The 230,686-nt window shown below is 41.0% G+C and carries 232 protein-coding genes and 6 tRNA genes (2 of these 238 cut by a window edge); 128 read left to right on the forward strand and 110 right to left on the reverse strand.

Annotation, left to right across the window (positions count from 1 at the left end):
- On the reverse strand, positions 1 to 911 hold the beginning of the coding sequence (acs, locus tag METTI_RS10235) for an acetate--CoA ligase (RefSeq protein ID WP_023845748.1). 1,033 nt of this gene lie to the left of the window's left edge; 911 of the gene's 1,944 nt are visible here — the first part of the coding sequence; its start codon is at positions 909 to 911; its stop codon lies beyond the left edge, outside the window.
- Between the two features lie 155 nt (positions 912 to 1,066).
- On the reverse strand, positions 1,067 to 1,630 hold the full coding sequence (locus tag METTI_RS10240; RefSeq protein ID WP_023845749.1) for a flavodoxin family protein: 564 nt from the start codon (positions 1,628 to 1,630) through the stop codon (positions 1,067 to 1,069).
- 200 nt (positions 1,631 to 1,830) lie between these two features.
- Here METTI_RS10240 and METTI_RS10245 point away from each other — a divergent pair, with 200 nt between their 5' ends.
- Both METTI_RS10245 and METTI_RS10250 read left to right on the forward strand, forming a co-directional pair.
- Positions 1,831 to 3,066, forward strand: coding sequence for a phosphoglycerate kinase (locus METTI_RS10245; protein ID WP_245596177.1), 1,236 nt, complete (start codon positions 1,831 to 1,833; stop codon positions 3,064 to 3,066).
- 54 nt (positions 3,067 to 3,120) lie between these two features.
- Positions 3,121 to 3,756: a TIGR00296 family protein gene (locus METTI_RS10250; RefSeq protein WP_023845751.1), complete on the forward strand. Its 636-nt coding sequence runs from the start codon at positions 3,121 to 3,123 to the stop codon at positions 3,754 to 3,756.
- 72 nt (positions 3,757 to 3,828) lie between these two features.
- Here METTI_RS10250 and METTI_RS10255 read toward each other — a convergent pair whose 3' ends face one another.
- From METTI_RS10255 to METTI_RS15210, 5 genes are all read right to left on the reverse strand, one after another.
- Positions 3,829 to 4,257: a nucleoside 2-deoxyribosyltransferase gene (locus METTI_RS10255; protein ID WP_023845752.1), complete on the reverse strand. Its 429-nt coding sequence runs from the start codon at positions 4,255 to 4,257 to the stop codon at positions 3,829 to 3,831.
- Between the two features lie 94 nt (positions 4,258 to 4,351).
- Positions 4,352 to 4,981, reverse strand: a complete 630-nt coding sequence (locus METTI_RS15205) for a GbsR/MarR family transcriptional regulator (RefSeq protein WP_023845753.1) — start codon at positions 4,979 to 4,981, stop codon at positions 4,352 to 4,354.
- 220 nt (positions 4,982 to 5,201) lie between these two features.
- The gene (locus METTI_RS10265; RefSeq protein ID WP_023845754.1) at positions 5,202 to 5,483 is read right to left on the reverse strand and encodes a carboxymuconolactone decarboxylase family protein; all 282 of its coding nucleotides are present in this window, start codon (positions 5,481 to 5,483) and stop codon (positions 5,202 to 5,204) included.
- Positions 5,483 to 5,821 (reverse strand): winged helix-turn-helix domain-containing protein, encoded by a 339-nt coding sequence (locus METTI_RS10270; protein WP_023845755.1) that lies wholly within the window; start codon positions 5,819 to 5,821, stop codon positions 5,483 to 5,485. The genes METTI_RS10265 and METTI_RS10270 overlap by 1 nt, the downstream gene beginning before the upstream one ends.
- A 223-nt stretch (positions 5,822 to 6,044) precedes the next feature.
- Positions 6,045 to 8,819, reverse strand: coding sequence for a PAS domain S-box protein (locus tag METTI_RS15210; protein ID WP_023845756.1), 2,775 nt, complete (start codon positions 8,817 to 8,819; stop codon positions 6,045 to 6,047).
- A gap of 359 nt (positions 8,820 to 9,178) precedes the next feature.
- On the opposite strand from METTI_RS15210, the gene METTI_RS10280 reads away from it, so the two are divergent.
- The 11 genes from METTI_RS10280 to METTI_RS10325 all read left to right on the forward strand — a co-directional run bounded on the left by METTI_RS10280 (position 9,179) and on the right by METTI_RS10325 (position 20,889).
- A complete protein-coding gene (locus METTI_RS10280; protein WP_023845757.1) occupies positions 9,179 to 10,363 on the forward strand; it encodes a PQQ-dependent sugar dehydrogenase in 1,185 nt (394 codons plus the stop codon).
- Positions 10,364 to 10,424: 61 nt separating this feature from the next.
- Positions 10,425 to 11,033 (forward strand): hypothetical protein, encoded by a 609-nt coding sequence (locus tag METTI_RS10285; protein WP_023845758.1) that lies wholly within the window; start codon positions 10,425 to 10,427, stop codon positions 11,031 to 11,033.
- Positions 11,034 to 11,255: 222 nt separating this feature from the next.
- Positions 11,256 to 14,639 carry a PAS domain S-box protein gene (locus METTI_RS15575; RefSeq protein ID WP_023845759.1) on the forward strand — a complete coding sequence of 1,128 codons (3,384 nt, stop codon included), beginning with the start codon at positions 11,256 to 11,258 and terminating at the stop codon, positions 14,637 to 14,639.
- A 142-nt stretch (positions 14,640 to 14,781) separates the two neighbouring features.
- The gene (locus METTI_RS10295) at positions 14,782 to 15,834 is read left to right on the forward strand and encodes a GTP-binding protein (protein ID WP_048136096.1); all 1,053 of its coding nucleotides are present in this window, start codon (positions 14,782 to 14,784) and stop codon (positions 15,832 to 15,834) included.
- A gap of 105 nt (positions 15,835 to 15,939) precedes the next feature.
- Positions 15,940 to 16,488, forward strand: a complete 549-nt coding sequence (locus tag METTI_RS10300) for a ferredoxin domain-containing protein (RefSeq protein ID WP_023845761.1) — start codon at positions 15,940 to 15,942, stop codon at positions 16,486 to 16,488.
- A gap of 169 nt (positions 16,489 to 16,657) precedes the next feature.
- The gene (locus tag METTI_RS15825) at positions 16,658 to 16,807 is read left to right on the forward strand and encodes a hypothetical protein (RefSeq protein WP_023845762.1); all 150 of its coding nucleotides are present in this window, start codon (positions 16,658 to 16,660) and stop codon (positions 16,805 to 16,807) included.
- A 134-nt stretch (positions 16,808 to 16,941) separates the two neighbouring features.
- A complete protein-coding gene (locus tag METTI_RS10305; RefSeq protein ID WP_023845763.1) occupies positions 16,942 to 17,388 on the forward strand; it encodes an arsenate reductase ArsC in 447 nt (148 codons plus the stop codon).
- Positions 17,389 to 17,457: 69 nt separating this feature from the next.
- A complete protein-coding gene (locus tag METTI_RS10310; protein WP_023845764.1) occupies positions 17,458 to 17,931 on the forward strand; it encodes an arsenate reductase ArsC in 474 nt (157 codons plus the stop codon).
- A gap of 216 nt (positions 17,932 to 18,147) precedes the next feature.
- Positions 18,148 to 18,606 (forward strand): hypothetical protein, encoded by a 459-nt coding sequence (locus METTI_RS10315; RefSeq protein WP_023845765.1) that lies wholly within the window; start codon positions 18,148 to 18,150, stop codon positions 18,604 to 18,606.
- A 23-nt stretch (positions 18,607 to 18,629) separates the two neighbouring features.
- On the forward strand, positions 18,630 to 19,175 hold the full coding sequence (locus METTI_RS10320; protein WP_023845766.1) for a reprolysin family propeptide-containing metallopeptidase: 546 nt from the start codon (positions 18,630 to 18,632) through the stop codon (positions 19,173 to 19,175).
- A gap of 373 nt (positions 19,176 to 19,548) precedes the next feature.
- Entirely contained in the window at positions 19,549 to 20,889 is a 1,341-nt protein-coding gene (locus METTI_RS10325; RefSeq protein ID WP_023845767.1) for an Lcl C-terminal domain-containing protein, read from the forward strand.
- Positions 20,890 to 21,118: 229 nt separating this feature from the next.
- Here the strand turns inward: METTI_RS10325 and METTI_RS10330 are convergent, their stop codons facing one another.
- Both METTI_RS10330 and METTI_RS10335 read right to left on the reverse strand, forming a co-directional pair.
- Positions 21,119 to 21,775 (reverse strand): hypothetical protein, encoded by a 657-nt coding sequence (locus tag METTI_RS10330; protein ID WP_023845768.1) that lies wholly within the window; start codon positions 21,773 to 21,775, stop codon positions 21,119 to 21,121.
- A 191-nt stretch (positions 21,776 to 21,966) separates the two neighbouring features.
- Positions 21,967 to 22,233, reverse strand: a complete 267-nt coding sequence (locus METTI_RS10335) for a hypothetical protein (protein WP_023845769.1) — start codon at positions 22,231 to 22,233, stop codon at positions 21,967 to 21,969.
- Positions 22,234 to 22,444: 211 nt separating this feature from the next.
- Here METTI_RS10335 and METTI_RS10340 point away from each other — a divergent pair, with 211 nt between their 5' ends.
- Positions 22,445 to 23,131 carry a nucleotidyltransferase domain-containing protein gene (locus tag METTI_RS10340; protein WP_023845770.1) on the forward strand — a complete coding sequence of 229 codons (687 nt, stop codon included), beginning with the start codon at positions 22,445 to 22,447 and terminating at the stop codon, positions 23,129 to 23,131.
- Between the two features lie 73 nt (positions 23,132 to 23,204).
- The gene (locus METTI_RS10345; protein WP_023845771.1) at positions 23,205 to 23,684 is read left to right on the forward strand and encodes a hypothetical protein; all 480 of its coding nucleotides are present in this window, start codon (positions 23,205 to 23,207) and stop codon (positions 23,682 to 23,684) included.
- Positions 23,685 to 23,934: 250 nt separating this feature from the next.
- Here METTI_RS10345 and METTI_RS10350 read toward each other — a convergent pair whose 3' ends face one another.
- The gene (locus tag METTI_RS10350) at positions 23,935 to 24,576 is read right to left on the reverse strand and encodes a cohesin domain-containing protein (protein WP_084324002.1); all 642 of its coding nucleotides are present in this window, start codon (positions 24,574 to 24,576) and stop codon (positions 23,935 to 23,937) included.
- Positions 24,577 to 24,798: 222 nt separating this feature from the next.
- Between METTI_RS10350 and METTI_RS10355 the strand changes: the two genes are divergently transcribed.
- From METTI_RS10355 to METTI_RS10390, 8 genes are all read left to right on the forward strand, one after another.
- On the forward strand, positions 24,799 to 25,266 hold the full coding sequence (locus METTI_RS10355; protein WP_023845772.1) for a CBS domain-containing protein: 468 nt from the start codon (positions 24,799 to 24,801) through the stop codon (positions 25,264 to 25,266).
- Between the two features lie 74 nt (positions 25,267 to 25,340).
- A complete protein-coding gene (argJ, locus tag METTI_RS10360) occupies positions 25,341 to 26,525 on the forward strand; it encodes a bifunctional ornithine acetyltransferase/N-acetylglutamate synthase (protein WP_023845773.1) in 1,185 nt (394 codons plus the stop codon).
- 312 nt (positions 26,526 to 26,837) lie between these two features.
- Entirely contained in the window at positions 26,838 to 27,893 is a 1,056-nt protein-coding gene (locus METTI_RS10365; protein WP_156916273.1) for a WD40 repeat domain-containing protein, read from the forward strand.
- 76 nt (positions 27,894 to 27,969) lie between these two features.
- On the forward strand, positions 27,970 to 29,097 hold the full coding sequence (locus METTI_RS10370) for a WD40 repeat domain-containing protein (RefSeq protein ID WP_023845775.1): 1,128 nt from the start codon (positions 27,970 to 27,972) through the stop codon (positions 29,095 to 29,097).
- A 69-nt stretch (positions 29,098 to 29,166) separates the two neighbouring features.
- Complete coding sequence (gene argC, locus METTI_RS10375) at positions 29,167 to 30,108, forward strand: N-acetyl-gamma-glutamyl-phosphate reductase (protein ID WP_023845776.1); 942 nt, start codon at positions 29,167 to 29,169, stop codon at positions 30,106 to 30,108.
- A 131-nt stretch (positions 30,109 to 30,239) separates the two neighbouring features.
- Positions 30,240 to 31,727: an ADP-specific phosphofructokinase gene (pfkC, locus tag METTI_RS10380; RefSeq protein ID WP_023845777.1), complete on the forward strand. Its 1,488-nt coding sequence runs from the start codon at positions 30,240 to 30,242 to the stop codon at positions 31,725 to 31,727.
- 3 nt (positions 31,728 to 31,730) lie between these two features.
- A complete protein-coding gene (locus METTI_RS10385; RefSeq protein ID WP_023845778.1) occupies positions 31,731 to 33,113 on the forward strand; it encodes an ADP-dependent glucokinase/phosphofructokinase in 1,383 nt (460 codons plus the stop codon).
- Between the two features lies 1 nt (position 33,114).
- Positions 33,115 to 33,951 (forward strand): DNA-3-methyladenine glycosylase family protein, encoded by an 837-nt coding sequence (locus METTI_RS10390; protein WP_023845779.1) that lies wholly within the window; start codon positions 33,115 to 33,117, stop codon positions 33,949 to 33,951.
- A 58-nt stretch (positions 33,952 to 34,009) separates the two neighbouring features.
- Here METTI_RS10390 and cca read toward each other — a convergent pair whose 3' ends face one another.
- From cca to METTI_RS10415, 5 genes are all read right to left on the reverse strand, one after another.
- Positions 34,010 to 35,356, reverse strand: coding sequence for a CCA tRNA nucleotidyltransferase (gene cca, locus METTI_RS10395; protein ID WP_023845780.1), 1,347 nt, complete (start codon positions 35,354 to 35,356; stop codon positions 34,010 to 34,012).
- Between the two features lie 106 nt (positions 35,357 to 35,462).
- Entirely contained in the window at positions 35,463 to 36,587 is a 1,125-nt protein-coding gene (gene proB / locus METTI_RS10400) for a glutamate 5-kinase (RefSeq protein ID WP_023845781.1), read from the reverse strand.
- Positions 36,588 to 36,618: 31 nt separating this feature from the next.
- Positions 36,619 to 37,974, reverse strand: a complete 1,356-nt coding sequence (locus METTI_RS10405; RefSeq protein ID WP_023845782.1) for a glutamate-5-semialdehyde dehydrogenase — start codon at positions 37,972 to 37,974, stop codon at positions 36,619 to 36,621.
- 158 nt (positions 37,975 to 38,132) lie between these two features.
- Complete coding sequence (locus METTI_RS10410; protein WP_023845783.1) at positions 38,133 to 38,858, reverse strand: Bax inhibitor-1/YccA family protein; 726 nt, start codon at positions 38,856 to 38,858, stop codon at positions 38,133 to 38,135.
- Between the two features lie 185 nt (positions 38,859 to 39,043).
- The gene (locus METTI_RS10415; RefSeq protein WP_023845784.1) at positions 39,044 to 40,105 is read right to left on the reverse strand and encodes a hypothetical protein; all 1,062 of its coding nucleotides are present in this window, start codon (positions 40,103 to 40,105) and stop codon (positions 39,044 to 39,046) included.
- Positions 40,106 to 40,310: 205 nt separating this feature from the next.
- Here METTI_RS10415 and iorA point away from each other — a divergent pair, with 205 nt between their 5' ends.
- The 36 genes from iorA (at position 40,311) to METTI_RS10595 (ending at position 62,536) form a co-directional block, all read left to right on the forward strand.
- Positions 40,311 to 42,140 carry an indolepyruvate ferredoxin oxidoreductase subunit alpha gene (gene iorA / locus METTI_RS10420; protein ID WP_023845785.1) on the forward strand — a complete coding sequence of 610 codons (1,830 nt, stop codon included), beginning with the start codon at positions 40,311 to 40,313 and terminating at the stop codon, positions 42,138 to 42,140.
- Entirely contained in the window at positions 42,137 to 42,733 is a 597-nt protein-coding gene (locus tag METTI_RS10425) for an indolepyruvate oxidoreductase subunit beta (RefSeq protein WP_023845786.1), read from the forward strand. Before iorA ends, METTI_RS10425 begins: the two co-directional genes overlap by 4 nt.
- A 307-nt stretch (positions 42,734 to 43,040) precedes the next feature.
- Positions 43,041 to 43,655 (forward strand): hypothetical protein, encoded by a 615-nt coding sequence (locus METTI_RS10430; RefSeq protein ID WP_023845787.1) that lies wholly within the window; start codon positions 43,041 to 43,043, stop codon positions 43,653 to 43,655.
- 72 nt (positions 43,656 to 43,727) lie between these two features.
- On the forward strand, positions 43,728 to 44,135 hold the full coding sequence (locus METTI_RS10435; RefSeq protein ID WP_023845788.1) for a hypothetical protein: 408 nt from the start codon (positions 43,728 to 43,730) through the stop codon (positions 44,133 to 44,135).
- A gap of 16 nt (positions 44,136 to 44,151) precedes the next feature.
- Positions 44,152 to 45,222 carry a PASTA domain-containing protein gene (locus METTI_RS15215; protein WP_023845789.1) on the forward strand — a complete coding sequence of 357 codons (1,071 nt, stop codon included), beginning with the start codon at positions 44,152 to 44,154 and terminating at the stop codon, positions 45,220 to 45,222.
- A 5-nt stretch (positions 45,223 to 45,227) separates the two neighbouring features.
- Positions 45,228 to 45,473, forward strand: coding sequence for a hypothetical protein (locus tag METTI_RS10445; RefSeq protein ID WP_023845790.1), 246 nt, complete (start codon positions 45,228 to 45,230; stop codon positions 45,471 to 45,473).
- Between the two features lie 653 nt (positions 45,474 to 46,126).
- The gene (rpl3p, locus tag METTI_RS10450) at positions 46,127 to 47,140 is read left to right on the forward strand and encodes a 50S ribosomal protein L3 (protein WP_023845791.1); all 1,014 of its coding nucleotides are present in this window, start codon (positions 46,127 to 46,129) and stop codon (positions 47,138 to 47,140) included.
- A gap of 5 nt (positions 47,141 to 47,145) precedes the next feature.
- The gene (gene rpl4p, locus METTI_RS10455; protein WP_023845792.1) at positions 47,146 to 47,907 is read left to right on the forward strand and encodes a 50S ribosomal protein L4; all 762 of its coding nucleotides are present in this window, start codon (positions 47,146 to 47,148) and stop codon (positions 47,905 to 47,907) included.
- Positions 47,904 to 48,152: a 50S ribosomal protein L23 gene (locus tag METTI_RS10460; RefSeq protein ID WP_023845793.1), complete on the forward strand. Its 249-nt coding sequence runs from the start codon at positions 47,904 to 47,906 to the stop codon at positions 48,150 to 48,152. The genes rpl4p and METTI_RS10460 overlap by 4 nt, the downstream gene beginning before the upstream one ends.
- A gap of 11 nt (positions 48,153 to 48,163) precedes the next feature.
- Positions 48,164 to 48,877 (forward strand): 50S ribosomal protein L2, encoded by a 714-nt coding sequence (locus METTI_RS10465; RefSeq protein ID WP_023845794.1) that lies wholly within the window; start codon positions 48,164 to 48,166, stop codon positions 48,875 to 48,877.
- 14 nt (positions 48,878 to 48,891) lie between these two features.
- Positions 48,892 to 49,305, forward strand: a complete 414-nt coding sequence (locus tag METTI_RS10470) for a 30S ribosomal protein S19 (protein ID WP_023845795.1) — start codon at positions 48,892 to 48,894, stop codon at positions 49,303 to 49,305.
- 11 nt (positions 49,306 to 49,316) lie between these two features.
- Positions 49,317 to 49,772, forward strand: a complete 456-nt coding sequence (locus METTI_RS10475; protein ID WP_023845796.1) for a 50S ribosomal protein L22 — start codon at positions 49,317 to 49,319, stop codon at positions 49,770 to 49,772.
- A complete protein-coding gene (locus METTI_RS10480) occupies positions 49,772 to 50,698 on the forward strand; it encodes a 30S ribosomal protein S3 (protein ID WP_023845797.1) in 927 nt (308 codons plus the stop codon). The genes METTI_RS10475 and METTI_RS10480 overlap by 1 nt, the downstream gene beginning before the upstream one ends.
- Before the next feature lie 3 nt (positions 50,699 to 50,701).
- The gene (gene rpmC / locus METTI_RS10485; protein ID WP_023845798.1) at positions 50,702 to 50,905 is read left to right on the forward strand and encodes a 50S ribosomal protein L29; all 204 of its coding nucleotides are present in this window, start codon (positions 50,702 to 50,704) and stop codon (positions 50,903 to 50,905) included.
- A gap of 1 nt (position 50,906) precedes the next feature.
- On the forward strand, positions 50,907 to 51,218 hold the full coding sequence (rnp1, locus tag METTI_RS10490; RefSeq protein WP_023845799.1) for a ribonuclease P protein component 1: 312 nt from the start codon (positions 50,907 to 50,909) through the stop codon (positions 51,216 to 51,218).
- Positions 51,219 to 51,223: 5 nt separating this feature from the next.
- Positions 51,224 to 51,553 (forward strand): 30S ribosomal protein S17, encoded by a 330-nt coding sequence (locus tag METTI_RS10495; protein WP_023845800.1) that lies wholly within the window; start codon positions 51,224 to 51,226, stop codon positions 51,551 to 51,553.
- The gene (locus METTI_RS10500; RefSeq protein ID WP_023845801.1) at positions 51,550 to 51,948 is read left to right on the forward strand and encodes a 50S ribosomal protein L14; all 399 of its coding nucleotides are present in this window, start codon (positions 51,550 to 51,552) and stop codon (positions 51,946 to 51,948) included. The genes METTI_RS10495 and METTI_RS10500 overlap by 4 nt, the downstream gene beginning before the upstream one ends.
- 10 nt (positions 51,949 to 51,958) lie before the next feature.
- Entirely contained in the window at positions 51,959 to 52,312 is a 354-nt protein-coding gene (rplX, locus tag METTI_RS10505) for a 50S ribosomal protein L24 (protein WP_023845802.1), read from the forward strand.
- Between the two features lie 4 nt (positions 52,313 to 52,316).
- Positions 52,317 to 53,027 carry a 30S ribosomal protein S4e gene (locus METTI_RS10510; protein ID WP_023845803.1) on the forward strand — a complete coding sequence of 237 codons (711 nt, stop codon included), beginning with the start codon at positions 52,317 to 52,319 and terminating at the stop codon, positions 53,025 to 53,027.
- A gap of 4 nt (positions 53,028 to 53,031) precedes the next feature.
- Complete coding sequence (locus METTI_RS10515; RefSeq protein ID WP_023845804.1) at positions 53,032 to 53,529, forward strand: 50S ribosomal protein L5; 498 nt, start codon at positions 53,032 to 53,034, stop codon at positions 53,527 to 53,529.
- On the forward strand, positions 53,530 to 53,682 hold the full coding sequence (locus tag METTI_RS10520; RefSeq protein ID WP_023845805.1) for a 30S ribosomal protein S14: 153 nt from the start codon (positions 53,530 to 53,532) through the stop codon (positions 53,680 to 53,682).
- 10 nt (positions 53,683 to 53,692) lie between these two features.
- Positions 53,693 to 54,085 (forward strand): 30S ribosomal protein S8, encoded by a 393-nt coding sequence (locus METTI_RS10525; RefSeq protein ID WP_023845806.1) that lies wholly within the window; start codon positions 53,693 to 53,695, stop codon positions 54,083 to 54,085.
- Positions 54,086 to 54,100: 15 nt separating this feature from the next.
- Positions 54,101 to 54,634: a 50S ribosomal protein L6 gene (locus tag METTI_RS10530; protein ID WP_023845807.1), complete on the forward strand. Its 534-nt coding sequence runs from the start codon at positions 54,101 to 54,103 to the stop codon at positions 54,632 to 54,634.
- 9 nt (positions 54,635 to 54,643) lie between these two features.
- Positions 54,644 to 55,033, forward strand: a complete 390-nt coding sequence (locus tag METTI_RS10535) for a 50S ribosomal protein L32e (protein WP_023845808.1) — start codon at positions 54,644 to 54,646, stop codon at positions 55,031 to 55,033.
- A gap of 1 nt (position 55,034) precedes the next feature.
- Positions 55,035 to 55,493, forward strand: coding sequence for a 50S ribosomal protein L19e (locus tag METTI_RS10540; RefSeq protein ID WP_023845809.1), 459 nt, complete (start codon positions 55,035 to 55,037; stop codon positions 55,491 to 55,493).
- Between the two features lie 2 nt (positions 55,494 to 55,495).
- Positions 55,496 to 56,017 carry a 50S ribosomal protein L18 gene (locus METTI_RS10545; RefSeq protein ID WP_023845810.1) on the forward strand — a complete coding sequence of 174 codons (522 nt, stop codon included), beginning with the start codon at positions 55,496 to 55,498 and terminating at the stop codon, positions 56,015 to 56,017.
- Between the two features lie 8 nt (positions 56,018 to 56,025).
- The gene (locus tag METTI_RS10550) at positions 56,026 to 56,661 is read left to right on the forward strand and encodes a 30S ribosomal protein S5 (RefSeq protein ID WP_023845811.1); all 636 of its coding nucleotides are present in this window, start codon (positions 56,026 to 56,028) and stop codon (positions 56,659 to 56,661) included.
- A 1-nt stretch (position 56,662) separates the two neighbouring features.
- On the forward strand, positions 56,663 to 57,124 hold the full coding sequence (locus tag METTI_RS10555) for a 50S ribosomal protein L30 (protein ID WP_023845812.1): 462 nt from the start codon (positions 56,663 to 56,665) through the stop codon (positions 57,122 to 57,124).
- Between the two features lie 4 nt (positions 57,125 to 57,128).
- Complete coding sequence (locus METTI_RS10560) at positions 57,129 to 57,572, forward strand: uL15m family ribosomal protein (protein WP_023845813.1); 444 nt, start codon at positions 57,129 to 57,131, stop codon at positions 57,570 to 57,572.
- 131 nt (positions 57,573 to 57,703) lie between these two features.
- Positions 57,704 to 59,182, forward strand: a complete 1,479-nt coding sequence (secY, locus tag METTI_RS10565; RefSeq protein WP_023845814.1) for a preprotein translocase subunit SecY — start codon at positions 57,704 to 57,706, stop codon at positions 59,180 to 59,182.
- A gap of 15 nt (positions 59,183 to 59,197) precedes the next feature.
- The gene (locus METTI_RS10570) at positions 59,198 to 59,845 is read left to right on the forward strand and encodes an adenylate kinase (protein WP_023845815.1); all 648 of its coding nucleotides are present in this window, start codon (positions 59,198 to 59,200) and stop codon (positions 59,843 to 59,845) included.
- 24 nt (positions 59,846 to 59,869) lie between these two features.
- Entirely contained in the window at positions 59,870 to 60,490 is a 621-nt protein-coding gene (locus METTI_RS10575; RefSeq protein ID WP_023845816.1) for a DUF106 domain-containing protein, read from the forward strand.
- Position 60,491: 1 nt separating this feature from the next.
- Entirely contained in the window at positions 60,492 to 61,019 is a 528-nt protein-coding gene (gene cmk, locus METTI_RS10580) for a (d)CMP kinase (RefSeq protein ID WP_048135382.1), read from the forward strand.
- Positions 61,020 to 61,039: 20 nt separating this feature from the next.
- The gene (locus METTI_RS10585) at positions 61,040 to 62,047 is read left to right on the forward strand and encodes an RNA-guided pseudouridylation complex pseudouridine synthase subunit Cbf5 (RefSeq protein WP_023845818.1); all 1,008 of its coding nucleotides are present in this window, start codon (positions 61,040 to 61,042) and stop codon (positions 62,045 to 62,047) included.
- A 12-nt stretch (positions 62,048 to 62,059) separates the two neighbouring features.
- Positions 62,060 to 62,146, forward strand: a tRNA-Ser gene (locus tag METTI_RS10590).
- Between the two features lie 102 nt (positions 62,147 to 62,248).
- Positions 62,249 to 62,536, forward strand: coding sequence for a hypothetical protein (locus METTI_RS10595; RefSeq protein WP_023845819.1), 288 nt, complete (start codon positions 62,249 to 62,251; stop codon positions 62,534 to 62,536).
- A 68-nt stretch (positions 62,537 to 62,604) separates the two neighbouring features.
- Here METTI_RS10595 and METTI_RS10600 read toward each other — a convergent pair whose 3' ends face one another.
- Complete coding sequence (locus METTI_RS10600) at positions 62,605 to 63,132, reverse strand: PEF-CTERM sorting domain-containing protein (protein WP_023845820.1); 528 nt, start codon at positions 63,130 to 63,132, stop codon at positions 62,605 to 62,607.
- Positions 63,133 to 63,553: 421 nt separating this feature from the next.
- Between METTI_RS10600 and METTI_RS10605 the strand changes: the two genes are divergently transcribed.
- The 5 genes from METTI_RS10605 (at position 63,554) to METTI_RS10625 (ending at position 65,936) form a co-directional block, all read left to right on the forward strand.
- On the forward strand, positions 63,554 to 64,000 hold the full coding sequence (locus METTI_RS10605; RefSeq protein ID WP_023845821.1) for a 30S ribosomal protein S13: 447 nt from the start codon (positions 63,554 to 63,556) through the stop codon (positions 63,998 to 64,000).
- Positions 64,001 to 64,013: 13 nt separating this feature from the next.
- Positions 64,014 to 64,574, forward strand: a complete 561-nt coding sequence (locus METTI_RS10610; RefSeq protein ID WP_023845822.1) for a 30S ribosomal protein S4 — start codon at positions 64,014 to 64,016, stop codon at positions 64,572 to 64,574.
- Positions 64,575 to 64,578: 4 nt separating this feature from the next.
- Complete coding sequence (locus METTI_RS10615; protein ID WP_023845823.1) at positions 64,579 to 64,962, forward strand: 30S ribosomal protein S11; 384 nt, start codon at positions 64,579 to 64,581, stop codon at positions 64,960 to 64,962.
- Between the two features lie 25 nt (positions 64,963 to 64,987).
- Entirely contained in the window at positions 64,988 to 65,785 is a 798-nt protein-coding gene (locus METTI_RS10620; protein WP_023845824.1) for a DNA-directed RNA polymerase subunit D, read from the forward strand.
- 63 nt (positions 65,786 to 65,848) lie between these two features.
- Positions 65,849 to 65,936, forward strand: a tRNA-Leu gene (locus METTI_RS10625).
- A gap of 143 nt (positions 65,937 to 66,079) precedes the next feature.
- Here the strand turns inward: METTI_RS10625 and uppS are convergent.
- From uppS to METTI_RS10640, 3 genes are all read right to left on the reverse strand, one after another.
- Complete coding sequence (gene uppS / locus METTI_RS10630) at positions 66,080 to 66,946, reverse strand: polyprenyl diphosphate synthase (RefSeq protein WP_048136107.1); 867 nt, start codon at positions 66,944 to 66,946, stop codon at positions 66,080 to 66,082.
- 88 nt (positions 66,947 to 67,034) lie between these two features.
- A complete protein-coding gene (locus METTI_RS10635) occupies positions 67,035 to 67,358 on the reverse strand; it encodes a DUF2551 domain-containing protein (RefSeq protein ID WP_023845826.1) in 324 nt (107 codons plus the stop codon).
- A gap of 107 nt (positions 67,359 to 67,465) precedes the next feature.
- On the reverse strand, positions 67,466 to 68,518 hold the full coding sequence (locus METTI_RS10640) for a radical SAM protein (RefSeq protein ID WP_023845827.1): 1,053 nt from the start codon (positions 68,516 to 68,518) through the stop codon (positions 67,466 to 67,468).
- Positions 68,519 to 68,603: 85 nt separating this feature from the next.
- Here METTI_RS10640 and METTI_RS15580 point away from each other — a divergent pair, with 85 nt between their 5' ends.
- A complete protein-coding gene (locus METTI_RS15580) occupies positions 68,604 to 68,789 on the forward strand; it encodes a 4Fe-4S dicluster domain-containing protein (RefSeq protein ID WP_023845828.1) in 186 nt (61 codons plus the stop codon).
- 34 nt (positions 68,790 to 68,823) lie between these two features.
- Here METTI_RS15580 and METTI_RS10645 read toward each other — a convergent pair whose 3' ends face one another.
- The 3 genes from METTI_RS10645 to METTI_RS10655 all read right to left on the reverse strand — a co-directional run bounded on the left by METTI_RS10645 (position 68,824) and on the right by METTI_RS10655 (position 74,081).
- Positions 68,824 to 69,396 carry a flavin reductase family protein gene (locus METTI_RS10645; protein WP_023845829.1) on the reverse strand — a complete coding sequence of 191 codons (573 nt, stop codon included), beginning with the start codon at positions 69,394 to 69,396 and terminating at the stop codon, positions 68,824 to 68,826.
- Positions 69,397 to 69,475: 79 nt separating this feature from the next.
- Positions 69,476 to 71,443: a hypothetical protein gene (locus tag METTI_RS10650; RefSeq protein WP_023845830.1), complete on the reverse strand. Its 1,968-nt coding sequence runs from the start codon at positions 71,441 to 71,443 to the stop codon at positions 69,476 to 69,478.
- A complete protein-coding gene (locus METTI_RS10655; protein WP_023845831.1) occupies positions 71,403 to 74,081 on the reverse strand; it encodes a type II/IV secretion system ATPase subunit in 2,679 nt (892 codons plus the stop codon). Before METTI_RS10655 ends, METTI_RS10650 begins: the two co-directional genes overlap by 41 nt.
- A gap of 242 nt (positions 74,082 to 74,323) precedes the next feature.
- On the opposite strand from METTI_RS10655, the gene xseA reads away from it, so the two are divergent.
- The 3 genes from xseA to METTI_RS10670 are packed head-to-tail and all read left to right on the forward strand — an operon-like array spanning position 74,324 to position 76,722.
- Positions 74,324 to 75,562 (forward strand): exodeoxyribonuclease VII large subunit, encoded by a 1,239-nt coding sequence (gene xseA, locus METTI_RS10660; RefSeq protein ID WP_023845832.1) that lies wholly within the window; start codon positions 74,324 to 74,326, stop codon positions 75,560 to 75,562.
- A 47-nt stretch (positions 75,563 to 75,609) separates the two neighbouring features.
- Entirely contained in the window at positions 75,610 to 75,915 is a 306-nt protein-coding gene (locus METTI_RS10665) for an exodeoxyribonuclease VII small subunit (RefSeq protein ID WP_023845834.1), read from the forward strand.
- A gap of 27 nt (positions 75,916 to 75,942) precedes the next feature.
- On the forward strand, positions 75,943 to 76,722 hold the full coding sequence (locus METTI_RS10670) for a methyltransferase domain-containing protein (RefSeq protein ID WP_023845835.1): 780 nt from the start codon (positions 75,943 to 75,945) through the stop codon (positions 76,720 to 76,722).
- A 59-nt stretch (positions 76,723 to 76,781) separates the two neighbouring features.
- Here the strand turns inward: METTI_RS10670 and ccsA are convergent, their stop codons facing one another.
- Together ccsA and METTI_RS10680 are read right to left on the reverse strand one after the other, a co-directional pair.
- The gene (ccsA, locus tag METTI_RS10675; RefSeq protein WP_023845836.1) at positions 76,782 to 77,843 is read right to left on the reverse strand and encodes a cytochrome c biogenesis protein CcsA; all 1,062 of its coding nucleotides are present in this window, start codon (positions 77,841 to 77,843) and stop codon (positions 76,782 to 76,784) included.
- Between the two features lie 4 nt (positions 77,844 to 77,847).
- The gene (locus METTI_RS10680) at positions 77,848 to 78,906 is read right to left on the reverse strand and encodes a cytochrome c-type biogenesis CcmF C-terminal domain-containing protein (protein WP_023845837.1); all 1,059 of its coding nucleotides are present in this window, start codon (positions 78,904 to 78,906) and stop codon (positions 77,848 to 77,850) included.
- Positions 78,907 to 79,034: 128 nt separating this feature from the next.
- Between METTI_RS10680 and METTI_RS10685 the strand changes: the two genes are divergently transcribed.
- From METTI_RS10685 to METTI_RS10730, 10 genes are all read left to right on the forward strand, one after another.
- On the forward strand, positions 79,035 to 79,592 hold the full coding sequence (locus METTI_RS10685) for a CDP-2,3-bis-(O-geranylgeranyl)-sn-glycerol synthase (RefSeq protein WP_023845838.1): 558 nt from the start codon (positions 79,035 to 79,037) through the stop codon (positions 79,590 to 79,592).
- Between the two features lie 76 nt (positions 79,593 to 79,668).
- A complete protein-coding gene (pyrE, locus tag METTI_RS10690; protein ID WP_023845839.1) occupies positions 79,669 to 80,202 on the forward strand; it encodes an orotate phosphoribosyltransferase in 534 nt (177 codons plus the stop codon).
- 191 nt (positions 80,203 to 80,393) lie between these two features.
- Positions 80,394 to 81,698 carry a phosphoribosylamine--glycine ligase gene (gene purD / locus METTI_RS10695; RefSeq protein WP_023845840.1) on the forward strand — a complete coding sequence of 435 codons (1,305 nt, stop codon included), beginning with the start codon at positions 80,394 to 80,396 and terminating at the stop codon, positions 81,696 to 81,698.
- A 30-nt stretch (positions 81,699 to 81,728) separates the two neighbouring features.
- A complete protein-coding gene (gene argF / locus METTI_RS10700) occupies positions 81,729 to 82,634 on the forward strand; it encodes an ornithine carbamoyltransferase (RefSeq protein WP_023845841.1) in 906 nt (301 codons plus the stop codon).
- 151 nt (positions 82,635 to 82,785) lie between these two features.
- Positions 82,786 to 83,442, forward strand: coding sequence for a PEF-CTERM sorting domain-containing protein (locus METTI_RS16115; protein WP_023845842.1), 657 nt, complete (start codon positions 82,786 to 82,788; stop codon positions 83,440 to 83,442).
- Positions 83,443 to 83,638: 196 nt separating this feature from the next.
- Positions 83,639 to 83,726 (forward strand) — tRNA-Leu (locus METTI_RS10710).
- Between the two features lie 250 nt (positions 83,727 to 83,976).
- Positions 83,977 to 84,345 carry a transposase gene (locus METTI_RS10715; RefSeq protein WP_048135209.1) on the forward strand — a complete coding sequence of 123 codons (369 nt, stop codon included), beginning with the start codon at positions 83,977 to 83,979 and terminating at the stop codon, positions 84,343 to 84,345.
- A 2-nt stretch (positions 84,346 to 84,347) separates the two neighbouring features.
- On the forward strand, positions 84,348 to 84,791 hold the full coding sequence (locus METTI_RS15585; protein ID WP_245596172.1) for a transposase: 444 nt from the start codon (positions 84,348 to 84,350) through the stop codon (positions 84,789 to 84,791).
- A gap of 1,675 nt (positions 84,792 to 86,466) precedes the next feature.
- Positions 86,467 to 87,501, forward strand: a complete 1,035-nt coding sequence (locus tag METTI_RS10725; protein WP_023845843.1) for a virulence RhuM family protein — start codon at positions 86,467 to 86,469, stop codon at positions 87,499 to 87,501.
- Positions 87,502 to 87,597: 96 nt separating this feature from the next.
- Positions 87,598 to 88,176, forward strand: coding sequence for a flavodoxin family protein (locus METTI_RS10730; protein WP_023845844.1), 579 nt, complete (start codon positions 87,598 to 87,600; stop codon positions 88,174 to 88,176).
- A 75-nt stretch (positions 88,177 to 88,251) separates the two neighbouring features.
- Here the strand turns inward: METTI_RS10730 and METTI_RS10735 are convergent, their stop codons facing one another.
- Positions 88,252 to 89,067 carry a UDP-2,3-diacylglucosamine diphosphatase gene (locus METTI_RS10735; protein WP_023845845.1) on the reverse strand — a complete coding sequence of 272 codons (816 nt, stop codon included), beginning with the start codon at positions 89,065 to 89,067 and terminating at the stop codon, positions 88,252 to 88,254.
- 375 nt (positions 89,068 to 89,442) lie between these two features.
- Between METTI_RS10735 and thrC the strand changes: the two genes are divergently transcribed.
- The 3 genes from thrC to METTI_RS10750 all read left to right on the forward strand — a co-directional run bounded on the left by thrC (position 89,443) and on the right by METTI_RS10750 (position 92,692).
- Complete coding sequence (gene thrC, locus METTI_RS10740) at positions 89,443 to 90,786, forward strand: threonine synthase (protein ID WP_023845846.1); 1,344 nt, start codon at positions 89,443 to 89,445, stop codon at positions 90,784 to 90,786.
- A 95-nt stretch (positions 90,787 to 90,881) separates the two neighbouring features.
- On the forward strand, positions 90,882 to 91,121 hold the full coding sequence (locus tag METTI_RS10745) for a DUF2769 domain-containing protein (RefSeq protein ID WP_048135386.1): 240 nt from the start codon (positions 90,882 to 90,884) through the stop codon (positions 91,119 to 91,121).
- A gap of 596 nt (positions 91,122 to 91,717) precedes the next feature.
- Positions 91,718 to 92,692, forward strand: a complete 975-nt coding sequence (locus tag METTI_RS10750; protein WP_084324004.1) for a DMT family transporter — start codon at positions 91,718 to 91,720, stop codon at positions 92,690 to 92,692.
- A 15-nt stretch (positions 92,693 to 92,707) separates the two neighbouring features.
- Here the strand turns inward: METTI_RS10750 and METTI_RS10755 are convergent, their stop codons facing one another.
- Positions 92,708 to 93,103 (reverse strand): PEF-CTERM sorting domain-containing protein, encoded by a 396-nt coding sequence (locus METTI_RS10755; RefSeq protein WP_023845849.1) that lies wholly within the window; start codon positions 93,101 to 93,103, stop codon positions 92,708 to 92,710.
- A 201-nt stretch (positions 93,104 to 93,304) separates the two neighbouring features.
- On the opposite strand from METTI_RS10755, the gene METTI_RS10760 reads away from it, so the two are divergent.
- Positions 93,305 to 93,745: a phosphate-starvation-inducible PsiE family protein gene (locus METTI_RS10760; RefSeq protein WP_023845850.1), complete on the forward strand. Its 441-nt coding sequence runs from the start codon at positions 93,305 to 93,307 to the stop codon at positions 93,743 to 93,745.
- A gap of 49 nt (positions 93,746 to 93,794) precedes the next feature.
- Here the strand turns inward: METTI_RS10760 and METTI_RS15220 are convergent, their stop codons facing one another.
- The gene (locus METTI_RS15220; RefSeq protein WP_023845851.1) at positions 93,795 to 95,855 is read right to left on the reverse strand and encodes a methyl-accepting chemotaxis protein; all 2,061 of its coding nucleotides are present in this window, start codon (positions 95,853 to 95,855) and stop codon (positions 93,795 to 93,797) included.
- Positions 95,856 to 96,074: 219 nt separating this feature from the next.
- Between METTI_RS15220 and METTI_RS10770 the strand changes: the two genes are divergently transcribed.
- Complete coding sequence (locus tag METTI_RS10770) at positions 96,075 to 96,782, forward strand: type 1 glutamine amidotransferase (protein WP_023845852.1); 708 nt, start codon at positions 96,075 to 96,077, stop codon at positions 96,780 to 96,782.
- A 26-nt stretch (positions 96,783 to 96,808) separates the two neighbouring features.
- Positions 96,809 to 97,261 carry a hypothetical protein gene (locus METTI_RS10775; protein ID WP_023845853.1) on the forward strand — a complete coding sequence of 151 codons (453 nt, stop codon included), beginning with the start codon at positions 96,809 to 96,811 and terminating at the stop codon, positions 97,259 to 97,261.
- Positions 97,262 to 97,291: 30 nt separating this feature from the next.
- On the opposite strand, the gene METTI_RS10780 is transcribed toward METTI_RS10775, so the two are convergent.
- From METTI_RS10780 to METTI_RS16015, 4 genes are all read right to left on the reverse strand, one after another.
- Positions 97,292 to 98,221 carry a PHP domain-containing protein gene (locus METTI_RS10780; protein WP_084324005.1) on the reverse strand — a complete coding sequence of 310 codons (930 nt, stop codon included), beginning with the start codon at positions 98,219 to 98,221 and terminating at the stop codon, positions 97,292 to 97,294.
- A 128-nt stretch (positions 98,222 to 98,349) separates the two neighbouring features.
- Entirely contained in the window at positions 98,350 to 98,685 is a 336-nt protein-coding gene (locus tag METTI_RS10785) for a P-II family nitrogen regulator (RefSeq protein WP_023845855.1), read from the reverse strand.
- 10 nt (positions 98,686 to 98,695) lie between these two features.
- Positions 98,696 to 99,892, reverse strand: coding sequence for an ammonium transporter (locus METTI_RS10790; RefSeq protein ID WP_023845856.1), 1,197 nt, complete (start codon positions 99,890 to 99,892; stop codon positions 98,696 to 98,698).
- A gap of 386 nt (positions 99,893 to 100,278) precedes the next feature.
- Positions 100,279 to 100,746, reverse strand: coding sequence for a hypothetical protein (locus METTI_RS16015; protein ID WP_211232192.1), 468 nt, complete (start codon positions 100,744 to 100,746; stop codon positions 100,279 to 100,281).
- A 349-nt stretch (positions 100,747 to 101,095) separates the two neighbouring features.
- Between METTI_RS16015 and purB the strand changes: the two genes are divergently transcribed.
- The gene (purB, locus tag METTI_RS10800; protein ID WP_023845858.1) at positions 101,096 to 102,430 is read left to right on the forward strand and encodes an adenylosuccinate lyase; all 1,335 of its coding nucleotides are present in this window, start codon (positions 101,096 to 101,098) and stop codon (positions 102,428 to 102,430) included.
- A 16-nt stretch (positions 102,431 to 102,446) separates the two neighbouring features.
- Here purB and METTI_RS15225 read toward each other — a convergent pair whose 3' ends face one another.
- From METTI_RS15225 to METTI_RS10815, 3 genes are all read right to left on the reverse strand, one after another.
- Complete coding sequence (locus tag METTI_RS15225; RefSeq protein WP_023845859.1) at positions 102,447 to 105,149, reverse strand: histidine kinase N-terminal 7TM domain-containing protein; 2,703 nt, start codon at positions 105,147 to 105,149, stop codon at positions 102,447 to 102,449.
- Positions 105,150 to 105,401: 252 nt separating this feature from the next.
- Positions 105,402 to 108,230 carry an excinuclease ABC subunit UvrA gene (gene uvrA, locus METTI_RS10810; protein WP_023845860.1) on the reverse strand — a complete coding sequence of 943 codons (2,829 nt, stop codon included), beginning with the start codon at positions 108,228 to 108,230 and terminating at the stop codon, positions 105,402 to 105,404.
- Positions 108,231 to 108,501: 271 nt separating this feature from the next.
- Positions 108,502 to 109,383, reverse strand: a complete 882-nt coding sequence (locus METTI_RS10815; protein WP_023845861.1) for a PKD domain-containing protein — start codon at positions 109,381 to 109,383, stop codon at positions 108,502 to 108,504.
- Between the two features lie 282 nt (positions 109,384 to 109,665).
- Between METTI_RS10815 and METTI_RS10820 the strand changes: the two genes are divergently transcribed.
- Entirely contained in the window at positions 109,666 to 110,160 is a 495-nt protein-coding gene (locus METTI_RS10820; RefSeq protein ID WP_023845862.1) for a flavodoxin family protein, read from the forward strand.
- Between the two features lie 79 nt (positions 110,161 to 110,239).
- Positions 110,240 to 110,434 carry a hypothetical protein gene (locus METTI_RS10825; RefSeq protein WP_023845863.1) on the forward strand — a complete coding sequence of 65 codons (195 nt, stop codon included), beginning with the start codon at positions 110,240 to 110,242 and terminating at the stop codon, positions 110,432 to 110,434.
- Between the two features lie 83 nt (positions 110,435 to 110,517).
- Here the strand turns inward: METTI_RS10825 and METTI_RS10830 are convergent, their stop codons facing one another.
- Positions 110,518 to 111,153, reverse strand: coding sequence for a hypothetical protein (locus METTI_RS10830; RefSeq protein ID WP_156916274.1), 636 nt, complete (start codon positions 111,151 to 111,153; stop codon positions 110,518 to 110,520).
- A 126-nt stretch (positions 111,154 to 111,279) separates the two neighbouring features.
- On the opposite strand from METTI_RS10830, the gene METTI_RS10835 reads away from it, so the two are divergent.
- The 3 genes from METTI_RS10835 (at position 111,280) to METTI_RS10845 (ending at position 112,731) form a co-directional block, all read left to right on the forward strand.
- Entirely contained in the window at positions 111,280 to 111,639 is a 360-nt protein-coding gene (locus METTI_RS10835; protein WP_156916275.1) for a hypothetical protein, read from the forward strand.
- Positions 111,640 to 111,985: 346 nt separating this feature from the next.
- On the forward strand, positions 111,986 to 112,438 hold the full coding sequence (locus METTI_RS10840) for a phosphate-starvation-inducible PsiE family protein (protein ID WP_023845866.1): 453 nt from the start codon (positions 111,986 to 111,988) through the stop codon (positions 112,436 to 112,438).
- 32 nt (positions 112,439 to 112,470) lie between these two features.
- A complete protein-coding gene (locus METTI_RS10845) occupies positions 112,471 to 112,731 on the forward strand; it encodes a hypothetical protein (RefSeq protein WP_156916276.1) in 261 nt (86 codons plus the stop codon).
- A gap of 858 nt (positions 112,732 to 113,589) precedes the next feature.
- On the opposite strand, the gene METTI_RS10850 is transcribed toward METTI_RS10845, so the two are convergent.
- Positions 113,590 to 116,637 (reverse strand): FAD-binding and (Fe-S)-binding domain-containing protein, encoded by a 3,048-nt coding sequence (locus tag METTI_RS10850; protein WP_023845869.1) that lies wholly within the window; start codon positions 116,635 to 116,637, stop codon positions 113,590 to 113,592.
- Positions 116,638 to 116,820: 183 nt separating this feature from the next.
- On the opposite strand from METTI_RS10850, the gene pyk reads away from it, so the two are divergent.
- Together pyk and METTI_RS15230 are read left to right on the forward strand one after the other, a co-directional pair.
- Positions 116,821 to 118,260, forward strand: a complete 1,440-nt coding sequence (pyk, locus tag METTI_RS10855; protein WP_023845870.1) for a pyruvate kinase — start codon at positions 116,821 to 116,823, stop codon at positions 118,258 to 118,260.
- Between the two features lie 96 nt (positions 118,261 to 118,356).
- A complete protein-coding gene (locus tag METTI_RS15230; protein ID WP_023845871.1) occupies positions 118,357 to 120,075 on the forward strand; it encodes a sensor histidine kinase in 1,719 nt (572 codons plus the stop codon).
- 34 nt (positions 120,076 to 120,109) lie between these two features.
- On the opposite strand, the gene METTI_RS10870 is transcribed toward METTI_RS15230, so the two are convergent.
- The 4 genes from METTI_RS10870 to METTI_RS10885 form a co-directional block, all read right to left on the reverse strand.
- A complete protein-coding gene (locus METTI_RS10870; RefSeq protein ID WP_023845872.1) occupies positions 120,110 to 121,093 on the reverse strand; it encodes a GltB/FmdC/FwdC-like GXGXG domain-containing protein in 984 nt (327 codons plus the stop codon).
- Positions 121,094 to 121,097: 4 nt separating this feature from the next.
- Positions 121,098 to 121,466 (reverse strand): ATP-binding protein, encoded by a 369-nt coding sequence (locus METTI_RS10875; protein ID WP_023845873.1) that lies wholly within the window; start codon positions 121,464 to 121,466, stop codon positions 121,098 to 121,100.
- A 30-nt stretch (positions 121,467 to 121,496) separates the two neighbouring features.
- Positions 121,497 to 121,859, reverse strand: coding sequence for a CGGC domain-containing protein (locus METTI_RS10880; protein WP_023845874.1), 363 nt, complete (start codon positions 121,857 to 121,859; stop codon positions 121,497 to 121,499).
- Positions 121,860 to 121,944: 85 nt separating this feature from the next.
- The gene (locus tag METTI_RS10885; RefSeq protein ID WP_023845875.1) at positions 121,945 to 122,604 is read right to left on the reverse strand and encodes a nitrite/sulfite reductase domain-containing protein; all 660 of its coding nucleotides are present in this window, start codon (positions 122,602 to 122,604) and stop codon (positions 121,945 to 121,947) included.
- A 91-nt stretch (positions 122,605 to 122,695) separates the two neighbouring features.
- Between METTI_RS10885 and METTI_RS10890 the strand changes: the two genes are divergently transcribed.
- From METTI_RS10890 to METTI_RS10905, 4 genes are all read left to right on the forward strand, one after another.
- Positions 122,696 to 123,052: a winged helix-turn-helix transcriptional regulator gene (locus METTI_RS10890; RefSeq protein WP_023845876.1), complete on the forward strand. Its 357-nt coding sequence runs from the start codon at positions 122,696 to 122,698 to the stop codon at positions 123,050 to 123,052.
- 15 nt (positions 123,053 to 123,067) lie between these two features.
- Positions 123,068 to 123,253 (forward strand): PspC domain-containing protein, encoded by a 186-nt coding sequence (locus tag METTI_RS10895; RefSeq protein ID WP_023845877.1) that lies wholly within the window; start codon positions 123,068 to 123,070, stop codon positions 123,251 to 123,253.
- A 147-nt stretch (positions 123,254 to 123,400) separates the two neighbouring features.
- The gene (locus METTI_RS10900) at positions 123,401 to 124,018 is read left to right on the forward strand and encodes a YbhB/YbcL family Raf kinase inhibitor-like protein (protein WP_023845878.1); all 618 of its coding nucleotides are present in this window, start codon (positions 123,401 to 123,403) and stop codon (positions 124,016 to 124,018) included.
- Between the two features lie 32 nt (positions 124,019 to 124,050).
- The gene (locus METTI_RS10905) at positions 124,051 to 125,376 is read left to right on the forward strand and encodes a glycerate kinase type-2 family protein (RefSeq protein WP_023845879.1); all 1,326 of its coding nucleotides are present in this window, start codon (positions 124,051 to 124,053) and stop codon (positions 125,374 to 125,376) included.
- Positions 125,377 to 125,652: 276 nt separating this feature from the next.
- Here METTI_RS10905 and METTI_RS10910 read toward each other — a convergent pair whose 3' ends face one another.
- Complete coding sequence (locus METTI_RS10910; RefSeq protein WP_023845880.1) at positions 125,653 to 126,495, reverse strand: TatD family hydrolase; 843 nt, start codon at positions 126,493 to 126,495, stop codon at positions 125,653 to 125,655.
- 84 nt (positions 126,496 to 126,579) lie between these two features.
- On the opposite strand from METTI_RS10910, the gene METTI_RS15835 reads away from it, so the two are divergent.
- Both METTI_RS15835 and METTI_RS10915 read left to right on the forward strand, forming a co-directional pair.
- Positions 126,580 to 126,822 (forward strand): hypothetical protein, encoded by a 243-nt coding sequence (locus METTI_RS15835; protein ID WP_023845881.1) that lies wholly within the window; start codon positions 126,580 to 126,582, stop codon positions 126,820 to 126,822.
- 208 nt (positions 126,823 to 127,030) lie between these two features.
- On the forward strand, positions 127,031 to 129,256 hold the full coding sequence (locus METTI_RS10915; RefSeq protein WP_023845882.1) for an NADP-dependent isocitrate dehydrogenase: 2,226 nt from the start codon (positions 127,031 to 127,033) through the stop codon (positions 129,254 to 129,256).
- 266 nt (positions 129,257 to 129,522) lie between these two features.
- On the opposite strand, the gene METTI_RS10920 is transcribed toward METTI_RS10915, so the two are convergent.
- Positions 129,523 to 133,005 carry a PKD domain-containing protein gene (locus METTI_RS10920; RefSeq protein ID WP_023845883.1) on the reverse strand — a complete coding sequence of 1,161 codons (3,483 nt, stop codon included), beginning with the start codon at positions 133,003 to 133,005 and terminating at the stop codon, positions 129,523 to 129,525.
- Positions 133,006 to 133,358: 353 nt separating this feature from the next.
- Complete coding sequence (locus tag METTI_RS10925; RefSeq protein WP_023845884.1) at positions 133,359 to 134,705, reverse strand: homocitrate synthase/isopropylmalate synthase family protein; 1,347 nt, start codon at positions 134,703 to 134,705, stop codon at positions 133,359 to 133,361.
- Between the two features lie 252 nt (positions 134,706 to 134,957).
- Between METTI_RS10925 and METTI_RS10930 the strand changes: the two genes are divergently transcribed.
- Positions 134,958 to 135,461, forward strand: a complete 504-nt coding sequence (locus METTI_RS10930; protein WP_023845885.1) for a regulator of amino acid metabolism, contains ACT domain — start codon at positions 134,958 to 134,960, stop codon at positions 135,459 to 135,461.
- A 4-nt stretch (positions 135,462 to 135,465) separates the two neighbouring features.
- Here METTI_RS10930 and METTI_RS10935 read toward each other — a convergent pair whose 3' ends face one another.
- From METTI_RS10935 to METTI_RS10950, 4 genes are all read right to left on the reverse strand, one after another.
- Complete coding sequence (locus METTI_RS10935) at positions 135,466 to 136,668, reverse strand: geranylgeranyl reductase family protein (protein WP_023845886.1); 1,203 nt, start codon at positions 136,666 to 136,668, stop codon at positions 135,466 to 135,468.
- Between the two features lie 2 nt (positions 136,669 to 136,670).
- On the reverse strand, positions 136,671 to 137,360 hold the full coding sequence (locus tag METTI_RS10940) for an HAD family hydrolase (RefSeq protein WP_245596112.1): 690 nt from the start codon (positions 137,358 to 137,360) through the stop codon (positions 136,671 to 136,673).
- Between the two features lie 62 nt (positions 137,361 to 137,422).
- Entirely contained in the window at positions 137,423 to 138,373 is a 951-nt protein-coding gene (locus METTI_RS10945; protein WP_023845888.1) for an alpha/beta hydrolase, read from the reverse strand.
- Positions 138,374 to 138,432: 59 nt separating this feature from the next.
- Positions 138,433 to 138,504, reverse strand: a tRNA-Arg gene (locus tag METTI_RS10950).
- 425 nt (positions 138,505 to 138,929) lie between these two features.
- Between METTI_RS10950 and METTI_RS10955 the strand changes: the two genes are divergently transcribed.
- The gene (locus METTI_RS10955) at positions 138,930 to 139,124 is read left to right on the forward strand and encodes a MoaD/ThiS family protein (protein WP_023845889.1); all 195 of its coding nucleotides are present in this window, start codon (positions 138,930 to 138,932) and stop codon (positions 139,122 to 139,124) included.
- Positions 139,125 to 139,166: 42 nt separating this feature from the next.
- Here the strand turns inward: METTI_RS10955 and METTI_RS10960 are convergent, their stop codons facing one another.
- Positions 139,167 to 139,481, reverse strand: a complete 315-nt coding sequence (locus METTI_RS10960) for a transcriptional regulator (protein WP_023845890.1) — start codon at positions 139,479 to 139,481, stop codon at positions 139,167 to 139,169.
- Positions 139,482 to 139,734: 253 nt separating this feature from the next.
- Between METTI_RS10960 and METTI_RS10965 the strand changes: the two genes are divergently transcribed.
- Positions 139,735 to 140,457 carry a HesA/MoeB/ThiF family protein gene (locus METTI_RS10965; protein WP_023845891.1) on the forward strand — a complete coding sequence of 241 codons (723 nt, stop codon included), beginning with the start codon at positions 139,735 to 139,737 and terminating at the stop codon, positions 140,455 to 140,457.
- 171 nt (positions 140,458 to 140,628) lie between these two features.
- Positions 140,629 to 142,077, forward strand: coding sequence for an MASE3 domain-containing protein (locus METTI_RS15235; RefSeq protein ID WP_023845892.1), 1,449 nt, complete (start codon positions 140,629 to 140,631; stop codon positions 142,075 to 142,077).
- Positions 142,078 to 142,128: 51 nt separating this feature from the next.
- Here METTI_RS15235 and METTI_RS10975 read toward each other — a convergent pair whose 3' ends face one another.
- The 27 genes from METTI_RS10975 to METTI_RS15240 form a co-directional block, all read right to left on the reverse strand.
- Entirely contained in the window at positions 142,129 to 142,494 is a 366-nt protein-coding gene (locus tag METTI_RS10975; protein WP_023845893.1) for a DUF1641 domain-containing protein, read from the reverse strand.
- Between the two features lie 12 nt (positions 142,495 to 142,506).
- On the reverse strand, positions 142,507 to 143,697 hold the full coding sequence (locus METTI_RS10980; RefSeq protein ID WP_023845894.1) for an NAD(P)/FAD-dependent oxidoreductase: 1,191 nt from the start codon (positions 143,695 to 143,697) through the stop codon (positions 142,507 to 142,509).
- 245 nt (positions 143,698 to 143,942) lie between these two features.
- Positions 143,943 to 144,254, reverse strand: a complete 312-nt coding sequence (rpsJ, locus tag METTI_RS10985) for a 30S ribosomal protein S10 (protein ID WP_015052947.1) — start codon at positions 144,252 to 144,254, stop codon at positions 143,943 to 143,945.
- A 36-nt stretch (positions 144,255 to 144,290) separates the two neighbouring features.
- Positions 144,291 to 145,559 (reverse strand): translation elongation factor EF-1 subunit alpha, encoded by a 1,269-nt coding sequence (gene tuf / locus METTI_RS10990; RefSeq protein ID WP_023845895.1) that lies wholly within the window; start codon positions 145,557 to 145,559, stop codon positions 144,291 to 144,293.
- A 113-nt stretch (positions 145,560 to 145,672) separates the two neighbouring features.
- Complete coding sequence (locus tag METTI_RS10995) at positions 145,673 to 147,871, reverse strand: elongation factor EF-2 (RefSeq protein ID WP_023845896.1); 2,199 nt, start codon at positions 147,869 to 147,871, stop codon at positions 145,673 to 145,675.
- Positions 147,872 to 147,901: 30 nt separating this feature from the next.
- A complete protein-coding gene (locus METTI_RS11000; RefSeq protein WP_084324009.1) occupies positions 147,902 to 148,471 on the reverse strand; it encodes a 30S ribosomal protein S7 in 570 nt (189 codons plus the stop codon).
- Positions 148,468 to 148,896 carry a 30S ribosomal protein S12 gene (locus METTI_RS11005; protein ID WP_023845898.1) on the reverse strand — a complete coding sequence of 143 codons (429 nt, stop codon included), beginning with the start codon at positions 148,894 to 148,896 and terminating at the stop codon, positions 148,468 to 148,470. Before METTI_RS11005 ends, METTI_RS11000 begins: the two co-directional genes overlap by 4 nt.
- Positions 148,897 to 148,946: 50 nt before the next feature.
- Positions 148,947 to 149,372 (reverse strand): NusA-like transcription termination signal-binding factor, encoded by a 426-nt coding sequence (locus METTI_RS11010; protein WP_023845899.1) that lies wholly within the window; start codon positions 149,370 to 149,372, stop codon positions 148,947 to 148,949.
- Between the two features lie 14 nt (positions 149,373 to 149,386).
- Complete coding sequence (locus tag METTI_RS11015) at positions 149,387 to 149,674, reverse strand: 50S ribosomal protein L30e (protein ID WP_023845900.1); 288 nt, start codon at positions 149,672 to 149,674, stop codon at positions 149,387 to 149,389.
- 104 nt (positions 149,675 to 149,778) lie between these two features.
- Positions 149,779 to 150,921 carry a DNA-directed RNA polymerase subunit A'' gene (gene rpoA2 / locus METTI_RS11020; RefSeq protein ID WP_023845901.1) on the reverse strand — a complete coding sequence of 381 codons (1,143 nt, stop codon included), beginning with the start codon at positions 150,919 to 150,921 and terminating at the stop codon, positions 149,779 to 149,781.
- Entirely contained in the window at positions 150,922 to 153,567 is a 2,646-nt protein-coding gene (locus METTI_RS11025) for a DNA-directed RNA polymerase subunit A' (RefSeq protein WP_023845902.1), read from the reverse strand. It abuts the gene before it with no gap.
- A 13-nt stretch (positions 153,568 to 153,580) separates the two neighbouring features.
- Positions 153,581 to 155,395 (reverse strand): DNA-directed RNA polymerase subunit B, encoded by a 1,815-nt coding sequence (gene rpoB, locus METTI_RS11030; RefSeq protein WP_023845903.1) that lies wholly within the window; start codon positions 155,393 to 155,395, stop codon positions 153,581 to 153,583.
- Positions 155,388 to 157,016, reverse strand: coding sequence for a DNA-directed RNA polymerase subunit B'' (locus tag METTI_RS11035; RefSeq protein WP_084324010.1), 1,629 nt, complete (start codon positions 157,014 to 157,016; stop codon positions 155,388 to 155,390). Before METTI_RS11035 ends, rpoB begins: the two co-directional genes overlap by 8 nt.
- A gap of 93 nt (positions 157,017 to 157,109) precedes the next feature.
- Positions 157,110 to 157,346 carry a DNA-directed RNA polymerase subunit H gene (locus METTI_RS11040; protein ID WP_023845905.1) on the reverse strand — a complete coding sequence of 79 codons (237 nt, stop codon included), beginning with the start codon at positions 157,344 to 157,346 and terminating at the stop codon, positions 157,110 to 157,112.
- Positions 157,347 to 157,398: 52 nt separating this feature from the next.
- Positions 157,399 to 157,475: transfer RNA gene (locus METTI_RS11045), tRNA-Lys, on the reverse strand.
- A 394-nt stretch (positions 157,476 to 157,869) separates the two neighbouring features.
- The gene (locus METTI_RS11050) at positions 157,870 to 159,105 is read right to left on the reverse strand and encodes an adenosylhomocysteinase (RefSeq protein ID WP_023845906.1); all 1,236 of its coding nucleotides are present in this window, start codon (positions 159,103 to 159,105) and stop codon (positions 157,870 to 157,872) included.
- Positions 159,106 to 159,186: 81 nt separating this feature from the next.
- Positions 159,187 to 160,485 (reverse strand): amidohydrolase family protein, encoded by a 1,299-nt coding sequence (locus tag METTI_RS11055; RefSeq protein ID WP_023845907.1) that lies wholly within the window; start codon positions 160,483 to 160,485, stop codon positions 159,187 to 159,189.
- Positions 160,485 to 161,126, reverse strand: a complete 642-nt coding sequence (locus tag METTI_RS11060) for an HD domain-containing protein (protein WP_023845908.1) — start codon at positions 161,124 to 161,126, stop codon at positions 160,485 to 160,487. Before METTI_RS11060 ends, METTI_RS11055 begins: the two co-directional genes overlap by 1 nt.
- Complete coding sequence (locus tag METTI_RS11065; RefSeq protein WP_023845909.1) at positions 161,117 to 161,887, reverse strand: 4-phosphopantoate--beta-alanine ligase; 771 nt, start codon at positions 161,885 to 161,887, stop codon at positions 161,117 to 161,119. The genes METTI_RS11060 and METTI_RS11065 overlap by 10 nt, the downstream gene beginning before the upstream one ends.
- A 43-nt stretch (positions 161,888 to 161,930) precedes the next feature.
- The gene (locus METTI_RS11070; protein WP_023845910.1) at positions 161,931 to 162,875 is read right to left on the reverse strand and encodes a prohibitin family protein; all 945 of its coding nucleotides are present in this window, start codon (positions 162,873 to 162,875) and stop codon (positions 161,931 to 161,933) included.
- 85 nt (positions 162,876 to 162,960) lie between these two features.
- On the reverse strand, positions 162,961 to 163,854 hold the full coding sequence (locus METTI_RS11075) for a pantoate kinase (RefSeq protein ID WP_023845911.1): 894 nt from the start codon (positions 163,852 to 163,854) through the stop codon (positions 162,961 to 162,963).
- Positions 163,855 to 165,108: a bifunctional phosphopantothenoylcysteine decarboxylase/phosphopantothenate--cysteine ligase CoaBC gene (gene coaBC / locus METTI_RS11080; RefSeq protein WP_023845912.1), complete on the reverse strand. Its 1,254-nt coding sequence runs from the start codon at positions 165,106 to 165,108 to the stop codon at positions 163,855 to 163,857. It abuts the gene before it with no gap.
- Positions 165,109 to 165,301: 193 nt separating this feature from the next.
- Positions 165,302 to 166,507, reverse strand: a complete 1,206-nt coding sequence (locus METTI_RS11085) for an ABC transporter substrate-binding protein (RefSeq protein WP_245596114.1) — start codon at positions 166,505 to 166,507, stop codon at positions 165,302 to 165,304.
- Between the two features lie 222 nt (positions 166,508 to 166,729).
- Positions 166,730 to 166,837: a HepT-like ribonuclease domain-containing protein gene (locus tag METTI_RS16260; protein WP_342665139.1), complete on the reverse strand. Its 108-nt coding sequence runs from the start codon at positions 166,835 to 166,837 to the stop codon at positions 166,730 to 166,732.
- Positions 166,834 to 166,956: a ribonuclease HepT family protein gene (locus METTI_RS16200; protein WP_281170042.1), complete on the reverse strand. Its 123-nt coding sequence runs from the start codon at positions 166,954 to 166,956 to the stop codon at positions 166,834 to 166,836. Before METTI_RS16200 ends, METTI_RS16260 begins: the two co-directional genes overlap by 4 nt.
- 100 nt (positions 166,957 to 167,056) lie before the next feature.
- Positions 167,057 to 167,206, reverse strand: coding sequence for a nucleotidyltransferase family protein (locus METTI_RS16020; protein ID WP_211232193.1), 150 nt, complete (start codon positions 167,204 to 167,206; stop codon positions 167,057 to 167,059).
- A 298-nt stretch (positions 167,207 to 167,504) separates the two neighbouring features.
- The gene (locus tag METTI_RS15240) at positions 167,505 to 168,143 is read right to left on the reverse strand and encodes a hypothetical protein (protein ID WP_023845914.1); all 639 of its coding nucleotides are present in this window, start codon (positions 168,141 to 168,143) and stop codon (positions 167,505 to 167,507) included.
- Positions 168,144 to 168,266: 123 nt separating this feature from the next.
- Here METTI_RS15240 and METTI_RS11105 point away from each other — a divergent pair, with 123 nt between their 5' ends.
- The 8 genes from METTI_RS11105 to METTI_RS11145 all read left to right on the forward strand — a co-directional run bounded on the left by METTI_RS11105 (position 168,267) and on the right by METTI_RS11145 (position 176,046).
- Entirely contained in the window at positions 168,267 to 169,070 is an 804-nt protein-coding gene (locus METTI_RS11105; RefSeq protein WP_023845915.1) for a tetratricopeptide repeat protein, read from the forward strand.
- 56 nt (positions 169,071 to 169,126) lie between these two features.
- Complete coding sequence (locus METTI_RS11110; protein ID WP_023845916.1) at positions 169,127 to 170,164, forward strand: DUF3592 domain-containing protein; 1,038 nt, start codon at positions 169,127 to 169,129, stop codon at positions 170,162 to 170,164.
- A 48-nt stretch (positions 170,165 to 170,212) separates the two neighbouring features.
- On the forward strand, positions 170,213 to 171,271 hold the full coding sequence (locus METTI_RS11115) for an endo alpha-1,4 polygalactosaminidase (protein ID WP_023845917.1): 1,059 nt from the start codon (positions 170,213 to 170,215) through the stop codon (positions 171,269 to 171,271).
- Between the two features lie 65 nt (positions 171,272 to 171,336).
- The gene (locus METTI_RS11120) at positions 171,337 to 172,179 is read left to right on the forward strand and encodes a formylglycine-generating enzyme family protein (protein WP_023845918.1); all 843 of its coding nucleotides are present in this window, start codon (positions 171,337 to 171,339) and stop codon (positions 172,177 to 172,179) included.
- Positions 172,180 to 172,367: 188 nt separating this feature from the next.
- Positions 172,368 to 173,393, forward strand: a complete 1,026-nt coding sequence (locus tag METTI_RS11130; RefSeq protein WP_023845919.1) for a Vms1/Ankzf1 family peptidyl-tRNA hydrolase — start codon at positions 172,368 to 172,370, stop codon at positions 173,391 to 173,393.
- Between the two features lie 39 nt (positions 173,394 to 173,432).
- Positions 173,433 to 174,041, forward strand: a complete 609-nt coding sequence (locus tag METTI_RS11135) for a DUF7109 family protein (protein WP_023845920.1) — start codon at positions 173,433 to 173,435, stop codon at positions 174,039 to 174,041.
- A gap of 26 nt (positions 174,042 to 174,067) precedes the next feature.
- Complete coding sequence (locus tag METTI_RS11140; protein ID WP_023845921.1) at positions 174,068 to 174,832, forward strand: 23S rRNA (uridine(2552)-2'-O)-methyltransferase; 765 nt, start codon at positions 174,068 to 174,070, stop codon at positions 174,830 to 174,832.
- 191 nt (positions 174,833 to 175,023) lie between these two features.
- Entirely contained in the window at positions 175,024 to 176,046 is a 1,023-nt protein-coding gene (locus tag METTI_RS11145; RefSeq protein ID WP_156916277.1) for a tetratricopeptide repeat protein, read from the forward strand.
- A gap of 45 nt (positions 176,047 to 176,091) precedes the next feature.
- Here METTI_RS11145 and METTI_RS11150 read toward each other — a convergent pair whose 3' ends face one another.
- Positions 176,092 to 176,382: a DUF211 domain-containing protein gene (locus METTI_RS11150; RefSeq protein ID WP_023845923.1), complete on the reverse strand. Its 291-nt coding sequence runs from the start codon at positions 176,380 to 176,382 to the stop codon at positions 176,092 to 176,094.
- Between the two features lie 216 nt (positions 176,383 to 176,598).
- Between METTI_RS11150 and METTI_RS11155 the strand changes: the two genes are divergently transcribed.
- The 3 genes from METTI_RS11155 to METTI_RS11165 all read left to right on the forward strand — a co-directional run bounded on the left by METTI_RS11155 (position 176,599) and on the right by METTI_RS11165 (position 178,998).
- Positions 176,599 to 177,234, forward strand: a complete 636-nt coding sequence (locus METTI_RS11155; protein ID WP_023845924.1) for a histidinol phosphate phosphatase domain-containing protein — start codon at positions 176,599 to 176,601, stop codon at positions 177,232 to 177,234.
- Positions 177,235 to 177,254: 20 nt separating this feature from the next.
- A complete protein-coding gene (locus tag METTI_RS11160) occupies positions 177,255 to 177,911 on the forward strand; it encodes a cyclase family protein (RefSeq protein ID WP_023845925.1) in 657 nt (218 codons plus the stop codon).
- A 217-nt stretch (positions 177,912 to 178,128) separates the two neighbouring features.
- Entirely contained in the window at positions 178,129 to 178,998 is an 870-nt protein-coding gene (locus tag METTI_RS11165; protein WP_023845926.1) for an archaellin/type IV pilin N-terminal domain-containing protein, read from the forward strand.
- A gap of 106 nt (positions 178,999 to 179,104) precedes the next feature.
- Here the strand turns inward: METTI_RS11165 and METTI_RS11170 are convergent, their stop codons facing one another.
- Positions 179,105 to 181,153, reverse strand: a complete 2,049-nt coding sequence (locus METTI_RS11170) for a hydantoinase/oxoprolinase family protein (RefSeq protein WP_023845927.1) — start codon at positions 181,151 to 181,153, stop codon at positions 179,105 to 179,107.
- Positions 181,154 to 181,387: 234 nt separating this feature from the next.
- Between METTI_RS11170 and METTI_RS16205 the strand changes: the two genes are divergently transcribed.
- On the forward strand, positions 181,388 to 183,364 hold the full coding sequence (locus METTI_RS16205) for a PKD domain-containing protein (RefSeq protein WP_023845928.1): 1,977 nt from the start codon (positions 181,388 to 181,390) through the stop codon (positions 183,362 to 183,364).
- A 46-nt stretch (positions 183,365 to 183,410) separates the two neighbouring features.
- On the opposite strand, the gene METTI_RS11180 is transcribed toward METTI_RS16205, so the two are convergent.
- The 6 genes from METTI_RS11180 to mcrB form a co-directional block, all read right to left on the reverse strand.
- Positions 183,411 to 184,550 (reverse strand): TIGR04083 family peptide-modifying radical SAM enzyme, encoded by a 1,140-nt coding sequence (locus METTI_RS11180; protein WP_023845929.1) that lies wholly within the window; start codon positions 184,548 to 184,550, stop codon positions 183,411 to 183,413.
- Between the two features lie 235 nt (positions 184,551 to 184,785).
- Positions 184,786 to 186,504 carry a coenzyme-B sulfoethylthiotransferase subunit alpha gene (mcrA, locus tag METTI_RS11185; RefSeq protein WP_023845930.1) on the reverse strand — a complete coding sequence of 573 codons (1,719 nt, stop codon included), beginning with the start codon at positions 186,502 to 186,504 and terminating at the stop codon, positions 184,786 to 184,788.
- Positions 186,505 to 186,514: 10 nt separating this feature from the next.
- The gene (mcrG, locus tag METTI_RS11190) at positions 186,515 to 187,264 is read right to left on the reverse strand and encodes a coenzyme-B sulfoethylthiotransferase subunit gamma (RefSeq protein WP_023845931.1); all 750 of its coding nucleotides are present in this window, start codon (positions 187,262 to 187,264) and stop codon (positions 186,515 to 186,517) included.
- Between the two features lie 12 nt (positions 187,265 to 187,276).
- A complete protein-coding gene (mcrC, locus tag METTI_RS11195) occupies positions 187,277 to 187,879 on the reverse strand; it encodes a methyl-coenzyme M reductase I operon protein C (RefSeq protein WP_023845932.1) in 603 nt (200 codons plus the stop codon).
- An 8-nt stretch (positions 187,880 to 187,887) separates the two neighbouring features.
- Positions 187,888 to 188,382, reverse strand: a complete 495-nt coding sequence (gene mcrD / locus METTI_RS11200; RefSeq protein WP_023845933.1) for a methyl-coenzyme M reductase operon protein D — start codon at positions 188,380 to 188,382, stop codon at positions 187,888 to 187,890.
- A 50-nt stretch (positions 188,383 to 188,432) separates the two neighbouring features.
- Positions 188,433 to 189,737: a coenzyme-B sulfoethylthiotransferase subunit beta gene (mcrB, locus tag METTI_RS11205; RefSeq protein ID WP_023845934.1), complete on the reverse strand. Its 1,305-nt coding sequence runs from the start codon at positions 189,735 to 189,737 to the stop codon at positions 188,433 to 188,435.
- A 413-nt stretch (positions 189,738 to 190,150) separates the two neighbouring features.
- Between mcrB and mmp10 the strand changes: the two genes are divergently transcribed.
- Positions 190,151 to 191,374, forward strand: a complete 1,224-nt coding sequence (gene mmp10 / locus METTI_RS11210) for a methyl coenzyme M reductase-arginine methyltransferase Mmp10 (RefSeq protein WP_023845935.1) — start codon at positions 190,151 to 190,153, stop codon at positions 191,372 to 191,374.
- A 71-nt stretch (positions 191,375 to 191,445) separates the two neighbouring features.
- On the opposite strand, the gene METTI_RS11215 is transcribed toward mmp10, so the two are convergent.
- Complete coding sequence (locus tag METTI_RS11215; protein ID WP_023845936.1) at positions 191,446 to 194,871, reverse strand: DNA polymerase II large subunit; 3,426 nt, start codon at positions 194,869 to 194,871, stop codon at positions 191,446 to 191,448.
- 236 nt (positions 194,872 to 195,107) lie between these two features.
- Here METTI_RS11215 and METTI_RS11220 point away from each other — a divergent pair, with 236 nt between their 5' ends.
- Positions 195,108 to 195,566, forward strand: a complete 459-nt coding sequence (locus tag METTI_RS11220) for a hypothetical protein (RefSeq protein WP_023845937.1) — start codon at positions 195,108 to 195,110, stop codon at positions 195,564 to 195,566.
- A 74-nt stretch (positions 195,567 to 195,640) separates the two neighbouring features.
- Here METTI_RS11220 and METTI_RS11225 read toward each other — a convergent pair whose 3' ends face one another.
- Positions 195,641 to 195,853, reverse strand: coding sequence for a winged helix-turn-helix domain-containing protein (locus METTI_RS11225; RefSeq protein WP_245596116.1), 213 nt, complete (start codon positions 195,851 to 195,853; stop codon positions 195,641 to 195,643).
- 269 nt (positions 195,854 to 196,122) lie between these two features.
- Between METTI_RS11225 and METTI_RS11230 the strand changes: the two genes are divergently transcribed.
- Positions 196,123 to 196,208 (forward strand) — tRNA-Leu (locus tag METTI_RS11230).
- 150 nt (positions 196,209 to 196,358) lie between these two features.
- On the opposite strand, the gene METTI_RS11235 is transcribed toward METTI_RS11230, so the two are convergent.
- On the reverse strand, positions 196,359 to 197,108 hold the full coding sequence (locus tag METTI_RS11235; RefSeq protein ID WP_023845939.1) for a PEF-CTERM sorting domain-containing protein: 750 nt from the start codon (positions 197,106 to 197,108) through the stop codon (positions 196,359 to 196,361).
- Between the two features lie 254 nt (positions 197,109 to 197,362).
- Here METTI_RS11235 and METTI_RS11240 point away from each other — a divergent pair, with 254 nt between their 5' ends.
- A complete protein-coding gene (locus METTI_RS11240) occupies positions 197,363 to 198,202 on the forward strand; it encodes a fumarate hydratase (protein WP_023845940.1) in 840 nt (279 codons plus the stop codon).
- On the forward strand, positions 198,202 to 198,777 hold the full coding sequence (locus tag METTI_RS11245) for a FumA C-terminus/TtdB family hydratase beta subunit (RefSeq protein ID WP_023845941.1): 576 nt from the start codon (positions 198,202 to 198,204) through the stop codon (positions 198,775 to 198,777). The genes METTI_RS11240 and METTI_RS11245 overlap by 1 nt, the downstream gene beginning before the upstream one ends.
- A gap of 40 nt (positions 198,778 to 198,817) precedes the next feature.
- Here the strand turns inward: METTI_RS11245 and METTI_RS11250 are convergent, their stop codons facing one another.
- The 4 genes from METTI_RS11250 to minD all read right to left on the reverse strand — a co-directional run bounded on the left by METTI_RS11250 (position 198,818) and on the right by minD (position 203,786).
- Entirely contained in the window at positions 198,818 to 199,807 is a 990-nt protein-coding gene (locus tag METTI_RS11250; RefSeq protein ID WP_048135408.1) for a type II secretion system F family protein, read from the reverse strand.
- Position 199,808: 1 nt separating this feature from the next.
- Positions 199,809 to 200,732, reverse strand: a complete 924-nt coding sequence (locus METTI_RS11255; protein WP_048135410.1) for a type II secretion system F family protein — start codon at positions 200,730 to 200,732, stop codon at positions 199,809 to 199,811.
- Positions 200,725 to 202,908, reverse strand: coding sequence for a type II/IV secretion system ATPase subunit (locus METTI_RS11260; protein ID WP_023845942.1), 2,184 nt, complete (start codon positions 202,906 to 202,908; stop codon positions 200,725 to 200,727). Before METTI_RS11260 ends, METTI_RS11255 begins: the two co-directional genes overlap by 8 nt.
- A gap of 83 nt (positions 202,909 to 202,991) precedes the next feature.
- Positions 202,992 to 203,786, reverse strand: coding sequence for a cell division ATPase MinD (gene minD / locus METTI_RS11265; RefSeq protein ID WP_023845943.1), 795 nt, complete (start codon positions 203,784 to 203,786; stop codon positions 202,992 to 202,994).
- Positions 203,787 to 203,966: 180 nt separating this feature from the next.
- Here minD and METTI_RS11270 point away from each other — a divergent pair, with 180 nt between their 5' ends.
- Together METTI_RS11270 and METTI_RS11275 are read left to right on the forward strand one after the other, a co-directional pair.
- Entirely contained in the window at positions 203,967 to 204,488 is a 522-nt protein-coding gene (locus tag METTI_RS11270) for a DUF367 family protein (RefSeq protein WP_023845944.1), read from the forward strand.
- 38 nt (positions 204,489 to 204,526) lie between these two features.
- The gene (locus METTI_RS11275; protein WP_023845945.1) at positions 204,527 to 204,985 is read left to right on the forward strand and encodes a TIGR00725 family protein; all 459 of its coding nucleotides are present in this window, start codon (positions 204,527 to 204,529) and stop codon (positions 204,983 to 204,985) included.
- A 23-nt stretch (positions 204,986 to 205,008) separates the two neighbouring features.
- On the opposite strand, the gene xth is transcribed toward METTI_RS11275, so the two are convergent.
- On the reverse strand, positions 205,009 to 205,782 hold the full coding sequence (gene xth, locus METTI_RS11280) for an exodeoxyribonuclease III (RefSeq protein WP_023845946.1): 774 nt from the start codon (positions 205,780 to 205,782) through the stop codon (positions 205,009 to 205,011).
- A 254-nt stretch (positions 205,783 to 206,036) separates the two neighbouring features.
- Here xth and METTI_RS11285 point away from each other — a divergent pair, with 254 nt between their 5' ends.
- The 5 genes from METTI_RS11285 to METTI_RS11305 all read left to right on the forward strand — a co-directional run bounded on the left by METTI_RS11285 (position 206,037) and on the right by METTI_RS11305 (position 211,475).
- Complete coding sequence (locus METTI_RS11285) at positions 206,037 to 206,432, forward strand: Fur family transcriptional regulator (RefSeq protein ID WP_023845947.1); 396 nt, start codon at positions 206,037 to 206,039, stop codon at positions 206,430 to 206,432.
- Between the two features lies 1 nt (position 206,433).
- Positions 206,434 to 207,108 carry a peroxiredoxin gene (locus tag METTI_RS11290; protein ID WP_023845948.1) on the forward strand — a complete coding sequence of 225 codons (675 nt, stop codon included), beginning with the start codon at positions 206,434 to 206,436 and terminating at the stop codon, positions 207,106 to 207,108.
- A 37-nt stretch (positions 207,109 to 207,145) separates the two neighbouring features.
- Positions 207,146 to 207,643 (forward strand): ferritin-like domain-containing protein, encoded by a 498-nt coding sequence (locus METTI_RS11295; RefSeq protein WP_023845949.1) that lies wholly within the window; start codon positions 207,146 to 207,148, stop codon positions 207,641 to 207,643.
- 322 nt (positions 207,644 to 207,965) lie between these two features.
- Positions 207,966 to 210,209, forward strand: coding sequence for a DNA topoisomerase I (locus METTI_RS11300; RefSeq protein ID WP_023845950.1), 2,244 nt, complete (start codon positions 207,966 to 207,968; stop codon positions 210,207 to 210,209).
- Positions 210,210 to 210,236: 27 nt separating this feature from the next.
- Entirely contained in the window at positions 210,237 to 211,475 is a 1,239-nt protein-coding gene (locus METTI_RS11305) for an MBL fold metallo-hydrolase (protein WP_023845951.1), read from the forward strand.
- A gap of 26 nt (positions 211,476 to 211,501) precedes the next feature.
- Here the strand turns inward: METTI_RS11305 and METTI_RS11310 are convergent, their stop codons facing one another.
- The 10 genes from METTI_RS11310 to METTI_RS11355 all read right to left on the reverse strand — a co-directional run bounded on the left by METTI_RS11310 (position 211,502) and on the right by METTI_RS11355 (position 222,041).
- Positions 211,502 to 212,149, reverse strand: a complete 648-nt coding sequence (locus METTI_RS11310; RefSeq protein ID WP_023845952.1) for a tetratricopeptide repeat protein — start codon at positions 212,147 to 212,149, stop codon at positions 211,502 to 211,504.
- Between the two features lie 234 nt (positions 212,150 to 212,383).
- Positions 212,384 to 212,917: a hypothetical protein gene (locus tag METTI_RS11315; RefSeq protein ID WP_023845953.1), complete on the reverse strand. Its 534-nt coding sequence runs from the start codon at positions 212,915 to 212,917 to the stop codon at positions 212,384 to 212,386.
- Positions 212,918 to 212,974: 57 nt separating this feature from the next.
- Positions 212,975 to 213,577, reverse strand: coding sequence for a molybdenum cofactor guanylyltransferase (gene mobA / locus METTI_RS11320; RefSeq protein WP_023845954.1), 603 nt, complete (start codon positions 213,575 to 213,577; stop codon positions 212,975 to 212,977).
- Positions 213,574 to 215,553, reverse strand: coding sequence for a DUF460 domain-containing protein (locus METTI_RS11325; RefSeq protein WP_023845955.1), 1,980 nt, complete (start codon positions 215,551 to 215,553; stop codon positions 213,574 to 213,576). The genes mobA and METTI_RS11325 overlap by 4 nt, the downstream gene beginning before the upstream one ends.
- Positions 215,554 to 215,611: 58 nt before the next feature.
- Positions 215,612 to 216,499, reverse strand: a complete 888-nt coding sequence (locus tag METTI_RS11330; RefSeq protein WP_023845956.1) for a serine/threonine-protein kinase RIO2 — start codon at positions 216,497 to 216,499, stop codon at positions 215,612 to 215,614.
- A 352-nt stretch (positions 216,500 to 216,851) separates the two neighbouring features.
- The gene (gene larC, locus METTI_RS11335; RefSeq protein WP_023845957.1) at positions 216,852 to 218,039 is read right to left on the reverse strand and encodes a nickel pincer cofactor biosynthesis protein LarC; all 1,188 of its coding nucleotides are present in this window, start codon (positions 218,037 to 218,039) and stop codon (positions 216,852 to 216,854) included.
- Between the two features lie 65 nt (positions 218,040 to 218,104).
- A complete protein-coding gene (gene larB, locus METTI_RS11340) occupies positions 218,105 to 218,890 on the reverse strand; it encodes a nickel pincer cofactor biosynthesis protein LarB (RefSeq protein ID WP_023845958.1) in 786 nt (261 codons plus the stop codon).
- Between the two features lie 146 nt (positions 218,891 to 219,036).
- Positions 219,037 to 220,236, reverse strand: a complete 1,200-nt coding sequence (locus tag METTI_RS11345) for an aldo/keto reductase (RefSeq protein WP_023845959.1) — start codon at positions 220,234 to 220,236, stop codon at positions 219,037 to 219,039.
- A gap of 325 nt (positions 220,237 to 220,561) precedes the next feature.
- Complete coding sequence (locus tag METTI_RS11350) at positions 220,562 to 221,014, reverse strand: cyclophilin-like fold protein (RefSeq protein WP_245596178.1); 453 nt, start codon at positions 221,012 to 221,014, stop codon at positions 220,562 to 220,564.
- A gap of 76 nt (positions 221,015 to 221,090) precedes the next feature.
- Positions 221,091 to 222,041, reverse strand: coding sequence for a DUF3737 family protein (locus METTI_RS11355; protein WP_023845961.1), 951 nt, complete (start codon positions 222,039 to 222,041; stop codon positions 221,091 to 221,093).
- A gap of 218 nt (positions 222,042 to 222,259) precedes the next feature.
- Here METTI_RS11355 and METTI_RS11360 point away from each other — a divergent pair, with 218 nt between their 5' ends.
- A complete protein-coding gene (locus METTI_RS11360) occupies positions 222,260 to 222,598 on the forward strand; it encodes a PadR family transcriptional regulator (protein ID WP_048135412.1) in 339 nt (112 codons plus the stop codon).
- A 96-nt stretch (positions 222,599 to 222,694) separates the two neighbouring features.
- Positions 222,695 to 224,512: an MFS transporter gene (locus tag METTI_RS11365; protein WP_023845963.1), complete on the forward strand. Its 1,818-nt coding sequence runs from the start codon at positions 222,695 to 222,697 to the stop codon at positions 224,510 to 224,512.
- A 367-nt stretch (positions 224,513 to 224,879) separates the two neighbouring features.
- On the opposite strand, the gene METTI_RS11370 is transcribed toward METTI_RS11365, so the two are convergent.
- The 9 genes from METTI_RS11370 to METTI_RS11410 all read right to left on the reverse strand — a co-directional run.
- Entirely contained in the window at positions 224,880 to 225,314 is a 435-nt protein-coding gene (locus tag METTI_RS11370) for a cupin domain-containing protein (protein ID WP_023845964.1), read from the reverse strand.
- 50 nt (positions 225,315 to 225,364) lie between these two features.
- Complete coding sequence (locus tag METTI_RS11375) at positions 225,365 to 225,742, reverse strand: cyclophilin-like fold protein (protein ID WP_023845965.1); 378 nt, start codon at positions 225,740 to 225,742, stop codon at positions 225,365 to 225,367.
- A gap of 81 nt (positions 225,743 to 225,823) precedes the next feature.
- A complete protein-coding gene (locus METTI_RS11380) occupies positions 225,824 to 226,747 on the reverse strand; it encodes an alpha/beta hydrolase (protein WP_048135413.1) in 924 nt (307 codons plus the stop codon).
- 62 nt (positions 226,748 to 226,809) lie between these two features.
- Positions 226,810 to 227,346, reverse strand: coding sequence for a cupin domain-containing protein (locus tag METTI_RS11385; RefSeq protein WP_023845966.1), 537 nt, complete (start codon positions 227,344 to 227,346; stop codon positions 226,810 to 226,812).
- Positions 227,347 to 227,481: 135 nt separating this feature from the next.
- On the reverse strand, positions 227,482 to 228,057 hold the full coding sequence (locus tag METTI_RS11390; protein ID WP_023845967.1) for a sugar O-acetyltransferase: 576 nt from the start codon (positions 228,055 to 228,057) through the stop codon (positions 227,482 to 227,484).
- Between the two features lie 29 nt (positions 228,058 to 228,086).
- Positions 228,087 to 228,839, reverse strand: a complete 753-nt coding sequence (locus METTI_RS11395) for a carboxymuconolactone decarboxylase family protein (protein ID WP_023845968.1) — start codon at positions 228,837 to 228,839, stop codon at positions 228,087 to 228,089.
- 101 nt (positions 228,840 to 228,940) lie between these two features.
- Positions 228,941 to 230,002, reverse strand: coding sequence for an NAD(P)-dependent alcohol dehydrogenase (locus METTI_RS11400; protein ID WP_023845969.1), 1,062 nt, complete (start codon positions 230,000 to 230,002; stop codon positions 228,941 to 228,943).
- Between the two features lie 3 nt (positions 230,003 to 230,005).
- Positions 230,006 to 230,149 carry a hypothetical protein gene (locus METTI_RS15845; RefSeq protein ID WP_156916278.1) on the reverse strand — a complete coding sequence of 48 codons (144 nt, stop codon included), beginning with the start codon at positions 230,147 to 230,149 and terminating at the stop codon, positions 230,006 to 230,008.
- 516 nt (positions 230,150 to 230,665) lie between these two features.
- Positions 230,666 to 230,686 carry the end of an MBL fold metallo-hydrolase gene (locus METTI_RS11410; RefSeq protein ID WP_023845971.1) on the reverse strand. 1,122 nt of this gene lie beyond the right edge of the window, so only the last 21 of its 1,143 coding nucleotides appear in the window; the start codon falls outside the window, past its right edge; it ends in the stop codon at positions 230,666 to 230,668.

Raw genomic sequence — 230,686 nt, forward strand, 5'->3', positions numbered from 1 at the left:
TCCGCAGTACACCAGTAGATATCGTCTTCTTTCAGATCAAAGATGAATTTGCTGGTTGTCTGGGTTGCAACCATATATCCGCCTGTGGTGTGGACGATTCCCTTTGGTTTTCCGGTTGTACCGCTGGTATACATCAAAAAGAGCATATCTTCTGAATCCATTACCTCGGGTTCACATGAAGTGCCTGCTCCTTCCATTATTTCATGCCACCAGATGTCTCTTCCATCTTTCATCCGGACATCGTTTTGCTGGTGTTTGACAACGACAACTTTGTCCACAATTTCACTGGAACGGATTCCATCATCGACCTTGTTTTTCTGTTCGACGACTTTTCCACGTCGTGAGTAACCGTCACAGGTAACAAGTATCCGACTATTTGCGTTTTCGATTCTCGTTGCAAGTGATTCCCCTGAGAATGCTGCAAAAACAACACTATGTGGAGCTCCTATACGTGCACATGCAAGCATGGAAATAATAACCTGAGGTATCATTGGGAGGTATATCGTGACAATATCTCCTTTTTTAACTCCAAGGTCTTTGAGAACATTTGCAAATTTACAGACTTCTTCAAGCAGTTCACTGTAGGTATATTTGCGAATTTCTCCACTCTCGGATTCCCAGATAAGTGCATTCTTATTGGCATGCTCTTTGAGATTCACATCAAGACAATTGTAACATGCATTAAGTTTTCCACCAACGAACCACTTTGAATGTGGAGGTTTCCATTCCAGGACTTTTTCCCATTTGTTATACCATTCAATGTTCTCTGCATTCATTTCCCAGAACTTTTCCGGGTCTTGTTCAGCTATTTTGTAAATATCAGGATCATTGGCATTTGCATTTGCAGCAAAATCCTTCGGTGCCTTAAACAGAGCTTCGCTTTCTTGAGATTTGTCTGATTTTTCTCCCATGGTAACACCCACATGGACAATATGTCCCTACATTTGTCCCTGTTATTAAATTGTCTTAATTTGTTTATATGGTTTGTCATGGGCTTTTGTAAAAAAAGTCAAAAAAGTTGAACAAAGAATAAGCGAGAAAAGAATAAAGATGTGAAGAAAATATTTCATTTCTTCATCATTTCAAGAACATCACAGACTTTGTTGATGGTGTCAACTGCTGTTTTCATGCCTTCTTCATCTTCTGCAGCAGGTTTCTGGAGAATTCCACCGAAGTGTCCACCATCACCTACAACTATCATTCCATGGATGTGCATCCACTCATGAATAGTCTGGATTGTTTTTTCCTGGCCGCCGTTTCTTGAACCACCGATTGCCATTGCAGCACCGAGTTTATTGCTGAGCTTGAATCCCTGTCTTCTGTGGACAACGCTTCTGTCACAGAGTGCTTTAAGCTGTGCTGTCATTGTTCCGAAGTAGACAGGAGATGAAACCACAATTGCGTCTGCTTCTACAAGCTTGTCATAGACTGGCTGCATGTCATCGTCTATTACGCATCTTTCTCCCTTTGCGCAAACTCCGCATGCAGTACATGGAGCAACTTTTGATTCAGAAAGGAAAACTGCATCAGTTTCAAAACCTCTTTCCGATGCGATTTTCAACATATCTTTGATTAATGTATCATTATTCTGGCCAACTTTAGGGCTTCCTGATATTCCGAGTATCTTCATATGATCACCACTTTGCAATAGAAGGCAATCAATATTAGTTTTTGGCTGCCTTTCTTTTTTCCTTAATGGAAAAGATATAATAAGATTAGTTCATTATGACAAAAAATTAGACAATATATGTCATTTATATACTTACGTGAACTTATTTACTCTATATATATTGATCATTGGTCATTCAGGTTATAAGAAGCGGTGATGGAATTTTGACTAGCAGGGACTATCTTACTATTGATGATTTTGATGTGGACGGCAAGACCATACTTGTGAGAGTGGATCTGAATACTCCTATGGATACGGAAGGTAACATTCTCGATGATATGAGAATCAGAAGCCATATTCCTACTATAAAGGATCTTGCAGATGCAAAGGTCGTACTCATGGCTCACCAGAGCCGCGCAGGTAAAAAAGATTTTACTACCATGAAACCACACGCCCAGCGCATGTCACATTTCCTCAGAAAAGAGGTAAAATATGTGGATGATATCTTCGGGACACATGCACGTTCTTCTATCTCATCCATGGAAAATGGTGATGTGATGTTACTTGAGAATGTCAGGTTCTACTCAGAAGAAAGTATAAGCAGACCTGCAGGTGAACACTCAGATACGCATATGGTAAGAAAACTCTCTCCTTTGATTGATATATTCCTCAACGATGCATTTGCTGTATCTCACAGAAGCCATCTTTCCATTATGGGCTTTACTGAAGTACTTCCAACAGGTGCAGGTCGCGTTATGGAGAAAGAGATAACATCACTTGACAGGGGCGTAAAAAGTGGTGAAAGTCCATGTATCTTTGTACTTGGCGGTGCAAAGGTTGACGATTCCCTGACAGTTGCTGAGAATGTCCTGAGTAATGGCGGTGCTGACAGAGTGCTTGTCACCGGTGTTGTTGCAAATGTTATGCTTGCGGCATCAGGTGTGGACATTGGTTCTACCAATCTTGATTTTATAAAATCGCAGGGTTACACCGACCAGATAACAAGAGGAAAAGAGGTTCTTGCGAAATTTGAAGGTAAGATAGGAATTCCTGTTGATGTTGCATTTAATGATGGTGGAAAAAGGGTTGAAGCTCACGTGAGTGAATTGCCTGACGGAAACCTTCCGATAAACGATATTGGTCTTGAGACCATTGTTTCTTTTGCTGATGAAATTAAAGCTGCAAAGACTGTAGTGCTTAATGGTCCTGCCGGTCTTTCAGAAGTTGAGCCATTTGCACTTGGCACCCATGAGATTATCAAGGCTGCTGTGCAGTCTGAATATTCTATCGCAGGAGGCGGTCATATTTCCGCAGAAGTGAGAAACCTCGGCTATGATGAGAAATTCTCTCACCTCAGTACAGGTGGCGGTGCATGTATTGATTACCTTGCAGGAGCAAAGCTTCCTGGAATTGAAGCTCTTAAGACTGCAGCCACTCGATACAGACTTAATAGATAAGAACTAAATTTATTTGCTGATGATTAATAGTCAGCAAAAAAAGGAGTGTTACTTATGAGTGAAGGGGTAAAATTACTTTCAGGTACCGAAGGTCAGGCTGCTGTGCAACTTGCCAGGGATGCCATTGAATTGTATTTGAGAACAGGTGAGATGATGGATGGTTCTGAGATCCAGCTCCCTGATATATTTAACGAAATACGGGGAGTTTTTGTAACTCTTACCAAAGGTCACGACCTGCGTGGTTGTATTGGTCACCCTTATGCCGATTCCTCATTAAGGCATGCAATTACAGATTCCGCTCTTTCAGCGGCACTTCGTGATCCAAGGTTTCCTCCGGTGAAAAAAGAAGAATTAGATGACATCACAGTGGAAGTGACAATACTCACAAAACCAGAACTTGTTGATGTTCCAGCAAAAGACCTGCCATCATCTATTAAGATTGGAAGGCATGGACTTATTGTAAAAAGTGGTTACAGGCAGGGTTTGTTATTACCTCAGGTTGCTCCTGATAATGATTTTGATGAGATTGAGTTTTTGAACCACACATGCATAAAAGCTGGTTTGCCTCATGATGCATGGGTTACAGGTGCTGAAGTTTATGCCTTTGAAGGCCAGATATTTACAGAATCCGAACCACGTGGCGAAGTCATAGAAAAAGATTTTAAAGAAGGGTCATGCTCAGGTAAATAATCAAGTACCTGGCATGATTATTAAATTTTTTTGTAATTTAGTTTTTTAAAATCTTATTTTTGTTTTTTTGCTTTAAAGATAGCTTTCAAGCACTTTGAGAATGGAATCGACATCCCTTTCAAGTGCTTCCACTGCCATTTCCATCATGAGGTTTACGATACCTTCATCTCCAAATGTCCTGAAGTCTGTTTTAAGTCCAAGCACCGGAATTCCTTTTGCATAGGCATAACCCATTTCCCATGCTGTTCCGGAATCCACATCACTGCCACCGTCAAGCACTGCCAGGACAATGTCTGAGTTATCAATTCCACTCACATCGTTGTCAAAGATATTTTTCTGCCTGTCCTCCATACGGCTTGACTCAGTATCGTTGCCATCCTCCTGTGGCAGGAAAACAGAGAATCCCATCTCAACCAGCCTGTCCCTGAGCAGTACGTTAAAATCCCTCTCTGCCTGTGAAAAAAGTGGCCCTGCTAAGTATATCTGTTTTTTTCCATCCATTAATTATTCCGTCCATTTAATTTAGAGAAATGTATAATTGACCAACTGCTTAATAATAGTGTTGTAAGCAGGGTGAAAATAATAATCCGGTAATTTACTCTTCTTCGATATTGATGTTTTCCATTTCATCAAGGAAGTTTCTGACAATTGATTCCAGTTTCAGTATCTGCCTGTAATAACGAGTAATTATTTCCAGTTCACTTGCATTTTTATCTGAACCAACATGTTCGTATTTTTCGATAATACCCGGTAGCATCTTTTTTGACGGGAGAATCACGTTATCGTATTTTATTCTCAGTGCCTGTGCACCGATAGCTGCAAGATTTTTGTTAATGAAAAAGAAAGCTTTTTTTGAACCTGGTTTTTTGAATCTTTTTACAATATGAAACTGTGATAGGTTCTTCATAGCGGTGCTGACGGCAGACAAACTATATCCAGTTTCAATGGAAATCTCTTCGAGTGACATTTCTTCAGGCTCTATGAAAAGCACTCCGATAATCCTGGAGGATATTTCATCAAAACCTTCGGACTTTAAGTTCTGTGTTATGAGTTCTGTAAATTCCTGCTTAGGGCTTTCCTGATCTGAAGGTATCCAGGATATATCTCTGGTTTCTCTTTTCGTATTAGGATAAAGCAAAGAACATCTTTCTCTCGTATTGCTCCCTCTTTCATCACCAGGTCGAAGAGGTGTTATCTTTGCTGTTTTTTTTTCATTGTCATCCATGGAACTGCCTCAATATCAAAATCGCCGGATTATTAAAAATTGAAAAATATGATATTTTAGTCATGGATTCCATGCCTATAATGTTTTCTATGAAAAACTACAGGGAATTGTCTAACCAGTTCTCCTGCAAATATCAGTATTGGAATAATTAAAACTATATTGAGCTATAGGATTTATTTCTTGTTTCCTTTCTACTAGCCCCTAAAAGTTAAGCTACTTTTCATTCATCAATCGTTTTCCAGGCATAGTTAAGCCCTGAGCTCATTCTTATCAGTGAAGCTACCATAATTGCTTCATTTATTTCATCGTCAGAAATTCCGGCATCTTTTGCCCGTTTTGAATTAGCTGAAAAGCATACATCGCAACCAACAGCAACAGCGCTTGCAATTAAAATGAGCTTCTTTGTTCTGCTATCTATTGCTCCATCTTCCATAATAGCTTTTTTCATGGCAGAAAAGCCTATTTTCCTATCTATTTCATCAATTTTTTCCTGATTATTCATTATTTCGTCTCCTCTACATTATCAAGAAAAGCTTCTCCTCTGGGAGATATCTGATACATGAGTGGCTCACTGTTCTCAACCCTGTCTACGTAAAGTGCATTTTCCAGCATTTCAACATGAAACTTCGCCATAGAGCTATTGAGGTTCAGACTATCACCAATATCCCCGATGCTGAGTGAACTATTATTCAGCATTTTGAGGATCTTACGGCGCATCGGGTTTTGCATTGTCTGAAGTCCTATCTTATGATCTTCAGTAGGATTTGCTTTCAGTCTTCCTTCCTTTTCCAGTTTGTTGAGCCATTCCTGTTTTTTTGTTGAGCTGTCCTTTCCACTCATTTGACCACCAATTGATATTCTAATTACTAATATACTGAACTTTCAGTAATTACAGAAAGTAATAAAACTTTAATTTATTTAATATTATGGGTTTGATCGTGTCCTTCGATATGAGTACAAAAAGGTTTAATTCCCGGGTTCAAATTGATAACAGACTTAAATCATTAATAATAGCTATACAGAGTATCAGTTCAGTCACTAATTTTGCATATATTTTGTAGGTTTAAGCGTCTAAATACGGGTCTACTGGAATTTCAAAAGTAAAATTGCTGCCATTTCCAGGTTCACTTGCCACCCACATGTTTCCATCGTGGAGCTCTACTAACTTTTTGCAAAGTGCAAGCCCAATTCCAGTTCCATTATATTTACGGGCAATGGAACCATCTAACTGGAGGAACGGTTTGAAAATCTCGTTCATATCATCTTTATCTATCCCAATTCCCGTGTCAATTACCGATATTCTCAACATACCTCCGTATGCTGAAGTTTCTACAGTAATAGATCCACCCGGATTTGTGAATTTTACAGCATTTTCAAGGAGGTTATGTATTATCTGGGTAAGTTTATGTTCATCTGCGTAGAATGTACCAACAGATTCCTTTCTTTTGAATGAAAGACCAATACTCTTGTCTGCTGCTTTTTTTGAGATCAGCATCATTATTTCACTAATAAATGAGTCCAGTGTTATTTTTTTAATATTCAGATTTTCCGGATCATTTATTTCATATCTGGAAAAATCAATTATTTTATTGATTATGTCAAGTAGATTTTTTCCACTGCTGTTGATGTATTCAACATACTTTTTTTGCTCTTTGCTAAGTCCTTCATAATCCTCTTGCAAAAGTACATCTGAAAAACCGATGACCGATGTCAGTGGTGTTCTTAGCTCATGTGACACATTATTCATGAACTCGCTTTTTATACGGTTAGTATCCTCAGATATTATCCTGGAATAGATCAAAGCCTCTTCTACAATTTTTCTGTCAGTAATGTCCCAGTTAGCCCCAATTAATTTTAATGGTGTTCCGTGCAGATCACGCTCAACCATCCCATGTGCTTCAATGAACCGGGTTTCATTGTTGGGAGTGATAATACGGAATTCGGTTTTGAATTCCTTTATCCCGGAAACCGCATCATCAATTTCTTTCAGTGCATTTTCAATGTCATCCGGGTGAACTTTTTCCTTCCAGAATTCAAACTCTCCTGTAAATTCTATAGGTTCGGTTCCATATATTTCATGCATTTTTTTATCCCATATAAGGATATTAGTTTTGAAATCCCATTCCCATATTCCCATATTGGCACTTTTGGTTGCCAGGAACAATCTGTGGGTTGCAGAAACAAGCATTTCCTCTGCTTTTCTTCTTTCCATTTCGGCAGCAGCACGAGAAGCAAAACTACTCAGTATGGAGTATAAGTGTTCAGAGCGTTCCATTGGCTTGTCATCAATTATTGCAAGTATTCCAATAGTTTCTCCAGAATCATTTTTAAGGGAAATTCCCCAATAACTCTCGGCTTTCAAATCTCTAAGTACCTTACTATCTGGATAAAGTTGCTGTACTTTAGAAGGCCAGAGCCATTCCCCGTTCAATATTACATTTTCGCATAATGTTCCTTCTATTTTAAAATCAAACTCTTCTTTATATTTTCCATGACTCCAGACTGCCACTGTACATCCTTTTTCACTGTCTCCTTCTTCTGTACAGTATTCTGCCAGAAAAGCGGTGCTTATGTCCTGAGAAATAGCAAGCTGACGTACAAGAACGCGGAGTATGTCATCCCCATACTCAAATCCTGTTTCAGCAATGGTTGTTAAAGTATCCCTGAAATTCTTGCTTTCAGTAATATCACGGATTATTGCAAGCACCTGGTTATTGTAAATCGGACTAAGCCTTGCTTCAAAATATGATTTTTTCCCGTCAATTTTTAGATAATACTCAACAGTATGCAGTTTTCCGGAATCTATACATTTGTTGCATATCTCTATGTATCTTCTTGCTTCTTCGGCAGGGAACACTTCTTTTATGTTAGAGCCAATCAGATTTTCAATGGGAATTGAGGTTTTTGCGTTCTCTCCTAAATGGGCTTCCGTGCAATATCCTTCTCTATCGACAACAAATAGCATATCCGGCAGCGTAGCAATTATCGCTTTATCCCTTTCACCCTGCAGTTTATGTATTTCCTCTGCTTTTTTTCTATCAGTCACATCTGTTATTATTGTTGCAAACTGATTATGGCGGGGTCTGTACGCTACCACTTCGTAGTATCTGCCAAGTTCCCGGGAATAATTTTCATAGAATAGTGGTTCACCTGTAAGTGCCACCTGTCCGTATTGCTCTATCCAGTAATGTTCAGTTTCAGGAAGCACTTCAAGCACTGTTCTGCCGATTATCTCTTCCTTTTTAAGGCCGGTAATTCTTTCAAAACTGTCATTTGCGTCAAGAAAACGATAGTCTGTAACTTTTCCATCATCGTTGGTAATAATTTCATGAACTGCAAGTCCCTGTTGCATCCCGGAGACAAGTGTCCTGAATTTTTCCTCACTCTCCTTTAACGTTGTTTCAGTCTTTTTTCGTTCAGAGATATCAAGAGCTGTGAATGTAACTCCAAGTTTCAGATCGTTAATATCAATTGGAGTAGAGGACAGTAATACATCAATAATGGTTCCATCTTTTTTCAGCCATTTTGTTTCAACCGTTCCCGTGCCATTTTCAGATATCTGGCGATACTTCTCAGTACCAACGTATTCATAATCAGCATCAGTTGGATATAGTATTCTGGCACTGGAACCTATAAGTTCTTCATTAGTATAACCGGTCATTTCACATATTCGTGAATTTACTTCGGTAAGAATCCTATCTGATACAACTCCGATTCCAATAGGGGCAGCTTTGAATATGCTTTTAAGCCTTTTTTCACTTTCAGATAGACTGCAGTTTTCATCTTTTATATTCTCCTGAAACCCAGCAGTTTCATTCGTTTTATCCGTTTCATCCATATTTACCACTCTATGAAATTAACGTGATTCCAAACCTAATTTTACTATTAATTCACAGTTTTTTGATTTAATTATTGAAAGAAGAACGATCTCATAAAGCAATTATATGTGTGTTCCATATGAACAGTTCTTGTGGGCAATATATTCTTTACTGTGTATAATGAAAATTATGTACCAATACCTCTTGATTTAATATTTGAAATTAATACGTATATAACTCTGTTGGCATATTTAGTTAGTATATATTGCACATATATGGTTCAATTTGTATTGGATTAATTTGTATTATAATATCAGAACCCATGTGACTGGATAAACCTTTTATTTCCTGCATTCCAAATTTAAACAGGGGTTTACCAGTGGAAATCAAGTCTGAGAAGAAAATATGGTGGATATCTTTTGTATTTCTGGCAATTATCATTATACTTGTATTATCTGCCAATTATATGGGCGTTCGTCCGACAGTTACAGGTTCCGGAGTGGCAGGAATCACTTTACCTGAAGGGTTTGTTATCGATGTCTATGCGGATGATCTGGGCAGCACTCTGCTTTCTTTCGGTGGTCCATCGCCCGGCCCCCGTATGATGATGATAAAAGATGGTCTGCTTTTTGTATCAATTCCAAACAAGGGCATAATAGCTATTCTGCCGGACAGGAATGACGATAATGTTGCTGATGAACTCCGGATTTTCATTCAGGATCTTGATTATCCTCATGGCATTGATTACTACGATGGATGGTATTACATAGCAGAGGAAAGCAGGGTCATTCGCGTAAGGGATGATGATGGTGACCTTGTAGCTGATGCTGGCACCATTGAAGTATTGATTAATAATCTTCCGACAGGTGGTCATTATACCAGAACCGTGAAGGTCCATGAAGGTGAACTTTACCTGAGCATGGGCTCTTCATGTAATGTCTGTGATGAATCCAATGAAATGAGAGCAGCTATCTCTAAGAGTAATCTTGACGGAAGCAACCTTACTGTATATGCAAGCGGACTTCGCAATTCTGTAGGTCTGGCATTCCACCCGCTTACGGGAGAGTTGTATGCAACCGAGAACGGAAGAGACTGGCTAGGAGATAACACTCCTCCTGATGAGATCAACATGATAGTTGAAGGCGGAAATTATGGCTGGCCGGACTGTTATGGTAAGAATATATTTGACACTGATTTTAACAATAGTGAATACACCGGAAATCCCTGCAATGACAGTGGCAGGATTCCCAGTTTAGTTGACCTTCAGGCTCATTCAGCGCCGCTTGGCCTTACATTCTACGATGGTGACATGTTCCCTGAAAAGTATCAGGGTGACCTTTTCGTATGTTATCACGGTTCATGGAACCGTCAGGAACCTACCGGATATAAAATAGTCAATATTGATATGGATACTCTGGAGGTCAATGATTTTGCAAGCGGCTGGCTTAAAGCTGCAACAATAAGCGGCAGACCAGTTGATGTGATTGTTGCAGATGACGGTTCGCTTTTTGTCAGCGATGATAATGCGGGGAAGATATACAGGATATCTTTTATTCAAAAGTAATTTATACCTATCTGTTAGTATTAATATTGAATTCTAGTATTATTCTGTAAAAAGTGGTCAGATGGAAAAAACATTTTTAGAAAAACTGGAAAATCCAATTTTAGAACTCACAACTAAAATTCCTAAAGAAAAAATATTGTATGCTATATGTGAATTTTACAGGAAAATGGGTCACAGGGAAATACTACTTATTAAGGAATCAGACGATGATATCAATTATGAAGATTATAATCCATTGAATTTGATTGGAAACACGATTGAAATTACACGTATTTCGGTTATAGTCTCTAAACTCTGTAAAAAAGAAAATGAGTTAAAGTTTGATTCTATCCAAATTAAAATTGAAGATGATGTGTTAAATAATAAAATACAATGGAATGTTGATTCCAGAATTAAAGCTATACATGTAATAACTGTTATATTTTTGGCAATTGGTCTTGTTGCTACTGTAATTTATGGTTATCATAACATATATCCTGAGAATCGTTTTTTGAGCCGTTATGCAACTGGTTTGCTTGCTGGGGTTACTTTAGGGCCGGTAATATATTTTCTGTTCTATTTATTATATCTTAAAGTTGAAAAAATTAAATCCCACTCAGGCACAATCAAATACGCAAAGGATTTTGAAGAATTTATCCGATATAAGGAAGAGGAATGGTCTAAACTCTAAAAGGTGAAATTTTTTTCTTTCTTCTTCGAAAAGTAACTTTGTTTTGGATACACTATGCAGGCTAAAAAAAGCAACTACTTTAATATAAGAGTTTGATACAGTAATAGTGAGTAAATGGCTTTTCCATAACGAAATTTCATTTTACATTCATATTATTCATATCAGTGGGGCTATATTATTACCATACAGAGTATCCAGTCAGACATTAATTTTGCAGAGGATTTGACACAGGGTAATTCATACTCCCTGCTCTATGATACAACAGATCAACTTGTGGATGTCGTTGCTTCCTTTTTTGATGCGGGACTAAAGAATAATGAGTGCTGCCTCTGGGGAGTAGCAGGACAGCTTGACGTTGATTATGTGAAAGACCTGTTAAGGGATGCAGGACTTGATGTTGACAAGTATGTTGAGAACGGGCAGTTGATATTTTCGGAATGTAATGAATGCTATATTGCCGGAAAAGGCTCTGTTTCTGATATGGATCTTCTGAAATGGCAGGAGATGTACAACATTGCAATGGCTGAAGGCTACAACGGCCTGCGTATTGTTGATAAATTTACGATTGTAGATGGTGAATCCTGGAACAGCTTTGTGGAATATGAAAAACAGGCCATGGAACTTATCAGGACAAAGAAGATAACAGGTCTTTTTGCATTTCTCCTTGAAGCACGTTCAAGAATGGAAATGATAGAGCTTATCAGCATGCATGACGGAACAATCATTGAGAAAAATGGCAGGTGGACACTGCTTCAAAGTTCCTCATCATGTAAGACGGTTAGCAGAAGTCAGTATTTCAGGGATGAGATTCTTGAAAATGTCTGGACCGGTTTCTGGGCAGTTGATGAAAATGACAAAATAGTCTTTTTCAATAAGGGCATGGAATCCATATCCGGCCTTTCAAAAAGTGACGTATGCGGAAAAAAACTGACAAGTTTTGTTCCACAAAGTATTGAGGGTGAAGACCCTGGATTTGCAGATGTTTTTCAGGCAGTGAAAGAAGACCTGCAATCAAGAAGTTATAACGTTTTTCCATTTGTAAAACCGGACGGTCAGTTCATTTATCATAGTGGTTTCCTGCTTCCCCTTACGGATGACGAGGGAAATTACAGCGGTATGATAGGTACTATCGGCAAACTTGTAGAGCAGACCATCGACCATGAAACACTACGTGATAAGTTCAAATCCATAGAAAAACTGGAAGACATCTACAGAAAAAGTCCTGTTGTAGCATTCCTCTGGAGTGCAGAGGACGACTGGCCAATTGCTTTTGTTTCAGAGAACATTTCGCAGTTCGGTTATACTCCTTTTGATCTGACTTCCGGTAAAATGAATTACGGTGATATAATCCATCCCGATGATCTGGATTATGTACGCAGCGATGTGTCAGAGCTTGAAATCCAGGGTAAGATGTTTTTCTCAAAAGAATATCGCCTCATGACAAAATCCGGCAAGATACGCTGGGTCACTGAAAGGTCTCACCTTATCAGGGATAAAAAAGGGAATCCTGCCTACTATCAGGGTATTATCATTGATATCACGGAAAGGAAAAAGGCAGAAGAAACTGCTCTGGATGCTGAGAAAAAATATCGTCTTATTTTTGAGAACTCTCCTCTTGGAATTTTCCACTTCGATGAAAAAGGGATTATCACTCACTGTAATGAAAAATTCCTGGACATAATGGAACTGGAAAGTAAAGAGGATATTATTGGTTTTGATCTTGGTGCATCAATTGTAGATAAAAACATGAAGCAGGCAGTGGATGATGCTCTTTCCCGAAAACAGGGTTTTTTTGAAGGAGAATATCACACAGTTTCCACAGATATTACAATCTATATCAAAGCATATTACAGTCCAAACGTTGCAGAAGATGGCAGTTTCCTTGGTGGCATTGGAGTATTTGAAGACATCTCCGAGAAAAAGAGAGCGGAAGATGCTGTACTGGAAGCTGAAAAGAAATACCGGCTTATCTTTGAGAACTCTCCGGTAGGAATTTTCCATTTCAATGCAGAAGGTATAGTAACTCACTGTAACGAAAAGTTCCTCCAGATAATAGGAGTTGAAAACAAGGACAAAGTGATTGGTTTTAACATGGTCACCCAGACACGGGATGAGGACATGATAAAAGCAGTTTCAGATGTCCTTTCAAGAAATACCGGTCATTTTGAAGGTAAATATCATACTGTTATTAGCGGCAAAGATCTTTATCTCAAAGCTGACTTTAGCCCAAATCTTGCAGACGATGGAACTCTGCTTGGTGGCATTGGAATCTATGGTGATGTTTCGATTCGTAAAAAAGCAGAAGAGGCTTTGCGCCTGGATGAATCACGTCTGGAAGCATTACTCAAGATAAGTCACGTTACAGATCTCTCTCTAAGTGGCGTTTCAGACTTTGTACAGGAAGAAGCCGTAAGGCTGACCCAGAGTAAGATTGGTTATCTTGCTTTCTTAAATGATGCCGGTACAAGGCTTACCATCTATTCATGGTCACAGAGCATTATGGAAAGATGCAAGGTTAAGGGAAAGAAGCTTGAGTACGCAATTGAGGAAACAGGTCTCTGGGGAGAACCTATCAGGCAGAAGAAAGCTGTAATTGTTAATGATTTCGATGCTCCGAATCCGTTGAAACATGGTTATCCTGAAGGTCACATCAGACTCAGACGCTACATGAGTATTCCAATCTTTGACGGGAAGAAAATTGTTGGTGTTGCAGGTGTTGGCAACAAGGATGAGGATTACGATAAAACCGATGTAAGGCAACTTACATTGTTCATGGAAGGCATGTGGAAACTTATCCAGCGCCAGAAATCCGAAGATACTTTGCGTGAGTATGCTGATGAACTTTCTAAGGTCAATGAGGAGCTATCAAAGACCAACGAAGAACTTTCACAGGCTAACGAGGAATTGAAATCACTTGACAGGATGAAGGATGATTTCCTCTCAAATGTCAGCCACGAGTTTAAGACTCCTCTTACTTCAATTCAGGGATATAGCCAGCTCATTTCAGACGGAACACTGGGTGAAGTGAATGAGCAGCAGCAAAAGGCTGTTGAAACAGTTCTCAGAAACTCTGAAAGGCTTCGCAGACTTGTAGACTCTCTGTTGTATCTCAGTCGTGCACAATCCGGTAAGCTTAATTATTCATTTGAAAAGCTTGATATAAAGGATATACTTGAACATGCGGTTCAGGATCTTGCACTTCAGGCTGCAAGCAAGAACATAGAATTAATAACTGATATTCCATCTGATATTCCGCAGCTTGATCTTGATCGTGACAAGATGATGGATGTTTTTGTCAATCTTATAGACAATGCTGTTAAGTTTACTCCTGATGGTGGAAAGGTTACAGTTTCGGCACATGTTTCCGAAGGCTCGATGTATCTTGATGTAGAGGACACGGGTATCGGAATTCCTGAAGACAAGATTCCAATGCTTTTCCAGCGTTTCTATCAGGTCGATTCTTCTGTGAAAAGAAGGTACGGTGGAACAGGTCTTGGTCTGTATATCTGTAAAAAGATAGTTGAGGATCATAAAGGCGATATTTACGTTAACAGTGAAGAGGGTAAAGGGACAACTGTTCATGTCCGTCTTCCTATGGACCAATAAAATATCTCAACTCCTGAATCATAAGTGATTTTTCAAAAAGCTTTTAGTTTAGTAGCCTGATTAATGGATATATTTGCTTTTGGACCCACACTAGTTGCAGACAAGAATAATGGATATAAGGTATTTAATCCACGGTGAAATAATGAAAGTCATAATTATAGGCGGTTTTCTGGGAAGCGGTAAAACAACTACTTTAAGGAATCTTGGTAAACATCTCATTGACAAAGGTCACAAGATAGCTATAATTGTCAATGAGGTCGGTGAAGTTGGAGTGGACGGAGAAACTATTTCAAGCAGTGGTCTTGTGACAAAGGAACTTACAAGTGGTTGCATATGCTGTTCACTCAAGGTCAGTATGGAGTTTACTCTGGATTCCCTTATAGAGGATTATAATCCTGATGTTGTTATCATTGAACCTACCGGAATTGCATTCCCTCTCCAGATAAAAGAACATATTGAGCTTATGGATCTTGGTGAAATTTCTTTTGCTCCTGTTGTAACTATTATTGATGCCAGCAGATTTGGGGCGGAGTGGAATCAGATTCCAAAGTTTATTGAGAATCAGATAAAGGAATCAGAAATTGTCTGTATCAATAAGATAGATCTTGTTGACAGGGAAACAATTGCATCCTCAACACAGGCGGCACTGGAGATAAATCCTGATGCAATTGTTGTGGAATTCTCTGCAAAGAATGCCGATGAGAAGTTTGAGAGATTCATGGACCTTTTGACCGGTGAAAGCGAGTTACACCAGGAACGTGAGGATATGAATTCCATGGAAGTCTCAGGTGTTGGATCCTATGCAGGTGAGTATTCCATTACTTCCAATGGCAAAGATGTGGATCAAATAACAAACATGCTGGTCCATACGCTTGTGAATATCAAGGACAAAGTTAAGGAGATTAATCCTGATTTTGTGGGTCACATTAAGATTAGTTTCAAAGCATCTTCAGGTCTTGTCAAGGGCAGCCTCACATCATCAGATGGTGAACCCGTGGTTGAGATTCTCGATGAGAAAGGCGATGGAGAAGAACATCTCAAGTTCCTAAGTGCTGTTACTAAAGTAGAGAAAGAGGATCTTGTTGAGATTGTAGACAAATGCATCCAGATGAATCTGGAAATGGAAAATGTGGAGTTTGAAAAGACCCATTCCCATGTCCATAATGAACCTAATTTCGTAAGTCTTGATCTATAATTTTTTAATTTTGAATTTTTGTTTTTGTATTTTTGGACGGGAATCGTTCCTGTCCTTTTCTGTTTTATGTGAATCTCTAAATACTATTGAAGCATTTTTTCTTTTATGAAGCAGAATCCCGAACTCGAAGTACTTGAAACGCTTGCAAATACTATCCTTGTGGCTGCAAGAACAGCACCAAAAGGTAAGGGTATCGATGATATTGTAACTTATTTGTTCAATGATGATGACAGAATGGAACTTGCTGACAAGATGGACGAGCTCAGTGAGACCAAAGGTCTGAAATTCCTTATTCGTGATGCTCAGAATGTAAGGGATGCTGATTGTCTGTTGATAATAGGTCTGAAGTCTTCAGGTGTAAGTTCACTTAACTGTGGTGCATGTGGATATGAGACCTGTGCTGACATGGTTATGCACAAGAAGGTGAAGGTGGAATTTACCGGTCCGCATTGTATGATTAAATATATGGATCTGGGAATTGCAGTGGGTTCTGCTGCTTCCAAGGCAAAAGACCTGTGCATTGACAACAGGATTCTCTACTCTGCCGGAGCAACTGCATGTTATTCAGGCATGGTGGACGCAGATGTTGCAATGGGAATTCCATTAAGTGTTAAAGGCAAGAACATATTTTTTGACAGAAAAACATCAAGATAGTCGGAAGATAGGCAATCTAAAAAGTAGTTGTATATAATTTGTTATTTTTGTTATTTTCCTTTCTTTTCTTTCATTTTTTTTGTTTTGTTTTTGACTATATATTTCAGCTCAATATAATTATATATTAATGGAGTCTATATTGAAATGGACAACGATATGAGGCTTAATTATGGATAATTTAGAATTGATACTTGCTGCTGCATTTGTTCTGGATTTGTTTATTGGATATCGGATTTATGTGTTTTTAAAAAAATATTTCTTAAAAATCATCCGATGGACCGGTAATAGACTTCAGGCTGCAAAAAATCAGTTACTTTGAATTTTAATCTCTTTGCAATACGCTTTTTCTTCTTTAATGCCTATGTATTATGGAATGTATGTGCCTTTTAAATATTATTCTCTATAATCTATATAGATTAACTTTATATTACTGATTGCTGACAAATCTATCATATGGTGTCAGATGATAACAAAATTAAAGTTCTTTTTATATGCATCCGCAACAGTGGCAGAAGTCAAATCGCTGAAGCTTATCTGAAAAAGATAGGTGGTGAAAGGTTTGAAGTTGAAAGTGCAGGCTATAAACCAGAACCAGTAAATCCTCTGGTTCTGGAAGTAATGAAAGAGGAAGGTTTAGACCTGAGTACAAAAACACCTCAATCTGCATGGGACTGCTTCAAGGAAGGAAGACTGTATCAGTATGTTATAACCGTTTGTGACAGGGCACATGAGGAAGAATGTCCGCTTTTCCCAAAGCCATTTACCCAGCTTCATTGGCCTTACCCTGATCCTGAAACCTTCACCGGAACAGAAGAAGAGAAACTGGAGCAGACACGCAAACTCAGGGATGCTATTAAGGGAAGGATCGGGAAATTTGTCGAAGATATTGACAAATTATAGTTCCTCATCTATTTTTATTTTTATATTGGTGAGTTTTCAATGAGTGTCTGAGGGTAGCTGGGGTTTATTATGGAAAATCAGGAAAACCAGGATAAAAGCAAGATTCTTTTTGTGTGCTATCACAATTCTGCAAGATCACAGATGGCTGAAGGGTTAATGAGGTCTCTTTATGGTGATAGTTATGAAGTTTACAGTGCAGGTGTGGAGGCTACCGTGGTGGATTCTCGTGCAATTAAGGTGATGCGGGAAATTGATATTGATATTTCAGGTCAGCGCTCAAAGAAAATGAGTGAGTATCACGATATTGTGTTTGATGTCCTTGTAACGGTCTGTGATAAAGCCAAACAGGCGTGTCCTGTTTGCAACACACCGGAGCTTGCAGCTGTAAATGTCAGAAGTGATGAACCTCGTGCTAAGAAGTTGATGCATAGAAGTTTTAAGGATCCTTCTGGAGCATCAGGTTCAGATGCCGAACAACTTGAGTTTTTCAGGCAGCTTAGGGATGAAATTAGAGAATGGATAATTCAGGCATTTGAGCCATGAATGTTTGTTGCTGTTATTTTCCTTTCCTTTTGTATTGTTTTTTATCTATTGTGAGTGTGCAAGCTAACACATTTTCATAATATTTTTTGCATATAGAAAAAACTATAACTAGAATTGTTACATATGTGTATAATAGTAATATCTAAATGCACATTATCTTGTTTGATTTAATCCTGATAATGGGCTAAACTTACAAAAGAGGAATGAAGTGAGAGGATGAAAAAAAGACTAGTAATTTTAGTTCTGCTGATGGCAATGCTGATGCCGATTGCCAGTGCGGATATTGTTAATGATCTTGAAAATGATGTTGATGAATACAATGCGAACGTAGCTGCTGTCCCATCTTATCTAGTAACTCTCCTTGGTGATGAAACTATAAAGCTTGTAATAGTCGATGATGATGGGGATGAGGTCTACATAAAAGCCGTTACAGAAGATGCAGTCATCACATCATTTGAAGAAGTGGATGATGACGAGGATTTTGGTGCAACCATGGTTGTCGGTGCAAATGAGTTCACCGTGAGGTCAGTTCTCAGATCATCAGACCCATTGTCTGAGTTCACCGCAGCAAAGGACAACGGCGAGATAGTTGTAGAACCTGTGGGTGTTACAAGTACCGTAAAATATACCGTTGCCAGTGTGGTAATGGACGTAACATCACTGTTTGGATTTTGATTGAATAAATACTGGTATTCTCCATGAGATTATCAATATTGTTCTCTATATTTTTTTTATTGGTTATTTCAATAATTGCAGTTGGCTGTATAGATCAAACAAGTGATGTCAGGCCAGCTACAAATATGCAGGCTGAAACACAGAATGAAAGTAGATATTATGTGTCAATGGAATATGTAGATAATGAAGCAGAAAACGTGAGTGTTTCAAATAACATACAGAATTATCATTGTGCTATATTCTCTGTAAAGCCTGATGTGTTTAATTATGAAGTTAATGAACGTAAAACGATAATGTTGAATCTAATGGGTGAAGAAGTGGGATTGATTTTAAATGAAACACATGTTTCTAACAACCATAACATTAGAACATATCGCGGAAAAGTAGTTGGGGATGAAAACAGCAAGGTTGCAATAACGGTTAGTAATAACCTTTTGTTAGGAACAATTGATGTGGACAGTAATCCATATTACATTGAAAGTACAAAATATGAGTTAGATGGGAAAACTATCCATATAATGTACAGAGCTGAAGATCTTCATATTGAAAATGAATATAGAATAGATTAACTCAGGACAATCATTATATTTTCATCTTATACTTATAAAAGCATGGACTATGTGGAACTCTGCACTCATTTGAGGTGCAAGTCCTAAAATATCAGGTCCGTTCTCAGATCATCTGATCCACTGTCTGAGTTCATCGCAGTAAAGGATAACGGCGAGATAGTTGTGGGGCCGGTGGGTGTTACAAACACCGTGGAATACACCCCGTGTAAGTGTGATAATGGCTGTAATATCGCTGTTTGATTTTGATTTTTAGTATTTATCTTTTAGAGCAAATCCAATTAATGGATTTCTCTGATCTTAATTTCCCTCTTCTTAGATCATACTTTTCTAAAAGGTATTGCCAATTTAGATGCATGGTTTCAGGAGAAATGTTATGACTGGAAAAGGAAAACTTTGTTTTCTAATTTGTATGATATTTATTGTGACAGTTGTTTCCGGATGTGCTGAACATAGAGGTGGAATGACTGAATCTGATTCCGGAGGAACATCTCAGACAATTGATGATAGTTCAGAAATTACAGATGAGGAAAATGATGATGTTTCAGTAACTAAAGTTACAGAACCCGGACAGTATGTTGTGACAGATACGATGCAGTATCTATATTATGACAATGAGAAGGTTATTCACCCACTTTCCGAGGGCGATTCGTTCTATGGTCAGGATGCACGGTATGATGGAACAGAGCCTGGTTTTGTAGATAATGGTGATGGAACTATAACTGATGAGAGCACCGGTCTGATGTGGCAGAAGGAAATGACCAGATCGGATTTCGATGATGCCGAAGATAAAGCCGATGCATCAATGACAGGTGGATATGACGACTGGAGGATTCCTACGATAAAGGAAATGTATTCTCTTATGGATTTCAGGGGAACCGATCCGAATGTTGAATCAACTTCAACTTCAGGACTTACTCCTTTCATTGATACTGACTACTTTGATTTTGAATATCCAACTGAAGGAAGGATAATCGATGCCCAGTATATTTCCAGCACAGAATACGTATACAAGGTTATGAATGGCCAGTCAGCTTTCTTCGGACTCAACCTTGCAGACGGAAGAATAAAAGGCTACCCTCAGTCAGGCGGAAATCTGCAAGTGGAGGAAGGAAGGTACTATCTGAGACTTGTGAGAGGAAATAGTGCATACGGAACCAATCTTTTTGTTGATAACGGCGATGGAACCATCACAGATGAAGCTACAGGACTTATGTGGACACAGTCCGACAGTGGCAGTGATGAGTTTGCTGATATGCTTTCGGATTATACCAATGACGATGGTTCATTAAACTGGGAAGAAGCCCTGGACTTTGCAGAGAACCTTGAATATGCAGGTTATGATGACTGGCGTCTTCCAAACGCAAAGGAGTTGCAGAGTATTGTAGATTACACCCGTTCCCCGGACACTACAGATTCACCAGCAATTGATTCTATATTTGAATGCACTCAAATTGTAAATGAAATAGGTGACGAGGATTACGGTTTCTACTGGACCGGAACAACACATGCAAGTACTAACATGGCAGGCTCCAATGCTGTGTATATTTCGTTCGGACGTGCATTGGGTTACATGAACGGAGTATGGATGGATGTCCATGGCGCCGGTGCACAGAGAAGTGACCCAAAATCAGGTGACCCGGATGATTATGGAAATGATGCTCCACAGGGCGATGCTATCAGGGTGTACAATTATGTTCGTCCTGTGAGAGGTTGATTGGAGAATGGTTTGGTTACCATTCTTTATTTTCTATTTATGGAGTATTTTCTAGAATCAGAACTTCCGATTAGTCAGTACAATAGAAAATCAATCTTCACGCCGTCAAATGATTCAACAAAATCTGAGATTGCATATAAATAAAAAAGGTATTTTTGAAATGCTGTTGGAAGTCTTTCCTTTATTAGGGTATTACGGAATGAATCTCATATTGCTCTATAAAGATAGTTCACGATTTTAAAAGGAATATGAAAAAAGCAGCACATACTATCCAAACAACAATCATATATGCAAGTTTTAGATATTGCTTTTGTGAGTGGTTTGATTCCATTTTTGAATCAATATGCCCATAATTCGTACCATTTGATAGTACTCTAGCTAACTCATCAGGACGTTGTGTACCAATCTTAATCTTTTTGCCATTATTAAATTCAACTTCAACTATATCGTTACCTTTAGCAATGAATTCATTTGAAGGAATATTTCCAGGCACATGCCCCGGGACTTTCCCACCCCCTCCTACATAAGTTCCCCCTATCCTGTTATCGCGTAATAGACTAAGTTTACGTACTTCATAGTGCTTAATTTCCTTTAATGGAAATGTTTGTAAACCATACTTGAAAGGTTCAGTGTAAATATATAATTGATTTTTGCGAACTTCTGTAACCTGCTTTACTGACAGCATATAATATGGAAAAATAACTCCAGCCAGAATAAGGAGAATCAGTAGTTTAATGTATGCAAACATTCCGGAATATAGTCCTTGTGCTATTCCTTGTATAGCACGTGACCATACAAATATTGCAATAAGTAAAGCAATAACCTGACCCCACCACTGACCTGATTTTTGTTCTTCCCTAAAGATTACGAAATGCCCATCATTCATAGTATATACCTCAATAGAAGTTGCAGATACTAATATTATCAGTTCTATACGCTTAACTTCCTTTTTTTTCGAGGTATAGAAAAATTTTAATAATATATATATAATTTGTTTATTTTAATTGTCTGCAATTATGGGTGCTATTATGATCGCTGCTATTTGTTTATGAGGATGGCTTGTTTAACCACTTTGTTTTATGTTTTTTTAGCTTTGAATATGCTTTCGAGTGTTTTTGTAAAACTCGGTGACTTGTGTTTTTGATATTCAAAATAAAAGTAGATTATGAATGAAGCTCCTCCAAGGAGTGCATATATCATTCCATTAACCATCCATATATTTACGGCGTACTCTATATCATGAGCAAGCATTAATCTCATTATTGATAGCACTGTATAAATTCCATATAGTATGAAAAACATGCTGAGGATTCGGAATAACTGATGTAAATTCTTGTTGTACATTCTTCCAAATTCCTCCTGTTAATATTTATATATCAATTTTTTGATAATCGAAAACATTCCACTCACTCATAGTATTTTTAAGAAAAACAAATCTTCACTATATATCTTTATATTCAATCTTATGTTATTTTATTTGCTCACGTGAGGAAATTATTTATCTGTATGGAACTCGATGGTATAATCTTCAAAATACCACATATAGGGGCAATGTATGAGTTTTGATATTGACACATGGATGAAAGAATACTTAGAAAAGGTGAAATCCCGGTTTGGTTCCCGACTGGTGTTTGTCGGGCTTCAGGGAAGCCGTGGGCGCGGTGAAGCAAGTGAAAGCAGTGATATTGATGCGGTTATCATACTTGACCGTGTGGATGTTCAGGATTTGAAGGCATACAGTGCTGTTCTTGATACACTCCCTAACAGGGAATTGGCATGCGGTTTTATCTCTGGTAGGCAGGAACTGGTAAATTGGGAGAAATCCGATCTGTTCCAGTTATATCATGATACTATACCTATTTACGGAAACATTGACTTTCTGTTGAAGACGATTAAAAAAGAAGATATTCATCGTGCTGTCCGAATTGGAGCCTGTAACATATATCATATGTGTGGTCACAATATGGTGCATGCAAAAAATAAAGAGATGTTGAAATTTCTGTATAAAGTAGCCGCTTTCATCATACAGGCGATTCATTATGACCAAACAGGAACTTATGTAAAACTTAAAAAAGAGCTTATTCCTGTTCTGGGATCACAGGAACGAGAAATATTGCAAACCGGTATTATGGTCAAAACTCAACCCTCTGTGGTTCAGACCGAGTTTGAGTCCCTCTCTGAGTTGCTCTTCAATTGGGCAGCAGAAGTGATTATTGAATACCAGGTTGATTTAATTGAGTAGATTGTATCAACATTTAATGTGAAACGATACATAAGAAAAATATTAAAATATCATCCGTGGATTCTTTATATTGATGAATTTGAAGCCTTCTACAAGCAAAAAAACAAAATATATTCTCTGGCTTAAGAAGGCCATTAAAAACCCATCTAATTACATATACTTTATATTAGGCATCCCCTTTCTGTATGCATTATTCTGGGTTTTGCAACCAGGTGGGGATTTATCACCACCTTTTATTTTAGTCCCTACTTTAACAGTAATTATTTATGCCTACTTCACCCGGAATAAATTAGCATCTGCAATATTAGGATTGGCACTGTTTTCGTTGACAATGTTTTATTTGGATTTCCTATACGCTGTCCTAAATTATTCAAACAATATTTTCATGTTTTTAACATGGAATCGAATTATATCCTCGATTCTGGACATGTTACCATTTTCAATTATTCATTTGATAATAGGGGCTTCAGTTGCATCCCGAAAAAAGGAATATTTGCTAATTGCAGCAATTATGGTTTTATTGCTTGTGTTTATTGTCCGTGGAATCGATTAAATAAGTACGAATTTTTTTCTGCCATAAATTATGGACTATTTCCTTTATTTGGCATAATCTGAAAACGCATATTTTTCCTTAATGACCACCAAAACACAATCATTATGCCCAACAACTACTTTTCACCATATATTCAAAAAATCAGGCAGAATTATAAATTAACAGTTGTTTGTGTAAATTTGTTAGCATAAAAATAGGATGAGATGCAGCATATTGTTATTTCGCTGCTACTCTATAAATTGGGTTCTGACTACCAGAAGTGTCTCCAATCATCCTGCCAGAGGTCATTCCATTCATCCCACCAGGACTTGTCCTGTTTATCAGATGGTACTTTGATTGTCAGAGTCGTATCTTTGATTAATACCTCAACTTGATGGCCTGATGAATCACTTATTATCACATTTTTCAGACTAATAGTTGATGTACTGGTAGCCTGCTCTTTTGCAGTCATTGTGATTCTTGCAAAAGACCCGGATTCTAAGATGCTCACAGGGCCCAATACCACACCATAAATATCAGAAAGTATTCCTGCGGTGTTGTCTATGTTTCCATAATTGCTAAATGTTGGATCTCCATTTGAATCTAAGAAGTCGCCCTTAGATACTTTATTCACCTGTATCTTTGAGCTGTCAAACTCAATATCGAACTGTAATCCGGCAATTCCTGTATCCGGCACTATGAGCACATCTACTGTGAAATTCTCACCTGGTGTAACAATCTGAGTTGACGGTTCAAGTGTTACGTATGTTGCACTCGAATTGAAACAACCAAAAACGAGAATTGATAAAAATATTCCAATTATTGTAATGTATTTGATGTTGAATACCCCACGTTTCAGTACATCAATATCTAAACCATATATAATTATGTGTGCAATTGAATAATAATATATTTATTGTGATTAACATCCTTCTTTTGGTATTTTGACGCATCACATTTTTTCCTTAACACTACATACTGAACCCATCTTCATTTTCCAATAATCGCCAAAGCGCAACCATTATACCCCTGCAACCACTTTTTCACCCTATATTCAAAAAAGCATGGACTATGTGGACCTCTGCACTACTTGATGTGCAAATCCTGAAATATCATAGTAAAGTAAGGTATAATCATGGACGTAAAAGATGTAATGAACACTGAAGTTGTTACCTGCTCACCGGACACCTCAATAAGGGAAGTAGCACAACTCCTTAAGAAGGAAAAGATCAGTGGTCTTCCGGTAGTGGACGACGGCAAAGTAGTTGGCATTGTTTCAGAAGGAGACATTCTCGCACTGCTTGAGGTTCCGGAACATGGAGGTCTCTGGCTTCCAAGTCCTTTTGAGGTTATCGAAGTTCCAATCAGAGAGTTGCTCAACTGGGAAGAGACAAAAGACATGCTTGAGGATTTTGGTTCAAAACCTATCAGGGAAATAATGACCAAGAGTGTTTATGCAGTAGGTCCTGACACATACATCGAAGATGCTTCCACAATCCTTAGCAAGCACAAGATAAACCGCCTTCCAGTAGTGGACGGGGACGGCACGCTTGTGGGTATTGTAACACGTGGTGACATCATCGCTGGTCTTGGTCAATTGTGAGTTCAGCCAAATTCTAACTATAACCATCACAAAATCAAATCAAAATCATATTCAAGCAGAATAGAAGGCATATCATGAAATTCATTGAAGGCGGTATCTGTGCTGTAAAAGGCGTGCGTGCCGGTGGAATCAAACCCGGTAAGATGGGACTGGCAATCATTCAGGCAGAAGGAAACGCTGCCGGAGTTTACACCAGGAACAAGGTCATTGCAGCTCCTCTGGTAGTAACAAGGGAACATATCTCAAAGACCGGCAGACTCTCAGGTGTAGTCGTGAACAGCGGCAACGCCAATGCTTTCACAGGTGTTCAGGGTCTTGCTGATGCAAGAATCATGGCCTCCTCTCTCGCATCAAAACTCGATGTCAGCGAGGAGCTTATCGGTGTGGCTTCCACAGGTGTTGTAGGTCGAAAACTTGACACCGGCTGGATAACGGCTCACATTGATGAAGTCCTTGAATCACTGGGTGAAGATGCCGATGCAAGTATGAGTGCAGCACGCTCCATCATGACAACCGACACAGTACCCAAGGAGATTGCAATTGAGATAGACTGTGGCATCCGCATAGCAGGAATTGCCAAGGGTGCTGGTATGATCGAGCCAAACATGGGTACAATGCTCGCATTCGTTTACACTGATGCAGAAGTTCACCCTGATGTCTTACAGTCATGCCTGACAGTAGCCGTTGACAAGAGTTTCAACATGATAGTAGTAGACGGCGACACAAGCACAAACGATATGGTTCTTGTAACAGCCACAGGCCAATCCGGCATCATTCCTGAAGTTTCTGACATTCAGGCAGGTCTTGATTATGTTCTCACAGAGCTTGCAAAGATGATAGCAGTTGACGGTGAAGGTGCTACCAAACTCATTGAATCCAAGGTGACAGGTGCAGCAACAGAAGAGGATGCTCGTCTTGTAACCAAGGCAATTGTACGCTCCCCACTTGTAAAATCTGCAATATTCGGTCAGGATCCTAACTGGGGACGTATCGTAGTTGCAGCCGGTTATTCCGGTGCTAACATGGACCCTGAAAAAATATCCCTTTCATTCTCAGCAGGAACTGAGGTTGTTGAGCTTGTAAAAGACGGCGAGGTTGTCAGGAATGACGAGGAAACCCTCTCACAGCTAAAAGCCATCATGGCAGAGGATGAGATTTACATCATCACCGATCTTGGCATGGGTGACAAGAGTGCAACTGCATGGGGTTGTGATCTGACTTATGATTATGTCAGGATCAATGCTGAGTACACGACTTAATTTTCATTAGTAGTTTGAGGGAGTAATCCCTCTAATGTTCTTTTTTTATTGATTATTTCTTTCAAATCCACAATTTATTATGTGGATGGATATCGGAAAAATTAAATAATGTATATGGGTATGTAGAGTTGAAAAAATTTTAATATTTAATAATTCTCACTGTTCTGTTTAGCATAAACTTACACAATTGGATTAAGTAATATGGAATCACAAATGAAGACAGCCCGACTTATTTTCATGTTGATTATCTTAGCAATGCTTTTCCCTAATGTCAAAAGTGATTTCATGGATTTCGCGTCCACTGCACAATCATTGGACGACTTCACTCCTGAAAAAGCAACATACGATTATGATATGATAAGCAATATTGATTGTTCTCCTAATAACAAATATGTCGCATTTGGTTGTGTAATTGATAATTCTATAGTTCTATGGGATAAAAAAAAGGAAACGGAATCTTTTGGGTATAATGGAGTTCAAAACAGCGAAACGATTTATATTTTAGGAAGGGAGCCATACATTTATCCCGGATTGAAGTTTTCACCAGACAGTAAATATTTGTTGGTATATTCGAGTTATTATATTCCGGAGCTTATTAAGTCCCATCTCACACTGTATGATGTAGAAAACAAAACCATTGTTCGGGAACATGACGTAGTCAATAATGATATAGAAGATGTTGCTTTTTCCCCCGATGGGAAATACTATGCATCCTCTTATAAAACAGAAGAAGATTCTGGGCACTGTATTGTCAACTTGTGGGATACAAGAACAGGTGATATTGCAAATTCGATTATTAGTGACAATTATGGAGTAAAATCTCTCACTTATACTCCAGATGGTGAATTTATAGTCATAAGTTTTGAAGGTAATAAAGGCAGTGCAGATAGTATCGTGTTCTTTGATGCAGATACAGGAGCAATTCATAAGACCTTAGATGGGATTTCTGCTTTTGACTTGCAATTTTCTAACGATGGAAGCATTTTAGCAGGAGAAAATGGGAATGAAAAAGGACTTTTGGTATGGGATACCAGTACCTATCATGTAATAGGTAGGTTTTCTGATATAGGACTTCCCTATGATGTTTCTTTATCACCCGATGGTAAATTCTTAATGGCGATCGATCCATCTGCATTAATTGTATGGGACATATCCTCAAAAAAACAGATTCTGAGGACTAAAAGCTACAAGCTGGATTACGTAGATGAGTTTTATGCAGCGACTTTTTCTGCTGATGGAAAACAGATAATAATTGGACTTGAGGCTACTGAAGATTCCATGTATTCAGTAGGAACCAAGTCAGATGAAAGCATGGTATTTGTTTATAATTTCACGGAGATTGTTGAAAGTTATTACCTGCAAAATTAGATATTAGCAATATAACAACTGCACTGGCAGTAGGATCATCTTTATAATATTATTAATAGCTATAAGAATAGTAACAATGAAACAACAGGTGAATATTCTTAGAGTAATCAGCACAATAATAATTCTGATTGTTCTTTTTCCAGATGCAAAAGATGCATTCCTTGATATTACTTCCAGCGCCGAGTCATTAAGTGATTTTACTCCAGAAGAACTAGGAGGTAACTATGCATGGATAAATGAAATGGACAATTCACCTGATGGCAGATATGTCGCCGTTTTAGCTTTTTCTAATAGACCGATAGTTTTGCGAGATAAAAATGGAAATGATAATCTAATAGAAGACGAAACATATAGTCTGTCAGAACTAGTATTCTCATCCGACAGTAATTATCTGTTGATATGTTCTAATAAATACAATTCATCCATAAAAGACTACGAAAAATCCCACCTGATTTTATACAGTGTTACTAATAAATCCATAATCAGAACCCATGAAATGGAAAATAATTCTATGTGGGAAATAGCTTTCTCTCCAGATGGGAGATATTATGCATCCCCTTATAGAAAAGGCGATGATTCTGGAAAATGTACTGTTAATATATGGAACGTAAATTCAGGAGAGGTAATACACTCTATCACGAGTGAAAACTATAGAGTACAGGCTCTTACTTTTACGCAGGATAGCAAATATTTAGTTGTAAGCTATGATGGTTCTGGTTATTCTTCAGATAGTACAATCTTCTATGATGTTGGTACAGGAAACGTCTACAGGACTTTAAATGGAGTTTATGCTTTTGACTTGCAGTTTTCAGATGATGGTAAAATACTGGTAGGAGAGAATGGGCATGGTGGAGGACTCCTGGTATGGGAAACAGATACTTATAAGCAGATAGCCAAATTTACTGATATATCCTCACCAAATGATATATCCCTATCACCTGATGGCAAATATTTGATGGCTAATGATTACTATGGATTGATGATATGGGATTTGTCTACAAAAAAGCAAATTTTGAGGACAAAAGTCAATAATTTAGATTATGTTGATCAATTTTACACAGCAAAATTCTCTGCTGACGGAAAGCAGATTCTAATAGGACTTGAGGTTTCTGAAGATTCAATATATTCGATGAATTCTAGGGCACATAGTGGTAGAATTTTTGCCTATAATTTCACGGAGATCGTTGAAAGTTATTATGCATAAAGAATGATGGCATTTCATAGCCGAAATATAGAATAACCATATAATCTATCAGGGTATTTGAGGAAGATTATGTACAAGATATATGTGGACGGTCAACACGGAACGACCGGCTTACTGGTAAACGAGCGTCTGGCAAAGCATCCGGAAGTAGAGATACTTGATATTCCATACGAGGAACGTCATAACAGGGAACTGAGGACAAAGCTGCTCAACGAGGCAGACCTGGTGTTCCTGTGCCTGCCGGATGAAGCTGTTGCAGACACTGTCAGTCTGGTCACAAATCCTGACACAAGGATCATTGATGCATCCACAGCTAACCGTACAAACGATTCATGGGCTTACGGACTGCCGGAACTCTCTGTCAAACACCGGGAAAATGTAGCCGGAGCAAGCAGGGTTTCCAATCCAGGTTGCCATGCAAGTGCATCTGTAGTTGCACTTTATCCTCTTATTGAAGAAGGAATCATCTCAAAGGATACAGCAGTTCCGTTGTTCTCAATCACGGGATATACCGGTGGCGGAAAGCAGATGATACAGACATACGAGACCACAGAAGAGCGAGCTTACAAAGCACCAAGGCAGTATGCACTTGGTCTGACTCACAAGCATGTTCCTGAGGTCAGGGTACGCTGCGGTCTGAATGTAAATCCGATTCTCATGCCTGTTGTTTCCAATTTCCCAAGGGGTCTTGCAGTTACATTACCTCTTTCAGTTAAAGATCTGGAAAAAGCTGTAACAAAGCAGGATTTGTATGAACTCTACCAGAAGTATTTTGGTGATTCAACATTCATCCGCGTTCATGAAGTTGATGAAGCTGATGACCTTGTGGATAATGCTTTCGATGTTCAGGGTAGTAATGATACCAATTATTCAGATATCTACATCTACGGCAACGATGAGCAGATTCAAGTAATCTCACGTCTGGACAACCTTGGAAAAGGTGCATCCGGTGCTGCTATCCAGAACATGAATATCATGCTTGGCATGGATGAAACGACTGGTCTGCTTTGAGACCGGTCAATTATAGATTAGTAATTTTATTCTTAAATCCATTTCTGAATTTGTTTATTTTTGCCATAAAAAATCTCCATCCATCGTTTATATATACTCTCTAAACATAATTTATACCAATTGGTGTAACTATGGAGATCGTGGAATGGGAGAAACGTTACGTTGAGGCTGTTTCTAATGTAAAGAAAGAGCTTGCAAACGTACAGGGCGTGTTCGTGGCTTATAACAGCAATGTTGATGCCATGAAACATGTACGCAAGGATGACATCAAGAAGCTTACAAATATCATCGGCTATGAAAAAGTCAGGGAAAAGATACTGGCGTACCCTCGTGAAATAAATGAACCTTCTGATTTTCTGGCAAGGCTCATCATAGCAATGCGTGATGGTAAAGCCGCCGAGGTTCCGACTTATACATCAGACCTTCATGAGTGGTTAATGGATAATATGGTCTTTGATTCCGCACGCATGGGTGGTCAGGCAGGAATTATCTCTAACTTACTTGCAAACCTTGGCGTGAAGAACGTAATCACATATGTTCCCTGGTTGTCAAAAGATCAGGCTGATTATTTTGTAGATTCTCCCAACCTAAAGCATCCTGTAATAGAAAATGGAAAACTGTATCTAAAACATCCGAAGGAAGCATACGATCCAAATCAGAAACCCAAAATCAACTGGATACTTGAATTCTCAAGAGGAATAAGTTTCAAATGTTCAGGTGAAGAATTCGTGGTTCCAAGGGACAACCGGCTCATTGTTTCATCAAGGCCAAAATGGCTCAGAATTGACATGAGTCCTGAAATGTACGAACAGCTTTCTGATATCAGGGAAGATATAGATGGGGCTATACTTTCAGGCTACCAGATGATCAAGGAAGAATATGATGACGGCACCACATACAAAGACTATGTGGAGCGTGCTGTAAGTGTCATTGAACGTCTGAAAGGCTGTAATCCTCAGATGCGCTTGCATGTGGAATTCACATCAATTCAGAATAAGATAATCCGCAAAACATTGCTCACAGATATTGTGAAAAAACACGTAACTTCTCTTGGTCTTGACACTGTGGAAGTTGCAAATGCTCTTAATGTTCTTGGTTATGAGGAACTGGCATATTCCGTAATCAACAAAGGAGAAAACAGCATAGTTTCACTTTACGAAGGCGCTGTGATGTTACTGAAGGAACTGGAGCTTCAGAGAGTACATATTCATTCTCTTGGGTTCTACATTTGTGTAGTCTCAAAAGACCATCCACTGGATGCAGATGCACATCGTCAGGCACTACTTTTCGCATCAGCCGTGGCAGCAACACAGGCTGCAACCGGTAATATATCAGATATTGATGACATTGATCTTGGACTTGGAGTTCCGGTATACGATCAGGGCTACAGGGATTTGATAGAACTTGAAAAGCATCTGGTCAGGAACAATATATGTTCAGCCGAAGATTTCGAGGACGGGTGCATAAGTGCACCGGATCATGATCTTATTATAGTTCCATCCAAAGTTGTGAAAGATCCCGTTGCAACCGTAGGAATTGGTGATGCAATATCGGCAGGTGCTTTTGTTGCTTTACTGGCAAAAATGCCAAAAATAAATGTATGCAGAATAACGGAGTAACCGATGAATATTCTCTGTGCCTACAATGCTAATATTGATTCAATTTATCATATTGATGGCAGTGAATTATCCCAAATGGTAGGGGAACTTGAAGTTGAAAATCCTGTATTTGCAGACGAGTTCAATAAGAAAATCATCTCACCACCAGGTTCAATTTCTTCAAAACCTGATTTTTTGGCAGGTCTTATTACCTGCATGCGTGATGGTTCCGGCGCAGAGTGGATGATAAAAGATTCATCAGTATTCGAATGGATAAAGAAGACATTCATTGATGGTTCTTTTATGAGAATGGGTGGCAACATGGGAATAATGTCCAACGTTCTTTCTGAACTTGGAGCGTCCAGAGTTGTCCCAAATGTAGCAAGCCTATCAAAGTTACAGCTTTCTTTTTTCTCAGGTAAAGCTGTTTATCATCCTTTTGAAGGCAAACTCTATAAGAGCTCAGAACTGGAAACTATACTTCCGGAACATGATACTAACAATAAACCAGAGCTTATACACTTTGTTTTTGATTTCAGAAAAGGAGATAAAGTGTCCCTTTCAGGAAAGGATTTTACAGTTCCAAGAGAGAACCGTTTCATAGCAACCTATGATCCGTTAAATTTTGAGCTCCATATGGACGCAGAATTCAGAAAATACTCAGAAGCTCATATTGCAGATATGGACGGAGCCATAATTTCAGGTTATCATATGCTTCAGGAGAATTCTGAAACAGGCTCAGATTACAAATCTAAACTCGATGCATCCCTGATGCAACTTAAAAGCTGGAAAAATATCCGTAAAGATCTGCACATCCATGTTGAATTCGGTCATTTCTCATCAGATGACATTGCATTGTACGCATTCTCCAGTCTTTCCAAAATTGTTGACCGGATAGGAATGAACGAGGATGAACTTGCTATGCTTGCAGGATTAAATGGAATTGATCCAAATCCAATCCTTGAAATGGATTCGGTTGCAATTGCAGATGCTGCCATTTCATTATGCAATAATTCCGGACTTTGCAGGATGATCGTGCACACAAGGGAATTCGTTGTTTCGGTTTCATGCATGAAAAATGATGACCCTGAAATTATAATCGAGGCAATGAAGTTTGGAGCAGGTTGTGCTGCAGCTTTTGCATGTTCCGGTAAACTTACTGACAGGAACAAGCTTCTTGAAATTGCATCTAAAATTCCTGAAAGTGAATCTGGCAAAAAGGAAAGTGAAAGATTGGCACAGCATATTGAGGATAAACTGAACTGCAGTACAGTATGCGGAATACATGATTCATATCAGGTAACTGTTGTTCCGACTCGTATTTGCGATGAACCTGTTTCAACCGTGGGGCTTGGGGACACCATATCAGCCGCCATTTTTTTAAGGGAGCTTGAACTCAATTCTTGACATGTATACTCTTTTCTCTGAGAATTTCAATCTTGACTACACTCTTGATTGCGGACAGGTCTTCCGCTGGGACCTGATTGATGGCTGGTGGACCGGGGTTTTGAATGGCCATGTTGCAAGGTTGCAGCAGGACAAAATCAGCGGCGAAGTTCTTGTAGATTGCCCCCTGCCGAAAAGTTTTTTTGAGAATTACTTCCGCTTTGATGATGACCTTGATTCTATTCTTCAGGAAGTTAACAAAGATGAATTCATGGATGAAGCCATAAGCAAGTACATGGGTCTGCGTCTTATCAGGCAGGATCCCTGGGAGTGCCTGATATCATACATGCTTGCAACGGCGTGGAGTATTCCTAACATCAAGCGTGCAATTTCAATGATGTGTCAGAACTACGGTAAAGAGATAGAAGGTGGTTACTACAGTTTTCCCGAACCACACGCACTTGTTCATGCATGTGACGATGATCTGCGGGCTTGTAAACTTGGTTTCAGGGGCGGACGTGTAATCAAGGCTGCAAGACATGTTGAGGATGGGAACCTGATTCTTGATGACATTTTCAAGGTAGATTACGAGGAAGCCAAACAGAGACTAATGTTCCTTGAGGGAATCGGGGAAAAAGTTGCAGACTGTATCCTTCTTTTTGCATTTGATAAAATGGAAGCATTTCCGGTAGATACTCATGTTGAAAAGGTTGTGAAAACAGTTTACGGTCACCATGAATATTTCAATGGGAACGCAACTAAAAGCAAGATTGGTAATTGGGGAAGGATGTATTTTGGACGTTATTGTGGTTATGCGCAGCAGTATTTCTTTTATCAGAAAAGACTTGAAGGACTTTGATTTTTAAACCAGTTTCTCTTCTCTCTAATTTACTAAAATGAAGGTTCAGGGCTACAGGCTATTTACCCTGTTCCCATTTTTTCATAAAAATCCTGAACCCGGGTTGTTTTATATCATAAATAGAATTATCTTCCAGAACTTCGAAGCTTTCCAGCACTGCTTTTCCGAGATGTTTGCCAAGTGAACACGTTTGCATTTTTTCCTGGAGCAGTTCTTTTGCAGTTGTGTATTTACGTTTTATATCTGCAACATAAAAACCGTCTTCAATATACATGGAAAACAGTTCATCAGAGTTACTGTACTTTGCCTTAAAACCTCTCGCATGTTCATTAACCCATACAGGAGGTCCTCTGTGTTTTTTCACAAAAGGGAGTTCTGATGATATGAGCTCAATAACGACTATAGACTGTTCATCTGCCCAATATCCGGAATTGAGAACCTGAAAATCATGGTCTTCCAGAAGTGCACAGACGGATTTTTCCATCTTATCAAGTTGTGGGTACAGTATGTCGTCCACAAGTTCCGGAGTCTCAAAAATCACTGCGATAAATGAACTTCCTCTGGACTGCATCATTTCTTTAATCTCATCATCTGACATGGGCTCTTTTGCTTCCGGGAAAAAGAATTCTTCAGAAGGATTCTCAGAATAAGCTCTGCATGCATCGATAAACTGAGCAAAACGATTAATGGAAAGTGCTGCTGCAACATTTCTTTTAGGATCAGTGGGATCCACGACAATCAGGGGGTCTTCATGTTTTAATGTTCCATGTTCCAGCATGTCTATTACAAGTCCTGGTTTCCAGGTGCATGCATTGCGTATGAGATTTCGGAATGAGCCATAATGGACTATCAGAAGTTCTGTGAGGTAGCCTGAGAATCCCTGTGTGCGAAGTTCAGAGCCGTAGGTGCCGGTGCCTTTCATGAACTGTTTCATTATGAGTACATCATCTTCTCTTCCGGGTATGCTCATTTTGATGAACTCGTTGTGGAATGGTGTCCTGTCAACTGCAGATTTTATCTCTGATGCGGATTTAACGGCAAAGCAAGGTACTAGATCAACATCGAAGCCTTTGTAATTCATGTTCAGGTATGGATGTTCTGCATAGCGTTCTTCAACATTTGTGCCGTTCCTTGCAACTTCTCTTGCAATCAGGAGGCCATTTTCTTCAAGTTCCTCACGGCTAACGCTTTCTGGAAATGAGATAAAAATATCAAGGTCGTGTGTACCTGATATCCACGTGTTCCTTGCTGCAGAACCTACCAGCTTTGGAACAATACCATCTATTCCTTTTATTCTTGCAATGGTACTGACTCTTGCAAGTAATTCAGAAGCAACCTCCTGCAACTTTTCTTTTTCATCAGGACTGGGTTTTATCCTTTCAAGTACCTGTTCTTCGAGTGTCATTTTTGATCTTGGGATTTGAAACTTTATAATGGGGACTAGTTATAAAAAAGTAATCAAGATACCATTAAAAAGTTAACCGGAACTTTAGCAGGTGATAAAACACATTTTAGCAAATACCTATGTTCTCTTTCTTGATTACGTGATTATAGTTCTTGTAACCCAGAATATCGGCTATCAGGTCAGTGTGTTGCCCTTTGACAAGTTCCAGTTCATCAGAAGTATAGTCCGTGATACCTTTTGCAAAGACTTCACCTTCACAGACAATTTCTACAATTTCTCCCCTGTCAAACTCGCCTCCAACTCCTGTTACTCCCGAAGGAAGCAGGCTCATACTGTTGATTATTGCTTCTTTTGCCCCGACATCAACTTCGATGGAACCACATGATTTTGAAAGGAGTATCCAGCGAATCCTGTTCTTGTGTACGTCCTGGTTGGCAAGGAACAATGTTCCGATGTCTTCCCCGCAGAGCACTTTTGTAACAACGTTTTCGGTTGCACTGTTAGTAATTATCATGTAACAGCCTGACATATAGCATATCTTGGCAGCTTCAATTTTGGTTCTCATGCCGCCAACACCTTTCATGCTTGTGGGGCTACCTCCGAAGCTTTCTATTTCCGGAGTGATCTCTTCCACAAGGCTCAGGAGTTTTGCATCATCGTTGCGCTTTGGGTTCTTGTCATAAAGACCGTCAATATCTGAAAGTATAATGAGAAGGTCGGCTTCCATTTTACTGGCAACCATTGCAGAAAGTTTATCGTTGTCGCCGAATGTTGCTTCTATTTCATTAACTGATGTACTGTCATTCTCATTGATGATTGGTATGACACCATAACTAAGCAGAGTGGAAATGCTGTTCCGGAGGTTGAGATAGGTGAGCCTGTTTGAGAATGAATCGTATGTAAGGAGTATCTGAGCTACCTTCAGGTTGTGTTTTGCAAAGGATTCACACCACTGCTGCATTAGCACACTCTGGCCGACAGCAGCACATGCCTGCCTTACCGGTATCTCTTTTGGGCGGCTGTCAAAATCCAGAATGTCAATACCAATTCCAATGGCTCCTGAACTTACAAGGATGACCTTTTTTCCCATTTCATGAAGTTCGGCAACCTGGGCGGCCATGTTCTCCATGAACTGGCGGTTAAGCTTTCCGTCTTCGGTATTGATGGATGAGGTTCCTATCTTTACAACTATCCTGTTCACATCTTTGAAGAGCTCTTTCCTGTCGTACAAAAGTGATGCCTCTTAGTGTTGTTAACCTTTGTTATTTTCTGGAAACTGCATCACCGACTTTCTTGTTGAGCTTGCGGTGTGTGAATTTCTTTGCATCAGGACCAGCGTAGTCTGCAACTTTGTCTCCGTTGCCTACTAATATATATTTGTAGATAAGGAGTCCTTCCATTCCGACAGGGCCACGGGCATGAATCTTGTTTGTGCTGATTCCGACTTCTGCCCCTTTTCCATAGCGGAAGCCGTCTGCAAATCGGGTTGATGCGTTAAGCATTACGCTGGATGAATCAATAAGCTCTGTGAACTTCTTCTTCTTGAGGTCATTCTCTGTAATGATGGCGTCAGTGTGATGTGAACCGTAGTTGTTGATGTGCTCGATGGCTTCATCCATTGATTCTACTATCTTGATGGAGAGTGTGAGGTCATTATACTCAGTTCTCCAGTCATCTTCAATGGCTCTTGCTATGCTTTTAAGGAAGTCAATTTGTCCGAGTATCTCAAAGGATGTTTCGTCACAGCGCATCTGGACACCTGCATCATCATACATTCTTGCCATCTTTGGCAGGAATTTTTCTGCAATTTCCGCATTTATAAGCAGTGTTTCCATTGCGTTGCAGACAGCAGGATACTGTACTTTTGAATCAAAACATACTTCGTATGCCTTTGAAAGGTCTGCTTCATCGTCAACATAAACATGGCAGATACCGTCTGCATGTCCGAGAACCGGAATCTTTGTGTTGTCCTGCATGTATTTGACAAATGCATTGGAGCCTCTTGGGATTAGCAGGTCGATGTATGCGTCCATGCTCAGGATATCGTTGACTTCTTCCCTTGTTTCCATGAGCTGGAATGCACCGCTTGTCATTCCCTTTGTTGATTCTGCAGCTTCATTTAATAAGTCAAAGATCACGCGGTTGGAATTTAGTGCCTCGCTTCCACCTTTGAATATGGTTGCATTGCCGCTTTTAAGACATAAGGACATGACCTGTGGCACTACATCTGGGCGTGCTTCAAATATCACTCCAATAAGTCCGATTGGACAGCTTACCTGATAGAGTTCGAGTCCCTGATCAAGCTCAAGAGCATCAATAGTTTTACCTACCGGGTCTTCGAGTTTGATTACGTCACGGATTCCATCTATCATTCCGCTTATCTTGCTGTCGCTGACCTTGAGCCTGTCTACAAGAGCCTGGGAAAGTTCCCCTTTCCTTTTCAGCTTCTCTGCCGCTTCAATGTCTTTCTGGTTTGCTTCGAGTATCTTATCGCGATTATCGTCAAGTGCCTGTGCCATTGCTTCAAGAGCTTCATTCTTTGTGTCTGTGCTGACGCTTGCAAGAATGATAGACGCCTTCTTTGCTTCAATGACCTTTTCTTCAATTTCAAGAACCATGAATAAACCACCCTGGGTTTGTTAAAAGAGTGATGTCAGATTATATTGATTTTTATTCTACTATAGTAGATGAGCAGACATATTTACAAGTATACTTGTAGACATTGCACATAGTTCTTTGGTTTTATATTTGTCGATTATGATGTCAGAGTAGGTGTCTATCTTCGTGAATTCAACTTTGCAAGCAAGCGAAGAATTTCAAGATAAAGCCATACAAGTGTTACCATAAGTCCGAATGCACTGTACCATTCCATGTATTTTGGAGCGTGGGCTTCAACTCCGCTTTCTATAAAGTCAAAATCAAGTACAAGGTTAAGTGCAGCGACAATAATAACAACCAGACTGATTCCAATACTCAGGGGACTTGCATTATCTATCTGAAGTACGGGTATTGAACTTCCAAAAAAACCCATTGCAAAATTAATTACATAAACAACTGCAATCCCTGCAGTAGCAGCAAATACACCTAACTTGAAGTTTTCAGTTGGTTTTATGATATGTGATTTGTAGGCAAACAAAAGTGCAAAGAATACTCCTATTGTAAGAAAAACTGCCTGTGAAACAATTCCCGGGTACATAGTTTCGAAAAAGAATGATATGCCTCCAAGGGCAAGCCCTTCAAATGCAGCGTATATGGGAGCAGTAATAGTTGATGCGGTCTTTTTGAAAACGGTAATGATGGCTGTAATTAATCCTCCGATTACACCTATCATAATTAAGCCCTGACTCTCAGCTCCCAGCCCCCACGTGTACGTTGCAGTAAGAAGTAAAATGCCAAGCAAAATGAGTGACTTGTTAGCAGTTCCTTCCAGGGTCATAACGTTTTCAGAAGATGTCAGATTGCTAAATGTATTTTTATTCAAAGCTGGATTTGCTGTACGCATTATGTAATCACTCTTTGTTTTATATAGGTGGATAGTTAAGTTATCGTAGTATGAATTAGCTTCACTATGATATATATTTTTATAGAATGTACTTAAAACCTGTTATTTTTAGTAAAGGATTCTTTACTTAGAATCCTCTCTTCAATTCTAAGTAAAGCAAACTAAATTAAACAAAAACCACAGTTTCAAACAATCCTCTCCACCACAGCCATCACAATCTCAATAGCAATCAGCACAATAATTATCCATTCAAGATAATTGGAATGCTCGATTCTTACCTCATCAGAGAGCATTGAATAATTGTCTTTTATCATGTCGATTTTACGATTTACACTCTCGCTCCATTGCTCGCTTCTTAGTGTTTTCAGGACGGTCGCATATACTCTTGCATAGTAAACGTCCTCAGTGACTTTGATAAGGTTGTTGACTTTCTCGGTGACTTCGGAAAGGGCTACGTTATCCTGCATTAGCTGTGTCATAATAGTCCTGTAAAGTTGTCTTCTTCTGAAGAATGATAATTTATCTGCAAGGGCAATGTCATCGTACATCTTTTCCATGCTTCTGCTCAGTTCCCTGTCATAGTAACGCAGCTCAAAGACCTGCACATTTGCAAACTCAATGAGGTCAAAAAGGTCTGTAGGAGTATCAGGGTCGCAGATCAGGGCAGAGTCCCAGGAAAAAATGGCACGGTCATTTTTACTGTAACTGTGAGTACCTTTGAGAATTTCCTCTCTCATCTGGGGTGAGAAATCTATTTTCTCGCCTGCAAGGAGTGGCATCGGGTCAATAGAATCATCCATCCAGTCCATATGGTAAATGGTATAGTCTTCAAAGAAATCAGGGGTAAATGAAAAGCCTTTGATGTGTGGTTTGAGTATATCTGCAAGCGTATTGAGGTGTGAAAGGAACAATTCTTCAAGTCCTTCCTGCTCAGAGAACAAAAGTGCAGTTTTCTCAAGGAATTTGAAATCTGCATCTCCTTTCTCGTAAGCGAGACACAGACTGATGGCACCAACACGGAAAATACGTGCAAAAACTGAGAACTTAAAGTTCTCTCCATCTTTTTCTACATTGCATTGTCCAAGCCTGATAAGCAATGGTGAAACATCTATTATGATTGATGTAGGCCTGACACGCACAAAACTTGCTCTTGCCGTTGTAAAACTGCTGGCAAGTTCCTTTTCAAGCCAGTCAAGGTCAATATCCAGTCCTATGTCATAGATCCTGTAAAAACGAATCGTTATCATGGATTATTATCTCCTGCGGAGAACTATGATCCATATTGGACAGTGTAAGCTTATAAAGCTTTACAAGGTGCTGTTAATTGCTATAATTTTTCTGTTTTCCTTTCAGTTATTGGTAAATCATCATGCAGTGACATGTGTTAGCATGCAACATTCTTCCAGATATCTTTATCAATAATCATTTTGTATGACTTGGCAGGAGATTAACATGAGCACACGCGAGTACATGCTGGGAAACGTTGCAATAGCACGCGGTATCGTAGAAGGAGGCGGACAGGTCATATCCGGATATCCCGGAACACCTTCCTCTGAGATCATCGGTACACTGGCAGCAATGTTGGAAAGAGACTTTTATGTAGAGTGGTCGGTCAATGAGAAAGTTGCCCTTGAAGTGGCAGCAGGTGCTGCAATGGCTGGCGTGCGTTCAGTGGTCACAATGAAACACGTCGGGTTAAATGTAGCAGCAGACCCCTTGCTCACACTTGCCTACACAGGTGTCAAAGGCAGTATGGTAATAATCGTTGCAGACGACCCATCATGTCACTCATCACAGAACGAGCAGGACACTCGCAGGTACTCACAATTCTCACTCATACCATGCTTTGACCCTTCCACACCACAGGAAGCCAAGGACATGATACCTTACGCATTTGAATTCTCTAATAAGGTCCAGATGCCTGTTATCTTCAGGCCTACAACCCGTATCTCCCACGGAAAATCCGATATTCAGCTCGGACCTGTGGAAGAAACCAGGCCTGCAGCAGAGTTTGTAAAAGAACTTGAAAGATGGGTCATGGTGCCAAAGAATGCAAGGATACAGCACCCTCGCCTTCTTGAATCCCAAAAAATAATGCAGGATGAACTGGAAAACTCTCCGTGGAATTGTCTTGAACTCGAAGACGGTGCAAAGGTCGGAGTAATAGCATCGGGTATTGCTTCTGTTTATGCAAAGGAAGCCATCATTAAACAGGGAATCAATGCATCATTCCTGAAGATAGGAACATATCCGATTCCAGATAAGAAGATTCGCACTCTTATGGAAAATACAGAGAAGCTAATCATTTTCGAGGAAATGGAACCTGTTGTTGAGGAACAGGTCAGGATAATCGCACAGCAGACTGGCTCAACTGTGGATATAGTTGGTAAAACGCCAGGTCCGGTTCCAAGAATTTATGAATTGAATACTGATATCTGTGCTGATGTTCTTGCAGAAGTCCTTGAACTTGAAAGACCGGATGTCCCTGCAGAAGTCGCAGAAGATTTCGATTACGACAGGTGCAGGATTGACCTGCCAATGCGTCCTCCTGTAATGTGTCCGGGATGTTCACACAGGGCAAGTTTCCATGTCATGAAAAAAGTCTACGGCAAGGATGCTATCTTCCCAAGTGACATCGGTTGCTACACACTGGGAATCCAGAGTGGCACAGTTGATACAACACTCTGTATGGGTGGAAGCATAACCGTAGCAAGCGGAATGTATCAGGCAGGAGAGAAAAAACCAATCTGTTGCTCAATCGGCGATTCAACATTCTTCCACACTGGAATGAATGGTCTTCTCAATGCTATCTATAATAAAGCAGACATCACAGTAACTATAGTAGACAACCGCATTACAGCAATGACCGGTCATCAGCCAAACCCTGGAATGGGAAAGCTTGCAACAGGTGAGCCAACCATTGAAGTTTCCCTTGAGGAATTATGTAAGAGTATGGGTGCTGGATTTGTTGAAAGTGTTGACCCTTATGACCTTGAAAAGACAGAAGAGGTTTTCAAAAGGGCAAAGGAATACAAGGGAACATCAGTCGTTATCACAAGACAGTATTGTGTCATTGATGCAAAGCGTTCCGGTATTCGCAGGAAGCCATTAACTATCGATGCTGAGAAGTGCGTTGGTTGCAAACTCTGTGTAAACCTCGGTTGCCCAGCTATCGAGTTCGATACAACTACAAAGAAAGCATCCATAAATACAATGTGTACGGGGTGCGGAGTATGTGCAGCCCTTTGTAAGTTCGATGCCATCACGGAGGTGAAGAAATGAGTGCTGAAGGAATATCTAAATTCGATCTTGTCATTGCTGGTGTTGGTGGTCAGGGTACCATTCTTGCATCAGATATAATCGGAAAGGCTGCTGTAAAGGAAAACATGTCTGTGCGTGCAGCAGAGACGCATGGAATGGCACAGCGTGGCGGTTCTGTAGTAAATCACATCAGACTTGGCTGCGAACTTGGTTCAATGATTCCAATGAAAGGTGCTGATGTTCTGCTCGCACTTGAACCTAGTGAAGCACTCAGGTATCTTGAATTCCTATCCGATGAAGGTACTATAATAGTAAATACTGATCCGATTCTTCCGGTGACTGTGACCTCAGGACAGTGTACATATCCTGATGTCGATGCAATAATTTCAAAAATGGAAGAAACCCATAAGGTAAAAGCTTTCAATGCAACTGAGCTTGCAAAAGAAGCAGGTCATCCACAGTCCATGAACGTTGTCATGGTTGGTGCAGTTTCAAGCTACCTGCCGGTTTCCGTTGATACTCTGGTTGATTGTGCTAAGGAACTAGTTCCCCGGAAGACAATTGATATCAACGTAAAGGCTTTTGAGATGGGCAGGTCTGTAACACAGGGATGATTTTATCATCCTTTTCTAATCTATATTTTTCTAATTTTGAATTTATATTAGTATTATTGTGCACATAGCTGCAAAAATTTAGTTTTTCCCGTTTCTTTTTAGATCGAATTATTCTTTAATTATTCTATGCAGAGCATCCGGTTGTTTAATTTTAACTTCCTATTTATTTTAATTACTATATGATTTCTTTCGACATGTGTATACTTACTCAGGTATCTTTTTTATATTAATTCTGTTATTTTTAGCAAAGTCTTTAAATTATATTGTCTTATATTATATTGCACCATAAATTTTGGAGGGTAAAACTATGGTATCAGTTGGTCAAAAACTATTAGATGTTCCTTTCGGGGACATGATTAAAGAAATGGCATTTGCCATTGCCGAGGGTCAGACAGCACTTGATATGAATTCTGTCAATGTTGCACAGGCTCTTGCAGAGACAGAGCTAGAGGCTGGAAGTGTAATTCTCTACATAGAAGAAACAGTGGATGAGGATGGTAACGTAACTGCAAGTAATGTGGTTACCAATGACCAACCAATGTCCTTGTTGACTTATGGTATGGAGCCACGTTTCTATGAGTTTACTGAATCTATCATTGAAGTAAAAATGACTATATCAATGAAGAGGGAATACTCAACTGAAAGAAAGTATGGCAGAGAATTCAAATTTACCAATGAATCCAAGATCAAGGGAAGTTACAAGTCTGGCGGGCTTGCAGGTCTTCTCTTTGGAAAATCAAAGGCAAGTTATGAAAACACTACAAATGTTGCATACACATCTACCTATGATGCAACATATAAGTCAAAGTACACTTTCAATGAATCAGGTACAAGTCTCCTGAGGACCACTTTAAAGCCAGTGCCTGCTCCGGAAAGAGCTGTTCCGACCGTAAGGGTCAAAGAGAGCGGTTCTACAGAGTAAGGTGAATATTTGATATCAATGCAGAGCTTCTGCATTGGTAATCTTTTTTCAAAATAATCAGGAGGTATTCTATTGCCATCCATTAGTAGTGAAAATATCGAAGAGGTTCTTGTAAGTCCACTCTCAACAATCCTTGCTGAAATGGGCAAGTCAATTGCACAAACGCAGAAAGCAATGGATCGTAACTCAATTGATACTCAGATTGAACTGTCCAGTGATGAAGTACTCAAAGATTACAATCTGGAAGCTACATGGTATCATTTGCCTGAAGTGGATATTGAACTTAAGATGGCTCTTTCCATGTCATATGAAGAAGAAAAAGATTCAAAAGGTCGTGTCCGCGGATACAAACGAGTTCTGAAAGCAGCACCTTTGAATGCATCTTATAAATCACTTAATTCCTATGATGTAGAAGGCTCAAGTGTCCTGAAGGCAAAGATCGTATCGGTACCACCATCTTACCGGGTAACTGAAGAATAAGTATGGGAGGGGTGGAATGACTGATGTTAGTGAACTCAGGAAAAATATTGAAAGTTTGAACAAAGCAACGACTGCTGCGTCAAAAAGAAAAAGTTATCTTTTAGCTGAAAGAAGCGTTGCTTCCATTGAGGCCGAATTTAATAATATAAACAAGGAGCTTGTATCAAAATCAGATACACTTGAAAAACTCCGAAAAGAAAATCTGGCTTTAAAACAGGAATATAATGTACTTGATAGTCGCGTGAAGGATATCATCAATGAAAAGCTGGAGATGGAGAAGAAGCTGGAGCAATTATCACGTACAAGGCCAGAGCTTTCCTCAACAAATCTGGTAAGAGCTTTCAGTGATTCTCTTAATAGTATGGATTCCTCTCTAAAAGGAAGTTCCTCAAGGGTCAATTATAGTATTAGTTCAATGAACATTAAGCTTAAGACAAACATTGCCATGAATGGAAACGATCTTTGTTTCCAGTTACCTAAAGCTGATGATCTGATTCCTGCAAGTAATCTGAGTGAGGTGGAATTCACAATTAGCTCATCATCAAAGGCTCCTGAATTTACCAGTTATGAGGATGTACCTGATGTTGTTGGTGTAGATCTTGAAACTGCAATTGCTGTTATCAAAGAAGCAGGTTTTGTTCAGGGCGAGCTCATTGAAAAGGACAGTGAATTAGAACAGGGCACTGTACTTTCGCAGATACCATCAGGCAATTCAGTTGCAAAGTCAGGTGATGCAGTAGATCTTGTAATTTCAAAGATCACGTCTGTTGAGGTTCCTGATCTGGCGGGTAATACTCTTGCATCTGCTAAGAAATCACTTGTAACTATCGGCCTATCTTTGGGAAAGGTAACTGAAGAGGTGAATTCCTTAAAAGCAGGTACGATTATAAGTCAGTCCATTGAAGCAGGTAGTTATGCAGATATTGGTTCTGCTATAGATCTTGTTGTTGCAAGTTCTAAAACTGAATTTGCTGCAGTTTCAGGAAAAACAACTGTAGGTTCATCAGTTTTAACACCGGCTTCCAAACCAGTATCTAAAGTGTCTACTAGAATAAGTCCCACAAGGAAATCGGTTTTAAGGAAGTAATTGGAATGCCTGTTGAAACACATCTTGTAAGGGTTGCAGATAATGCAACTCCTTCCCAGATAGAGGGCATTCTAAAAGCTCTTGTAAGTATTGGGGGCCGGGTTGATGTTATTGCAAATAAAAGTATAATTGCCACCTTTGATGGCGATTACTCTGAAGTTATCAAACGCAAACCGGGCGTTCTTCTTGTTGGCGGTGTGAATTTCAGGGGCCGTACTGTGAGAAAAGTTGTTAAACGAAGTTCGCAATAAATTCAACATTGTGAACTTGCGTTTTCTTATCTTCTTATATATTATACTGTAGTAAGCTTTTTCTTATTGTCCATTTTACTTGAGAGAGTTCATACATATGGTGTAACTTTATAGGTTCATGTTTGATATGTATTCTTTAATTCGTTCTTGTTTGCTTAGATTCATATATAAGCAGCAACATCATATTGTCGAAAAACTTGTTTTTTGTACAACTTATACTTCTTCGTATTTTCAGTCTCTTTTCTTGCAAAGGCTTTATATATTATATATTCCTTTAATGGCGCAGCGTAGATTACATAGGAATATGTAATTCTGCATGTTTAAGATTACAGTGCGAAAAGTCGGATTTAACATGAAGTATAATTGGGCCTCTTCAAGAATGCCCGTTTACACATAAGGTGTTAAAATACTGGGATGTTTAAATCTTTTCGAGATGACCCTCAGTAGTTCCTTTGGGCTACGAAGGTCCGGTGATGACTGGAATATTGTATAGGTTAGGCGTTGAATGCGTATCATATGAGTACGTGGAGTCCGCTTTATCTAGTCTTCTTCCTGATTATTTCCGGTTCCTGCCTGACTTTCTCGCGTAAAATGGCCTATGCAAAATTGCATAGACCTGCCAAGAAGAAAATGTGTAAATTAGGAGAATAATAATGGCAAAAGGACATAGACCAAAACGAGGTTCACTCGCTTTCAGTCCACGCGTAAGAGCAAAAAGCCACGTACCAAGGTTTAACTCATGGCCAGATGCAGCTGGAGAACCAAAGCTCCAGGACTTTGCAGGCTATAAAGTAGGTATGACTCATGTGGTAATGGTAGATGACACAAAGAACAGTCTCACTGAAGGTATGGAGATTTCAGTTCCGGTAACTGTTGTAGAAACTCCGGCTGTTCGTGTCGCTGCAATTCGTGCTTACGGTAATTCCACTCATGGTGAAAAGGCACTTTCTGAAGCATGGACTGCTGATCTTGATGAGAGTCTTGGAAAGTCAATCGTACTTCCAAAAGAGTCTAACACTGAAGAGGCTCTTGCTAAGCTCGAAAGTCTGGTTGAAGAAGGTAAGGTTACAGACATTAAGGTCATCACATATACTTTACCAAAGAAGCTGACTGGTGTTCCTAAGAAGAATGCAGATCTCATGGAAACAGCAGTAAGTGGTTCTGATGTAAAGGCAAAGCTCGAGTACGCAAAGTCTGTACTCGGTGCAGAAATCAAAATCACTGATGTATTCAATGAAGGCGCATTCGTCGACGTAGCAGCTATCACAACCGGTAAGGGTACTCAGGGTCCTGTAAAGAGATGGGGTATCAACCTGCAGAAGAACAAGCACTCACGTCAGGGAAGTCTCAGGCAGATAGGTACGCTTGGTCCATGGCACCCAGCTGTCGTCAGGTGGACAATTCCACAGATGGGTCAGATGGGTTACCACCAGAGAACCGAATACAACAAGCGTATTCTTAAGCTAGGTGAAGATGGAGAAGAGATTACTCCTGCTGGCGGTTTCCTGAACTACGGTCTTGTGCGTGGCGAATACATCCTCATTAAGGGAAGCATTCCCGGTCCTTCAAAGAGGCTTGTAAGGCTTAGAGATCCAATGAGATCAAAGGTGTCTGCTATGGGTGAACCAGAGATTGTTCACGTAAGTACACAGTCCAAGCAGGGGTGAACTGAATGGTTACAGCAAATATTATAGATTTATCAGGAAACACAAAGGGTGAAGTTGAACTTCCTGCTGTGTTCGATGAAGTATACAGACCAGACCTTATTAAAAGAGCAGTTCTCGCAGCTCAGGGTAACAGGTACCAGCCATATGGTCCAAGGATGTACTCCGGTATGGATACCTCTGCACACTCCTGGGGTTCAGGAAGAGGTGTAGCACAGATTCCAAGACTTGCTAACGGAAGCCGTGCAGCAAGAGTTCCACAGGCAGTAGGCGGTAGAAGGGCACACCCACCAAAGCCAGAAGCTGACAGGACTGAGAAGGTCAACAAGAAAGAAAGACGTATGGCAATCCGCTCAGCAATTGCTGCAACGTGCAATGACGATCTTGTAAAGGCACGTGGTCACAGGTTCGACGCTCAGCTTCCTCTTGTCGCTGCAGATGAACTTGAAACCGTTGAAAAGACCAAGGATGTAGTAAGCTTCCTTCAGAATGCAGGTCTTTACGATGATGTACTTCGTGCAAAAGATGGAAGGACTATCCGTGCAGGAAAAGGTAAGCTCAGAGGAAGGAGATTCAAGAATAAAAAGAGTGTTCTTATTGTTGCAACATGCGACAGTCCAATCATGAAATCTGCAAGGAACCTTGCAGGTGTGGATGTAATTTCAGTTGATTCATTGAATGCTGAAGTTCTGGCTCCTGGTACTCATGCAGGTAGGCTGACCGTCTGGACTGAATCTGCAATATCCTCACTTGGAGGGATGTTCGAATGAGCGTTATCAAATATCCGTTTATTACTGAAAAAGCAATGATGTTGCTGGATGATAACAAACTCCAGTTTATTGTTGATACTCGCGCAAACAAAAAGCAGATCAAGGCCGATGTAATGAAGATGTACGGGTTCCCTGTATTATCTGTCTGCACAATGAGCACAATGAAAGGTCTTAAGAAAGCTATCGTTACTTTCGAAGGAACTGATGCAGCTCATGAAATTGCAACCAGGATCGGCCTGATGTGAGGTGGACATAAATGACAAAGAGAATCATATCACAGAACAGGGGTCGCGGAACTCCTACATACAGGGCTCCATCACACAAGTACAAAGCTGCACTTAAACACCCACGTGTCGATGAAGAAGGCACATTGTACGGTACAGTTATTGAGATTACACACGATCCGGCTCGTTCAGCACCAATTGTCAAAGTTTCTTTTGAGAATGGTGAAGAGCGCCTGATCCTTGCTCCTGAAGGTATAGCAGTTGGTGAGAAGATCGCTTGCGGAATTTCAGCTGAAATCAAACCTGGTAACATCCTGCCTCTTGCAGAGATCCCAGAAGGTATTCCAGTCTGCAACATTGAGTCCAAGCCAAATGATGGTGGACAGTTCGCACGTGCATCAGGTGTCTATGCAACAGTTGTCTCTCACGACCGTGGAAAGACAGTTGTCCAGATGCCATCAGGTGAAATGAAGTGGTTAAATCCAAAATGCCGCGCAACAATCGGTATTGTTGCTGGTGGTGGAAGGGTAGACAGGCCATTCCTCAAGGCAGGTAAGAAATACCACAAGATGAAGACAAGAGCTGCAAAGTATCCACGTGTATCAGGTATTGCTATGAACGCCATTGACCACCCATTCGGTGGAGGTAACCGCAAGCACCCTGGTAAGCCAACAACAGTTGGTAGGAATGCACCTCCTGGTCGTAAGGTAGGTCAGATCGCAGCACGCAGGACCGGAAAGCGTTAACCGGAGGTTAGTACATGGCAAAGAAAACATCATCAAGATTACCAAAACGAAAAGGTGAATATACCTACCGTGGCAAGACGGTAGCAGAACTCCAGGCTCTGGATGCCGATGAGTTTATAGGCATGCTTCCTGCACGTGAACGCCGTACTCTTAAGAGGGGCTACACAGAAGGCAGGAAGGACGTTGTCCAGCAGCTCAAAGACGGTAAAGATAATTTGAGGACCCACTACAGGGATATTATTATCTTCCCTGAGATGGTCGGCAAAAATGTAGAAGTATACAACGGCAAGTCATTTGTGGCATTTGAGATTCAGCCTGAAATGATCGGACACAGGTTCGGAGAATTCGCACCAACTCGCTCAAGAGTATCTCACGGTAGCGCTGGTGTAGGAGCAACCCGTTCAAGCAAGTTCGTGCCACTTAAGTAAGGTGAGATAACATGGCAAGAATTGGATATTCAATTGAAATGGACTCTGCTGTAAGTTCAAAAGCAATGGGTTCTGAGCTTCACATCTCCCCGAAAAAGTCACGTGAACTCTGTAAAGCGATCAAAGGCATGCGTACCAGTGTTGCCCAGAAGTACCTGGAAGATGTAGTGATTATGAAGCAGGCAGTACCTTTCAAGAGGCACTGTGATGGATCTGGTCACAGAAAAGGTCCAATGGCAAATGGTAGGTATCCTGTAAAGGTTGCTGAGGCTTTCCTTAAGATTCTGGAAAATGCCAGAAGCAACGCTGAATACAAGGGACTTGACCCGGAGCACATGTACATTGCACATGCTGCTGCAAAACGCGGACGTGTTATTCATGGTATGAGGCCAAGAGCACGCGGACGCGGCAGTCCAAGTAACACAGAGACTGTGAATGTTGAGATTATTTTGAATGAGGTGCGCTAATGGCAATAGAGAAGAAATTCGTTCAGGAAGGATATGTAAAAGCTTCAATGAACGAATATTTCACAAAACAGCTCAGCAAAGCAGGTTATGGTGGAATGGAAATCAACCGTACTCCTATGGGTACCCAGATCACTGTATATGCTGAGAAGCCAGGCATGGTCATTGGTAAAGCTGGTAAGGTCATCCGCAAGCTTACGCGTGATATCGACAGAATGTATGATATGGACAACCCCCAGATAGATGCTCAGGAAGTTAAAAAGCCAGAGCTCAATGCCCAGATGATGGCAACTCGCCTTGCTTCTTCAATTGAAAGAGGCTGGTATTTCAGAAAAGCCGGTCATAATACCCTCCGGGCAATTATGAACTCCGGTGCACTGGGCTGTGAGATAGTTATTTCAGGTAAATTGACAGGTGCAAGGTCAAGGGTTGAAAAGCTCGTTGACGGTTACATCAAGCACGCTGGAAAACCTGTTGATGATATAGTAGACGAGGGATTCGCAACAGCTGTAAAGAAGCTTGGAACCCTTGGTTGTAAAGTAAGAATCATTCCTCCTGGAGCAGTTCTCCCTGACGCTTTTGACATCAGAACTGATGTTGTAGAGGATGTTACAGAGGCAGTTGCACCGGAAGCTGCAAAGGCTGACGTGACAGAACTCGTAGAAAAAGAATCAGAAGGCGAAGTTGCAGATGAAGAGGAAACAGTAGAAGTTGCCGAAGAGGTTGCAGAAGCAGGAGTCGCTGAAGAGGCCTCAGCTGAGGAAGTTGAGGAAGAATCCTGTGCAGAAGAGGCAGCAGAATCTGATGATTCCATTCCGGTAGAGGATCTCGGAGATGAACAGCGTAGACTGGTTGACGGTGTATGGCAGCACAAGCATGAAGGCTATGATTACTGGCATCCTGTTGCACGTGTTCATAAGGAGGGATAAGCAATGGCAATTCTTCGTATGAACGAGATCAGGGATATGTCCCCGGAAGAAAGAATGGACGAGCTTGACAAGATGAGAGATGAGCTTATTCGCGAGCGTGCCCTTTCATCTGCTGGCGGTGCTCCTGACAATCCAGGAAGGATTGGGGAACTCAGGAAAACCGTTGCAAGGATAAAGACCGTCCAGAGGGAAATGAAGGAGATCTGACTTGGAGATCACTCCTTCAAATCTGGTCTTCCATGAACTAATCGGACTACAGGTGGAAATTGCAGAGTCTGTCAACCCTGCGCTAAAAGCCATCAGTGGAAAAGTTGTCGACGAAACCAGGAATATGCTGATAATTCAAACAAAGGAGAGAACAGAAAAAATGGTTCAAAAAAACGGTACAACCTTTGTGTTTCAGATACCTGCCCACCTGTCCGGTAAACATGCTGAGAGGTATGTCAAAGTGAATGGAAACCTTCTGCTCTCACAACCTGAGAACAGAACAAAGAACATAAGAAAAATACACATGAGGTAATAATCATGGTTAGAGATATTGGATTGGATGTCCCCACTCCTGAAGAAGAGTGCGACGATGTCAATTGTCCATTCCATGGAACACTCCCTGTTCGTGGACAGGTTCTTGTAGGAACTGTTGTTAGCGATAAAATGGACAAGACAGTGGTTATCCAACGTAAACATGAAGTGCTGATCAAAAAGTATCAGAGATACGAGAAGAGGCAATCCAAGATCCACGCACACAATCCTCCATGCATTGATGCAAAGGTTGGAGATGTTGTGACAGTGGTAGAATGTAGGCCTCTTAGTAAGACAAAATCATATGTAGTCATCAAGGCGGAGGCACAGGAATGAGGGGAATTAGATCAACCGTTCCACGTGCACTTAACGCTGGTGCTAAGATCGACTGTGTAGACAATACTGGTGCACGTGTAGTCGAAATTATCTCCGTAAAGGGCTACAGAGGTGTTAAGAACAGACACCCAAGGGCAGGTATAGGCGACATGTGCGTAGTTTCCGTGAAAAAAGGAACTCCGGAAATGCGTAAACAGATTCTCCTTGCAGTGGTAGTACGCCAGAAGCAGGAGCTTCGTCGTCCAGACGGCCTTAGGGTTTCCTTTGAAGACAATGCAGTTGTCATTGTAGACAAGGATGGAATTCCAAAAGGAACCGATTTTAAGGGACCTGTTGCCAGAGAGGCTGCAGAGAGGTATCCAAAGATCGGTACAACAGCATCTATGGTAATGTGAGGTGTGAATAATGGTATCAAATCAGCCAAGAAAACAGAGGAAAGCAAGATATACAGCTCCTCTGCACATCAAGCAGAAGTATATGGGTGCTCTCCTGTCAAAGGATCTCCGTGAAAAGTATGGATCCCGCAGTGCCAACGTTATCGTTGGTGACACAGTAAAACTTATGCGCGGCGACCATGCAGGGACAACCGGAAAGGTTGAAGCAATTTCCCTTAAACACGGTACCATCGTTGTTGAAGGTGTAACAGTTTCAAAAGCAGATGGAACTGAGGTTGCAAGACCGGTGTACCCTTCAAATGTGATGATCACAAACCTTGAATTGAAGGATAAACACAGAGAAGAAGTTATCAGTAACAGGTGATTTTGTGGGCAAACATCAGAAAAGAATATCTGTCCCAAACAGCTGGCAGATATCAAAGAAATCCAACAAATGGATCACAGCAACAAGACCCGGTCCACATAACAAGCAGCAGAGTATTCCTCTTGGTGTAGTCCTTAGGGATATGCTGGGTATTGTAGACACCCGTGCAGAGGCAAAGCGCGTTCTTTCAGAAGGCAATGTGCTCGTTGATGGTGTTGTAAGAAAGGATCTCAGGTTCCCTGTAGGTCTTTTAGATGTAATTACAATTCCTCTTGAGAATGTTGCATATCGTGTGCTGCTGGACCGCAAGGGAAGACTTGAAGTTCATAAGCTGGCAGATATGAATGCAAACAAGCTTTGCAGGATTAACGGCAAGACTATAGTTAAAGGTGGGGCAGTACAGCTTAACCTCAATGACGGTACAAACCTCATTGGTTCTAACGATTATAAACCAAAGGATTCACTTATTCTTACAATGCCTGGCAAGGAAATTGTCAAGCACATAAAGTACGAAGTGGGTAACCTTGCTATGATTGTTGGTGGTAGACACACCGGCGAGATCGGAACCATCAAAGAAATCAACACAGTAAGAAGTTCCAGACACAACACTGTCTCTATTTCAGGTGAATATGATTTTGAGACCATCGAAGACTTCGTTGTTGTTATTGGTGAGAATGAACCTGAGATCAAACTAGGTGGTGAGGTAGTTGAGTAATCCAATGAGAACACCTGTAGTTGAAAAGGTAGTTGTTCACATGGGTGTCGGAGAAAGTGGTCAGCACCTTGTAGATGCTGAAGGCATTCTCGGTGAGATTACCGGACAGACAGTTATCAGGACTTATTCAAAGAGAACTCTTCCAGCATTTGGTATCAAGAAAAATGAACCAATTGGATGTAAGGTCACACTCAGGTCTGACAGTGCAGAAGAGTTCCTTAAAACAGCACTTAATATTGTAGAGAGCAAACTTAGATCATCCCAGTTCGACAAATACGGAAACGTTGCTTTTGGTATTGAAGAACACACTGACTTCCCTGGAATGAAGTATGACCCGCAAATAGGTATCTTTGGAATGGATATCAATGTTGTTGTAAACCGTCCAGGTTACAGGATCAGCAAGAGAAGGATAGTCAAGAGGAAGATCCCATCATCTCACAGAATTACAAAAGAGGATACAATTGCTTTCTTCAAAGACAAATACTCCGTGGAGGTAATTTAAATGGTACAAACCACAAAGAGCTTTGGAAGAGGAGCAAGTGAATGCAAGAGATGTGGAAGAAAACAGGGTCTTATAAGGAAATATGGCATTTACCTTTGCAGACACTGCTTCCGTGAAGTTGCCCACGATATGGGATTTGAAAAGTATACGTGAGGTGAAAGAAATGGTATTATTAGATCCACTCGCTGATGCTTTGTCTACAATTAAGAACGCAGAAGCAATTGGTAAGGATTCCTGTATCATTAAACCCGCATCCAAACTCATAGGCACTGTACTCAAAGTAATGCAGGACCGTGGCTATGTAGGCGAATTCGAATTTATCGAAGACGGTAAGGCGGGTGTTTACAAGGTAGAACTCATTGGTAGGATCAACAAGTGTGGTGCTATCAAACCACGTTATTCAGTAGGTGCTGCAGACTTTGAGAGATGGGAAAAACAGTTCCTTCCTGCAAAGAACTTCGGAACATTGATACTGACTACATCAAATGGTGTAATATCACAGTACGAGGCACGTGAGAATAACGTCGGTGGACAGTTAATTGCATATGTGTACTGATGGAAGTGATGTCACATGGCAAAAGAAATAAAGAAAACAATCGAGATCCCTGAAGGCGTGACCGTCACAATGCAGGGTAAGCTCCTGTCAGTCACTGGTCCAAAAGGCAAGATTGAGAGGGACTTCTGGTACCCTGGTATTAAGATCGAGGTTGCAGGTTCAGAGATCATTGTAGATTCAACAGTCTTGAAAAAGACTCAGAAAGCAATGGTCGGTACCTTTGCATCCCATATCACAAATATGATGAAAGGTGTCACCGAGGGATTCGAATATCGCATGAAGGTCGTTTACTCTCACTTCCCTATGCAGCTTAAGGTTGAAGGGGACAAGTTGATGATTGGCAATTTCCTTGGAGAGAAAAAAGCAAGATCTGCAAAGATTCTTGGAGATACCAAGGTAAAGGCATCAGGTGACGAGGTCATTGTCACAGGTTACAACAAGGAAGATGTCGGGCAGACAGCTGCTAACATCGAGCAGACCACAAGGATAAAGAGATTCGACCCTCGCGTATTCCAGGACGGAATATACACTGTGGAGAAGATAGTGTAGGTGATTTGAATGGATGATAAAGTTAAACGCCTTTTTAAGGTAAGGAAAATCCAGAAACACAAGAAACCTCAGTTCAAGAGAACCGAGAGTCACAAGTACAAGCGTCTGGATGACAACTGGAGGCGTCCAAGAGGTCTTCAGGGCAAACAGCGCAAGGGCATTAAGGCAAAGGGCGCTGTCGCACAGGTAGGCTACGGAAGTCCCGTCGCTGTTAAGGGTTTACACCCATCTGGATATGCAGAAGTTCTTGTCTGTACGATTTCACAGCTTGACGATATCAACGCAGAAGCAGAAGCTGTCAGGATATCTGCAAAAGTTGGTGGAAGAAAGAAGGCACTCATAGAGGCAAAGGCTGCAGAGCTTTCCATAAAGGTCCTCAACCCAACAAGAGGTGAGTAAGATGACCGATCTGTCAAATCAGAAGAGGATTGCTGCGGCAGTTATGGACTGTGGTGTCAACAGAGTATGGCTTGATCCTGAAGCAGCTGAGGATATTGCAGTAGCTATAACAAGGGCTGACATCCGTGAGCTCATTGAAGCAGGCAGTATTAAAGCAGTTCAGGTTAAAGGTGTAAGCCGTGGACGTGCAAGAGTAAGAGATGCAAAGCGCAAGTACGGTCACCGTAAAGGACACGGTAAGAGGAAAGGTAAAAAGGGCGCACGTAATCCTCGCAAGGAGCAGTGGATGAAGAAGATCCGTGCTCTTAGAAAGGAACTGAAACAGATGCGTGAAGATGGCTCATTGGATAGGTCAACCTATTGTAAGGTTTACCGTAAGGCTAAGGGTGGAGAATACCGCAGTGTGGCTCACCTTAAAGCACACCTTGAGTCAGAGAAGCTCATTAAGCACGAGGAATAATCATGGCAACAGGACCCAAATATAAAGTCGCATTCAGGCGACGAAGAGAAGGGCGTACTGATTACCACCAGAGACTCAGGTTACTTCTTTCAAAGGAAGACCGTGTGGTAGTACGCAAGAGTTCAAGGCACATGCAGGTCCAGCTTGTAGCTCCAAAACCTGAAGGAGATGTAACTCTTTCAACTGCAATTTCAACAGAACTTAAAAAGTATGGATATGATGCTCCAACAGGAAACACAACAGCAGCATATCTGACAGGACTGTTATTCGGTTACAAGGCACTGAGTGAAGGATATGATTACGGCGTTCTTGATATAGGACTCCAGGCATCATCTTCTGGATCACGTGTGTATGCAACCTTGAAAGGCATCGTAGATGCAGGATTCGAGATTCCTCATGACTCATCTGTACTTCCTTCAGATGAGAGAGTAAGAGGAGAACACGTAGCAGAGTACATGGAAGGCTCAAATCTGCCTGAACTGTTTGATGCAGTTAAGGAAAAGATCTCTGCAGAGTTCAATTAGGTGATTACATGGCATATGAATATGAAGAAGAATGGGTTCCACAAACAAGACTTGGAAAACTCGTTCAAGAAGGGCAGATCACTTCCATGGACGAGGTAATCGATTCAGGTCTTCCTGTAAGGGAATCCCAGATTATCGATATCCTTTTACCGGATCTTGAGGACGAGGTTCTGGATATCAACATGGTTCAGAGGATGACTGACTCCGGACGTCGTGTAAAGTTCAGAGCAACTGTTATTGTTGGTAATGGAAACGGCTTTGTCGGTCTTGGACAGGCAAAGGATGTTCAGGTCGGACCTGCTATCAGGAAGGCTATCAGCAATGCAAAGATCAACATTATCAAGGTAAAGCGTGGGTGCGGTTCATGGGAATGCGCATGCGGTCTTGAGCACACAGTTCCTTCACAGGTTCGTGGAAAAGCCGGCAGTGTTCTGGTAGAGCTTAAACCAGCACCACGTGGACTTGGTCTTGCTGCAGGAGACACTGCAAGAAAAGTACTTGAAAAGGCAGGCATTAAAGATGTCTGGACAAGGACCGAAGGTACCACCAGGACAACCCTGAACTTTGCAAAAGCTACATTTAATGCACTGGAAAATACAGGTGTTGTAAGAATGCCTGCAAACCATGGCAAGAAGGAGGCTTAAAATGTACGCTTTGATCAGGATACGTGGTGACGTTAATGTCAGAGGCAACATTAAGGATACTCTTAAAATGCTTCGTCTGCACAAGGTAAACCACTGTGTTCTCCTTGCTGATAATCCTCACAACGCAGGAATGATCCAGAAGGTAAAGGACTACGTGGCATTTGGTGAAATCAGCGCGGATTCACTCGCAGAAGTACTTGCAAATCGTGGAAGACTTGAGGGTGACGAAAGACTTACCGATGAGTATGTGGCAGAAAATACTGACTACGACTCAATCAAGTCATTTGCACAGTCAGTTTGCGATGGCAATGCAACTCTTAAAGATGTTCCAAAACTGAAACCTGTATTCAGGCTACATCCACCAAGGAAAGGTCACGCAGGTATCAAGAGAACAGTTCAGCAGGGTGGAGTACTTGGTAACCATGGTGAAGACATCAACAAACTGTTGAGGAAGATGAGGTAATTCCATGACATCAAAGAAAACCAACACAAAGAAGTTCAGAGGTTCACGCACATGTGGTGGCGGAACAACCAAGAACAGACGTGGTGCAGGTAACCGTGGTGGTAGAGGTAGAAGTGGTGAGAATAAACATCATTTCTCCCGTGCAGTACTGCTCGGATACTGCCGTGGACACCAGAGAGGTTTTACACGTCCGTTGAAGGTATTGAACGATGCTTCAATTGTAAACGTCGGTGAACTTGATGAGCTTGCAGATCAGCTTGTTGAAGATGGTTTTGCAGAACTTCAGGATGGCACATACGTCATCGACCTTGCAGTTCTTGATATCGACAAAGTTCTCGGTTCAGGCAAGGTATCAAAGAAGCTTGCCATTACTGCAGCTGAATTCTCAGCCAGTGCTAAAGAAAAGATAGAAGGTGCAGGTGGATCTTGCACTGAGATAGAAGAGTAATGCCATTTGGCATTACCTATTTTATTTTTATATTATCGCAATTTAAAGGGTGTATATTTATTAATGTGTAAATCCATTAAGGTGTACTTTACCTAAAATTGCATGGATTTTTCCATTCAAGGGTGGAATTAATGAGTCTAAAGGATAGTTTGGAACCAATTTTTAATAAATTGCCTGCGGTTGCAAGTCCAGAGGGGCATGTCCATTTCAAAAATAAATTAATGTGGACACTTGGCATTCTTGTGCTCTATTTTGCACTTGCAAATGTACCGCTGTTTGGATTGTCAGCGGATTCGATTGATCTTTTCGAATCCTATAGAGCGTTTTTTGCCGGAGCTTCGGGTTCTCTGATGCTTCTGGGTATAGGTCCTATTGTCACCGCATCCATCGTCCTTCAGCTTTTGGTTGGCGCAGATGTCATTAAACTTGACATGTCCAATCCATCTGACCAGGCATTCTTTCAGGGTGCACAGAAGTTTATGGTCTTTGTAATGATAGTATTAGAGGCTCTGCCACAGATAGCAGGTGGTTACATACAGCCCGATGCCGCTCTTGCAGCTACATTAGGTGTCAATACCGGAGTTATCACATTTATCATCTTTATACAGATATGCATTGGTGGTGTACTGGTACTCTTCATGGATGAAGTAGTTTCAAAATGGGGAATCGGTTCAGGTGTAGGTCTTTTCATTGTAGCTGGGGTATCTCAACAGATTGTTACCGGTCTGTTTAACTGGACCTCAGATACAAGTGGTCTTCCAACAGGTTTCTTCCCTAAATGGATATACATATTGCAGAATGTGGAAGCAGATTTCCTCTTCTCTGGCGATGGAATTATGTTCATGCTGGTGAGCGGTGGAATACTTGCTCTTGTAAGTACGGTAGTGATCTTCCTTCTTGTAGTATATGTTGAAAGTACACGTATCGAAATTCCTCTGGCACACAGTGCAGTAAGAGGTGCAAGAGGTAAATTCCCTGTAAAACTTATTTATGCTTCAGTTCTTCCAATGATTCTTGTAAGGGCATTACAGGCAAATATCCAAATGGTAGGTTTGCTTCTCAGCAGTAAAGGTATTACATTCCTTGGTGAGTTCAGTGGTTCAACTCCTATCAATGGTCTTATGTACTATCTTGCTCCAATTCACAGCCCGTATGATTGGATACCTTCTTTGGTGAGGGAATCTTTTACCAGCTATGGTGCTCCTGTGCCTGCAGCATGGCAGATCATTTTACATGTATTTGTAGATGCAACGTTCCTTATAGCAGGAGGTATTGTATTTGCATTGTTCTGGATTGAAACTACTGGAATGGGTGCAAAACCAACAGCTAAGAAGATCTTTAATTCCGGAATGCAGATTCCAGGTTTCAGAAGAAATATCGGAAGTATTGAAAAGGTTATGATCAGATACATACCAAAAGTAACCGTTATTGGCGGTGCCTTTATTGGTTTCCTGACACTGGTTGCAAGTTTACTTGGTACACTTGGAGGTGCGGGTGGTACTGGTCTCCTGTTGACGGTAAGTATCGTGTATCGTCTCTATGAAGATATAGCATCCGAACAGATGATGGAAATGCATCCGATGGTAAGATCCTTCTTCGGACAGGAATAAAATCAGGTGTAAATTATGAATATTGCGTTATTTGGCCCACCGGGTGCCGGCAAAGGCACCCAGGCAAAAGAATTATCAAAAAAGTATAGTATTCCTCACATTTCAACGGGTGACATTTTAAGAGCAAATGTCCGTGATGGAACTGAACTCGGATTAAAAGCAAAACAGTATATGGACAAAGGCGAGCTTGTACCTGATGAGGTTCTTATAGGTCTTATCAGAAACAGGCTAACTGGGTCTGACTGTGAGACGGGTTACCTTCTTGATGGTTATCCAAGAACTATCCCACAGGCTGATGCACTGACTGATATACTCAAAGAGATCAGCAAACCTCTTGATGCAGTAATTAACATTGAAGTAAGCGATGATGAGCTTGTAAAAAGGCTTAGTGGACGTCGCAGTTGTGCATGTGGTGAGAGCTATCATGTTATGTTCAATCCTCCGGAAAAGGATGGTATTTGCAATGCATGCGGTGCTGATCTTTATCAGAGGGATGATGATAAAGAAGAGGTCATACGCCAGAGACTTGCTGTTTACAATGAAAAGACAAAACCTCTCATAAACTATTATGATGATGCAGGTATTCTTGTCAATATAGATGGTACCGGTGTAGTAGATGCTGTATTTGCAGATATCTGCAAGGTAATGAACCAATTCAAATAAACACAACTAAAAAGAGGCTATCCCTTGGTTACAGAACAATTTAAGAAAAAGCTCGATCAGTTTCTCCTGGCTTTTGGACTATCCCTTATGCTGGGTATAATGATACTTGGTCAGGATTTCAGGGACTCTCTTGGAACAGCAATGAGTGTTATTATGGATCCTGTGGTGGTTATCCTGGGAGCTGATAACCTTCATATTGTTCTGTTCATAATGGCATCCATAACTGCTCTTTATGCCTCCCTCATTCAAAAATATACAATAGACTGGGATCTTATGCGAAACACCCAGGAAAAGATGAGGGTATTTCAGAAAGAGTTCAGGGAAGCTCAGCTTTCCAATAATACTGCTCTTATGAAGAAGATGGAAGAAGAGCGTAAGTCAATGATGGAAGATCAAATGGAGATGTCAAAACAGCAGTTTAAACCCATGGCATATATAAGTATTATTTCTCTTCCTTTGTTCATGTGGGCTTACCACTATATCAAAGGTCATGGTGCTGCTTCACTTGTATTTCCATTTTGGGGAGAACAAATTCTCACAGATCCTGTATTTGGTCCTTTCCAGCATTGGATCTTCTGGTATTTCATCGCATCTCTGGCAGTAAGCCAGTTGATTAGAAAGGCTCTGGATGTCGGTGGCGTCTGAAGTGTTACTGACTATAAGCGGTCTTCCGGGAAGTGGGACTACCACTGTATCCCGTTTACTTTCTGAGAAGTATGGACTTGAAATGATTTCAGCTGGCGAAGTCTTTCGCTCCCTTGCAAAAGAGTATGGGATGACATTAGCTGAATTCGGTGAACTTGCTGAATCTGATGACAGCATCGATCTGAAAATAGATGCACGCCAGAAGGAGATTGCCAACACCCGTGACAACGTTATTCTTGAAGGACGTCTTGCTGGTCATATGGCTGAAAAAGCACTCAAGATCTGGATCAAAGCTTCGGTAGATGTCCGTGTGGAAAGGATTGTTGGCAGGGAAGGTAGTTCTTTTGACGATAAATTAGCTGAAACTATTGAACGTGAAGCATCAGAAGCTATCAGGTACAAATCAATCTATGATATAAACATTGATGACCTTTCTGCTTATGATCTTGTGATAGATTCCCAAAAATGGAATCAGTTTCAGATCACAAACATTGTTTCCATTGCTATTGACAATTATTCAGACATTTGATCAGCTATCTGGCGATTTTTATGAGTAAATATATTCTTCCTTCTGAACAAAAACGAGAGTTATTACACAAAGCGGAAGCTACGACCAGTTCTCTATATGGTTGTTCGCCATATGATCGTCCAATAGAAAAATACATAGAAATGGGCGTTGTAAATCTTGACAAGCCTGTAGGTCCTACAAGTCACGAGGTAACTGCATGGGTCAAGGATATCTTGGAGTTAAACAAGGCTGGTCATTCTGGTTCTCTGGATCCTATTGTGACAGGTGTACTTCCTATTATGCTTGGCAAAGCAACTAAAACAGTTGCAGCATTGCGTCTGTCAGGGAAGGAATACATATGTTTGATGACATTGCATGAGAATGTTCCTGAAAAAAAGGTGCGTAAGGTATGTGCTCAGTTTACTGGTCCAATTTTCCAGATGCCTCCTATAATATCTGCAGTAAAACGTGCTGTGCGTGTAAGGAAGATATACTATCTGGAAGTTCTGGATGTAAAAGAGAAATCTGTGCTTATGCGTGTTGGTTGTGAGGCAGGAACCTATATGCGCAAACTTTGTCATGATATTGGCGTTGCACTTGGCTGTGGAGCTCACATGCAGGAGCTACGCAGGACAAAGACTGGTCCTTTCAGAGAAGACACTCTTGTAACGCTTCAGGAATTAAAGGATGCTTACGTTTTTTGGCAGGAAGATTGTGATGAGTCTTTACTGCGTAAAGTTGTCAGGCCTATGGAAGAGGGGTTATCACATCTTCCTCGTGTTGTTATTCGCGATAGTGCAATCGAGGCAATATGCTGTGGTGCGGCAATTGCGGTACCTGGTATCCTAAGTCTTGATAGTAATATTGAAAAAGATGATGCTATTTGTCTCTTTAGTTTAAAAGGAGAGGCTGTGGCTTTGTGCAAATCTCTTATGAATTCTGAAGAAATGCTTCAGAATGAGCACGGAATCGTGGCTACAACCGAAAGAGTAATAATGGATGCTGGCACTTATGCGCAAGGCTGGCACAGCAAGCCGGCAAAAACATAATGAAACTCGTGTGCCGAGATAGTCTAGCGGTAGGGCGCAAGCCTGGAAAGCTTGTGGGGCATCCGCCCCTCGGGAGTTCGAATCCCCCTCTCGGCGCCACATTCTTTTCTAAATTTATGTAATGAGAACTCTTCATTTTTACATTAAGTGTTGAATACAATAGTATTGGATTATATATTGTAGGCAAAATAGGTAATGACTATGTCTGATGTTAATATATTCCACATAAAAGAAAATCTGGATGTAAATGATGATGGCACTACTATTGTTACATGTCCTGAATGTGAGAATGAAATAAGCGTAGCATTCTGTAACATAGTTGATGACAGCATGGCGCTTGCTGAGTGCATAGATTGTCCGGTGTGCAACAAAATTCTGGATCAGGTACATCCATCTGAAAGCTTAAACAAAAAAATTGCTGATCATGTGGCAAAGGAATTGCTGAAAGGTCTCGAACTCGATTTAAGTAGTGTATTATCCAAAAGATAAATTAGCACAGCAACAAGATGGCCTTTTGTAGCTAATTAGATAAAAAATAATTATGAGTAAGCCAGTGCTTACTCTTGCTTGCGGCGCTGGATAAAGAAAGCCAGTCCAATTATTGCTGCTACAGGAAGTGCAATTGTTGGGAATTCAGGAATAGCTTCTATAGTTCTTGAAGCTGTTTGGAATTCTACTACTCCTCCACCAGCACCAATCTCTATATAATAGCGTGCTCCAACAGGTGCATCTGCATCCATTGTAACTATTATTACTCCATCATCCATGTATTCGCTTCCACCTGGGATGAATCCATCTGGGTTATATGCAGTATTGAAATCAATTGTTATGTCACCGGGAACCGCTTCAGCTGGCGACCCTGCTCTGACGCTTATCTCTTCTACTGTATATTCGAAAAATTCATTATATTCTGAACTGAGTATGGATGATGCATAATAACTAAGTACTACGGAATCTCCTGGTTCCATGTATATAGGATTTGATGCAACTGCATTTCCATCAGCATCATACAATATTGCCTGATAAGCTGTTGCAGTCCCTGCCATGGCTAACAGTACTACTAAACACATAATTAATTTCTTCATTATTTACCCCCCCGTACATTGTACGGATTTTCCCGTTTTTCGGGAAAGTTTCCCATATTATAATTACTTATTTTATGTATTTATATGTAATCATGCTCTGTATTTTGATCCAGTACTGATGCCATGCATTTCAGATCTAATATTCGAAGACTGTTATATTTTTATGCATTCTCTAATAAGCTTTAAATGGGGAATTAATTGAATTTTTTATTTACAGGAAAGTATTTATGTTATTAACTAGTAGTGCATCCTCACCTGTTTCGCTATTCTTAATGGCATGAATACTGTTAAATAAGAACAATGGTATAAACAGGCAAGTTATTCTATTAATCTTTAGAATTGCCTGCTCCGTAATGTCGGAGTGTGTCGAAACTGTGTTTCGAGGCTACAGGACGCATGCGTCCCTAAGGAGGAACAACTAATGGCAGATGAAGAAATAAGACACTTAGTCCGTATTATGAATACTGACCTTCAGGGTAGTCAGCCTGTAATGTACGCGCTGACAGGTATTCGTGGTATTGGACTCAGAACATCACGAATTATAGTTGACAGTACGGGTATTGACCCAAAAGAAACAATCGGTTACCTTTCCGATGAGGATGTTGCAAAGCTCGATGATGCTATTGCTAATTTCGAGAAGAACATTCCAACCTGGATGCTTAACAGATGTGAAGACCCATTAACCGGAGATGACAAACATCTTCTTGGTCAGGACATCATTATGACCCTCAGGGAAGACCTGAACAACCTCAAGAAGGTCAGAGCTTACCGTGGTCTCAGGCACGAGAGAGGTCTTAAGGTCAGAGGTCAGAGAACAAAGTCCACAGGAAGGCGTGGCTCAACCATTGGCGTAAGCAAGAAGAAATAAATAAGGTGATTTTATGGGATATCCAGGTAAAAAAAGAAAGAGTTACGATACTCCAAAACACCCATGGCAAGCTGCCAGGATGGCCACTGAAGTAGAACTCCTCAAGAAGTACGGTCTCCGTAATAAGAAGGAACTCTGGAAAGCAGTCAGTATTCTCAGAAGATACAGAGCAGATGCCCGTAGAATTCTTGCAGAATCCGCTGAAACTGAACTTTCCGGTCACCTTAAGACTGAATCAGATCAGATCCTTGCAAGACTCATAAGGTTCTCAGTTCTCCCATCTGATGCAAATATTGATGACATTCTTGCACTTCAGACCGAATCAATTCTTGAGCGCAGGTTGCAGACTCAGGTTTACAGACTTGGACTTGCAAGAACTCCAAAACAGGCAAGACAGTTTATCACACACGGTCACATTGCTATCAATGGGCAGAAAGCAACTGTTCCAGGAATACTTATCTCCAAAGAAGAAGAGATGCAGATTGATTACTATGGTAACTCGCCTCTGACAAACGAGTCACACGCAGAAAGACCTGCACAGATTGCTACATCAGTAGCAGGAAAGGAGGAGTAATACTATGGCAACAAACGGAATCTGGGGTGTAGCACACATAAAATGCTCATTCAACAACACAATTATTACTGTAACTGATATCACAGGTGCAGAGACCATCGCCAAATCATCTGGTGGAATGGTTGTAAAGGCAGCACGTGATGAAAGTTCACCTTATACAGCTATGCAGATGGCAAGTCAGCTTGCAGATACTCTTAAGGACAAGGGAATTGAGGGAGTTCACATCAAGGTGCGTGCACCAGGTGGAAACAAACAGAGAAGCCCAGGTCCTGGAGCTCAGGCTGCAATCAGGGCATTTGCCAGGGCAGGTATCAAGATCGGAAGGATACAGGATGTAACACCTGTACCACATGATGGTACACGTCCAAAAGGCGGTAGAAGAGCATAAATAATATATTAACGGATATGAACTCATGACAATGGAAGTAGACATACTTGAACTGTCAGAGAGGTCTGCAAAGTTTATATTATCCAATGCAAGTGCAGCATTTGCTAATGGTGTCAGAAGAGCAGCGCTCTCTGACGTACCTACTCTTGCTATAGATGATGTGAACATTTATAATAACACATCAGTCCTCTTTGACGAGCAGTTAGCGTTAAGGCTTGGCCTTATACCTTTGACGACAGACATTGAGGAGTTCGTACCAGTAGATGAGTGCACCTGTGGCGGCGCCGAATGTCCTGCATGTAAGGTTTCTCTTACACTCAGTGCTGAGGGTCCGAGGATGGTATATTCAGGAGATCTCATTTCTTCTGATGAAAGAGTGCAGGCAGCTGACCAGAATGTTCCTATCATTGATTTGAAGGAAGGCCAGAAGGTTGTGCTTGAGGCTATTGCTCACATGAACTATGGCCACAAACATGCAAAATGGCAGGCTGGTGTGGCATGCGGCTACAAGAATATGCCTATAGTCACGTTTGAAAACTGTGATGAATGTGGTGCATGTGTGAAAGAGTGTCCTAAAAACATCATTCACATTGGTTCGAACGGTGCAGAAATATCCGGTGACGATATCCTTAAATGTATTCTCTGCAAACTCTGTGCATCTGTCTGTGAGATTAATGCAATAACTGTGTCTGAAGATGAAAATTCTTTTATTTTCACGATGGAATCTGATGGTTCATACACGGTTCAACAGTTAATTATAAATGCAGGAACAACTATTAAGGAGAAAGCCAGCCGGTTAGGAGAGATTTTAGAGTCCCTCTGACACGGTTTTAGGAGATTTACTCTCCTAATAATTTATATTAAATCGTAGGAAATCCGACTTGATGCGGGGGTTGCCCAGCCAGGCCAAAGGCGCTAGGTTGAGGGCCTAGTCTCGTAGGAGTTCGTGTGTTCGAATCACACCTCCCGCACCAAATATCTTTTCTAAAATATCATTTTGTATAATTATATAATTCTCTAGACTATGTTATGTGTTAACTGATATTCAAAATTGCTTCATACAGGATTTTAATTAAGAAATAATCAGGGATTGATGTTTTCAATCTTTACGTCTAATTTAATCTTTTGAATGGTGCCTTACTTCCTCAATTTCAGCCTTTCCAAGAGCTTTGAGGAAATGTGCTGCACGTATGGTTGTATGCTGTTTTTTTTCTCTCATACGGGCCTGGTATACGCGGATAGAACGTAGAAAATCAATCTTGCGGAACTCCGGCCAGAATGGTGCACAGAAGTAAGCAGCACATTCATTTCCATTGGCTTGCCAGGGAAGGAAATTGGAAACTCTTTCATCTCCTCCGGTACGTATTATAAGATCCACATCCGGCAGAGCAGAATTTCCCGAAGGGTATAGATGACTGGATATCGTATCTTCGTTTATGTCATCAGGTTCTATACTACCAGATTCAACCTTGCTGGCTATTTCTTTAACAGCCTGGACGATTTCCTGTCTGCCACCATATGCGATAGCAACGTTGAGTACAAAATTATCATATTCTGACGTTAAAAGTTCTACATTCTTAATTGAATCTTTAAGTGGCTCTGGTAATTTCTCAATATCACCGATAGCGTGAACACGCATTTTTCTTTCATGCGTTCTTTCATCAACTACTATTTCATCAAATTTCAATCTTATAAGGTCAAAAAGCTTATCCTTTTCATCATTATTCCTGTTGAAATTCTCTGTAGAAAAAGCATAGATTGTAAGATATTCTATGCCAAGGTTGCAAGCCCATTCCATAACATTTTCAGTTACGTCTGCTCCTCTGGCGTGTCCATAGGAAGTTATCTGTCCAAGTTTTCGTGCATATCTTCGGTTTCCATCCATTATAATAGCTACATGCCGGGGAACTCTCTCGCTCTTCACTTCCTGTGTGAGCAGACGTTCATATCCTTTGTAAACTATTCCGGGTATGCTTTTTAGTATACTTGACACTCCCGCATGTTAGGTAAAAACAATTCTCTTATGGACTTGACTTCTATTTAAGACTAATTAAACAAAAAAGAAGATGGAATTAATAATTGTCAAGCACGTTCCTGACAATATCTCTGTAATCTTCCTTAAGCAGGTAAATATTGTGATCACCGGTAACATCAATGCTCAGGATTCCAAGCCTTGTGTTCATGAGTCCTACCATTGCTGAGACGCCTCTGTAACTCACATCAAAATCCGTATCATGAAGATGCTCGTACACGTCCCCTGTAGTAAATTTATCACCATTTAGGAACAGTTTCAGTACTACTTTACGTATACCTGTATCATCGCGACTAAGATATTTTATAAGCCTTTCTCTTACCCGCTCTTCAATCGTTTCCAGTACAAACACCTCTTTCTTCAATATGTTATTTTATCTTATAAAACTATTTATTTGCAATAGCTTTAAAACCTGCATTGTATATGAAAATTGTACCATCTATATCATTCTCACATATATATTTTGGCCTTTCACAAAGGTATTTTCTCAACAATTAGTCCTTCTTCAAAAGGATATCTTTCTATTATGTACAATTTTCTACCAGTCAGCCTAATATATTCTGCAATGTCCTCAAGAATCCACCAGGCAAGATCTATTCCCTTGGATTTTATTTCCATCATATCCGCAGGAACTTTAATCTGTTTCAGCTTTTCAGAAACAGCTTCCAGGTCACTTTCCGTGCATTCTATATGTCCGTAATAAACAGTTCCATCCTCACCAATTTCATCAAAAAGCCTTGCTGTATTCTCCGCAATCCGTATGAGTCTTTTACGAAGCTGTACTGCGTCCTTATAGCTTGATGAGCAGAAATGCATCTTTTCACAATCTTTTGCCACTTCCCGGGCAAACATCTCAGAACCAGCTACTGCATTTGATATGTCATCTATAAGAGAATATCCCCGTTTAATCATGGCATGTGAATTAGTTTCTGAAAATTCGAGTTCATTTAGGTTCAGGAAACACTTCATACTGTTTGCAAACTGTCCTACATGTTCTACACCATCAATAGATGGAATCTCAATGCCTACTTCCATTTCTAATTCTCTGGCATTTTTGATGGAACTTGCATAACCTGTTTTTTCAAGTTCCTTCCATGATTTAACCGGTGGATGAAACCTAATCTCGTTCAGGCCTGAATCTGCCAGTTCTTTTAATGTATCATAGTCAGGTGCCATGGATGTGTACATATGAACATGGTGCTGCTGTCCAAAACTACTTTTCAGGAGTCTTATATAGTGAACAACCTTTTCTTTTCTAAGAAGTGGCTCTCCTCCTGTAATTCCTGTTCCCAGTGCATCCATCTGTAAAGCTTCATCTACAACATCCGTGTCTGAAAGAACCTTTCTTTCGTTAGCAAAGGTCAGATCTGTGCGTCTTTCTTCAGATACCGGGCAGTAAAAACAATCCTTTGGGCATATACCTGTAATGAAAAGAACCATTTTTGCTCCTTGCTGGCAGAGCTTACAACCTTCTGAAAGAAATGAATAGAAAGAACCAGCTTCTCCCTGTATGACCTTGCTCATCAGAGCATTCTATAACCTGCAGGTATTTAAGGCTATTTTACTTCAGGGTTAATACTATCTAATATTTACACGTTAGTATTTCCAGATGGAAGAACGAGATGGTTTTATTGTCTCAATAGGTTGCCGCAAATGCGGTAAATGTGAGAATGTTTGTCTTAATGGGGCTCTTTACAGGATCAACGGTTTTGTCAATGTTGATCATCAAAAATGCGACCTTTGTATGAAATGCGTGAAAATATGCCCTAATAAGGCACTGGTCTACATGGAATAAATTCCATGTTCCAGAACCTTTGTAAGAGTTGAATCTATTTTTTATCTGCTTCCATACCAATAGAAAATGCCTTGCCCAGGAAATCACCAAGTCCGTAGTAACTTCTCTCCGGTGAATAGATAATTGGTCTGATTTTTCTGATATCCGGATTACCTTTTTCATCGAGTACAGATTCATCTGCTTTAACATCCATTATCTCACCAACAAACTGAGTATGAAGTCCAAGTTCGAAGCTTTGAACCAGTTTGCATTCAAGTATAACAGGAAATTCTTCTACAAATGGTGCATACACCACTTCACTTTTAATTGGTGTAAGTCCCATTTTTTCAAACTTGTCCTCATCCCTTCCACTTGCAATTCCAAAATAATCTGTCTCTTTGACATAGTCCTCGGATGGAATGCTAATGGTGAAAGCTTCCTTTTCCATTATATTGGCGTAACTGTATGTTGCTTTTCGCAGTGATACGCTTATACATGGAGGATCCGAGCAGCATATTCCTGCCCAGGCTGCAGTCATAGCGTTTGCATTTCCAAACATGTCATAGGTTCCTACCAGCCATGCAGGGGTAGGGTATGCCAATGTCTTTGCTCCGATTGATTGTTTCATAAGAACACCTCTATAAAAATAGTGTTGAAGAAGCTTTAATCTTACGGCAGCTGAGCTGCGGTATTCCTGCTTCTTTGCACTAGATCATTCCTCTGAAAACAATTCTTGAAAAAATGGTCGATACTGTAAAAACTATTATTGTCACAGGAAGTATCTGCCCAATTTCATACCTTAATTGTGCCCTGTCCCCGCCATACTCTATGGTTCCGGAGAATCGTATCAATATCACAGTTATTAATATGATATATATGCCAATTGCAAACATGAAAAGATCAGATGGTATGGACTGGTTAAGATTTTCCAGTGAAATCTGTGCAGGTCCGGGAAGTGAATTCTCGGGAAGCCTCTGGATGCTTTCTGATATGTTCTGAAGGATCTTTGCTATGACTTCAGAGAGTGCGATGGTGACACCTGCAATAAGCGGTGCAAATACTGCTGCTGTGGAGCGCATTGTGGAGGTCATATCATACAATGATTGTTTGATATTGAGTTCCACATCCTGAAGCTCTTTAAGGTGGTCTGCAAGTTTTACAATTGCAACACCTGCTATCTCATGGCTTTTATGAGTACTTTCCACAAGCAGTTTCATTGTGGTCTTTATCCTTTCAGAATAAATGTTTTTGAAAGCTCCGAAATCCTCATCGAATATTGCAGAGTAGACATCTGTTCTCATATTCATAAGATTCAGCGATATTCTTTCAAACGCCGGTGTAATATCTGATCCGTCCATGGTACTTGCAGTGTGTATGAATGCATCTTCTGCGGATCTGCCTTCTGATATCCTCCTCCCAAGAATAAAAAGAGCATCTGAAAATTCGTTTTCCATCTTGCATATTTCATCCCTTATTTTTTTATATGGGGCATAACTGATGTTCAGGTAAATTGCTACTGCAAAGACAATTCCCCATATGATAAAGAGCGTAGGTGGGACTATTCCTTCGAGTGTATCAGTGGAAACAATATTCCAGGGATTTCCTTTAAGAATTAGCATGTATCCAAGTGAAGAGATAACAGAACCTATTACCAGAGATGTGATTAATGCTTCCTGCTTTCTCTTTCTGATGCCCGCAAGACCTGGATGTACGTCAGGAATATTCTGTGGAATGAATGCAGCCGGACGTTGCATAAGTATGTATTCTGCATAGGCAAACGTGAAAAGCGGGAGTATAATGTCGTAAACGATCACAAGTGTTCCGAGTCCAAACCTGATGCCCACCACCGTAATGGCTGGCATGAGTGCCACAAGTGCAAGAGGTATAAGGATGAATACTGAATAAAGCACATAAGTAGGTGTTTTAAGTTTGGATGCGAAGCTGTCCATGAGATTTTTCGTACTTTCAAGCACCAGGTCAAGTGATCTGTTCAGTGTTATTATCCTCTGAGCTTCGTCAGGTTCGCTGGTTGAGCTTTTAATGAGGTGTAGTGCCCTTTTGAAAAATTCACTATCCTTGCCCCAGAGATTTGAAAATTCAAGTATTGCATCATCAATTCCACGATATTCCCTCACATGCAGGTTCCATATCATTTTCTTCAGGTCTTTTGCAAGCGGTCTACCGGAATTTTCTGCGGCAAATCGAATGGCTACTTCCATATTGGGCACAAGTTTCATAGACATTACAAGATAGCTCACTATCTCCGGCATATCTCCCAGTGAGCTGACTTTCATCCATTTTGCATGTAGTTTGATATATTCGCTTGTATAAAGAAGAATAGCCAGAGGGAACAGAAGGCTCAACACTATTACAGCCTGAAGGGTTGAGCTTTCAAAGCTTGTCATCCTGAACAGAAAATAATCAAATATCAATATGCTTACAAGTGTGCAGGCAGCCGCAATATAGGAAAAGAGTACGGTTTCATAGGGTTCAAGTCCCATTCCTGTGTAGATCATTGCATTACGATATTCTTCACTGGTTGCATTGTCGGCTTTTTGCCGGAATGTTTCCAGGTCTTTTAGCAGCCAGTTAAAGTTTGCAGATGTGAACTTACATCCATGATAGTACCAGTTTTCACTGTACAGTCTGACCACCTTCTGTGAAGTAATCTTCATTTGTGATCAGGTCACACGATCCATCAAGAATAAGCTCATCAAAAGAAAGTGCAGTTAATTTATCCTGAGTCTTGCTATCTTCCCATTTCATACTGCCTGTGTCATCTGTATCACTGCCCCCTGGTTTTTCTTTTGTCTCATCTTTTTTTCCTGAAAAAGAAGAAAACCATTCAAACCATCTGTCATAGACTCTCTGATAGTTGATACCATCAGGTTCAGCAACTTCCCTGTCCATTAGCATCCAGAACATGTTGTTAGCTATCGCAACATTCCTTGCTTCAAGTAGATGGGGTTGCTCCAATCCTGATTCTGCAATCTTTCCTTTAATCATGGCTCTCATGCGAATATTGAGGGCAGCTTCATCCATGGATATGCCCCATTTATCTGCTATTTTTCCAATGAGTACAGACTGTCCTCTGTCCATGAGATCCGATGGCAAAAGCTTGTCCGTTGAAGCATCATAACTGAGTATGTCAGAGAAAACTTTTCCTGAATTATCATCCCATTTATCGTTGACCTCTGCAATTTGCATAAGCCTCCTTTTCATTGTCATACTGCCTGACATTCTTGTATTCGCACAGACTATTACTGCATCAGTAGCTTTGAATGAGGCAGGCGGCACTTCCAGAGTATTAACTATCCTCTCATAAACTGCATCTGTGGATGAGCCATGAATTGTGCCAATAACTGAGTTTCCGGCTGCACCAACCTGCATGGCTTCGTACAGCACCGCAACTTCAGGTCCTCTTACTTCTCCCATAACAAGTGATGAACTGCCAAGTCTAAGGGAAGCGCGCAATGCAACGGAAGGCTCGATTTCAACTCCGTATTTCATGATGGCAGACTGGGAATTAAGTCCCTGTACCTTCCATCCCATTTCCTGAAGCTCTTCAATGGGTATCTCTGGTGTATCCTCTATCGTTATCATGCGGTACTTCTGCGGCATTTCCAGAAGCAATGCGCACATAAGTGATGTCTTTCCGGCTCCTACGCCGCCAGCCACCAGCACAGATGCCTGTCCGTCCATAATAAAACTCAGAAGACCTGCTGCAAGTGGTGAAATTGAACCCTTGTTTATTAGTTTTGGCAACGTCCACGGGTCTTTTGCATGCTTCCTGAAAGCATAGGCTATACCTTTTGCACTGAGGGGATCACCAATAACCGATACTCTAACACCGTATTCCCTCAGGAACATCTCAAGAACCGGGGTAGCTTCACCAAAGGGTCTTCCACTTATCGACCGCAGTCTCGAAACCATGGATTCCATATCATCCTGTGACAGGTAAATGTTGGAAATACATTCTTCTCCGTCAAGAACTACATGAACGGGATTCTGGTCTGCCGGTGCGTTTACATAGACGTCTGTAACACGCTCGTCTGATAGCAAATCCTCAAGGATGCCAAGTCCAGTTGTGTACTTTGTAAGAAGATCACAGCAGAGTTTAATCTTTGCAGGGTCGGATATTATTTCCTCGGCATCTTTCTCATCGAGTAGGAACTGCTTACTAAGCCTGTGGAAATACTCCCTTGAACTACCAGAGTCTGCAAATTGGAGATCTGCAGGCCGGTGAGAAATCATCTTTTTCCTGATTCTTTCTATCAGTTTCAGTTCCTTCTCTTCAAGTGAATACTCAACCGGATTTATTATGTACATTTTTTCCGGACGGTCTGTCAGCTGGTATATATTAACCGGCAGGTTTCTTTCATCCTGGTAACAAATGTCGTAACATTCAAGAAATAATGTATTGTCCGGTGGTTCGGTGTATATTCTGGATGTTGAAAAGGGAGGTCTGACATAGGAACGCAGATGGCTTTCATAATCGATAGCATAACCTTCGTCACCAGTTCTGTCTGTTATCGTGTGGAGATTTATGGATTTTTCAGATACTGTTCCTGCATTACAGGTAATCCTTTCGGATATTGCTTTCATTTCCAGCAAAGTGCTGAGAAATCTCTGTCTGCAGAGTGAACATTCATTCCGAATATCAAAGCAACTGTCTTTTGATTCGCTGTATTCTGCTAGCTTTTCAATTGTATAACATGTTTTTAATGGATCAGTTCCTGCAGTTGAGATTATTGAATCCATAATCATTGTGTGTTCTTTTTTGCAGAGACTGGAATTGTCACAGCTTTCAGTTGTGAACCTGGAATTTCTATATGGTATCAGCTTATCCTGCAAGCCTGCCATGAGATAAATTGCATCCAGGGCTCCGCTTTCATAATCTCTTTCGTATAGATTTGCAAGTGTAAGTCTTTCAACAGCAGGCTCTTTTCTAAGTATCTGAAAAATATTCATTCTGCAATGTTCGTTTTGCAGGCTGGATTCATGTTCACATTCACTACAATCAATTGTGATGTTTCTGCTGCTTCTGGAAACTTTCAACCTGTAAGGGCAGAGTTCATCTTTTTCCGATTTTTTTCCTGTCAGCAAATTAAATCTGGAAGTTAATTTGCTAATCATGTCGTTGGTCTTTCTTTTTTCAAGGTCTTTTGCCGGAACTATGCCTGCAAGTATCATCTCTTCTTCAGGTAAGATCATTTGCATTTGCGGATAATCTGTGCTATCTTCTATCATGTCAGAACTATTATTTAAGTCACTATTCGCTATGCAGGTAGTTTTTCTTTTTTTTAGTACCACGTTTTTCACCACCCATGAAGTTTTTTCAAATGAAAAACGAATATATTAAAAGTTTTCTAAATTAAATTTTAAGTATTTACTTATTTATGAACTTATTTTTTAGATGACTTTTAGAAGGGTTTGATATCACCGGGTATTGGAATAAGATTTTCAGCAACAAGCGTTAATACAATACTTTCACATTACTTCCCACTGGGTTTTATACTCCCGAATCATATTATCTTTAAAGACCGGAGGTCTGCATGGGTATATACACCGTATCACAGCTAAATGAGCACATAAAAAAGGTTCTTACAAGCGATCCACAACTATCTCAAGTGTGGGTTCGCGGTGAAATATCGAACCTTACTAAACATAGCTCCGGTCATCATTATTTCACTCTGAAGGATGGAAACGCACAGATAAGCTGCGTAAGTTTCAGGATGACCAACAGGACACTTAAATTCGAACCTGAGTCTTCGATGAAAGTCCTTGTATTCGGAACTGTTGACGTTTACACTGTCCGTGGCCAGTATCAGCTCAGGGTTCTTGATATGCGTCCTGATGGAATCGGTGAGCTTTACAAGGCATACGAACAGCTCAGGAACAGGTTACAGGAAGAAGGTTTGTTCGATGTGGTGCACAAGAAGAAGATTCCTCAGTATCCTTCAAAGATTGGTGTAATTACGTCACCCACCGGGGCAGCAATCCATGATATACTTCACGTACTAAGGCGCAGGTTCCCTGTGGATATCCTGCTAAGTCCGGCGATAGTGCAGGGTGAAAATTCCGCAGAGAGCATTGTAAAAGCTCTTGAATATCTAAACCGGACTGATGTAGATATGATTATCCTGGGGAGGGGTGGTGGTTCTCTGGAAGACCTGTGGTCTTTTAATGAAGAGGTAGTTGCAAGGGCTATATTTGAATCCGGGATTCCTGTAATATCGGCTGTGGGTCATGAAACGGATTATACAATATCAGATTTTGTGGCAGATGTACGGGCCCCAACGCCATCAGCAGCAGCCGAAATTGCAGTTCCTGAAAAGACTGACCTGAATAAACACGTAGAATCTATGATATTACGTATGCAGCAGGCTGCAATACATCTTATTGCTGATAAGCGGCATCATGTTGGCTATCTTTATTCGCGTATAGAGCCGGAAAGATTTGTGGAGATCCTGAGACGGGATATGCAGAGGGTTGATGAACTAAGTTCCCGCATAGAGATGGCTTTTGGAAGAGCAATGGAATCCAGGCATGCTTCACTTAGCGGACTTGCAGGCAGGCTGAATGCAGTAAGTCCTCTGAACACTCTTGAACGTGGTTACAGTATTGCTTTGAAAAGTGAGAATCATGCTGTGATCAGAAGTGTTGGTGATGTGAAGACTGATGATTCGGTCGATGTAAGACTAATGGATGGTACTCTTGAGTGCAAAGTAATGGGTACTAGGTCAGAGAAGGGAAATAATTGCAATGGCGCTAACAGAAATGGTAATGGCTGAAATTATAAGAAACCTGAAAGAACAGGAAGGATTAGGAGCTGAAGTTTATGGCAAGAACTAGAAAAAGTTCTGAAGAAAACACAGATGTTGGGAAACGCCAGATGAGTGATCTTATGAGTAATTCGGCAGATTCAGAAAAACTGGGCTTTGAGGAGTCTCTTGAAGAACTAGAATCTCTGGTTGAGAAACTCGAACGAGGGCAAATGACTCTGGATGAGAGTCTGGGGCTATTTGAGCGTGGCATGAAACTTGCCAGGATATGCAACCAGAAGCTTTCAAAGGCTGAAAGGAAGATTGAGATTCTGATAGAAGAAAATGGTAATCTGAAGACTGAAACTTTTATTGAAGAATAAATCCATTCCGGATAACGGAGGCTTTCTGTGAAAAAAGGATTTGATGGTGAGAAGTACGAGAAGTTCTCGGCACCACAGCAAGAGTGGGGCAGCAAAGTAATGAATGAGCTTGGCCTGAAAGGCGGAGAGCATATCCTTGATCTTGGTTGTGGCAATGGTCTTCTCAGCTCTAAACTTGCAGAAAAGGTTCCAAATGGAAAAGTAATTGGCATTGACAGTTCTTCTTCCATGCTTGAACAGGCAGAGAAACACAAAACTGGCAACCTGGAGTTTTTACTGTGCGATATTACTGATTTGGGATTTGAAAATGAGTTCGATGTTGTGTTCTCAAATGCTGCTCTTCACTGGGTGAAAGATCATTCTCTGGCTCTGGGACACATATACCAGTCAATGAAAAATAGTGCTATCATGAGAGCACAGTTTGCCGGTGAAGGTAATTGTCTGAACCTTGCTTCAATTCTTCAGGATGCAATGTCTTCTCCAGAATTCAAAGATGATTTCAGTTTATTCAAGTGGCCCTGGTATATGCCCGGTGTAGAAGAATACGAACATTTGCTTGCAGAATCAGGTTTTGAGGATATTCGTGTCTGGATGGAGAACGCTGATCGCAATTTTCCGGATGAAGAATCCTATGTTGGATGGATAGACCATCCAGGACTTGTTCCATTTATCTCCCATCTACCGGAGGATAGGGCTGCGCTTTTCAGGGACCATGTTGTCAGAGAAGCAAAGAAGATTGCTGTGCAGGAAGATGGGACGTATTTTGAGTATTTCCGCCGTCTAAATGTATATGCGGTAAAAAAGTAAAATGGCAAATGCTTTAAAGCAATTGTCTGAAATTCTGTTTTGTGTTCTATTTTCCGATTTCAGTTTTCTTCCAGGTATCTCTTACCAAGAAGTATAACGCTGCTTCCGGTGAGAATCACAAGGAAAATTGCTATGATGAGTCCCTCTGTTGTGAAATCCTGCCATGAGTGCACAGAGGCCCATATACCACTTCTTGTGACAAAGGTTGCAAATATAACAAGTATGAAAGATGCAATAGCAAGCAATGGTGCCAGGAATCCGTATTCTCCATATCTTGAACGTGATTGTGCGTGAAGATATGCTGTGGCAGTTATCCATGGTATTAGTGAAGATGTTTCTACAGGGTCCCATGTCCAGTACCATGCTCCCCATCCGAGAACTTCGTATGCCCAGAAACCTCCAAGACCTATTCCAAGTGTAAGGAAAAGCCATGCAATTCTCATCCAGTCTCTTGAGATTAAGGTCCAGCGGCTGTCTTTTGTGATTAAGTTAGCAACAGCAGCTACAAAAGGAATGGTAAATGCTGCATAGCCCAGGAAAAGCATTGGAGGATGGATAGCCATCCATGGGTTTCTCAGGAGAGGATTCATTCCCTGGCCGTATTGTACATCGTAGAGTGTGACAAAAGGATTCCAGTTAGTTGGTTCTATGGAACCTGAGGGCAGAATCCTGAAAGCTGAAAATGGATTGTCTATTACAAGCAGTATCAGGAATACAGATACAATTGCCATTGTTACCATTGTGGTAATGTCCATTAGTTTTGATTCTGCAAACTCCTTTGTGTGGCCGGTGTAACGCACAAACATAAGCATTGCAAGAATTGCCCATGCCCAGAGCAGAAGGGAGCCCTGCTGGCCTGCCCAGAATGCTGAAATGCGGTAGAACCATGAAAGATCGGTACTTGAATGATTATACACGTATTCGTAGGATGCATTCACACCAAGCAGGTGTATAATTAGCATAATTGATGAGAGCGTGATAGCAAGCGTGCAGAGCATTTCAAGCTTCTTTGTCAGTAATCCTGATTTGTGGTCAGAGCTTGTATAATATTTTATTGAAGTAAATGTAGCTCCAAGTCCGCAGATGAAGGATATCCATATAAGTATCATTCCAAAATTCAAATCATCACCTCTTGTCCTTCATTCTTTTTGTTTTACGCTTCTTTATTTCCTGCTGAAGCATGCGGTCGTATTTGTCTTCATTATCTGCGGTATCAGGACGAATTTTTTCTGATGCGGTGCTGGTGGAATGACTCATTTTTTCTTTTTTTCCACGATCAGTAAACAGAAGGACAGCAATGCCTATTACCATGAGGTAGATGCCTCCCCAGAGACAGTTAATGAATGGGACAGTTCTCATGTAAAGATCAATTTCACCGGCAGATTCATCAATAGCTCTTGGAGCGATGAAAAGTTCCTCGGTGAGTCCGCGATTTATGTAAGTGGTTGTGTATGTCTGTCCCCATTTGAAATCGGTGATATAGTTCACTTTACCACTCTTAAAATAACTGCCATCCTTGTAAATATCAAAAATAACCTCAGTAGTGTAAGATGATGCAGGATAGCTCCTGAAAGCTTCTCCGCTGTAGTATGAGTTCATGCTGTTCATCTTAAGTTGGTAGTGTTGTCCACCAAAGCTTATGATTTCATTGGAATCTGAACTTAGGATTGCAGAACCTTCCATTTTCATATTGGAACTAAGGACTATTCCAAGCAGGATCATCAGTATCCCAATGTGAATTACATGTGCGCTGATTTTCCTGATCATTTCTTTAGTTGCAGCATTCTTTCTGCTCATTATCATATTATATATGCGATAAAAGGTTGCCAGCAGGGCTACTATCAGTATTGGCAGGGAAATATCGATAGGAGTATTTCCAAATGGTGATATCACTGCAAAAATAATTGAAAGCAATGCTGAACCCGCTACTACCGGAATCACGTATTTTTTATCTGCATAACCTGTGAGCATGCAAGTGCTCAGAAGCAGTACCAGTGCAGCAACAGGAATTGCAGACCGGTTGTTAAAATATGCAGACTCAAGGCTCAGGTCCACGCCGTTTACGAGCTTCGCGATAAGTGGGGTTAGCATCCCCATTGTGATGATAGTTGCCAGTAAGAGAAAAGTGACAACAGTCGCAAGCATGGTATTACTGTTTGTCAGGTTTGGTATTTTGTTTTTCATCTTGCGGGAAATTTTATGTGTACAACGTATTTATAGTTAGAGCTATTTTATCCGTTGTACTTTGATATATTAAACAAAGGTATTGCAAACGGAAATTGCAAAAAAGAGTTTTCAAAGAGGTTTGTTATTTGATAGAGATAATCATCACTGCTGTGTGGCTGATGCTTCCTGCTTACCTTCCAAATTCTATGGCTGCTGTTTTTGGTGGTGGCCGTCCTATAGATGGTGGCAGAACGATGTCTGATGGACGTCGCATGCTTGGAGATGGGAAAACCTGGCGCGGTCTTATTGCAGGTACAATATGCGGAATGTTACTGGGCCTGTTACAGATGTATTATCTTAGCAGAAGCAGCAGCATATTTGGTGTTGAACTGCCATCCTTCGGGGAAGGTATGGGTGCGCTGCTTGTGATATTCACCCTTTCATTCGGCTCGCTTCTGGGTGATATGTCCATGAGTTACTTCAAACGCAGGATGGGGTACAAGAGAGGTGCCGCCCTTCCAGGTGTTGACCAACTTGATTTTGTCATGGGTGCATGGCTACTGACATTGATTGCTTCACCTGCATGGTTTTTGGGTAATTTCACTTCCGGCATTGTCCTTACTTTGCTCATCATAACTCCTCTGTTACATTTTGTGACAAACGTTGTTGGTTATTTCATCGGGGTAAAAAATGAGCCCTGGTGATTAACAGAGTTTAACAATTATCAAACAAATAATCTATTTAGTAATTATTAGGAATTATTCAATTATCGGTGATTTTATGTCTCACGGGAATGGCAAACGTACATTAATTGATGCATTAAAGGCATGTGGTGCAGTCAAATTTGGTGACTTCACACTTGCTTCCGGAAAGAAGAGCAGCTATTATATTGATATTAAAAAGGCAAGCACTGATCCTAAAACCCTGAAAATTATAGCAAAGGAAGCAGGAAAGGTCATTAAGGATATGAATCTCGATGCTGTTGGCGGTGTTGTGCTTGGTGGCGTTCCACTTGCAACAGCGGTTTCAATGGAGACTGAGCTTCCTCTGATTCTTATTCGTAAGTCTGAGAAAGAATATGGTACTGGTGGACGCTTTGTTGGTGATTTCCAGGAAGGTTCAAAGATATTGCTTCTTGAAGATGTAACTACCAGTGGCGGTTCTGTAATGGACGCTATTGTGGCAATTCGTGAAGCAGGGGCTGTTGTTGACAGTGTAATCACTGTTGTTGACCGTGAGTCCGGGGCAGAGAAAAGCCTGAGTGATATAGGTGTGAAACTTGTCCCTCTTGTCAGGGCAAGTGATCTCATCTGATACTTCTATTTTTCTCATTTGAACATCCGAATAAAAGACAAGTTATTTATTTCAGGAATTAGAACTCTCTGGTATTCTAATTCCTACTTATAATCAAACAAAAATATCCTGAATCAATTGAATATCGATGTATTACATCTAACAATCTGATAAGATTTTTCTGATAAATTTTGATAAATGAGGTTTCATAAATGAATATACTAGTAGTTGGTGGCGGCGGAAGAGAGCATGCTATCGTGGCAGCGATTGAGCGTAGCAGGCAAGACCCGTCCATCTATGCAGTGATGTCAAAGAAGAACCCAGGCATTGCTGCTCTTTGTGAAGATTATCTTCTTGAGAAGGAGACTAACGTTGAGAAGGTGGTCGAGTATGCTGTTTCTAAGAACATCGAACTTGTTGTAGTTGGTCCGGAAGCACCTCTTTCAGTGGGTCTTGCAGATGCCCTTGAAGCAGAAGGCATCAGCGTTGCAAGTCCTAAACAGAAGGTTGCACAGCTTGAGTTCGATAAGGCATGGGCACGCAACTTCATGAGGAACAACAATATTGCAGGGTGTCCTGTTTTTGATGTTTTCACTGATAAGGATGCAATGGATGCTTTCATCGATGAGCTTGGAAATGTTGCTATCAAGCCTGCCGGTCTTACAGGTGGTAAGGGTGTCAAGGTAATGGGCGACCAGTTACCGAACCTAAAGGCTGCAAAAGAGTATGCTGCAAGTCTTCTTGATATGGGAAGTGTTGTTGTTGAGGAGAACCTCGTTGGTGAGGAGTTCACACTTCAGGCTTTTGTTGATGGAAAAAACCTTGCTTTCATGCCAACAGTCCAGGATCATAAGAGAGCATTTGAGAATGACCTCGGACCAAACACCGGCGGAATGGGTTCATACAACGCAGCAGGTGAAATTCTTCCGTTCCTGACCGCTGAAGATGTTGAGAATTCAAAACAGATAATGAAGGATACCATCAAGGCACTTTATAAGGAAACCGGACAGGAGTACAAGGGAACACTCTACGGTCAGTTCATGATTACAAATGACGGTCCAAAGGTTATTGAGTTCAATGCACGTTTCGGTGACCCTGAGGCAATGAACGTACTGCCTCTGCTTGAGTCTGATTATGTTGATGTGCTGGCTGCAATGGCAAGCGGCACACTTGATAAGGTTAATGTGAAGTTCAGCAGCAAGGCAACAGTATGTAAGTATGCTGTTCCTGCAGGTTATCCTGATGACCCTACAAAGGACAGGGAAGTAACTGTGGGTGACATTGGTGATGCAATTCTTTTCTATTCAAGTGTTTATGAGAAGGATGGAAGGGTTTACACCACAGGTTCAAGGGCTGTTGCTGTTGTAGGTGTTGCTGATTCAATTGAAAAGGCAGAAGAGATAGCCCAGAATGCTCTGGAGAATCTTACCGGTGATCTTCATTACAGGAATGATATTGGTAAGCAGTTCCTTATCCAGAGGCGTATTGACCACATGAATGAAATACGCGGGCAATAGTTTTATTAGTTATATAGTGAGGGTTTAAGTATGAAGCACCTGATTTCAATGGCAGACCTGACTCATGATGAGATCAATGAGTTACTCGATATGGCGGAGGACCTTAAGGAAAAACGCCTGAGAGGTAAGGTCACAGACCTGCTAAAGAATAAGAGTCTCGGCATGATTTTCGAAAAGTCATCTACACGTACCCGTGTGTCTTTTGAGGTTGCGATGTGTGACCTTGGAGGGCATGCTCTCTATCTTAACGCTAGGGATATGCAGCTTGGCAGAGGCGAGACTGTAGGCGATACTTCCGAGGTTCTTTCAAGATATCTTTATGCTATTATTGCAAGGGTCTATAGCCATGAGACGGTGAAACAACTGGCGGAAAATTCCTCAATTCCAGTTATTAATGCACTTTCGGATAAGGAACACCCATGCCAGATTCTTGCTGACCTCCTCACTATCCGCGAATACAAGAGTAAGATAGCCGGCCTGAAATATGCGTGGGTTGGTGACGGAAATAATGTTTGTAATTCTGCTATTATTGGCGGTGCCCTTATGGATATGGAAGTTGCGGTTGCATGTCCTCCCGGATATGAGCCGGATGAGGACATTGTTGAGCTTGCAAGGGAACTTGGCGGAAATATTACTATCACCAATGACCCGTCTGAAGCTGTAAAAGATGCAGATATCCTTTATGCTGATGTGTGGGTTTCTATGGGCGATGAGGAGGAGCGCGAGAAGCGCCTGAAAGACCTTGCACCATACCAGATAAATACTGAACTGGTGGAGCAGGCTAAACCTGATGTCATTGTTATGCACTGTCTCCCTGCACACCGCGGTGAAGAGATTAGCGCAGAGGTCATGGACGGTCCTCATTCAGTTGTCTTTGACCAGGCAGAGAACCGCCTGCACGCTCAGAAAGCTCTCCTTATGAAAATGATGGCATGATATTTTCAGTCCATTCATTTTTAATCATATTTTTTGAATTATATTTATCTCTGCTTTCATTATTTTTCATAATCATATACAAGGGGCACTCTTATATAGTATTGTCACACACGTAACGTGTATTATAAAGAAACAAGTGTGGGGTTACAATATGAAGAAAATATTAACACTATTAGCTGTGCTTATATCTCTTGTAGGAATGGCATCAGCGGCAACGACTGTGGAACTAGACGAAACAGATTTTGGATGTACTGAAGCACAATTTGATGTTACAGTAACTGAATATACGACATATGTTGAATGGATGGTAGAGATTGATCCTTCAATTGCACCAATAAGTTCAGCAACAGGTGTTCAACTTGCAATTTCCGATCAGACAGCTCCTGTATTTATTCTTGGTGTAATGCCTGGTGAAGGCGGAATCGATGATTCACAACCTGCTTATAAAGAATATTCAGGAGGATGGGGTCCTGCAACAAATGCCCTTCCTGCAGGAATGTCTGTTACAGGTAATAATGCAGATCTGACAAAGGCAACTACTTTCACTATAATGATTGACAAGACAGTCTTTGAATGTGAATCATTCAGATGGGCAATGAATGTCGTAATTGATGATGACAATGATCCAGGACCGGATAATGCACAGTGCAAGTATCCTATAGGATGGGGATGGAGCTCACCAGCATGTGATTACGTTCCTATGGAAATAAGCTGTGACCAGGGAGAAATACCTGAATTCCCAACTGTTGCACTGCCTATTGCCGCAATTATCGGTCTGGCATTTGTGTTCCAGCGCCGTAAGGACTAATCAGAAAAGTCAGTAAACAAATATGGGCCGGTATAACCGGTCTGATCTATTTTTTTCTTCTGTTTCTCATTGCTTACTAGCGATATGTCTATATGTGATCAGCCAGTAGCAGATTCCATCTTTTGCTTTCAGGGTCTGAATCCCCGAAATCGATAAAGAATATATAGAATAAATCCATTTAATCACCATTCACATTGCGGGAGTTGCCCAGCCTGGCCAAAGGCGCTAGGTTCAGAGCCTAGTCTCGTAGGAGTTCATGCGTTCGAATCGCATCTCCCGCACCATATTACTATTTTTTGTCTTCACAATGATATTCTTTTTTTGAATCCATAAACTTTTTGTTCCAAACGATTCTATTATTCCCAACAGTTTCTGGTATTCCGTTTAGTATATCAATTTGTTTTATTCGCTTTAATCTTCTTTTTACAATGGTGCAGACTAATTCAGGGATTAATCCTGAATTTATTAATTTTCTTATGAACCCATATCAAAACTATAAATACTATCTCTCTGAATGTTATTATGGGGATATGAATGGAATTCAGAGAAATCTCTGATGATCAATGGAAATTTATTAAGCCACATTTACCACCACAACCAATAACCGGAAGAAAGAGGGCTGATGACCGTAAGGTCATCAATGGTATTCTCTTTGTTCTGATAACTGGTTGCAGATGGGGAGATATGCCAGCTATTTATGGTTCCCAGGCAACTGCCTGGAGAAGGCTGAAAAGATGGTCAGAGGAAGGTATATGGAACAGGATAATGGAATCCCTTCGGGATTCCGCTTACCAGAATGGTAAGTTCTCTATGGATGTTGTATGTGTTGATAGCAGTTTCATTGAAACTAAAAAAGGGGAGAAGACTCCACATACAACGGTCATAAAAAAAGGAAAGGCATAAAGATTCATGTTTGTGTAAGTTGTGACGGTTTTCCATTGACGATCCAAATTGCTTCTGGAAAGGAACATGATAGTCAACAATTTATCAAGATCATGGAAAGTATCAAGGTTAAGACTGATAGAAAACCAAGAACAAGACCATTAGAAGTACTTGCAGATTCAGCTTATGATAATGTTGCTATACGGAAGTATCTAAGATCCAGAGCTATAAAAAGTAACATTCCAGTCAACAGCAGGAATGAAAAACACAGAAAAAGAGGAAGACCTACAAGATTCGAGTATGAGTCATATCATAAAAGAGGAACTATAGAACGATTCTTTGCATGGTTGAAGATGGGATTCAGGAAAATAGCAAGTAGGTATGAAAGACTGAATATTGTTTTCAAAGGGTTATTAGATATTGCATGCTTCTTGTTATGCTGGAAAAAGATAGGGGAAAGGTTTTGAAATAGGCTCATTCTAAAATCATGTTCAAATACAGTTATTTTTACATGTCCAACTGGCAAGTAACGTTCAATAGCAGTTATTTTTGTCTCTTTTTTTGCATTTTTTATTATTTTTCTTAGTATCAATTTATGATTATTTTTTATAAGGATGTCCATTTGTATATTTTGGTTCGATTTTACAACAACTGATCCATTTATTACGCTGAAATTTCCATTTCTATGAATTGTAGTTTCTCTTACTTCGATTGCTAAAGGATTGAGTTTTCTTCCTAATTTTTCTTTTTCAATATTGTACTGTATCTTGAAACTTAGTATGAGCGTTGATAATTTTGAGAATAGATTTGCTATCTTCACTATATATTTGGGACTGAATACAAAGTGATTTTCAAGGCTATTTTTGTAATCATCTATTTTGTTTGCCTCTTGTTTCCTTAATTTTTCCAACTCAATGCCATTAAAAATAGACCAACCTTTCAATGATTTTTTAGATTCATAGTTAAAGAAATACCTCTCATATCCTGGAGCATTCTTTTCGATTAAGATTGCTGAACGGAATGCGAAATATAGAATCTTTGCAGAATTAAATATGTCATTTTGTGTAAATATTATCAATTGTGATTTATTGTCATAAGTCTCGGATTCAAAACATTTTTTGATACTCCATCCAGGTACATACAATTCTGCTCTAAGTTCATCTGTAACTAGCGACAAAGGTGTTTTAACATTATGTTTTTCCATAAAGTCTCTATTCATGGTATAGAATAATCTATATCCTAAGGCTAAACCATTGCAGATATCAAGCATGTCGTCAAAATTGGAGATTACTTCTTTTGAAAAAAGTTCTAGACGGTTATTCTTATCTTCGTAAACAGTTGTACTTGGTGGTTTGTATACTACTCCTCCATGAGCAATAGCGTTTCTAATTGTATGATTGTAGGGTCTTGCTAAATAGTTATATTTGCCTGACTTTTCTAATTCTTCTACCCTCTTGTATACGTCAAAACCCTCCAGTTTTACAGACCGTTTAATTCTATAATATGAACTGAGTGGGTATATTAACTCAGAATAAACAGATTCTATTAATCTCATATATGATGGATGAATCTTCATGTCAAGAAATATCATGAGTTCGTATTCATCATTAGTAATTTTGAAATCATGAAATTCTAGTTTGTTTATGTCATTAAGTGTCTCAAACGCTATGGAAGCTATTTTCTCAAAATTTTGAAGTATTAAAATAAGGATGGAGTTATCATCGTTTTTTAACTCTTCAAGAAATAGATATATGTCATTGTATGACTTGTGATGTAAGAATTTTTCAGGTATATTTTCAATGTACTTCCAAAGAGCTAAAAACTCGTTATGTGGAGAATTTTCTAATATTGGGATTTCACATTTAATCCTATTAATTCTATAGTCATGTAATTCTTCAGTAAGGGGATTCTTTCCAATTACTCTTTGAACATTTACATTTTTCGACATTTCTTTCATATTCTCTTTTAAATAATAAAGTATTACCTAATTTCATCAAAAATCATTTATTGATATTTGCTATTTTTATTCTAAGGTTATACCACCAACAATCTAAAAAATAGGAACTCATCATGAAAGTACTCACCATAAACAGAAGCCTACGCAAAGGAAGTAACACAGCAGCAATGCGGAGATAAAAACCCATGAATGAGAACAACCTTTCCGATAACCAGTCAGATTTCATCCTTTACACTTCAAATGATGGTGAAGTGAAGGTCGATGTTGCACTGGAAGATGAAACTATCTGGCTGACTCAGAAATCGATTGGTGAGCTGTTCGGAAAATCAAAATCAACGATTAGCGAGCATATTAAAAAAATATATGCGGAAGGAGAATTACAGATTGGCTCAACTGTTCGGAATTTCCGAACAGTTCAGATGGAAGGATCGAGACAGGTGGAAAGAGATCTGGAATACTACAACCTCGATGTCATCATATCTGTTGGCTACCGTGTCAACAGTTTTCAGGCAACCCAGTTCCGCATCTGGGCTACCCGGACCCTGAAAGAGTACATCATCAAAGGATTCGTACTGGATGATGAACGGCTCAAGCAGGGGAAGCAGGTATTCGGAAAGGACTATTTCGAGGAACTCCTTGAGCGTATCAGGGAGATCCGTGCAAGTGAGAGGCGGTTCTACCAGAAAATCACCGACATATACGCTCTATCTGCAGATTATAACAAAAATGCACCACAAACAAAGGAATTCTTTGCCACGGTACAGAATAAGCTCCACTGGGCTATCACCGGAAAAACAGCGGCAGAGATTATTTATGACTCCGCTGACGCAACAAAATTGCACATGGGCCTGACAAACTGGAAACAGGCACCTGATGGGAAGATACTGAAATCTGATGTCACAGTTGCCAAGAACTATCTGGGGGATGCTCATATCAGGGAACTCAACCGTTTGGTCTCTGCATATCTCGACCTCGCAGAAAACCGTGCACAGCGCCAGATACTCATGAAAATGCAGGACTGGAGCGAATTCCTCCATAACTTCCTTGAACTGTCCAGCTATCCGATATTGAAGGATAAAGGCAGGGTCAGCGCACTGGAAGCAAAACTGAAAGCCGAACAGGAATACAAAGAGTATCGGGTAAAACAGGATACTAATTATATCTCCGACTTTGACAGAGAGGTCCGTCGCATCATGGAGAATAAGGACAACTACAACTAAGACTCTAGAACTCTAAATCACTTATAGCAACTAATAGCAACTTATTATATTCATCGCAGACCAATTAAGTTACAATCACAAAAAGAGGAGACCACCATGAAAGTAGTTGCAATAAACGGAAGTCCACGCAAAGAAGGAAACACAGCAGCAATGCTGAAAAGACTCACATCCAAACTCGAAGCTGAAGGGATAGAAACCGAAACCATTAATATTGGTGGTAAGAAGGTTCATGGATGTACAGCATGTATGAAATGCTTTGAGAAAAAGAACGATCTTTGTATTTTTGATGATGATGGCATCAACGAATGCATCACAAAGATGAAGGACGCTGACGGAATTGTGATCGGTTCACCAACTTACTTTGCTGATGTGACAACCGAGACCAAGGCACTCATTGACCGTGCAGGATACGTATCTCTTGCAAACGGTGGGTTCTTTGCAAGGAAAGCCGGTGCAGCAGTTGTGGCAGTTCGCAGGGCAGGCGCAGTAGCTGCTTATGATTCTATCAACCATCTGTTTGGAATCACCAGTATGGTAACTGTGGGTTCATCTTACTGGAATCTTGGTATCGGACTTCATCCGGGAGATGTCAATGAGGACGAAGAGGGTATGCAGACCATGGACAACCTTGCAATTAACATGGCATGGTTGCTGAAAAAGATCAATTCTGAGTAACTGCAAAAGATATTGGAAAACAGGGACTGAAGTTCCAGTTTTAAAAAGTAAAGTAAAAATCAATGGAATCTAAGCCTATGGCTTAAATTCCTTCAACTTAACTTTATCGTTATTTATTTCTATGTATTCAAGTGCTTTTTTATCCCCAAATCCCCAGCTTCCGGTATTTGCAACCTTGTTCCTGTCATCGACATATGCCAGATGTGTGTGACCGTATACAAGATACTGCTCAGTTCTCACATTTAACAGGAAATGTCTTGTATTTGCAGCCGCAAGCTCCATGATTGGCTCAACCACATTGTGCCGGTTGTATTTTCCTATCCTCCTCTCGGGTGGCTCCATCATAGACCTGAGCGCAGATTTTGGTTCACTTGGGAACCTCTTCAGCGTATCCCAGAATGAGCGCTTGGACTGGATCTCTTCCCAGACCATCTCAGCGGCATTTCCTGCATCGTCACCTGCAAGACACATGTGTTCGCTGAAAGCCTCGTAAGTTTTCATGGACTTGTAGTACGGGTTGCACAGCACTTCAAGCTGGTATCCGTGAAAGAAGAAAAACTCCTGTTCCCTGCTTTTAATAATCTCATGCTTCTTCGCTTCAAATGGGAAATTCTCTTTCAGTACCTCACTCATACGAAGCAGGTAGAAATCATGGTTACCCACTACGTAATGGACCTGGGTTTCATCCAGTATGTCATTTAACATTGTCAGGGATTCGGAACATTCAATCACAGCTTTTGTAAAATCCCTTCTCCATATATCTATAATATCTCCAAGGAGAACAAGGTGCTCTACATCTCTGTCTCTGAGTTCCTTTATAAATTTAACAAACTCTTTCTCCTTTGCCCCTTTCATTCCCAGGTGTACGTCCGAAACGGCTACTATTGACATTAACTACCTACCTCTGCTAAATCTCACAATAATATTCACTATATTTTGCCGCAAGATCTTCTTTCTTCTCTTGATTTTCATAAGCCCTTGCTAAAAAATGCATCATTATATTATATTGCTGATATACTATTTTTACATAATGACTCAAGAAATAAAAACATTATTTCAGAACAATGTTATGAAACAATATTTAGAAACTGAACTTAGGAGCAATATTTCTGTTAATATTCTCATGAACTAAATTCTTGAAAAATCCACAGTTCATAAACGGCAGACTAATGGCAAGGTATTCATAGTTATTTATCCTTTAAAGGTCAATATCTATCTATAACCCCGATACTACTATAATCACATCAACTCAAATTCCTGATTAAAATGAAACTCTACAGCACAAATCTTAACGCACCGGAAGTAAGCTTTCAGGAAGCTCTTATAACCGGACTTGCACCGGACCGCGGGCTTTACATGCCAAGGAGCCTGCCAACTTTCTCAAAGGAAGAAATCGATTCTTTCAAGGACGTTCCATATCCTGAAATTGCCTACAGGGTACTGAGCAAGGTACTCGAAGGCGAAGTCGATAATGAGTCACTCAAAGCCATCACCTATGATGCTTACAACTATGATGTTCCGCTTGAGCCTGTTGATGAGCAGACCTATATCATGAGACTTGACAGGGGACCAACTGCATCCTTCAAGGACTTTGCAGCTCGCATGATGGCAAGACTCATGCAGTACTATCTCAGCAAAGAGAACAGAAGCCTGACCATTCTCACCGCAACATCAGGTGACACAGGCAGCGCAGTTGCCGATGCATTCTATGGTCTTGACAACATCAAGGTCATTGTACTCTTCCCAACAGACGAAGTATCTGACCGTCAGCGCAAGCAGATGACCACACTTGGCAAGAACATCACTGCCATTTCAGTTGACGGAAAATTCGATGACTGTCAGGCAATGGTAAAACAGGCATTTGCAGACGAGGATCTCAAACACCTGAATCTCTCATCAGCAAACTCAATAAACATCGGGCGTCTTGTTCCTCAGTCTATCTACTACATTTACGCTTACGCAAAACTCAGGAACTATCCAGAGGATATTGTCTACTCTATCCCATCCGGTAACTTCGGTAACATGATGGGTTGTGTTCTGGCAAGGACCATGGGAATCCCGATTAAGAAGATAATCACCTCGGTCAATGAGAACGATGAGGTTCCAACTTTCCTGAGCACAGGCAAGTACCACAAGATTGTACCTTCAAAGAACTGCCTTTCCAATGCAATGAACGTTGGTCATCCAAGCAACCTTGCAAGACTCATCACCATCTACGACGGTGTAATGGATGAACAGGGTAACATCAGCAAAGAGCCTGACATGGATAAACTCAGAAATGATATCTACTCCAGCTCTGTAACCGATGAGGAAACAAAGGCAACAATTAAGGAGATTTTCGAGAAGTACAACATCCTTATCGAGCCACATGGTGCAGTAGGAATAAAAGGACTTCTTGACTTTAGGGCTCAGTCAGGTGATAATACACTTGCAGTATCCCTTGAAACTGCAGACCCTGCAAAGTTCCCTGAACATGTCAAAGAGCAGACAGGTGTTGAACCTGCACTTCCAGAGAGCCTGAAAAAGGTAGAATCAAAAGATGAGTTCATGGATTATCTCGGAACAGAGTATCCTGCTTTCAAGAAATATCTTCAGGAAAAGCTTGAATAAGCTTTTCTTACTTTAATTTTTCTTATTTTGATAGTCATAATATTAGTCAGCTTTATTAGTTTGTGTTTCTTTATCTTTCATTAGAAGGTGTTATTTTGACAGATAATGATGCTTGTACTCCGCAAAAGCCCGGCAAATATTTTGGTATTTGCACATCCTATCACCATTCAAAAGGCTGTAATTGTCCTAATTGTCCTTCTTATCCTGTGAAAGGAAAGTTCATGTTCTGCTCTAAAGGTGCATGTCCTGAAGTAGAGAAGAAAGGATGTTTATGTCAGGAATGTATTATTCACAGTAAATTTGGTCTTGATGGCGAGTATTTTTGTTCTGAGTGACTCTTTTCTTTATGTTAGGCATGACTATAAATCACCTCATCATTATCATGCTCATTAGATATGTTTGTATACATATATTTATATACTAGTAAACAAAACTATGAACTGTGGCAAGAACTGCTAACCAGTGCTTGTCATAAGAAATGTACCATATAGTTGTACGATATGGACTTCATCCCAACAAACTCCGTGAAAAACGGAATTGGATTGCACGGAAATGTGGGCACGATACATTCCCCTCAGTATCTAAAAACGAAATAATGCCTGCATTTCATCCTCTCTATAAGGATGAAGTGGAGTATGAGCGGTCATAAGGGGACAGGTGGGGGCACCTGAGTGGGTAATTGGAGTATGAGCGAATGGGGCGCCATTTCGGTTTGACCGAAGTGGCGTGGTTATTGTCTATTTTTGCAGTCGATTTTACATTCTGTTCTTATATTGTTTGTTTAATTGTAAGTTAACAGGCTTTTAATTGGAGCTGAATGGCTTCATGTTTGTTTTATCTATCATTATTAGTTTTAAATTGTTTTAAATCTATAATCATCTATCATTTCAGATTGTTTTATATATTATTGTGTGCTTTCAGCAAAGCCTCTATGAAAAGCATTAAAAATGGTAATTACTCCTATCTGGAGCTTATAATATCATGTACTATATTTGGAGCTAGTGGAATCTTTATAAAACATATCTACTCCATGCAAACAACATCTATTATATTCTATAGGCTTATTTTTGGATTTATACTATTATTAGCATATTGTATATTCTCTAAGAAGTATAATCTTCTATATATCGGCAAAAAAAGACGTTATATACTTTTGATTGCGGTATTCAATGTTTTAACCCTATATACTTATTTTAGTTCCATTAAATACGCAGGAATATCCATTGCAGTGCTTTTACTGTACACTGCTCCGGTATACGTTACACTCCTGTCTCCATTATTCCTGAAAGAAAAAATCACAAAGAGAGGATTTTTCTCATTGATCATTTCCGTATATGGGATATTACTTGTTGTTCTTCCAGGAAGCAATGCATCTGTAAATGCACAGCTTTTCACCGGAATAGTCCTGGGAATACTATCAGGCATATCTTATAGTGGAACTATACTAACAGTAAGTTATCTGAAAGATGAATATTCCGGTTTCACACAGCTTTTCTGGTCAACATTTATTAGCTTATTAACCCTTTTGCCATTTGGAAGCAAGGTTCCGGTGGAGGTTCTGATGCCCAACCTGCCTGTGTTGTTCCTTTTTGGTTTAATTACAACAGCATTCGCTTCAGTTCTTTATCTGAACAGTGCTGCAAAGATCAGGGCTCAGACCGTCAGTGTACTTGCATTACTCGAGCCTGTAAGTGGAATTATATTTGGATTCGTATTCCTGCATGAGCCTGTATTCATGAACACGATACAGGGATGTTTCTTCATACTACTTGGTGCAACGATACTCGTACTGGAACCTGGTAAGTTTAACATGCAAAACAAAACCTATGGTAAAATCTCTGTTTTAGGCAGAATTTACCCTGCTTTTAGTTATTTAACGGCATCTTCGCGTTTAAGAAAATGGTAATGAGTAATTGTGAAATTACTTCCGGTTGAAGAACATAGCAATTCCCATTATAGCAATAAATGGAATTGCAAGGCCTGGAAATTCAGGGATTTCCTCACTGTCCTCGCCTTCATTATTCTTCTTTTCAGGATTTTCTGAGGATTCACCACCACTACTAGATGTTGAAACATTGCTTCCGGTCACTGTGCTGTGGCCGTCATGTTTCCACCATCCTTCTTCGTCACTTACGATACTATCCGGGGTGGACATCAATGGACTTTGATCCGCAGGCTGGCTCATATTAGTGAAGTTATCCGTGAAATTGTCGTTCCCTTCCATTCCGATGTAACTATTTTCCTGGGGAGAAAAAAGGCCGAACAAAAAAAGCAGCATCATTAAGCCAATAAAAATATGATACCCGGTAATCTTCATTAGAAATCCTCACAAGAATAAAATTAATAGTTGCTTATGCACTTTCCTTATATGGGTATCCCAAATATATCTTTTCCCGTATACTAATTACTAAATTAAGTTCCTTATGATAGAAACTACTTTATGGTGGAATAGACTACTTATCTATAATATTCATTATCAGTAGCGCATTATAATTGCAATAATCCCGGAGGTTATGTTTTGCTCATTAGGTATATTAATAAATTCCAGAAGTCCATAATAAAAATAATAATGGTCATGATGGTTTTTGTCATTCTGAGTTCCATGCTGGAGATTACCTGGATACTCGTTACTGACTTTTTAACTCCGCCCTATCTATTGATAGGTGTGGATCAGATTCTGGATATATTTGCCCTCTTTTTCCTGGTAATTATAGGTATAGAGTTGCTTGAAACGGTAAAGATGATTATCATTGAATCATCCATGAATGTTGATGTTATAATTCTGGTAGGTATCACTGCAATAGTCCGTAAAATATTGATAATAGATCTTAAAAACACCGACCCACTATTTTTAGTTGGAATGGGAATTCTCATAGTTGCCCTTGCAGGGACATATTATCTTGTCGTAAATTCAGAAAAGGATTTCAAATGCCAGCTTAATGTTGATGATGAACATTAACTACAGAAACAAAGTTGATTTACTCTCTGGAATAAATTCAGAAAAGGGATTATAAAATCCCTTCTAATTCATTTTTAAATTTAAATAGTTCAAGCTTCATTCTCAGGGCATCTGAAAGTTCGGTTAGCTCTCTTGCTGCATCGGTGAACTCTGTCATGGAAGCAGTCTGTTCCTGGACAGCAGCTGAAACTTCCTGTGTTCCTGCTGCGGATGCTTCAGATATACTGGAGATATCTTCAATGGATGCCGTAACTTCCTCAATAGATGCGGATTGCTCTTCCGCAGAGGCGGCAATATTCTGTGCCATTCCTGCTATCTGTGCACTGCTCTCAACTATCTGTTTAACAGCTTCTACTGTATTATGAAGTGATTCTGCTCCACTGGCAATGGTATCTGTTCCGTTCTCAACTGAAATAACAGCTTCTTCTGTTCCTTTCTGAATTTCCTGAATAAGTTCTGATATTTGCTGTGCTGCATGTCCTGAATTCTCAGCAAGTTTGCGTACTTCATCAGCCACAACTGCGAACCCTCTTCCATGCTCTCCTGCCCTTGCAGCCTCAATGGCAGCGTTTAGTGCAAGGAGGTTTGTCTGGTCTGCAATATTTGTGATAAGCTCAACTATCTCGCCTATTTTCCTTGATTTTTCATCCAGTTTCCTTATTGCATTTGCAGAGTCTCCGGCTGAACTTTGAATGTCGTTCATCTGCAGAAGCAGCTCTTCGGATTTCTTTCCAAGTTCCTGTATAAGTTCACTTGCAGATGTTGCGTTCTCTGCTGCAACCTGTGCGTTTGATGCTATTTCCTGGACATTATATGTCATGTCAGTCATAGCATGTGATGTTTCGTCAGTTTTCATAGACTGGCTCTGTGCTCCTGTGGCAATCTCTGAAATAGTAAGAGATATCTGGTTGGCAACGGATTCCATTTCTACCGAAGAGCTAAGCATGTTGTTAGAATTGCTAGTGACCTTGTTAACACTCAGGTCTATTTCCTGCACAAGGTCTCTCAGTCCATATGCCATCTGGTTAATTGCCGCTGACAGACGTCCAATTTCATCTCCTGAATTGCCTTCGATGTTCACCGTCAGGTCACCCTCTGAAATGCGACCTGCTGCATCCATCATTTTATCCAGTGGTTCTGTTATTGTTTTTGCAAATTTCCATGCTGCAAGTGAACCTACGACTATTATTATAAGGATGGCTGCAAGCATTGTGTTTCTTATAGCTTTTGTTCCTTCAGTGAATTCATCAAGGTAACTGCCTGATGCAATTATCCATCCTCTGGGTTCATAATATGTATAAGCCATTACTTTCTCGCGTCCATTCCACTGGTAGGTGATGTAACCATCCTTGCTTTCAATCATTTCTTTTGCAAAATCATATTGATAGAGGCTTTCACCTTCATTGTCAGGATGCATTATCAGGGTACCTTCAGTATCCATTATGTAAATGTAACCTGTTTTTCCAACGGTTATTGCGCTCATCTGTTCTTTCATCTTCTCAAGGAATGGCTCTTCGAGTACACCTACATAGAGAATTCCAATGGTTTTTCCGGAGTTGTCTTTGATAGGTTCATAAGCGGTCAGGTACCAGGCGTTAACGACCCATGCCCTTCCGTAAAATGTTTCCCCATCTGTCACAACAGCATCATAAACAGGTTGCGAGACTGTTGTTCCAACAGCCCGGCTTCCATCAGCCTTTATAACATTGGTTGAGATTCTCACTGCCTCCCCACTTTGGATCTGGAATATGGTTGCAGTTCCCCCTACCATGTTTTTAATCTCATCAACGATCTCGAAATTGTCGTTCACGATATAATCTCCACTGAGAGTCATTTTGCCATCTATTATTGCAGGGTCACCTTTTGAGTAAAAGACAGACCTGGCAATTGACAGATCATTATTGACTTTATCCTGTGCAAAGGTCAGAGTGGACTCTACATAATTCTTCTCTATCTGTACCTGCTCTTCAAGATTTACCTGGGTTTCATCGGCAATACTTATTTTAGCTTGCTCGTAGGCATAAGTGCCAACAAGGAGCAATGGTATGATAGTTGCTATCAGTGTAAATGCTATCAATTTATTTCCAATGGGAATGTCCTGATATCTCATTTTTTTTCTTCCGTTATTATTCAGTGTTTTATAGGGGGTTAACCCCGGTTTTGTATATACACTAAAACGAGATTATTAATATATAAATAAATCCATATTTATTAGTTATTTTGAGCATCAGTAGTAGCATTTGCACAGGTTTTATTATGTGTATAAAATTTCATATCATGATTTTGCAAAAAGGTTTAAACCTGTACGTTCCATTCGGGATAGAGTCACATGAAGATACATTGTCTTGTTCATCTGGATTTTGAAACCTTAGGAAACATCAGGGACTGGATATTTGAAAAAGAGCATTCGTTTTCTGTTATCATGCCTTCTGAAAATCAGATTTATCCTGAGCCTGGTGATATTGATCTACTTATCATCATGGGTGGTCTCATGAGTGTATACCAGGAAGATGAATATCCCTGGTTAAAAAAGGAAAAAGAGTTTGTAAAATCTGTTATGGATTGCGGAAAGGCTGTCTATGGAGTATGCTTTGGTGCCCAGATGCTTTCCGAGATTCTCGGTGGGAAAGTAAGCCGAAATCAAGACCGTGAGATAGGCTGGCACAAAGTAAGAAGCTTAGATGAACCGGACACGGACTTCCAGTTTATTAATGTACAGAAAGAGATGACTGTTTTCCAGTGGCATGGCGATACATTTACACTTCCTCCCGGATGCAGACGACTTTTTGAAAGCGAGGCATGTCCGGAGCAGGGCTTTATTTATGGTAACAATGTTCTGGCTTTACAATTCCATCCGGAAGTTGATGCAGGTTGCGTTGAAAGTCTGCTTGAAAATTGCAGTTCTGATCTGGCAGAAAAAAGCCGTTATGTCTCATCTGAAAATGAAATAAGGGGTCGTGATGACCTGATAAAAGCTTCAGCAGATCTGATGTTTTTAATACTTGACTGGTTTGAAGAAAATATAGAAAAAACTTAACAATATAACTTACAGCAGGTTGCATTATGAAAGAAGATATCGAGTATATGAGAAAATTGTGTAAAACACGTCCTATTAGCTACTCTGACCTTGATTATCTCAAAAAAGGTTCAACGGCATTTCTGCATGAAAATGGCTATTCTACTTCTCAGATAGCACAAGCTCTTGATCTGGACGAAAGGGATGTCGAAAACAATCTAAAAGGAACCGGTTTTGCATTGGATTACAAAAAGATAGCTCAATTTGAAGATAAAATGCCTTCCAATATAGGCGATACTATTGTAATCTGTGTTCCATCGTTTGGTTCCGAAAACCAGGTTCATTGCATTAAAGCAACTGTTCTTCAGTGTGTTCCAAGAGGCAATAGTTGTGGACTTTCAGTATCTCTTCTTGAGAATGTAGATTTTGAGATACCACTTTATGGTAAAGCCCGCAAAGGCACCGAGATAGTTGTTCCGGTAGACTGGGTTTCAGAATAATACAATATCCAAAATCAAATGATATCAGGTTTAAGCAATGGCTTTTTCCATAATATTGCCATTGTAGCTGTTTACAAGAATTCCTGAAATATCACTGAATAACTCTGCAGTATAACTATTATATTCTCCAAGCTGGCAGCGTCCTGTTCTGTTTTCCCCGTGGAAATCGGATCCACCTGTCATTATCAGTCCCTGTGCAGAACACAATTCATACATTGTGTTCACTTGTTCTTTGCTGCTGTTTGCATAGAATACTTCAAATCCATCCAGACCGCATCTGATAAGTGATTCAGACATGTATGGAAGTAGTGACATCCTGTTGTTTTGTTCCAGTGTCCTGAGTATGTGGGCACACACGGCTTTTCCACCAGCCCTGTGAATTGTTTTGATTGCTTTTTTAGCAGGAAATTTCTCCATGCTTATGTCCAGTGGCGAATCATCTGACAGCCACTTGTTGTGGAAATCATAATTGTTCATCACTTTATTCTGTACAGAAAGTGTGATGTCATGTTTTGTGATTATTCCTTTTACATTATCAAGGACAGAATAATCAATTTCCATATCATGTGATTCCAGTGCAGCGCAAACTTTCATGCAATAGTCTTTTGCATTTTGCTTTGCATGATCCGTCATTCTGAGAAGTCCGCTGTCTTCAGGATCAAAATTATACCCAAGTATGTGTACTTCAATTCCTGAATACTCTGTTTCTGTAGTAAATTCTATACCCGGTATCAGGGTTATGTTTTGCTTGTCGCATTCCCATCTGGCTTCACAGAGTCCATCAACAGTATCGTGGTCTGTAATACTCAGGATTTTTATTCCCTTGTTCTTTGCCAGTTTAATCAACTCTTCCGGTTTTAGATCACCATCGGAGTAGCATGTGTGGGTATGCAGATCTGCTAGATTAGCTATAATTACACCTTCGTACGTCTCGATGCATTTGCATTGAAATGAGCTAATATATAATTAATCTACATAAAATATATTGTTCAGGGAATCTATATATTGACAGGTAAATGCAGAGAAAAAGTAGATCAAACAAACAAAGACAAAGAAATTAAAAAAGGGATATGAGGGTGTGCCTCATATCATTCTGATACTATTTCGTCGTCGTTTCTTATGGCAGCAACGATCTCAACAGGATAGACAAAGATTTTACCGTCACCAAATTTCCCGGTTCTGGCACTCTTTCTGACTATCTCAATGATAGGTCTTACGTCCTCATCACCGACAACCATTTCTATCTCAGTCTTTGGGATCATGTCCACTTTGATCTGCTTACCTCTGTACTGGAGACAGATACCTTTTTGCGCTCCACGACCTTTGACCTCTGTAACGGTCATTGCAAAGTAACCTTTCTCTTCCAGTGCTGCCTTTACGTCTTCGAGCTTTTCCGGACGAATTACTGCTTTTACTGTCTTCATTCATACCACCTCAGGCTGTTGTGGATTCTCCATGCTGGGAGATATCAAGTCCAACATATTCTTCTTCTTCGGTTACACGCAATCCCATTGTCTTGTCAATTATTACAGCAAGTATGTAGGTCATAACGAATGCGTAGATCATTGCAACGGATGCGTCAAGAAGCTGTATAAGGAACTGGTGTGTGTTTCCGTAGATAAGTCCGTCGACTCCACCCACTGCTGCACTTGCAAAGATTCCTGTTGCAATTGCACCCCAGAATCCTCCCATACCATGGACTGCCCATGCATCAAGGCTCTCATCAAGTCCCTTGCGTACACGGAACAGAAGTGCTCCGTAACAGAGAAGTCCGGCAAAACCACCAATGATGATAGCAGCCATTGGTCCTACAAAACCGGATGCCGGTGTGATGGCTACAAGACCTGCTACGGCTCCACTGATAAGACCCAGTGAACTTGGCTTTCCCTTTATCCATGAAGCGAGCATCCATGTAATTGCTCCTGATGCTGCGGATACGTTGGTGACTACAAGTGCATTTACTGCAAGTCCGTCTGCTGCAAGTGCGCTTCCTGCGTTAAATGCGAACCAGCCGAACCAGAGCATTGCTCCTCCAAGAAGGGTTGTTGTAATGTTTTCTGCTTCCATGCTGTACTTGCCAAAGCCCATACGGTTACCTATAACAAGTGCAAGTGCCAGGGCACCAAATCCTGAACTTATGTGTACGACTGTACCGCCTGCAAAATCAAGAGCACCGAGCTCTCCTGCCCAGCCGCCTCCCCATGCCCAGTGGGCAAGAGGATCATAGACTATTGTTGTCCAGAGGACACCAAGTACCATGAATGAACTTAATTTTACACGTCCTGCTACACCTGATGTAAGAATTGCCAGTGTAACACCTGCAAAAACAAGCTGGAATACCATGAACAGCATGTCAGGAATGCCGTCGCCGCCAAGACCTACGCCTGCAAGACAGAGGTGATCCAGACCCCCGATGAATCCTGAAATATCAGAACCGAAGGAAAGTGTGTACCCTACTGTTACCCACTGGATACTCACAAGAGCAAATGAAATGAAAGACATTGCTATCATGGATATTATGTTTTTACTACGTACCATTCCGCCGTAAAAAAGCCCGACCCCCGGGGTCATGAGCATTACCATAGCGGTACAGATGATAATAAAGGCAGTATCTCCTGTGTCGATTGCCACTTAAATCACCTGTTTTTCGAGAATGTATTCTATAATTTCTTCCATAGTTCCACCTATGTTTAAATAATGTTAATCGGATATCTGCAATACTATTCCCCTTTCCGATGTGCATATACTTAAATATGTCGATTAGGTGTCCATCATTTTCTGCATTTTGGTAAAAGCATTTGGTATAACTCGATATTCAGGCAGAACTGTATCTTTGAAGATTCGGAGCACTTCTATTGTTAGCACAAAAACCGGGATAGTATAAAAGAAAAATAGCGTTTTTCCAGTATGGCGTTGGAAGTTTCAAAGATGTTACTCATAGAATGCCGTCGTTTTAATTGATTGTCGTAATAACGGCATCATTTTAGGCATAATTCTTCTGTTTGTGAACTTCATTATTAGGGTTTTAGGCTATTTTTGATTGAGTTCATTTTAGATAAAGTAAACAATAAAATAAGGAAATAAAAAAAGAAAAGTGCCAAACTTAAGGTTGTTGAATATTCAGGGAATAAATGGACTAGTGCATAATATATTGCTGACATTACAATTGTTGAATATAGAATTTTGCGCTTCAATGGAATATACTCATCAGCGGTAAATGGGTTATCGTCTATTTTTTTTGTCAGTCCTTTTTCTATTGTTGCCCTCATTTCCTGATTTGCTTCAATGACAAAAGTGCCAATATATCCACAGCGTTTGCAGTGATAAATTGGACCGAGTTTCATTCCAGTTTCATAATAAAGTCCGGTGTATCCACAATTAGGGCAACACAAATACATATCATCTTCATGATTGTTAACTTCTGGTATCGGCATGAATATAAAATCTAAATAACTAATTAATACAAATAGAACAGTATGTTCCAATTACTTAAAATTTTTCGTTAATCCTGTGAATGTTTTAAAATAGTAAGAACTGATGATTTTCCTTTATTTGGCGAAACTGGAAAAATAATATTGCATTTATTTTCTAGTAAGCAAAAGTAATGTCTGGTCCAAAAAAATTAAACACTTTGTGATGGGCGCACATAAAAAATGGTTTTAAGGACGAGAATAATTGATCATTCAACTATTCATGACAGGTCAAAAATTGCCCATACAAAGCCTATTTATTGGTAGATTAACTATAGCAGAGTCATACCGTTAATTTAAATGATATCTATAATATGTCTGTATATAGATATGTTTAGACATCAATTTCATGGAGATTTAATAAATGGCAATTCATCCTATAGAATACCGTTACGGCACAGATGAAATGAAATTCGTCTGGAGCGAGGCTAACCGCCTGGAAAAAATAATGAAAGCTGAGGCTGCTCTTGCCAGGGCTGAAGCAGACATCGGACTTATTCCTAAGGAAGCTGCAGATATTATAGAAAGCAGCATAGGTTCTGTGGAACTTGAAAGGGTAAAAGAGATCGAGGACGAAATCCACCACGATATGATGGCTGTTGTACTTGCCATCTCTGAGAAGTGTGAAGAGAACGCTGATAAGTGGGTTCACTTCGGTGCAACTTCCAATGATATGCTTGATACTGCAACAGGCCTTCAGTTAAAGGAAGCAGTCGCTATTCTGGATGATAAGATTCGCAAGCTTCTGGATGTACTTCTTACACAGGCTGAAAACAACAAGAATCTTGTATGTGCAGGAAGAACACACGGACAGATAGGTGTCCCAACAACATACGGACTCAGGTTTGCAATATGGGCATCCGAGGTTGCAAGACATATCGAACGTCTGGAACAGCTCAAACCACGTCTTATCGTTGGCCAGATGACCGGTGCCGTAGGTACCCAGGCAGCATTCGGTAAGGATGGAATTGAAATCCAGAAAAAAGTCATGGAGTATCTTGAGATTGGTTCAGTTGACGTTTCAAACCAGATCATCCAGAGAGACCGCCACGCAGAATTTGTCATGTGGATGGCAAACACCGTAACAACCCTTGATAAAATTGCAGTTGAGATCCGCTCTCTCCAGAGGAGCGAGATTGCAGAAGTTGAGGAGAGTTTCAGGAAAAAGCAGGTCGGTTCTTCAACAATGCCACACAAGCGCAATCCAATCAAGTCAGAGCAGATTTGCGGTCTTGCAAGAATTGTGCGTGCAATGATTGAGCCTGAACTCCAGAACAACACACTATGGGATGAAAGGGATCTTACAAACTCATCATGTGAAAGAGTTGTTTTCCCTGAAGCATGTGTTCTGACAGACCACATCATCAAACTTGCAATCGGTGTAATCGAGAACCTCAGGTTCTATCCTGAGAACATCCGCCGCAACCTTGACCTTCTCAGAGGTCTGAATATGGGCGAAGCAGTAATGATCGAGCTTGCAATGCGCGGTGTAGGTCGCCAGGAAGCTCACGAGATTGTACGTTCCAGTGCAATGGAATCCCATGAAAGCGGAAAGCACTTTAAGGATGTACTTCTGGCAAACACAGAAGTTGCAAATTATCTGAGTGAAGAAGATATCATTAATCTTGTAGACCCGGACAAGTACATCGGCACTGCCGTTGAACAGGTTGAAATGGTAGTCGCAAAACTGAAGAGATAATTTTCTCTTCTAAGTTTCATATCATTGTATCGCATTCAGGTACATTGATATGTTTTTTAATTTCTGATCTAATCACTTCTATCTCGTTTTCAATAATTTCAAGCATTTCTGGAATACTTTCTACTCCATTCTCAACAGAGTCTTCCAGTTCCTTTGCCATGTTGGCAAGAATATTGAAACCAATATTAAGTGAAACACCTTTCATTCTGTGAGCAGTTTCCTTCACACCACAAAAATCCTGTTCTGTGTATTTATCGTTGATTTCTTCAAAATTTGAAGAGACTGACCTCAGTGCCATTGTACTGAGTCTTTTATATGTCTCATCATCACCTGCAATGGTATTCATAAGTCTTGCTTTGTCAAAGTGGACAGGTTCATTCCTATTTTCAGATTCAGTGAATTCTGCATTTTTGACATCTTCCGCATCATCGCTTTTTTCGTTATATAGCCATCTGTTAAGGATATCATATATAACATCTGATACCACAGGTTTTGTAATATAATCATCCATGCCTGAATGGATGCACATTTCTTTTTCACCTTTAAACGCACTGGCTGTCAAAGCTACAATAGGGACATGTCCACCAATCTCGTTTTCAACTTCCCTGATTTTCATAGAAGCATCGTGTCCGTTCATTTCAGGCATCTGCACATCCATGAAGATCATGTCAACTTCTTTTTGTCCTTTTTTCTTTCCATTCAGGAAAATTTTTACAGCTTCTATGCCGTTTTCAGCTTTGAGTATCTCAGCTTCCGGCAGGAAATCAGAGATAATGATGCATGCAAGTTCCATGTTTGTTTCATTGTCTTCAGCAACAAGTATGGAACATTTCCTGATTTCATTGCATTTTCTGGCAATGTTGTGGCAAGGTGATTTATTTTCAGACTCTTTAATTGATTTTTCAACAGGCAGAGTTACCCTGAAAGAAAATGTACTTCCTTTTCCGAAATTACTTTCAAGCTCCAGTTTTGAATCCATCATTTGCAGAAGGCTGTTGGATATTGTAAGCCCAAGCCCGGTTCCTCCATATTTACGTGTGATAGAACCATCTGCCTGTGAGAATGATTCGAATATCAGTTTTTTCTTATCGTTTTCAATTCCAATGCCAGTGTCAATAACGGAAAATATAAACTCCATTTCATTATCAGTATCTGGTACAGGATTTGTTTCAACTCTAAGTTCAATTTCACCTTCTTCTGTAAATTTGATGGCATTACTAAGGAGGTTAACAAGTACCTGACGCAGCCTCAGATGATCAACAGTAACATGGAATGGGAGTTCATCCGGTATAGTAAGTTTGAGATCAAGTCCTTTTTCCTGTGCACGATATTGTACAATATCCGTTATAGTATCAAGCAATTCTGCAATTTCAGTCCTTTCAGGATCAAGTTCAAGCTTACCGGCTTCAATTTTTGAAAAGTCAAGTACATCATTGATAATATCAAGCAATGAATTTGCAGATGTATAAACAGTCTGCATATAACGTTCTTGTTTATTACTGAGTTCAGTCTGCATAAGAATATCTGAAAAACCTATTATACCATTAAGGGGAGTTCTGATTTCATGGCTCATATTGGCAAGGAACTCGCTTTTTGCACGGTTTGCCATTTCTGCCTGTGCAGTCATAAATTGTGCTCTTGCGGTTGCTTCTTCAAGTTCATGATTTGTCTGAAGCAAAATTTCCTCTGCATTTTTGCTTTCTGTGATGTCCCTTAATATTATCATTTGGCCCACAATATAATTATCATCACTGTACATAGGCAGGAAATCTATTTTTAGCCAGATAGTATTTCCATTATTTTCTTTCATTGGGACTTCAATACTATTTTTTTCAGCAGAGTTATGCTTGGCAATGTCAAGTTCTGGCCAGCATTCCATAAGAACAGTAATATTCTTCCCAATATCTTCAGATGATATTCCCAGAAACTGTTTAGCAGATCCATTGCAATCTACAATCCTCTGCATCTGGTCAAGAACGATTACACCATCAGGTATTTTTTCAAAAAGTGCACTGCGGGCCATTGGTGCGATATCCAGTAGCTTATACCGGGTTAGTCCCATGTATATTACCAGTCCGCAAAACGCAAGAGAATAAGGAATTGCATCAAGACCTTCAGGAAACATTCCAGCTACATAAAGAAGAAGCACCATAAACGGTATTAAGATACCAGCCATAACAATGGATATTTGTTTTCTTAGGGCAGGGATTACCTCAAGCCACATTTTCAGCATGAGTAATATGCTAAACATTATACATAGTACATTGTAGAATTCCTGTACTGCATACCATATGCCTGGCTCAAAGCTAAGTGCCGGGAAAAGAGTATTAGTACTCATCATCAGGTTCTGGTTGTAAAGTGAATGTCTCTCTGTGGTGAATACCAGTATCATTGTTATCAACGGCACCGTAAAAATGGATACAATAATGGGTGCTGTTAACCATTGTTTCTTTCCTGTGTATTTTATTGAAAATGTAAGTAAAAAAGCAGGGATAAAAGGAATACCAATGTATTCCAGTTTATAGAAAATCAATGCTGTGTCAAAGTTTGTAGATGAAATTTCAAGTGAATAAAACAGTGAATAGATTATTGTTGCAATCAACATTAATGAGAAACAGGTTGTTCCATTTGCTTCTTTATGTTTTCTTGCATGAAATAGTAGTGCACTGAGAATTGTTATCAGTACTATCAGTGGTAGTGCAAAGTAGTTAAGATACATATTTATTTATCTATGATTTGTATTAAGCAGACTCATTTTGATAGTGAGTCTTTCTTATGTTTTTTTAGAATTATTGAAGGTATCAACTACATATAGTAATTCAAAATATATAAACTAATATTATATTTGTTTGGCGTTATGTTGTATACTAATATGTCTATTGATGGTGATATTTTTAGCAATCGTCAATATGCGCATTGTTGCACATCTCTAAAAAATAAATAAATAAATAAATAAATAAATGGGAATATTTCATTCTAACATTTTCTTCAGGAATTGTCCGGTATAGGAAATATTATTCTCCGATACTTCTTCAGGTGTTCCCTGTGCGATGATTTCTCCACCGCGGTCTCCGCCCTCTGGACCAAGGTCAATTATCCAGTCTGCAGTTTTGATGACATCCAGATTATGCTCGATGACAATTACTGTGTTACCTGCATCAACAAGTCTCTGCAGCACTTCAAGGAGCTTTTTCACGTCATCAAAATGAAGTCCTGTTGTAGGTTCATCGAGTATGTAAACAGTCTTGCCTGTTGAACGCTTGCTCAGTTCCGTTGCTAGTTTTACTCTCTGGGCTTCTCCACCAGATAATGTAGTAGATGACTGTCCAAGTTTAATGTATCCAAGGCCGACATCGTTTAATGTTTCAAGTTTCCTGCTGATTTTTGGTACATTCTCGAAGAACTCCAGAGCTTCCTCCACAGTCATATCAAGGACTTCGGCAATGTTTTTTTCCTTGTAAGTAACTTCCAGGGTTTCCCTGTTGTAGCGTTTTCCATGGCATACTTCACATGGAACATACACATCAGGCAGAAAATGCATTTCTATTGTAATTATACCGTCACCGGAACATGCTTCACAGCGTCCGCCACGGACATTGAAACTGAAACGTCCCGGTTTGTAACCCCTGGTACGTGCCAGCTTTGTCTGGGCAAAGAGTTCCCTGATTGGAGTAAAAAGATTTGTATAAGTTGCAGGATTGGATCTGGGTGTCCGTCCTATTGGTGACTGGTCGATTGTAATAACCTTGTCTACATTTTCCAGACCTTCAATTGAACTGTATTTTCCAGGGATGTCCCTGGCTTTATTAAGTTGCTTTGCAAGCACCTTGTTAAGTGTTTCATTGATAAGCGTACTTTTACCGGAACCTGATACACCGGTAACACAGACCAATATTCCAAGTGGGAATTCAACATCCACATTTTTGAGGTTGTTCTGGCTTGCACCTCGAAGTATCATTGTGCCCGTAGGTTCCCTTCTTGTTTCAGGTATTTCAATCCTGATTTTTCCACTGAGATATTTTCCGGTAGTGGAATCCTTGTTTTTCATTATCTGTTTAGGAGTCCCTTCGGCAACAATTTCTCCTCCGTGGATTCCTGCTCCGGGCCCCATATCGACAACATAGTCAGAGTTGCATATGGTTTCCTCATCATGTTCAACTACAAGGACTGTATTTCCGATATCCCTTAGATGCTTCAGGGTCGTTATAAGCCTTAGATTGTCTCTCTGGTGAAGGCCAATACTCGGCTCGTCCAGAATGTAGAGCACACCCATAAGACTTGATCCAATTTGTGTTGCAAGCCTGATACGCTGTGCTTCACCACCGGAAAGTGTGGCTGCTGAACGGCTAAGTGTAAGGTAATCAAGCCCTACGTCAACAAGGAATCCAAGTCTTGCTTTTATTTCCTTGAGTATAAGACGGGCAATAGTGTATTCTCTTTCATTGAGCTTTGGTTCAAGTTCCTTGAAGAATTCCAGAGCTTCTTCCACAGACATTTCTGTGGTATCAATAATATTCCTGCCGTCAATGGTTACTGCAAGTGTGACAGGTTTTAGTCTTTTCCCGTGGCATGTAAGACATGGCTTGGTACTGATGTACCGGCTCATTCTTTCCTTACTGTTCTCGGATTCAGTTCCTTCATAGATTTTTGAAAGGTTAGCAATAACTCCCTTGAAGCGTCCTTTGTGTTTCCACATTCCACCGTTTCTTCCAACATGAACAAACGGAATAAGCTCCTCGCTTCCGTAGAATATAATGTGTTGAATTCCAGAGTCAAGTTCCTCAAATGGTACATCCATTGAGAATCCAAGATGATCTGCAAGAGATTGAAGTGATTGCATGTAGTACCCATCTTTTTTCTTGCTGTACCAGGGTTCTACAGCTCCTTCATTCAGGGTGAGCTTTTTATCAGGGACTATTAAGTCAGGGTCAAATTCCATTGAAGTTCCAAGACCGTGACACTCAGGACATGCACCCTGCGGGCTGTTAAATGAGAATGCCGCTGGTTCCATTTCCTCAAAGCCTATACCACATGAAGTACATGCCAGTTTTTCACTGAATGTAAGTTCTTCCCCGTCAAGTACCTGAACTGTGATAGTCCCACCACTTTTCTCAAGTGCTGTTTCCACGGAATCTGAAAGTCTTTCCTCAATTCCTTCTTTAATCACAAGCCTGTCGACAACGATTTCGATATTGTGTTTGAAATAACGCCCGAGTTCAATGTCTTCGGCATCTTCGAGCAGGTGAATCTCACCATCAACACGTACTCTTGTGAAACCTTCGCTGCGAAGGTCCAGAAGTAGTTTCTTGTATTCTCCTTTCCTTTCCCTGACAAGTGGGGCAAGTACGTGTATTTTTGTTCCCTCACGCATGTTCATTATGCTGTCAACTATCTGGTCAACACTCTGGGTTTCAATTATACGTCCGCAATCAGGGCAGTGCCTGATACCTATGCGGGCAAAGAGCAGTCTCAGGTAGTCATAGATTTCAGTGACGGTTCCTACGGTAGATCGGGGATTTTTGCTTGTAGTTTTCTGCTCGATAGAAATTGCAGGTGAGAGTCCTTCGATGTACTCCACATCCGGTTTTTCCATAAGCCCGAGGAATTGCCTTGCATATGCTGAAAGTGACTCAACATACCTGCGCTGTCCTTCGGCATAAATGGTATCAAAAGCAAGTGATGATTTTCCAGAACCACTGAGCCCTGTGATAACTATAAGTTTATCACGTGGCAGGGTTAGGTCAATATTCTTAAGATTGTGCTCTTTGGCACCCTTTATCCTGATGCTGCTCAATGACATTGTCTACTCTGATGCCTTACTAATAAGTATAGTTTGTGGTATGGCGAACAAATTTCAGAAAAATGCCTGCTTTTTTCTTTTATCTCTGGAAGCAGCACTCTTTTTCTGAATACTCCTGATTGTTGTTATCAGTTTTACTCTTTTCTCAAACTCTGTCATATATTGCTAATTGTAGAATTTTGTATTTAACGAAGATGTAAGCAGGGTGAAAGTATTATTACATAATCAGTTACTCAGTATTCTGATTCAGCCGGAAGAATATACTTTCATTTCACTTTTTTACTTTAATACTGAGAATCAAACACAAAATCATTATGGCAATTGCAGGAGGAATTAAAGAGGAGAAATCCATATTCAGCATGCTTCTAGTTGATGTGGGAGCTATAGTTGATACGGCTTCTGCAACATTTTCCGTTATGCTGCCTTCCTGTGTCAGCGTAGAAAAAAACGTTTTTTCTTCCAGACTATCTGCAACTACTAAAGTCAGGGTACTGGAATTGACAGTACTTTCATTATCTTCCACTGTCAATGTTATTGTATAAGTCCCGGTTTTCCGGTAAATGTGGGAACAAACTCCATTATTGTTGCTTGCAGTGTCACCATCTCCAAAATCCCACATATAATGAACAATTAACCCATCCTCGTCACTTGAGTTTGTTCCGTAAATAGTTGTGCTAGTATTTACAAGAACTTTTTCAGGAGCTGTAATCACAGCTATTGGAGCGTTATTAAACCCGCCATTAATCACGCTGTAATTTTTAATATTCTTGTAATTATTAATGCTTCCATAGTTGTTGATAATTCCGGGGATACGCTGGTAATCGTAATTAACAATGTTTCCATAATTGTTGATTGTTCCATAGTTTATTATTTTTCCATAGTTTGTGAGAGTTCCATAGATTTCTGTTTGTGAACCTGAAGCAAATTCTATTTTAGCTCCTGCTTCTACGGTGAGACTTGCACCGGCTTCAATCATGAGGCTCTCTCCGGAATTCACCATAAGAGTTTCACCTGATTTTATTGTGATGTGGGTGTTTTCAGCTACAACTCCCGGGTTTGTTATTGTTTCCGGATTTGCATCTGCATCTGCAAATCCGGTTAATACTACGAGAAAGAATATTAAGATAGGGACGATTAATCTGTTTTTCATCATTTGCATCATATTTGCTTTTTGATTCTGAATTAAGTCGGTTGAATCAAATTCTATTTTTGAAACTCCACTCTCCTTTTTCTTAAAAATTAAGATGTATAAATAATGTATTTTTTAATTTAGATGTATTATCTTTGAGTGTAATGGTTAATAGATTACCTGAATGCAGACTCTTTTTGTGAGTCATAATTTTGTATCACATTAAAAAAGCTACAGTTTTCTAACGCTTATCTATATAAATCTATAGCAAATACTCTTAATATCCACAAAAAAGAGGATTTCATTATGAAGACACTCGTTACATACCTGACCCAGACCGGAAACACACAGAAGATTGCAGAAGCCATTTATGGTGAACTTGAAGGCGAAAAAGACATCAAACCAATCAATGACGTTGCAGACCTTGAAGGCTACGACCTTGCATTTATCGGATTCCCTGTTATGCAGTTTGACATTCCTCCTAAGGTGAAGTCATTCATAAGCGAGAAAACCGCCGGCAAGAACATTGCAATATTTATGACCCATGCAGTTCCTGAAGGCTTTGAGGCAATTCACTCATGGACAGGCTCATGCAAGGAAGCGGCAGCAGGCGCAAACGTTCTTGGTTCATTTGACTGCCAGGGAGAACTCGCACAGCCTGTTATCGACATGCTCCTTCAGGCAGATGACCCACAGATGCAGGAATTTGGAAAGATGGGTCCATCAACAAAAGGCCAACCAGATGAATCCCGTATCCAGAAGGCAAAAGACTTCGCAAAGGAAATTCAGGCAAAATTATAAAAATCTGTCTGACTTATCTTTATCTGGAAAAACGACAAACCAATCTAAACAAATTAGAGACCAACGGAAGGGATAATTAGTGACAGACCAGAAGAAAGCTCCAGTATTCTGTGAGAACTACTGTCTTGTATGCAGAGGTGCACGTGCCGGAAATGGCTTTTTCAAAGCTATCCAGAATCTTGAACTTAAGATTTTTGGCGCGAAAGGTTGTCCATGGGGCAAGGCAAGAACAGAATACTATGGCGTAACGCCTGACAAACCAATTCCAAAGTAATTCTCAAAAAATGAATAGGGGATGGGTCTTTATGATTCATCTCTTTCTCTGTTTTCTTTATTTTTAAGCTTATTAGATTTGCTTCAAAGCCTTTCTTCGACTATTTTGGCAATTCTCATAGCTTCATCCCGGTCTTTGCCTGTTTCATCTCTTACATTTATAGTTACCAATTCATTATTAGATGTCATGAATAATATGTTAGTACGTGAAACATCAGATTCATCTAAGGAGGACTTTGTTTGATAATATCCATTAGTGCCAAAGTTGCAAGTATCATCTTCATATTCTGCCCACGGCAAGTTCGCATCCTGTGGGTCTAACTTTCTGAGAATTTCCATCCATTCTTTTCCGTTTTCAAACATTGCCTCCAGTCCTTCATCAGAATCATATCTTTCAATTTCAACGGTTACTGCATGTTGCCCGGATTCATCCATCCAATATGATTTCTCTCCAACATTGCGGGTACCTGATGGTAGAGTGTCTTTATATGTACTCCCGGAAGAGGAGTTGTGAGTGTAAATGTCGCTTTCAGGAACTGCATAGAAATAATAGTTATCTAAATTAAGTCCCGGTACATCACTGGAGTCAATTATAACATCGGGAGTAATACCTGACTCCGAATCCGTTTCAGATACACTTTCATCTTCTCCACCAACACAGCCTGAAATGAGTAAACAGGCTAGTAAAACAAAAAGTATCAATGGCTTTTTTGTTTCCATAAAATTCATAACATAGTATAGCTTATTTATCATTATTAAAAATATTGTTAAAAAGTATTCTATTTTTCTATATTAATGATGTGTGTAATGATGAAACGACGAAAAATAACAATACGTGAGAGAATAATGGGTGGTGTAGGAGCCTTTTTTCTTTCTATAATTCTTATAACTTTCAGAGACGCTTTACCAGAACTACCCCAGTTTTATTTCTGGATGATACTTGGCCCTGTTATTTTTTTAGTGTTCCTTTTTGCTTATTTCTTATCAGGAATCATAGTTAAAGAAGATGAGGAAGTAAAAGAAATAGAATATAGAACTGATTTAAAAAGTACAGTAATTGCTATTTTCATCTGGTTTGCTGTTATGGTAACAACATACTTCTTAGATGTCGAATTTAATCGTTTAATGAATGAACTTGGTGGTATGGCAACTATTTTGGTAGTAATGCTGTACATGAGAAAAAAGTCTGGCATTTCTGTTATATAAACCACAATCTTACAAGCGAAGATAAAATTTCCTCAAGTATTTTGAATATTCTTTATCTTTATTTAATCAATTCCCATTTGACTGCAAGGATATCCAGAAACGTGACAAGATATTCGGTAAAAAGTTTGTATGCGGGATTAAGTAAGAATAGAACATTATGTAGGTAACAACTGATAAAATGATTAAAACGTAAGTTTTTAATTAAAAGGCCGAGTCGCCTTCTTTTAAATCGATAACATTGGAGAGGGAAATCTATAACTGGTTATAACTCCTTATAGTAAATGCTTTTAAATCTACCTATTTATCTGATTTTATATATATTATTGTCTTTACAAGGGAGCACTTAATGAAAACACATTTTAATATGCATAGAATAAGTCAGAAAATAATATTCAAAAAGGTAACTGATTTTGTTACTAGCATCATCCTTTATATATTGTTGCTAGCCTTGCTTGTTGGGGTCGCAAATATCCTATTTGACATAAAATCAATGTTTTATGGGTCTTCAAATGGTGGTTTTTCCCAGGTGGTATCTGGTGTTCTTACTATCTTTGTCCTTATAGACCTTTTCAAAACATTTGTTGATTATCGTGAACATGAAGAAATCAGAATTACATACGTGACTGATGCTACGATCTTAATAGTTATGCGTGAAATCGCAGTAGGTGTATATGTTCAAAGATTTGATTACCAATTTATCTTAGGAATGTCTGTATTAATACTAACATTGGGCATTATAAGAGCAATGGCTGTTAAATATCCGCCTATTAAAACCAATCAGTTACAAACCATACAATAAGGAAAAATATTTTTGAATGCAATTATAAGGAGATGGGGATAGTGTATACGGTTTATATGAAAACATTAGGAAATTCACGCATCAACGTAGATCATATAATTAAGATATGGTGCGATCTGAATCAGATTAATGTAATAACTTCTGATTCATCTATAGAGACAATCTTTAGTGGAACTACCGATTATGCGGATGAAAAATTAGACGTAGTACTTTCTCAAATAGACGAAGCAAAAAGAAAATCAGAAAATATTGGTGATCTTGTCATACTAGATCTATCTAAAAACCTTAAATGAGCTGATAGATGATTTTGTTCCTCTTCAACATCTTGTGGGTAATTATGACAACAATGTCTTATTGCCCTATAGAAAATTGGTGATTCTCCACATGATAAGTACAAGGCGATATTTTATGAATCCCTGTCATGTGACACTATCCATACTTATATTCGGGATATGATCCGTAAATTTGGAACAGATTTCCAATGTAATCCCTTTCAAATTTACCCACTCGATGTTGTGGAGGTTCATGATTTTTTATTCTAATTGGATAGCCAAATAAAGGAAAAGTATTAACAGCATCTTGAAAAAGGTCTTTTTCTTTTTAAGTAATCTCTTTTTAGTGCAAGTTTGTCAGGCTAAAAGAATTTTGTTCATATCATACTGATTAATAGGATATTTTCAACATAGTAAAAGCTGATTGTTTGATGCCACACTTTAATTCAATTAAAAAAGACTACTAGTTACAAAATTTTGTACTATGTCTATTTATTTACTGAGCTTTTCACAGGAACATTTTTCACAAATATTTACAATAATAGTGATTAGCAAATAAACCCATACGATATACATTATGATCGTAACTAGGATTAATGGGACATTGTTAGCTTTAAACATTAAATATTCTACATATTTTTCTGGTCCAAAAGTTCTTGAAACAAAGATCGTAATGAATAAGTTAAGAATTTTTGGTAGGCTTAATCCAAGGAATAAAATAACAAAACTGTACAATTTTTCTTTTGTTGGATTTAACAAATGATGTAAATTCACACTATATATATTCGACATTTTAAACTACTGTTAATCCTATGAGCATTGTAGCATAAAATAAGAATTTGACACTGCCCTTAAGCAATGTCAAACAAATCTAATTCTTCAGTTCGCCTTAATATACTCGATCATTTTCGGCGTTAGCAGTGGTGCAATCTGCGGAAGCATGTTAGGCATGAGATTCTCCATTGCAGCGGGCATGAGGTCAGGCATTTGTTCCTTCATGTAATCCGGCATTGGGACTCTCTTTTCAACAGCTTTGAGCATCTTTGGCATGACTTTTGGCATCAGTGAAGGCATGAGCATAGGCATCATTTTCGGCATCATCGGTTTCATGAGTGCATTCATGCCGGGTACATACTTCACCGTCTTCATCATTGCCTGCATGTAGGATGGCATGGCTCCGATCATATCAGGGAGCAGTTCAACCATCATGTCGGTCATGTTCTCAGGTTCCATCAGGTCGATCATTTTCTCAAAGACTGCCCATGCAGCAAGAGCATCATTGGTTGTGTCAGGTATGTCATATCCAAGACTGCGTGCTGCAAGTGCACCTAAGTCCTGAATCTCCACGTTGACATCATTCTCCCTTGCAGCTACCCTGAACTGGACAACACAGCACGGACAGAGAGCAGCCATAATATCAGCGTCCTGGTCAACAGCTTCCTGCAAACGGACATTTCCAATCTTTGATGCGATCTGCGGCTCATCAATAAGAGTCACAACAGAACCACAGCAGAGAGCTTTCTCACGGTTGTGCTCCATTTCCTTAAATTCAACACCTGGGATTGCCTTAAGCAGTTCACGTGGAGCATCATATACTCCTGCACCTGCTCTGCCGATGTGACATGAGTCATGCCATGCAACAGTCTTGTTCAGTGGCACCTTGAACTTCGGTTTGAGCACATCCAGCTTATCCATAAGCACTTCAGAATAATGCCTTGCCTCAATATCAAAATCCATTCCAAGCTTCTCAGCCCACTGTGGATAGATCGTCCTCCACATAAGCAGACATGCAGGACATGAAGTTACAACGGTCTTTGCACCTGCTTTCTGCATATTGGCAATATTCATTTTCAGGATTCTCTCAAACACATCCCACTTTCCGGCAACAAGCATGGGTATACCACAGCATGCTTCCTTATCACCAAGGGTTGTGAACTCAATTCCTGCCTCATCAAGCAGCCTTGCAGTTCCCACAGCAACATCCTTCTCAACAAAGGAGGCAGTACATCCTGCAAAGTAAGCAATTTCTGCCTTATCCTTTATTTTAGGCCTGAGATCATCAGGTATCCACTTATCCCTGTCAACCCTGTAATTCGCCCAGATGTTCCTCTGGTTGTCCAGACTCTGAGCCATGATTTCAAACGGAGGGATTGTCATCATACCTCTCTTCTGGACTAAATTCTCTCTCAGTGTCATCCACGAGCGTTCAATTGGCAGGTCAAGCTGACAATAATAGTCACACATTTCACAGGTTGTACATGCAAGGAATGTGTCAACCTGTTCCTGGTCAAGGGGCATTTTTCCTGCAAGGTATTCCTTAATGAAGAACCACTTTCCACGAGGCGACTGTGATTCCCAGCCACGACCGTAGTACTGGTCACATTCGTTAACACAATAACCGCACTGCGCGCAGGTGAATGCATGTGATATGATATCCCCGGGCAGTCCTTTTTCATCCTTGAATTCCTGGTGCCCTACTCCACACATGTTTCCGACCATACGTGCCATTGGCTCGAATGTTTTTGCCATGGAAAGTCCTGTATTAATCATGGATTTGCCTGTCATTGTTTCAGGGTTCATGATGTCATCAGGGTCAACATCTTTCTTGAATTCCTTTATGAGTTTGAACCGGTCCCTGTAAACCTTCTCAGCCTGACTTGCAAAATAAAGGCCGGAAGCGTAAATCCTTCCGCCATTCTCCTCTGCTATTTTTACAATACTCAGGGCAAGCGGGAAGGCAAGATTGTATTTAAAAGACCTTTCCGAGTGAGGCATGAAACAGAGCATGATGGCTTCTTCGCCTTTGGTGACCATTCCTTCAACAAGGACAGGCAAACCAATTTTCTTCTCAATTTCATTGAAAATAGTATCTATTTTGTCAACAGGAACAACAACTTCAGCCGGAATGAATGAAGGACCAAGCCTCTTCACTTTCATTGACCTGAACCATTCCTGTGTTTCATGCTCGGCAATTTCATCTGGCAGTATCTCTCCGCCAGCTTCTTTTACAATACTTTCAAGGGCGCTTACGTCTCTTGATACAGGATAAGCGAAATTGCAGATGTAGGAAAGCGGCAGTTCCGGCCTGTGTTCATCCACTGTTTCTCCGTAGTGTGTTTTGTACGGAGCTTTGTTCTTCATATCAGCCCACTGCGGGTTTAAGAATGAGATTGCCCATACCGGGACTTTTTTCTCCCCGACCATCTTGATAGCCTTTTTCATTGAAGATGCATCAGGGAATTTTGCAGAGATTGCTCCAGTCTTTTCGTATTTCCTGAGTTTCAGGGTAATTTGCGTAATAATTCCGGTGGCTCCAAAGGTTCCGATTATCTTTCCCAGTTCCTCACCTGAGAAATCATTCACTTCACCATTTGGAAGGACAACCCTTGCAGATTCCATAGTGTCCTGTGACCAGCCGTATTCGTAACTTCCATAGCCCACACCATTCTGGGCAAGCCAGCCACCAACGGTTGCAGACATTGCACTTGAAGGTACAGCCTGTACTGCAAGTCCTTCCTCGTTGAGCTTTTCCTCCAGGTTGTACCACACGGCACCTGCTCCCACGGTAACTCTGAGATTATCCTTGTCAAGATTGATTATATGTCTCATGGGAGTTACATCGGCAATAATTCCTCCTTTTGTAGGAATGATTCCACCGTACCCGGATGAGGCTCCTGCTCTTGGAACAACAGGAATTTTGTATTTACGTGCAAAATTAATAAGTTCAACAGCTTTTTCTTCATTCTTTACTTTTACAATTGCTGCGGGCTTGGACTTACCCACCATTGTTTTTATGAGTGAAGGTAATGCTCCCACATCATGTGTGTAAAAGTGTCTTTCCTTGTCTTTGAAATTGACCCCTCTGCCAAAAATATCGGAGAGTTCCTTTTTTTGTTGCTCACTTAGTTCAAATGTTGAATTTGCCATGATAAACCCCATAATATATATTGGATTCTTATATTTAAAATATTTTTAGAGACGTGTGATTATATGGTATCTCTATATGTCCCTATATATACTGACTTGAATACTTCCAAATAAACCTAAATTTAATCAGTTCCATAAGAACAATTATATTGATTACTGAATATCTTTAAGGTGGGATAATGTATGGATTTGCCTGACCACAAAACAAAGATCGTATGTACAATCGGCCCTGCAACCTCATCTCCGGAAATGATCAGGGAGCTCATTATTGCCGGAATGAATGTTGCCCGTCTGAACTTTTCTCATGGTGATATGGATGACCATCGCAAACTTATCAAGAGGATCAGGGATGCTGCTGATGAACTTAATCAGGTGGTTGCAATCATGGCGGATCTCCCGGGTCCGAAAATCAGGGTTGGTGTAATTGAAAATGAACCCATGATATTGAGAAAAAATGACCGGATTACTTTAACTACAAAGGATATTCTTGGAAAGGATTCAGTGATTCCTGTTCAGTATAAACAGATTGCAGATAGTGTTTTACCAGGCAGTCCGATTTATCTTAGTGATGGTTTTATTCAGCTCAATTGTGATGCAATAGAAAATGAGGATATTCATTGTAAAGTCGTTGTAGGCGGTCCGCTTTTCTCTAAAAAAGGTATTAATCTGCCCGGTTCAAAGATATATGTAAGTCCGATAACGGGAAAGGATCTTGAAATTATAGATTTTGCCTTGAAAGAAGGTATTAGCATATTCTGTCTTTCTTTTATAGAATCCAGAGATGATGTTGTACAGGCACGCAACTATATTGAATCAAAAGGGAAAACAGCATTCCTTGTTTCAAAAATAGAACGTGAACAGGCAGTGAAGAATATTGATTCTATCTTGCAGGAGACCGATGCTATAATGGTAGCACGTGGTGATCTTGGAGTGGAGGTTCCTATTGAGGAAGTTCCTATCATACAAAAGAAGATCATCCACAAAGCAAACCTTCTCAGCAAACCGGTAATTACTGCCACGCAAATGCTTGAGTCGATGATAAGTAACATCCGTCCTACAAGAGCTGAAGCAACAGATGTGGCAAATGCAATAATAGACGGCACAGATGCAGTTATGCTGTCTGGAGAAACTGCAGTAGGAAAATATCCTGTTGAAACAGTAAAGATGATGGCTACAATTGCAAAATCAACGGAAAAATGGCGTGATCACACCACTCTTGGGCTTGAGTTAATGACAAAAGCAATACATAAAATGAATCCGACTATCGAGGATGTAATCTCTATACAGGTCAATGAAGCTCTTCGCAGTCTCCCGGTTCGTTACGTAATAACTCCTACTGTATCCGGAAAAACTTCACGTTTGATATCCCGGTTCCGGCCAAATGTCTGGATATTGGCATTCAGCCGCAATTCACTGACGTGTGAACAGCTTACCTTGCAGTATGCGGTTTATCCTGTATTTGTCATATTGAAAGTCCATGAATGGGAAGCTACAATCATGGATTCCCTTAAAAGGCTGGGAAATATTGAACCTGGGGATCTGGTTCTTTTAACACAGGGGCAGGTTCCTGGTGGTGGTAGATCCGGTGGCACTAATTTCCTGAAGTTTATTGTTGCTGAATGATTTTTTTGTCAATTTGTAAATTCAGTTTCCAAAAACATAAATATAGTTAGCAAAATAGTATATTTTGCACGTTTGCACGTATTGGGTGTTGGGAAAATGGAAAAACTCCATATTTTTTCAAGATTAGCGCTGTTTTTGTTCATATTTAGCATGTTCTTTGTTCCCATCGTAAGCTGTGAGCCGGATGAATCTCATAGCTACCGGATTGCCGTTCTTTCGATTTACGAAGATAAAGATTTTACTAAACAGGCATGGATGCCGGTAGTTGATTATCTGTCAGATAGTATTCCAAACTCCAGTTTTGAGATTGTTCCTCTTGAATATGATGAGTTTTCCCCTAAATTGGAAACAGATAACATCGATTTCTTTTATTGCAACCCTTTACTCTACGTGGAAATGGCACGTGCCCATGGGGCCAGCAGGATAGCAACATTCCAGCCAGAATGGAACAACACATCATATATTGGTCTGGGAGGAACTATTTTTACAAGTGCTGACAGAACTGATATCAATTCCCTGCAGGACTTAAAAGGCAATTCATTCATGGCTGTAAGTGAAAATTCCTTAGGAGGATATCTGGCTGCAAAAGGAGAATTCCATCTGAATGGAATAAACAACAATGATTTCAGCGAGATGACCTTTGGCAATTCCCAGAGAAATACGGTATTTTCTGTAATTGAAGGAGATACCGATGCCGGTACTGTCCGGACAGGTTTTCTGGAATATATGATAGAAGAAGGGAGCATAGACACAGATGACATCAAAATCCTGAACAAGAAAGAATATGATGATTATCCGTTTTCAGCCAGCACTGCACTTTACCCGGATTGGGTTTTTGCAAAGACAGCATCAACATCTGATGAAGTTTCAAAAAGCATGGCAATAGCCCTGCTGACCATGCCTGCGGACAGTGAAGCAGCAATTTCTATAGGTGCTAGTGGCTGGACAGTTCCGGCAGATTACAACACTGTGGCTGTCCTCATGCGTGATCTCAGATATGGAATGTATGCTGACTACGGAAAAATAACTCTTAAGGATGCATTCATCCAGCATTGGTATATTCTGGGATTCATAATTCTGATTTTTGTCCTTTTTTCAGTCCATTCACGCTGGATGCATGACAAGAAAGAGAAATCCCAACTTGAATCATCAAACAGGATCAAGGATCTCTTCACAGACATTATGAGACATGACCTGATGAACCCGGTAAATGTAATCAGAGGTTTTAGCGATGTACTTTATGCAGAAGAGATTGATCTTGAAAAAAAGGAATCTTTAAAGATGATATGTGGCCAGACTGATCATCTGGCCGCAATGATAAGTTCTGCTGCAAAACTTGCTAAACTTGAATCTGATAAAGAGATAGAGTTTAAGTCCCAGGATATCGGTTTAATACTGCATTCGGTTGTTGACGGTTTTTCACACGAGTTTTCAAAGAAAGGAATCAATCTGGTCTATGAAAATGGAACTGAATATTATTCACGTGTCAATGATGTAATTGAAGATGTTTTTTCCAATATTGTCTCTAATTCTTTGAAGTACAGTCCTGCTGGCAGCACAATTTCTATTTCTGTCCGGGACAATGATAAATTCTGGAAAATAATGGTTGCTGATGAAGGCGATGGTATTGCGGATGATGTAAAGCCATTCATTTTTGACAGGTTCCAGCGTGCTGATAAGAAAGGTGTAAAAGGAACCGGTCTTGGACTTGCTATTGTAAAAAGAATCGTTGAGATCCACAAAGGTAGCGTAGGTGTTGAGGATAACCCGAAAGGAAAAGGTTCTGTTTTCTGGGTCACGCTGGAAAAAGCATAACTCTGGCAGAACAGCTTTAGTTTTTATACACCAATTATCCGTCTATCTTACGCATAACAATTGAACCGTCACGCATGTGAACTTCAACGTACTTTTCTTTTTCCTTATCCGGTTCATATTTGTTATAGAGCATAGATTCAACTCTTCCTGCATCCATAAGTTCTCTTATAAGGCTGCTATCTTCTCCTTTCATTCTGGATTTTGCAGCAGGAGGGCTGGTTTTCGACTTGTTCTTACTGTAGATAGCACCGCCTTCCATTCCGGCACCTATGAACCCTTTAGCGTTCAGGAAAATGAGCTTCCCATTTTTCATGTAAGCTCCGGCAAACTCTCCGACCTCTCCGTGAACGACAACAGTTCCACCTTTAAGATGTGAACCTGTGTTCATACCGGCATTTCCATTAACTATAACTGTAGCTTTCCTGGCAAGCATTGCTGTTCCGTTGTAGGCGTCACCTTCAATGATAACCTTTGAATCACAGTTACATCGTGCAGCCACGGTTCCTCTGTGAACTCCATCTTTCAGAATCAATGTATTTTCAGTTTCATCGAACTCGTTGTTAATGATTTCATCACTGCCGGTTCCGTTACATAGTATATCTGTAATTGAGCGGAATTTTCTGTATTCAGCAACATCGCTGACAAGTTCCACAATATTTCCAACTGGATATTCGATATCACCTTTGACATACAGTGTGCCGGAAACCATTCCCATTCCAGCTTCAGGTCCGACATTTCCATCAACGAATATTCTGCCTGCTTTCTCAATTTCCCCGTTTCCGCCAAGATGTTTGATATCAGCACCAAGGCTGTAGGCGAAATTCGATCCTACATTTCCGGTTATTCGTACCTCTCCACCTGACTTTAGTTCATTGACAATATTCCTGTATGTGAAGGTAGTACCGTTCTGTTTGGGTATAAGGGAATCAGGATTCAGGCTGTTATTGTGCCAGTAAAAATTGAAAGTATAGTCGCAGATATAATCTGCAGTTCCTTCAAGGGAAATCTCGATTGCCATAATCTCATCCGTGAATAAGCCGTGGCAGGCATTTTGTGCAGACCCAGAGACTTTCCATGTTATGCCTGACTGGCATGAGGTAGTTATCCTGTTCACCGCAGCCGCAGCTGAAACACTTGATTGAAACATCTGTTGTCTTTGGCTGGGATTCGGCTTTTCTCAGGTCAAAAGGAATAGCTTCTCTTTCCTCAATTGTGATTGCACCTTCTGGGCAGACCCCGATGCAGAATCCCATTCCGTCACAAAGTTCTTCTGCAACAACTTTTGCTTTGCCGTTTATTATTTGTATAGCACCTTCGGCACATGGTGAAACACACTTTCCACAACCAGTGCATTTCTCTTCATCTATCTTAACTATCAGTCTCTTTGCCATGTTTCTCTCTCCTGATATTCTCCTCTTATTCTAATGATGCGTTCCTTCAATAAGCCTGATTCCAGCATCTTCAACTGTCTTTTTTATCTCATCAATATGTGGGCATTTCGGATAATTTTCCATTTGCATGCATGAGCTCAGGTGTATTACGTCAACACCACGTTTCTTTAGTGATTTGAGCAGGCGGTAAACTCTTCTGCCGGAACATCCACCGCAGGTGAAAAATGCAACCATTTCGGCGTTCTCATCGTACTCTTTAAAGTGCATGCTTCTTTTGTTGAATGCCATGAAGCATCCCACGCCAGGACATGCTTCTGATACGATGTCGCATCTGATTACTGCAATTTTTGTTGGAGGTTTAATATCTTCGATAATACCAGCTCCGTTTTTCAAGATTTAAGACTTAAGATTGTAAGAATTAATAGTAAAAATAAGAAAAAACAGGGGATATCCCCTGAAGAAAATTTACTCAATTAATTTAAAGACCGATTTCTTCCTTGAACTTGTCAAGGCCGATTTCGTCAATTACTCTTCCAAGACGGTGCTTTGAACCGTGTGCCTTGGTGAATGTTACGATCTTGTCAACAAGAGTCATAACTTCATCATCTGAAAGTTCGTCTGCGATTACTTCTGCGAGCCTTGGTTTGAGTGCTGCATTACCGCCTACCATGACAGTGTATCCCTTTGGTGTTCCCATGATACCAATGTCTTTGATTGCAGGTTCTGAGCATGAGTTTGCACATCCGGAAACAGCCATCTTGAATTTGCATGGAAGTTCCATTCCGTGATATTTCTCATCGAGCTTAAGTCCAAGTCCTACTGCGTCCTGCTGTCCACGCTTACAGAATGTGGTACCCGGGCAGATCTTGATACTTCTAACACAAAGTCCAATGGCAGCTCCTGGTTTAATTCCAAGGTCATCCCATGCGCCATCGATGTCATCTTCTTTAAGTCCTACGATACAAACTCTCTGGGATGAAGTTACTTTAAGTGTTGCAGCTCCATACTTTTCAGCTACATCTGCGATTTTACGAAGCTGTTCTGCAGAAACTACACCACCTGGCAGGTGCGGTGCGATTGCGTATGTTTCCTGGTCTCTCTGCAGGATTGCTCCTTTCTCAAGTAAATCTTTTGCCATTTTGGTCACTCCTTCTTCCAAAATTCTCTTCTGGATTAATGGTATATTACAGATACTCACTTATATATTGGGTGGTTTCCTATAGGATACTATGAAAGATTGCACAATTTACAAAACGGTCGATATAGTCGGCAAAAAATGGTCGTTATGCATCTTGCATGAGCTTTACAAAGGTGAACATAAGTGTAAAAGGTTCAACGAGCTTAAAAATAAGTTACAGGATGTGACACCAAAGACACTTTCCACAAGGCTGAAGGAGCTGGAAGAACATGGCCTTGTTGATAAGATCGTTGACGATACAGTGTTCCCTATTAAATCAGAATACAGCTTGACAGAAAGCGGGGAAGAGTTCCTGCATGTGTTACAGAATATAAAGCAGTGGGGCTTGAAATGGCAGTTTGAGAATCCCGAATGTGGTGGCACCAACTGTAAGACATGTGAACTTTGACTTTTAAGAGGATTTATGTATAAGGAATTAAGACGCTCAAAAGAAGACAGGATACTTGCCGGTGTTTGCAGCGGTATTGGTCTTTATACGGGAATAGACCCGGTACTTGTCAGGCTCATATTTGCCGTAGGTACCTTTTTCAGTCTGGGTACCGGAATTCTTATCTATATTATTGCGTGGATTATCATTCCGGAAGAGTAAGACTCTGCGGTAGTAAATAGCTTTCTTGCTATCATTTTTCTCTTTATTTTCATTTTTCTATTCTGCCACAAACAATAAATAATCGGCAGTAAGTGTATTACTTATAATATATAATCGGGGTTCTGTATAATCGTTTCAGGTGGTACTATGTTCATTCAGCGTCCTATAGTGTATCTATCAGTTGTACTAATGATGATTTTTCTTGTATTTTCAGGTTGTATTGGTTCAGACGATGTTCATGAAGAAACAACTGATGTTCTGGATGCCAAACCAGAGGACACCGCAGATAATGCAGCGAAGAACCCGGATAATGATACTATGATTTCCGATACATTAACAATTACAAGTTCAGCTTTTGAAAGTGCTGAAACAATTCCTGCAAAATACACATGTGACGATGAAAACATCAATCCGTATCTGGGAATATCCGGTATTCCGGAAGATGCTGTTTCTCTTTTATTGATAATGGATGACCCTGATGCACCCATGGGTACATTCACTCACTGGGTGGTCTGGAATATTCCGGTTGCCTCTCAAATAGATGAAAACAGTATTCCGGGAGTTGAAGGTAAAAACAGTGCAGGTCAGGCATCATACACAGGTCCGTGTCCACCTTCGGGAACTCACCGCTACTTCTTCAAAGTATATGCACTTGATAGTGAAATTGATTTGGAAAGTGGGACTGAAAGAACTCTTGTGGAAGATGCGATGAGTGGACATGTACTGGCATATGGTGAACTAATGGGTACATATAGTCGCTCATAAACTGTAATTCTAAATCATCCGGATGAAATAATATGAACGAAAAGATGAGAAACGATGCCTATGCCATAATGTCAGAGGCGATTGCAGCGGTAGACCCAAAAGCATGTATTTACAGGTCAGTAGTAAAAAACGGCTTAGAACTGCTCATAAATGGCCGGTCTTATGACCTTTCACTTTACGATAATATCTATATAATCTCTTTCGGAAAAGCATCCATTTCCATGACAAAGGCAATGGAGGAAATACTGGGTGACTCACTTACCAGTGGTATTGCCATAACCAAATATGGATTTTCAGGTCCGTTATCAAAAGTAGAGGTATATGAGGCAGGACACCCAACCCCGGATGATAATAGTATTATTGCCGGAAAAAAGGTTCATGATTTTCTGGAAAGTACCGGTGCAAACGACCTGATACTTTTCCTGATATCCGGCGGTGGCTCGGCACTGGTAACATACCCCCGCAAGGGTATTTCGCTCACTGATATGGCAAAGCTCACCGATGGTCTTATACGCTCCGGTGCAACTATTGATGAACTCAATACGGTAAGAAAACACCTGTGTTCAATAAAAGGCGGTGGTCTTGCAAAAATGGCTTTTCCTTCAGAATCTATCAGTCTCATTCTCTCAGATGTGGTAGGTGATCCACTGGACGTTATTGCGTCAGGGCCAACTGTTCCTGATACATCTACTTACGGGGATTTCCATGAGATTATCGAACGATATAGTATTACGTTGTCACCTGCAGTTGCCGGAGTACTGGAGGATGGCCTGGAAGGTGTTATTGAAGAAACACCCTCATCCGAAGCTCCTGTTTTTGAAAAGACCAGCCATTATCTTGTGGGTAACAATGCCCTTGCACTTATGGAGGCTGAAAATAAGGCTTCTGAACTGGGTTACAATACAATGGTGCTGACTTCATCTGTTATAGGCGAAGCCAGGGAAGTTGCCAAGGTGTTTGCGGCAATTGCCAGGGAAGAAAGAAGAAGAGGTACACCAATTCCTCTTCCTGCCTGTATACTTGCAGGTGGTGAAACCACTGTTACTATGAAAGGCAAAGGCCTGGGTGGCAGGTGTCAGGAGATGGCACTTTCTTTTGCTATTGAAGTCGCCGATCTTAATGATGTTCTTTTACTCGCGGCAGGTACAGATGGCAATGATGGAACCACAGATTGTGCAGGTGCGTATGCCGATGGTGAAACTATTCAAAATGGAAAAAACCTTCAACTTGATGCTCACATGTTTCTTTCCAATAACAATTCCCATGGCTTTTTTAAGGAAACAGGCGATCTGATAAAAACAGGCCCCACGGGAACCAATGTAATGGATATCTACATTATTCTGGTGGATATGTTCTGAAGGCTCTGTAAAAATTCTGTCATTAAAACTTAAAGGCAAGCAGGTTGCTTGTCAGTTTCCAACCAGATATATCACAGGTCATGAATAACTTGAGTGATCCCGAAGGATACGGCAAAGCCGGCGTTTTCCCACAATAAGAAGAAGAGATAATATGCACAATCTCTGGAATAATATTCTTCATAGGGGCATAGGAATGTGCCGCTTTCGGCGGATGGATACTTTGTTTTTAGATTGCAGGTTGTTTTCGTGTAACTGAAAAAACAAAGCTTAGCATTTTCAGAGTTCGATATCGACCTCATACACTTTTTCCGGATTTTCTTTGTGGATCTTCCAGAAAGGCTCTTCTCCGACCTCTTCTGCAAGCTTAAGTGTCCTTCTGGGAATTGTTTTTGGACCAAGCACTGCTCCGGGTCTGTCCGGGTCATCGATATAATCGGTTTCCATCATAAAACGGGTTCCCTGTTCAAGTGCTTCTTCAATGGCACCTTTGCCTGCAAGTACTCCGGGGAATAGCCCGAGTCTTTCGCATACGTCTACAAGCGGTGGAGCATAGTGTTTTACAACCTTATGCATTTTGATTCCGGTTTTTCTGGCACGTTCTGCAATATCGATAAGTTCAGGCTCTCCAACATCTTCTGTGTGTAATTGTACAGCGCAGTCAAGGTCTCGAGCAAGTGTGAAAGCATATTCCATGACCTCGTTGGAAGCGTCCCATATTTCCGGGCTGACCGGATAGTGTGGTCTTCCGCTTTTGAGTCCAACTGCAAGCCCACGATTTACATAGTCTGCTGCAATATCCAGTCCTCCTTTCATGGTCTCAACAGCTTTTGAAAGCTCCATGTATTCCGTGAGTTTTGTTATTTCTGCGGGATGAACTCCAAGAACCGGGAATGATGTGACACCAGTTTCGTTTATTTGTTTTGAGATGTCGACGGTTTCCTCAAAGACTGCGATGTGGTCCTCTGGTTTTGTAACTTTGATACCAAGAGTCCAGCTTGGTTTCATGACAAGGAAAATATGTGTTCCGCCTGTGTTCTGGAACTCTTTGACAGCTTTCAGACCCTTTGCCCTTGGGTCAATGTGCATGTGTTCGTCTGTAATGGGGAAACCTGGTGTCATGGGTGTCATAGTACTCTATATGAGTTTTTAATCTAAAAATGTAGGCGGTCAGGTATATATGCAAATTGTGGATTATATATCCGTATGAACCTGAAATTGTTTTTAAAGCACAGGCAAGTCCAGTCAAGTTTGTTGTCCTTGCTTGGTCAGTTGATAATCATGGTACTTTCAGCTCTGGTAATTGTTTCAGGAGCTGTTACGGGTTTAAGAGCTATCCTGATTTTCATTATAATACTGGGGTTTGCTTACATTTTTGCCATGACACTTCTCAGGCTGAAGACCCTTGCAAAAGTAACGGATTCACCCAAAGAGTCTCGTAAAGCCTGATATTTCTGTTTTTTCAGCTATTTTCTCTTTTTTATTACTTATTTTTTAGTGTATGTTTGTTTTCTGGGTATGAAATATATATGATGTTGCCGTTAATAGAGCAATTTGAATTTTCATATTCATATTATAATTTACGATTTTAAAATTACAATTTGTTAAAATAATGATTGATTTTGAGCAATATTAATTTACAGAGAAAGGGATCAACATGTCACAGGAATCTACAATCATTTATACTAAAACCGATGAAGCCCCGGCTTTGGCAACCAGTTCACTCCTGCCTATTTTGCAGGCTTATGTGAAAAATGCCGGAATCACTATGGAAACGAGGGATATCTCCCTGGCGGGAAGAATCATTGCCCAGTTTCCAGAAAGACTGACAGAGGAACAGAAGATTTCCGATGACCTTTCCGAATTGGGAGAAATGGTCTTAACTCCGCAGGCTAACATTATCAAACTACCCAATATCAGCGCTTCAATTCCCCAGATCAAAGCGACAGTCGCAGAACTCCAGGCTAAGGGATATGATCTGCCAGATTATCCAGAAGATCCTTCTAATGATGAAGAAAAGGCAATCAAAGCGAAATTCGATATTGTCAAAGGCAGTGCTGTTAACCCGGTACTCAGAGAAGGGAATTCTGACCGCAGAGCTCCTAAAGCTGTAAAGAATTATGCGAAGAAACATCCCCATTCCATGGGAGAATGGAAATCCGATTCCAAATCCCATGTAGCCAGCATGACCTCCGGAGATTTCTATGGCAGCGAGAAATCTATTGAAATTGAAGAGGCTACCAATTACAGAATTTTCTTTACAGATGATGCAGGTAATAAAACACTATTAAAAGACAAAGCTCCTCTCCTGGCCGGAGAGATTATTGATGCATCTGTTATGAGCAAAAAAGCTCTTCAGGCATTTCTGGCTGAACAGATAGAAGATGCCAAAGCTAAAGATGTCTTATTTTCTGTTCATTTGAAAGCTACAATGATGAAAGTTTCCGACCCTATCATCTTTGGTCATGTGGTTAAAGTCTTCTTTAAAGATATATTTGATAAATATGGTGATCTGCTTTCAGAATTGGGTGTAAATCCCAACAACGGACTGGGAGATCTCTATACAAAAATCCAGAATCTGCCTGAAGACAAACAGGACGCAATTAAAGCAGATATAGAAGCTGTGTATGCCAAAAGACCGGCATTGGCTATGGTTAACTCCGATAAGGGAATTACCAATCTCCATGTTCCAAGCGATGTTATCATCGACGCTTCCATGCCTGCAGCGATCCGCTCATCAGGCGGCATGTGGGGGCCAGACGGGAAACTGAAAGATATGAAAGCCATAATTCCGGATCGCTGTTATTCTGGAGTGTATCAGGAAACAATTGAGTTCTGCCAAAAACACGGTGCCTTTGATCCATCAAAAATGGGAAGCGTTTCTAATGTGGGACTTATGGCGCAAAAAGCTGAAGAATACGGCTCACATGACAAGACCTTTGAGATGGCTGGCACAGGAAAAGTCCAGGTTATCGATGACAACAATAATGTACTCCTTGAACAGCCGGTAGAGGAAGGAGATATCTTCCGTATGTGTCAGGTGAAAGACGCCCCCGTTCAGGACTGGGTCAAGCTGGCCGTCAACAGAGCCAAAGCAACAGGAAATCCTGCGGTCTTCTGGCTCGATGAGAATAGAGCTCACGACTTACAGCTCATTAAAAAAGTGAACAAATATTTGAAAGATCACGATACCGCTGGCTTGGAAATTTTAATCAAATCTCCTGTTGAAGCAACCAGGTTTTCATTGGGGAGAATTAAAGAAGGCAAAGACACCATCTCTGTGACTGGAAATGTTTTGAGGGATTATCTGACAGACCTCTTCCCGATTTTAGAAGTGGGAACCAGTGCAAAAATGCTGTCTATCGTTCCACTGATGAATGGCGGCGGACTTTTCGAGACAGGTGCCGGTGGCTCAGCACCAAAACACGTACAGCAATTTGTATCGGAAGGTCACCTGCGTTGGGACTCCCTGGGAGAATTCCTGGCTTTAGCTTCTTCTCTGGAACATCTGGGCAACAGTTATGATAATTCTAAAGCTCTGGTTTTAGCAGAAACACTGGATAAAGCTACAGAGCTGGTTCTGGAAAATGGAAAATCACCTTCCAGAAAAGTGAATGAGATCGATAACAGAGGATCTCATTTTTATCTTGCAATGTATTGGGCTCAGGCTCTGGCTGATCAGGAGAAAGATAGCCAGCTAAAAACAATTTTTGAACCTGTGGCTAAAGCTCTGATGGAAAATGAAGAGAAGATTGCCAGTGAGTTGTTAGAAGCTCAGGGCAAAGCTGTGGATATCAAAGGATACTACGCTCCGGATGAGGAGTTGAGATCCCAGGCCATGAGACCTAGTGCGACTTTGAATGGGATTATAGATTATATTTAATTTTATTTTGGAATCAAGAGGAAAACCCCGGTTTCGGCCGGGGCTTTTTAGTATCTAGAATACGTCGAATCTGAGATGAAATAATTTCATCTCAAACATTTATATTTTATGTTCTCTACTTACTTTTCTATTGCATCATTCTCCAAACCAGGCTCTTTTTAGGATTCTGATAAGAAAAAAGTATAATGTTATTTTGCAGTTAATTCACAAAAAAAGAAAAAGATAAAATCCCAAATCAACGATCCGGGATTCCTCAAAAAGCTTGCTTATAATTTCTTCTTTTCGTCATCATTTCTCTTTTTAAGGAACAGGATGAAGAACCCTGCTACAATTAGCAATGCAAGAAGTCCTGCAAGCTTCAATGGTTTACTCTCTTGTTCTTCCCCATTGTATTCTTCCGATACGTCTGTGTCTCCTGAAGAACTTGCTGAGACCACGCCAACCGAATCACCCAGGGAATCTGTATCTATAATGTCAACATTTTCAGTTTCTAATACATCAGCTATTTCTTCTGTTGGCTCCTCATCACTCCAGAAAAGCAGTTTCTTGAGATAATATGGCATTCCATCATCACTGGTAGTCGATGAACTATACTGATAGCTACAGGTTACAGTAAAGGGGGAATATCCCGAAACATTTCTTACAATGAAGTATGAGTACGTTCCGTCATTACCTATGCGTTCAGGAGTATATGCTTCCCACTGTGGATTTGTCCAGTGTCTCAGGTACACGGTATTGACTATTAAAGTACCTCCACCCTTTTCATTAAGCACCCTGAATTCTATACTGCGGTTGTTGCTCTGGTTGTTTACCAGTGTTTCGTTGGTGAAACTAATGTCAAGGTACTGGTATATTGACGAGGTTGAGAAATCAATGCTCGACTCGTTGATAGCAGAAACATTCAGCACTTCCACCCTGACCTGTATGCCGTCGGTGTTGTTACCAGTATTGAAAGATGTTGAAACAATACTGCATGCAAGACCGTTGTCATCAGTGTCATCGTCATTGGTGGTGTTGAAACGCAGATACTTATCACTGCCATTTATTGTAATCGTAGGGGTGGAGTTGATTACCATTGTGATGTTATTCCCACTTTCAGACGATTCTGTAACTGTCCACTGCCATGAACGTGTGTCGGTTCTTCCAATGCTTTCATTACTGGTCAGGACCGAGACATTGTAAATGTCCATGAAGAAATCACTCTGGTTAATGTACTGACTTGTGTTTATCAGGCAGTAGGAAATCATGGATGAATCATTTGTATTGTTGTACAATGTTGCTCCTGTTTCATTTACAGGATTTCCGTCGATGAGCCATACAAAGCTGGAATAAAGTGTGCTCTGTATACTGAAGTTCAGTTCTTCTCCATATGCAGATATTGCTGATGAATTTTCAGGTGAGTAAGTGTAAACCGGTTCCTCTGCACACCTGACATTCAACAGGCTGGAAGATGTACCATTGCTGTTTTGAACAGTAAGGTTTACCGTGTAGTTACCGGATATGAAAGTGTGTGTAGTGTTGATGTCAGTTGAATTCGTACCATCTCCAAAGTCCCAGTTCCAGCTTTCCACAAGTCCTGATGAGTTGTCAGTGAAATTGACTGTAAGAGGACTTATTCCTCTGGTTGCATTAGCACTAAAATCTGCAATTGGCAGGATGGAAACATTCATCAGAATATCTCCGGTTGTGTTTATATTTCCAGCAATGTCTATGAATGTACAGTTGTAGGTCATATGACTTACCAGCGTACCGGAATTGCTTGCAGGAATATCGATTGTCCATGAGTAGTTTCCTGCACTTGCGTTCATCTGGTATTCGTTTCCATCAACAGTCACATTATAGTTTACTATTGTTGAATAATCAGTGACGTTCAGTGAAAGAAGGACACTATCTCCGGTGTTTGCAGCCACGGGCATATTTGTCCATGAATATACAGGATTTGATTTGTCAACCAAAAATACGTTAGATGTTGAATAGTTTATATTGCTGGTATTGTCAACTGCTTTTATGTGAAGATACCAGTCACCATCATTCTGATCTGCTGTAAGTGTGTCTCCGCTGTTAAAAGGAGTCCATACAGACACATTGGATACATTGGAGTCCAGTGTCCAGGAATAAGACAGTTCATTGATGCCTGATACCGTATCAACTACTGTTACAACGGTACTGTGACTCTGGTTGTATGTGCTGTTACCATTTTCATTGTAATATGTTATAGGCAGACTGTTGTCCAACTTGAAAACGTCTGATACAGAGTAATTGATATTTCCGGCATTATCGGTTCCACGTGTATGGAGATACCAGTCACCGTCAACTGAATCTTTAGTCAGTGTTCCAGCATTTGCAAAAGAAGTCCATGATGAAACAGAACTCACATCCGCGCTCTGTGTCCAGGCATAAGCCATCTGTGAGATGCCTGCAGGTGAATCTGTTCCTGTCACTGTGGAACTGTGGCTGTTAGCGTAGGTGCTGTTACCATTTGTCCCATATGCAATTACCGGTGGAACAGAGTCGATAGTAAATGTAACATCACGAGCCGATGAATTATCCTGGGTATCAGTAGCATATACGCGGAACATTGCACTTCCAGTATTGTCTTCCGGAAGAGTAAATGCCATACTGTTGGTGCTAAGCAGGTTTCCTATAAGTGACCATGATCCGTTGTAGAGCCACAGGTTGTATTTTACGCTGTCACCTTCAACATCTGAGGATGTTCCCCATGACACAGTCATTGAGCTTCCACCCTTCTTTATCTGGCTGCTTGTTGGTGATGTGAATACTCCTGGGGTTGTCGGCGCATCATTTACTGAAGTCACGCTCACAGTAACTGTTGTTGATAGTTGTGGTGCTTCATCTCCACTCATTCCACCATATTCAAGAAGGTACCCACTCAGTGTTGTAACTGTATGGGGAAGGTCATTCCAGGTACCGTTGTTTGTTGAATACATTTGGCCAGCATCCTCGTTATTTCCCGAGTCGTTTGGTTCATTGCCAGTACCCAGTGCAGGTCCGTTCCATTTGTTATATTCACCTGATATTGCTGAGCCTGTATAACCATCTCCGTCATAGAACTGTCTTCCAGCTCCTCCTTCCTCAGTTCCTTCAGGACCAGTGACCCAGCGCCATTCTCCTTCGACAGCAGCGTCACTTGCACCCATCCATGCATCAGCCTGTATTTTTTCCATTAGGAAATTATTTTCTTCCTCTGATGTGATGGTTGCAAGATATCCTTGTAGTCCTTCCATGGTCTTAGTATCTGCATTTGTTTTTGCTGCTGTCCATGTTGACAAGTAGGATACATACTCGTAGTAATGTCCTGTATCTTCAAAATATAGTGTATTTCCTCCTAGGACAAAGGTAATCTTTCGGTCTGCAGTGTTTGGCTCCTCGTTAGTATTCTCATATCTGACATTTCTAAAGGCTGCTTGATATGCAGCTGGAGTTGTGGCAGCCGAAGTAAGTGTCAGTACTCCTGTTGAGGTGTCAAAAGATCCTGATATGCCATTTGTAGTGTCATATCTCAGATAGTCCTGTCCGGAGACATAACCATCTCCTATGTAGACTTTAGCTGATGAATAAGTAGACTCACTACCGGTGATGGTTAGCCCTGAGTCTATATACATGTCATCGTTTTCAGTATAAGTTGCAGTGCCACTTGAAGCACTTACAGTCGTTGCTGCCTGTGCAGCAGATGTTAATACGGCACAGGATATAAGTAAGAAACATATCATGAAATACAATCTGCGCATAAAATCCTCTCTCATTGAATAGTGTAATTGTTATGTTTTAGTGCCAAAGTGATTGGTTTTGCTTCAAGATGGCATCGATCAACAATGTATAAATATAATTTAATTAATTAACTTTAATAATCTATTATATATTTAATATTTTTGAGAGATGAGTTCTACTATGTTTCATTAATGTCTTCTTATAATCCACAAATTGCAGATTCTTACTATGATGTACTAATTCAGTCTGCCAAAAAAATGAAAATACAATTTTTGATGAAATTGCTAAAGTTGTGAGCAGAGTACTCAAAATCTTTAATGAACTTTAAAAATAGTATAACCGCTGCCAACAGGCAGCAGCTTCAAAAAAAGAATTAGTCTATTGTATCGTGCATACGAGGTTTGATCTCGTTGCTTTTTTGCCCCTCATCAAGATTTTCATCCTCTTCCATGTCCTTGCGGTGCATATCCTTGCTGAGCATCTGGTTGAACATGAAGTACTTCTTCACGTATGCCATGATCTCTTCATCGGAAATGCAGGAAACCCTCTTCTCGTCGTTGTAGAGTTTCTGAATTTCGGCCTGGATTGCTCTGAGGCGTTTGTCATTCTTGTCGATCTCGATATTAACTTCCATGAGTTCGTTCAGTGTTTCCTGGACTTTGTACCTAAGTACTTCGATTCCAGAAGAATCACCAATGAGGAAAATCCTCTTTCCACCAACGATTTCAGGTGGATATGGTTCGTAGGTGAACGGATTCTTGATAACACCGGCGGAGTGGATTCCTGATTCGTGTGCAAATACGTTGTTACCAACAACAGACTTATTCCTTGGTATACGGATGCCGATTTCATCCTGCATGAATTTTGAGAACTCTACAATAGAATCAAGATTGTACTTGTCGAATCCCTCGATACGCCTTGCAAGGAATAAAAGCAGTTTTTCCATTTCGGCGTTACCTGCTCTCTCACCAATACCAAGGAATGTCACATTGGACCAATTTGCACCGTGCCAGTATCCTGCAATGGAATTGGCAACAGCAAAACCAAAATCATCATGACAGTGAGTCTCGATATTTTTAACATTGAGCTCGTCCTTCAGGTATTTAGTGATCATTGGAATTCCAAAAGGCTCGTCAACACCTTCAAATGGTATTCCAAATCCAATGGTATCACATACACGGATAGTACAATCAGGGTCTATGTCCATTATTTTCTTAATAAGAGGGAATGTGAATCCATAATTGTCTGCACGGGTCATATCTTCGATGTGAGCCCTGGTGCGGAGTCCGTGATCAACTGCATACTGGAGTGCATTGAGGTATTTTTCCTCGGCTGCCTCACGGGTAAGCCCCATCTTATCAACGATATGAGGATCAGATACTGACATAAGGACACCGGTTTCCTCAATGCCGTCAATGTTAAGGACCATATCAATATCAGCAGGGTTTGCACGTGCCCATCCGGTTATTTCCGGGAATTCGTATCCCTGGTCCATCATGAGCTTGATGGCTTTTCTGTCCCTTTCGTTATAGACAAAAGTCTCAAGTTTCTCTATTCCTATACGGTGCAGGTAGTTGTATATCTGAAACTTCTGCTGACTCTTCATGACAATACCAGGCATCTGTGCCCCATCCCTGATAGTGCTGTCACTTATTGATACTTCCTGCCCCAGTGGTAATTTTATTTTTGGAAGATCATCATAGTCCTTGTATATTTTCATTTGAAACCTCCTTTTCAATTCGAAAGCTCCAGAGCTTTAATTAGTGTATTAGTTTAGAAACGAGTCGGTATCAGTACCCTAATAAAATGTGTCCGCCCTGGATAATCATTATTATTGAGTGTGAATTGTACTCTTAATATAGCTGCACTCCTACTTAAAACATCGTTTCTATATATCTTAGGAGGATCATTTTTTCCTCCCGGCAAAACTAAACCTTTAAATCTTTATATTTTAAAAGATTACATGATTCATATGTGGAGCATATTACTCAGGAAGTTCGAGAAATACCCGGCCCAGCAAAAGGTGCTGAAGCTTCTTTTTGAACGTGGTTTTCAGGTAAGTGATGAAGGAAAAGTTACCTCAGGCGCCATTGAAATAGCACACACGCAACTTGCCAGGGAAGCAGGTGTTGACAGGCGTGTTGTAGATTCCACAACAGAGGTCATACTTTCAGATGATCAGCTAAAAAAGATATTCCAGAATGTAAAATCAATTCCTTTTCTTCGGGATGTCGCCCCTCTCATGGGACAGGGTGTCATTATCATAACCCCGGACGATGCTTCTAACAAGGGAATTATCTCCGAAGTCTCCACAGTTATCGCACAACAAAATATCAGCATCAGGCAGGCTGTGTCAGATGACCCTTTCTTCACAGACGAACCCCGGCTTACAATAATCACCGATACAAAGGTCCCCGGCAGCATCATTGAGGAACTGCTCAAACTGGATTCTGTAAAAAGCGTAAATATCGCTTGATATTTCAGAGAACAGCCTTTGCAAAAGCCCTGAATATCTTTAACATATGCACCGATTTAGATGGGTGCAGCATCTTTTTTATCAGTATTGAAGGATGGTCCATGTCACCGTAGCGTGTTATGGTGTCAAGAATAGCAGGATTGTTCATCGAAGCTATGAGCTCGTCCATCTCTCTATCCCCGAGTCCTGCTGCAAACCTGTGAATTCTCATTCCCATTGCAAGCTCTTTTCCAAGTTTTGCTCTCCACTGTTTATCGTATTCAGAAAGGAATGATGCAGAACTGTTATTTTTCTCTGCAGCCTTTGCAGCAATTTCACCGGCAATTTTTGCACACACAGCTCCGGTATAGATTCCTCCTCCTGATGTGGGTTTAACCTGCCCTGCTGCGTCACCGACTATCATTACACCGTCTGCATATGTCTTTTCAAGAGGTCCAAGTGGAATTCCTCCCATAACAAGGTCAAGTTTGCCACCACCATATCTTGAAGCAACATGCTGATTCTTTGTCAGGAGATTTTCAAGAACCTGATGCGCTGACAGTCCACATATGGGATCAACAGCCATACCCACACGGGATATGCTTTCATTTACAGGCACAGTCCATCCAAAGAATCCGGGAACCTGTGACCCAATAAACAATTCAACAAAATTGGTGTCATCACTGCGGTAAGGAACTTCTGCCTGAATTCCCGGCAGCACTTCTGTAACATTTCCAAGTCCTGACCATTTTGCCACCTGGCTCCGAACACCGTCAGCACCAATTACAACTTTGGTTTTCAGAATATGTTTTTCTCCGTTCTTTACAACTGAAACCTTCTGTTCATTTTGTGAGTTTTCAATACCTGTAACTCTTGAGTTAAGCCAGAGGTCAACATCTTCTTCAACAGCCTTCAACGCAAGTTTTCTGTCAAAAATCTTCCTTGAGACAACATAGGCTTTGGTTTTTTTACCGTCAATGGGCAGGTAATCCCCATGCATTGGGTGAATAAATGCACCTCTTACTGAGTTCAGGATGGAACTATCCGAAGGGGCAATTTCACACTCATTGAGAGCTCTTGTACTTAGAAGTCCGGTGCACCCAACCGGAGTACCTATGAATGCGTGGTCTTCCAGTATCAGTGTTTTTGCGCCGTTTATTGCAGCATATCTTGCCGCCACAGAACCGATTGGTCCTCCTCCTACAACAATAACATCATATTCCGTCATTTTCACTTAAGTTCAAGTACTATTTCCAGAACCTCGCGGAAACTGTTGAGTGTTCTGTCAGGTTCGTATTCACCTGATGTCCTGTCTATTGCGCTGTTGCGATCTCCATATGCAGCATATGCTGCCATCATGCCCAGTTTCTTTGAAGGAGCAATATCCCTTCTCAGGCTGTCACCAACAAAAAGTGTTTCAGGAGCATTAAGTCCCATTGTTTCAAGAGCATGTTTGAAAGGTGCAAGATCCGGTTTTTTTGCGCCAGTCATATCATGGGCTGTAAGTGAATGTATCATTGCTTCCATACCTGTTTTTGCAAGCCTTTTCTTTGCATTATCGCTGTTAGCGTCAGTGACAATTCCAAGGGGAAGGCCGAGTTTATTTAGTTCTTGTAGTGTTTCCCTTACATCTGGATAGAGCCTTATGTTGTTAATCTTGTGAGTTTCGTAGATGCTGACACATGTCTGGTAGTTATCAGCAGCATTCATGCCGTTGTCAAGCATATAGTCCCTGATATTCTCCGGGTGTTCAAAACCGTGGGTTTCCCTGCGGAAGTACTCAAACAGCTCTTGCGGGTCACCTGCACCAAGAAAACTGACAACTTCAGTACAGGCTACCATCTTCGCTTCCACAAAGTCGAAGAGGGTGTTGTCCATATCAAAAATAATGCCCCTTAAATTCATTCCCATTTCATCCATTATTTTATTATTCTATGCTCTTGTTCTGGATTTAATGCTGTTTTTCTACTTATAATTGGGTACTATTGAAACATAATTGCAAGTTCGTTTTCAATATCTTCTGCCATAAGTGGGGAATATCCGTGTGTGCTTGCGTTAATCGGGTAAAGTGCTTTTGGATCTTCTGCCTTATCATAAGTACGAAGTGCAAGTTCATACGGAACAATGCTGTCATTTATGGAATGCAGCATAACAAACCTGCGTGGGCTTATCATTCCCAGATAGGTGTCAGGGTCAATTGACCTGTAAAAGAGATAGGCATCCATGTCAACAGTTTCATCAACGACTATGGAACCAGTATCATAACCACTTGTGCTGATTCCAATTACTCCTTTTATTTCCGGATCTATTGCGGTTGCTATTATTGCAAACCTGCCACCATTACTAAGACCAAGCATTGCAATGTTGTCATCATCAATTTCAGACTGGTCAGCAAGAACATTTGCAGCAGCAAGTGCGTCATACACCATCATGTATTCCACAGGTTCTGTCCCATTCATGTAAAGTGCCATGTCACCCTGCGGGTCAATTCCTCCAAGATTTCTCTGATCCAGTGTTATGGAGGCGTACCCGAGTGATGAAAGCAATTGGGGTACTGCTGTCTGCTGTTCTTTTGAGACTCCTGCTCCTGGAAGAACTACAACACCAGGAATATTTGTAGCCGATTCCGGAATCCTGATAAGCCCTGCAATTTCAGAACCACGGCTTTCAAAACTGACTTCCCTGATAGTTTCCTTATCGTTAGCTCCGGAAATGTCATTTGAGCTGTAATCCACATCTGTTATTTCAGGATATGAGAGTATTCCTTCATCTGAAACAGACCACTGTTCATCATCGCCTGAACTATATATTATTCCAATAGCTCCGGCTACCATGAGTAGTATTCCCAGTGCAAGCGGGAGAAGTTTGACATTCATCTTATGCTGTTTAGTTTCAGTCTTTCTTTTTCCTTTAGTGGTATGTTTCTGACTCATGGGATCGCCGAAATGATTTTGATAGAATGGGAGTTATGGGAATTATTGCTCTAATATGACGAACCTGCCGGGACTCGAACCCGGGTTCTAAGCTCCGGAGGCTTAAGTGATATCCGCTACACTACAGGTCCGCATTTGCTTATAATTTTGAACTTAAACTCATTTTGCATGTTTCTCATTGGAGATAAATATGCTGTTGATGTGGAATTATTGTTAATTTGTTACTGCTGTTTAATGTATGATATATGCTGATTTGTTTTAGATTTTCACATAAATATAGATTATTAGTCAATATACGAACGTTATTTTTAAATATCACAATTGTGTATTAGGTATCATCACAATTGTGATTTGGCTAAAATAGCCAATAACCAGGGCATTGGCACGGCAAAACATTCTCCTGTAAAGTAATGCCGTCCGGTTCGAATCCGGATCCTGGCTTGAGGTTTAACCTCAAATCCCTAGCAGGAGTCTTCCGGCTCCTGCAGAAAAACGTTTACTTCAAAAACCCTGCGACAATACCCCTTTATTTTATTTTTTTCAAGAAGGTAAAAACATGAACGTAATACTTCCAAACGGTGATATCCAGGAACTGGCCATGGGTCCCTTGACAGTAGTGGAATTACTGCAACATCTGGGCATAAGCCTGGGTGAAGTTCTGGTATCTAAAAATAAATGTATTATCCCGGAAGACAGCATTCTCGAAAATGGAGATAATGTACGAATAATGCAGGTTATTTTTGGAGGCTGAAAGCTCCGATAACTCAGGTTTCAGATAAAATGTCAAAGGGCATTAATTGTCATTAGCACATTCCTGACCTTCTTCCCTAAGTTGCCTGCATATTCCGCATATTCTTGAAGCAAGGTCATCAACCTTGTTTGCTTTCATATCTTCAGCAAGTTCACGTATAGATACCTTCACATTCTCTTCAAGCACAATCCTGTAGCCTCTCTTTTTGGACAGGTATTGTGAAACAGCAGATGGTGCCATATCAAGTTCCTTGGCAATTTCCTGTTGCGACAGTCCGCAATTCATAAGTTCTTCTGCGATGGCTGCTCTGATGGCAGGCAACACGTCCCAGACGATCATCTGACATGGTAATTTCATAGGCATCCCTTTAATTATTTATTTTCAAAACAAAATCTCACAATTGTGAATATGTTTTTTATATTTAATATCTTTTATTGATTTGTCCAATAATATCCTGCACAGAGCATGATAGAATTCCAAATGAAGTTACAGTTTTTTAATTTTCCAGCATCCAGGTCTCCAAACCTCTGGACTTATATTATTTGACAACTTATGATGCATAGTGCACATTCTGTTATTGAGAATTAATCTACATTGAAAGGTTTGTTCTATGTTAAGCGATGATGAACTCGAAAGATACAGCAGGCAGATTATGCTTTTTGGCAAGGAAGGTCAGAAGCGCTTGAGTGATGCTACTGTATTTGTGGCAGGTGCCGGTGGACTTGGCTGTCCGGTTGCGTTGTATCTTGCAGTTGCGGGAATAGGCCATTTGAAAGTTGCAGATAAGGATCTTGTGGAACAAACGAATCTTAACCGTCAGGTTCTGCACTGGGAACAGGACATTGGCAAAGAGAAAGTCATTTCTATAGAGGAAAAAATCCTGCAGATAAATCCTCACGTAGAAATTCAGACATTTCACCTGACAATTGACGAAACAAATATCATGGACCTTGTGGCTGATGCAGATATAATTGTTGATGCCATGGATAATTATGAGGTCCGCTATTTTCTGAATAAGGTTGCCCATGAGAAAGGAATTCCCATGGTTCATGGCGCAATTCGTGGTTTTGATGGTCAGGCAATGACGATCATCCCTGGAAAAAGTGCATGTTTTAATTGTGTATTCCCATCTGAACCGCCATCGGAGATATTTCCTGTGATTGGCACGACCCCTGGTATAATTGCCATGATACAGGCTAATGAAGTCATTAAATACCTGCTTGGGACCGGTAAGCTTCTGACAAACCGCCTGCTAATATGGGATGGTCTTAATTCTGAAATGGATTATATGAAAGTGTCAAAAAGACCGGATTGTAAAATATGCGGTAAATAATAATCCTTCTGGTGCCAGGTTTGTTATTGAGCTGGCTGTTGCAAAACCAAAAGGCAGCTTAAATGCATAATTCGTTTTTATGGCCTCTTGTAAACTGTCTTATTGTAATACTTATATATTATAACCTCATTTTTATAATAGGTTTTGTGTAATAAATGCGGAGATTACTTTGTGGGTTTACGAAATAGATATGATAAATACTCTGAAGCAACTGTTGTAGCTCTGGCTCTCCTGGCTTTGTATCTTATTAGTCTTGAAAGCTATCTTTTATTTCATAGTATAGTTGAAGTAGCGAGTATAATAGTCATTGCTGCTGTTTTCCTGATTGCATGGAATTCCAGAAAATATCTGAAGAATTCATATCTTTTGTTCCTTGGGATAAGTTTTTTCTTCGTATCATGGATAGACTTCCTGCATATAATTAGCTATAAAGGAATGGGTATTTTCCCGGATAATAGTGCAAACTTACCAACTCAGCTATGGATAGCTGCAAGATACATGCAAAGTATCTCACTTTTGATTGCTCCTGTTCTTATGGGCAAAGAAATCAATTACAAAAAAGTACTTATTGCCTATTTTGCAGTCACGTCACTAATTATTTCTATAATTTTTATGGGTTATTTCCCTGATTGCTACATTGATGGAAGTGGTCTTACCCAGTTCAAAGTTATTAGTGAGTACATTATATCCCTGATATTGCTTGTTTCAGCTATATTGCTTCACAAACATAAGGATGAATTTGACAACAGGGTTTACAGTTTGATTATGATTTCTATCGTTCTCACGATATTTGCGGAACTGGCTTTTACCTTTTATATAGATGTCTATGATTTTTCAAATCTTGTCGGTCACTATTTTAAACTTCTTTCGTTCTATCTAATTTACAAGGCTATAGTCGTTACAAGTCTTTCAAGACCATATGACTTACTTTATCGGGAATTGAAGATGAGGGAATATGATCTTATTAAAAAGAAAAAAGCCCAGGAAGATCTGCTGGAAGCACTGGGTCTGGTAAATCAGATACTCAGGCATGATATTCTAAATGATCTAAACATTATTTCCCTATCGATTGAAAACCTCAAAGGAAGAATGTCTGAAAAGGAACTTGATTTCTCGGATAAGGCTGTGAACCATAGCATTAAACTTATTCGTGAGATGAAGGATTTTGAGTCACTTATGTATATCAGGGAACTTGTGACAGTTGATCTTCGCATACTTGTAACTGAAGTTTCCCAGGAATTTCCGGTAAAGGTAAATATACATGGGTATTGTTCGGTAAAAGCGGATAGTGGCTTGCATTCAGTAATAGGCAACATTATACAGAATGCTGTTGTTCATGGTAAAGCAGAAATTATCAATGTGTCAATGGAATCAAAGGAAGATTATTGCGAACTCAGGATTTCTGATAATGGCAGTGGAATACCGGATAAGATTAAAGGCCGGGTGTTTGATGAAGGATTCAAGTATGGCAAGTCCGGTCACACGGGTCTTGGACTTTACATTACAAAAAGGATAGTTGAAAGATATGGTGATATATCTGTAGAAGATAATCACCCTTCCGGAACAACTTTTATTATTAGATTTTATAATATTGAGACCGGTATTGAAGATAAAGAATAATCAAATCAGAAATAAAAAAGAAATTCCCAGTGGATGGGAACTTATTTGCTTTTACTCTTCAGCTGCTCTACCAATCGCTTTTACAAGTGTGAGCATAACTCCCATGCCTTTCTGGAAGTCTTCATCACCCATCTCTTTTATTACGCCTGTGAGGCCTATTTTTGGAGGGTTAAGAATTGCTTTATCAAGCTCAGGATCCTGTACTGCTCTTTCCATTACTTCTATCAGGTCAGTACACATGATGGCATTTGTAAGCTTCAGTACAGTGGATGTGAGATCTGCAATTCCATGGGCTGTCTGGTCATTAATGTAATCCTGCAATATTCTTGCTGTTCGGATAAGGTCTAAGACTGCTTCAACGTCGCCTGGTCTGATTTCGACACCTGATATCTGGTTCATAAGGTTTTCATCACTCATTTTCTCATCTCCTCAGAACAGTCCTTTTACACTGATGTCCCAGTGTATGTGGTAATACATGCGGTACAGGAACCACCCCATTTTGGTAGTTGAGAATGCTTCCGGTGGTTTGGAATATTTCCATGTGGCGATGTATCCTCTACCCGGGGTGGCAGGAGTTTCAAGTTCTGTAACAAGTGGGCATCCCGTTTCTCCTTCATAAGGTGTCTGGATTCCATTTCCATGTATGTCATTCTTAAGACTCTGGCTAACTGCAATTGCCTGATAGTGGGCACCTATTCCGGTTTTGAGGATGTCTGCCGGTCCAAGGTCTCCAAGGACATAGACATTATCATGGTTGCCTGCAGGTCCACGGTATTGTAGTGTGGCTTTATCTGCGGAAAGCCATCCTTTTTCGTCCGTAAGTCCGGCATCTATCAGTACTTGTGGTGCTTTGTGTGGTGGAACGGTTATCAACAGGTCATAGTTGACTTTCTCTCCACTTTTTGTCGTAATTTCCTTTCTGCTTGCATCTACATTTGAAAGTGGAGAGTTTCTCAGAACTTCAATACCCTTTTCATTCATCTGGGATGTTACAAATTTATTGAATTCTGGTGGTCCTATTGGTTCCATAGGCCATACAAGTGTTAATTGTACGTCATCTCTAACTTTTTTGACGTTGCGCAGGTAGCTTTCCAGCATAAATGTAAATTTAACCGGTGCACCGGGGCAAGGTACAGGCATTGAGGCAACAGAGACTACGACTTTTCCCTTTTCTATATTTTTAACAAGGTCTCTCACCTTGAAGGCGTCATCCATGGATGTGTAGAAAGTGTTCAAATCATCTGTAAGTCCGGGAACAGCATCAGGATCTGCTCTGCATCCCATGGCTATAACAAGATAGTCGTAAGTATATTTTTTATCACTCTTGACTGTGATCTCTTTGTTTTGAAGATCAACGTTCATTACTTCCCCGTCAGCTCCGAAAAACGCTTTGACTCTGGGGCTGATAAGTTTCTTGCGGGGTCTTGTGATATCTTCCGGGGTATAAAGTTCAAAAGGAATGAAGGTGAACCCACCCTGATTTATATTTGTGTCATTCTTGTCTAGAATTGTTACTTCTAATTCATCTTTTGCAATTTTGTTTCTAAACTCTCTTGCCAATATGTTAGCCACTACCGATCCGGCGTAGCCCGCTCCTAAAATCAATACCTTCTGTGTCATTATATTAAACCCCATATTTTTTATGAGTTACAGGTTTACATATATTTTACGGTACTGATAATTTTATCCAGTAGTATTTAAGTAAATGGAAGAACTTTTTAAAATAGATAAATTATTGCAGTTCTGCGTGTGAATCTTTCATAGCCAGCACTGGCTGGCTAAATGAAAGTTAAGAAGTAGAGTAGGTTACAGATATAATCTGTAACTTAAGGAATATAGTTATTGATAAGCAATAACTATAGTTTTTAGTTCTGGAGTACTATCTCAATGTTGATGTCCTTTGGTACCTGGATACGCATGAGCTGTCTGAGTGCGCGCTCATCTGCTGCAATGTCGATGAGTCTCTTGTGTACACGCATTTCCCAGTGGTCCCATGTAGCGGTTCCGTCACCACTTGGACTTTTACGGACAGGTACTACCATCTTTTTTGTAGGTAGTGGAACTGGTCCTGAGATACTTACACCTGTTCTGTCTGCAATAGCTTTTACCTGATCGCAAACACCATCAAGGTTTACAGGACTGATTCCTGATAATCTTATTCTTGCTTTCTGTGACATGTTGCTCTTCTCCTAAAAAAGGAAAATTTGAGTGTCTTACTTCTGTTTGACACTCATGCACATGCCAGCGGCAATGGTCATTCCCATATCACGGATAGCGAATCTACCGAGCTGTGGGATTTCCTTTACAGGCTCAATTACCATTGGTCTGGTTGGCTTGATGGTTACAATTGCTGCGTCACCGGCCTTGATGAATGCTGCATTCTCTTCCTTGACCTGACCTGTCTTAGGATCAAGTTTCTTGTCAATGGACATGAGAGTACATGCGGTCTGGGTGGTGTGGCAGTGGAATACTGGTGTGTATCCTGCTGTGATAGCGGATGGGTGCTGAAGGACAACAATCTGTCCTGTAAACTCGTCTGCTACTGATGGTGGGTTGTCAGATGGTCCACAGACATCTCCTCTGCGTACATCGTTCTTACCTACACCTCTTACGTTCCATCCGATGTTGTCACCAGGTACTGCTTCCGGAACTTCTTCGTGGTGCATTTCAATGGACTTAACTTCACCGGTTACGCCGCTTGGGTTGAATGTTACATTCTGTCCCTTCTTCATGACACCAGTTTCTACTCTACCTACTGGTACAGTTCCGATACCGGAAATGGTGTATGCATCCTGTACAGGGATTCTGAGTGGAAGCTTGTCTGGCTTTTCTGGTTCCTTAAGGTCGTTGAGGCAGTCAAGAAGTGAAGGACCAGTGTACCATGGTGTGTTTTCGCTTGACTTTGTGATGTTGTCACCCTCGAATGCGGATGTTGGTACGAATGGAATCTCTGATGCCTTGAATCCTACCATACCGAGAAGGTCACTTACATCTTTCTTCACCTGGTTGTATCTGTCCTCGCTGTATTCAGCTGCATCCATCTTGTTTACAGCAACGATAAGCTGGTTGATACCGAGTGTTCTTGAAAGGAAAACGTGTTCCTTTGTCTGAGCCATTACACCATCAGGTGCTGCTACTACAAGAACAGCTGCATCTGCCTGGGATGCACCGGTGATCATGTTCTTGACGAAGTCACGGTGACCTGGACAGTCTACTACTGTAAAGTAGTACTTGTCTGTGTCGAATCTCTTGTGGGAGATGTCGATGGTAACTCCTCTCTCACGCTCTTCCTTGAGTGAGTCCATTACCCATGCAAAAGCAAATGATTCTTTACCTTTTTCTTTTGCTTCAGCTCTGTATTTTTCGATAAGGTGAGCAGGTACTGCTCCTGTCTCGAACATCAATCTTCCGACAAATGTTGACTTGCCGTGGTCTACGTGACCGATAACTGCTAAGTTCATGTGTGGTTTCTCAGCTGCCATTTTAATTACTCCTTATTTAATGTTAGTTTCAATATGATTTGACCTAATTGTTGTTTCTACGTTTAAACCTTTCTGACGAAATAGGTATTTTGTAGCTATAGCTACAAAACACTTTACATACTAAGGTAGTCGGATGCCTGTGGAAGCTCCTTCTTAAGTCCCTTCCTTTCTCTGATGCCGCTTACTATTTCACCGGTAAGGTTTGCTGGAAGTGTGTCGAATCCTGCAAATTCTGTGCTCCACATTGCACGTCCTTCTGTTGCAGATCTGATGTCTCCTGCAAATCCAAAGAGTTCGGATACTGGTGCTCTGGACTCGATTATGGTCATGTCACCTTCGGATGTCATGTTGATAATGATTCCACGACGTCCCTGGATTTCCTTGGTTGCGCCACCCATGTTGTCCTGTGGTACCTGAATGAATACCTTCTGATATGGCTCAAGAAGTGTATCGTCAGCCATGAGCATTGCTGCCTGAATACCCTGTCTGGATGCCGGGATTACCTGTGCTGGTCCTCTGTGGACAGCATCTTCGTGCAACTTCGCATCAACGAGCTTGACCTTTACACCCATGCATGGTTCCTTTGAAAGAGGTCCTCCCTTCATGACTTCATGGAATCCTTCAAGGATAAGTTCCATGGTTTCATTAAGGTGCTGGATACCCTTTGTCATGTCTATGTAAACATTGCTCTCGAATATATCTACGATGCCCTTTGCCTGGTCTTTGTCAAGACCTGCTTCCATGAGCTTTTCTCTGCGCTCAACTTCAGGCATACGCATTGATATCTCGCCAGCTTTGATAAGGTCTCTGACGCCTTCCTCGAGTGGCTCGATCTCAACATAGAATCTGTTGTGTCTGTTTGGTGACTTTCCTTCTACAGGACCTGCACTGCCACGGATGGTTTCACGGTATACTACAATAGGTGGTGTGGTTGTAATCTCTACTCCCTTGTCACGCTCAATTCTGTGTGCGATGACTTCAAGGTGAAGTTCACCCATACCAGCCATCAAGTGTTCACCGGTTTCTTCGTCAAGTGTAATCTTAAGTGTTGGGTCTTCCTTTGCAACCTGTCTAAGCACATCGACAAGCTTTGGAAGATCCTTCATGTGCTTTGCTTCTACAGCGACTGTAACTACAGGCTCACTTGCGTGAGTGATACTCTCAAAAGGCTCCATGCCTTCCAGGGTTGTTACTGTTGAACCGACAATAGCATCTCTGAGTCCGGTTACAGCTGCAATGTTACCAGCAGGGATGTTCTCTACTTCAAGTCTCTTTGGACCCATGAAAACACCGACTTGCTGAATTCTGTTCTTTCTTGAAGTACCAGATACGAAAGCTTCCATTCCACGTGAAAGTGATCCGCTAAACAATCTTCCGGTTGCAACTTCACCTGCATGTGGATCCATGGTGATATCTGTTACCATGAAAGCAAGGTCTGCATTAGGGTCAGCATTGATCATTGACTTGTATATCTGGGATTCCTTGTCTCCATGCCAGATTGCGCCAATTCTTCCTTCCTGTGCCTGAAGTGGTGATGGAAGGAATCTGATTACCATGTCGTTCAGAACTTCATGGAGTGGACACTTGTCTGCAAGTTCCTTTATCTTTTCAGGATCATCAGCTTTGTTGTAATCATATATCTGCTGGAAACTGACACCTGTCTTCTGCATCATTGGTACGCTGATAGCCCAGTTGTACAGTGCTGAACCGAAAGCAACGGTACCTTCTGCTGCATCGACTCTCCATCCTGCCTTGTAACGCTCTTCGTTCATACCCTTGATGAGCTTGTTTACGTGGTCAATGAGTTTTCCGAGCCTGATCTGCATTTCCTGTCCGTCAACCTGAAGTTCGTTGATGAGACGGTCAACCTTGTTGATGAAAAGAACTGGCTTAACGTGTTCCTTGAGTGCCTGTCTGAGGACAGTTTCTGTCTGTGGCATTGTACCTTCTACAGCATCAATTACCACTACAGCACCGTCTACAGCACGCATTGCACGTGTAACGTCACCACCAAAGTCTACGTGACCTGGTGTATCGATAAGGTTGATGAGATATTCTTTGCCCTCGTACTCGTGGACCATTGAAACGTTTGCGGAATCAATTGTAATACCTCTTTCCTGCTCTTCCTCATCAGAGTCTGTCCAGCATGCGTTACCTGCAAGCTCTTTTGAGAGCATTCCTGCGCCTGCAAGAAGATTGTCTGATAAAGTTGTTTTACCGTGATCAATATGCGCAACAATACCAATGTTACGGATCATCTCTGGTTTTCCCATGAGCGCTGCCACACGGTCGACCATTTTATCTTTTGCCATATTAATTACCCTTAATTAAATTGTACAGCGTTAACGTGCTGCCTTTGCGACTCTTTCCTTCGCATCTTTCCTGTTGATTGAGAAGCATTTTGCATCACGGTTTGAAGCTGCAATAAGCTCTGATGCAAGGCATTCTGCTGCAGTTCTCTTTGATTTGAATGCTGCCTGGTTTGCACCCTTTGTGATGTATCTGAGTGCAGTGTCAACACGTCTCTGTGGAGCAGTGTCTACAGCTTTTGGTACAGATATTCCACCGTACTTAAGTCTTACAACTTCTTCTCTTGGGCCTGCATTAGAGATAGCCTCTACCAGTACCTGTACAGGGTTCTTCTGTGTTCTCTTGTTGATTATATCAAAAGCTTCAGAGACAATCATCATTGCTCTCTGTTTCTTTCCTGTGTTCTGTTCATTGCGCATGACATTGTTAACAAGTCTCTCAACAATGCAGATATCTGACTTGTTGAATTGCTGTCTTGCATGCTTACCATTTGTATGTGGGATGATTACAGGATCGAGATTTACGTACCTTCTGATTCCCTGGTCCGCAACCTCTACCTCGCTGAGATCCCATTTACTGAATAATTTATACATCTGGATTATCTCCTTGGTTTCTCTTTACGGCCAATGACCATCTCTCTTAAAGATACGTTGTTAACAGCTGTTACCTTAAAGCGCACACCAGGGATATCTCCCATTGCACCACCCATTCGGCCACCAATTCTTTCTACTGTAACTTCGTCGTGTTCGTCAATAAAGTTGATAGCTCCGTCTCCAGGGCAGAAAGCTGACACCTGACGACCATTCTTGATCAACTGTATTCTTACACATTTCCTGATTGCTGAGTTTGGCTGCTTAGCCTCTACACCCACTTTCTCCAGTACGATTCCTCTACCCTGAGGTGCACCACCAAGAGGGTCTGCTTTTACGTCAAGACCCAGTGTGCGCCTGTTGTAGCGAGGATCCTTCCACCTTGCATCCTTTCGCATGCGCTGAAGCGTGTGAGCTGCATATTTTCCATTTGGCATATTATATTCTCCAATTAATGTCTTTGATGAGTATGATATTATTCGAACGATCACTGCAATATTACGTCGTCTATGTCGTGATGTCTCTTTGCGACAAGTTTAACCTTTTCAATGTTTTTCCCATTGCGTCCTATGGCAAGACCCTTGTCCTTATTAGATACTTCTACATAAGCTAATCGCTTATTGTTTCTGCTTGTGATGTTCACTGATTTGACAGTTACCGGACTGAATGCATTTTTGATGAATACACCGGGTTCGTCCGAATATTCGACAAGATCTATCTGTTTATCCACTGTTTTCTTCATACGGTTGATATGGTCTCCCTTTCTCCCGATAGCAGCGCCCATGTCACCTGCTTTTATCACATATATTATCCTACCGTCATCGATTATACAATCTTTGACCGCCGCGCCGGTTAATTTTTCAAATAATGCGATGTATCGGATACCTTCAGTGGATAACTTGATCTCGCCCAAATATCGCAACTCCTTTAAGCGGCAGCCAGAATATCAGACTCACCGCTGTCAATGATTGCCATTGCAGCGATAAGGAATGGTTTTCCGCATGCAGGACCAAGTTCTGTTCCTGTGCCTGGGTAGTTGAGTATCGGTACGTTTGTGCTTTCAATCTTGGCTCTTACGTCGGCAGGACAGTTTGCAGCGAGTACTACCATTTTTGCATTTTCGCTAACAGCAGCATCGATGGTCCTGTTTGACCCAATGATCACCTTTCCGGTTCTGATCACTTTGATAAGTGCTTTGTCAATGTTAATATCCATTTTATATCAACTCATTTATATCGTCAGTTTGAGATTTGTATTAATAAGTGATTCCGTATATTTACTTTCTGGTTGTTCTTTATATACTTCTATATAATGAAGCATTATTTTGTAATTAGGTGCACATCTCCGGTTCCAAGCTTAATAGGCTGTCCTACAATGATGTTCTCAGTAACCCCATTAAGCTCATCGCGGTCTCCGCGCATTCCTGCATCTAGCAGGTGGTTCACAGTAACTTCGAATGCTGCACGGGCGAACACACTGGCTTTCTCTCCGGAAATACCGTGTCTTCCAATCTGTTTTACTTCTCCGTCACAGCACATAATGTCAGATACAAGCATTATGTGTCTTATATCAACAGTAAGACCCTGTTCTGAAAGTGTGTTGGTAGCTTCGGTGATGATTGAGTTCCTTGCAGCTTCAATTCCAAATACTTCATAGATCTCTCCAATATTATTGGTGGATGTCCTTGTAACATCAACACCTTCAATCTGAAGAACGTTCTTAAGCTGTGAACCTTCTGTATAAAGAGTGTATTCTTCACCATCTTTTCTGATAACTACTCTCTTGATACCTTCAATTCCTTTCAGGGTAATTGTGTGTATGTTCTTTGCAAGCTGGAGCAGTTCACGGTAAGACGGTGCATTAGGTGTGACAATAATCTGGTTTGCAACACTGTCAGATACATTCACCATCACATCCAGTTCTTCACGAAGCTTGTCTGCAATTTCATCTGGAGTAAGTGCTCTGTGAACCAGTGTTTTCTCATGCAGGTCTATAATCAGGTGCATGTTTGCAAGGTCAGTTGTGATATCTGCAAGATGTTCGATATGAGTTGCTTCAATCTCCCATGCAAGCATACGTGCCTTGTCTCTGTCCTGGGCATATTCCTCTTCCAGTGCGATTGTCATCATTGGCGTGCTTGGTGTCTTTCTTGCATCTACAATCTCGATAAGACGTGGCAGACCAAGTGTAACGTTAATTTCAGCGACACCCGCATAGTGGAAAGTACGCATGGTCATCTGGGTACCCGGTTCACCAATGGACTGTGCTGAAACCACACCTACTGCCTCACAGGGTTCTACACATGCATAATCGTAGCTTTTCATAACCTGCTCTATGATATCTTCGAGCTCTTTCTTTGTAACTCCGACTCTCATCACGTCATCTTTTAAGGTTTTCATGATGTTTTTTGGCAGGTTAAGCCCTGCAATCATTGCATCAATAGTAGCTTCACTGATCGTCATTTAGTTCACCTCCTTTCCGGTGACTCTCCTGACGATACGATGGATCGCTTCAGGTTTACTATAGTCACTCTTTGTGGAGTCAATTCCATCCTCTCCATACTTGAACTGGACAATGACACCACGTGTTTCTCTAACAGAACCGTCATACTGGACTTCAAGATCCTGCAATGCGTTAACAAGTCTCCTCTGCAGGTAACCTGACTGGGATGTACGGACCGCAGTATCTACAAGACCTTCACGACCACCGATTGCGTGGAAGAAATATTCAGTTGGATTCAGTCCGCTCTTGTAACTTGCCTTAACGAATCCGTGAGCATCTGCACCAAGGTCACCCTTATCAAAGTGTGGAAGTGTCCTTCCTGCATAACCTCTTCTTATCCTTTCACCACGAACCGCCTGTTGTCCGACACAGGCAGCCATCTGGGTAAGGTTGAGCATTGAACCTCTTGCACCTGACTTTGCCATGAGCACCGCAGAGTTCTCAAGACCGAGCTGCTTACCGGCAATGTTACCGGTCTGGTCACGGGCCTTACCGAGTTCCTGCATGATCTTCATTTCAATGGTTTCATCGAGTGTACGTCCTGGCAATGGTTCAAGTTCCTTTGCTTCGTATGCTTCGATGAGTTTTGAAACTCTCTCTTCAGCTTCATTCAGGAGGTTTCCTATCTGGATCTTCGCAGTAGGTGGAATATCTTCATCACTGATACCGAAACTTAGACCTGTTTTCATCACACCACGGATAGCAAGCCTGGTAAAGTCGTCTACGAACTTAGCTCCTGCTTCTGAGCTGTATTCCTTTACAACCTTGTCAAGAATCTTACCTTTGAATGCACCAATGGATTGTTCGTCAATTGTACCCTGAAGCATCTCTCCATCTTCAATGACAACATATGCATTGTATTCGCAGTCTCTCTTCTTGCAGGTCTCACACTTAAAGCAAGCCTGTGCAGGGAACTCAAGGTAAAGTCCCTTTGGAAGAATCTGACTGAAAATCTGTTTACCGTTCCACAGTGGTTCTCCGTTAGCAGAGTAACTTGCAGGTTCCGGTAGATCCCTAATATCAGATTTCCTCAGAAGTTCAAGAGCCGCGTTCTTTGTGATTGCATTCTCATTCCTTGTAAGCAGGAACAGACCTGAGATGTGGTCGTGTATACCGCCAATGATAGGTCCTCCGAAACGCGGGGAAAGAATGTTCTCCTGTACCTGCATAAGGATGCTGGCTTCTGCTCTTGACTCTTCAGTCTGCAGAACGTGCATGTTCATTTCGTCACCGTCAAAGTCAGCGTTGTATGGTGCACATACTGCCGGGTTAAGTCTGAAAGTCTTGAATGGAAGTACCTTGACCCTGTGAGCCATGATACTCATCTTGTGAAGTGAAGGCTGTCTGTTAAAGAGGACAATATCGCCGTCCATGAGCTGTCTTTCAACAGTCCATCCGACTTCTATCTTCTCGGCAAGTTCTTCCTTATTAATTTCGGAGACTCTGATACGTCTTCCGTCATCACGAATTGCATAGTTTGCGCCAGGGTGAACTTCACTGCCACGCTGTACGTACATGCGGAGAAGCTCAATGTTTCTTGTTGTGACCTTTTCAGGAATTGTCATCTGCATGGCAATTGCAAAAGGTACACCGACTTCATTGATACTCAGGTTTGGATCAGGTGAAACAACAGTACGTGCTGAGAAGTTCACACGCTTACCGGACAAACTTCCTCTGAAACGTCCTTCCTTACCCTTAAGACGCTGTGTAAGTGTCTTGAGAGGTCTTCCCGATCTGTGTCTTGCAGGAGGCACACCTGATACTTCATTATCAAAGAATGTTGTAACATGGTACTGGAGCAATTCCCACAGGTCTTCTATAATAAGCTGTGGAGCACCAGCGTCCCTGTTCTCCTGGAATCTCTGGTTAATCCTGATAATATCTACAAGCTTGTGGGTCAGGTCATCTTCACTGCGCTGCCCGGATTCGAGTGTAATTGAAGGTCTTACAGTTACCGGTGGTACCGGAAGTACAGTAAGGATCATCCATTCAGGCCTTGCACTTGAGGGGTCCATTCCAAGAACTTTTACATCCTCATCAGGGATGTTCTCAAAGCGGTCACGGATTTCAGTTGGAGTGAGTTTGTGGCCGTCTTCTATGTAGTCGCTTGGCTTTTCAAATTTGATTTCAAGCTGTTCGGTTGAACAGTAAGGGCAGGTCTTTGACTTGCGGGCTTCCTTGAAAACTTCATTGATGATATTATCCGGGAGATGTCCCATTTCCTTGCATGTGTTTAACTGGTCAAGGAACTCTTGTTTCTTACTTGCATCAAGGAGCAGCCTGCTACAACTGCGGCAGACAGAACGCAGTGTCTTGCGTATTGTCTTGTTAAAACCAACGTGAATTACCGGAGCAACAAGGTCAATGTGTCCGAAGTGTCCTGGACATTCTCCCGCACGGCTGCCACAGGTCTTACATTTAAGACCCGGATCGATAACTCCAAGTCGAAGGTCCATAAGACCCATGTCAATTGGGTAACCGTCGTCGTCATATGTGTCCGCTGTGATAATTGCTGTTACACTCATCTTCCTTACTTCTTTAGGAGAGAGTAGACCAAATTTAATTGCTCCAACCCTTTTTGGAATAGATGGAATATCATTGTTCACTTTAAATCACCCTTTATACAGCATCCTCAAGTTGCAGTCTTGGAGCCACACCAAGGGATTTGATTTCGTCAAGCAGCAGTTTGAATGCGTAACTCATCTCTACAGGGTGGATGTCAGTCTCAGCACCACAGTTGGCGCAGTACCTGATATTTCTCTTCCTGTCAAAGGTTGCGATCATCCCGCAGTGTCCGCATACAAGTTCTACTACCTTGTCAGACTCATCGAGCAGTCTTTCTTTCAGTGTCATTGCAGCACCGTGGCCGATAAGCACATCACGCTCCATTTCACCGAAACGCAGACCTCCTTCACGGGCACGACCTTCAGTTGGCTGCCTTGTAAGCACCTGTACAGGTCCTCTTGACCTTGCGTGCATCTTTGATGCTACCATGTGGTGCAGTTTCTGGTAAAGGATAACTCCTACAAACACATCTGCCTGGATCTTCTTTCCGGTAACTCCGTCGAAGAATACTTCCTTTCCTGTGTGTGCGAATCCGTGGGTCTTAAGAGCTGCACGGAGGTCGTCTTCGTTCTCTCCGGAGAATGCAGTTGCATTTACTCTTCTTCCTTCCATGGATCCGACCTTACCACCAATCATCTCAAGCACGTGACCTACAGTCATACGTGAAGGAATTGCGTGTGGGTTGATTACGAGGTCAGGTACCATTCCTTTCTCTGTGAACGGCATGTCCGCAAATGGTACTATAAGTCCTATAACTCCCTTCTGACCGTGCCTTGATGCAAACTTGTCACCGATTTCAGGAATTCTCTGGTCTCTTATCTTGACCTTTGCAAGACGTGTTCCGTTTATGGATTCTGTAAGAATAACTGTATCAACGACTCCTTTCTCGTTGGAACGCATTGTGATTGCACTCTCTCTGCGTTGCTCAACAGTGATGCCGAAGTCGGACTGTTCCTCAAGGAAACGTGGTGGACTTGTCTTTCCGATAAGTACGTCGTTTGGACCTACTCTTGTTTCAGGGTTTACAAGACCGTCAATGTCAAGGTTTGCGTATGCTTCAGGGCTACGTGCACCTCTGAATTCGGAGTCCGGAATCTCGAATTTGTCTTCCTGTCCACCGGGGTAACGTCTTTCTTCGCCCTCAAAGGTTCTGAGGAAGTGACTTCTTCCAAGTCCTCTCTCAATTGATCCCTTGTTGAAAACCAGTGCATCTTCAATATTGTGTCCTTCGTAGGACATGACAGCTACAACGAAGTTCTGACCGGCTGGCCTGTCATCGAAGTGAATTGCTTCACAGGTCTGTGTCCTGACCATTGCACGCTGTGGATAATGTAAAAGGTGTGCACGGGTGTCAGGTCTGAGCTTAGTGTTGGATGTTGAAACGCCGATACACTGCTTGACCATTGCTGCGCCCATTGTGTTACGAGGGGATGCATTGTGTTCAGGATAAGGTACCATTCCGGTACAAATACCAAGCATAAGTCCCGGGTTGATTTCAAGGTGGGTGTGGTTCTCTGTGATATGGTCCTTGTACAGTGCAATAAATGCATTCTCTTCTTCTTCAGAGTCAAGGTACTCTATCTTTCCCGCCTTTGTCATTTCCGAATATCCCATCTTGCCTTCTGCAAGGAGTTCAATCTCCTCATCAGATACAAGTGATTCTCCGTTCTTTACAATGATCAGCGGTCTTCTTGCACGACCCATGTCAGTGTTGATCAGCACCTCATGAATGTCTTCATAATATGTTACATTGATCTGTTCTGACATCATTCCTGTTCTGCGCTGCTCTCTGATATTTTCAACCAGTTCAGCAGGGTCTGTGTGGGTTCCTACGAGTTCTCCGTTAAGGAAAACTTTAGCTTCATTCATCGAGAAGTCCTCCCATGTCATCTAATGATTCTGAATAGTTCGTGTACCCGATTGGTTCTGGCTTTTCTTCTTCTGATGGCACTGTGGCTTTCACTTCTATGTCTTCCATATAGTCATCAAGTTCTTCATCATACTCTGGAAGTGCTTTAAGGGATGAATTAAGAACTGTTTTCACAACTCCAAGATCGTAAAGAATGTTCTTTATTTTCTTCTCTTCTTCGGTGCCTGTGGAAAGCTCTACCATTTGTGCAAAGTTCTTCACAAGACCACAGTTAGGACCTTCAGGAGTCTCTGATGGACAAAGTCTGCCCCACTGTGTCGGGTGCAGGTCACGAGCCTCAAAGTGCGGCTGTGCCCTTGAAAGCGGGGAAATTACACGTCTGAGGTGAGAAAGGGTTGAGATGTAATCTGTCCTGTCAAGCAGCTGTGATACGCCGGTTCTTCCGCCTACCCAGTTACCTGTTGCAAGTGGGTGCTGAAGTCTGTCTGTAAGTACGTCTGCTCTTACAAGTGTGATAACATTAAGCTCACGGTTTCTCATGTTTGCTCTTTCAAGCTGGTATTTTATGTCTCTTGAGAGCCTGTTGAATGCGACCCTGAACAGATCTTCCATAAGGTCACCAGTAAGCTTCAACCTCTTGTTTGAGTAATGGTCCTTGTCATCCGGATTCCTTCTTCCAAGTGCCAGCTCAAAACATGATTCAGCCATTCTTCCAAGGAAGTTTGCCTTTGCTGCCCTGTCATGTGGCTCATTTCCAAGGTGTGGTAAAAGGTATCTGTCAATCACGTAGTTTGCACGCTTGATCTGGTAGTCTCTTGCCTGTCCTGATGCAACTCTTGAACCGATCTTCTCCATTGCATCTTCAATGTTGTCAACCTCTGCTTCTTCAAGGTTCTCGAACATGAACTTCATAATTTCAGGATCTGTAGATACTGCCTTTACAAGTTCCTCGTCAGTCTCCACACCGAGTGCTCTCATAAGTGTGATAAAGTTAAGACGACCTGAAATGGATGGGAATGAGACTTCAAGAAGTGATTTTCTACCTCTCTCTACAACTACGAGTGCCCTGTATCCTCTTCTCTGTGAGAATACCTTTGATACCTCAATGGTGTCTCCGTATCTCTCTCCGAATTCAGTGAGGATCTTGTTAGGAGCAAGGTCTTCAAGTGTCATGACCACACGCTCGGTACCGTTGATAATGAAATATCCTCCCGGGTCGAGTGGATCTTCTCCGTATTTTACCATCTCGTCCTCAGCAATCTCTGTGAGGTTACAGATATTGGATTTGATCATGACTGGAAGCTGTCCTATCTTTGCTTCCTGTGGTTCTTTCTCTTCATCGTTCTCTACAACACTCATCTGAAGGTAGAGTGGTGCGGAATAAGAAAGGTTTCTAAGCCTTGCTTCGTTTGGATAGAGGTTTTCAATAGCTCCGTCCGCTTCCTTGACAACGGGGTTCTCAACGCGGATATTGCCCAGTTTGATGTATGTGTCTTCAAGGTCTGTTTCGATGATCTTCTGTTCATCGATGATCTTTTGAAGACCTGTCTCCAGAAACTTGTTATAGGAATCTATGTGATGCTGTACGATCTTATCTTTCGTGAAAAACGAACGTGGGATCTGTCCTTTGGTTAACGCTATGATAGCACCTTCTTTATGTGATTATTGTGTTTATTGCAAAAAAGCCCTGTCTGAATAATGTGAATATCGCGTTTAAGCGATGACTAGTCGGTAGTAGAATGCTTCGCCGGCGGTCTGACTGTTGCGTGTAATCTTAACGACATCTCCAACCTGTGCCCCAATTTCCTGAATAACGGGATCAACAACCTTTATCTTAGGTAATTGTTCCTTCTCAATGGCATATTGCTTTAAAACAGATTTAAGTTCATCTTCCAACATTATCTCATGTTTAGGGATCAACTGATGGTCGAGCAGGCTAAATTTTCTCAATATATTACTCCTCCCTCAAAAATGTGAACGTGAACACTCTTGTGCAAAGTGATGGCGGGCTCGTAGGGATTTGAACCCTAGGCCGTCTGGTTAAAAGCCAGACGCTCTGCCTGACTGAGCTACGAGCCCAATGTGTTGGGTGGATTTGCTGAGGCTGCTTCACGTTCATCGACTTCGGTGTAGCGGGTGATAAAAGCACTTTTAGTATATATACTTATCGTATGCCCGCAGTGTGTTCGAACTTCCATTAATTCCAATGACCTACTATTACTTATATTTTATTTATTAAATTGTCCTTAATTTAATCAAAAACAGAATGTTTATATTCTATTATTCTCTGTTTTTACAAAGTAGCCTACTAATGTGGTTAATTTCTCCCTCTCTACAGGCCACTCCTGATATATTGGTACTTTATAGTACTTAATATAGCAACAATAAAACCATACCTTCGGTTAGCACTCTGTTATGGTACTGTTTTTGTGAAATGAAACTGGGACTAAAAATAAAAAAAGTAACTGGCAGGTTATGTTCCGGTCTCCCAGCCTGCCATGTACGCTTCCTGTTCATCGGAAAGCTTGTCAATACTTATGCCCATTGACATGAGTTTCATTTCAGCAACACCAATATCAAGCTCATGAGGTACAGCGTGCACTCCGTCAGAAAGCTTGTTCTCTGCAATATATCTGACACAGAGTGCCTGGTTTGCAAAGCTCATATCCATAACTTCTGCAGGGTGGCCGTCTCCAGCTGCAAGATTTACAAGTCTTCCGTCAGCAAGTACGTATACACGTTTCTCACCAATCTTATATTCCTTAATATTGTTTCTTACAGTCCTAACAGAACCTGCCATTGCCTTAAGGTCTTCCAGATTAATCTCAACATTAAAGTGACCTGCATTTGCAAGAATTGCACCGTCGTTTATAACCTCAAAGTCCTCTTTCTTCAGGATATCCCTGTTGCCTGTAGTTGTAAGGAATATATCTCCGATCTTTGCAGCCTCTTTCATAGGCATGACACTGTTACCATCCATACGTGCTTCAAGTGCTCTTATCGGGTCTATTTCGGTTACAATTACGTTTGCTCCAAGACCCTTTGCTCGCATTGCAGCACCTTTTCCACACCATCCATATCCGCCAATAACAACATTCTTTCCTGCTACAAGGAGGTTTGTTGTTCTCATGATACCGTCCCATGAGGACTGTCCGGTTCCATATCTGTTGTCAAAGAGGAACTTTGTCATAGCATCATTTACTGCAATAACCGGCATCTTAAGAGCGCCATCACGTTCCATTGCTTTGAGTCTGTGAATACCTGTTGTAGTTTCCTCACAGCCACCAAGAATCTCAGGCAGAAGGTCTGTGCGTTCTGTATGAAGCTTGAAAATAAGGTCAGCACCATCATCAATTGTGATGTCAGGTTTAAAGTCAAGAACCTTGTCAATAGCTTCGTAGTATTCCTCATTGCAGCAGTCATACTTTGCAAAACACTGGATGTTGTCTTTGTTGTGTAAAGCCATTGAAACATCATCCTGTGTGCTCAGAGGATTGCATCCTGTAATTGCGACTTCAGCTCCGCCAATTGCAAGTGTTTCTACAAGTGCTGCTGTCTTAGCCTCAACGTGAAGTGCCATTGCAACTTTGTGACCTGCAAGAGGTTTTTCCTTTGCGAACTGTTCCCTGATGATATTGAGAACAGGCATGTGATTAAGAACCCAGTCAATTTTCATGTTTCCGGATTCTAACATTTCAGTATCATTCATCATTTATCTCCAATTTTGAAATAACAGATAATAATATTCTTCAGATTATTATGCATCTAATATAAGTATAAGCCTGAATCCTTAATTTCCAATTCTATCAAGGAGGTCTTTTGAAGCTTTGATGGCAGTGTCAATGACTTCCTGCTCATCCATAGAGAGTACTTTTCCATCTTCCATGAGTACTTTCCCGTCAACAATGGTGGTGCTGACATCCTTGCCGTTTGCAGCATACACAAGATGTGAAGCAACATCGTATACGGGTGCAAGATGAGCTTTATTCATATCAACAATTATCATATCAGCGTTGTAGCCTTCTTTCAGCATTCCACTGTTGATTCCAAGAGCTTTTGCACCGTTGATGGTTGCCATTTCAAGAACCTTGCGTGCAGGAAGTGCAGTTGGATCCATGGTGCTGACCTTTTGCAAAAGAGCTGCAGATCTCATTTCCTCGAACATGTCAAGGTTGTTGTTGGAAGCACATCCATCTGTTCCAAGACATACATTTGCTCCAGCATCAATGAGTTTTGCAACAGGGCATATGCCGGAAGCAAGTTTCATATTACTGTTAGGATTGTGTGAAATGTTCACACCATATTCTGCAAGTATCTTTATGTCGCCGTCAGAGAGCCAGACACAATGTGCAGCAAGCACGTCAGTTCCCCAGAAATCGATTCCCTTGAGGAAATGAATGGAACACATGCCGAAGTTCTCTTTCATATAGTTAAGCTCGGCTTCAGTCTCAAGCACATGGATGTGTTGTTTTACACCATCTTTTACAGCCTGCTCTTTTACTCTGATAAGGAAATCCCTTGAACAGGTGTTAGGTGCATGTGGGCCGTACATTGTGCTTATCCTGCCACCGGCTTTCCCATTCCACTCTTTAACAAAAGCCCTGCCAACTTCAAGTTCTTTGTCAGCTTTTTCCTTATCTCCAAAATCAATCATCCCGTAGGAAAGTGCTGCACGGATACCGGCTTCATCTACAGCCTGAGCAACTCTGTTCTCGTGGATGTACATATCTGCAAAAGCGATAGTTCCGGAACGTATCATCTCAAGACATGCCAGTTTTGTGCCTGCATAGATATCATCGTCAGTAAGTTTTGCCTCGGCAGGCCATATGTGATTTTCAAGCCAGTCCTGAAGCTGCATATCATCAGCGTAGCCTCTGAATATTGTCATTCCTGCATGGCAATGAGTGTTAACAAGTCCTGGCATAAGGACCGAGCCCTTTGCATCGATAACTTTTTCAGCAGTACATTCTGTGGAAGTCCCGACTTCCTTTATTTTACCGTCCTCTACAACAACGATCCCGTTCTCAATGTCGCCTGCTTCCGGGTCCATTGAGAGGATATAAGCATTCTTTATGATAAGATCCGCCATTATCTCTCTCCTGATGTCTCTTCTTTTAGCTCTTCCAGATATTTGCGCATAATTGCCAGTCTCTGTTCTGCAATATCTTTAGCTGTTTGTGTATTAAGTCTTTCAGGTATTTTAAAAGGTTTTCTTTCCATGTAATCACAGAATCCATCGAATGGATCTTCAGTGTAAGCATTCATGGAAGTTTCCTTTACAGTTCCGATGGTCTCTTTCAAAGCCCTCAAAGCTCCCATTGAAACAAGTGACCTGAAAATTCCAACCGCACCCAGTGCATCGATCCTGTCAGCATCCTGAAGAATCTGAGCCTCGATGGTCTTTGCCTTCATTCCACGGCTGAAACGATGGGTCAGTATACATGATGTCACGTGGTCGATGAGCTTAGCTTCAGCACCATTTTCTGAAAGGAAATCCCTGGCAATCTCAGCACTGTATTCAGCATGGTTTCCTCCTTCTTTGTGTTCTCTCACGATTCCCACATCATGAAGAAGTGCTGCAAGGCGGATAACCTGTAAGTCTCCTCCTTCCTTTTCCTGGATTCTCATGCAGGTATTTTCAACCCTTTCAATGTGTGACATATCGTGGGTGCTGGGTTCATTTTCCAGTACCTGAGAAACAAAATCCCTTGTATTCTCTATCAGACACATGTAAGACCTTTCTCCTCTGCTTTGTTCTTCAGGTTCTCCTGCATGGTGTAAAGGGCATCGGAAATGGTAACATCGTTGTTGAATGAATCAACGATTTCCTGAAGGGAATCCCTGTTCTGAGTTTTCATGTCTTTTGTGAACTGAATCATATTCTTAAGAGCTCTGGTAACATTATCTACTATGGTAATGTTAGCTGTCAGTGCAGTTCTTGAAAGTGGGTTCAGGTCAATGGTGATGACAGTCTTGCCCATTTCAACAAGTTTCTGGCACCTGTCTCCGTCTTCAAGAGGCACCAGCACAACATCCGCACTGAATATACCTTCCTCATCTACAATAGCCCTGTCATGGGAAAGGTCAAGTCTTTTGTCTCCTTTCCCTCCAAGGACAACGCCAGATCCATGTGCTTTCAGGTGGTCTATTATCTTGTGCACCCTGGCATCACTTCTATGGAAAAGATTCACTTCAAGTCTTGCTCCGGTGACATCTGCAAGGGCTGCCATGAGATCGGGCACAAGTGCAGCAGTATTGCCATTTACAGATATTATGGCATTATCTGCAAGAAGAATATTAGCAACCGCTGCCCTTTCGGCAATGGCTGCTGATTTTGTTGTCTTTTCCCCTATCATATAATCGAAAGCTTCCCCGCGTCCCTGGGCTACCAGTCCCTGCTTGCTGGTGATACCGATGTTTACGCCTTCAACTATTCTTTCCCTGGTAATAAGGGACTCATACCGGGGGTGATCTTTAGGGATGTCTGTCATTCAGTCCGTTTTCTCCTTATGATTTTATTTTACTTTTCTATTTTCAGTTACTTGCATCCAGTATAATTCCCTGGTCAGTTGGAACAAGCATTGTTTGTATATCCTGCCCCTGCAACATCTGTATGTACTTATAGTTGATTAGGTCAGGGTTCTTTGCAAGCTGTTCGTTGATTATTCTGAGTGCTTCGGCTTCACCATAAGCCTGTGCAATAGTTGAATTTGCAATACCGTTTGCTTCAATGATCTTCCTTTCAGCTTCAAGTTGTTCTTTCTGCTTTACGAATATCATTCTCTGAGCTTCCTGGTCTGCCTGGAGTTTTGCTTCAATCGCCTCGGCAACTTTTGTAGGGAGAACAACGTTTCTGACAAGAACTTCTTCTACAATTATACCATCGCTATCAAGTGCAGCTGCTATGTTACTAAGCATTTCTCCTGCCACAAGCTCTCTTTCCTCACCATAAACCTGCAGGGCTGTTTTGCTGGAAACAACTTCACGTATAGAGGACCTTATTGTAGGTCTTATAATCTTTTCAGCATAGTTAGTTCCAAGAGTCTGGTGGACTGTGCTTACACTATCCGGAACAAGTCTGTATCTTACAGTAATGTCAAGTCCAAGCGTAAGTCCTTCTGTGGTGAGTGCTTTGATCTGATCATCTCCTACAACTTCTCCTTCATTGACCACGCCACTCATGGTGTATGTTTCACTTCTCACAGAGTACTTTGTAACGCTGACCCATGGGGGAACAATGTGTAATCCTTCGCCGAGTTCATCTTCTTCCACACCGCCAAACTGGTTGAACTTTACACCAACCTCTCCGGCTCCGACAGATACAAAAATAGAACCAAACAGTATCGAAAATACAATCAATATAACAAATATAACTACTATTCCGCGTCCTATCTTGCCAATAATAGGAGCTATTTCGCCTATTGGGAATTCCGGCACCTTTTTAGGTGGTTCGGGTTCCCATTCGCCTTCAACAACCATATAAACCTCTCCAATAAATAATTCCAAACGTATAATTATCAGTTATATCAGGTGGAATTGATAATATGTTTTCGCTCAGGTAATTCTAGACAATTCTGATGCTTCCAGTTCTAATCCTGAATCTGTGCACTTCACCAAATTCTGAAAATAAGTCAACAAGTTCTTGTGCACAGGTGACTGATGGTATTGAGAATACTGCATTGCCAAGCATCGCCTGTGAAGCTATAACTCCTGATGCCTCTGCTGTTTCAATTATTTCCATAACCTTATCTCCGGCAAGCCCGGTTTTCATGGTGAATTCCCTGGAGCAAAGCATAAAATTAGAGGCTGTGGGTTTTTCCAGAAGTTTTTTCATTGCTTCCTTTCCGGCAGCATTTATATTTTTCACCATATCCTTGTTTCCAAGAACTGAACCTGTGGACAATTTACCAAGCACCACGCAACATACCTCTCTCTCCCTTGTAGGTATCTGGTCTGTCAGAGCTATGGAAGGAGCACCCGGTGTTTTTCTAACCAGGATTCCTCCGTGTGCCTGCCCTGCAACATCTCCAAGCCCACTTCCATTTTTAACTTCTGCAACGTGTGCGATATCATTGAGCTGCATTGATGTGTATTCCATTGACAGGGCGTGATTGAGTGCATAAGCAGTTCCAAGTGCTCCGGCCCCAGATGCTCCAAATCCTGATCCAATGGGTATGTCTGAAATACTTTCAACTTTCACAGGCAACTCTGTCATGGATTCAATAACCGATTTGCTGGTATCTCCTGAAACCTTTTCACCGTTGAGAAATATCTCTGTGATTTCAACGTTATTTCCTGTTGTTACAGTGGTGTAAACTCCGCCATCAAGTACTAATCCACAACCAGTTGACCCTTTTTTCATTGGTTCATTATGGTCATGTATCTGAAAAAAACCTGTAATATGAGCCGGCGCGAAAGCCCTGGCAGTCAAAGTGTTGTTGCAGGATTCAAATTGCATTTATTTTTCGCCTTTTGATGTCAGCAGTTCTGTGATCTCATCCATAAGGATATTTGCAATATGACTTTTGGAACCTTCTATACAAATATTGTCTTTGTTGCCGGAGTATAATATAGTAATATTGTTGCTGTCCGTTCCCATGCCACCTTTGCTGACCTCGTTGGCAACGATCATATCAAGCCCGGAGTTTTCAAGTGTCTGCTTTGCCCTTTTGAGCAGTTCATCTGTTTCAACACCTGCTTCTGCCTTGAACCCGACTATTTTTACCTGCGGATATGCCTGCCTTGCTTCTTTGATTAGCTTGCGTGTTGTCCTGAAAGAAAGTTCAAGTCCGTTTTCACCGGATTTGATTTTCTGCTCGCTTGCATCCAGCGTATAATCTGCAATTGCAGCAGAACTTATGAGGATATCATAATCTTTTGCAAGTTCGCCAAGTACTGCATCGGTCATCTGTTCAGCAGTTTCAGCGAAAATCTCATTGATGCCGGAACCTGAAAACACAATCTTGTTCCTGTGAACTATAGTTACTTCAGCTCCCCTGCGATATGCTTCAAGCGCCAGTTCATTCCCGGTCTTTCCGGAAGCCCTGTTAGTAAGAATTCTTATTGGATCAATTGGTTCAGCCGTAGAACCACTTGTGATGAGTATCTTCTTCCCGCAGAGTGTCCTTTTCCCGATCTCTCTCTCTACTTCAAGCACTATCTCATCATTTCCGGCTATCTTTGCGATTCCTTCCTCGATCTTAGGTCCGATGAAATTGATTCCCCAGCCTTTCATCTTTTCAATGTTTTCCATCACCGCCGGATGGTTGTACATATCCTCATGCATTGCAGGTACTATCATTACAGGTTTACCTGCACCGATAGCTGTGGTTGCAAATGTTGTCACAGGTGTATCATCTATCCCTGATGCGATCTTCCCAAGAGTGTTAGCTGTTGCAGGGGCAATAAGTAAAAGATCTGCTCTGCCAAGATTTCCAAAGAACTCCACATGTTCCACCTTTCCGGTAATCCCGGTGATAACGTCATTCCCTGTTGCATAATGCAGGGCCATCGGATTGATTATCCACCCGGCAGCCTCGCTCATAACTGCATGAACATCTGCTCCCCTGCGAATGAATTCACGTGCAAGTTCTATTGTCCTTACAGCAGCAATGCTGCCTGTGACCGCAAGCACTATTGTCTTGCCTTTCAACGATTCTGATTTTGTGGATTTAATCCAGAGTGTCGGGTGTTCATTTGGAATCTGAGGCATATTCTGTCCTTATTTGATGAATAAGTGGATTTTAGTATTTAAAAGGGGAAGGTTGTTCAGTTAATTCATCATTCCTGTACTTTTGTGGATTTATTAGTAGCAGGATACAGAAAAAGAAGGCACTATTAATAAAAAAGAATGTGTGGTGTGGTACACCACAATTTATCCAACAAATATTATTTTTATTCAAAGTTCATTCAAAGACTAGTCCGTCATGACAGAAGTACCTTGCAGCAAGTTTCCACTGGTAAGTTCCGTCTTCTTCAGTCACTGTCCAGATGTCATAGTTCCAGTGTTCTCTGTCTCCATCCTTATTGAGTTCTGTCCATCCGGTAACTCCATAATATGACTCTGTAAGAGTATTCATTGCAAGTTTTACACTGTTTTCATTTTCGGGCGTAGAATCCAGATCTACAAATGTAAGTATCCAGAGGGCGTCATATGTAGCATATGCATAAGTATCAGGAACTCTTCCTATCTGTTCTTCGATTCTAGTTCCAACTTCTTCATACCTACTGTTCTTTTCATCGCTTCCGTATATTGGAGCTTTGAGATTAGTTGCTATAGCAAAACTGGCTGAATCATCATTGTTGACAAGTTCTTTGTTCAGTGCTATTCCGTCACTTCCATACCAGTTAACTGCTGACAGAGCTGGCTGGTCCTGAGCTAAAGCAAATATCTCTGTTGCTTCTCCATAGGAGCAAAGAAGTACGGCTACGGACTCTTCACCATATTCTGATGTAGCTGTTGCCACTTTTTCATTGAGTGACTCTACCTCTGCAGAAAGGTCTTCATCATTGCTTTCATATGCAATGCCTTCTAATACTGTGCCTCCAAGACTTTCAAAGCTATTTTTAACTTCTTCTGATAGCCCAAGACCCCATACATCATTTCTGTACACCGGGATCACTGCACTGATATTCTCTTCATGCATGAGTGTAGCTATGCCCATTCCCTGTTCTGTGTCATCAGGAACCAGACGGAACAGGTTGTCTTCAGGAATTGCTAAAGCAGGGGCAGTTGATGCAGTGCTTAAGAGAACAATTCCGTTTTCAGTTGCATATTCCAGGACTGTTTCTGCTTCATTACTTGCCTGTGGACCAATAACGATCTTAATTCCCATTTCATCAAGTTCTTTAAGTTGCTCCAGAGCTTTTTCAGGATTACTTTCGGTATCCTTTACAATCACTTCTACTTTTGTTTCAGAACCAAGTTCTGAGTAATAATCGTTAATGTCTGTTCTTGAGATTTCAAGTGCTGCCTGACTTGATTCACCGATAGATGACAGATCCCCTGTGAGTGGTAAAAGGGCACCTATGGTTATATCTTCGGATTCACTGTTAACATCTACTTCCGTCTGGTCAACACATCCTGACAGAAAAGTTGCTAAAAGAAGCATACTAATTATTATATAATTTGTTTTTCTCATAAAAATCACATCTAAAAAACACTACAATAATATATTTATTATTGCTTATTTTTATTTGTTGCGGTCTGTATCATATACTTTTTTCTTCTCATGTTGCAATCTATGAATAGTTTTTACTATCATAAAGCTGGAAAAATTGCTAAATTGATAATATAAGGATAGAAGTATAGATACTGAACAATTACAAATCCTTCAGTGCTGTTTCCTGCAAATTTCTTTCCACGGGATTTGAGGGTAGCTTTCTGTTGTACTTGAAGAAAGATTCTTTGTAGCTTCACCTATAATTTCCAGTTGCCTTATAACGGCATCCTGAACAAGCCTTTTTCAAGGAACTCTTCAAAAGTCAGGTATTCTGTGTATTCTTCTATCTGGTTAATAGCATCAAGAATGTGGTTGAGAAATGCAGAGTCATCCTTCACAATAGATTTTCCTAAGTTCGTTTCTTACAATGGGGGATATATATGGACTTAATGACCTTTCAGTAACCAGATCTACCTTTTTTCCCAGAAGAGTTTCGAATTAATTTTCTATATTTATATGATCAATAAGACTTTTTCCTTTAGAAAATGTCACCAGAAGATCAATATCATTCTCATCATTCTGTTCCCCTCTTGAAAAAGAACCGAAAAGTCCCAGAGAAGCTATATCATTCTGCCTGCAAAGCTCCATCAGGTCTTTTCCTATTTCTCTATCAAGACCCAGGGATTGTACAAGATCAAAAGCATCGTTGATTTCAATGGTATTCTTCTTTCTGACATATTGATCTCTGTATTATCTTTGTTTTCTCTAGTTTCAGAATGGTCGTCATATTTAATGTAATATACTAATTAGCTATCATTCTTATTATATTTTACAGGAATCTATTCTGTACATTGTCAAAGGTAGTAACATCCCGCCGAAGGCGGCACTTTCCAAGAACAATATGCTTATTATGTTGTTTATTTGTTTAATGTAAAATAAGTACATTCTAACTCAATATAGATTTTAACGCAGGAAGCACAAACAACCCATAGATTGCATACTGAATAAACAATGCGACAAAAGCGATCGAATATCGTTTAACCGCGTTTGTGCTCACACCTGAAAATCTCTTCTCATTTAGCATGTGAGTAAGCATTGGAAAAATACCGTAAACGAACATAATGATGATAACATAGAGCAATCCAAATACAGGAACTGTGAACATTCTCAGGAACACCTGTCCCGTTTCTTCGACAAATATGCCGTAGATTCCTGTTATCAAGAATACATCCCTGCCTGTGTACTTTATTTTACGCAGCAGTAAGTACCACGCAGAGATAATAAAAAGATAGTAAACAAACCCAAAAACAACGTCATTTACCGGATTCTGACTCAACAGTATTCGCTCACCAGCAGGCTTCGGGAGGTTTTCTACAATTGCAAACACTTCTGTCAAAAGCCCAAACAGCACTCCTGCTCCGATAAAAGATGTATGCAAAGGTAGTTTTTCAAGTACATTAATTAAATTGTCTTTGAACAGATAAGTAAAGATCCACATTGGAAATATCAGATTCATTGGTTCATTTAGTCCGTGTATTGTCAAAATGATACCAAGAATGACTAAGAGTGCTCTTTTCCAATTCATCTTGCTGTTATATGGGCTTTTCTGATATTCTATTTTGTGTGTTTAAAAAGTAAAGTTTTTATTTGAAATTAAACAAGTATGTATGAAAAATTTTACTAAAAAAGAAATTTCAATGGTTAAGAAATGAGAACAAAAATAATTGTTGTAACGATATTCTTATTGCTTGTTCTTAGTGCCGGTTGCATTGGTTCCAGTTTCAAAAATGCAAAAAAATTATATGCAACTGCAATGCACTACTATAATAATGGGGAGTATGAGCTTTCATTGGCAGCATGTGACAAGGTGCTTGACATTGATTCTCAAAATGCAGATGCATGGTATCTGAAAAGTATGTGTTATTACTATCTGGGTGATTATGACGAAGGTATCAATTCTGTAGATACTGCTCTGGAAATTGATTCACAACATGCAAATGCTTGGGTTATGAAAGGAACTTACTGTGCTGCATATGAAGACTATGAGGGGTCACTCGAAGCAGTTGATAAAGCCCTTGAGTTTGATTCCGAAAATGAAAATGCATGGCTGTTGAGGGGTATGTGCTATTACTATTCCAATGATTATAATGAATCTCTGAATTCTATCGATAATGCTCTGGAGTCAAATCCTGGAAAAGTCACTGCATGGATATGGAAAGGGAAGCTGCATGAGTCATTAGAACAACATGAAGAGGCTCTCAATGCTTACGATAAGGCCCTTGAACTTAATCCTAATGATATTGAAGCGTGGATGTTGAAAGGGATTACGTACGATTCTTTAGAGCAGTATGATGATGCTATAAATGCTTATGATAAGGTCTTAGAATTAAATCCTGCTTCCAGTGAGGCTTGGGAATTGAAAAGAAACCTCCTTTATAAGTTAGACAGAACAGAGGAAGCAGATATCTGCTATGCTAAAGTTGATGACCTATTAGACTGGGATAATTTCTAATTGACCTGATTTTGTTCTTGTAGACACATCTAAAATAAAAGTTAAAACAGAGTATCATGGAAAAAGAGTTTGATTATTACAGGATTCTGAAAGTAGATTATGTTACTTATTTTGGATTCTGGATAATGACTGTTCCGTGGTTGATTTATTTAACAGGATTACATGTAGATTCCAAAATATCAACTTTTAGTTTGATTATGATGTCGCTAATTCCAAGCTCCATTGGATTAATTTTGATGGTTCGAAGAATGCGTTTCCTAAAATATCTGTATTTCAATGGAGTGGATTCCATAGGCCATATCATTTCAGCAGACCATATGAATAGATACGATCATTCAATGATTGAATTGGAACATGTATATCAGGCTCAAAAATTTAAGATATTGACTGATTTGAGACGTTCTGCATTCTATAAATATCACTTTCGCAAAGGTGACAATGTAATCATTCGTTTTAATCCTAAAAAACCAACTGATGTTATAATTAGAGATGCTTATTTTTTTCTGAATAATAGTACGACTTCTGTAGTTGTTTCTCAACTTTCCGAATCAGTTGCAGAAAATAATTTAACATATATGGATAATCGTTTTCTGCGAAGTGAATTCGTATTTGCTGATGTCTGGTTGTCTGATAGAATTGATACAGTTCTTTCATATCAGCAATTCATGGATACTATAATGGAGTTTGCTCGGAATAATCACCTTTTGGATGAAAAAAGAAACAGGATTGTTCTAAGAAACAATTTCATTCTGAAAACAAATGCCTCCAAATTTGCGGATAAAGATATTTTCTCTTTGGAATTCCGTAGGTACTATCATCGAATTTATGCTGTATATGTTCCAATTGCATTTATAATGTCATTAATTGTTGGTTCTTCTATTTCTCCTCTATGGGAAGGAATTAGAGGTGAAGCTTTCACCACGATACTTCTATTGATGTTGTTTTTGCTCCCTGTTTTTTTAGTATGGATGGCTTATGAGATTGCAAGAGGCATTAGAAACATAAAAACAATCGATTACGGCAAGGAAGCCGAGAGAGTTTATTCTGAGATACTGGATGCTGTCAGAGAAAAAGAGAAAGATATTGTAAAATGAATCCTTCTTTTAATAACCTTTATCAAATCTCCAGTCCAACTTACAATCATGAACCATCGACATCTCTTCATCCTATTTCTCACCACACTCATCCTCCTGACATCCGGCTGCTCAGACAACAGCACAGACACTCCCGACACAATCGAAACTCCTGAAGTATCTGAACCCATAAACACACATTCCCAAAACACTGCTGATGAATCCCCTTCAGAAATAAACTACCGCCAGCAAATGCGTGATTTTGTCGTCAGCATCAGCACTTACTCAAAACAGAAGAACCCGGATTTCATAATAATTCCCCAAAATGGTCAGGAACTTTTGACGTCTGGCGGAGATCCTGATGATCCGGTTGCACAGGATTACATTGCAGCAATTGACGGGGTTGGCAGGGAAGACCTCTTCTTCGGTTACGATGATGACAACGTGGCAACCGATAAAGAAGATGCGGAATATATGGCATCATTGCTGGATATTGCCAGGGATAACGGTGTAGTTGTACTGGTCACTGATTACTGCAGGACTAAATCTTATGTCGATGCTTCATATCGTGAAAATGCAGATAGGGGTTACATTTCCTTTGCTGCCGACAGCAGGGAGCTAGATACTATCCCTGAGTATCCGGCAGAGCCGTACAATGTCAACAGCAACGATATTTTATCACTATCTGATGCCGGGAATTTCCTGTACATCATCAATCCCGAGGAATTTGAAAGCAAAGAAGAGTTTCTGGAACGCTTGCAGGAAACCGACTATGATGTAATTCTTATCGATCTTTTCTTTTATGATTTGCCTCTGACATCTGATGATATTGCTTCCCTGAAAACGAAATCAAATGGCGGTTCACGGCTGGTAATCGCTTACATGAGCATCGGCGAAACAGAAAGCTATCGTTACTACTGGGATGAATCATGGAGTGCAGGCTCCCCGGAATGGATTGAAGCTGAAAACCCTGATTGGGAAGGAAATTACAAGGTACGTTACTGGGATAATGAGTGGCAGGATGTTATCTATGGAAATGAAGATGCGTACCTGGACATGATAATTAATGCGGGATTTGATGGAGTTTATCTGGATATAATCGACGCCTTCGAGTACTTTGAAAATTGAGATAAACAAGCATAGATATCTTTTAATAATATTATGCCTGAAAAAACTAACAGCGAGGACGTTTTATGCGGATAGGTATAAAAAAGACAATTGCAATTCTGGCAGTGCTCCTGATTGCAATCTCAGTAACAGGATGCACATCAGAAGACAATGGTAGTGATAATGGCAATGATGCAGGCAGTTCATCTGCTGGTGCAGCCAGCCCGACAGGTAACGAGTACACAAACTCCATAGGTATGCAGTTCCAGCGCATTGATGCAGGAATATTCGACATGGGTACATCCAAGTATGCATACTCACAGCCAATTCATGAAGTAAGAATTGGTGATGCATTCTACATTGGAACGTACGAAGTAACTCAGGCTCAGTGGGAAGAAGTAATGGGCAGCAATCCTTCTGAGTTCAGCGGTGACGATAATCCAGTTGATAGTGTTTCATGGAATGAGGTTCAGGAATTCATAAGCAAGCTCAATGAGATTGAAGGAACCACAAGTTACAGGCTCCCAACTGAAGCAGAATGGGAATATGCTGCAAGGGCAGACACAACAACTCTCTATTCATTTGGTGAAATCGATGAGGACGAAGGTCCATTCCTTAAGGACTATGCATGGTATCAGGAAAACTCCTACGAGAAGACCCACGAAGTAGGTCAGAAACTTCCAAACCCATGGGGACTTTATGATGTCCACGGCAATGTCTGGGAACTGGTACAGGACAGCTGGGTGGATAACTATGGCAGTGCAAGTGAAGATGGCAGTGCAGTAGATAAGGGCGAAGGCTCCCTCAGAGTTGCCAGAGGTGGCAGTTACTCGAGTAAGGAAAACGCACTCTACACAGCATACAGAAGGAAGCAGGATCCACGTGATGGAGATCCGGCAATAGGTTTCCGTCTTGTAATGGATGCATGATGAGTTCGAGTTTAATAAACACAAAACAAAAGAAGCTAAAGTCATTTTGGCTTTAGTTCTCTCTATTTTTCGTTGTAATCTGCAGTATTTTATTGCCTTAAACCCGGATTTTCTTATTCTCTATTTCCTTATTCTTATCAGAACAAATCGACAGGTTATTTATCAGGTAAGTTTCTATTTCAGATGAAATGATAGAAAAGGACAAAGTTGTTGGCAACATCAGCAATCTCTTCAACAGGTATTCCGGAAAAGAGGAGCTTGAAAATGAAATAAACCGTCTTCAATCCCACATTGTTGAGCTTGAGCTGGATGTGAGGACTGCTAACATCAGATATGAGAAAAACATCGAGTCTGAGAAAAAAGCCATTGCAGCAAAACAGGAAGCTGAAGAAAAACTAAATGCTCTTGAAGTTAAACTTAAAACCCTGGAGCATGAAGTAGACAAAGAGAGAACTGATACTCCTGCATCTATTTCATTCACCTGCAATGACCAGTTCAGCAAACAGCGCACCGAAGATTTTCTCAAATCTCTGTCAACGATTACATATAGTGACTCTTCACTTGTATCTTTATATATTGCAGCAGGCGAAAGTCCTGCCAGCATAAAGGAATACGAGCTTTTAGCAGAACGTGTTGACAGCGAAACCCTTGCACTGTGTGAGAAAGTAGAGTCTACTACAGGTTTTGTGTTGTTCTATTCTCCGGATAGCATGATAAATGAGATATTGATTCCACCATTGCCATTGGATAGATCGACATGGAGTACAGATAGTAAATTTGATATTTCAATCATGTCAGAGCTCTTGAACAGGGACGCAGCTGTTTGCGTACTTGTGGCTCATGCCGGTGAATCTTTCACAGGTTTTTCTCTTGATTCTCAGGAATTTGATTCTTTCCAGATGATAAAAACAAGTGTCAAGGCCAAACATGCAAAAGGAGGTTTCAGCCAGAGACGCTTTGAAAGGTTGCGGGATGAGGATATTGCACATCATATCGATAAAGTCAAACTTGCTCTGAAAGACCTGCTTGATGAGTTTGGTGGCAGCATTGACTATATGCTTATGGCTGGTGACCTTCTGCTTGCAAAGGAAATAGCTATGGATATTCCCCTTGATGTCACTCAGGTCTGCCTGTCGTCTGATGTCCGTATCGAAAAACATAATATATCTGGCATAATGAAACAATTAATGACCTGTCGCAGATACAGGCTATAGATACAGGTTAATAATTATATGACAATATGAGGTTACTTTATGCTAAGTAAAGAGGGACTTTGCGGAATAATTGATGCCTTGGGTGCTCTTAATCTGGAAGAGATATATCACATAACAAAGGAGCTTTCCTTGCTCAAAGGTGGAATTCCTCCGCTTATGCCTACTATAAAAGAACTCTGCGAGGAAGCTGAAAAGGAACATCTAATTGTTGCTGTTTCGGCTGAAGAAATCACAGGTGGGGAAGAAAACAGGATAAAATCTCCAAAGAGTTCAGATGAAGGTGAAGAGGACACTTTTTTGTATTACATCTCCGGCCCAAATGCATTTCCAGAAGTTCCTTTCGAATTAAGTGAGGTTATCGATATTCTAGAATTGCATAAGAGGGAAGTGGATCTTAGCAGTGTGGCTGCCAGGCTCAGCAAGAATCTTCATCGCAGGATTAAGAGCCTTGAGAACAAAATAGACTCAGTCAGTTCTACAAAGGTCCATGAAAAAGATCTTGAAAATCTGGAATTAAGGTACAGTGACATACTAAACCAGTATTATGATTATACATTCTGGCTATCTGACGATATGCCAGGTATTGAAGATGAGATTCAGGAACTCAGTTCAAGGATAGAATCCCTGAAGTCGGCACAAGGTATTTGAATTTTAGGTATTATCAGGTACATATTATGGCAAGAGACAGGCGTGACAAATATTACTGGAAAGCCAAAGAAGATGGTTTTCGCTCCAGGGCAGCCTATAAGCTTTTTCAGATAAACAATAAGCACCACATTATAAATGAAGGCGACATCGTTGTGGATTTGGGTGCTGCACCAGGTGGCTGGTGTGAGGTTGCCAAAGAACTTTCAGGTGCACGTGTTGTTGGTGTTGATCTCAGGAGAATATCACCAATAGAAGGCGTAGAAACTATAGTTGGCGACATAACTTCTGACAGGACCATTTCAAAAATATTTGACATGGTTGGTGAGGCTGGGGCAGATGTTGTAATATGTGATGCAGCACCAAACCTGAGTGGAAACTGGAGTTATGACCACGCACGTTCTATAGACCTTACAAGATCAGCCCTTGGCTGTGCAAAAAAGATTCTCAAACCCGGTGGTCATTTTGTAGTAAAAGTTTTCCAGGGTGATATGTTCAAGGATTTCCTGGAAGAAGTAAAGGATAATTTTTCTTATACTCACTCTTATTCTCCAAAAGCTTCAAGATCCCAGAGTGCTGAGATATATGTTATTGGTAAGAAATTCCTTACAGCTCCTGTAAGACGCGGGGATGTGTTTGAAGTTGATATCACAGAACTTGGTTCCAGTGGTGATGGTGCGGTTCTAATTGATGAGTTTGTTGTTTTTGTCAAAGGTGTGCAGCTTGGTGATCATGTAAAGATCAGAATAAACGATGTGAAACCAAACTTTGCATTCGCAGAAGTCATCAATTAATCTATTTTTTGTTTATGATATTTTTAATATGAAGTGGCAATAAAATGTCACTTGTACTATATCATCCTCAATTATATATTTATGCAATAAAGTAATGTAGTTTATATAGTGCGTATGCAGTTATACTACTATTACTTGCAGTACTTTCTTAAACAGAAAAACTTGCATGGGCATTGATTAAACTCCGGAACATGTCTATGAACTGTGAAATACCTGAACCTGAATCTCGTCCGCAAAAAAAAACGTTAATATATGCAGGCGTTGGTATTCTTATTCTCCTTATCGCGGGATATGTTGTTTTTGGAGATTACATCCAGCAGCAGAGGACCTTGAACCAGATTGATTCCTTATGGGAGCAGGCATCCCAGCTGCGTGATGAAGGAAACTATGACAGTGCACTTGAAGTGTATAATTCTGTTTTTAGTTTAATATCCTCTAAGGATTTTCCACTGGAATATGGAATGAATCATTACTACCGCGGAAAAACATATGAGGAAATAGCATCCTCTGATATGGGAAATGCCTCAAATCATCTTCAGAACAGTATTTATGCTTATGATTATTCCCTGAAATTCATTACAGAAGAAGAATATCCGGCAGAATATTTCAGGGTCCATTACGGTCTGGGTGATGCTTATCTTAAACTATATGCTTCAAGAGGGGATGTAAGTGATCTTGATACTTCAATTGACTATTATGAAACTGCGTTAAGCTACTATTCCATTGCAGTTGACCCTATTTATTTTGCTTCTATTAACAATAAACTTGGTAATGCATGGAGAAAAAAGGGCAATATTGAAAATAACATGGCCTTCCTGCAGACTTCACTTTCATCATATGAGCAGTCACTCCGGGTATTCAGGGAAGATGTATATTCCCTGGAATATGCAGGTGTGCAGAATAACCTTGGAAATCTCTATCTTGAGATGTCCTCTTACGGAAGTGAAAAGAGCAATGTTGAGAATGCTATCACTTCATTTAACAATGCTCTATGTGTGTATACTATAGACAGTCGACCAATAGAATATGCTACAGTCCAGAACAACCTTGGAAATGCATGGTTTGAACTATCTGAGCTGGAAAATAAAGAAAGTAATGTGGAAAAGGCGGTTTCAGCTTACAACGAAGCATTAAAGGTATTTACGATAAGCCTCTTCCCGGTTGAACACGACGGTGTTATTCACAACATCGCACGTGCGTATAAAAGTCTTTAACATCTGCATCCTGCAAGGATACAGATATTTTGTCCGAATATTTTTTTATCTCTCCTGCAAGGTCTGTACTTCTTCTACCAGACGCTTTCCTGCAGCAATTTCATCAATACTATGGACTACTGCACCCAGATTCTCGATGGCCTGTTTGATTTCCTCGTAATCCAGGTTCTCTCCTTCAACTGTGATTTTTACAGTTTCGGTTTGCTGATCTACTTCATATAAGCTCAAATTTACTCCGTGCACCCCCGGAAGCACACTAAGTGTCTTGGACAACTCTACAATTGATGGATGATGGGGTTTAAGCACATCCAGAACCAATCTTCTAATTCCTGTCAATGTTTATCCTTCCTGATTAGAAAGCCATAATTCTGTGAATATCAAATACTAAATCTGATACTGAATTTAATTTTATGTCAAATACTAAATATCGGACTTATGAACATTGCCTATAAACATTATATTATTTTTGTTTTCCTATGAATGGCTTTATCTAATTTCAGTACATAATAGGTTTCATTCCAAGATTCATTCTCAATCCAATGAGGTATTTTTATGATTGACATGCATACTCATTCTATTTTCAGCGATGGTGAGCTTATACCCAGTGAACTCGTTAGAAGGGCCGTTGTTCACGGTTACAGGGCAATAGGTATCACTGACCATGCAGATTTTACAAATGTAGAACACATTATCAAGAATGTGAGCAAGGCAAAGTACCTTGAAGATGAGCTTGATATTAAGGTAAAGGTAGGTGTGGAAATTACCCACGTTCCACCACGTAAGATTGCCCCTCTTGCAAAAATGGCAAAGGATCTCGGGGCAGAGATCGTGGTTGTTCACGGTGAAACAATAAATGAACCCGTAATGCCAGGAACTAATGCTGCATCAGTTGAGCTTGCAGATGTTGATATACTTGCACATCCCGGTTTTATCACTATCGAAGAAGCTGAAACAGCTCGCGAGAATGATGTTTGTCTTGAAATAACCGCAAGGAACGGTCACAACAGGACAAACGGACATGTGGCGAGGATTGGTATGGAAGCCGGTGCAACTCTTGTTGTTGATACGGATGCACACAGCCCAAACAACCTTATTACCAGGGAATTTGCCCTGAAAGTTGCAATGGGTGCAGGACTATCTGAGAATCAGGCACAGGATGTACTTAATAACTCTATACGCTTCCTGTAATTACTTTCTTTTTTTAATCGATGCAGTTTAAAATTATTGATATCACTACCGGAATATCCGAAAAAACTCCGGTCTATGACGGCGATCCTGTTCCTGTATTTGAAAAAGTATCTTCCATTTCGAAAGATGGCTTTACGGTTACCAGAATAAGTATAGGAACTCATACGGGTACACATGTTGATGCACCTTTACATTTGTATGAAGATGGAAAATCAGTTGCTGATATTGACCCAAAGTCACTGATGGGTAAAGCTGTTCTTCTGGACCTCTCATCAGGCAGTGGTCCTATTACAGATATCGAACTTGAGAATGCCTATGAGTTGTATTCAGGTGAAAATGCAGATATTATTTTGATAAAGACGGATAATTGTTCATCAGTTTGCCCCGCTGAAAGTCCAAGTTCAGGCAGGGTGCTTGTGGCAAGTGCGGGAAAATGGATATTTGAAAATGGGTTCAAGGCAGTTGGTGTTGATACACTTTCAGTTGATGATGATAGTTCCCTGCCCAACCATCACCTTTTTTTGAAAAACAAAATCAACATTGTAGAGTATTTGAACTTAAAAGATGTTAATCCGGGTGTTTATTTCTTTATTTGTCTTCCTTTAAAGCTGGATGGATGTGATGGTGCACCTTCACGTGCTATTTTGATGGATATCCAATCAGTTAACGTGTTATAATGAGTTATTCTTCAATTTTACAGGATGATTTAAATATAAGTATAATTATATTTGGTTAAGCAATTATTCTGTGATGTTACTAGCATGATATCTATATTAACTAGTCAAAAATATTAAATAACAGAATTAATATAGTATAACTCGCAATATAAACCTGTAACACGATTGCTAAAACGTTTCATGAGGGAATCGCACGAAAGCAAATCAGAGACATTTAATGCACAGGGATGACCGTGCACAGGTAGGTATAGGTACCCTTATCATCTTTATATCCATGGTACTTGTGGCAGCCGTAGCGTCTGCCCTTTTGATCAAGACCTCAGGAGTGCTTCAGCAGAAAGCATCTCAAACCGGCCAGGAAACGACCCGCGAGGTTGCATCCAACATGCGTATTGACCGTGTGGAGGGTGAACGTGCCAGCTACACGACGGTTACTGTTACAAGTGGTACGCCTTCGTCGACTGCTTTAAATTGTTCCAAAGGTGGAATGATTGAATGGATATCTTCTTCAGGGGCTTTCAATATTTCTGTTGATGGCGGAGATGAGACTGCAGTTGATGATGGTTCTTATTATGAATATCGTTTTTCACGTGCAGGTTCACATAATTTTACTATAGATGGTACAACAACAGGAACTGTAACTGTTAGCGATGCTGTGGATTATGGTGAGATTGCAAAATTGCATATTTCTGTATCGCTTGGACCTGGTAGTGAAGATGTTGATCTGTCACAGCTTATCATTTATCTTTCAGATGGAAATCATGTAGCTAATGTCAGGTATGATACTGCTGATGAGGATGACGAAATTCATCTTCCGACTCACGAGTATTTTTCAGTAAGTCCTATTCGTACTCGTGATCAAACCGTATTCAAGGCTACTCAACCTGTATTGAGAACAGGTGACATCATGGAAGTGGTAGTTGATATCAGAAGGGTTTTCCTGGAAGATGATGAGGAATATGAAGGTCTTGAACCAAGGACAGAAGTATCATTCCAGGTGAGGCCTGAAGCTGGATCTTTGGTAGTTTTCGACTTCACAACTCCGGGTGCATACTTCGATGAAAAGTACATCCTTCTGAGGTACTAAATACCTAATTATAAGAAAAAATTAGAATTATCAGGAAATAAACATGAGCTTAATTTGAGCGTTATGCAACCTTCCTGATATGATTTTATTTCTATTTTTTGTCTTTTCACTTTCCTGAATATGATCCTTCGGCAGAGCGCGAGCTGATGGCTTTTTTGCGCATGTAATCCGGGATTACATCTTTTTCCACGACAAGTTTGGATGTACCGATACCCACTACAATTACTTTAGTCTCAACAGGTTCCTCTCCTTCCCTAACCATGAGTTCCTTTCTGGTAACTTCAATTTCGACTTCATCCTTACCATAGCCGGCAGCTTTCATGTAATCCATTATTATTTCCTTACCGGTATTTCTGGCATAATCAAAAGCCTGGATGTAGTCCGGGAAGATCTCCCTTCCATCCGGGGTAAACACAAAGTAGCTGATAACTTCTTTTGCATTCTTCAGTTCCTCATCGGTTACATCTTCTCCTGTGATTGGAGCAAAGTCTTTCTTGATAAGTACCTCTACACGCTTAATGCCCTTGCCAACAAGCGCACCAACAGCATTTCCAACGCTGGCATGCTCAGGGACTACAATATTTGCATCAATGAGTTTTTCCATCTCTTCCTTGTATGCAACAACAGGTCCTCCAAGCAGGATAACCGGTGTTTCGACCTTAAAGCGTGTATAATTATCGCCTGTAAGCATCTGGTCAATAACAGGTTGGGTTATGCCATCCACAAGATAAGATACAAGGTCTGATGCCATATTCTTTGCAACCTTTTTCTTAAGCATGGTGGCAACTTCTTCCTTGGTCATTCTCAGTTGTTTTGCAATCCTTTCAGCTCCCAGTATGGAAGCTTCTGTGTCCCATTTATTAAATTCACCAAGTACATGCAGCGCATCTGTAGGTGTGAATCCAATGGATTGGACAAGACGTTTCTGTATAAGACCGTCAAGACCACGTACACTCGGTTGCTTTTTCAGGCGCTGGAAAATGTCGACATATGAAACTGGTGTCCCCTGGATCACATCGAATATTTCTTCCTCGGTTCTGGTAAGTTCAAGAGGCTTAAGACCGGTACGAACAAAGAATTTTGTTGGTTGTACATTTTCGCAGAGCAGTTTTCTTGATGGTGATTTACATTCTTTGAACCTGTCAAGAAAACCCTGGTACAGGGTTGCAGCACGACAAAGCGGGATAACTCTCCTGGGACCAATGTAGAATTTCTGGTCCTGAATCCATACATGGCTATCTCCACCAGTTGCGGAAGTTTCCATCCTGATGGCTTTGACCATTGTCTTCCAGCCACCAACTACAGCACCCTGGTCACTGAGTTCCGGAACTCCATTTCTGATAAGTGCTACATCTGTACTGGTTCCACCAACATCGACCATTGCACATGTATCATATTTTGTCAGGAAAGACGCACCTACAAGACTTGCAGCCGGTCCTGAGAATATGGATTCGATAGGCCTTTCAAGTGCTTCTTCCATTCCGACAACAGAACCGTCACACTTGAGCATAAGCAGGTTTGCATCCATGCCTCTTGATTTTATGTCCTGCATGATTGACTGGATGAATTTGTGTGTGATTGGCAGAAGCTGTGCATTCAGGTAAGCAGTGATAGCCCTATCGTAAGCACCAACTTCCTGGGAAAGTTCGTGTCCACATACAACCGGGAGTCCGGTAAGCTCACGGATTATTTCCTTTACCCGAAGCTCATGTTCTGAATTACGGTTGCTGAAGAATGATGAAACTGAGAAAGCAGCAACATGATCTTTTACTTCAAGAGCAAAAAGCTTGACACCATCCTCATCAAGAGGTGCGGCTTCTTCACCGTTGCTGGTGTGACCACCATCTAGCTGGACATAGTATTTTGCCGGGAATCCCTCTTTCGGAATAACATAATCACCAACAAGGATAACTCCTACCGGGAAACCTGTGTCTTCGAGGATAGTATTTGTAGAGAGGGTAGTTGAGACTGAAACCAGCTTAACATCCCGCAAGTATTCGGAGTTCAGCGAATCTATTACTTGCTTTATTCCACCAATAGGGTCAGGATAAGTGGTAAGCATTTTTGAGGCATCCATTATCATACCATCCGAATCACGGATAATCACACCGTCTGTAAAAGTTCCTCCGGCATCAATGCCCAGACTGTATTGCATTTTGTTCACTCCTTTTAAGTAAGAATTAACTTCATAATTGATAATGTAAAAAACAATGGTTTTGCAATATTTAAGCATTACCGTTTATTCTCAAAGGATGTCTTATTGGATTTGATGGTGAAAAGTGTGTAATACTTCTTCATAAATCTTATATAATATACATGAGCATGGTTGCACATATATTCCCATCTATTTATATAATCATGAAGAGCGATTACCTTGAACCTGTCAAAAATGACAAAACGATCTATATTGCTTGCAATTCTTCTTCTTGCGATACTCGCATCTCCTGTAAGTGCAATGAACTGGCAGACAGAAACGGTGGATGACGGTTCCAGTTATATTAATCCCACTTGGGACCACCTTACTGGAAAGTATACCTCCCTTGCCTTCGATTCTTCAGGCAATCCGGCAATCAGTTATCAATATTATAATGCCCAGGACCTCAAATTCGCACACTACAATAACTCAAGCTGGGAAATAGAAACAGTGGACGATGTAGGACAGGTTGGATACTACACTTCCCTTGCCTTTGATCCTTCAGGCAATCCTGCGATCAGTTATTTAGATTACATAAATCGTACAGTCAAATTCGCAGACTACAATGGTGTAAACTGGGAATCAGAAACGGTAGAGAGCAGTTGGGGTGCTGGGCTCTATACTTCCCTTGCCTTTGATTCTTCAGGCAATCCGGCGATCAGTTATTACGACGAGTACTGGCGCAACACCAGCCTCAAATTCGCATATTACAATGGTGCAAGCTGGGAAACAGAAACAGTGGACAATATAGGAGATGTTGGAAAGTATGCTTCCCTTGCCTTCGACTCTTCAGACAATCCAGCTATCAGTTATTATGATTTCAATACCAGCTACGATCTCAAGTTCGCCCATTACAATGGGGCAAACTGGGAAATAGAAACAGTGGACAGTGCGGCAGGTTTGAACACAGCCGGAGGAGAGTACACTTCCCTTTGCTTCGATGCTTCAGGCAATCCGGCGATCAGTTATAATGATGGTAATAACGACTACCTTAAATTTGCATATTACAATGGGGCAAACTGGGAAATAGAAACAGTGGACAGCGCAGGTGCTGCTGGTGAGTATGCATCCCTTTGCTTCGATTCTTCAGGAAATGCAGGGATCAGTTATTACGATTACACCGACTCCCATTACACATACCTCAAATTTGCTTTTTGTATGATAGGTACGTTGCCTGTGAATTCCTCTGTGCTGGATACCTGGGTATATGTGGATGGGATCAACCGATCAGTGCAGGCCAATACAACCCTGTATCTCTGGCCGGGTACATACAATATCACTGTAGTGAAGCAGGACTATGAGACACCTGTAATTCAGACTGTAAACGTTACTGAAGGGGCAAACCCGGAAATTGATTTCATTCCTGAACCTGCACCACCAGTTGCTGGCTTTGTAGTTAATACAACATCAGTAACAGCAACACAGGATATAGCCTTTACCGACCATTCCACAGGTTTGATCAGCTCGTGGTTATGGGACTTCGGTGACGGGATAACTTCTACTGAACAGACACCTACGCATAATTATATCGCTACAGGAATCTACAACGTCAGTTTGGTACTGACAAACCCATCAGGCAGCAGTACACGTGTAAGAACTTCATACGTCACAGTCGTAGATTCTCCGGATGCCGGCTTCAGTGCCAATGTGACCTCAGGTGCGGTTCCGCTTTCCGTAGGCTTTACTGATTCATCGACAAACAGCCCTACCTCATGGTTATGGGATTTCGGCGACGGGAACACTTCAACTGATCAGAATCCTATTCATACTTATTCAGCCGTGGGGACCTACAATGTGAGGCTTAATGCAAGTAATGATCAGGGAAGCAATATCAGCACAAGGATTTCTTACATTATCGTATCTACCGTCAATACGGGAAGTTCTGAATCAGGAAGCTCAAGTAGTTCCAGTTCCAGCTATCGTTTATCTATGATAACAAGTCAGGAGCAGGATGCTGCAACAATCACTGATAATGTCAGTGAGGAAATACTTGAAGAAAGCGTTCAGGCAGAAGAAAATGTATCGGTAATTTTTGATGATGAAAAAACAGAAGAAACGGATACTAAAGAAACAGATGCCGGGCATATAAAGGGCACACCAGATTTTAGTGCACTGGCAGGAATTGTCTTTTTTTCACTTGCAATACTTGTGCTAGAAAAAATAAATAATTAAAAATAAATGACGGGATATCTGTCCTGTCAGCTCTTTGTTTTTCAGGTTATTTCTTAAACATCAGGGCCATTATTCCTGGCTTTGAAGGCTTCATAGGGTTCTGGAAGAAATCCATTTCCATGCTTGGTCCACCGAACATCTCATTATTAACTCTTTCAGTTATTTCGTCGAGTATCATCTTGTAGGAAATGCAGTGTGGATCAACGTCCTTTATTTCTCCACCTGTTGGGGTTATGGCATTGTAAGGGCAGCCGCCTCTACAATATTTTATATGGGAACAGTCCTTGCAGTTTTCATCTACGTAATCCTTGTAATCGAACATGAGCTTCCATGCATCGGATTTTGAAAGTTCTTCAATGCCTGGATTATCACGAACATTACCCATTACATATTCTGGCATACCTACAAAACGGTAACATGGGTATATGCCACCATCAGGCCCTATGGCCAGAACATCTCCCATGCAATCTACGAAAGTACATACAGCACCTCTACCACTAAACACTCCTTTACAGAGGTGGTCAATGTTCATTACCTCGATACTGTCTATGTTTTCGAGATATTTGTCCAGGAGGTAGATAAGAAGCCTGCCGTATTCTTCCGGATCAAGAGCCCATTTTTCAGGTTCATTGCCACGTAATGAGGGAAGGGCAGGATGGAATTTGAGAGTCCAGCCGTTCTCCAGGTAAAAATTGAAAATCTCTTCTCTGAATTTTTCGGAATGGGAGGTGAAAGTAGTAATGAATCTTACGGAAAGTCCGTGTTCCTTTGCTATCTCATAGCCACGCATGGTCTTTTCAAAATAGCCCTCACCTCTCTGGAAATCATTAAGCTCTTTTGGACCATCAAGACTGGAACCGATGGGAATCTCATACTCCGCAAAGATCTTAGCAATTTCATCTGTCATCTTCCAGAGGTTGGTCTGTATTGCAAAAGCCACTTTCTTTGGTTTTGCTCCTTCAGCAAGCATTGGTAAAGCTTCTCTGTAGAAATCAGCACCTGCTAAAAGTGGTTCTCCTCCGTGAAAGGTAAAAGTAACTGAATCATCTTTGAAGTTTTTGAGCCACTCAACTACTTCTTTTATGGTATCGATGCTCATTACAGGGGATTTTTCTTCAGAACTCCAGCAGTAATTACATTCTCCGGGACAGCCCAGGGTGGGGATTAGCATCACGTGAAAAGACATTTTAATAGCACCTTGTTTTTAAGGGTTTTCAAGGTTTCAAGTTATTAGTAGTTTTCTAAGAACCATCATTCATGGTGCAGTGGATGAATGGTTCTTCGAATGAGTGAATAATTTTGAATTATTTTATTATTATAAAGCAAGCGAATAATGAATCACTATAAAATCAAAAACAGAAAAACAGTACTAATCCAAAAAAGAGTAAGTAGCAGGCATTAAGCCTGCACTTGTTTTAAAATTATTTTGCTGGAATGACGAGTGATCTCTCACCAGCAGGCTCGAACTCTCTGAGAGCTCCTCTTGCGAATTCCTTCCTTGGCTTGGAGAAGTCAAATGGAAGGAGATCGTCTGCGAAACAGACCTTGACAAGTGGGTTGACTGCGTATGCATCTCCACGTCCTGCGTGAGCAGCGGATGCAATAGCTGTGTAACCACCCTGGTGACCTACGTTCATTGCGTAGTTAGGGTAGTTTGGTCCACGGAGTTCAAGAGCAAGACCTTCGTCGGACTGGTATGAGAGTACGTTTGTAGCACCACACTGGTCCTGCAGGTCGTATCCGAAGAAACCGAGACGGCCGTGTGATTCCTTGTGGAGGTACATACAGAGATACCATCCGGAAAGACCAGCGTTTCCGTTTCCTGTTGCCAGGGATACAGCGGAACCTGCTGCTGCGGAAAGGCTTGTTGCTCTCTGGGATCCACCGAAGTGGTCTTCAAGGGTTGTTGGGTATTTCTCGTAGTTCTCAAGACCGTAGATTGTGGACTCTGTTGCGATGTCCTTTACTACTTCGAGGTTTGCCTTTACCTTGTTGTCTGTACCTGTTGTTGCTGCACCATCGTACTTGTCGTTGATGTAGTCTACGTTGTAGTAGAGGTTGTCATCAAGGATGTTGTTACAGTATGCTGCTGTTGCGTACTGGGTGAAACCTACACCACCGGACATGTATGAACCGAGCCAGATCTGGTCGTAAAGCATACATGCTCCACCAACTACCTCAAGGGTTACGTTTGCTGGGTCTTCTGGTGTCTTACGGCTGGTCTGGATGATATCAGCCATGTGACCGAATGGAATTCCTCCAGGCTCGTTTGGTGCACGTGCACGTCTTGCTGGAAGCATTTCTCCCATCTGAACAACACCAGCGTGCTTTGCTGCGTATGAAAGATCAGCTACTGCTGCTTCACCAGCACACATGCTGTATGCTGAAATGAATGACATACCGACCTGCATAGCCATCCATCTGCTTGTCTGACCACCATCTGTGGTTCTGCTGACAATTGTTGGGATGTGTGCTGCCTGGAATGAGTTCTTGCCGATAGCTGCTTTGAGCTGCTCTGCCTGCTCTTCTGGGAATGCCTTGTTGATGTCAATAAGGAACTGGCTGTCAATCTCGTCTGCGAGTTCATCGTCACCGGTGAACATCTTGACGTAACAGTCATCTACAAGAGCTGGGTGTGTTTCGACCATGTGTTCCTGGACAACTGCTCCACCAGGAAGTGCGTGGTTGAGTGTCTCAAGGTAGTGGTTGATTGTTTCTGGTGTGACTTCAATACCGAGCCTCTTCTCGAGTGTCTCGTGTGCCATGTCCAGACCGACAATTACGGTCCTTCTGATGTCATCCCACATCTGCTGCATTGCAGCGTTGTTGACGTAGTGAAGGTCATCGATTTCGACCATGTCATCTGTTCCGGAAAGGAAAGATGGTGTGAGTGCTCTCTGACCGAGTGGGATACCACCACAGTGCATCATTGGGTTGTAACCGACAAGTCCTCTCTTCTTTGCGAGTTCCTGACCTGCCTTTTTCATTTCTAATTTACGTGGGTTCTGATCGACACCAAGTCTGTAGTACTCTACAGTCTTGTCGGTGATCTTTCCACCTTCCATTTTGTTAGTACCGTGCTCTTTTGTGTACTTAATTTCCATGTGTTTTGCAAACATTCTCTTTCTATCGTCTGCCATTATAATCACCTCAGTTCTCCGGCTTGAATCCGTATGTGGTTCTCTGGTCGAATACTCTGTGTACCCACTCGATGACCTCTGCGTCATCTCTGAATGCCACATTGTCGACACGGTAGATGGTTGTCCTCTTTGCTGCCTCTTCTGGGGACATTGGCTTGCCGAGGTTTACCTTCTTGTCGATAGGTCTTCCTACCTGGTCCTTGTGCATAATGATTGAGTCGCCTTCTTTTCTGCACCTGTCGAGCATGTCGAACATTACACCGTCTTCAGGAAGTCTGAGTGAGTGACCGTGTACTGTTGCACCTCTAAGACTTGCGAGTGCTGGGCAGGTCATTTCAGTTTCCATCTGGAACTTTGCAACTTCTTCCATGTCTCTCTCACGAGCTTCAACGACCTGACGACCGGAAAGTGTTCCTGGGTCGACACCTCTGAAGTTGATAGCTGCACTGTATGATCTTACGTATGGTACTGATGGACCGTTGTACATTGAGTCAACGAACTGTACGTACCTTACCCTGTCACCAGCTTTTGCGCCTGGTGTTGGTTCTACCATTTCTCTGACTGAACACTCTGGCTCGCCCATTTCTGCGAGTGGTGGGTGGGTGCTTGGGTAGTCACTACCTGGTGCACGGTGTCCGAGAACAAGTGTCAGGTCATCGTCGGAGATCTCTCTGAGCTTCTCGACTTTACCAGACATGTGTTTTCTTCTGTTTTCAGCAACGGATGTTGCTCCTGGATAATATTGTAGTTCATATGCCATAATTATTCACTCCTAATTCTCTAATGATCTCATTGTGGTTTTCACGGCTTTCACGAGTTCGTTCAGTTTTTCCCTTGAACATGATTCGCCTCGTGTAACTCCTGTCACAATTTCCATTACCCTTCCTTTTGCCAAAATATCACTATCTTTAGGTTTAACAAGCCGTGTTCTAACTCCTGCCATTGCGAAATCCTCGAAATCAACGAGGGTCTGGCAAACAACTACTGCAGGAATATCGGCCTGCTCAAGAATTGCCTTTACTTTTCTGACCACGTGGTCCCTGATATTTCCTGTGTGGATCACAGCAACTTTGTGCCTGTTGATCTGTGCTATTTCCTCAGGACTAATTCCAAAGGAACCGGAACCCATATTTGTGTCCGGAACACCTGAACCGGTGTTAAGCACAAGCACACTAACCTGAATTTCCTCACGGCGCATGCCATATGTGAGTTCACATACTGGTTTTGTGATATGTCTTCTTCCCGGGCTCATTGCAACTGCTATGACATCAGGTCTTCCGGTTTCTGAAAGAGTACCGCGCTGTGCAAGTCCTCCTCCACGGCCAAGACCCATTCCGTGTCTGCAATCTACAACCTGTGTTTCCCGGTCAAACATCTAATCACTCATTCCATATCGTCAGGTTTTAGGATACATATTGGATTATTCTTCAGTTTTCCTTTCGGGTCGGTCATTCCGGTCATGAGGGGGTCAGCATTTGGGCCACGTCTTGCATAGTCACTGACTGTCTGCCTCGTAGGAATGAAGCGTCCTTCCCTGAATTCGAAAGGAACTGTGAGAACTTTTTCACAAACTTCCCTGACCTGCTCTTTTACATCTACGTCTACAACTTCCATACGGATGCTGCCAACGGATACGGCAAGTTCTATTGCCTGACCTGCAACCTCGATTACAGCATTCCCAGGATGGTTCACAGGCATTCCTGTGGCAGGTCCGTAAGGAACGGTCTGGGGAAGTCTTGGGCCATGGACAAACAGCCTGATAATTCCTTCTACTTCAGCGATCTCACTGAGTAAGTTCTGGGCTGTTTCGGGTTTGAGCAGCCTTGAAGGGAATATTTCAAGCTGCACATAGTTTGCTTCTGAAAAAGTATCGGACATTTTTGTTACCTTTATGATTATCTGTGATATTTTAGGAGGGGTGTTGTGTCTTAGAGTGCACCTGCCACTGCCTTGATTGGCTCCTTGAATTCTGGGATTGACCCGAATACATTACCGACAAGTGTGGAGGTCTTCTCGATGGTTGTCATCTGTGTACCAGCGTCAAGTGAGACTGCTGCACATACACAAGGAATTGCGAAACCTCTGGAGTGCCTGGTTACAACGTGGTTACCGTTGAAGATACCTGGTCCACCGCCACCATAGATGGAGTGACTGAAGAATGAGAATCCTACTGCAGTACCCTGTGCTCTACCCATGTCTGTACCTGGAAGACCTGTTTCCTTCTCAAGTATGTCGTTGTAGTAGAGGATGGTTGATGATACGTTCTGAGCTGCTCTTCCTGCTCCTACGTTTACCATAGTTGCTGCAAGCTGACCTGCTGCTGCGCATGCGTTCCACATTGAAACATCGTTTGCCTTGTAGAAGTTGTATCCGGATGGAGCTGTCTTGTCGACTGAGATGATACCTGCTTCAAGAGCTCTGTCAACTGTTGACTGAATAACAGTACCGATTGTACCGTCCTTTCCGTTCTCTTTTACAATGTCGTAAACGTAGTTGCCTGCGTTAAGACCCTGGTATGCAAGACCGAGTAACTGGTGTCTCTCGAATGGTCCTACAGCGTTACCCATCTCGTACATACCTACCTGCTCGAAGATTGATGAGAGTGCTGCTGCATTCATTGCCTTCTTGCCAGTGATTGCTGCTACGTGGTTTGTTGTGATGTTTCTCAGGGAGTAACCAAGACCTTCGTTGTTCTGTGGAATGCTGAGAATTGATGCAATGTTTGCGCCCTTCATGTCCATTGTCTGTGGGTAGCTTCCCCATACAGCGGACTTTACGATTGGTGCATCGAACATGTCAGTGTTGAACATGTCAATGATGGTCTGTACGACTGCTGCACCTGTTACGGTACTTGCAGATACGAAGTCAGCACCTATCTGTGTCCTTACGCTTGGGATCTGGACAAGAAGCTGCTTTCCACCACTAAGTTCTGTTACTGCTGTGTCGTCATCATCGCTGACCTGAATGAGCTTCTTTACTGCATCACAGATAGCACCTGAGTTGCCTACAATGTCGTAGTCAAGTTCTCTACCAAGGATCTGCTTTTTAGCTCCACCCATAGAACCTGTCTTGAGTGCTTTGTCGATACCTGCGAGGTTTACAGCAACTGTCCTCTTTGTATCTTTGATGATGTTTTGAATCGCTGCGTTTCTAGTTGGCGCAATAGCTGTAAGATCAACGCCGCTTTCCAACAGTTTACCTCTGTCGTCGTAAATGTCTATTTTATCAGACACGTATATTTTCCTCCTATGTTTCTATTCAGAAATCACCCATATTGGAAATGTACAGATGAGTGAATGAAAGTCAATTACTTTGTACCACATAGTAATTTTCCTGTACGAATACTTTCCACTGGGAATTCTCGGATTTATTAAGCAACGATGACGTTTAAACCTTTTGCATCGTTCCGAGACAATTTCGCAATCATCAACCGCAAGCAAAATTTCGATGTGTATATAAATTACAGTGGTATTAATTTATCATGGTATTAGATACATTTAAATAGAACAAAGAGGGCACAATAAATGTGCATTTTCTCATAAATGTTATAATTACGTCTTATCATCATGTATATGATTATTTATTAAAAATATCATTTATGTGAGCCGCAAACCTTTAAGTACCTATATAATATGTATCTCGTTCTATGGAGATTACTGCTGACGTGGGAGGCAATCCCGGAATAGATTGCAAAGGCTTCTGCACATATTGTTATTTCAAGAAAGTTAAAGAGACCCCTCCATTTGGATGCAAGTACTGTTTCCCTTTCAAAAAGGGTTGTGACTATTGCACCAGAGGTGTCAGGGAATCTTATTCCGGATTTAAACCCGGACAATATGTTTTCCAGGATCTATACCAGCGTCTTATGATGGCAGGTGACGATATTGAGAAAATCACTATTAGCGGTGGAGGCGATGTAAGCTGTTATCCGGATCTTATGGAGCTTGTAGCCAACATTGCCCAATTCGGTCTTCCGATACATCTGGGTTATACCAGTGGAAAAGGTTTCAGTAATGGAGATGAAGCAGAGTTCTTCATAGAATACGGAGTCACCGAAGTATCGTTCACAGTATTTGCAACGGATCCGGAACTCAGAAGAAAATACATGCGAGACCCTGAACCGGAAGCTGCACTTCAAGTATTGCGTCAATTCTGTCAGCATTGTGATGTTTATGCAGCTATTGTTCTCATTCCCGGAGTTAACGATGGTGAAGTACTTGACAAAACCCTCAGTGATCTTGAAGAAATGGGTGCAAAAGGTGCAATTCTCATGCGCTTTGCCAACAAAACAGAGGAAGGCCTCATACTGAACAATGCTCCTGTAATGGAAGGAATTGAAACACACAGCATTGAAGAGTTTGTAAACATTGTAAGGAATGCAGATTCAAAATATAATCTCCGTATAACAGGAACACCTCTTGAAGATCCACTTATCGGCTCTCCATATGCAATCAGAAATGAACCCGAAGCTCTTGCCAGGCTTCCTGAAATGCGCAAGGATGTAACAATCCTCAGCAGTCGAGCTTCTAAAGACAGGCTTCAGGAAGTTTTCACAAAACTTGGAAGTGCTGTAAACGTAGTTGCCGTGGACAAGGATATAGGCTGTCTTATAACCATTGAAGATGTGGAAAAACTGGACCTTGCGGATGTAAAGGAAACTGTCATAATTCCGGGAAGAGCATTTGTGCACGACCCTGAAGTAACTTCAGTTTTATCCCGTGACGGAGTATCCCGCTTTGTACGCAGGGGACCGGAAATGCTGACCTATGATGGTGAAATGTCAATTGGTCACAGCAAAGAAGAGGTTCTTGAATTTGAGATTAAAGAGTTCACAGAACTTATTCACGAAATAAATGCAATAGGTCTGTAAATCGATGAATAGATAAAATCAAAACCAGGAGTTTAAACAGGACTAATATTGATTATCAAGGCACCGGATGCTCACATGAATTCCAGCAGTCCGGTCTGTTTTGATTTATCATTTTCAAAGAGTGACTGCATGTCCAGGCCCAGCAGTTCTATTCTCTGTTTTGTATAACTGGAAACATTGTATTCATGAGCGACTTTCTTTGAGACCTTAAGATACTTTTTCACAGCACCTTCATGAACCGTAAGTATGACCCTTCCTCCGCATTTCGGACAAATTCCCGTAAGAGGCGGCCTGCGGAATTTAGCAGCGCATTTTAGACATCGGGTCCCCTGTCTTGAAAACGCCCTTAGATTACCGAACATATCTGGCAGGAAGTGTGAAATAAGAACCCTTTCAGCCACATCAGAAGCATCAACTGCACGGATTTTATCTGCAAGGGCAAGCTGTGCATCCATTTTCTCCACCATGCTTCCCAGTGTCTTGTAAGCGCTGTTAAGCGGACCTGCAGCAATATCGGTCGTATCATGGGTGTACATAAAGTGCTCGTACTGGTCAGGAGTTCCAAGCCTTGCACTTATAAGGTCAAAAGTGGATTCAAGTTCCTTTGGATTTGTATAACTCTGTGTAGCTTCATAGAATTCCAGTGGATAGTGATCACACACGTCTATATTGTGTGCTTCCTTGTCAACCTCACTGGGGTCTAGGCGTGTGGTAAGTACAAGAGGTGCATCCATCTTACCTCCCCTTTTCTCTGGCAAGTAGTCCCTTGAGAAATTAATGAGACCATCCATCAGCAGCATGACACAGTCTTCATCCCCGTCACAGTTTCTTCTTTTAGCTGCATGGAAGAATGGATGTGCATAGCCAACAGATGCTTTTGTAAAACCAACAAGTCTTCCAAGAACACCTGCAGAAGTGTGGGGTGCAAGTCCCATAAGCATAACTCCAACAAGATCCTCAAGCTTCTCTGCTTTGTAATATGGTTCCTCTCCATAGTATTTCTCAAGCAGGTCATCAATATATTTCGTTGTTCTCAAAAGGTATTGTCCACAATCATAGGAGACTACAAGATCCTGAACTTTAAGACAGACAACCTGATCGTCCCTTTCCAGTTTATTTCCGTAGATGTCTTCTGTATACCCGATTCCAATTAATTTTTCAACTTTAATTCCCAGCTCATCGGCTCTGATATGTGTAAGCGGAATATCGGACATATCGTACCTGACAGTTCCGTCCTTGAAGGTATAAAGGTCATGTTTTGCCCGAAGAATTCCTTTTTCAAGAGGTTCCGGAGTCATGGTTCCTGACATCATTCTCTTGACACCTTTCACTTCGATGTTCTCACGCTCACCGACTTTTGCAAAGGCTGCCTGATAAATTTCCTTAAAATTTATATTCTGCATTTTCACGCATGTGGTCTTTGAACCACATTTCGGGCATTCTTCTTTCTGTGCTGAAATTCCACATCTTGGACAGAATAGTTTTGGTACGGTAAACTCACCGCAGTCACAGCGATAAAGGAAAGTGTCCATTCCGCAGGCCGGGCATACTCTGTTACCTATTTCAACACGTATCTGTCCGACTTTGCTGTTCATTGAGGAAATATATCCAGCTGCTGCCTCCATCTTACGCGTATTTCCGGCAGAATCCCCGATTGGGAACAACACATGAGGAGCAGGAGACATTTTTCTTTTATTGGATTTTTCAGGACGTCCCATCCTGGCTCCGATTCGTATTGGTGCGCGCTCCCTTACAATAAGACCGCTGAGTTCATTGACTACCTGCACAGTTTCTGTAAGTTCTTCCGGCAAAGAATTCCATTTTTTTTTCAGTTCGCTGTCCAGTCCCATGCATCTGATAAATGGTAAAGGATTTTCGATTATTATCTTCTCGTCATTTATTTTATGAAGAACAAGGAGATGTTCAAGGATTGTTTTAATTCCGGAATCTGTAGTTAGATTGAGTGGAAGTTCAAGTATTTTTGAGTCATGTGAAAGAACTCCATTCTCGGATATGAATGTTGAAAGTTTTTCGTATTCCTGCACAGATATGTCATGCCAGAGATGAGTATGTGCAGGATGAAGTGGGATATTGTATTTTTCGCATAAATCCAATGCAAGTTCCTGTGACGGATTTTTAAGTTCATCCCTTGTGTAGGGCAGATTTTCGACCGCTTTTTCAAATTCCTGTATCCACCATTCAAAACAATAAGAAGAAGGTACAAGCGGATGGTTGTTCTCCAGGAAGTCACCGTAGTTGATAAGAATCTCGCCAATATCAATTATGGCTTCAACTTCAGGATGGATTTCAATAGCTTCCTGCTCATCATCAACTCTTATTAAATCACCAGATTTCAGTCTGACAGTTGGTCCTTCCAGGCTGTCAACTGGTGCCATTCCAGCGGCTTTACCGGGTCTCTCAACTTTAAGTTGTGTGCCTGATACGATGAAGCTGTCCATTATATACATGCTGGCAGGACTGATTCCTGCTGCGGCAAAGGATGTGTTTCTTGACCTGCCATAACGGAGCCTGAAACCACCAGGCCGCATGGGGTGTGAGAATACGGGTCTTCCTGCAATCAGGTCACGTAAATACTTATCTTTGGGTTTGACACCTACAAAACCACCTTCATCGTCACCTGAACTTTTTGCTCCGGCTATAAGTGTATTGAGCCAATCCCAGCCGTCCATTTCAAGTTTATTGACATGCTTCAGGACTTTTGGAGCTTTCAGCGCCAGACCTTCTGCAAGCACAAGACACATACCACCACGTACCCTGTTTGTTTCTATCCTGTCAAGGTTCCTGTAACCTTCAACTTCCTCAGCTTCAGTGGGTTCACCATCAATGCATATCGGGCAATTATCTACAATAAGCCTGATTTCGTCTTCTGAGGGCGTATACTGCAAAGTTGCAACACGCCTGTAAAGCAGGATTTCTTCCACGTATCTTTCGACTTCTTCCTTTCGCGGCTTATATCTTTCAATTCCCACGGCACGACGAACATAATCTCCAACGAGAACGGACAATGCCTGGGCTGTACCTCCTGCACTGCGTATTGGTCCTGAATAAAAGATCCTGATGTATTCGCTTCCGTCATCGTTTTTTCCAAGGGTTACCTTATCGATTCCCTCAATCGGAGCAGCTACCACGCCTTCTGTGAGCATTGCAACGGATACACGAATGGCGGCTTCGATTGCTTCTTCCTTTGAATCAAACTCACCTACGACGCCTTCTGCAACAGCTTTTCCTATGGCCAGAGCGCCTTCTTCACGTGACATGGTCTCGTCAAATATGCGTATCTGCTCTGCAACACCTTTTACACCTATGAGATTCTCCACCCTGTCGGCAAGGTCTTTTGCAAGGGGAATTTCGATGTGTGGCTTTGGGTCCCTGCCTCTGGAACGTGCACGGTTGGCAATTTCTATTTCTTTGTGGAGATTGGACTCAAGCTCTTCAAAATAATCTCTCATGGCATCGCTTACTACAATCTCACCCATTAGAAATCGCCCTCTTGAAGATGCAATTATGCTTATGTTCTTAAAACAGTTTTCCTGAAATTAAGTCTTTTTACAGTTTTTTATATATAATTTACAGACAACTATAACTATAATTGTATTCAATATATATTTGGTGCAATATTCTGATGGGCATATGAATGAAAATAGCACAATATGTGCGGGTCATTAATCCAACACTCTGTCAATAAGAATGCATCATGCGCGGGAGGAAGGAAATGAAAAAAATAGTAATTCTTATAATGCTACTGACATTGCTCATGCAGGTAGCAAGTGCGGATATAGTTAATGATCTCGAAATAAAAGTCAATGAGTACAATGAAAATACAGAGTACCTGCCTTCCTATCTCAAGAGCCTGCTTGGGGATGAGGTAATTAAACTTGTCATCGTGGCTGATTCAGGTGATGAGATTTATATAAAAGCAGTTACTGAAAATGCATATGTTACAACTTTTGAGGAAGTTTCAGAAGATGCTGAATTTGAAGCTACTATGATCATCGGTGCCAGTGAGGCCACTGTAAGAAGTGTAATGGACTCTGAAACACCACTTGAAACTTTTGTAGAAGCAAAAGATAATGGTGATATTGTTATTGAGCCCGTAGGACTCGTGAACAGTGTTACCTACACAGTGGCAAATGTTGTCCTCAAAATCTCACAGTTACTTGGTCTTATATGAAAAGCAATCTTTGATTGATTTGATTCCAGGTTCTACAGTTGTAGTAATTATGTAAGTAAACACGTAACAAGATGTCAGCGAATATCAAGTTCGCTGGCCATGTCTTTATACATTCTGCCTTTGTCCGTAGTAACAAAGATATTCCCTTTGTGTTCTATGAGCTGCTTTTCTTCAAGCCTTGCAAGATATTTGTTTGCAATTGTTGAATTTAGGTTTGCTCCGTAAACGATCTGCGTCTTTTTTGCTCCATCCATTGCTATTTTCAGAATGGCTATTGTAATATCCAACCTACTCCGCCTAATAGTATGCCCCCTGCATTCTATTTTAGTACCACATATTCCAGTAATATAATAATGTATCACTGGTATACCACTATACTCTTAATTTTGTATATCCTATATTTAACTTGATCGATTTGTAGTAATACTCAGTAAATATGTTCCTGAACTTATATTACTGTTTATTTGTTGCATAATTATACAGATGATAAGTGTCGTATTTGACAACAGTTAAATTTATAATAAATACGGCAATACTGGTATCGTTAATCTCGTATGCGGGAGTAACCAAGTGGCCAACGGTGGCAGACTCAAGATCTGCTCGCGCAGGCGTTCGGGGGTTCGAATCCCTTCTCCCGCACCATTATTCAAAATAAATCGATGTTTTTCAGGATATTATATAGTTGAAGTAGCTACGCTTTTCCGATTAAAAGATACATAACTTGATAACCAGTCCTGATTCAATTACTGGTAAATAAAAAAAGAATTAGGGATACCCCTAATTGCGAAAATTTTACTCTTTCCTGCGCTGGAAGAGGAACATCATTCCAATTATTCCTGCCATTGGGATAGCAACGGTTGGGAACTCAGGAATTTCGTTGTTGTTATTGTTGACTTGTTCTTTTGTTCCAATGGTAAAGTCATCGAATCCAAAGTAGTCGTATCCTGGCATAGTATTATCGAATGTGATTTTTGTGAATGGATGATCCAGATCAATGAAACCATAGTAGATTACAGCTCCACCATAGGCATTTGTTGTGTGGGGAATGGTAAGTGTCTGAGTGGTTTCATCTTCGTATACTACTGTAAGTTGTCCATCAAAGTCACCTACATCGACACCATAAAATCCGAATGCAACCTGGGCCTCTGAGAATTCTATGGAGAAATCACCAGTTGCTTCCCAGAAGTTGTCCCCGGATATTGGATACCTGCCAGAACCGATATTGGTTTCAATTTCACCTGTACCGTTCAATGTTGCGGTTCCTGCTGCTCCAAAGTCCACTGTTAGTGGTGCCTCATCACCGTCTTTAAAGCTTTCCAGATCCTCTACACCTACACCATTGAGGTGTGAAAGGAAGTCATCTTTTGCTGCATCAGCATTAGGCCAGCTTGAAAGGGGTGTACTTTCCCCAAGTCCTGCGTCTTCTCCGAAAAATGTCATTGGAGCTGCGGCACTTATTCCTACAAACATCATAATGATGAATGCTGCAGCCAGGGTTTTTGTGAATACTCCGGAAAGTATTCTGTTTTCTAAATATTTCATATTATATCGCACCTTTTACTATTTTGTAGTTTAACTACAATGGCCGATAGCAACAAAAACACTGAATTAAAAAAGCTAAGATATCTAAATTATCTACCAAGCAAGCTATTTAATCATTATCGTTTTTACCACCATAAATACCAGCCGTTTCCCGTAATGGCCGAATGATATTTAATAAAACCTCTTTTTTCAATAGTCATACAAAAGTTTAAGTTAGTCAATTCCGTAGTTACCCTAATTAAAGGTGATCTTTTTTGTCAAGTCAAATTGATTATGATACTGTTGTATCTGCTGTTGTTGATATTTTAGAAGAGGCGGAGACTGTATTGCCCTGGGATGTTGTTGATGCACTGCAAAAAGCCGCATCCGGGGAATCATCTCCTATTGCAAAGGAACAGCTTGAAGCTATACTGAAAAACATTGAGATTGCAGCAAAGAATAAAGTGCCCATGTGTCAGGATACTGGCATACTTATATTCTTTGTTGAACTCGGCCGTGACTGCAGAATGGATTTCAGGCTAGAGGATGCTATTCTTGAAGGTGTGAAAAAGGCAACCGAATCAATACCACTGCGTCCAAATGCTGTTGACCCTTTAACCAGAAGCAACAGTGGAAATAATACCGGAGACGGAATTCCGGATATAAAATACGAACTTGTGGACGGCAGCAGTATTAAGATCACCGTGGCTCCAAAAGGTGCAGGTTCTGAGAATATGAGTTCCATAAAAATGCTCAATCCTACTGAAAAGGACAGTATACGCAATTTTGTACTGGAAACTGTCCTTAATGCAAGTGGAAAACCATGTCCTCCAATTGTTGTAGGTGTAGGTATTGGTGGCTCATTTGACAAATCTGCAAGACTTGCAAAGTCAGCCCTGCTTAGGAAAGTTGATGAAATGGATGAAGAAGAAAAAGCTCTGCTTGCAGACATAAATTCACTTGGAATAGGGCCAATGGGACTTGGAGGAAAAACAACCGCCCTGGCAATTCACATCAAAAAAGCACACTGCCATACAGCATCACTTCCGGTTGCTGTAAATATTCAATGCTGGGCAAATCGACATGCTTCAGTTGTTCTGGGTGGTGATAAGTAATGGAATACAAACTCAATACACCGCTAACAAAGGAAGATGTTGATAAACTAAAATCAGGTGATATTGTTTATCTCAGCGGAACTGTTTTCACTGCAAGAGACGAAGCCCATGCAAGGATTCTTGAAATGGCAGAGGAAAAAAAGCAACTTCCATTTGACCTTGAAGGTGCAGTAATTTATCACTGTGGTCCTCTCATGAAAGGAAAAGACGGTGAGTGGAAAGTTGTCGCTGCCGGACCGACCACCAGTGCAAGAATGTCAAAAATGACACCTTCACTTCTGGATATTCATGAAGTGCGTGCATTTGTTGGAAAAGGCGGTATGGATAATGTGACAGAATCCATGAAGGGCAAATCAGTCTACCTTGCATTTACAGGAGGATGTGCAGCCCTTGCAGCCATGAGTATTGCAAAAGTAACCACAGTCCACTGGTTAGACCTTGGAATGCCAGAAGCTGTGTGGGAACTTAAAGTGGAGAATTTCGGTCCTCTGGTTGTGGGGATTGATTCTCACGAAAACGATCTTTTTACAGATGTAAGAAAAAAAGCACTGGAAGCTTATTCTAAAATCGAATAAGCCTTCCTTAAATCTTTTTGATCTTGTCTTGTTCATTTGTTTAGATAACAAATGTGAATACCATCCATGCTATAAGAGTAAGGATGATAGAGTGTTTCAGTCCCTGGAATACAGAACTTTCTCCCATCTGTCCTGCCACAAGTCCGCTCATAAATCCCTGGATTACACCGGTATGCATCATTAGGCGCGTATATTTTGCCGGGTCAAATGAACCGATAAACTGACTTCCGGCACCAGCAGCCTGTGCAGCTTTTCCGGCTTCTGCCATTGTTGGTACGAAAGTGGATGTAAGCATTCCAATAACAAAAAGGAACACAAAGAATGACATGTAACTGATAACTACGTATACCATCATGTTACCACGTCTTTCACGTTCCAGTATTTTTACTTCCCTTGCATCACGTGCGGCAGCTTCAAGAACAGCAGCGACACGTCCTCCTGCCTTGCTTGCCTGTGTGATAAGTGAAACTGATCTTACTATAATAGGTGTAGGTACTCTTTTTGCAAAGTTCTGCAACGACTCTTCAAAGGAAACACCCCATGACATTGAAGCATCCATAGTCTGAACTTCCTTTGTAAGAGCTCCGTATTCTCCTTTTGCAACAGTGTTAACTGCCCTTGGAAGTGTAAGTCCTGCCCTGCTCATTTCTGAAATATCTCTCAGGAAAGTAGGCAGGTATTCTTCAATTGTATCTGTCCTCTTGTATTTCTTATGGAATGTAAATGCAGGTGGTGTAATTGCAATAAGAACTGTAAAAATTATCACATCATCAATAATCGGTGTTCCCTGCGTAGCTATGTAACCAATTGCAAAGAATATCAGTGAAACGGGTAAACTGATAGCGAAGGTATATATCGGATAGTTGTACAGCGTGTTTAAAGGATCCTTCATGAATTCTTTAATCACCACATTCTTCGTTGCTTCCTCCATTTTCGAACTGATAATTGTGTCTTCCAATTCTGTCAGTTCTTCTTCCGTAAGCATGTCCTGATCGTTTGCATTAAACTTCAAAAATTCAGTTAACTTCATTTTAGGCCTCCGGAGTCAGGGTGCTGATAAGAACAACGTACATTAAACTACCAATTGGTATCAGTGCGTAGATTATCACATAAAGGAATACAAGCTGTGCATTTCCCATAATGGACATAATGGAAATAACAACTACAAGGAAAAGCGGACCTGCAACAAAAGCTGTTACATAAGTTTCTCCCAGAAGACCAAGGGTTTCCAGGAATTCTTTCTGGTTTTGCCTGTTTTCCAAAATGTATTGCTCAGTCTTAATCTCAAAGTATGGTTCAAGCTGTCCCCCAGAGGTTACTACCGTGATAGCACCCTGCAGGAAATCCTGCAATGCAGTTGATGGTGTCGTAACAGAAAGATTTTTCATGGCCGTTACAAGGTCATGACCCAGAATTTCAAGGTCACGTACAAGGTACCTGCATTCAACTGACATCTCTCCATAGATTTCGTTGTTTGCCAGTGACCTGAAAAGATCAACCGGAAGAACTCCGGCACCAGACATAGCTGACATATAGTTCACAGCATACGGAAGCATGCTGTCAATTCTCCTTTTCCTGTCACCAGCCATGATAGATGGATAAACAAGGAACAATTTGTAAACAATTACAAACACAAGAACTGTGAATAAAATTCCGAAAAACACACCCAGTACAATGGATTTGTACTGAAGATATGGTGCCATCCATCCGGGGAACATTATCCTGGTAGGCCTTACCTCAGGCACACCAAATATGAGAAAAAGGAAAGAAACACCAAGTAATGCCACAAATGCTGACAGTATGGAACTTAGAAGTGCACCTGACATGTACACATCATAAGCCATATCTACTCTGTTCTTTAGGAGACTATGACGCAGGCCGAAAAAATCAACCCTCTTTTTCTCATAGTATTTTCCAAATAGATTGTAAGCAAAGATAAAATACGGATTAGCCATACAATTCCTGCCTTACAAGTTTCATTATCATTTCCGGTTCACGGTTATAGCCTACGACAATCTTGGCAAAGTCCCTGAAGTGAGTGACCTTTTTCTCACGCGCCCATTCAAGAATGTCCTGTCGCCGTTTTAGCTCGTCACGAACTTTCTCTTCACTCCATCCGCGGTTTTCCATTACACTTTCAATAATGTAAGAACGTCCGGAGTACTGGAACATATCGCGTGCAGCATCCCAGACGAAAACATCATTTGTAAGCAGTTCACCGGTTCTTGGGTCAACACCTACTATTTCCGTGAGACTCTTGCATCTTCTGACACGTTCATCGCCAACCTTTACCTGTATCTGGATAGCTACGAGGTCAAGTGCCTGGATCATTATTCTTGGAACATTGATAGGTGGATTTTCCAGTCTGTGTACTACTGATTGTACGGAATCAGCGTGCATTGTTGAGAATGTAGTGTGTCCTGTGGACATTGCCTGGAAAAGTACATAGGCTTCAGCACCTCGGACTTCACCCACAAGAATGTATTCAGGTCTTTGCCTGAGGGATGCCCTGAGGAGCTCGTACATTTCAATGGAACCTTTATCCTCACCGGCAAATGCCTGTCTGGTAACACCGGGGATCCAGTTAGGATGTGAAAGGTTCAGTTCCCTTGTATCTTCAATGGAAACGATTTTCATTTCCGGCTGGATGAAAAGTGAAACCGCATTCATGGCAGTTGTTTTACCGGAAGCGGTTCCTCCGGCAAATACCAGACTTTTACTCGAATCCACAGCCAGCCACATGTAAGCCATCATGGCGGTTGAGAATGTATGATATTCTATAAGATTAGCAGGAGTTATCGGATTATCCTTGAATCTCCTGATGGTGAATGTACTTCCACGGGTTGTAATTTCACGTCCCAGTGTCATCTGGATACGTGAACCATCAGGCATTGTAGCATCAAGCAATGGGTTTGCAATTGAAATGTGCCGACCACAAATCTGTGCTATCCTGATTGCAAAAGAATCCAGAACTTCATCGGATGGGAACTCAATGTCACTTGGAATTGAGTTGTATTCTTTATGATAAATATACACAGGAGTGTTAGGTCCGTCACAGGAAATATCTTCCAGGTTCGGGTCTCTCATGAGCACATCGATTTCTCCGTATCCGACATAGTCACGGACGATGTGGTACATTATTCTCTCACGTTTTCTCGGTGAGATGGCTATCTTAAATTCCTGCAGGTATTTTGCAACATTGTCTCTCAGGTATTCTTCGGCATTTTTGCGGGAAATTTCCTTGAGGTTAACGTCCAGTGTTTCAATGAACTTAAGTTTGATAGTTTCAAGCAGTTCCTGCTCTTTGTCTGAGAGTACAGGTTCAATTGCCTGGTACTGGTATTCATGGGATTCCGGGTCATAGGCAATTCTTACATATGCATAGAGCGGGTTTACTTCATACAGTTCAACTTCCCTGAAAGGACTGTCCTCAGGCATTGTAAGGTCTACTATTGGTCCGTGTTCCACAACATTATAAGGTTCAATGAGTGATTTTTTTGATGAGAATATTTTGGAAACACGATCAAAAATAGAAGATCTTTTTTCCTCTTCTATAAACATATCTTCTTCGATAGCTTCTTCTTTATATATCTCAGAAACAGTGTCTTTCCAGAACGAATCCCTGTCTTCTTCAATAGTATCTTTGAATGAAGGGATGTAAACATCATCGATCTTGCTTTTCAGGTCATCAATATTTACCGGTTCTGCATCAGGGAGAATAAGGTCCGCAAGCTCACCTATAACATCATCTTCATCTACCGCCAGAGACTCTGTCTCCTCTTCCTGTAGTTCTACTGCAACAGTTTCATGTGTGGAAGCATCCGATAATCCTGTTTTTGTGTCAATTGTTTCCTCTTCAAGGGAAATCTCTTCAGTTTCAGGTTCATCAAACTCATTGGTTATGCTGTCTTCCAGTATTACGTCTTCTACTGGTCCTTCAACAGGAATCTCATTCAGTAAAATATCATCTTCTGTGTTCTCTGCAGATGACCTGGAATTTGAATTTGATTCAATTTCCCGCAGGAAATCTTCAACTTCAGAAGATTCTGTTTCAGTCTGAACAGACGCATCAATCTCCTCTTCGTTCTCTTTTGTTTCAGTCCGATCATCAGGATTATTATTTAAACTCAAAATTACCAACCCCAGTAATAATAGTCATCCCATTAATTATCTGAACAATCTTTTCCGGCATTATATCCATATTCACACCCGGATTAATTCTTATTTTTTGCAAGGGAGAACTTTCTTCCTTTCTTTTTCTTTTCAGGCTCTACTTGAGCCAGTTCTTCTGCTGATACTTTAATACCTGCAATTTCAGCAGCCAGGCGGTTGAAGTTCACACTTACCTGTGATGCCGGATATTTCACGATAATAGGAGCTTTGAATGCCAGTGAATTCTTCACATTCTTCTCTTCCGGTAATGTTGCCAGTATCTTTAGTCCAAGGGCAGTTTCTATCCTTTCAGAACTAATCTCGTTCTGGGTAATACCTGTCCTGTTAAGAACTAATCCCCTGAATTGTTTGCCCATATTGTCAGAAATAGCTTTGATCTTCATTGCACCGGCAAGGGATGCAATGTCCGGGTTTACGAGCTGTATTATTTCATCTGCAAGAGAAATTGCCAGCAGGGAATTCTTGTTAATTCCAGTCGGAGAGTCAATGATTATGTAATCGTATTTTTCTTTGACACTCTCCACAATGTCACCGAGAATCTCTGTATTTGCATTCACAAAACCCTGAAGTGAAATGCTTCCCGGTAGAATATGCATATTATTTGGTCCATCATAGATGGCTTCGTTAAGCTCTACTTTGCCTGCAAGTACTTCGTGAATAGTTCCTTTTGAAGTTTTAAGTCCCAACATCAGCCCAATGGTGGGCATTCCTACATCAGCATCGATGATCAGAGTTTTTTTTGCGAACCCTGCCAGAGCGGCACCAAGATTTATAGCAGCAGTGCTTGTGCCTGCACCACCCTTCCCTGAGACGATTGTGAAAATTGTTGCTGTCATAAAATGCCTCGATTGATGATCGCAGTTGCTGTACCATTCAAATGCGATCAATCCTGTTTATGAATATATTGTATAACCATCACTAAATACAACATATAAATATAAATACATATCTATATTATTTTTGTGTTAAATTATTTACAGATCAATAATTTATAGCATCATGACGCTTTTTCTCACATGAACCATCCTGATGAAAAAGACATTAAACTCTTTCTTTATCATGCAAAACAGTGTGATCCCAAAAAGTGCACCGGAAAGAAAATGGCGAAATTCGGACTTGTGAATCTTTCAGAGAAGATTGAGAGAATTCCTCCAAGGTCAATTTTGCTGGATCCAATGGCTGAGAAAGCCCTGTCACCTGAAGACAGTTCCAATAAAGGCATTACTGTGCTTGATTGCTCCTGGGAAGAGGTGGAGAGAGTATTTCCAAAACTTCTCAGGATGAGACTGGAACACCGGGCTTTGCCTTTCCTTGTGGCTGCAAATCCGGTAAATTTCGGAAGGCCATTCAAACTGACATCAGTGGAAGCATTTGCAGCAGCCCTTTACATCCTTGGAAACAAGCAGCAGGCAGAGAAAATAATGTCCAAGTTTAACTGGGGGCACACTTTTCTGGAACTTAACCATGAGCCTCTGGAAGAATATTCTCAGGCAAAGGACAGTAAAGATGTTTTAAGAATACAGAGTGAATATATGTGAAAATAAGTGTATATGGGTGAATTCAGGATTGGTGTTCAATGATACAGATAGGTGTAATTGGTGCGGGTTCGTGTGACAGGGAACTGGAAATTCTGGCTGAAGAAACAGGTGCTGAGATTGCCAGAAACGGTGCACTTCTTTTGTGCGGCGGACTTGGCGGCGTTATGGAAGCTTCCGCAAGAGGCGCTAAAAATAAGTCCGGCACAACTGTTGGTCTTCTTCCGGGTGAGAGCCGAAAGAGTGCTAATCCTTACATCGACATTGTTATTGTTACTGAAATGGGACATGCAAGGAATGTAATTATTGCACGCTCTGCCGATGTTCTTATAGCCATAGGCGGCGAATATGGTACACTTTCTGAGATTGCACATTCGCTAAAGATGGGTAAAACAGTGGTGACCCTGAATTCAAAATGGGAAATTGAAGGTACAGTCAAAGCAGGTAGTCCTGAGGATGCTGTCAGGATTGCCCTGGACAGCATCAATGAAAAGCACTAGTTTTTATGATTCTGGAATTTAAATCAGAATTCAACATCAATTCCTATCGGGCAATGGTCTGAACCCATTACTTCCGGCAGTATGAACGCATCTTTGATATTATCTTTCAGATTATCACTTGCAAAGAAATAATCGATTCTCCAGCCAACGTTTCTTTCCCTGGCTCTTGTCCTCATACTCCACCAGGTATAGTTTTCAGGTTCCTCGTTGAACATCCTGAACGTATCCACATAACCGTTATCAAGTAGTTTATCAATCCATGCGCGTTCTTCAGGCAGGAATCCAGAAACAGTTTCATTGTCTTTTGGGCGGGCAAGGTCTATTTCCTTGTGTGCAGTGTTCACATCACCGCATACGATTATGCTTTTGCCTTTTGACTTGAGGGTGTTGGCATATTCAAGGAATGCATCGTAAAATTCCATTTTGTACGCAAGTCTTTCGTCTGATGCCTTGCCGTTTGGGAAGTATATATTAAAGAGCACAAAATCCCCGAAGTCTGCAATTTGTGTGCGTCCTTCGCTGTCGAACTTTTCAATTCCAAAGCCGCATTTAATGTCCACAGGTTCTTTATTGGTGTAAAGGGCAACTCCACTGTAGCCTTTTTTCTCAGCAGAGGCAAAATAATTATAATAGCCTTCAGTTTCCAGAAGTTCTGCCGGAAGCTGTTCCTTGCGAGCTTTTGTTTCCTGAATACAGAGTATATCAGGCTTCTCTTCATTGAACCAGTCAAGGAAACCTTTCTTATGAACCGCCCTTATGCCATTTACATTCCATGAAATTATCCTGATCTTACTCATATTATATCTCCGGGATTTTGATGTTTATTTTCTAATTATTTGCTATTAATCTGCTGATTATCTGTTAAGTAACTTGCTCAAAGAAGATAAATCCTTATTTACTGTCTGTTTTTAGTTGAATATATTTTGATATATATTTCTACATAGGTCAAAATACTAAATAGGAAAAAAGCTTAAATAATAATAATTCTTATTTAGAATCTGTTCTTACATAAGATATGTTAGAATCCTGAAAAAGCGGAAAGTGTTCAAACATGAAAAAGGCAGACATCAAGTATACAAACCAGCGGATTGAGATCCTGGATTTCCTCAAGGAATTTGATGGTCATCCAACTGTAGATGATGTCTATGAGGGAGTAAGGCAAAAACTGACACGTATCAGCAAAGCTACAGTTTACAATAACCTGAAGTTCCTTGCTGAAAAGGGATTGATTAAGGAGGTGAATGTCAAGGGGGTTTCAAGGTTCGAAGCGAATCTGGTGCCTCACCACCACACGATATGCATCGAATGCGGAGAAATTACAGACTACCAGTCAGATGAACTTAGCGAATATGCTATGAAAATAGCAGAAAAGATTGACGACTTTAAAATTGAATCAGCAGACACTAACTTTTACGGAATTTGTAAGAAATGTATGGAGATGGAGTAATATGGAAGAAGAAATAGTAACAATGCCACTCATCGGAGACGCAGCACCAAACTTTAAAGCAGAGACAACCGCCGGAGAAATTAACTTCCCTAAAGACTACAAGGGTAAGTGGGTAATTCTCTTCAGTCACCCTGCAGACTTTACACCTGTATGTACAACTGAGTTTATGACTTTCTCAACAATGCAGGAAGACTTCAAAGCACTTAACACAGAACTTATCGGACTGTCAATTGACAGTATTTACGCTCACATTGCATGGCTGCGCACAATCAAAGAGAAGATTGAGTACAGAGGAATGAAGGATGTTGAAGTTACATTCCCTGTTATTGCAGACCTTAAGATGGAAGTTGCAAAGAAATTCGGTATGGTACAGCCAAATGCCTCCACAACACAGGCTGTAAGAGCAGTTTTCATCATGGACCCAAAGGCAACAATCAGGGCAATCCTCTACTATCCATTGTCCAACGGTAGGAACATGGATGAGATCAAGAGGCTGCTCATTGCAATGCAGAAGTCCGATGCAGAAAACATTGCAACCCCTGCAAACTGGCAGCCAGGAGATGACGTAATCATCCCACCACCAGGATCATGCGGATCAGCAAAGGAAAGGGTTGAAACCGAAGAAGAAGGCAAGTACTGCCTTGATTGGTTCATGTGCCTGAAGAAGCAGTCTTAAATAGATACTAAACGATATTATCCATAGGTGACCTATCATGGGAACGAAAGGAGTAGAAATATTAGGGTTAGATGTCAATGAACTGATCGACTTACTGAACAAAGCACTTGCAGACGAGTGGTTAGCATACTACCAGTACTGGATTGGTGCAAAAGTCATTAAGGGTCCTATGAGAGAAGCTGCAACAGCTGAACTTATAGAGCATGCAAACGATGAACTGCGCCATGCAGACATGGTGTCCAACAGGATAGTCCAGCTTGGAGGAACTCCTGTACTCTCCCCACAGGAATGGTACGAAATAACAAACTGTGGATATGAAGCTCCTGAGGATTCATTCGTAAAGAAAATCCTTGAGCAGAATATCAAGGGAGAACAGTGTGCAATTCAGGTCTACAGCAACATTCTTGAGAAAGTCAAGGATAAAGACCCTGTTACCTACGAAATCGTGTTACAGATACTCACCGATGAGATCGAGCACGAGGACGATCTGCAGGCAGTTATGGAAGATATCGAACTTATGCAAAGAAGGGACTAAACTTCTTTGTGGTGGAAAGGATTGGGCATTTCCTGCTCCTTGCTAAGAGCGGGAAATGTTTCATCTATCTTATTTTTGTTTTAACTGTGTGGGTCTACACATATTTTTGTTTTTTCAACAGCCTCTGTTGAAGCTGCTTTTCTGAAAATGCATTGTTATATTATTTGTTATGTATTTGCGATAGATATATTTAGAAGAATGTTTGTTAGATTTAATCATTAAATAACACTGTAAAAATAAAGATTTTATCTCGAAAGTAACAGTTCAAATAAACATTCTATCACTTGTACTATCACAATATTTCAAGACTCACGGAGATAACATGCATCTCATCATAGCAGAAAAGCACATTGCAGCAAAAAGAATAGCCGCAATCCTGGCACCACAGAAAGTGAAACAGGTTCGTGTAAGTGGTGTAGACACTTATGAATATGAATCTGAAGAGGGGAAAAAAATATTCATAGGCCTGAGTGGCCATATTGTGAAACTTGATTTCCCCAAGGCATATAATAACTGGCAGAAAGTTGAGGCAAATGAACTCATCGGGGCAGAAATAATTACAGCTTCAACCCAGGTAAAGATTGTATCAGCACTTAAGAAACTGGGAAAGGAAGCTACAAAGGTCACCATTGCAACTGACTACGACAGGGAAGGAGAACTTATTGGTGCTGAAGCCCTTGATATCATTAAACAGGTAAATGAAAATGTGGTTTTTGATCGTGTTCACTACAGTGCAATCACTCCTAAAGCCATCGATGATGCATTTTCCAATCCTACTAATGTAGATTTCAACCTTGCAGATGCCGGTCATTCCAGACAGGTTATTGATCTTGTTTGGGGTGCATCGCTCACTCGTTATATTTCACTTGCAGCCGGGCGTCTGGGTAAGATGTTCCTGTCGGTTGGTAGGGTTCAGTCTCCTACACTTGCTCTTATTGTTGAGCGTGAAAAAGAAAGGGAGGCTTTTATTCCAAAACCATACTGGGAACTCTCAGCAATGCTTAAGAGCAAAAGCGGTGAGGAATTCAAGGTAGAACACCGCACCAAAAGATTCTGGGAAAAGGCAGAAGTTGATGCGGCAATGGAAAAGATATCTATTGGCGATGATGCCCGGGTATCTGAGATCAAAACGTCTGAAAAGACAGACAAGCCACCAACTCCATTTAACACTACTGAATTTATCGGCGCTGCAAGTTCAATTGGTTTTACAGCTGCCAATGCAATGAGAATTGCTGAAACCCTTTACACTAACGGTTTCATTTCATATCCAAGGACAGACAACACTGTTTATCCTGAAAGTCTTGACCTGCGTGCACAGATTGAGATATTCAAAACAGGTACATTCAAGCAGTATGCCTTAAAGCTTCTTGAAAAGAAAGAACTTGTTCCTACAAAAGGTAAGAAAGAGACCACAGACCACCCACCAATCTTCCCTGCATCCCTTGCAAAGAAGTCCGAGATGAACGAGCAGGAATGGAAACTTTACGAAATGGTTGTCAGGCGTTTCTTTGCAACCTTTGCTGACCCGGCAATATGGGAAACAATCAGGTCAAAATATGATATTCAGGGTGAAGAATTCAAAGCTAACGGTGCACGACTTGTTGAGCCCGGATGGCGATGGTACTATCATTACAATGCACCTGAGGACAGGCTTCTTCCAAAAATGGAAGAGGGTGATGTTCATTCGGTTATCAAGGTCGATGTTGAGGCAAAGGAAACCCAGCCTCCCGGAAGATACGGACAGGGCCGTCTGATCAAGATAATGGAAGAACTTGGTCTAGGAACAAAGGCTACACGTCACGATATTATCAGTAAGCTTTACTCAAGGGCTTATGTACATGGAAACCCGTTGCAACCTACCAAAACTGCTGTTGCGGTTGTGGATGCGCTTGAAAAGTTCGCACCGACTATATCCAAGCCCGATATGACCAGCAAACTTGAAGCTGACATGGACAGAATAGCTGAAGGCGGAATTCCTGAAGATGATGTCCTGAACGAGTCCAGGGAAATGCTTGAAGGAGTATTTGTTGATCTTGAAAAGAACAAGGATGACATTACCGAGTCACTCCGTGCAGGTCTCCGTGAAGACAAGATTATAGGTACATGTTCCGAATGCGGCTCTAATCTTATGGTAATGAGGTCAAAGCGAGGAGGACGCTTCATCGGATGTGAAGGTTATCCGGATTGTACATTCTCACTGCCACTTCCAAAAATGGGGCAGGTTATTGTCACTGATAAATTATGTGAGGATCATGGCCTGTACCACATACGCATCATCAATGCCGGTAAAAGACCATGGAACCTTGGCTGTCCTGAGTGCAATTTCATAGAATGGCAGAAAACACAGGAAGAGGAGAAGAAAAAACAAAAGGAAGCATCTCCTGATAAGGAAAAGCCAAAAACACTTAAGGATATATCGGGAATTGGTAAGGTCACCGAAGAGAAACTTGTGGATGCCGGTGTTTGCAGTGTAGATGAACTATGTGAAGCTGATGCGCTGGAACTTGCAAAAGCTACAAGTATACCTGTTAAGAAAATTAAAACATGGCAATCTGATGTTATCTGAAGGATTGCCTGAAAGGAGACGGGTAAAATGGAACTGGAATTTAAGGGTGCATGCAGAGAAGTCGGAAGATCGGCAGTCCTGGTTGATGAAAAAATAATGATGGACTACGGAGTTTCTCCGGGGGAACATGTCAAGTATCCATTAAACGGATCAAGACCAGAAGCAGTTCTTTTATCACATGCACATATTGACCATTCCGGTGCAGTTCCAAATCTGATGGATCTTGATCCTGATATTTTTATGACTCCGCCTACTTTTGATCTTTCAAATATGCTGGCTCAGGATACCTTAAGGATAGCTGAAAGGGAAGGCGAGATGCCTGCTTTTGATTCAATTGATCTTACAAGGTTTGCCCACAGAACCAAACAGGTCGATACCGGTGTACCATTCCATACACACGGATATGATGCTGAGCTCTTCGATGCCGGGCACATACCCGGTGCAGCTTCTATATTCCTGAAAGATAAAGAAGATAAGAGTCTGTTCTATACAGGTGATATCAATACTTCTGATACAAGACTTGTTTCCGGTGCAGTAGAATTTCCGGATACGGATGTTCTTATTACGGAAAGCACCTATTTTGGCGATGAACACCCGCCTCGCAGGGAAGTTGAAAGCCAGTTCATAGATTCTGTAATGGATACTCTGGATATAGGTGGAACAGTTATTGTTCCTGCGTTTGCAATTGGCAGAACACAGGAAATACTGATGCTTCTGGATGCTCATGGTATCAGGGCTTATGTTGATGGCATGGGAGTTCATGCGTACAAGGTAATGTCAAAACATATGGATTATATCAGGAATCCAACACATCTTAAGAAAGCATTTGATAATGCAACAACAGTTTCCGGAAGAAAAAGGGATTCAGTCCGTCTTGAATCATCTGTTATTGTCACAACAGCCGGAATGCTGAATGGTGGTCCTGTGCTGTATTATCTCAAAAAGAAGTACAAGGATCCAAAATCAAAGATAATACTTACCGGTTATCAGGTAGAAGGCACCAATGGCAGAATGGCTCTGGATACTGGCATCATTGATAATGACGGAGTTATACAGCATCTGAAACCGAAGATTGAGCAATATGATTTCTCTGCTCACTCCGGTGATAAAGAGCTTAAGGAAATGGTAAAAGATTTCTGTGACCGGGGAACTGAGCATGTGTTTACCATGCATGGCGACAACTGCGAAGGATTTGCAGACTGGATTTCCGAAGAAATTGGTGTGAAAGCTTATGCTCCTGAGATAGGTGAACGGTTTACTGTATAATTCATAAATAAGAATGAATCAAAATATTACTCTTTACAGGCACGGGGAATGTTATAGTTTATTTCCTCGTTAATCTGTTTTGCTTTTAACATTGCAGCTTTCATATTTTCGATTGCATCTATATGTTCAGGGTCTATCTTAAGAACCCTGTTAAAACAGTCAACTGCATCTTCATATTTTCCAAGACCAAAATAGGCAAGACCTTTTTTATTCCACACAACTGCAAACTTATTGTCAAGCTCAATTTCCTTGTGGACTTTGCTGTAACACTCAATGGCTTCGTTGTGTCTTCCCATCACTCCCAGAATGTCACCTTTGTTGACCCATGCATTCTCATTTGTTGGGTCAAGTCTTAGAATACGGTTATAACATTTAATCGCAGCTTCATGGTTGCCGGTGTTGAAAAGAATGACTCCCATGTTGCACCAGACATCAACATCACTTTTGTTAAGGCGGACTGACATCTTGAAGCACTCAAGGGCTTCTTCATAAAGTCCAAGAAAAGAAAGAGCTATACCTTTATTATTCCAGACCAGCGCAAGCGCTTCATTACTCCATAATTCAGGATCCAGATCATCATGACCAAGGATAAGTGAAAAATACTCTATTTTTTCTTCCGGATCTTCAGCATCAAACGCTAATTTGAACCATTCCTCCGGGGTATCAGAATCCATTCAACCAACCAACTCCAGAACACTAATTATGAACTAATTATAGCACACTAACATAATATCATGTTTACGGCAATCTGCCGTCTTTTCTTACTTTTCCTTAATGTGCATAACATATTAATTAAGTTATCGAAATTATTCGGACTTAATGGAGGTATATATTAACAAAATAATAAAAAAATAACGTAATATGCATACGAAGTATAAACTGTAAGTAGTTTATTCTATCTTATCATATTATGAGCAACCAGGTGCAGCCTTGCGAATTTCGTCAATATGCATTAATTTGTTGGCGTCAATTCCCACAAGGCACATACCTTTTTTATCCATTGCCCACACATCACATTTATCTTTGATGTCATCAGGTATTTTTTCACCAGGAAGGTCATTCGGGTCAATACTACACTTCTGAAGACCGGGATATTCATCAGGATTAAGCTCCATGATGGTGATTACCTTTTGCAGGTCAGATAGCAGAACTTCAATATTTTCATGGTCCCAATTGCGTATTCGGTCACAGATTAAAGGAATTAATATCTTAGCAACACCTGCATTGGCCAGTATTTTGTTAGAAAGGCACAGGGCTGCGTTACCGTATTTTACGTCCTCACTCGGTCCCCTGAAGCAGAAAATTCCTTCACTGACAAGTTTTTCAAGGTTTAGAGGAACTTCCGATGTATTAATGGCACTTTCTACTGTTTTAATATCAACACCATATTCATCAGCAATTCTTCTGATAGCTTTTTCAATAACAATATTATTATCTATCACTCTGACACATCCTGCCGGAACATCAGACCCGTAGTCAACCAGATTACTTGAATGGGATCATCTTTCCAGTTTCAGCATATCCTGCGGTGTATTAACGTTTACAAAACTCTTAAATTCTTTGTCTATTGTCCTTATCACTTCGGCATCAAGATAAATCACATCATCAAGAAATGACACCGGGGACAGTATGCTTCTACTGCCTTCCTCAAGAGCACTTTCAATTGCTCCAAGCATAACATCTCTTTTATACACTGCATGCAGCGGTTCTTTTCTACCATATTCGCTAATAGGTATGAGTGCCTCATGCTCGCCTACCATATCGAACATTATGTCAATGAGCGCCATATTAAGATATGGCATGTCACATGCAACAGTAAAAACATAGTCGCCTTCTGCTCTTTCAAAACCGGATAGCATTCCTGCAAGAGGCCCGGCATTTCTTATCCTGTCTGTAACTATCTTTCTTCCCTGCAAATAAGGTGAGAATTCCTGAACCTGCTGTTCATCGCGCAGTGAAATAATTACTTCATCTGATACATCATCAAGAACCGAAAGTGATCGCTCCAGCAGAGTGCTGTCTTCAAGCATCATCAGGGCTTTTTCCCTGCCATTCATCCGGGTACCTAGTCCGCCTGCAAGCAAAAGTGATGAACGTATCATACAAGACCTCTTCTGCGTTCACTTCTGTATTCATCAAGAATGGACTGGAATTGTTCCTGCTCTTTTTCATTGCGGCGCTTTTCAGCTCCTTCTTTCCAGAGTTCAATTGCTTCGTCAAGAATATCAGGATCCACTGAAGCCAGGTCTCCCACACGGTGTAGCTGGATATCTTTCAGCACCGGCACATCGTTATCATAAAATGATTCAAGCGCAGCATGTGGCATATCCTCGGTAATCAGCACAGCTTTTACTTTTGATTCGGCAAGCAGTGATGCAGTTACTGGTCCGCCGCCGCTTGGGTCTTTGAGGAAAACAACATCATTCTCTTTGATTCCATAGAGTTCTTTCGTATGCTGTATAGCTTCCCTTGTAAAAGCAGATATGACTTTAACAGGAAGTCCTTCGCCTTTAACTTCCTTTTTTCGTATCTGCTTCAGACGTTTGTTCTGCCTGCGCTGGTTTTTCAGATTCTTGCGGGTTTTTGCAAGTTCCTTATTGAGACGCTCAATTTCAGTATCCCTTATCTGTATCTCCCTTTCCTTCTTTACCTGCTTGTAAATGGAAGTCTTGAATTTATTGATACGCATCTCAAGTTTCTCTATTGTTTTTTCTTTTTGCCCGGATTCATACTTGATTTCAGAAACATAGTCTTTGAGTTGTTTTATCTGCGAATTCTTCTGCCGGATTTCCTCACGTAACTTCTTCACAAGTTCATCTGTATCTGTAAGTTCTTCCTTTACAGGTTCGGGTTCCGGTTTAACACGAACCTGGATTTTAGATTCAGAAGCTACTTTTTCAATAGCTTCCTCTATTGAATCTCCGTTAATAACATGGAACTTGATGCTATCCATATTGAGATATTTAGGTGCTCTTTTCTCAACCCTGGAAAAGACATTCTTGTAAGATTTATAGGTTGCAATTGCCGCTGTAAGTGAATCACGTTCATGGTCGTTGGAATAACCATATGTCCTTGCAAGGGCTATCTTGTCTTCAGCTCTTATTTCTCCCCCCGGACTCCATATCACTGCATTGAAACTGCGGCGTACCTTTTCAACGGCCGAAGGTGTTGGGTAAACATCTGTGGCAACGATGGCAGGTTTTCCGTATTCGGCTATCATCCTGACAACTTCATCATGTGAGATTCCACGAATACTCTCAGAGAGTAAAAGTTCCCCGACAAGTGAAAGAATTGCAATTCCCACAGTTGTCCCGGGGTCAATACCAACTATGGTATACTTCCTTCCTGCTTTCTTCAGGGGTATGTATTGTATCTTGTCTCGTTCCACACTTTTGACAGTGACCTGCACATCGGCATTTGAAGATGGTTTTACGGGAACCCTGTCACGACGCGCTTTTACTGTAAATTCTGCCCTTACATACCCACCAAAACCTTCGGTAATGCGTTCGGTGTACCTGTATCCGGTGTCCCTGGAAAATTTACGCAGGATGCTCTCTATTTCCCTGCTTTTTTCCCTGACAGCTCCATGAACCTTTCTTCGATAGCGGTTCTGACTCCAGCCTCCTCTCCCAAGGGAACGGGCACGACTGACTTTAATGCGTGTAATATCTTCAAAAAGGGAAACTTCTTCGCCCACACCAAGACTTGCAAGTATGGCGCAGGTTTCAGCTTCCTGTATCGGATCGAACTGGTTCAGGGAAAGTCCGTGTTCCTGTGCAAGTCTTAGTAGTGGTTTCTGGTGGATTCCACCTGTAACCTGCACAAGCCGGGTGTTATCAGGGAGCTTTTCAAGTAAATGAATAAGTGCTTTTTTGTTCGGGGCAAGCTCAAAAATGTTATCTACTGCAATGTAATCAGGCCTGTCATTGTTCAACATCCGCAGTATCCTGTGAAGCCTGACCATGGTGTAATGGCTTATTTCCCCGTCCCTGAGTACGGCAACGGCATATCGGGGAGCTTCCTGTGCTCTGGAGGAACCCCTGGCTATGTCAATACCGTATATTACCCCGTTTTGCATACAATTTATTTTATGTTGCTACTTAGATATATCAATGACCACTGGCACTTTTCCAGCTTCAGCTTTGCATAATCTCTGAAACAATATCTTTTGGATCCCTATCAATCCTGTATTTTCGCTTGAAATGTTTCAGGACATTGGCTACGTCCCTTTCGAGAAGTTCTTCAGCATGCGGGTGACTTATTTCAACGTACTGTGGCCAGTCAATGAACTGAACCCCGTTCTCGTTGACAAAAATATTGTATTCACTCAGATCAGAATGAATGTAACCTTTTTCATAAACAAGGGAAACCTGCCTGAGTATTTCATTTAAGAACCACTCCGGGTCTTCAAGTTTTGTTTTGAAAAGGAGTGTTCCCTTTGCCACATCCATGACAAGTGCATGACGATTGTTGTCCAGCAGTTTTGGAACGGAAACTTCCGGATAGAGCTTTTTTATAATTGCAGCTTCCCTTTTTGCTGCAAGCCTGGCTGCATAAATCCATGAAAAGTGTTCCTTCCCTTCAAGGTGTGATCGTGTCCTTTTGACGCTCTTGAAACTGGTTCTGCCTTCCCGGTGGAATTTAAGAATAACACCCTGAGCTTCACCAAATGCAAGTTCCGGTTCCTTTACAGCTTCATGAACAACGGATTCTTTCCCGACACCAATCTCATCACCAATGGCGCTGATAGTCCCTCTTTTAACAAGTGTGTTAAGAGCCAATGTATCATAACCGTCAAAGTATATCTGGTACCCCTCATATGGCTGATAGGTGGCGATTACCATGTTGTTCTTGATTAATGTTTTAAGTTTGAACTCAAGGGCTGAGTGTGAAAGGCGAGTGTATTTCATTATATCTTCAGCAGGCACCCATTCAAAGTGCTTCATGCCTATTTCAATACCTGCAAGTATACGCAGGTCTTTGCTGTCCATTTCCTTGAATAACTTCACAACGTCGTCTATCATCTGAATTCCTAATTGCCGGGATGGTTTAGATTGTTTGTGGTAGGCTGCACTTTAACATTAGTTTATTCAAATCTGAAATTGAATGCTCTGTAGAGATATTATTGATATGATAGAAACAGTCTTTTATCTGTTTAAATCCACAAAATCAACTGGCAAGCTAAAATAAAGGAACCATACGCCGAAGGCGGCACAGTACGATGCTGCTGCACAGACTATAATTCCAAATATTATTGTGGTTATACAAAGAATTCTACAGGATTCCTTGGATAAAAGTACAAGGTATCATGCAGATTATTTTGTTTATTCGAGTGGCAAAACACCGGCTTTGCCGGTTCCTTCGTTTTCACTCAAGTTATAATCCAAACTTACCCCACGCCTCTTCCTCAACTCTGCGAATCACTTCTTTAAGCGGCAGTCCGACCTTATCAGCAATCTTCCGACAGTCCTCATACTCCGCAGAAATATGCAGTACTTCGCCTGTTTTATCCTGTGCTATTTTCACAGCACTGGTAAATTCCTCACCTTTAAGCCGGATGCTTATTTCATCCATCCTGCGATCAGCTACAAAACGATGTACTGTTGGGATTACACGAATTCCAAGCGTGCCGGTCTCTTTCATTATCTCCCTGGCGACACGTTCGCTGTTCTGGGATTTTGTGATAACTTTTATAATATGGCCTGATCTGCCTTTCTTCATGATGGTTGGTGTGATTGCAACGTCTCTTGCACCTGCTGCGAGAAGTTTGTCGAACAGGTTTCCAAGAACCTCGCCGGTAACATCGTCAACATTAGTTTCCAGAACTTCAATCTGGTCTCTGGTAAGGATGTCATCCATTTCAACAAGCATACTTCTAAGGACATTCGGGTCTTCTGTATCAGCATCGCCTGCACCGTAACCTATTGAAAGAACCTTTCCTTTTGGCAGATTATCAATGGGTTTTGCAAAATAAGAAAGTAAAGCGGCACCGGTTGGTGTGAGAAGTTCTCTTTTGCCGGAACCATAAGATGAAAGATTTCCTGAACACAGGATTTCAAGTGTTGCAGGTGCAGGAACAGCCATAAGTCCGTGTGCAGCCTTTACCTTTCCGCCGCCAACGTTGACAGGTGTGCAGAATATCGCTTCAGCGCCAATCTCATGGATTGCTGCACAGGAGCCGATAACATCTGCCAGGGCATCATTCTGCCCGACTTCATGGAAATGAATTGTTTCAAGTGGTTCACCATGTACCTTTGATTCGGCTTCAGCCATAATAGTAAACACATCAAGTGCACTTTTTTCAACCTGAGGATGAAGTCCTGCTGACTTGATTATATCCACAAGTTCATGATAGTGTCTGGAATGTTCCTCATGGGGTACATGGATCTTAACGTCGGTGGCAGATATACCTTGCTTATTAGCCCTGTTAACAGATACGGTTACATCAACTGCTGATTCAATTATCTCGCATATCTTTGCAGCATCTGCTCCAAGATCAATGAGACTTCCAAGTATCATGTCACCGGCTGCACCTGAGAACGGATCAAATATAAGGGACTTCATATTATCTTTCCCGGATTATATGTTTGAAGTTGTATGTTTTAAATTATAAACGTTAAACAGGAATGTCACTTTTTATCGTTACTTTGTCTTGCTTCAGCAACCCTGTTGGCGATTCTCGCAGCAAAGGAACCTGCTACAAATCCTGCATCTATGTTGACAACCGAAAGCACGGAGCATGACTGCAACATGGAAAGCAGTGCAGCCTCTCCTTTTGCACCGGCTCCATAACCTGTGGATACCGGAAGACCAATTACCGGCACATCCATAAGACCTGAAACTACAGTTGGCAGAGTACCTTCCCTTCCTGCTGCAACTACTATGGAATCCGGTTTTTTCTCCTTGAGAATCTGCATTTCAGATACTAACCTGTGAAATCCTGCAACTCCTACGTCATAGATTGCTACTGTCTCACAGCCCATCTCATGAGCTACCATTCTTGCCTCTTCAGCTGCATCAATATCAGCAGTTCCTGCTGTTATTATTGCAACAACTCCTCCTGTTCTAGGTGCAGGTGTGCCATTGTGGACCACTACACCTTTTGAATGGAGATCCCATTCAAGGTTTTCGGGATCAAACGTTGCCTCAATCATTTCCCTGTGGCTTCCACTGAGTCTTGTAATGAGAACTCTTCCACTTGCATCCACCTGTGCTTTTGCAATTTGCACAACATCTGCAGGGTCTTTGCCTTCTGCAAGGATTGCTTCCATTATGCCTGTGCGATGCTTGCGGAAAATATCTATTTTGGCAATGTCTGTGACCGGGACATAGCCCATGGAGCGGATATCGGATTCTGCAGTTTCGAGATCCATCTCGTTATTTTTCAGCTTGTTCAATATGCTTTTGAGATCCATTTATATTCACTCCTATTTTGGATTATTAATATATAACTGAATTTGAGAATCAGCAAAGAAAATAGAGATATTGTCCTATCAGCTTATTAAAGTAGGTTTGAACAATATCTCATTTTGGTTTTTGATATTTCGAACTATCTCCGCTTTCATACCTGCTTGAACATCTCCTTTGCCATTGAAACTCTCTGCTCAAGGTCGTTTCCTTCAAGTTCGTTTACCACAGAATCAAGAACATCTGGTATGTCAATGTGCTGTGGACATTTCTCAAGACACTGTCCGCACTGGATACATAGAGATGCAAACTCGCCTCCACCTGTACCAACAGCACCGCCTGTACGTGCAGCATACATGAATTTTACTGTGTCAGTATCCTCCTCCAGGTAAAGATTGTTATACATCTCAAAACAAAGTGGAATATTCACACCTGCCGGACAGGGCATGCAGTACTGGCAACCGGTACACTCTACCTTCATCAGCTCACGGTATTTGTTTTCCACTTTCTTCACAAGTTGCATTTCTTCTTCTGTAAGTGAGTTTGCATGTGCTTCCCCTGCAACCCTGAGATTCTCTTCAACATGAGCTTCCTCGCTCATACCTGAAAGAACCACTGTAACTTCAGGATGGTTCCATACCCAGCGCAGAGCCCATTCTGCAGGTGTCCTCTTTATTGATGCCTCGTTCCATATCTCATCCACAGCCTGCGGTACAGTTTTTGTAAGGCTTCCTCCACGAAGAGGCTCCATTATGACAACTCCAAGGTCTTTAGAAGCTGCGTATTCCAATCCAGCTTTACCTGCCTGGTTCTTTTCATCCAGATAATTGTACTGGATCTGGCAGAAGTCCCAATCATAAGCATCAACTATGCGGTTGAAATCCTCTGATGCTCCGTGGAACGAAAAACCTGCATTAATGATACGACCATCAGCTTTGGCCTTGTCAAGAAAATCAACTATACCTAATTTTTCAACATCGTCCCACAGGTCACCAACAAGGGCGTGTATGAGGTAATAGTCTATATGGTCGGTGTTTAACTTCTCAAGCTGGGCGTTCAGATAGTAATCCATATCCTCACGTTTCTCTATAAGCCATGATGGAAGTTTTGTTGCTATCTTTACTTTTTCACGATATCCATCAGCAAGAGCACGACCCAGAAAAGGTTCGCTTGCTCCCATGTGATATGGCCAGGCTGTATCAACATAGTTCACTCCCTGGTCGATTGCATCACGTACCTGTTTGGTGGCTCTGTCTTCATCTATACTGCCATCTTCTTTTGAAGCAAGACGCATGCATCCGAATCCCAGTATCGAAAGCTCATCTCCGTTCTTTGGCATTTTCCTGTATAACATCTTTAGTTCTCCCTAATCTTTGACTTTCAGTTATATTTTGCGACATGAATGTTTATTGACTGAATAGTCAGTCATGTTTGGCTTTATTAGTATATATTTGCTTTGATTGTTCAATCACTCATTTTATTGTGAAAAATAAATTTTATTCAGATTTTCTGAACACCTTTTCATTGATCAGACTTGCAATCTCACGTATATCGCTTGAATGCGAAAAAGTACCTATGCGAATTTTCTTTGTGTTTTTATCAAAACATGTACACTCTTTTGTAGTCACTAAAATTGTCCTCTCTATTTACTGTATTATTTTAAGAAATCCTTTATTCGTTTACGCTTTCTCTATGACAATCGTTCCTGACATATTCTTGATATGTTCGCCACCTGATACGGCTTTGCCTAACTCGTACAAACCACCAGCAGAGCCGAATTTCTCATAGAACATTACAACATCTCCCCATGGAGCATAATATGCAAGAGTTCCTGCTTTTGCATTTGCCATGGGTGTGTCAGTTGTATCGAGTTTTTTGGGTGGATAGAATATCTTTTCATTATTGCTGAAATCTTCAACATCGATGGTTAAGGGTAATTGTTCATAGAGATCTTTTGCAGCTTTCCCATCATTAAGCTCAAAGATCGTTGTGTTTCCATTTGCCTGAACACTGATTTGCATTTTTGTTTCCTCCTCTTCATGGATAATTTCATCCTGCTCCTCTTCTGATTGATTATCAATGGTGCTTTGATCCATGTTATTTTGTTCAACACATCCAATTGCTAAAATCACCAGCAAAAATACTCCTGAATAAATCAAGATCTTTTTTTTTTCATTTTGTTCCGGAGTAATTTTCATAGATAAATCCTCAATTTGTTACATTTCCTGAACAGGCGCATTTGCATTGTTTAATATATATTTCATCACAGTTATCTGAATTTTGAATTTCTTCATTATTCAGTTTTTCCCGGACCTCGATAGCACATGAATCGTCTGTCAGTTGATTATCATCCAGTATCACTTTGCCAATAGAATCTGCAATGATATGCCCGCTACGTGGGTTTTTTACACTTGTAATCGAACCTGTGATTGTAGCATGAACATCGCTGTATTCAAACGAAAGATCACAATCTATCATCTCGCAATCTTCAAGAACCAAACCTTTTGCATAACAAAGAGGCTGGGTTCCGATAATTTTGCATCGGACAAGTTTGAGATTTTCAGAGTACCAGCCAAGATATTCTCCTTTTACAATACTGTCTGAAACAGTGACATTTTTGCTATGCCAGAAAGCATCTTTTGTATCCAGACGGGAATTTCTGATTTCAACATTTTCCACATACTGAAATGAGTATTTACCACTTAATGCAAAGTTATCAAGAAGGATATCTGTGCTGTAGAAGAATGGATATTCAGACTCAAGCTCTGAATCCTTTATTACGAGTCCGTGTGATAACCATCCAAACTCCGGTGAAACAATAGTTGAGTTTTCAATAGTTATATCCTTACATTCCCGTACAGCTTTGATGCCTCCCATATGACTATCTTTTATTGTCACCTGTTCGCTGTACCATAGTGCAGCACGGCATGTATCTGTCATCCGTATATTTTCTACCTGAGCATTTTTCACATGCCAGAATGGATAACGGAGTCTGAAGTCACAATCCGAAACGCATATGTTTGCGCTTTCCTTCAAAGCAGACTCGCCATCTGCAGGACCATCAAAGGTACAGTGAGAGATCGTAGCGTTCTGTATGGCATACAGAGCACGCTCTTCATCCAGTATCAAGTCCTTAAATTCATTAGTTTTTTGACTCATGTTTTTACCTTTTTTCCCGCCATTGATTAGAGTTATTTTGAAAATTGCAGTCTATGACTGACTGAACAGTCAGTCTTACATTGAGACTTTACATATATATAGGTTATGATTGACTGCTCACTCATGTCCGCAATATTTATATTCTATATTGTACAGTTGGATATCATATGACGATATATCGTGTACCGATATAGCGGCAGACGACTACTATAGACTGTATGGATGATAATATGGATAACGACATCAGAAGGGCATTTCTGAAATACATTGTCTTGACTGTGATAAGTAAGGAAAGCACCCATGGTTATGAGATAATCAAAACCATAGAAACTTGTTCTAAAGGAAGATGGAAGCCAAGCACGGGCTCGATCTATCCGATATTGGATTATCTGGTATCAGAAGGATTTGTCATGAGTGAGGAAATTGATCGTAAGAAAGTCTATACAATCACACCTGAAGGGTCAGTGGCATTGGAAGAAATGGCCCGGAAAAAAGCTGATCTTCTCAATGAAATATCCATGCTTATCGATAACATCACAGAAGGAGACTGCGAATAATCCGGATAGTGGTATGTTCTTAAAAAAGCAACTACAGTTATAGATGATTCGATAACGATTTTCTGAATAATATTTTGATTTACAGAAGGTAATAGTTTGGAAAACAAAAACAATGCAAAAACAGAGACTATCTTTCATAAAAAGGGACATGGTATCTCATACAAGTGGACGGCATTACTTACCGTGTTACTTGCATCATTTATGGCTACTATCAACAGTAGTATTATACTCATCTCGCTTCCTGCTATATTTAATGGAATCCATCTCGATCCTATGCAACCGGATGCATTCCAATACTTGTTATGGATACTGATGGGATATGGACTTGTAACGGCTACGATCCTTCTCAGTATCGGAAGACTAGCTGATATTTATGGGAGAGTAAGACTCTTCAGACTTGGATTTTTCATATTCATGATCGGTTCGGTCATGCTATATCTAACACCCGGAACCGGTAGTACCGGAGCGATAGAACTTATACTCTTCAGGTTTGTGCAGGCGGTAGGAGGCGCACTGACCATGGCTAACGGTCCTGCCATAATCACCGATGTATTTCCCAGCAGTGAAAGGGGAAAAGCACTTGGTATCAATACAGTAGCTCTCATGTCAGGCCAGTTTATCGGACTCCTGCTTGGAGGCATACTTGTAACCTATAACTGGCGCTATGTTTTCCTTGTGAATATCCCATTTGCCCTGATTGGAACTATTTGGGCATACTGGAAAATGGAAGAGCTTTCCTTCAAGGCAAAGAAGACCAGCGTAGACATACTTGGAAACGTATTCTTCATCGGTGGGCTGACATCACTTCTTGTGGGTATCACCTATGGTCTGATGCCTTACGAACATGATGGAATTATGGATGCAATGGGATGGAACAGTCCGCTTGTGCACATTACTTCTGCAATAGGAATTATATTGCTTCTTGCGTTCCCATTCGTAGAGCGCAGAGCAGAGAACCCAATGTTCCGCTTCGAATTCTTCAAGATAAGGGCTTTTGCTTTTTCAAACCTTGCAAATTTCATGGCAGCTATTGCACGAGGTGGCATAATGTTCATGCTGATACTGTTGCTTCAGGGAATATGGCTGCCACTTCAGGGTTATAGTTTTGAGGACACTCCTCTCTGGGCTGGCATCTACATGCTTCCGCTGACCATTGGTTTTATCATAATGGGTCCGATATCAGGAATGCTTTCGGACAAATACGGACCCCGATGGATAGCTACTGGCGGAATGGCACTTGTTGCAGTTGTGTTTCTGGGTCTTGCAATGCTGCCTTACAATTTCGACTACTGGGAGCTTGGAATCCTCATTTTCCTTATGGGAATAGGTAACGGCATGTTCAGTTCACCAAACAGTTCATCCATTATGAACTCGGTACCCGCCGAGGACAGGGGAGTTGCTTCAGGTATGATGTCGACCCTGATGAACTCAGCTATGGTACTAAGTATGGGCCTTTTCTTCACTATTGTGATCGTAGGTCTCCAGGGAACGTTCCCTAATGCAATACATGAGTCATTCACAAGTTTTGCATCAACACAGACTGCACCGGTTATGCAGAATCTTGCAGAGCAGATATCTGAGATATCCCCAACCAATGCATTATTCTCAGCTTTCCTTGGATACAATCCAATGGGTACCATTCTGAACGTAATGGACAGCAGTGTAGTAGCATCCATACCACAATCAGTGGTCGATACATTGACCAGCAACTACTGGTTCCCGGAGACTCTGCAACAGGCTTTCATGCCAGCACTCAGAGTATCCTTCATCATAGGTGCATTCCTTTCAGCAATAGCAGCTCTGTTGTCTGCAATGAGAGGCCAGCACTACGTGCATGAGCTCCAGAGTGAAATAGAATCTGCAATGAAAGGCCAGCCTTTTGTGCATGCTGTCCCTGATGATATAGATAAGTAATGTGTTAGTGTTTAGTGACATGTCTGCAAAGGCATGTCCCTTTTTTACATTTTAGGTGTTGTAGAAAACAAAACAATACAACCACCCACCGCAGGCGGAACTTTTCGACTCCACATTTCTAAAGATAACTAAAATAATACAGTTATTGAAAATTAGTGAAAACGGGCTATGTTGGGATACTACTTTGAACTTCTATGCCAAATTGTCGGTATGCAGAAAAAGAGGTGAAGTGAATACATTTTTTATGCATCTATTCATAGCATTTTTTTGGAAGTGCCGGCTTCGCCGTACTCCCCGGGCTGGTTAAAGTATTCACGACTTCCACTATATTCTAAAGACTACTGAAAGGATGAGATAATAAAGAGTACTATAGTTTACTAAACTCTTCATCACTAACAGTCTCTAACCATTCGTTCCGGGTGTTTTCTCCCGGTAGTTCAAAAGCAATATGGGAGAACCAACTGTCGGCCTTTGCACCATGCCAATGCTTCACTCCTGCCGGAATATAAACTACAGAACCTTCATGCAGACTAACTGCTTCTTTTCCTTCTTCCTGGTACCAGCCTTCTCCGGCAGTGCAAATAAGCATCTGTCCACCACCACTTTCAGCATGGTGTATGTGCCAGTTATTGCGACATCCAGGTTCAAAGGTTACATTTGCTAAAAACACTGGAGTTTCTCCGGGTTTTGTCAACGGATTCAGGAAGGAATCTCCTATAAAATATTGTGCAAACATCTCATTAGGCACGCCTGTTCCAAACATATTTGCCTTTTCAAAATCCTCTTTATTCATGTATTTCATTGTTTATTCCTCACTAGTTCTAATTGTAGTTATTATGTCTAAGTAATTTATCAGGCCAGTTCTATTAAAATATCAAAGCTGCCATTTAATGAATCCATGGTAGAAGGTTCACAGTCAATAACACCAAGATTTACAAATTCACCATAGCAATTTTCTTCATTATCAAACAAAATTGTAAAATAATCTCCCCGGGTAGTAAAGTCAATATCACCATTTTTCCATCCGGGGATCAGGTCTTCATCAGTAAATGACAATGGTTTTTCCATTACGCCACAAACATCAAACTCATATCTGCTGGCATGGATTGTAAAGGGAAGTCTGCTGATGAGTTCCCTTGCAGGTTCACTATCATTTAGTATTCCGGGAATGACTGTGCTACCAAAATGCATGTTAATTTTTGTTCCGTTTTTTATTTCGCGAGTTGTCATATCCAGATTCTCACTTGTTAGTAATAGAAAAAGTTAAAATTTGAAAAATAGAAAAATGATCTTCTATTTTTCCATATACTTTTAGTTCAGATTTTCTTTGAAGAATGATTCCAGCTTGTCAAATGGAATATAGTCATTGTCTCCGCCATCGTAAAGATCGATGTGTCTTGCACCCGGAACAATTACAAGCTCTTTTGGTTCGGCTGCTTTTTCATATGCTTCTTCAGTATAGTATCTGGAATGAGCATTCTCTCCCATGATGAAAAGAATTGGTCTTGGGGAAATTGTCTCAATGTAGTTCATCAGAGGGAAGTTCATGAAGGACATACCGCTTGTTGCAGTAAATGATGCTCCTGCATTTGGATGGAATCCTCTTTCCATAGCATAGTATTCAAAGAATTCACTTGTAACAGGATCCATTCCTTCTGGGATTTCTGTTGCTGGTTCACGAGGGAATCCAACAGGAACCAATGGGCTTCCGTTCTCAAAGTCTACCCATCTCTGCTCAGCCATCTGGGCTAAAGATGCAGCACGCTGATCATCGGTCAATGAATATGCAAATCCATCTCTGAACATGCCGCTAATATCGTACATGCTTGCAGTAGCAACTGCCTTGATACGTGGGTCAACCTGAGCTGCAGTTAGTGCAAATCCACCACTGCCACAAATTCCAATAACTCCAATCTTATCTCTGTCTACAAAGTCCCTTGTACCGATGAAGTCAACCGCTGCACTGAAATCCTCAACAAACAGGTCCGGGGATGAGATATGTCTTGGTTCTCCACCACTGTCACCATTATAGGATTCATCGAAGGCCATGGCAACAAAGCCTCTCTGTGCCAGTTCCTGGGCATAGAGTCCTGCTCCCTGCTCCTTTACTCCACCGTAAGGTGTTCCGACAATAATTGCAGGATATCTTTGGGACCTGTTTATATCTTCAGGCACGTATAAATGACCTGAAACCTCGGCTCCAAATTTATTCTTGAATCTGACTTCTTCTAAAATTACGTTTTCACTTAGTTCGAATGTAAGATCTCCAGGATCATATCTTCCCTGTTCGTTATTTTCTACATGTTATCTTTCTCTGAATTTTGTTCTGTAGTAATTACTAAATTATTGTATTGTTCATCTGTAACGTCTCCAAACCATTCTGCAGCACCTGCACCTGGATTGGTGGTTACTCCGACATGTTCAAATGTACTATCTGCTGTTGCACCGTGCCAGTGTACGATATCTGGTGGAATTTCCACAACATCACCAGATTTCAGTAATCTTGCCGGTTCACCTTCTTCCTGGTAATAACCTTCTCCGCTGGTAACAAACAGAAGCTGTCCTCCTGGGTGGGAATGCCAGTCGGTCCTTGCCCCTTTTGAAAATATCACGTTATATGAAGGAGAGTTGTAAGTATCGTCAGTCACAAGCATTTCCACCCATACGTCTCCTGTAAAACTGTCTTCAAGTGGACTTCCGGCAACATTATTTCCTCTTGGGAATATTGTGTCATCTTCAAGTTCACTATCAGAATCACTTATGCATCCTGTAGCAAAAATGAACATCAAAGAAAAACTCAGCATAAGTAATCTGGTTTTTGTATTTTTTGTCATTTTGTTATCTCTCTATTTTTGTGTATGATTGAGTAATCAGTCATCGTTTTTAGTATAAGATAAACTAATATGTATCTCGTGGAGTGACTAATCAGTCAAAATTATATATTCAATACTAGTATATAATACTAAGCATTACAATGTTCTAATTACTTTTGCCGGTACACCAGCTACAACAGTGTTAGGAGGCACATCCTGCGTAACTACAGCTGCAGCGGCTACTACGGAGTTCTCTCCGATTGTCACACCTGGTAAGATAGTTGCAGCAGCACCGATCCATACATTCTTTTTGATCCATATGGGAGTGGATACCAATTCTTTTCTATGTGCCGGATCCAATGGATGATTGGATGTAAGAAGATTGGCTTTTGGTCCTATTTTGGTGTCGTCCTCGATAGTTATCCCTCCCCTATCCATAAAGGTACATGCATGGTTGACAAACACATTTTTACCGAGCTTGATATTCCGTCCGAAATCGGTATAGAATGGAGGAGTTACTCTGGTTGATTCGTCAACCTTTGAACCTATTATTTCACTTATCAGACTTCTAGCTCCATCCTCATCATGATATGAAGTGTTCAGTCTGGTCGTTAGTTCTGCAGTTCGAAGCATAACTTCCTTTAACTTTGGAAATTCAGGGTCATCTATAGAAACTGTTTCTCCTGACCTGTCACGTTCAAAAATGTCCTTATTCAACTTTTTTTCATCCATTAAACTTTCTCCATAATTTGCCATGAAATTTATTCCGGTATCAGCTCGTTCAAAGCTGCAATAGCATTCAATGTTCGTGGGTATCCGATATATGGCAAAAGCTGTGTGACTGTGCTGAGAAGTGTTTCCTTATCATTCCCTACATTCAGATTACCCATAATATGTCCTTTTAATTGAGGCTCACATCCTCCCAGCGACAGGAGCATGGAAAAGGTAAGGAGTTCTCTCATTTTTACATCCAGACCCTTTCTGGTGTAGTAATCACCAAAACAATTCGCAGACAGATATTTTTGAATGTGGATCTGATTTTTCGGTGCTGCTTCATACATTTGATCGATAATAGGGCCAAATATCTGCTTCTGTACTTCCAGTCCCTTTTCAAACCGTGTTTCAGGTGAAGTCGTGGACTGACCTTCTAATGGCAGTTCAATCCCTCTGTTTTTCAGTATTTCATTGCTGGCATGGACAAAGTCAACTGCTTTTGCAAATCCCACATATGGTATGGATTGATATACAATCTCCTTAACCTCTATTGGAGCTACACCAATGTTAAGCGCACCTTCAAGCATTACTTTATATTCACTCAAGGTCTGGCTTGCTATCATGGAGCTCAGAATTACCATCATCCTGGTCTTTGTATCCAAATTCCCATAGCTGATAACTTCGTCAAATGTAAAATTATTGAGAACTTCCATAAGTTCCGGATCGGTTGCATTCAAATCCGACTTATTTTCAGGGAATAATTCTTCCAGATTCTTTTTTGCTGTTTCACTTAAACTCATTATTAAACCTCACTTTCATTGTTGGATAATTCATGAAAAATCTTTATATGAAATTATCATTCTTTCATGGTAAAAAAAAGCAAGGACCTGGTATGGTCCTATTATAAGGTTGACATGTCAATTACATATCGATAGCGAGCTTCCTTATTTACGACCTTCTCCCATACCTCATTGATCATTTCAGGCTCTATCATCTGAATTTCAGGATAGATCTTGTTTTCAGCACAATAATCAACAACTTCCTGAGTTTCCGGGATTCCTCCAATAAGTGATCCGTTGAAGTTCACCCTGTTGAATATCATATTGAAGTTGTTAATTGTGAGTTCTCCGCCAATTGGTTGTCCCACCTGGGTGAAGTATCCATATGGTTTTACGCAGTCAATATATGATGACATGTCGTATGCATATGGAACTGTGGATATCATGAAATCCAGTTTTCCTCTCATTGGCTGCAGGTCTTCTGCTGAGTTTACAACAATAACTTCTGTTGCTCCGAATGCAAGGCAGTCTTCTTTTTTGCTCTCAGTTGTTGTAAAAGCGTAAACTTCAGCACCTTTAGATACGGCTAATTTGATGGCTATGTGTCCCAGGCCACCAATTCCTACAACTCCGACCTTGTCTCCTTTTTCGATATCTACTTTCATTAAAGGTGAATATGTGGTAATACCTGCACACAATAATGGAGCAGCATCCTGAAGCTCAATGGAATCCGGTATCTTTATTGCAAAATGCTCGGTGACAACGATGTTCTGGGAATATCCTCCCTGACTTATACCGGTAGGTGATGATTCTTCCAGATAACCATAGGTCATTATAGTTTCACCCTTGTCGCAATGATGTTCTTCACCATTGTTGCAGCTTTCACAGTCCATACAACTGTTAACCATACATCCAACACCTGCACGGTCACCTACTTTGAAATTTTTTACGTTCTTCCCGACAGCAGCAACAATACCCACAATTTCATGGCCCGGTACCTGTGGATATTGTTGTGGTCCCCAGTGCCCTTTGATCTGATGAATATCGGAATGACAAACTCCACAGTATTTAATGTCAATTAGAACATCATTATCGCCTACAGGTCTTCTTTCAAAAGACCAGGGGGACAATTTTCCTGAATCATCTTTTCCAGCATAACCCTTTGATTGAATATTTTCTGCCATATTTTAACTCCTCTTCTCTACTTTGTAATTTGGAACATCATTTTCGTTTCTAGCTTTTTTCAGAACCTGCATCATATTCACCATCCATGTGATTGAGCAATCAGTCACGTGCATGTGGATGTCGGTAGCTGAATCATAAGCAACCACGAGTGACTAATCAGTCATTGGTATATTATGTTTGCTGGTATATAAAGATAAGCATATTGGATGCTTTGTCCGAAAAATAGTGTATTTATTGGATAGTTCATACCTTCTACTACGTTAGAACATATTTTAAGGAATATATTGAAATAGACTCAAAGATACATTCAGTGGTTTTGTCAGGATAATGTTGCCACTACTTCTTTATAGTAAGGAAATTATCATTCTTACATAAAAAGGATAAAATTAAAATTATCTTGTGATGTATGGGGTTTCTTAAATGAATATATATCGAACGAAAGAAAAAATAATGTATTTCATTCTAATCCTAACTGTATGTGCAGTGGTAGGATACTTTTCTCATGATTTAGCAAGTGGAATACGTAGTGGAATTCTAATAGGAATCGGATTTGCTTTCATTGGTCCGATGGTTTTTAAGAATATACTTGAAAAACAATAAAATTTCATAATACATTTTGTCGGTCTCAGCTTATCGGTACATCGGGAGAAACCTGTATCGTTTCAGAAATCCCACCACGAAGC

This window comes from Methanolobus tindarius DSM 2278 (genome assembly GCF_000504205.1).
Lineage (GTDB): Archaea > Halobacteriota > Methanosarcinia > Methanosarcinales > Methanosarcinaceae > Methanolobus > Methanolobus tindarius.

Bases quoted from the DNA above. Each gene is read 5' to 3' on its own strand.
- METTI_RS11385 (WP_023845966.1), bottom strand. From the start codon at position 227,346: ATGACAAAAAATACAAAAACCAGATTACTTATGCTGAGTTTTTCTTTG.
- METTI_RS10500 (WP_023845801.1), top strand. From the start codon at position 51,550: ATGAGGGGAATTAGATCAACCGTTCCACGTGCACTTAACGCTGGTGCT.
- METTI_RS11115 (WP_023845917.1), top strand. From the start codon at position 170,213: ATGAACCATCGACATCTCTTCATCCTATTTCTCACCACACTCATCCTC.
- METTI_RS10850 (WP_023845869.1), bottom strand. From the start codon at position 116,637: ATGGCAAATTCAACATTTGAACTAAGTGAGCAACAAAAAAAGGAACTC.
- cca (WP_023845780.1), bottom strand. From the start codon at position 35,356: ATGACACTCGAAGAACAGGTACTTGAAAGGATAAAACCCAGTCCTGAT.
- METTI_RS11135 (WP_023845920.1), top strand. From the start codon at position 173,433: ATGCTAAGTAAAGAGGGACTTTGCGGAATAATTGATGCCTTGGGTGCT.
- mobA (WP_023845954.1), bottom strand. From the start codon at position 213,577: ATGATACGTTCATCACTTTTGCTTGCAGGCGGACTAGGTACCCGGATG.
- METTI_RS10515 (WP_023845804.1), top strand. From the start codon at position 53,032: ATGAGAACACCTGTAGTTGAAAAGGTAGTTGTTCACATGGGTGTCGGA.
- METTI_RS10460 (WP_023845793.1), top strand. From the start codon at position 47,904: ATGAGCGTTATCAAATATCCGTTTATTACTGAAAAAGCAATGATGTTG.
- rpmC (WP_023845798.1), top strand. From the start codon at position 50,702: ATGGCAATTCTTCGTATGAACGAGATCAGGGATATGTCCCCGGAAGAA.
- METTI_RS11145 (WP_156916277.1), top strand. From the start codon at position 175,024: ATGTCTATGAACTGTGAAATACCTGAACCTGAATCTCGTCCGCAAAAA.
- METTI_RS11055 (WP_023845907.1), bottom strand. From the start codon at position 160,485: ATGGCGGATCTTATCATAAAGAATGCTTATATCCTCTCAATGGACCCG.
- METTI_RS10885 (WP_023845875.1), bottom strand. From the start codon at position 122,604: ATGGCAAAAGATTTACTTGAGAAAGGAGCAATCCTGCAGAGAGACCAG.
- METTI_RS11395 (WP_023845968.1), bottom strand. From the start codon at position 228,839: ATGAGTTTAAGTGAAACAGCAAAAAAGAATCTGGAAGAATTATTCCCT.
- mcrD (WP_023845933.1), bottom strand. From the start codon at position 188,382: ATGTCCGATACTTTTTCAGAAGCAAACTATGTGCAGCTTGAAATATTC.
- purB (WP_023845858.1), top strand. From the start codon at position 101,096: ATGGCAATTCATCCTATAGAATACCGTTACGGCACAGATGAAATGAAA.
- METTI_RS10265 (WP_023845754.1), bottom strand. From the start codon at position 5,483: ATGAATAATCAGGAAAAAATTGATGAAATAGATAGGAAAATAGGCTTT.
- METTI_RS10520 (WP_023845805.1), top strand. From the start codon at position 53,530: ATGGTACAAACCACAAAGAGCTTTGGAAGAGGAGCAAGTGAATGCAAG.
- METTI_RS10470 (WP_023845795.1), top strand. From the start codon at position 48,892: ATGGCAAAGAAAACATCATCAAGATTACCAAAACGAAAAGGTGAATAT.
- METTI_RS10975 (WP_023845893.1), bottom strand. From the start codon at position 142,494: ATGAGTGATGAAAACCTTATGAACCAGATATCAGGTGTCGAAATCAGA.
- METTI_RS10715 (WP_048135209.1), top strand. From the start codon at position 83,977: ATGGAATTCAGAGAAATCTCTGATGATCAATGGAAATTTATTAAGCCA.
- METTI_RS10305 (WP_023845763.1), top strand. From the start codon at position 16,942: ATGGTGTCAGATGATAACAAAATTAAAGTTCTTTTTATATGCATCCGC.
- METTI_RS11120 (WP_023845918.1), top strand. From the start codon at position 171,337: ATGCGGATAGGTATAAAAAAGACAATTGCAATTCTGGCAGTGCTCCTG.
- METTI_RS10840 (WP_023845866.1), top strand. From the start codon at position 111,986: ATGAAAACACATTTTAATATGCATAGAATAAGTCAGAAAATAATATTC.
- iorA (WP_023845785.1), top strand. From the start codon at position 40,311: ATGAGCACACGCGAGTACATGCTGGGAAACGTTGCAATAGCACGCGGT.
- METTI_RS10680 (WP_023845837.1), bottom strand. From the start codon at position 78,906: ATGAAAAACAAAATACCAAACCTGACAAACAGTAATACCATGCTTGCG.
- METTI_RS10285 (WP_023845758.1), top strand. From the start codon at position 10,425: ATGGAAAAAACATTTTTAGAAAAACTGGAAAATCCAATTTTAGAACTC.
- METTI_RS11305 (WP_023845951.1), top strand. From the start codon at position 210,237: ATGGAACTGGAATTTAAGGGTGCATGCAGAGAAGTCGGAAGATCGGCA.
- xth (WP_023845946.1), bottom strand. From the start codon at position 205,782: ATGAGTAAGATCAGGATAATTTCATGGAATGTAAATGGCATAAGGGCG.
- METTI_RS10945 (WP_023845888.1), bottom strand. From the start codon at position 138,373: ATGAGTCAGAAACATACCACTAAAGGAAAAAGAAAGACTGAAACTAAA.
- METTI_RS11250 (WP_048135408.1), bottom strand. From the start codon at position 199,807: ATGAAGTTAACTGAATTTTTGAAGTTTAATGCAAACGATCAGGACATG.
- METTI_RS10560 (WP_023845813.1), top strand. From the start codon at position 57,129: ATGACATCAAAGAAAACCAACACAAAGAAGTTCAGAGGTTCACGCACA.
- mcrC (WP_023845932.1), bottom strand. From the start codon at position 187,879: ATGTTTGACCGGGAAACACAGGTTGTAGATTGCAGACACGGAATGGGT.
- METTI_RS10995 (WP_023845896.1), bottom strand. From the start codon at position 147,871: ATGGCAAAAGATAAAATGGTCGACCGTGTGGCAGCGCTCATGGGAAAA.
- METTI_RS10465 (WP_023845794.1), top strand. From the start codon at position 48,164: ATGACAAAGAGAATCATATCACAGAACAGGGGTCGCGGAACTCCTACA.
- METTI_RS10890 (WP_023845876.1), top strand. From the start codon at position 122,696: ATGAAAGATTGCACAATTTACAAAACGGTCGATATAGTCGGCAAAAAA.
- METTI_RS10610 (WP_023845822.1), top strand. From the start codon at position 64,014: ATGGGATATCCAGGTAAAAAAAGAAAGAGTTACGATACTCCAAAACAC.
- METTI_RS10340 (WP_023845770.1), top strand. From the start codon at position 22,445: ATGAGTTTTGATATTGACACATGGATGAAAGAATACTTAGAAAAGGTG.
- METTI_RS10295 (WP_048136096.1), top strand. From the start codon at position 14,782: ATGAAAGTCATAATTATAGGCGGTTTTCTGGGAAGCGGTAAAACAACT.
- METTI_RS16115 (WP_023845842.1), top strand. From the start codon at position 82,786: ATGAAGAAAATATTAACACTATTAGCTGTGCTTATATCTCTTGTAGGA.
- METTI_RS11170 (WP_023845927.1), bottom strand. From the start codon at position 181,153: ATGCAATACAGTCTGGGCATTGATGCCGGAGGAACTTTTACAGACGGT.
- secY (WP_023845814.1), top strand. From the start codon at position 57,704: ATGAGTCTAAAGGATAGTTTGGAACCAATTTTTAATAAATTGCCTGCG.
- METTI_RS10240 (WP_023845749.1), bottom strand. From the start codon at position 1,630: ATGAAGATACTCGGAATATCAGGAAGCCCTAAAGTTGGCCAGAATAAT.
- rpsJ (WP_015052947.1), bottom strand. From the start codon at position 144,254: ATGTCACAGAAAGCAAGAATAAGATTATCAGGAATCAGTCCTGTAAAC.
- METTI_RS10345 (WP_023845771.1), top strand. From the start codon at position 23,205: ATGAATTTGAAGCCTTCTACAAGCAAAAAAACAAAATATATTCTCTGG.
- METTI_RS10535 (WP_023845808.1), top strand. From the start codon at position 54,644: ATGGATGATAAAGTTAAACGCCTTTTTAAGGTAAGGAAAATCCAGAAA.
- rpl3p (WP_023845791.1), top strand. From the start codon at position 46,127: ATGGCAAAAGGACATAGACCAAAACGAGGTTCACTCGCTTTCAGTCCA.
- METTI_RS10915 (WP_023845882.1), top strand. From the start codon at position 127,031: ATGTCACAGGAATCTACAATCATTTATACTAAAACCGATGAAGCCCCG.
- METTI_RS10385 (WP_023845778.1), top strand. From the start codon at position 31,731: ATGAATATTCTCTGTGCCTACAATGCTAATATTGATTCAATTTATCAT.
- larB (WP_023845958.1), bottom strand. From the start codon at position 218,890: ATGGATCTCAAAAGCATATTGAACAAGCTGAAAAATAACGAGATGGAT.
- argJ (WP_023845773.1), top strand. From the start codon at position 25,341: ATGAAATTCATTGAAGGCGGTATCTGTGCTGTAAAAGGCGTGCGTGCC.
- METTI_RS11300 (WP_023845950.1), top strand. From the start codon at position 207,966: ATGCATCTCATCATAGCAGAAAAGCACATTGCAGCAAAAAGAATAGCC.
- METTI_RS16020 (WP_211232193.1), bottom strand. From the start codon at position 167,206: ATGGAGCTTTGCAGGCAGAATGATATAGCTTCTCTGGGACTTTTCGGT.
- METTI_RS10940 (WP_245596112.1), bottom strand. From the start codon at position 137,360: ATGGATGAAATGGGAATGAATTTAAGGGGCATTATTTTTGATATGGAC.
- argC (WP_023845776.1), top strand. From the start codon at position 29,167: ATGTACAAGATATATGTGGACGGTCAACACGGAACGACCGGCTTACTG.
- METTI_RS10355 (WP_023845772.1), top strand. From the start codon at position 24,799: ATGGACGTAAAAGATGTAATGAACACTGAAGTTGTTACCTGCTCACCG.
- METTI_RS11130 (WP_023845919.1), top strand. From the start codon at position 172,368: ATGATAGAAAAGGACAAAGTTGTTGGCAACATCAGCAATCTCTTCAAC.
- METTI_RS10415 (WP_023845784.1), bottom strand. From the start codon at position 40,105: ATGATAACGATTCGTTTTTACAGGATCTATGACATAGGACTGGATATT.
- METTI_RS10895 (WP_023845877.1), top strand. From the start codon at position 123,068: ATGTATAAGGAATTAAGACGCTCAAAAGAAGACAGGATACTTGCCGGT.
- rpl4p (WP_023845792.1), top strand. From the start codon at position 47,146: ATGGTTACAGCAAATATTATAGATTTATCAGGAAACACAAAGGGTGAA.
- METTI_RS10270 (WP_023845755.1), bottom strand. From the start codon at position 5,821: ATGAGTGGAAAGGACAGCTCAACAAAAAAACAGGAATGGCTCAACAAA.
- METTI_RS11180 (WP_023845929.1), bottom strand. From the start codon at position 184,550: ATGTCTTTTCACGTGATGCTAATCCCCACCCTGGGCTGTCCCGGAGAA.
- METTI_RS10935 (WP_023845886.1), bottom strand. From the start codon at position 136,668: ATGACGGAATATGATGTTATTGTTGTAGGAGGAGGACCAATCGGTTCT.
- xseA (WP_023845832.1), top strand. From the start codon at position 74,324: ATGGGTATATACACCGTATCACAGCTAAATGAGCACATAAAAAAGGTT.
- METTI_RS15220 (WP_023845851.1), bottom strand. From the start codon at position 95,855: ATGAGATATCAGGACATTCCCATTGGAAATAAATTGATAGCATTTACA.
- METTI_RS11255 (WP_048135410.1), bottom strand. From the start codon at position 200,732: ATGGCTAATCCGTATTTTATCTTTGCTTACAATCTATTTGGAAAATAC.
- METTI_RS10585 (WP_023845818.1), top strand. From the start codon at position 61,040: ATGAGTAAATATATTCTTCCTTCTGAACAAAAACGAGAGTTATTACAC.
- pyk (WP_023845870.1), top strand. From the start codon at position 116,821: ATGGATTTGCCTGACCACAAAACAAAGATCGTATGTACAATCGGCCCT.
- METTI_RS10900 (WP_023845878.1), top strand. From the start codon at position 123,401: ATGTTCATTCAGCGTCCTATAGTGTATCTATCAGTTGTACTAATGATG.
- METTI_RS16205 (WP_023845928.1), top strand. From the start codon at position 181,388: ATGACAAAACGATCTATATTGCTTGCAATTCTTCTTCTTGCGATACTC.
- METTI_RS10815 (WP_023845861.1), bottom strand. From the start codon at position 109,383: ATGATGAAAAACAGATTAATCGTCCCTATCTTAATATTCTTTCTCGTA.
- METTI_RS10545 (WP_023845810.1), top strand. From the start codon at position 55,496: ATGGCAACAGGACCCAAATATAAAGTCGCATTCAGGCGACGAAGAGAA.
- METTI_RS10605 (WP_023845821.1), top strand. From the start codon at position 63,554: ATGGCAGATGAAGAAATAAGACACTTAGTCCGTATTATGAATACTGAC.
- METTI_RS10525 (WP_023845806.1), top strand. From the start codon at position 53,693: ATGGTATTATTAGATCCACTCGCTGATGCTTTGTCTACAATTAAGAAC.
- METTI_RS10905 (WP_023845879.1), top strand. From the start codon at position 124,051: ATGAACGAAAAGATGAGAAACGATGCCTATGCCATAATGTCAGAGGCG.
- METTI_RS10775 (WP_023845853.1), top strand. From the start codon at position 96,809: ATGAAAGAAGATATCGAGTATATGAGAAAATTGTGTAAAACACGTCCT.
- METTI_RS11285 (WP_023845947.1), top strand. From the start codon at position 206,037: ATGAAAAAGGCAGACATCAAGTATACAAACCAGCGGATTGAGATCCTG.
- METTI_RS10845 (WP_156916276.1), top strand. From the start codon at position 112,471: ATGGGGATAGTGTATACGGTTTATATGAAAACATTAGGAAATTCACGC.
- METTI_RS11355 (WP_023845961.1), bottom strand. From the start codon at position 222,041: ATGAGTCAAAAAACTAATGAATTTAAGGACTTGATACTGGATGAAGAG.
- METTI_RS11005 (WP_023845898.1), bottom strand. From the start codon at position 148,896: ATGCCAAATGGAAAATATGCAGCTCACACGCTTCAGCGCATGCGAAAG.
- purD (WP_023845840.1), top strand. From the start codon at position 80,394: ATGAATATACTAGTAGTTGGTGGCGGCGGAAGAGAGCATGCTATCGTG.
- larC (WP_023845957.1), bottom strand. From the start codon at position 218,039: ATGAAGTCCCTTATATTTGATCCGTTCTCAGGTGCAGCCGGTGACATG.
- uvrA (WP_023845860.1), bottom strand. From the start codon at position 108,230: ATGTCATTGAGCAGCATCAGGATAAAGGGTGCCAAAGAGCACAATCTT.
- METTI_RS10405 (WP_023845782.1), bottom strand. From the start codon at position 37,974: ATGGTTCTTGAAATTGAAGAAAAGGTCATTGAAGCAAAGAAGGCGTCT.
- METTI_RS10785 (WP_023845855.1), bottom strand. From the start codon at position 98,685: ATGAAGACAGTAAAAGCAGTAATTCGTCCGGAAAAGCTCGAAGACGTA.
- coaBC (WP_023845912.1), bottom strand. From the start codon at position 165,108: ATGCCTCAGATTCCAAATGAACACCCGACACTCTGGATTAAATCCACA.
- METTI_RS10835 (WP_156916275.1), top strand. From the start codon at position 111,280: ATGGGTGGTGTAGGAGCCTTTTTTCTTTCTATAATTCTTATAACTTTC.
- tuf (WP_023845895.1), bottom strand. From the start codon at position 145,559: ATGGCAGCTGAGAAACCACACATGAACTTAGCAGTTATCGGTCACGTA.
- METTI_RS11275 (WP_023845945.1), top strand. From the start codon at position 204,527: ATGATACAGATAGGTGTAATTGGTGCGGGTTCGTGTGACAGGGAACTG.
- METTI_RS10445 (WP_023845790.1), top strand. From the start codon at position 45,228: ATGCCTGTTGAAACACATCTTGTAAGGGTTGCAGATAATGCAACTCCT.
- METTI_RS15210 (WP_023845756.1), bottom strand. From the start codon at position 8,819: ATGGATGAAACGGATAAAACGAATGAAACTGCTGGGTTTCAGGAGAAT.
- METTI_RS10965 (WP_023845891.1), top strand. From the start codon at position 139,735: ATGTTAAGCGATGATGAACTCGAAAGATACAGCAGGCAGATTATGCTT.
- METTI_RS11400 (WP_023845969.1), bottom strand. From the start codon at position 230,002: ATGGCAGAAAATATTCAATCAAAGGGTTATGCTGGAAAAGATGATTCA.
- rpoA2 (WP_023845901.1), bottom strand. From the start codon at position 150,921: ATGACGATCAGTGAAGCTACTATTGATGCAATGATTGCAGGGCTTAAC.
- METTI_RS10410 (WP_023845783.1), bottom strand. From the start codon at position 38,858: ATGCGTACAGCAAATCCAGCTTTGAATAAAAATACATTTAGCAATCTG.
- METTI_RS10595 (WP_023845819.1), top strand. From the start codon at position 62,249: ATGTCTGATGTTAATATATTCCACATAAAAGAAAATCTGGATGTAAAT.
- METTI_RS10820 (WP_023845862.1), top strand. From the start codon at position 109,666: ATGAAGACACTCGTTACATACCTGACCCAGACCGGAAACACACAGAAG.
- METTI_RS10730 (WP_023845844.1), top strand. From the start codon at position 87,598: ATGAAAGTAGTTGCAATAAACGGAAGTCCACGCAAAGAAGGAAACACA.
- METTI_RS10255 (WP_023845752.1), bottom strand. From the start codon at position 4,257: ATGGATGGAAAAAAACAGATATACTTAGCAGGGCCACTTTTTTCACAG.
- METTI_RS15580 (WP_023845828.1), top strand. From the start codon at position 68,604: ATGGAAGAACGAGATGGTTTTATTGTCTCAATAGGTTGCCGCAAATGC.
- METTI_RS11160 (WP_023845925.1), top strand. From the start codon at position 177,255: ATGCAGTTTAAAATTATTGATATCACTACCGGAATATCCGAAAAAACT.
- METTI_RS11325 (WP_023845955.1), bottom strand. From the start codon at position 215,553: ATGCAAAACGGGGTAATATACGGTATTGACATAGCCAGGGGTTCCTCC.
- METTI_RS11085 (WP_245596114.1), bottom strand. From the start codon at position 166,507: ATGCTTCTTTTAGCAACTTTTCTGTCAGGATGTGTTGACCAGACGGAA.
- METTI_RS10960 (WP_023845890.1), bottom strand. From the start codon at position 139,481: ATGAAATTACCATGTCAGATGATCGTCTGGGACGTGTTGCCTGCCATC.
- METTI_RS10540 (WP_023845809.1), top strand. From the start codon at position 55,035: ATGACCGATCTGTCAAATCAGAAGAGGATTGCTGCGGCAGTTATGGAC.
- mcrG (WP_023845931.1), bottom strand. From the start codon at position 187,264: ATGGCATATGAACTACAATATTATCCAGGAGCAACATCCGTTGCTGAA.
- METTI_RS11140 (WP_023845921.1), top strand. From the start codon at position 174,068: ATGGCAAGAGACAGGCGTGACAAATATTACTGGAAAGCCAAAGAAGAT.
- METTI_RS10615 (WP_023845823.1), top strand. From the start codon at position 64,579: ATGGCAACAAACGGAATCTGGGGTGTAGCACACATAAAATGCTCATTC.
- METTI_RS11290 (WP_023845948.1), top strand. From the start codon at position 206,434: ATGGAAGAAGAAATAGTAACAATGCCACTCATCGGAGACGCAGCACCA.
- METTI_RS11375 (WP_023845965.1), bottom strand. From the start codon at position 225,742: ATGACAACTCGCGAAATAAAAAACGGAACAAAAATTAACATGCATTTT.
- METTI_RS10495 (WP_023845800.1), top strand. From the start codon at position 51,224: ATGGTTAGAGATATTGGATTGGATGTCCCCACTCCTGAAGAAGAGTGC.
- METTI_RS10300 (WP_023845761.1), top strand. From the start codon at position 15,940: ATGAAGCAGAATCCCGAACTCGAAGTACTTGAAACGCTTGCAAATACT.
- METTI_RS11330 (WP_023845956.1), bottom strand. From the start codon at position 216,499: ATGATAGACGACGTTGTGAAGTTATTCAAGGAAATGGACAGCAAAGAC.
- METTI_RS15225 (WP_023845859.1), bottom strand. From the start codon at position 105,149: ATGTATCTTAACTACTTTGCACTACCACTGATAGTACTGATAACAATT.
- METTI_RS11310 (WP_023845952.1), bottom strand. From the start codon at position 212,149: ATGGATTCTGATACCCCGGAGGAATGGTTCAAATTAGCGTTTGATGCT.
- METTI_RS10830 (WP_156916274.1), bottom strand. From the start codon at position 111,153: ATGGAAACAAAAAAGCCATTGATACTTTTTGTTTTACTAGCCTGTTTA.
- METTI_RS10955 (WP_023845889.1), top strand. From the start codon at position 138,930: ATGAACGTAATACTTCCAAACGGTGATATCCAGGAACTGGCCATGGGT.
- METTI_RS10315 (WP_023845765.1), top strand. From the start codon at position 18,148: ATGAAAAAAAGACTAGTAATTTTAGTTCTGCTGATGGCAATGCTGATG.
- METTI_RS11060 (WP_023845908.1), bottom strand. From the start codon at position 161,126: ATGTGTCTGATAGAGAATACAAGGGATTTTGTTTCTCAGGTACTGGAA.
- METTI_RS10645 (WP_023845829.1), bottom strand. From the start codon at position 69,396: ATGAAACAATCAATCGGAGCAAAGACATTGGCATACCCTACCCCTGCA.
- METTI_RS10480 (WP_023845797.1), top strand. From the start codon at position 49,772: ATGGCAATAGAGAAGAAATTCGTTCAGGAAGGATATGTAAAAGCTTCA.
- METTI_RS15230 (WP_023845871.1), top strand. From the start codon at position 118,357: ATGGAAAAACTCCATATTTTTTCAAGATTAGCGCTGTTTTTGTTCATA.
- METTI_RS10475 (WP_023845796.1), top strand. From the start codon at position 49,317: ATGGCAAGAATTGGATATTCAATTGAAATGGACTCTGCTGTAAGTTCA.
- METTI_RS11270 (WP_023845944.1), top strand. From the start codon at position 203,967: ATGAACCATCCTGATGAAAAAGACATTAAACTCTTTCTTTATCATGCA.
- METTI_RS15825 (WP_023845762.1), top strand. From the start codon at position 16,658: ATGGATAATTTAGAATTGATACTTGCTGCTGCATTTGTTCTGGATTTG.
- METTI_RS10250 (WP_023845751.1), top strand. From the start codon at position 3,121: ATGAGTGAAGGGGTAAAATTACTTTCAGGTACCGAAGGTCAGGCTGCT.
- METTI_RS10665 (WP_023845834.1), top strand. From the start codon at position 75,610: ATGGCAAGAACTAGAAAAAGTTCTGAAGAAAACACAGATGTTGGGAAA.
- METTI_RS10425 (WP_023845786.1), top strand. From the start codon at position 42,137: ATGAGTGCTGAAGGAATATCTAAATTCGATCTTGTCATTGCTGGTGTT.
- METTI_RS10620 (WP_023845824.1), top strand. From the start codon at position 64,988: ATGACAATGGAAGTAGACATACTTGAACTGTCAGAGAGGTCTGCAAAG.
- METTI_RS10335 (WP_023845769.1), bottom strand. From the start codon at position 22,233: ATGTACAACAAGAATTTACATCAGTTATTCCGAATCCTCAGCATGTTT.
- METTI_RS11110 (WP_023845916.1), top strand. From the start codon at position 169,127: ATGGAAAAAGAGTTTGATTATTACAGGATTCTGAAAGTAGATTATGTT.
- METTI_RS10570 (WP_023845815.1), top strand. From the start codon at position 59,198: ATGAATATTGCGTTATTTGGCCCACCGGGTGCCGGCAAAGGCACCCAG.
- METTI_RS11065 (WP_023845909.1), bottom strand. From the start codon at position 161,887: ATGACAGACATCCCTAAAGATCACCCCCGGTATGAGTCCCTTATTACC.
- METTI_RS11215 (WP_023845936.1), bottom strand. From the start codon at position 194,871: ATGGGTGAGATTGTAGTAAGCGATGCCATGAGAGATTATTTTGAAGAG.
- METTI_RS15205 (WP_023845753.1), bottom strand. From the start codon at position 4,981: ATGGATGACAATGAAAAAAAAACAGCAAAGATAACACCTCTTCGACCT.
- METTI_RS10330 (WP_023845768.1), bottom strand. From the start codon at position 21,775: ATGAATGATGGGCATTTCGTAATCTTTAGGGAAGAACAAAAATCAGGT.
- METTI_RS11015 (WP_023845900.1), bottom strand. From the start codon at position 149,674: ATGGATATTAACATTGACAAAGCACTTATCAAAGTGATCAGAACCGGA.
- METTI_RS11165 (WP_023845926.1), top strand. From the start codon at position 178,129: ATGCACAGGGATGACCGTGCACAGGTAGGTATAGGTACCCTTATCATC.
- mcrA (WP_023845930.1), bottom strand. From the start codon at position 186,504: ATGGCAGACGATAGAAAGAGAATGTTTGCAAAACACATGGAAATTAAG.
- METTI_RS10770 (WP_023845852.1), top strand. From the start codon at position 96,075: ATGAAGATACATTGTCTTGTTCATCTGGATTTTGAAACCTTAGGAAAC.
- METTI_RS10555 (WP_023845812.1), top strand. From the start codon at position 56,663: ATGTACGCTTTGATCAGGATACGTGGTGACGTTAATGTCAGAGGCAAC.
- pfkC (WP_023845777.1), top strand. From the start codon at position 30,240: ATGGAGATCGTGGAATGGGAGAAACGTTACGTTGAGGCTGTTTCTAAT.
- METTI_RS10755 (WP_023845849.1), bottom strand. From the start codon at position 93,103: ATGAAGATTACCGGGTATCATATTTTTATTGGCTTAATGATGCTGCTT.
- METTI_RS10640 (WP_023845827.1), bottom strand. From the start codon at position 68,518: ATGAGCAAGGTCATACAGGGAGAAGCTGGTTCTTTCTATTCATTTCTT.
- METTI_RS10925 (WP_023845884.1), bottom strand. From the start codon at position 134,705: ATGAAAATATACAAGGACTATGATGATCTTCCAAAAATAAAATTACCA.
- rpoB (WP_023845903.1), bottom strand. From the start codon at position 155,395: ATGAATGAAGCTAAAGTTTTCCTTAACGGAGAACTCGTAGGAACCCAC.
- METTI_RS10550 (WP_023845811.1), top strand. From the start codon at position 56,026: ATGGCATATGAATATGAAGAAGAATGGGTTCCACAAACAAGACTTGGA.
- METTI_RS11075 (WP_023845911.1), bottom strand. From the start codon at position 163,854: ATGCAATTTGAATCCTGCAACAACACTTTGACTGCCAGGGCTTTCGCG.
- METTI_RS11155 (WP_023845924.1), top strand. From the start codon at position 176,599: ATGATTGACATGCATACTCATTCTATTTTCAGCGATGGTGAGCTTATA.
- METTI_RS11105 (WP_023845915.1), top strand. From the start codon at position 168,267: ATGAGAACAAAAATAATTGTTGTAACGATATTCTTATTGCTTGTTCTT.
- minD (WP_023845943.1), bottom strand. From the start codon at position 203,786: ATGACAGCAACAATTTTCACAATCGTCTCAGGGAAGGGTGGTGCAGGC.
- METTI_RS10930 (WP_023845885.1), top strand. From the start codon at position 134,958: ATGTGGAGCATATTACTCAGGAAGTTCGAGAAATACCCGGCCCAGCAA.
- METTI_RS10430 (WP_023845787.1), top strand. From the start codon at position 43,041: ATGGTATCAGTTGGTCAAAAACTATTAGATGTTCCTTTCGGGGACATG.
- METTI_RS10870 (WP_023845872.1), bottom strand. From the start codon at position 121,093: ATGGCAATCGAGATTTCCCTTGAAGGAACTGCAGATTATATCTGCGAC.
- METTI_RS10320 (WP_023845766.1), top strand. From the start codon at position 18,630: ATGAGATTATCAATATTGTTCTCTATATTTTTTTTATTGGTTATTTCA.
- rplX (WP_023845802.1), top strand. From the start codon at position 51,959: ATGGTATCAAATCAGCCAAGAAAACAGAGGAAAGCAAGATATACAGCT.
- METTI_RS10650 (WP_023845830.1), bottom strand. From the start codon at position 71,443: ATGAAGATTACTTCACAGAAGGTGGTCAGACTGTACAGTGAAAACTGG.
- METTI_RS11070 (WP_023845910.1), bottom strand. From the start codon at position 162,875: ATGGTTGTTGAAGGCGAATGGGAACCCGAACCACCTAAAAAGGTGCCG.
- METTI_RS10325 (WP_023845767.1), top strand. From the start codon at position 19,549: ATGACTGGAAAAGGAAAACTTTGTTTTCTAATTTGTATGATATTTATT.
- METTI_RS10725 (WP_023845843.1), top strand. From the start codon at position 86,467: ATGAATGAGAACAACCTTTCCGATAACCAGTCAGATTTCATCCTTTAC.
- METTI_RS15215 (WP_023845789.1), top strand. From the start codon at position 44,152: ATGACTGATGTTAGTGAACTCAGGAAAAATATTGAAAGTTTGAACAAA.
- METTI_RS11360 (WP_048135412.1), top strand. From the start codon at position 222,260: ATGGATGATAATATGGATAACGACATCAGAAGGGCATTTCTGAAATAC.
- METTI_RS11370 (WP_023845964.1), bottom strand. From the start codon at position 225,314: ATGAAATACATGAATAAAGAGGATTTTGAAAAGGCAAATATGTTTGGA.
- METTI_RS10920 (WP_023845883.1), bottom strand. From the start codon at position 133,005: ATGCGCAGATTGTATTTCATGATATGTTTCTTACTTATATCCTGTGCC.
- METTI_RS10750 (WP_084324004.1), top strand. From the start codon at position 91,718: ATGAAAAGCATTAAAAATGGTAATTACTCCTATCTGGAGCTTATAATA.
- METTI_RS10530 (WP_023845807.1), top strand. From the start codon at position 54,101: ATGGCAAAAGAAATAAAGAAAACAATCGAGATCCCTGAAGGCGTGACC.
- METTI_RS10735 (WP_023845845.1), bottom strand. From the start codon at position 89,067: ATGTCAATAGTAGCCGTTTCGGACGTACACCTGGGAATGAAAGGGGCA.
- METTI_RS11220 (WP_023845937.1), top strand. From the start codon at position 195,108: ATGAAAAAAATAGTAATTCTTATAATGCTACTGACATTGCTCATGCAG.
- mmp10 (WP_023845935.1), top strand. From the start codon at position 190,151: ATGGAGATTACTGCTGACGTGGGAGGCAATCCCGGAATAGATTGCAAA.
- METTI_RS10600 (WP_023845820.1), bottom strand. From the start codon at position 63,132: ATGAAGAAATTAATTATGTGTTTAGTAGTACTGTTAGCCATGGCAGGG.
- METTI_RS10310 (WP_023845764.1), top strand. From the start codon at position 17,458: ATGGAAAATCAGGAAAACCAGGATAAAAGCAAGATTCTTTTTGTGTGC.
- METTI_RS10390 (WP_023845779.1), top strand. From the start codon at position 33,115: ATGTATACTCTTTTCTCTGAGAATTTCAATCTTGACTACACTCTTGAT.
- METTI_RS11390 (WP_023845967.1), bottom strand. From the start codon at position 228,057: ATGGATGAAAAAAAGTTGAATAAGGACATTTTTGAACGTGACAGGTCA.
- METTI_RS10910 (WP_023845880.1), bottom strand. From the start codon at position 126,495: ATGACACCAGGTTTCCCCATTACAGACGAACACATGCACATTGACCCA.
- METTI_RS10980 (WP_023845894.1), bottom strand. From the start codon at position 143,697: ATGACACAGAAGGTATTGATTTTAGGAGCGGGCTACGCCGGATCGGTA.
- METTI_RS10875 (WP_023845873.1), bottom strand. From the start codon at position 121,466: ATGGCAAAGAGACTGATAGTTAAGATAGATGAAGAGAAATGCACTGGT.
- argF (WP_023845841.1), top strand. From the start codon at position 81,729: ATGAAGCACCTGATTTCAATGGCAGACCTGACTCATGATGAGATCAAT.
- METTI_RS10370 (WP_023845775.1), top strand. From the start codon at position 27,970: ATGAAACAACAGGTGAATATTCTTAGAGTAATCAGCACAATAATAATT.
- pyrE (WP_023845839.1), top strand. From the start codon at position 79,669: ATGTCTCACGGGAATGGCAAACGTACATTAATTGATGCATTAAAGGCA.
- METTI_RS11245 (WP_023845941.1), top strand. From the start codon at position 198,202: ATGGAATACAAACTCAATACACCGCTAACAAAGGAAGATGTTGATAAA.
- thrC (WP_023845846.1), top strand. From the start codon at position 89,443: ATGAAACTCTACAGCACAAATCTTAACGCACCGGAAGTAAGCTTTCAG.
- METTI_RS11050 (WP_023845906.1), bottom strand. From the start codon at position 159,105: ATGAATGATACTGAAATGTTAGAATCCGGAAACATGAAAATTGACTGG.
- METTI_RS15240 (WP_023845914.1), bottom strand. From the start codon at position 168,143: ATGAATTGGAAAAGAGCACTCTTAGTCATTCTTGGTATCATTTTGACA.
- METTI_RS11235 (WP_023845939.1), bottom strand. From the start codon at position 197,108: ATGAAATATTTAGAAAACAGAATACTTTCCGGAGTATTCACAAAAACC.
- METTI_RS11345 (WP_023845959.1), bottom strand. From the start codon at position 220,236: ATGTTATACAGGAAAATGCCAAAGAACGGAGATGAGCTTTCGATACTG.
- METTI_RS15835 (WP_023845881.1), top strand. From the start codon at position 126,580: ATGAACCTGAAATTGTTTTTAAAGCACAGGCAAGTCCAGTCAAGTTTG.
- METTI_RS11295 (WP_023845949.1), top strand. From the start codon at position 207,146: ATGGGAACGAAAGGAGTAGAAATATTAGGGTTAGATGTCAATGAACTG.